Annotated in this window: 206 protein-coding genes and 2 riboswitches (2 of these 208 only partly in view); of the genes, 134 read left to right on the forward strand and 72 right to left on the reverse strand. The window is 41.0% G+C overall.

Features of this window, described 5'->3' with window-relative positions:
* The 5 genes from EXT43_RS12190 to EXT43_RS12210 form a co-directional block, all read left to right on the forward strand.
* A protein-coding gene (locus EXT43_RS12190) for a cystathionine beta-lyase (protein ID WP_054551570.1) crosses the window boundary here: on the forward strand, positions 1–325 show its end. Its footprint begins 854 nt before the window's first position; 325 of the gene's 1,179 nt are visible here — the last part of the coding sequence; its start codon lies beyond the left edge, outside the window; it ends in the stop codon at positions 323–325.
* A gap of 115 nt (positions 326–440) precedes the next feature.
* Positions 441–1,259 carry an ABC transporter permease subunit gene (locus tag EXT43_RS12195; protein ID WP_054551569.1) on the forward strand — a complete coding sequence of 273 codons (819 nt, stop codon included), beginning with the start codon at positions 441–443 and terminating at the stop codon, positions 1,257–1,259.
* Positions 1,256–2,164 (forward strand): ABC transporter ATP-binding protein, encoded by a 909-nt coding sequence (locus EXT43_RS12200; protein ID WP_062564211.1) that lies wholly within the window; start codon positions 1,256–1,258, stop codon positions 2,162–2,164. The genes EXT43_RS12195 and EXT43_RS12200 overlap by 4 nt, the downstream gene beginning before the upstream one ends.
* A 2-nt stretch (positions 2,165–2,166) precedes the next feature.
* Positions 2,167–2,541 carry a PH domain-containing protein gene (locus EXT43_RS12205; RefSeq protein ID WP_054561750.1) on the forward strand — a complete coding sequence of 125 codons (375 nt, stop codon included), beginning with the start codon at positions 2,167–2,169 and terminating at the stop codon, positions 2,539–2,541.
* Positions 2,542–2,761: 220 nt separating this feature from the next.
* The gene (locus EXT43_RS12210; RefSeq protein ID WP_062564210.1) at positions 2,762–3,550 is read left to right on the forward strand and encodes a putative porin; all 789 of its coding nucleotides are present in this window, start codon (positions 2,762–2,764) and stop codon (positions 3,548–3,550) included.
* Positions 3,551–3,607: 57 nt separating this feature from the next.
* On the opposite strand, the gene EXT43_RS12215 is transcribed toward EXT43_RS12210, so the two are convergent.
* On the reverse strand, positions 3,608–5,458 hold the full coding sequence (locus tag EXT43_RS12215; RefSeq protein WP_130167079.1) for a M2 family metallopeptidase: 1,851 nt from the start codon (positions 5,456–5,458) through the stop codon (positions 3,608–3,610).
* Between the two features lie 168 nt (positions 5,459–5,626).
* Between EXT43_RS12215 and EXT43_RS12220 the strand changes: the two genes are divergently transcribed.
* The gene (locus EXT43_RS12220; RefSeq protein ID WP_130167080.1) at positions 5,627–7,906 is read left to right on the forward strand and encodes an acyl-CoA dehydrogenase; all 2,280 of its coding nucleotides are present in this window, start codon (positions 5,627–5,629) and stop codon (positions 7,904–7,906) included.
* A gap of 59 nt (positions 7,907–7,965) precedes the next feature.
* Here the strand turns inward: EXT43_RS12220 and EXT43_RS12225 are convergent, their stop codons facing one another.
* Positions 7,966–10,335 carry an EAL domain-containing protein gene (locus EXT43_RS12225; protein ID WP_130167081.1) on the reverse strand — a complete coding sequence of 790 codons (2,370 nt, stop codon included), beginning with the start codon at positions 10,333–10,335 and terminating at the stop codon, positions 7,966–7,968.
* Positions 10,336–10,526: 191 nt separating this feature from the next.
* On the opposite strand from EXT43_RS12225, the gene pyrC reads away from it, so the two are divergent.
* The 10 genes from pyrC to EXT43_RS12275 all read left to right on the forward strand — a co-directional run bounded on the left by pyrC (position 10,527) and on the right by EXT43_RS12275 (position 19,681).
* Positions 10,527–11,573: a dihydroorotase gene (gene pyrC, locus EXT43_RS12230; RefSeq protein WP_055196831.1), complete on the forward strand. Its 1,047-nt coding sequence runs from the start codon at positions 10,527–10,529 to the stop codon at positions 11,571–11,573.
* Between the two features lie 340 nt (positions 11,574–11,913).
* On the forward strand, positions 11,914–12,123 hold the full coding sequence (locus tag EXT43_RS12235; RefSeq protein WP_036967526.1) for a cold-shock protein: 210 nt from the start codon (positions 11,914–11,916) through the stop codon (positions 12,121–12,123).
* Positions 12,124–12,558: 435 nt separating this feature from the next.
* Complete coding sequence (locus EXT43_RS12240; RefSeq protein WP_063705929.1) at positions 12,559–13,173, forward strand: response regulator transcription factor; 615 nt, start codon at positions 12,559–12,561, stop codon at positions 13,171–13,173.
* A 474-nt stretch (positions 13,174–13,647) separates the two neighbouring features.
* Positions 13,648–14,418, forward strand: a complete 771-nt coding sequence (locus EXT43_RS12245) for a DUF3450 domain-containing protein (RefSeq protein ID WP_062564205.1) — start codon at positions 13,648–13,650, stop codon at positions 14,416–14,418.
* Between the two features lie 6 nt (positions 14,419–14,424).
* Complete coding sequence (locus EXT43_RS12250) at positions 14,425–15,789, forward strand: MotA/TolQ/ExbB proton channel family protein (protein ID WP_054561743.1); 1,365 nt, start codon at positions 14,425–14,427, stop codon at positions 15,787–15,789.
* Positions 15,789–16,313 carry a MotA/TolQ/ExbB proton channel family protein gene (locus EXT43_RS12255; RefSeq protein ID WP_054551558.1) on the forward strand — a complete coding sequence of 175 codons (525 nt, stop codon included), beginning with the start codon at positions 15,789–15,791 and terminating at the stop codon, positions 16,311–16,313. The genes EXT43_RS12250 and EXT43_RS12255 overlap by 1 nt, the downstream gene beginning before the upstream one ends.
* A 14-nt stretch (positions 16,314–16,327) precedes the next feature.
* Entirely contained in the window at positions 16,328–16,732 is a 405-nt protein-coding gene (locus EXT43_RS12260; RefSeq protein ID WP_054551557.1) for a biopolymer transporter ExbD, read from the forward strand.
* Positions 16,732–17,349: an energy transducer TonB gene (locus EXT43_RS12265; RefSeq protein ID WP_054551556.1), complete on the forward strand. Its 618-nt coding sequence runs from the start codon at positions 16,732–16,734 to the stop codon at positions 17,347–17,349. Before EXT43_RS12260 ends, EXT43_RS12265 begins: the two co-directional genes overlap by 1 nt.
* Before the next feature lie 11 nt (positions 17,350–17,360).
* Complete coding sequence (locus tag EXT43_RS12270) at positions 17,361–18,620, forward strand: hypothetical protein (protein WP_054561741.1); 1,260 nt, start codon at positions 17,361–17,363, stop codon at positions 18,618–18,620.
* Between the two features lie 56 nt (positions 18,621–18,676).
* The gene (locus EXT43_RS12275) at positions 18,677–19,681 is read left to right on the forward strand and encodes a hypothetical protein (protein WP_130167082.1); all 1,005 of its coding nucleotides are present in this window, start codon (positions 18,677–18,679) and stop codon (positions 19,679–19,681) included.
* Positions 19,682–19,695: 14 nt separating this feature from the next.
* On the opposite strand, the gene EXT43_RS12280 is transcribed toward EXT43_RS12275, so the two are convergent.
* Both EXT43_RS12280 and EXT43_RS12285 read right to left on the reverse strand, forming a co-directional pair.
* Entirely contained in the window at positions 19,696–20,031 is a 336-nt protein-coding gene (locus EXT43_RS12280; protein WP_054561739.1) for a TraR/DksA C4-type zinc finger protein, read from the reverse strand.
* Between the two features lie 51 nt (positions 20,032–20,082).
* Positions 20,083–21,060, reverse strand: a complete 978-nt coding sequence (locus EXT43_RS12285) for a tRNA-dihydrouridine synthase (RefSeq protein WP_062564203.1) — start codon at positions 21,058–21,060, stop codon at positions 20,083–20,085.
* 173 nt (positions 21,061–21,233) lie between these two features.
* Here EXT43_RS12285 and EXT43_RS12290 point away from each other — a divergent pair, with 173 nt between their 5' ends.
* From EXT43_RS12290 to adk, 10 genes are all read left to right on the forward strand, one after another.
* A complete protein-coding gene (locus EXT43_RS12290; protein WP_130167083.1) occupies positions 21,234–21,773 on the forward strand; it encodes a hypothetical protein in 540 nt (179 codons plus the stop codon).
* A 54-nt stretch (positions 21,774–21,827) separates the two neighbouring features.
* Positions 21,828–22,691 carry a DUF692 domain-containing protein gene (locus tag EXT43_RS12295; protein ID WP_130167084.1) on the forward strand — a complete coding sequence of 288 codons (864 nt, stop codon included), beginning with the start codon at positions 21,828–21,830 and terminating at the stop codon, positions 22,689–22,691.
* Complete coding sequence (locus tag EXT43_RS12300; protein WP_276319707.1) at positions 22,684–23,442, forward strand: putative DNA-binding domain-containing protein; 759 nt, start codon at positions 22,684–22,686, stop codon at positions 23,440–23,442. The genes EXT43_RS12295 and EXT43_RS12300 overlap by 8 nt, the downstream gene beginning before the upstream one ends.
* A gap of 85 nt (positions 23,443–23,527) precedes the next feature.
* On the forward strand, positions 23,528–23,650 hold the full coding sequence (locus EXT43_RS20910) for a hypothetical protein (protein WP_254907726.1): 123 nt from the start codon (positions 23,528–23,530) through the stop codon (positions 23,648–23,650).
* Positions 23,651–23,811: 161 nt separating this feature from the next.
* Positions 23,812–24,357, forward strand: a complete 546-nt coding sequence (gene apt / locus EXT43_RS12305; protein WP_054551549.1) for an adenine phosphoribosyltransferase — start codon at positions 23,812–23,814, stop codon at positions 24,355–24,357.
* A gap of 3 nt (positions 24,358–24,360) precedes the next feature.
* The gene (dnaX, locus tag EXT43_RS12310; protein ID WP_130167085.1) at positions 24,361–26,814 is read left to right on the forward strand and encodes a DNA polymerase III subunit gamma/tau; all 2,454 of its coding nucleotides are present in this window, start codon (positions 24,361–24,363) and stop codon (positions 26,812–26,814) included.
* 59 nt (positions 26,815–26,873) lie between these two features.
* Entirely contained in the window at positions 26,874–27,200 is a 327-nt protein-coding gene (locus tag EXT43_RS12315; RefSeq protein ID WP_054551547.1) for a YbaB/EbfC family nucleoid-associated protein, read from the forward strand.
* Positions 27,201–27,210: 10 nt separating this feature from the next.
* On the forward strand, positions 27,211–27,819 hold the full coding sequence (recR, locus tag EXT43_RS12320; protein WP_054551546.1) for a recombination mediator RecR: 609 nt from the start codon (positions 27,211–27,213) through the stop codon (positions 27,817–27,819).
* A 161-nt stretch (positions 27,820–27,980) separates the two neighbouring features.
* Positions 27,981–29,894 (forward strand): molecular chaperone HtpG, encoded by a 1,914-nt coding sequence (gene htpG / locus EXT43_RS12325; protein WP_130167086.1) that lies wholly within the window; start codon positions 27,981–27,983, stop codon positions 29,892–29,894.
* Positions 29,895–30,075: 181 nt separating this feature from the next.
* The gene (gene adk, locus EXT43_RS12330; RefSeq protein ID WP_036967590.1) at positions 30,076–30,720 is read left to right on the forward strand and encodes an adenylate kinase; all 645 of its coding nucleotides are present in this window, start codon (positions 30,076–30,078) and stop codon (positions 30,718–30,720) included.
* Positions 30,721–30,798: 78 nt separating this feature from the next.
* Here adk and tpx read toward each other — a convergent pair whose 3' ends face one another.
* Entirely contained in the window at positions 30,799–31,380 is a 582-nt protein-coding gene (gene tpx, locus EXT43_RS12335; protein ID WP_062564138.1) for a thiol peroxidase, read from the reverse strand.
* A gap of 205 nt (positions 31,381–31,585) precedes the next feature.
* Here tpx and EXT43_RS12340 point away from each other — a divergent pair, with 205 nt between their 5' ends.
* Positions 31,586–32,590 (forward strand): response regulator, encoded by a 1,005-nt coding sequence (locus EXT43_RS12340; RefSeq protein WP_054561731.1) that lies wholly within the window; start codon positions 31,586–31,588, stop codon positions 32,588–32,590.
* A 3-nt stretch (positions 32,591–32,593) separates the two neighbouring features.
* Positions 32,594–33,556, forward strand: a complete 963-nt coding sequence (locus EXT43_RS12345; protein WP_054561730.1) for a diguanylate cyclase — start codon at positions 32,594–32,596, stop codon at positions 33,554–33,556.
* Between the two features lie 55 nt (positions 33,557–33,611).
* On the opposite strand, the gene EXT43_RS12350 is transcribed toward EXT43_RS12345, so the two are convergent.
* From EXT43_RS12350 to EXT43_RS12370, 5 genes are all read right to left on the reverse strand, one after another.
* The gene (locus EXT43_RS12350; protein WP_062564580.1) at positions 33,612–34,493 is read right to left on the reverse strand and encodes a universal stress protein; all 882 of its coding nucleotides are present in this window, start codon (positions 34,491–34,493) and stop codon (positions 33,612–33,614) included.
* A 6-nt stretch (positions 34,494–34,499) separates the two neighbouring features.
* The gene (locus EXT43_RS12355; protein WP_130167087.1) at positions 34,500–36,014 is read right to left on the reverse strand and encodes a SpoVR family protein; all 1,515 of its coding nucleotides are present in this window, start codon (positions 36,012–36,014) and stop codon (positions 34,500–34,502) included.
* 20 nt (positions 36,015–36,034) lie between these two features.
* Positions 36,035–37,321 carry a YeaH/YhbH family protein gene (locus EXT43_RS12360; RefSeq protein WP_130167088.1) on the reverse strand — a complete coding sequence of 429 codons (1,287 nt, stop codon included), beginning with the start codon at positions 37,319–37,321 and terminating at the stop codon, positions 36,035–36,037.
* Positions 37,322–37,346: 25 nt separating this feature from the next.
* A complete protein-coding gene (locus tag EXT43_RS12365; protein WP_054551538.1) occupies positions 37,347–39,269 on the reverse strand; it encodes a PrkA family serine protein kinase in 1,923 nt (640 codons plus the stop codon).
* A 239-nt stretch (positions 39,270–39,508) separates the two neighbouring features.
* Positions 39,509–40,090, reverse strand: coding sequence for a Fe-Mn family superoxide dismutase (locus EXT43_RS12370; RefSeq protein WP_054551537.1), 582 nt, complete (start codon positions 40,088–40,090; stop codon positions 39,509–39,511).
* Between the two features lie 264 nt (positions 40,091–40,354).
* Between EXT43_RS12370 and EXT43_RS12375 the strand changes: the two genes are divergently transcribed.
* Positions 40,355–40,693 (forward strand): Grx4 family monothiol glutaredoxin, encoded by a 339-nt coding sequence (locus EXT43_RS12375; protein ID WP_054551536.1) that lies wholly within the window; start codon positions 40,355–40,357, stop codon positions 40,691–40,693.
* Positions 40,694–40,748: 55 nt separating this feature from the next.
* Here the strand turns inward: EXT43_RS12375 and EXT43_RS12380 are convergent, their stop codons facing one another.
* From EXT43_RS12380 to EXT43_RS12405, 6 genes are all read right to left on the reverse strand, one after another.
* Entirely contained in the window at positions 40,749–42,041 is a 1,293-nt protein-coding gene (locus tag EXT43_RS12380) for an ATP-binding protein (protein ID WP_130167089.1), read from the reverse strand.
* The gene (locus EXT43_RS12385; RefSeq protein ID WP_130167090.1) at positions 42,041–43,369 is read right to left on the reverse strand and encodes a sigma-54 dependent transcriptional regulator; all 1,329 of its coding nucleotides are present in this window, start codon (positions 43,367–43,369) and stop codon (positions 42,041–42,043) included. The genes EXT43_RS12380 and EXT43_RS12385 overlap by 1 nt, the downstream gene beginning before the upstream one ends.
* 81 nt (positions 43,370–43,450) lie before the next feature.
* Positions 43,451–44,656: an FtsX-like permease family protein gene (locus tag EXT43_RS12390; RefSeq protein ID WP_130167091.1), complete on the reverse strand. Its 1,206-nt coding sequence runs from the start codon at positions 44,654–44,656 to the stop codon at positions 43,451–43,453.
* An 11-nt stretch (positions 44,657–44,667) separates the two neighbouring features.
* Complete coding sequence (locus tag EXT43_RS12395; RefSeq protein WP_130167092.1) at positions 44,668–45,981, reverse strand: ABC transporter permease; 1,314 nt, start codon at positions 45,979–45,981, stop codon at positions 44,668–44,670.
* Between the two features lie 2 nt (positions 45,982–45,983).
* Complete coding sequence (locus tag EXT43_RS12400; protein ID WP_054551528.1) at positions 45,984–46,691, reverse strand: ABC transporter ATP-binding protein; 708 nt, start codon at positions 46,689–46,691, stop codon at positions 45,984–45,986.
* A 21-nt stretch (positions 46,692–46,712) separates the two neighbouring features.
* Positions 46,713–47,966, reverse strand: a complete 1,254-nt coding sequence (locus EXT43_RS12405; RefSeq protein WP_130167093.1) for an efflux RND transporter periplasmic adaptor subunit — start codon at positions 47,964–47,966, stop codon at positions 46,713–46,715.
* A gap of 696 nt (positions 47,967–48,662) precedes the next feature.
* On the opposite strand from EXT43_RS12405, the gene gltB reads away from it, so the two are divergent.
* From gltB to EXT43_RS12425, 4 genes are all read left to right on the forward strand, one after another.
* Entirely contained in the window at positions 48,663–53,120 is a 4,458-nt protein-coding gene (gene gltB, locus EXT43_RS12410; protein ID WP_130167094.1) for a glutamate synthase large subunit, read from the forward strand.
* Positions 53,121–53,129: 9 nt separating this feature from the next.
* Entirely contained in the window at positions 53,130–54,545 is a 1,416-nt protein-coding gene (locus tag EXT43_RS12415) for an FAD-dependent oxidoreductase (protein ID WP_063529028.1), read from the forward strand.
* 261 nt (positions 54,546–54,806) lie between these two features.
* Complete coding sequence (locus EXT43_RS12420; protein ID WP_235575464.1) at positions 54,807–55,019, forward strand: hypothetical protein; 213 nt, start codon at positions 54,807–54,809, stop codon at positions 55,017–55,019.
* Between the two features lie 13 nt (positions 55,020–55,032).
* On the forward strand, positions 55,033–55,725 hold the full coding sequence (locus EXT43_RS12425; protein ID WP_130167095.1) for a response regulator: 693 nt from the start codon (positions 55,033–55,035) through the stop codon (positions 55,723–55,725).
* A gap of 22 nt (positions 55,726–55,747) precedes the next feature.
* Here EXT43_RS12425 and EXT43_RS12430 read toward each other — a convergent pair whose 3' ends face one another.
* The 6 genes from EXT43_RS12430 to nadK form a co-directional block, all read right to left on the reverse strand.
* Positions 55,748–56,209: a hypothetical protein gene (locus EXT43_RS12430; protein WP_130167096.1), complete on the reverse strand. Its 462-nt coding sequence runs from the start codon at positions 56,207–56,209 to the stop codon at positions 55,748–55,750.
* Between the two features lie 66 nt (positions 56,210–56,275).
* Positions 56,276–58,318, reverse strand: a complete 2,043-nt coding sequence (locus EXT43_RS12435; protein ID WP_130167097.1) for an ATP-binding protein — start codon at positions 58,316–58,318, stop codon at positions 56,276–56,278.
* Positions 58,319–58,384: 66 nt separating this feature from the next.
* Positions 58,385–58,783: a hypothetical protein gene (locus EXT43_RS12440; protein WP_130167098.1), complete on the reverse strand. Its 399-nt coding sequence runs from the start codon at positions 58,781–58,783 to the stop codon at positions 58,385–58,387.
* Positions 58,784–58,830: 47 nt separating this feature from the next.
* Positions 58,831–60,504: a DNA repair protein RecN gene (gene recN, locus EXT43_RS12445; RefSeq protein ID WP_130167099.1), complete on the reverse strand. Its 1,674-nt coding sequence runs from the start codon at positions 60,502–60,504 to the stop codon at positions 58,831–58,833.
* A gap of 68 nt (positions 60,505–60,572) precedes the next feature.
* Positions 60,573–61,136 (reverse strand): hypothetical protein, encoded by a 564-nt coding sequence (locus EXT43_RS12450; RefSeq protein ID WP_063527477.1) that lies wholly within the window; start codon positions 61,134–61,136, stop codon positions 60,573–60,575.
* Positions 61,137–61,230: 94 nt separating this feature from the next.
* Positions 61,231–62,115, reverse strand: coding sequence for an NAD(+) kinase (nadK, locus tag EXT43_RS12455; protein ID WP_054561709.1), 885 nt, complete (start codon positions 62,113–62,115; stop codon positions 61,231–61,233).
* Between the two features lie 120 nt (positions 62,116–62,235).
* Between nadK and EXT43_RS12460 the strand changes: the two genes are divergently transcribed.
* Both EXT43_RS12460 and grpE read left to right on the forward strand, forming a co-directional pair.
* Positions 62,236–63,180: an HrcA family transcriptional regulator gene (locus tag EXT43_RS12460; RefSeq protein WP_062564559.1), complete on the forward strand. Its 945-nt coding sequence runs from the start codon at positions 62,236–62,238 to the stop codon at positions 63,178–63,180.
* Between the two features lie 58 nt (positions 63,181–63,238).
* Positions 63,239–63,847, forward strand: a complete 609-nt coding sequence (gene grpE / locus EXT43_RS12465) for a nucleotide exchange factor GrpE (RefSeq protein ID WP_054551515.1) — start codon at positions 63,239–63,241, stop codon at positions 63,845–63,847.
* A 68-nt stretch (positions 63,848–63,915) separates the two neighbouring features.
* Here grpE and EXT43_RS12470 read toward each other — a convergent pair whose 3' ends face one another.
* Complete coding sequence (locus EXT43_RS12470; RefSeq protein WP_055022171.1) at positions 63,916–65,106, reverse strand: Bcr/CflA family efflux MFS transporter; 1,191 nt, start codon at positions 65,104–65,106, stop codon at positions 63,916–63,918.
* A 192-nt stretch (positions 65,107–65,298) separates the two neighbouring features.
* Here EXT43_RS12470 and EXT43_RS12475 point away from each other — a divergent pair, with 192 nt between their 5' ends.
* On the forward strand, positions 65,299–66,096 hold the full coding sequence (locus tag EXT43_RS12475) for a M48 family metallopeptidase (RefSeq protein WP_054561706.1): 798 nt from the start codon (positions 65,299–65,301) through the stop codon (positions 66,094–66,096).
* 102 nt (positions 66,097–66,198) lie between these two features.
* On the opposite strand, the gene EXT43_RS12480 is transcribed toward EXT43_RS12475, so the two are convergent.
* The gene (locus EXT43_RS12480; protein ID WP_058585218.1) at positions 66,199–66,981 is read right to left on the reverse strand and encodes a nucleoside-binding protein; all 783 of its coding nucleotides are present in this window, start codon (positions 66,979–66,981) and stop codon (positions 66,199–66,201) included.
* 355 nt (positions 66,982–67,336) lie between these two features.
* A complete protein-coding gene (locus EXT43_RS12485) occupies positions 67,337–68,650 on the reverse strand; it encodes a Na+/H+ antiporter NhaC family protein (protein WP_054561704.1) in 1,314 nt (437 codons plus the stop codon).
* 280 nt (positions 68,651–68,930) lie between these two features.
* On the opposite strand from EXT43_RS12485, the gene dapB reads away from it, so the two are divergent.
* The 5 genes from dapB (at position 68,931) to EXT43_RS12510 (ending at position 75,997) form a co-directional block, all read left to right on the forward strand.
* On the forward strand, positions 68,931–69,728 hold the full coding sequence (gene dapB, locus EXT43_RS12490) for a 4-hydroxy-tetrahydrodipicolinate reductase (RefSeq protein WP_130167100.1): 798 nt from the start codon (positions 68,931–68,933) through the stop codon (positions 69,726–69,728).
* A gap of 207 nt (positions 69,729–69,935) precedes the next feature.
* Positions 69,936–71,072, forward strand: a complete 1,137-nt coding sequence (carA, locus tag EXT43_RS12495) for a glutamine-hydrolyzing carbamoyl-phosphate synthase small subunit (RefSeq protein ID WP_055020805.1) — start codon at positions 69,936–69,938, stop codon at positions 71,070–71,072.
* A 16-nt stretch (positions 71,073–71,088) separates the two neighbouring features.
* The gene (gene carB, locus EXT43_RS12500; RefSeq protein ID WP_054561701.1) at positions 71,089–74,307 is read left to right on the forward strand and encodes a carbamoyl-phosphate synthase large subunit; all 3,219 of its coding nucleotides are present in this window, start codon (positions 71,089–71,091) and stop codon (positions 74,305–74,307) included.
* A 51-nt stretch (positions 74,308–74,358) separates the two neighbouring features.
* On the forward strand, positions 74,359–74,835 hold the full coding sequence (gene greA / locus EXT43_RS12505; RefSeq protein WP_054551507.1) for a transcription elongation factor GreA: 477 nt from the start codon (positions 74,359–74,361) through the stop codon (positions 74,833–74,835).
* A 118-nt stretch (positions 74,836–74,953) separates the two neighbouring features.
* On the forward strand, positions 74,954–75,997 hold the full coding sequence (locus EXT43_RS12510) for a S66 peptidase family protein (RefSeq protein WP_130167101.1): 1,044 nt from the start codon (positions 74,954–74,956) through the stop codon (positions 75,995–75,997).
* A 36-nt stretch (positions 75,998–76,033) separates the two neighbouring features.
* Here the strand turns inward: EXT43_RS12510 and EXT43_RS12515 are convergent, their stop codons facing one another.
* Entirely contained in the window at positions 76,034–76,690 is a 657-nt protein-coding gene (locus EXT43_RS12515) for a nitroreductase family protein (RefSeq protein ID WP_130167102.1), read from the reverse strand.
* Between the two features lie 102 nt (positions 76,691–76,792).
* On the opposite strand from EXT43_RS12515, the gene EXT43_RS12520 reads away from it, so the two are divergent.
* Both EXT43_RS12520 and ribB read left to right on the forward strand, forming a co-directional pair.
* Entirely contained in the window at positions 76,793–77,731 is a 939-nt protein-coding gene (locus tag EXT43_RS12520) for a LysR family transcriptional regulator (protein ID WP_130167103.1), read from the forward strand.
* Between the two features lie 47 nt (positions 77,732–77,778).
* A riboswitch (FMN riboswitch) is annotated at positions 77,779–77,926 on the forward strand.
* A gap of 106 nt (positions 77,927–78,032) precedes the next feature.
* Positions 78,033–78,686 carry a 3,4-dihydroxy-2-butanone-4-phosphate synthase gene (gene ribB, locus EXT43_RS12525; RefSeq protein WP_130167185.1) on the forward strand — a complete coding sequence of 218 codons (654 nt, stop codon included), beginning with the start codon at positions 78,033–78,035 and terminating at the stop codon, positions 78,684–78,686.
* Positions 78,687–78,798: 112 nt separating this feature from the next.
* On the opposite strand, the gene EXT43_RS12530 is transcribed toward ribB, so the two are convergent.
* From EXT43_RS12530 to EXT43_RS12545, 4 genes are all read right to left on the reverse strand, one after another.
* Positions 78,799–79,662 carry a D-Ala-D-Ala carboxypeptidase family metallohydrolase gene (locus EXT43_RS12530; protein WP_130167104.1) on the reverse strand — a complete coding sequence of 288 codons (864 nt, stop codon included), beginning with the start codon at positions 79,660–79,662 and terminating at the stop codon, positions 78,799–78,801.
* Positions 79,663–79,670: 8 nt separating this feature from the next.
* Positions 79,671–81,287: a L,D-transpeptidase family protein gene (locus tag EXT43_RS12535; protein ID WP_130167105.1), complete on the reverse strand. Its 1,617-nt coding sequence runs from the start codon at positions 81,285–81,287 to the stop codon at positions 79,671–79,673.
* Between the two features lie 157 nt (positions 81,288–81,444).
* Positions 81,445–84,597 (reverse strand): efflux RND transporter permease subunit, encoded by a 3,153-nt coding sequence (locus tag EXT43_RS12540; protein ID WP_130167106.1) that lies wholly within the window; start codon positions 84,595–84,597, stop codon positions 81,445–81,447.
* Between the two features lie 3 nt (positions 84,598–84,600).
* Entirely contained in the window at positions 84,601–85,773 is a 1,173-nt protein-coding gene (locus tag EXT43_RS12545; protein ID WP_055020814.1) for an efflux RND transporter periplasmic adaptor subunit, read from the reverse strand.
* A gap of 158 nt (positions 85,774–85,931) precedes the next feature.
* On the opposite strand from EXT43_RS12545, the gene EXT43_RS12550 reads away from it, so the two are divergent.
* Together EXT43_RS12550 and EXT43_RS12555 are read left to right on the forward strand one after the other, a co-directional pair.
* Complete coding sequence (locus EXT43_RS12550; protein ID WP_054562006.1) at positions 85,932–86,180, forward strand: YkgJ family cysteine cluster protein; 249 nt, start codon at positions 85,932–85,934, stop codon at positions 86,178–86,180.
* Positions 86,181–86,251: 71 nt separating this feature from the next.
* Positions 86,252–86,962, forward strand: a complete 711-nt coding sequence (locus tag EXT43_RS12555) for an ankyrin repeat domain-containing protein (protein ID WP_130167107.1) — start codon at positions 86,252–86,254, stop codon at positions 86,960–86,962.
* 19 nt (positions 86,963–86,981) lie between these two features.
* Here the strand turns inward: EXT43_RS12555 and EXT43_RS12560 are convergent, their stop codons facing one another.
* The 5 genes from EXT43_RS12560 to EXT43_RS12580 all read right to left on the reverse strand — a co-directional run bounded on the left by EXT43_RS12560 (position 86,982) and on the right by EXT43_RS12580 (position 94,268).
* Entirely contained in the window at positions 86,982–88,820 is a 1,839-nt protein-coding gene (locus EXT43_RS12560; RefSeq protein ID WP_063529071.1) for a TonB-dependent receptor, read from the reverse strand.
* 162 nt (positions 88,821–88,982) lie between these two features.
* Positions 88,983–89,537: a DUF4136 domain-containing protein gene (locus EXT43_RS12565; protein WP_058585205.1), complete on the reverse strand. Its 555-nt coding sequence runs from the start codon at positions 89,535–89,537 to the stop codon at positions 88,983–88,985.
* A 122-nt stretch (positions 89,538–89,659) separates the two neighbouring features.
* Positions 89,660–92,446 carry an ATPase gene (locus tag EXT43_RS12570; protein ID WP_130167108.1) on the reverse strand — a complete coding sequence of 929 codons (2,787 nt, stop codon included), beginning with the start codon at positions 92,444–92,446 and terminating at the stop codon, positions 89,660–89,662.
* Positions 92,446–92,991, reverse strand: a complete 546-nt coding sequence (locus tag EXT43_RS12575) for a hypothetical protein (protein ID WP_058585203.1) — start codon at positions 92,989–92,991, stop codon at positions 92,446–92,448. The genes EXT43_RS12570 and EXT43_RS12575 overlap by 1 nt, the downstream gene beginning before the upstream one ends.
* A gap of 2 nt (positions 92,992–92,993) precedes the next feature.
* A complete protein-coding gene (locus EXT43_RS12580; protein ID WP_130167109.1) occupies positions 92,994–94,268 on the reverse strand; it encodes a hypothetical protein in 1,275 nt (424 codons plus the stop codon).
* A gap of 148 nt (positions 94,269–94,416) precedes the next feature.
* Here EXT43_RS12580 and nhaD point away from each other — a divergent pair, with 148 nt between their 5' ends.
* Together nhaD and lysC are read left to right on the forward strand one after the other, a co-directional pair.
* The gene (nhaD, locus tag EXT43_RS12585) at positions 94,417–95,667 is read left to right on the forward strand and encodes a sodium:proton antiporter NhaD (RefSeq protein ID WP_054551492.1); all 1,251 of its coding nucleotides are present in this window, start codon (positions 94,417–94,419) and stop codon (positions 95,665–95,667) included.
* 88 nt (positions 95,668–95,755) lie between these two features.
* Positions 95,756–95,928, forward strand: a riboswitch (Lysine riboswitch).
* 81 nt (positions 95,929–96,009) lie between these two features.
* Positions 96,010–97,389 (forward strand): lysine-sensitive aspartokinase 3, encoded by a 1,380-nt coding sequence (gene lysC / locus EXT43_RS12590; RefSeq protein ID WP_055020817.1) that lies wholly within the window; start codon positions 96,010–96,012, stop codon positions 97,387–97,389.
* Here the strand turns inward: lysC and EXT43_RS12595 are convergent.
* Positions 97,366–98,103 (reverse strand): 4'-phosphopantetheinyl transferase superfamily protein, encoded by a 738-nt coding sequence (locus tag EXT43_RS12595; protein WP_130167110.1) that lies wholly within the window; start codon positions 98,101–98,103, stop codon positions 97,366–97,368. The two genes, lysC and EXT43_RS12595, sit on opposite strands and share 24 nt — an antisense overlap.
* Before the next feature lie 148 nt (positions 98,104–98,251).
* Between EXT43_RS12595 and EXT43_RS12600 the strand changes: the two genes are divergently transcribed.
* On the forward strand, positions 98,252–99,577 hold the full coding sequence (locus EXT43_RS12600; protein WP_062564543.1) for a sodium-dependent transporter: 1,326 nt from the start codon (positions 98,252–98,254) through the stop codon (positions 99,575–99,577).
* A 103-nt stretch (positions 99,578–99,680) separates the two neighbouring features.
* Here the strand turns inward: EXT43_RS12600 and EXT43_RS12605 are convergent, their stop codons facing one another.
* Together EXT43_RS12605 and EXT43_RS12610 are read right to left on the reverse strand one after the other, a co-directional pair.
* Positions 99,681–100,664: a 2-hydroxyacid dehydrogenase gene (locus EXT43_RS12605; protein ID WP_130167186.1), complete on the reverse strand. Its 984-nt coding sequence runs from the start codon at positions 100,662–100,664 to the stop codon at positions 99,681–99,683.
* Entirely contained in the window at positions 100,630–101,145 is a 516-nt protein-coding gene (locus EXT43_RS12610; protein ID WP_054551485.1) for a redoxin domain-containing protein, read from the reverse strand. The genes EXT43_RS12605 and EXT43_RS12610 overlap by 35 nt, the downstream gene beginning before the upstream one ends.
* 114 nt (positions 101,146–101,259) lie before the next feature.
* Between EXT43_RS12610 and EXT43_RS12615 the strand changes: the two genes are divergently transcribed.
* Entirely contained in the window at positions 101,260–102,141 is an 882-nt protein-coding gene (locus tag EXT43_RS12615; protein WP_130167111.1) for an NAD(P)-dependent oxidoreductase, read from the forward strand.
* A 53-nt stretch (positions 102,142–102,194) separates the two neighbouring features.
* On the opposite strand, the gene sbcB is transcribed toward EXT43_RS12615, so the two are convergent.
* Positions 102,195–103,646 carry an exodeoxyribonuclease I gene (gene sbcB, locus EXT43_RS12620; RefSeq protein WP_063528702.1) on the reverse strand — a complete coding sequence of 484 codons (1,452 nt, stop codon included), beginning with the start codon at positions 103,644–103,646 and terminating at the stop codon, positions 102,195–102,197.
* Between the two features lie 138 nt (positions 103,647–103,784).
* On the opposite strand from sbcB, the gene EXT43_RS12625 reads away from it, so the two are divergent.
* From EXT43_RS12625 to EXT43_RS12640, 5 genes are all read left to right on the forward strand, one after another.
* Positions 103,785–104,984, forward strand: coding sequence for a site-specific integrase (locus EXT43_RS12625; protein ID WP_130167112.1), 1,200 nt, complete (start codon positions 103,785–103,787; stop codon positions 104,982–104,984).
* Between the two features lie 157 nt (positions 104,985–105,141).
* The gene (locus tag EXT43_RS20695) at positions 105,142–105,318 is read left to right on the forward strand and encodes a hypothetical protein (RefSeq protein ID WP_165385103.1); all 177 of its coding nucleotides are present in this window, start codon (positions 105,142–105,144) and stop codon (positions 105,316–105,318) included.
* A gap of 236 nt (positions 105,319–105,554) precedes the next feature.
* The gene (locus tag EXT43_RS20765) at positions 105,555–105,848 is read left to right on the forward strand and encodes a hypothetical protein (protein WP_205990962.1); all 294 of its coding nucleotides are present in this window, start codon (positions 105,555–105,557) and stop codon (positions 105,846–105,848) included.
* A 5-nt stretch (positions 105,849–105,853) separates the two neighbouring features.
* A complete protein-coding gene (locus tag EXT43_RS12635) occupies positions 105,854–106,333 on the forward strand; it encodes a DUF4760 domain-containing protein (protein ID WP_130167114.1) in 480 nt (159 codons plus the stop codon).
* A 123-nt stretch (positions 106,334–106,456) separates the two neighbouring features.
* Positions 106,457–107,272, forward strand: a complete 816-nt coding sequence (locus tag EXT43_RS12640) for a hypothetical protein (protein WP_130167115.1) — start codon at positions 106,457–106,459, stop codon at positions 107,270–107,272.
* A 199-nt stretch (positions 107,273–107,471) separates the two neighbouring features.
* Here EXT43_RS12640 and EXT43_RS12645 read toward each other — a convergent pair whose 3' ends face one another.
* Positions 107,472–107,846, reverse strand: a complete 375-nt coding sequence (locus EXT43_RS12645; protein WP_130167116.1) for a S24 family peptidase — start codon at positions 107,844–107,846, stop codon at positions 107,472–107,474.
* A gap of 150 nt (positions 107,847–107,996) precedes the next feature.
* Between EXT43_RS12645 and EXT43_RS12650 the strand changes: the two genes are divergently transcribed.
* Positions 107,997–109,115 carry a hypothetical protein gene (locus tag EXT43_RS12650; protein WP_130167117.1) on the forward strand — a complete coding sequence of 373 codons (1,119 nt, stop codon included), beginning with the start codon at positions 107,997–107,999 and terminating at the stop codon, positions 109,113–109,115.
* A gap of 32 nt (positions 109,116–109,147) precedes the next feature.
* Here EXT43_RS12650 and EXT43_RS12655 read toward each other — a convergent pair whose 3' ends face one another.
* From EXT43_RS12655 to EXT43_RS12665, 3 genes are read right to left on the reverse strand one after another with little or no spacing between them, the layout of a single operon-like run.
* Complete coding sequence (locus EXT43_RS12655) at positions 109,148–110,188, reverse strand: putative phage abortive infection protein (RefSeq protein ID WP_130167118.1); 1,041 nt, start codon at positions 110,186–110,188, stop codon at positions 109,148–109,150.
* 3 nt (positions 110,189–110,191) lie between these two features.
* Positions 110,192–111,379 carry a hypothetical protein gene (locus EXT43_RS12660; protein ID WP_130167119.1) on the reverse strand — a complete coding sequence of 396 codons (1,188 nt, stop codon included), beginning with the start codon at positions 111,377–111,379 and terminating at the stop codon, positions 110,192–110,194.
* A 30-nt stretch (positions 111,380–111,409) separates the two neighbouring features.
* Positions 111,410–112,024, reverse strand: coding sequence for an XRE family transcriptional regulator (locus EXT43_RS12665; RefSeq protein WP_130167120.1), 615 nt, complete (start codon positions 112,022–112,024; stop codon positions 111,410–111,412).
* A 190-nt stretch (positions 112,025–112,214) separates the two neighbouring features.
* On the opposite strand from EXT43_RS12665, the gene EXT43_RS12670 reads away from it, so the two are divergent.
* From EXT43_RS12670 to EXT43_RS12700, 7 genes are all read left to right on the forward strand, one after another.
* On the forward strand, positions 112,215–112,433 hold the full coding sequence (locus EXT43_RS12670; RefSeq protein ID WP_130167121.1) for a YdaS family helix-turn-helix protein: 219 nt from the start codon (positions 112,215–112,217) through the stop codon (positions 112,431–112,433).
* On the forward strand, positions 112,430–112,723 hold the full coding sequence (locus tag EXT43_RS12675) for a hypothetical protein (RefSeq protein ID WP_130167122.1): 294 nt from the start codon (positions 112,430–112,432) through the stop codon (positions 112,721–112,723). Before EXT43_RS12670 ends, EXT43_RS12675 begins: the two co-directional genes overlap by 4 nt.
* Before the next feature lie 11 nt (positions 112,724–112,734).
* The gene (locus EXT43_RS12680) at positions 112,735–113,136 is read left to right on the forward strand and encodes a hypothetical protein (RefSeq protein ID WP_130167123.1); all 402 of its coding nucleotides are present in this window, start codon (positions 112,735–112,737) and stop codon (positions 113,134–113,136) included.
* 9 nt (positions 113,137–113,145) lie between these two features.
* Complete coding sequence (locus tag EXT43_RS12685) at positions 113,146–113,745, forward strand: DNA N-6-adenine-methyltransferase (protein ID WP_130167124.1); 600 nt, start codon at positions 113,146–113,148, stop codon at positions 113,743–113,745.
* Between the two features lie 31 nt (positions 113,746–113,776).
* Positions 113,777–114,058: a hypothetical protein gene (locus EXT43_RS12690; RefSeq protein ID WP_130167125.1), complete on the forward strand. Its 282-nt coding sequence runs from the start codon at positions 113,777–113,779 to the stop codon at positions 114,056–114,058.
* Positions 114,059–114,060: 2 nt separating this feature from the next.
* Positions 114,061–116,490, forward strand: coding sequence for a replication endonuclease (locus EXT43_RS12695; RefSeq protein ID WP_130167126.1), 2,430 nt, complete (start codon positions 114,061–114,063; stop codon positions 116,488–116,490).
* Between the two features lie 212 nt (positions 116,491–116,702).
* Entirely contained in the window at positions 116,703–117,746 is a 1,044-nt protein-coding gene (locus EXT43_RS12700; RefSeq protein ID WP_130167127.1) for a sensor domain-containing diguanylate cyclase, read from the forward strand.
* A gap of 438 nt (positions 117,747–118,184) precedes the next feature.
* On the opposite strand, the gene EXT43_RS12705 is transcribed toward EXT43_RS12700, so the two are convergent.
* Positions 118,185–118,427 carry an ogr/Delta-like zinc finger family protein gene (locus EXT43_RS12705; protein ID WP_240701499.1) on the reverse strand — a complete coding sequence of 81 codons (243 nt, stop codon included), beginning with the start codon at positions 118,425–118,427 and terminating at the stop codon, positions 118,185–118,187.
* Between the two features lie 124 nt (positions 118,428–118,551).
* On the opposite strand from EXT43_RS12705, the gene EXT43_RS12710 reads away from it, so the two are divergent.
* On the forward strand, positions 118,552–118,866 hold the full coding sequence (locus EXT43_RS12710) for a hypothetical protein (protein ID WP_130167128.1): 315 nt from the start codon (positions 118,552–118,554) through the stop codon (positions 118,864–118,866).
* Positions 118,867–118,898: 32 nt separating this feature from the next.
* On the opposite strand, the gene EXT43_RS12715 is transcribed toward EXT43_RS12710, so the two are convergent.
* Positions 118,899–119,921, reverse strand: coding sequence for a phage portal protein (locus EXT43_RS12715; protein WP_130167129.1), 1,023 nt, complete (start codon positions 119,919–119,921; stop codon positions 118,899–118,901).
* Complete coding sequence (locus EXT43_RS12720; RefSeq protein ID WP_130167130.1) at positions 119,900–121,675, reverse strand: terminase family protein; 1,776 nt, start codon at positions 121,673–121,675, stop codon at positions 119,900–119,902. Before EXT43_RS12720 ends, EXT43_RS12715 begins: the two co-directional genes overlap by 22 nt.
* A 131-nt stretch (positions 121,676–121,806) precedes the next feature.
* Between EXT43_RS12720 and EXT43_RS12725 the strand changes: the two genes are divergently transcribed.
* From EXT43_RS12725 to EXT43_RS12845, 26 genes are all read left to right on the forward strand, one after another.
* Positions 121,807–122,808 (forward strand): GPO family capsid scaffolding protein, encoded by a 1,002-nt coding sequence (locus tag EXT43_RS12725; RefSeq protein WP_240701500.1) that lies wholly within the window; start codon positions 121,807–121,809, stop codon positions 122,806–122,808.
* A gap of 44 nt (positions 122,809–122,852) precedes the next feature.
* Positions 122,853–123,881 carry a phage major capsid protein, P2 family gene (locus tag EXT43_RS12730; protein WP_130167131.1) on the forward strand — a complete coding sequence of 343 codons (1,029 nt, stop codon included), beginning with the start codon at positions 122,853–122,855 and terminating at the stop codon, positions 123,879–123,881.
* A 72-nt stretch (positions 123,882–123,953) separates the two neighbouring features.
* The gene (locus EXT43_RS12735; protein WP_130167132.1) at positions 123,954–124,541 is read left to right on the forward strand and encodes a hypothetical protein; all 588 of its coding nucleotides are present in this window, start codon (positions 123,954–123,956) and stop codon (positions 124,539–124,541) included.
* A gap of 2 nt (positions 124,542–124,543) precedes the next feature.
* Positions 124,544–125,200, forward strand: coding sequence for a phage terminase small subunit (gpM, locus tag EXT43_RS12740; protein WP_240701501.1), 657 nt, complete (start codon positions 124,544–124,546; stop codon positions 125,198–125,200).
* Between the two features lie 108 nt (positions 125,201–125,308).
* The gene (locus tag EXT43_RS12745) at positions 125,309–125,758 is read left to right on the forward strand and encodes a head completion/stabilization protein (RefSeq protein ID WP_130167133.1); all 450 of its coding nucleotides are present in this window, start codon (positions 125,309–125,311) and stop codon (positions 125,756–125,758) included.
* Positions 125,755–126,237, forward strand: coding sequence for a phage tail protein (locus EXT43_RS12750; protein ID WP_065978207.1), 483 nt, complete (start codon positions 125,755–125,757; stop codon positions 126,235–126,237). Before EXT43_RS12745 ends, EXT43_RS12750 begins: the two co-directional genes overlap by 4 nt.
* Positions 126,234–126,890, forward strand: coding sequence for a phage virion morphogenesis protein (locus EXT43_RS12755; RefSeq protein WP_130167134.1), 657 nt, complete (start codon positions 126,234–126,236; stop codon positions 126,888–126,890). Before EXT43_RS12750 ends, EXT43_RS12755 begins: the two co-directional genes overlap by 4 nt.
* 4 nt (positions 126,891–126,894) lie before the next feature.
* Positions 126,895–128,001: a DUF2586 domain-containing protein gene (locus tag EXT43_RS12760; protein ID WP_130167135.1), complete on the forward strand. Its 1,107-nt coding sequence runs from the start codon at positions 126,895–126,897 to the stop codon at positions 127,999–128,001.
* An 11-nt stretch (positions 128,002–128,012) separates the two neighbouring features.
* Positions 128,013–128,462: a phage protein gene (locus EXT43_RS12765; protein WP_130167136.1), complete on the forward strand. Its 450-nt coding sequence runs from the start codon at positions 128,013–128,015 to the stop codon at positions 128,460–128,462.
* 12 nt (positions 128,463–128,474) lie between these two features.
* A complete protein-coding gene (locus EXT43_RS12770) occupies positions 128,475–128,675 on the forward strand; it encodes a TraR/DksA C4-type zinc finger protein (protein ID WP_130167137.1) in 201 nt (66 codons plus the stop codon).
* A 4-nt stretch (positions 128,676–128,679) separates the two neighbouring features.
* Positions 128,680–129,240 carry a pesticin C-terminus-like muramidase gene (locus tag EXT43_RS12775; protein ID WP_130167138.1) on the forward strand — a complete coding sequence of 187 codons (561 nt, stop codon included), beginning with the start codon at positions 128,680–128,682 and terminating at the stop codon, positions 129,238–129,240.
* A 2-nt stretch (positions 129,241–129,242) separates the two neighbouring features.
* Complete coding sequence (locus tag EXT43_RS12780; protein WP_130167139.1) at positions 129,243–129,632, forward strand: 3TM-type holin; 390 nt, start codon at positions 129,243–129,245, stop codon at positions 129,630–129,632.
* Positions 129,632–129,874 (forward strand): hypothetical protein, encoded by a 243-nt coding sequence (locus EXT43_RS12785; RefSeq protein ID WP_130167140.1) that lies wholly within the window; start codon positions 129,632–129,634, stop codon positions 129,872–129,874. The genes EXT43_RS12780 and EXT43_RS12785 overlap by 1 nt, the downstream gene beginning before the upstream one ends.
* A 50-nt stretch (positions 129,875–129,924) precedes the next feature.
* Positions 129,925–130,188, forward strand: a complete 264-nt coding sequence (locus EXT43_RS12790; RefSeq protein ID WP_130167141.1) for a putative phage tail assembly chaperone — start codon at positions 129,925–129,927, stop codon at positions 130,186–130,188.
* A 41-nt stretch (positions 130,189–130,229) separates the two neighbouring features.
* A complete protein-coding gene (locus EXT43_RS20700; protein ID WP_165385104.1) occupies positions 130,230–130,373 on the forward strand; it encodes a hypothetical protein in 144 nt (47 codons plus the stop codon).
* A gap of 3 nt (positions 130,374–130,376) precedes the next feature.
* The gene (locus EXT43_RS12795) at positions 130,377–132,131 is read left to right on the forward strand and encodes a phage tail tape measure protein (protein WP_130167142.1); all 1,755 of its coding nucleotides are present in this window, start codon (positions 130,377–130,379) and stop codon (positions 132,129–132,131) included.
* A complete protein-coding gene (locus EXT43_RS12800) occupies positions 132,128–132,460 on the forward strand; it encodes a DUF2590 family protein (RefSeq protein WP_130167143.1) in 333 nt (110 codons plus the stop codon). Before EXT43_RS12795 ends, EXT43_RS12800 begins: the two co-directional genes overlap by 4 nt.
* Positions 132,461–132,462: 2 nt before the next feature.
* Positions 132,463–133,659 (forward strand): baseplate J/gp47 family protein, encoded by a 1,197-nt coding sequence (locus EXT43_RS12805; RefSeq protein ID WP_130167144.1) that lies wholly within the window; start codon positions 132,463–132,465, stop codon positions 133,657–133,659.
* On the forward strand, positions 133,656–134,288 hold the full coding sequence (locus tag EXT43_RS12810; RefSeq protein ID WP_130167145.1) for a phage tail protein: 633 nt from the start codon (positions 133,656–133,658) through the stop codon (positions 134,286–134,288). The genes EXT43_RS12805 and EXT43_RS12810 overlap by 4 nt, the downstream gene beginning before the upstream one ends.
* A gap of 13 nt (positions 134,289–134,301) precedes the next feature.
* Positions 134,302–136,629, forward strand: a complete 2,328-nt coding sequence (locus EXT43_RS12815; RefSeq protein WP_130167146.1) for a phage tail protein — start codon at positions 134,302–134,304, stop codon at positions 136,627–136,629.
* Between the two features lie 4 nt (positions 136,630–136,633).
* Complete coding sequence (locus EXT43_RS12820; RefSeq protein WP_130167147.1) at positions 136,634–137,125, forward strand: adenine glycosylase; 492 nt, start codon at positions 136,634–136,636, stop codon at positions 137,123–137,125.
* Complete coding sequence (locus tag EXT43_RS12825; protein WP_130167148.1) at positions 137,125–137,814, forward strand: hypothetical protein; 690 nt, start codon at positions 137,125–137,127, stop codon at positions 137,812–137,814. The genes EXT43_RS12820 and EXT43_RS12825 overlap by 1 nt, the downstream gene beginning before the upstream one ends.
* Positions 137,815–137,816: 2 nt before the next feature.
* Positions 137,817–138,578 (forward strand): hypothetical protein, encoded by a 762-nt coding sequence (locus EXT43_RS12830; RefSeq protein WP_130167149.1) that lies wholly within the window; start codon positions 137,817–137,819, stop codon positions 138,576–138,578.
* Between the two features lie 899 nt (positions 138,579–139,477).
* Entirely contained in the window at positions 139,478–139,660 is a 183-nt protein-coding gene (locus EXT43_RS12835; protein WP_062564539.1) for a hypothetical protein, read from the forward strand.
* Between the two features lie 83 nt (positions 139,661–139,743).
* The gene (locus EXT43_RS12840; RefSeq protein WP_062564538.1) at positions 139,744–140,328 is read left to right on the forward strand and encodes a hypothetical protein; all 585 of its coding nucleotides are present in this window, start codon (positions 139,744–139,746) and stop codon (positions 140,326–140,328) included.
* A 113-nt stretch (positions 140,329–140,441) separates the two neighbouring features.
* Positions 140,442–140,822, forward strand: coding sequence for a hypothetical protein (locus EXT43_RS12845; protein ID WP_063528781.1), 381 nt, complete (start codon positions 140,442–140,444; stop codon positions 140,820–140,822).
* A 12-nt stretch (positions 140,823–140,834) separates the two neighbouring features.
* Here the strand turns inward: EXT43_RS12845 and EXT43_RS12850 are convergent, their stop codons facing one another.
* Positions 140,835–141,254, reverse strand: coding sequence for a hypothetical protein (locus EXT43_RS12850; protein WP_130167150.1), 420 nt, complete (start codon positions 141,252–141,254; stop codon positions 140,835–140,837).
* Between the two features lie 82 nt (positions 141,255–141,336).
* Positions 141,337–142,278, reverse strand: a complete 942-nt coding sequence (locus EXT43_RS12855) for a sodium-dependent bicarbonate transport family permease (RefSeq protein WP_054561675.1) — start codon at positions 142,276–142,278, stop codon at positions 141,337–141,339.
* A gap of 109 nt (positions 142,279–142,387) precedes the next feature.
* On the opposite strand from EXT43_RS12855, the gene EXT43_RS12860 reads away from it, so the two are divergent.
* A complete protein-coding gene (locus EXT43_RS12860) occupies positions 142,388–143,338 on the forward strand; it encodes a LysR family transcriptional regulator (RefSeq protein ID WP_054561674.1) in 951 nt (316 codons plus the stop codon).
* Positions 143,339–143,355: 17 nt separating this feature from the next.
* Here EXT43_RS12860 and EXT43_RS12865 read toward each other — a convergent pair whose 3' ends face one another.
* From EXT43_RS12865 to EXT43_RS12875, 3 genes are all read right to left on the reverse strand, one after another.
* Positions 143,356–144,498 (reverse strand): GGDEF domain-containing protein, encoded by a 1,143-nt coding sequence (locus EXT43_RS12865; RefSeq protein ID WP_063528779.1) that lies wholly within the window; start codon positions 144,496–144,498, stop codon positions 143,356–143,358.
* A gap of 81 nt (positions 144,499–144,579) precedes the next feature.
* The gene (locus tag EXT43_RS12870; protein WP_062564533.1) at positions 144,580–145,473 is read right to left on the reverse strand and encodes a TIGR01777 family oxidoreductase; all 894 of its coding nucleotides are present in this window, start codon (positions 145,471–145,473) and stop codon (positions 144,580–144,582) included.
* Positions 145,474–145,562: 89 nt separating this feature from the next.
* Positions 145,563–146,861, reverse strand: coding sequence for a diguanylate cyclase (locus EXT43_RS12875; protein ID WP_130167151.1), 1,299 nt, complete (start codon positions 146,859–146,861; stop codon positions 145,563–145,565).
* A 216-nt stretch (positions 146,862–147,077) separates the two neighbouring features.
* Between EXT43_RS12875 and EXT43_RS12880 the strand changes: the two genes are divergently transcribed.
* The 3 genes from EXT43_RS12880 (at position 147,078) to EXT43_RS12890 (ending at position 152,770) form a co-directional block, all read left to right on the forward strand.
* The gene (locus EXT43_RS12880; protein WP_062564531.1) at positions 147,078–149,096 is read left to right on the forward strand and encodes an ATP-binding protein; all 2,019 of its coding nucleotides are present in this window, start codon (positions 147,078–147,080) and stop codon (positions 149,094–149,096) included.
* Positions 149,097–149,218: 122 nt separating this feature from the next.
* Complete coding sequence (locus EXT43_RS12885; protein ID WP_062564530.1) at positions 149,219–150,487, forward strand: substrate-binding domain-containing protein; 1,269 nt, start codon at positions 149,219–149,221, stop codon at positions 150,485–150,487.
* A gap of 9 nt (positions 150,488–150,496) precedes the next feature.
* Positions 150,497–152,770, forward strand: a complete 2,274-nt coding sequence (locus EXT43_RS12890) for an ATP-binding protein (protein ID WP_062564529.1) — start codon at positions 150,497–150,499, stop codon at positions 152,768–152,770.
* A 276-nt stretch (positions 152,771–153,046) separates the two neighbouring features.
* On the opposite strand, the gene EXT43_RS12895 is transcribed toward EXT43_RS12890, so the two are convergent.
* Both EXT43_RS12895 and cspD read right to left on the reverse strand, forming a co-directional pair.
* Entirely contained in the window at positions 153,047–155,269 is a 2,223-nt protein-coding gene (locus EXT43_RS12895) for an NADP-dependent isocitrate dehydrogenase (protein ID WP_062564528.1), read from the reverse strand.
* A 432-nt stretch (positions 155,270–155,701) separates the two neighbouring features.
* Positions 155,702–155,917 (reverse strand): cold shock domain-containing protein CspD, encoded by a 216-nt coding sequence (gene cspD, locus EXT43_RS12900; protein ID WP_036968098.1) that lies wholly within the window; start codon positions 155,915–155,917, stop codon positions 155,702–155,704.
* A gap of 209 nt (positions 155,918–156,126) precedes the next feature.
* On the opposite strand from cspD, the gene clpS reads away from it, so the two are divergent.
* Together clpS and clpA are read left to right on the forward strand one after the other, a co-directional pair.
* A complete protein-coding gene (clpS, locus tag EXT43_RS12905; RefSeq protein ID WP_161804337.1) occupies positions 156,127–156,435 on the forward strand; it encodes an ATP-dependent Clp protease adapter ClpS in 309 nt (102 codons plus the stop codon).
* 71 nt (positions 156,436–156,506) lie between these two features.
* Positions 156,507–158,771, forward strand: a complete 2,265-nt coding sequence (gene clpA, locus EXT43_RS12910; RefSeq protein ID WP_130167152.1) for an ATP-dependent Clp protease ATP-binding subunit ClpA — start codon at positions 156,507–156,509, stop codon at positions 158,769–158,771.
* A 174-nt stretch (positions 158,772–158,945) separates the two neighbouring features.
* On the opposite strand, the gene infA is transcribed toward clpA, so the two are convergent.
* From infA to trxB, 4 genes are all read right to left on the reverse strand, one after another.
* Positions 158,946–159,164, reverse strand: a complete 219-nt coding sequence (gene infA / locus EXT43_RS12915; RefSeq protein ID WP_002962494.1) for a translation initiation factor IF-1 — start codon at positions 159,162–159,164, stop codon at positions 158,946–158,948.
* A 90-nt stretch (positions 159,165–159,254) separates the two neighbouring features.
* The gene (locus EXT43_RS12920; RefSeq protein ID WP_130167153.1) at positions 159,255–159,959 is read right to left on the reverse strand and encodes an arginyltransferase; all 705 of its coding nucleotides are present in this window, start codon (positions 159,957–159,959) and stop codon (positions 159,255–159,257) included.
* A complete protein-coding gene (aat, locus tag EXT43_RS12925; RefSeq protein ID WP_130167154.1) occupies positions 159,952–160,668 on the reverse strand; it encodes a leucyl/phenylalanyl-tRNA--protein transferase in 717 nt (238 codons plus the stop codon). The genes EXT43_RS12920 and aat overlap by 8 nt, the downstream gene beginning before the upstream one ends.
* 105 nt (positions 160,669–160,773) lie before the next feature.
* Positions 160,774–161,724 carry a thioredoxin-disulfide reductase gene (trxB, locus tag EXT43_RS12930; protein WP_054551466.1) on the reverse strand — a complete coding sequence of 317 codons (951 nt, stop codon included), beginning with the start codon at positions 161,722–161,724 and terminating at the stop codon, positions 160,774–160,776.
* Between the two features lie 288 nt (positions 161,725–162,012).
* Between trxB and pssA the strand changes: the two genes are divergently transcribed.
* Entirely contained in the window at positions 162,013–163,338 is a 1,326-nt protein-coding gene (pssA, locus tag EXT43_RS12935) for a CDP-diacylglycerol--serine O-phosphatidyltransferase (protein ID WP_130167155.1), read from the forward strand.
* 59 nt (positions 163,339–163,397) lie between these two features.
* Here the strand turns inward: pssA and EXT43_RS12940 are convergent, their stop codons facing one another.
* Positions 163,398–164,141, reverse strand: a complete 744-nt coding sequence (locus EXT43_RS12940) for a YciK family oxidoreductase (RefSeq protein ID WP_062564591.1) — start codon at positions 164,139–164,141, stop codon at positions 163,398–163,400.
* A gap of 228 nt (positions 164,142–164,369) precedes the next feature.
* Between EXT43_RS12940 and EXT43_RS12945 the strand changes: the two genes are divergently transcribed.
* Positions 164,370–166,802, forward strand: a complete 2,433-nt coding sequence (locus EXT43_RS12945) for a VolA/Pla-1 family phospholipase (protein WP_062564526.1) — start codon at positions 164,370–164,372, stop codon at positions 166,800–166,802.
* 115 nt (positions 166,803–166,917) lie between these two features.
* Complete coding sequence (gene sohB / locus EXT43_RS12950) at positions 166,918–167,934, forward strand: protease SohB (RefSeq protein WP_062564525.1); 1,017 nt, start codon at positions 166,918–166,920, stop codon at positions 167,932–167,934.
* 63 nt (positions 167,935–167,997) lie between these two features.
* Here the strand turns inward: sohB and EXT43_RS12955 are convergent, their stop codons facing one another.
* Complete coding sequence (locus EXT43_RS12955) at positions 167,998–169,329, reverse strand: dicarboxylate/amino acid:cation symporter (protein ID WP_062564524.1); 1,332 nt, start codon at positions 169,327–169,329, stop codon at positions 167,998–168,000.
* A 192-nt stretch (positions 169,330–169,521) separates the two neighbouring features.
* Here EXT43_RS12955 and EXT43_RS12960 point away from each other — a divergent pair, with 192 nt between their 5' ends.
* From EXT43_RS12960 to EXT43_RS20915, 4 genes are all read left to right on the forward strand, one after another.
* On the forward strand, positions 169,522–172,947 hold the full coding sequence (locus EXT43_RS12960) for a hypothetical protein (protein ID WP_062564523.1): 3,426 nt from the start codon (positions 169,522–169,524) through the stop codon (positions 172,945–172,947).
* A 309-nt stretch (positions 172,948–173,256) separates the two neighbouring features.
* Positions 173,257–175,917: a type I DNA topoisomerase gene (gene topA / locus EXT43_RS12965; protein ID WP_062564522.1), complete on the forward strand. Its 2,661-nt coding sequence runs from the start codon at positions 173,257–173,259 to the stop codon at positions 175,915–175,917.
* 145 nt (positions 175,918–176,062) lie between these two features.
* A complete protein-coding gene (locus EXT43_RS12970; RefSeq protein ID WP_062564521.1) occupies positions 176,063–176,518 on the forward strand; it encodes a carboxymuconolactone decarboxylase family protein in 456 nt (151 codons plus the stop codon).
* A gap of 9 nt (positions 176,519–176,527) precedes the next feature.
* A complete protein-coding gene (locus EXT43_RS20915) occupies positions 176,528–176,662 on the forward strand; it encodes a hypothetical protein (RefSeq protein ID WP_276319708.1) in 135 nt (44 codons plus the stop codon).
* A 117-nt stretch (positions 176,663–176,779) separates the two neighbouring features.
* Here EXT43_RS20915 and EXT43_RS12980 read toward each other — a convergent pair whose 3' ends face one another.
* A complete protein-coding gene (locus EXT43_RS12980) occupies positions 176,780–177,022 on the reverse strand; it encodes a hypothetical protein (RefSeq protein ID WP_054561654.1) in 243 nt (80 codons plus the stop codon).
* A gap of 239 nt (positions 177,023–177,261) precedes the next feature.
* Here EXT43_RS12980 and EXT43_RS12985 point away from each other — a divergent pair, with 239 nt between their 5' ends.
* Entirely contained in the window at positions 177,262–177,810 is a 549-nt protein-coding gene (locus tag EXT43_RS12985) for a TIGR00645 family protein (RefSeq protein WP_062564520.1), read from the forward strand.
* Positions 177,811–177,872: 62 nt separating this feature from the next.
* On the opposite strand, the gene EXT43_RS12990 is transcribed toward EXT43_RS12985, so the two are convergent.
* Positions 177,873–179,498, reverse strand: coding sequence for an alpha-glucosidase family protein (locus EXT43_RS12990; RefSeq protein WP_062564519.1), 1,626 nt, complete (start codon positions 179,496–179,498; stop codon positions 177,873–177,875).
* Between the two features lie 683 nt (positions 179,499–180,181).
* On the opposite strand from EXT43_RS12990, the gene EXT43_RS12995 reads away from it, so the two are divergent.
* The 9 genes from EXT43_RS12995 (at position 180,182) to EXT43_RS13035 (ending at position 194,291) form a co-directional block, all read left to right on the forward strand.
* Positions 180,182–182,971, forward strand: a complete 2,790-nt coding sequence (locus EXT43_RS12995; protein WP_130167156.1) for a TonB-dependent receptor — start codon at positions 180,182–180,184, stop codon at positions 182,969–182,971.
* A gap of 105 nt (positions 182,972–183,076) precedes the next feature.
* Positions 183,077–184,573, forward strand: coding sequence for a tryptophan halogenase family protein (locus tag EXT43_RS13000; protein WP_130167157.1), 1,497 nt, complete (start codon positions 183,077–183,079; stop codon positions 184,571–184,573).
* A 2-nt stretch (positions 184,574–184,575) separates the two neighbouring features.
* The gene (locus EXT43_RS13005; protein ID WP_062564517.1) at positions 184,576–186,426 is read left to right on the forward strand and encodes a glycoside hydrolase family 13 protein; all 1,851 of its coding nucleotides are present in this window, start codon (positions 184,576–184,578) and stop codon (positions 186,424–186,426) included.
* Positions 186,427–186,517: 91 nt separating this feature from the next.
* The gene (locus tag EXT43_RS13010) at positions 186,518–188,395 is read left to right on the forward strand and encodes an alpha-amylase family glycosyl hydrolase (protein ID WP_062564516.1); all 1,878 of its coding nucleotides are present in this window, start codon (positions 186,518–186,520) and stop codon (positions 188,393–188,395) included.
* Positions 188,388–189,872 (forward strand): MFS transporter, encoded by a 1,485-nt coding sequence (locus tag EXT43_RS13015; RefSeq protein ID WP_055020845.1) that lies wholly within the window; start codon positions 188,388–188,390, stop codon positions 189,870–189,872. Before EXT43_RS13010 ends, EXT43_RS13015 begins: the two co-directional genes overlap by 8 nt.
* A gap of 12 nt (positions 189,873–189,884) precedes the next feature.
* On the forward strand, positions 189,885–192,284 hold the full coding sequence (locus tag EXT43_RS13020; RefSeq protein ID WP_062564515.1) for a glucan 1,4-alpha-glucosidase: 2,400 nt from the start codon (positions 189,885–189,887) through the stop codon (positions 192,282–192,284).
* A 125-nt stretch (positions 192,285–192,409) separates the two neighbouring features.
* Positions 192,410–193,237, forward strand: coding sequence for a sialate O-acetylesterase (locus EXT43_RS13025; protein ID WP_130167158.1), 828 nt, complete (start codon positions 192,410–192,412; stop codon positions 193,235–193,237).
* A gap of 198 nt (positions 193,238–193,435) precedes the next feature.
* Positions 193,436–193,840, forward strand: coding sequence for a hypothetical protein (locus EXT43_RS13030; RefSeq protein WP_062564513.1), 405 nt, complete (start codon positions 193,436–193,438; stop codon positions 193,838–193,840).
* Positions 193,841–193,862: 22 nt separating this feature from the next.
* Positions 193,863–194,291, forward strand: a complete 429-nt coding sequence (locus tag EXT43_RS13035; protein ID WP_331498172.1) for a hypothetical protein — start codon at positions 193,863–193,865, stop codon at positions 194,289–194,291.
* An 8-nt stretch (positions 194,292–194,299) separates the two neighbouring features.
* On the opposite strand, the gene EXT43_RS13040 is transcribed toward EXT43_RS13035, so the two are convergent.
* The 3 genes from EXT43_RS13040 to EXT43_RS13050 form a co-directional block, all read right to left on the reverse strand.
* Complete coding sequence (locus EXT43_RS13040) at positions 194,300–195,019, reverse strand: hypothetical protein (RefSeq protein ID WP_062564512.1); 720 nt, start codon at positions 195,017–195,019, stop codon at positions 194,300–194,302.
* 182 nt (positions 195,020–195,201) lie between these two features.
* A complete protein-coding gene (locus tag EXT43_RS13045) occupies positions 195,202–197,388 on the reverse strand; it encodes an OsmC domain/YcaO domain-containing protein (protein WP_062564511.1) in 2,187 nt (728 codons plus the stop codon).
* A 192-nt stretch (positions 197,389–197,580) separates the two neighbouring features.
* The gene (locus EXT43_RS13050) at positions 197,581–198,600 is read right to left on the reverse strand and encodes a LacI family DNA-binding transcriptional regulator (protein WP_055198756.1); all 1,020 of its coding nucleotides are present in this window, start codon (positions 198,598–198,600) and stop codon (positions 197,581–197,583) included.
* A gap of 415 nt (positions 198,601–199,015) precedes the next feature.
* Between EXT43_RS13050 and glk the strand changes: the two genes are divergently transcribed.
* The 7 genes from glk to EXT43_RS13085 all read left to right on the forward strand — a co-directional run bounded on the left by glk (position 199,016) and on the right by EXT43_RS13085 (position 206,884).
* A complete protein-coding gene (gene glk / locus EXT43_RS13055; RefSeq protein ID WP_062564510.1) occupies positions 199,016–200,014 on the forward strand; it encodes a glucokinase in 999 nt (332 codons plus the stop codon).
* A 22-nt stretch (positions 200,015–200,036) separates the two neighbouring features.
* Positions 200,037–201,050, forward strand: coding sequence for a LacI family DNA-binding transcriptional regulator (locus EXT43_RS13060; RefSeq protein ID WP_054561637.1), 1,014 nt, complete (start codon positions 200,037–200,039; stop codon positions 201,048–201,050).
* Positions 201,051–201,481: 431 nt separating this feature from the next.
* The gene (gene edd, locus EXT43_RS13065; RefSeq protein WP_062564509.1) at positions 201,482–203,332 is read left to right on the forward strand and encodes a phosphogluconate dehydratase; all 1,851 of its coding nucleotides are present in this window, start codon (positions 201,482–201,484) and stop codon (positions 203,330–203,332) included.
* 34 nt (positions 203,333–203,366) lie between these two features.
* Positions 203,367–203,987, forward strand: a complete 621-nt coding sequence (locus EXT43_RS13070) for a bifunctional 4-hydroxy-2-oxoglutarate aldolase/2-dehydro-3-deoxy-phosphogluconate aldolase (protein ID WP_054551439.1) — start codon at positions 203,367–203,369, stop codon at positions 203,985–203,987.
* Positions 203,988–204,005: 18 nt separating this feature from the next.
* On the forward strand, positions 204,006–205,010 hold the full coding sequence (gene gap, locus EXT43_RS13075; protein ID WP_054551438.1) for a type I glyceraldehyde-3-phosphate dehydrogenase: 1,005 nt from the start codon (positions 204,006–204,008) through the stop codon (positions 205,008–205,010).
* Positions 205,011–205,135: 125 nt separating this feature from the next.
* On the forward strand, positions 205,136–205,579 hold the full coding sequence (locus EXT43_RS13080; RefSeq protein WP_062564507.1) for a hypothetical protein: 444 nt from the start codon (positions 205,136–205,138) through the stop codon (positions 205,577–205,579).
* A gap of 183 nt (positions 205,580–205,762) precedes the next feature.
* Entirely contained in the window at positions 205,763–206,884 is a 1,122-nt protein-coding gene (locus tag EXT43_RS13085; RefSeq protein WP_130167159.1) for a sterol desaturase family protein, read from the forward strand.
* A gap of 35 nt (positions 206,885–206,919) precedes the next feature.
* Here the strand turns inward: EXT43_RS13085 and EXT43_RS13090 are convergent, their stop codons facing one another.
* From EXT43_RS13090 to EXT43_RS13100, 3 genes are all read right to left on the reverse strand, one after another.
* Positions 206,920–208,194 (reverse strand): protein kinase, encoded by a 1,275-nt coding sequence (locus EXT43_RS13090; RefSeq protein WP_130167160.1) that lies wholly within the window; start codon positions 208,192–208,194, stop codon positions 206,920–206,922.
* A 53-nt stretch (positions 208,195–208,247) separates the two neighbouring features.
* The gene (locus tag EXT43_RS13095; RefSeq protein ID WP_062564505.1) at positions 208,248–208,961 is read right to left on the reverse strand and encodes a YebC/PmpR family DNA-binding transcriptional regulator; all 714 of its coding nucleotides are present in this window, start codon (positions 208,959–208,961) and stop codon (positions 208,248–208,250) included.
* Positions 208,962–209,035: 74 nt separating this feature from the next.
* Complete coding sequence (locus EXT43_RS13100) at positions 209,036–210,817, reverse strand: ABC transporter ATP-binding protein/permease (RefSeq protein ID WP_240701503.1); 1,782 nt, start codon at positions 210,815–210,817, stop codon at positions 209,036–209,038.
* 171 nt (positions 210,818–210,988) lie between these two features.
* Between EXT43_RS13100 and EXT43_RS13105 the strand changes: the two genes are divergently transcribed.
* From EXT43_RS13105 to EXT43_RS13145, 9 genes are all read left to right on the forward strand, one after another.
* Positions 210,989–212,035, forward strand: coding sequence for an NAD(P)-dependent alcohol dehydrogenase (locus tag EXT43_RS13105; protein WP_130167161.1), 1,047 nt, complete (start codon positions 210,989–210,991; stop codon positions 212,033–212,035).
* Positions 212,036–212,232: 197 nt separating this feature from the next.
* On the forward strand, positions 212,233–212,604 hold the full coding sequence (locus EXT43_RS13110; RefSeq protein WP_130167162.1) for a hypothetical protein: 372 nt from the start codon (positions 212,233–212,235) through the stop codon (positions 212,602–212,604).
* Positions 212,605–212,678: 74 nt separating this feature from the next.
* Positions 212,679–214,490, forward strand: coding sequence for a protein translocase subunit SecD (gene secD / locus EXT43_RS13115; protein WP_130167163.1), 1,812 nt, complete (start codon positions 212,679–212,681; stop codon positions 214,488–214,490).
* On the forward strand, positions 214,487–215,407 hold the full coding sequence (gene secF, locus EXT43_RS13120) for a protein translocase subunit SecF (RefSeq protein WP_130167164.1): 921 nt from the start codon (positions 214,487–214,489) through the stop codon (positions 215,405–215,407). Before secD ends, secF begins: the two co-directional genes overlap by 4 nt.
* Positions 215,408–215,483: 76 nt before the next feature.
* On the forward strand, positions 215,484–215,960 hold the full coding sequence (locus tag EXT43_RS13125) for a transcription elongation factor GreAB (protein WP_062564500.1): 477 nt from the start codon (positions 215,484–215,486) through the stop codon (positions 215,958–215,960).
* A gap of 240 nt (positions 215,961–216,200) precedes the next feature.
* Positions 216,201–217,595 carry a RimK family protein gene (locus EXT43_RS13130; RefSeq protein WP_063529163.1) on the forward strand — a complete coding sequence of 465 codons (1,395 nt, stop codon included), beginning with the start codon at positions 216,201–216,203 and terminating at the stop codon, positions 217,593–217,595.
* Positions 217,595–218,698 (forward strand): GNAT family N-acetyltransferase/peptidase C39 family protein, encoded by a 1,104-nt coding sequence (locus EXT43_RS13135; RefSeq protein WP_130167165.1) that lies wholly within the window; start codon positions 217,595–217,597, stop codon positions 218,696–218,698. Before EXT43_RS13130 ends, EXT43_RS13135 begins: the two co-directional genes overlap by 1 nt.
* 30 nt (positions 218,699–218,728) lie before the next feature.
* A complete protein-coding gene (locus tag EXT43_RS13140; protein ID WP_054551426.1) occupies positions 218,729–219,223 on the forward strand; it encodes an MgtC/SapB family protein in 495 nt (164 codons plus the stop codon).
* A 26-nt stretch (positions 219,224–219,249) separates the two neighbouring features.
* Positions 219,250–219,690 carry a GNAT family N-acetyltransferase gene (locus EXT43_RS13145; protein WP_130167166.1) on the forward strand — a complete coding sequence of 147 codons (441 nt, stop codon included), beginning with the start codon at positions 219,250–219,252 and terminating at the stop codon, positions 219,688–219,690.
* Between the two features lie 10 nt (positions 219,691–219,700).
* Here EXT43_RS13145 and EXT43_RS13150 read toward each other — a convergent pair whose 3' ends face one another.
* Positions 219,701–220,912 carry an ATP-binding protein gene (locus tag EXT43_RS13150; RefSeq protein ID WP_130167167.1) on the reverse strand — a complete coding sequence of 404 codons (1,212 nt, stop codon included), beginning with the start codon at positions 220,910–220,912 and terminating at the stop codon, positions 219,701–219,703.
* Between the two features lie 105 nt (positions 220,913–221,017).
* On the reverse strand, positions 221,018–222,028 hold the full coding sequence (locus EXT43_RS13155; RefSeq protein ID WP_130167168.1) for a helix-turn-helix domain-containing protein: 1,011 nt from the start codon (positions 222,026–222,028) through the stop codon (positions 221,018–221,020).
* Positions 222,029–222,155: 127 nt separating this feature from the next.
* Between EXT43_RS13155 and EXT43_RS13160 the strand changes: the two genes are divergently transcribed.
* Both EXT43_RS13160 and EXT43_RS13165 read left to right on the forward strand, forming a co-directional pair.
* Positions 222,156–224,054 carry a beta-ketoacyl synthase gene (locus EXT43_RS13160; protein WP_130167169.1) on the forward strand — a complete coding sequence of 633 codons (1,899 nt, stop codon included), beginning with the start codon at positions 222,156–222,158 and terminating at the stop codon, positions 224,052–224,054.
* Positions 224,055–224,155: 101 nt separating this feature from the next.
* On the forward strand, positions 224,156–225,232 hold the full coding sequence (locus EXT43_RS13165; protein WP_165385105.1) for an energy transducer TonB: 1,077 nt from the start codon (positions 224,156–224,158) through the stop codon (positions 225,230–225,232).
* Here EXT43_RS13165 and EXT43_RS13170 read toward each other — a convergent pair whose 3' ends face one another.
* Entirely contained in the window at positions 225,233–225,652 is a 420-nt protein-coding gene (locus EXT43_RS13170) for an MgtC/SapB family protein (RefSeq protein ID WP_130167171.1), read from the reverse strand. It lies immediately after the preceding gene.
* 227 nt (positions 225,653–225,879) lie between these two features.
* Here EXT43_RS13170 and EXT43_RS13175 point away from each other — a divergent pair, with 227 nt between their 5' ends.
* The 3 genes from EXT43_RS13175 (at position 225,880) to EXT43_RS13185 (ending at position 228,091) form a co-directional block, all read left to right on the forward strand.
* Complete coding sequence (locus EXT43_RS13175; protein WP_240701502.1) at positions 225,880–227,373, forward strand: BCCT family transporter; 1,494 nt, start codon at positions 225,880–225,882, stop codon at positions 227,371–227,373.
* A 75-nt stretch (positions 227,374–227,448) separates the two neighbouring features.
* Positions 227,449–227,793, forward strand: coding sequence for a hypothetical protein (locus tag EXT43_RS13180; protein ID WP_063527461.1), 345 nt, complete (start codon positions 227,449–227,451; stop codon positions 227,791–227,793).
* The gene (locus tag EXT43_RS13185) at positions 227,783–228,091 is read left to right on the forward strand and encodes a hypothetical protein (RefSeq protein WP_055020863.1); all 309 of its coding nucleotides are present in this window, start codon (positions 227,783–227,785) and stop codon (positions 228,089–228,091) included. Before EXT43_RS13180 ends, EXT43_RS13185 begins: the two co-directional genes overlap by 11 nt.
* Positions 228,092–228,105: 14 nt before the next feature.
* Here the strand turns inward: EXT43_RS13185 and fghA are convergent, their stop codons facing one another.
* The gene (gene fghA / locus EXT43_RS13190; RefSeq protein ID WP_130167173.1) at positions 228,106–228,942 is read right to left on the reverse strand and encodes an S-formylglutathione hydrolase; all 837 of its coding nucleotides are present in this window, start codon (positions 228,940–228,942) and stop codon (positions 228,106–228,108) included.
* Positions 228,943–228,997: 55 nt separating this feature from the next.
* Positions 228,998–230,119 carry an S-(hydroxymethyl)glutathione dehydrogenase/class III alcohol dehydrogenase gene (locus EXT43_RS13195; protein WP_054561612.1) on the reverse strand — a complete coding sequence of 374 codons (1,122 nt, stop codon included), beginning with the start codon at positions 230,117–230,119 and terminating at the stop codon, positions 228,998–229,000.
* Positions 230,120–230,229: 110 nt separating this feature from the next.
* Between EXT43_RS13195 and EXT43_RS13200 the strand changes: the two genes are divergently transcribed.
* Positions 230,230–230,686, forward strand: the 5' portion of a protein-coding gene (locus EXT43_RS13200) for a LysR family transcriptional regulator (RefSeq protein ID WP_130167174.1). 425 nt of this gene lie beyond the right edge of the window; only the first 457 of its 882 coding nucleotides appear in the window; the start codon lies at positions 230,230–230,232; the stop codon falls past the right edge of the window.

The following is a 230,686-nucleotide window of genomic DNA, read 5'->3' on the forward strand; positions in this document are numbered from 1 at the left end:
CCATCCGGCTTTTGCAACGTGCCCGGGTCATGAGTTCTTTAAACGAGACTTTGATGGCAGTAACGGCTTATTTTCATTTGTAATGAAGCAGGGTAATCAACAAGCGATTGATGCGTTTTTAGACAGCCTACACCATTTTAAAATGGGCTTTTCTTGGGGTGGTTATGAGAGCTTAGTCACGGCAAACCTCAGCATGAAAGGGCTTCGCTCTGAAACAGGTTGGTCGCAAGGCCCGGTAATAAGGTTACACATTGGTCTTGAAGATGTGGCTGATTTACTAGCCGACCTTGACCAAGCGCTTGCAGTGTACGAAAGCCACCTCTAGGTTAAAAGTTTATACTTTGTTACATAAGACCCGCTTGTCGGGTCTTTTTTTTCTGGTAATTCAAGCTGTTTCAACTTAGTGTAATTCTAATAATAAAATTCATTAAGGATTATGAGTGACGCAGTTACATCCTAAACGTCTTGCACAAATTGCCCAATTTGAGCTGGTACGACTATTTCTGACCAAACGTGGTTTGTTGGCGGTTGCCGCTTTTGCCATTTGTTGGCTACTTATTTTACGCTATCCCATTGCCCAATCTGTGACCTTGATTAGCTCACCTGATTTTGCCGACTTTGCAAGGCAAGCATTTGGCGCCATTGGCATCAGTAAATTACTTGATTGGCCTGAATCTGAACTTGCCGTTTATTGGCTGATTGCTCTATTTAGTTTCCCAAGCTTTTGTTTGTTTCTATGTAGTGACCAAACAGTGGGCGACAGACAACGAGGTACGTTACGCTTTTTATCACTTAGAGCCACTCGTTCAGAAATTATCATTGGCCGCTTTTTAGGGCAGCTACTCATTTTAGCAGCATTGTTGTTTGTTACCTTGATGGCAACGGTTGCAATGCTTGGCTATCGTGAGCCAAGTTTGCTGCTTTCTGGCTTATCGCGAAGCTTTATGTTGTTATTTTATTTGCTTGTTGCGGTTATGCCATTTATTGCTTTGATGAGCTTTTTAAATACATTTGCCCGTTCATCGCGTCTTGCATTTGTATTGGCTATTTTGTTCTTTGCTGGCGGTAATATTGTGATTGGCTTACTAACATGGCAATGGCCTGCATTTGAGGTTTTAAATTACATATTTCCGGGCTATCAACTTGATTTAATGGCAGGTCAGCGTGCAGGTGTCACATTGGCTCTTGGTTTACCACTTTTACAAACGGCAGTGTTACTGGTTGCTGGTGAACGAATTTTTGCAAGGAGCTCATTATGACCGTTTTAATTCAAGCACAAGGCTTGTCAAAAAACTATGGGGCTAAACGAGCGCTCGATAACGTCAACTTTGAGATAAACAAAGGAGCGCCGGTAGCGCTAGTTGGTCCTAATGGTGCAGGTAAAACAACGTTATTCAGTTTGTTATGTGGCTATATTTTACCTAGCTCAGGAAAACTATCGGTAATGGGGTATACCCCAGGCAGTGCGGCGTTATTTGGTAAGCTAACCGCGTTACCACAAGATGCCCAGCTTGATCCTCGTTTTAGTATTGCGCATCAACTTAACTTTTATGGTCAATTACAAGGGCTCAGTGGTGCGGTTCGTAAAAAAGAAACGGCTCGTGTTTTAGAGCTGGTTGGTTTGTCAGAAGTGGCTAAGCAGCGACCGGATGACCTTTCTCATGGTATGCGTAAGCGAGTGACGATTGCACAGGCATTAATTGGTTCACCTGAAATAGTGATGCTTGATGAAGCAACTGCAGGCCTTGATCCAATTCATGCTCGTGAGGTAAGGGAGCTGGTAAGTTCTTTAAGTAACGAAGCAACATTTATTTTAAGCTCCCATGACTTAACTGAGCTTGAGCGATTATGCTCTCAGGTGTTACACCTTGATAAAGGGGTGTTAAGTGAGCATCAAGCCCGTTCTAGCACGCAGGATAATAAACACTTTATTACGCTGCAGTTAAATCAACAATATGATGATGTAGAAGCAAAGCTTGCTGGCCTTGCCCATGTACATCATGTTTATATGAGCCAAGCAAAAGAATATGTGATCGAGTTTGAAAAAACCGCTGAGCCTTTTGATATCAATCTTCTACACTTTTGTTATCAACAAGGTTGGCAGTATCGTCAACTGGTAAATGGTCACACACTCGAAAACCAAATTTTTCATAAGGAGAGCTAATTATGGGTCTATTAAGCGGATTAATGGGTAACGCAAGTGAAGTCGATAACGATGATTTAGAAGAGCTGCTTGCTAATACCTTGATTGATGGTGAAACAGTACAAAAAGCCTATAAAGTCATTCGTGATATGTTCATCTTTACCAATAAAAGATTAATTATTATTGATAAACAAGGTGTTACTGGTTCTAAAGTTGAAATGCTGAGTATTGCTTACTCAAAAATTACTAAGTTTAGTAAAGAGAGTGCTGGGCATTTTGACCTTGATGCTGAACTAAAAATTTGGGTTGGTTCAGATCCAACGCCAATCAGTAAAGACTTTAAAGCAGGAGATAACATTAATGAGGTTTATAGAATTATAAGCGAGTTTGCTTTATAAGGTACTGACAAGCTTTATTTTTTCACTAAAAGTTGGTTTAGAGGCGCAAGTTTCGGCCAACTTTTTCTTTACATTTACCGACACTTTATTACAATTAATCAAGTAAAAACAAATGCTTAGTTAAGTTTCCATTCAGTTTTCTCACGTTAGCATGTGCCCAACTTAGCCATCAGGCTAGTTTTCAACAGCAATGAAACAATGTTAATAGGGAAATCTGTTTATGAAAAAGTTAGCAGTTATTATTTCGAGTATGCTTCTGTCAACTGCCGCGACTGCTGCGGATAGTTACCAATCAATCAGCCATTTAGGATACATGGACACCGATGGCAACGACACAGTAAGTGTTGATTCAACGTATTACTTCGCGCCAAAGAAAACAATGGGTCCATACGACCAGTTTGAATACATCAACAGAACAACCAACGTATTTGGTTCGTACGCAGATGATGACTTTGGTGATGTAACTAACATCGGTGGTGAATACTTCGTACAAGATTTTGTATTTGGTGCGGGTTACAGCAACTACGATTACGGTTCAGATACTGATTTATTCAATGTGTCTGCAGGTTACTTCTTTAATCCTAACCTTCTTCTTAAAGCGACATTTATCGATGTAGAAGACGGCGATAACACTGTAATGTTTGACCTTAAGTACAATCACCAGCTTAACAGCACTGATTACTTAGGTTTCACATTCACAGCTGACGATGAGTTTGATTACCGTGCAGTAAATGCAAAATACTTCATGGATCTTCAACAAGGTAACTACCTAACAATTGAAGGTACAATCTCAGATACAGACGATAGCGGTAGCTCTTGGGAACTAGGTTCTAACTACTACTTCTCTAAAGCAACATCAGCATTTGTAACGTTTAATAAAGAAGATGACTACAGCTTTGGTGCACAGCACTTCTTTAACAAAAACGTTGGTTTAAAAGCAGGTTATGCAAACAACTGGGATGACTCAGACTACGATGCATACTTTGCAAACGTAAGCTTACAGTTTTAATCATTAATTTGATGATATAAAAAAGCCCGCATTATGCGGGCTTTTTCGTTTTTATCATTACCAACCGCACTGGCGGCCTTCATTTTGCTCATCAAGGTATTTTTGTAATGGTGCAAAGTAATCTAAGATTGCTGTTGCATCCATTTCTTCTTTACCAGTGATGGTCGCAAGAGCTTCTTGCCATGGGCGGCTTGAGCCCATTTCTAACATAGCATTTAGTTTTTCACCTGCCTCAGCAGAGTTGTATACAGAACAACGGTGAATCGCTTCTTCGTTACCGGCAATTTCACATAAACTTCTGTGGAAGTCGAATTGTAAAATGTGCGCTAAGAAATAACGTGTGTAAGGCGTGTTGCCTGGTACGTGATACTTAGCACCCGGATCGAAGTCTGCTTCGCTACGTGCGATAGGCGCTTGTACACCTTGGTATTTTTCACGTAATTCCCACCACGCTTTGTTGTAGTTCTCTGGCGTTACTTCACCTGAGAAAACTTTCCAGCGCCATTGGTCTACTAATAAACCAAATGGGATAAATGCTACTTTGTCTAATGCCATTTTCATTAACAGGCCGATATCTTTTGATTCATCAGGCACTTCATCTAATAAACCAATTTCTTTTAAATAACCTGGCGTTACAGAAAGAGCAATGGTGTCACCAATCGCTTCGTGGAAACCATCGTTCGCACTTTCTTGATAATAAATAGGCTGCGTGTTGTACGCGCGTTGATAGAAGTTATGGCCTAACTCATGGTGAATAACAGAGAATTCTTCACCTGTGCGTTGAATACACATCTTAATACGTAGGTCGTCTTTGCTATCAATATTCCAAGCTGACGCATGGCACTGTACGTCACGATCTTGTGGTTTAGTGAATAGTGAGCGCTCATAGAAGGTATCTGGCAATGGCGCAAAACCCATTGAGGTGAAGAACTTCTCAGCGCCACGTACCATTTTAAGTTCGTCGTAATCGTGCTCAGCTAATAGTTCTGTTACGTCATAACCAGGATCGGCATTTTCTGGTGCAACAACATCGTAAATGTTACCCCACGTTTGTGCCCACATATTACCTAGTAGGTGTGCAGGGATAGGTTGGTCTTGTGGTACTTTATCTTCGCCATATTTTTCACCCAGCTTGGCACGAACATGACAATGTAATGAATCATAAAGCGGTTTAACTTGGCCCCAAATACGGTCGAGTTCTTTTGCAAAATCATCGGCTGGCATGTCGTATTTACTACGCCACATAGCACCTGTATCTGCATAACCTAGCTCTTTTGCACCTTCATTGGTGAGTGCAACTTGTTGCTCATAAAGCGGGCGCATAGGTTTTGAAACTTGACGCCAACCTTGCCATAAATCAAGCAATTCATTGTAATCACGGCTCGTTGCCATTTTGGCAGTCATCTCGCCAAGGCTTAAACAGCTACCATCTTCTTTACAGTATTTACCTTTACCATAAATACCCCCTAGCTCAGCCACTAATTGTGAGAGCTTAGCTGTTTTTTCAGCATCTTGTGGTGCAGGTAAGGTGAGCGCTAGTTTAAGTTTATCGAGTTTACGACGCGCATCGTAATCTAGCTCTAAACTATCGAATTTTGCAGCTTCATTAGCAAGGCGAACAACGGCTTCGGTCATCTTGCGATTTACTTCAGCAGATAGTTCCGCAGTATCATGGGTAATGAAGTTGGCATAAATCCATTCAGCACGGCTTGCTTCTAAATAAAGCGCGCTTAATTCTTTTTCAGTAGCGGCGATAAATTTATCGGCATCTTGTGCGGTAACTTGGCTTGTTTTGACTTCAGCAGTCGTTGTTTTAGTGCTCGCAGTGTCATCATTACAGCCAGTAAGTGCTAGTGCACTTGCGACCATAAGCGCGCTGATGCTGAGCTTAAATGGAGTCTTTTTCATAACGTTCCCTAGAAGTTTATTGTTATTTATTGCCCATGCATAATAGCAGTGTCTTAGTAAACAACAAACTGCCTAGCCGAAAACAACCTAAGTAAGAGCTGCTTACGTTGTATTTATGGCACGATCAGTCATACTTGAACCAGTTAATTAAAATAAAAGGATTGCACAATGACGACCGTAATCATTCTGTTACTGGTTGCTGTGATTGTAATTTTTGCTGTGAAAGACATTCGCATCAATCTTGTCACACGACCTACGTTTAGTATGTTTAAAAAAGTTTTGCCGCCGTTATCGCAAACAGAACGTGAAGCCATGGAAGCAGGTGATGTTTGGTGGGATGGTGAACTATTCAGTGGTAACCCTGATTGGCAAAAACTGCATCGTTTTCCTAAACCTGAACTTAGCGAAAAAGAACGCGCATTTATGGGCGAGCAAGTCGAAACCTTGTTAGCCATGCTTGATGATTATCAAATTGTGCAAAAAGATAAAGACCTACCAAAAGAAGTGTGGGACTACCTAAAAAAAGAAGGTTTTTTTGCGTTAATCATTCCTGAAAAATTTGGTGGTCGCGAGTTTTCGGCGATTGCAAATTCAACCATCGTATCGAAAATTGCCACTAAGAGCTTAACCGCTGCGGTCACCGTAATGGTGCCCAATAGTTTAGGTCCAGGTGAATTACTCCTTCATTATGGTACTACCGAGCAACAAGAGCGTTGGTTGCCAAGCCTGGCTAAGGGTGATGATGTGCCTTGTTTTGCATTAACGGGTCCTGAGGCTGGGTCTGATGCAGGCAGTATTCCTGATACAGGGGTGGTTTGTAAGGGCATGCATAACGGTGAAGAAGTGATTGGTTTAAAACTTAACTGGTCAAAACGTTATATAACCCTTGCGCCAATTGCCACAGTGCTGGGTCTTGCATTTAAAATGTACGATCCTGAGGGCTTATTAGGTGATAAAAAAGAGCTTGGCATTACATGTGCGCTTATTCCAACTGATCATGAAGGTGTACAAACAGGTGAGCGTCATTACCCGTTAAACATGGCATTTATGAATGGCACAACATACGGTAAAGATGTGTTTATTCCACTTGATTGGATCATCGGTGGCGAAAAGGGCGCTGGTCGAGGCTGGCGCATGTTAGTTGAATGTTTAAGTGCCGGTCGAGGTATTTCGTTACCGGCACTTAGTACAGCAACTGGCCATTTGGCTTCAAGAATGACATCAGCCTATGCAACCGTACGCCAACAATTTGGTGTGTCGATTGGCCAATTTGAGGGTGTCCAAGAGGCATTGGCACGTATTGGTGGATTAACTTACACCTTAGAATCAGCAAGGCTAATGACCGCAGGGGCGATTGACTTAAAATTGAGTCCGTCTGTGGTTACCGCTATAGCTAAGTACCATATGACTGAAATGGGTCGTACAGTAATGAATGATGCTATGGACATTCATTCTGGTAAAGGTATTCAAGTCGGGCCAAATAACTATTTAGCCCATGGCTATATGGGGATCCCGGTATCGATTACCGTTGAAGGTGCAAATATTCTTACTCGTAATTTGATGATCTTTGGTCAAGGCGCTACTCGCTGTCATCCGTTTGTTTTAAAAGAAATGGAAGCAGCAGCAATGGAAGACCATGATGTTGCCTTAAAAGAATTTGACTCATTACTGCTGCAACATATTTTATTTGCAGGTAGTAATGCAGGTATGGCATTTGTGCACGGTTTAACGCGCAGTTACTTCGCTAAAGCCCCTGTATGTGGCGCAACCACTGTTTACTACAAACAGTTAAGCCGCATGAGTCGTGGTCTAGCGTTTTGTACTGATGTTGCGATGTTAGTATTAGGTGGTGAGTTAAAACGCAAAGAGATGATTTCGGCACGTTTAGGTGATGTGCTTAGCCACTTGTATCTTGCTTCATGTGTACTGAAACGCTACGAAGATGAAGGGCGTCAGCAAGCTGACCTACCATTTGTGCAATATGCTGTTGAGCATTCGTTATTCTGCATTGGTCAGGCATTCGACGGCTTCTTTAAAAATTTCTCTAATCCAGTAATTAATTTCTTACTAAAACGTATTGTGTTCCCACTAGGTAATCATTACCACCGTCCAAGTGATGAGTTAGCCCAAACAATGTGTGAGCACATGAGCAAACCAGGGGTCTTTAGGGACAGATTAACCCACCTTTGTTATGTCGATGAAAATGCAGGGACTGGTGTAATGGAAAATGCCTTTTTAGCCATGATTGATACTCATGAAGACTTTAAGCAGCTTCGTAAATGGCAAAAAGAAGGCACTATTGCTAAAAACCTTGAACTCGAGGGCGCAATTGCCGCAGCGGCAGAGAAAAACTTGATTAACGAAACCGTTGCAGAGCGCATGAACCAAGCCAATGAGCTACGTAAACAAGCGATAGCCGTTGATAACTTTGCACCTGGCGAGCTGTAACTTTTTGTAAAGTATAAACAAACTAAGCCTTGTATTTGCAAGGCTTTTTTATATTAGCATTATAGGCCGTGAGTGATGACTTTTTCTGCTTCACTGGCTGGCATGGGTTTCGCTTTTAAAAAGCCTTGACCAAACTTACATTGAGTTTGTTTTAGGATTGCCAATTGTTTTTCTGTTTCAATCCCTTCAGCAACGACATCGAGCTTTAACGATTGTGCTAATGATAAAATGGCATCAACCAAGGGGTTATGCGCTTTGTTTAAATGGTCAATGAAACTTTTATCAATTTTCATTATGTGAATCGGTAATTGATGTAAATAACCAAGCGCTGAGTAGCCTGTGCCAAAGTCATCTAAACACAGTTTTACTTCAAGAGGCTCAAGGCCTTTGATGATTTTTGTAGCCAGCTCTAAATTGCCAATAAGACCAGACTCTGTGATTTCTAAGCATAATGAGCCAAGTGGCAATTTATATTGTTTGTATAAGGAATGTATTTGCGCTACAAAATCTAGGCTCGCAAAATGACGCGATGATACATTCACGGTGATTCTGCCAAATGCTTTACCTTCACTTGTCCACTTTGCGATTTGCTTTGCAGCAAGCTCAAGCAAATGTAAATCTAGATTGATAATTTGCCCTGTGTCTTCTGCAACGGGAATAAAGTCATTTGGCGAGACAAAGCCTTTACTTGGGTGGTGCCAGCGTACAAGTGCTTCAAAACCTACAACTCTTGTGTCTTGAATTGTAAAAATTGGCTGGTAGTAAAGCTCAAAATCGTCATGCTCAATACCATGCTGTAAATCATTTTCTATATCAGCATGATTTTTAAGTTTTTTACGCATGGTATTGTTGAAAAACTTAACCTTACCACGACCAGATGACTTTGCCTCGTACATTGCTGCATCGGCATGTTGTAATAGCTTATAAGCTTGATCGCGACTGTTTTCACAAAACGCAACGCCTATACTGGTAGATGCTTGTAATAGGTGGCCGTCAATATTGAGAGGCTCTGATAATACCTGTTGAATGCGTTCTAGAGCATCATTAATTTGTTGTTTATCGGTGATGTTTTCCATAAAGATGGCAAACTCATCGCCCCCTAAACGAGCAAAAGTATCCGTATTGCGAATAGTACCTAAGATCAACTCACAGATTTTGACCAAAAAGTGGTCGCCAACCTCGTGACCTAATGAGTCATTGATACTCTTAAAGCGGTCAAAGTCTAGATAGAGCAGGGCATGCTGGTGACGCTTATCAGCTCTTGCTAGGCGAAGGATCGCATGTTTAATACGCTCTATTAATAACGAGCGATTGGCAAGGCCGGTTAATTCGTCGTGAAGAGCGCGGTGCTCAAGCTCTTGTCTTGATAATTGACGGTCTATCGCCATGCTAATTTGACGGCTCACATACGTAAGTAAGGCACGATCATGTTCGTCATAGTGATAGCTTTTACTGTAACTTTGTACGGCAATGACACCGCTTATACGCTCATTTACTTTAAATGGCACACCTAGCCAAGACTCGGCCTGGCGACCAACCATTTTAAAATGACCCGCATCAATGTGCTGTTGAAATTCTTCTTTCGTGAAAAGTAAAGATTGGTCGATGTTTAATAAATAATAAGATGCAGTATCTTTTAATTGTTCTTTTGATATTTTTTTATGGGCGTTAGAACGCACGCCTTCTTCGATAATGTAAACCAAATCAAGCACATCGAGCTGCTTATCATACAGGCCAATGAAGAAGTTATCTGCTCTAAGTAAAGAGGTAATAATACCATGTAAAGATTCGAAGAAACTATCTAGCTCGCTCGATTGATAAGTTAGATTGGCTATTTGCAGCATCGAGCGCTCTAGCTTTTGTGCATCGTTTAACTGCATAACGGTTTGCTGTAAATCTTCTACGGTGCGAACCTGATTTATCTTGGCACTTAATAGATGCGCCACTGTTGATAAAATCTCTAAATGGGCGTCGTTGTAGTAATCTTTTTGCGGGTGCTCACAGTCAATGACACCCAGTACTTTTTCTTTATAAACTAATGGTACGCAAAGCTCAGAAAGAGCAGGGCGAGAGTCAGCGATATAACGCGGGTCTTCACTGACATCGCCAATCATTAACGGTTTACCAGTGCTTGCGACATACCCCGTAATACCTTGATCAAAGCTAATTTCTGTACGGTCGATATGGTAAGTATCGTGGCTGCTTGCTGTGCCAATAGACGCCATTTCTTTGAGGGTGCGAGTTTTGTCATCGGCTAGATAAATAACACACTCTTTAAAACCTAGGCGGCTTACCACTTCTGATGTGACATACTCTAACAATTCTTCAACTGTGTCTAATTGCATCACAGATGATGAGAACTGATTAATAATATGTAGTTGGTCTGTTTTGACCTCAAGTGCAAAAGCAGCGTCTAAACTCTTAGGCATAGAATAAAAGGTAACCGGAATGTTGTATTAATTTATTACGTTAACCTACTATCAAACTATCCACAAAGTTATTTTCAAAAAAAACTGGAACTGGTGTAAACTAGGCACCTGAATATGAACTTGGGTAAATAAGCGAGGTTATTTGCTCAATGTTTACGCTATCCCCCTAACTTTAGCCGTGGAAACAAGCAATGTCAGATTTAAATTCGATGCAAACTCTAACAATTACACGCCCTGATGATTGGCACATTCATTTACGTGATGGCGAGCAACTCGTTGATACCGTTCGTGATGCTAGCCGTTACATGGGGCGCGCGATCATCATGCCGAACCTTGTTCCACCGGCAACCTGCACAGACACTGCTTTATCTTACTACGAGCGAATTAAAGCTGCGGGCCCACAAGGTAACTTTGAACCATTAATGGTGCTTTACCTAACAGATAAAACTACACCAGAAGAAATCAAAAAAGCTAAAGCTACAGGTAAAATTGTTGCTGCTAAGTTGTACCCAGCTGGTGCGACTACCAACTCAGATTCAGGGGTAACCTCAATCAAAAACATTTACCCGGTACTTGAGGCAATGCAAGAAGTAGGGATGTTACTGTTAGTACATGGTGAAGTAACCGATTCATCAATTGATATTTTTGACCGTGAGAAGGTATTCCTAGAAACAATTCTAGCGGACGTGGTAAATGACTTCCCGAGTCTTAAAATTGTGCTTGAGCACATCACCACGAAAGATGCAGTAGAGTTTGTTAATAATGCACCAGAAAATGTTGCTGCAACGATTACTGCTCATCACCTGCTTTATAACCGTAATCATATGCTAGCAGGTGGAATTCGCCCGCATTATTACTGCTTACCTATTCTAAAGCGTAACATTCACCAGCAAGCGTTAATTGGTGCTGCAACAAGTGGTAGCAAAAAGTTCTTCTTAGGTACTGATTCTGCACCACATTACAAAGACAAAAAAGAAGCGGCCTGTGGTTGTGCAGGGGCTTATACTGCTCACGCAGCTATTGAGCTTTATGCTGAAGCGTTTGAAGAAGCAGGTGCTTTAGACAAGCTAGAAGGTTTCGCGAGCCACTTTGGCCCAGACTTCTACGGTATGCCTCGAAACCAAGATACCATTACATTGGTAAAAGAGAGCTGGACAGTACCAGCAAGCTATAAACTAGGTGATTCAGAAGTAGTGCCAATCAAAGCAGAGGCGCAAATGGATTGGCAAGTTAAGTAAGTTTTAGCAAGCTATAAATTGAGATTTAAAAGCCCATCTATTTGATGGGCTTTTTTCATTGATAATTAATTGTTTATAAATAGTACTGTCATATATTTTTGTTTAGGCAGTTGACCTTAAAATTATTTTCGATTAATAGAGCTAAAAGCAATTTAATGTGTTAGTCTTAAATTGCTTTGAGTTTTTGCGTATTGAATTTACGGATAATGTGCGGCTGTACGGTTACCGGTTTGGTTATTGGTTCTTCCTGTACTTTACCCCAAGTTTTTTGGGCATTCACTCAGGGAGGATAGAGCCATTATGGCTGAATTTTAATAATTGACTTACAGGAAAATTTGGTATGTCAAACACGGTTACTGGTAAAGTTAAGTTCTTCAACGAAGCTAAAGGCTTCGGTTTTATTGAACAAGAAAATGGCCCTGATGTATTCGTACACTTCAGCGCTATCACAGGTACAGGCTTCCGCACTCTAAGCGAAGGTCAGCAAGTATCTTTCGGCATCAAACAAGGTCAAAAAGGCCCTGAAGCTGAGAACGTAGAAGTAGCATAATTAATTATGCGAACCTAAGCATTTTGGTGAAACAGTTTCTGTTTCACCAAAAATTCATTTTTATCTCCTGCTAAACCCCAAGTTTTAACTCTCTATAAATAGTCATAAACTGTACCGAATTTATATTCCTCCAAAGGCATTGTTTAAGACTAAATTAATCAGCCAATAAGCTAGAACTTCGCATTCTATGCCCTAAAAGCTACTCTCCATAACTAAAGTATTATATGCTGTACCGATAGGATTTATTTAACATGACATCACCCGTTATGTTTAGTTTGTAGTTTTGATCGAACTCGAAAGTGAGCAGCTAAAAAAGTTTATAGTTATTTTTCACCAATCTAGAAATAACCCGCTAAACTTAAATTATCCACATGTGGAATAAATGCTGAGTAACTTATACTTGTTTGATGAAATATAATGAAGGTTTGCTAATCGATGAGCATAGGAAACAATATACTTTTGGTAGACGACCACCCTATGGTGGCAACAGCAATTAAAATGGTACTCGCTAAGTCTACATTAGTTAACGAAGTACAAGCTGTTGGAAGTCAAAAGGAAGCATTGCAGTTTTTAAAAAGTAATAATGTAGCGCTGGCAATTTTAGACATTGAGTTAGAAGACTCAGATGGCTTTAGTTTATATAAGCGCGCAGTCAGTAGTGGGTTTACTGGCAAAGTATTGTTTTTATCTGCTAAGCAAGACAAACATATTATTCGCACTGCAGCAAAGCTAGGTGCTCAAGGATTTGTTAACAAGGCCGAAAGCCTTGAAGATATCTCCTCCGCAGTTGAAATGATTTTGCGTGGCTATACTTTCTTTCCACAAGAGCACCTAATAGCGTCTGAAAAAGACATAGACGAGTTACTCACTGAACGTGAACTCGCAGTGATGAATTATCTACTACAAGGCTTATCAAACAAAGATATTGGTGAAAAACTTTTCATCAGTAATAAAACGGTAAGTACATACAAAGCGAAAATATTTGAAAAACTTGAAGTTGATTCAATTATCTCACTCGCTAAGCTAGTTAAAGACCGCGCCGTATTTTAACTCTCTCACCCGTAGCGGTGAGAGATTTCAACTCTCTCATTCTTGTGTTTAGTGTCTGATTTGGCTGCTTATTGAGCGGTTAGATGTAGTGAGTGCATAAAAATTCTTCAAAACAGATTTTTTAGATGAACAAAGTGAATTTTTTTTTCATTTTTCTTCAGCACTTTCAGATTTCATAAAATGTTACATTTATGTTTAAGGTTGAACCTAATATGAATGCAATGTTCGCCAGTAAAGGGCTATAGAAGTACCACATGAACACCTCTGTTATATTTTTGTTAATTCATTGTTTTGGTTATTTTCATCTCAACGACGAGTCACCAAATTTTTCCGATGAAAGCCGAACATCAAGTTGACAGACTCTGAAGCATTTAGCATTATTGGAGAGTTGATATCTATTAAAAGATATCAGGGTTGTCCTCTTCGGAGGATAATTAAATTATAAAAGTAACATTACTTAATTGGTTGGGAACTATGTCTGTTAAAATCAGAAAGAGTCTTGTAGCATCAGCGTTGGTTGGCGCTTTTGCATTTGCAAGCAGCAATGTGATTGCAGATCCTTTGAAAGATGTGCAAGATGCAGGTCAACAAATTCAAAAGGCTGCTGTTAAGTCTCAAACTAAAATTGACAATGTATATGGTCAAACTCAAGAGCTAATCGCTGAGTACCGTAGCATTGTTGACGAAACTGAGCTAATGAAGGTTTATAACGATCACGTAGCACGTTTGGTCGCTGACCAAAACGCTTCAATCGAATCGTTTGACCGTCAAATCGCAACTATCGATAACACGAAACAAAACGTTGTGCCTTTGATGTATCGCATGATCGATACGCTTGAGCAATTCATCAAAGCGGACGTTCCGTTCAATCTTGAAAACCGTCTTGCACGTGTTGAAAGACTTCGTGACATCATGGCGTCAGCATCAGTTACTACATCTGAAAAATTCCGCCAAGTTCTTGAAGCTTACACTGTTGAAACTGCATACAGCTCAGCTGTAACTGCTTCTCAAGGTACTCTTGAGATCGATGGTAAGAGCATCAACGTTGACTTCGGTCGTTTAGGTCGTATCACTTACGTAGCTCAGTCTTTTGACCTTAAGCACGCGTGGGTGTGGGATAACAACACTAAACAGTGGAAAGAATTAGGTGAAGAATACCTAAAACCTGTTAAAGAAGTTATCCGTATGGCGCGTAAACAAGCGACATTAGAACTTGTTAAACTACCAATCTTTGGCGCGGAGTAATCAATAATGAAGAAACTATTTAAAGGTTTTGCTGTTGCAGCAGTACTATCTGTTTCTGCAGGTACCGCGCTTAATGCACACGCAAACACTGATGCTTTAGACAAAATTCTTGAGCAAGTTAAGCAAGAACGTATCTCTGAAGGCAAATTAAATAAGCAACGTGAACAAGAGTTCCTTTCAGCTCGTGCTGACAAGCAAGCGTTACTTAACAAAGCTAAAAGCGACCTAGCTGCTGAAAAAGCACGTGGTGACCGTTTAGCTAAAGAATATGCTCAAAACGAAAATACTTTAGCTGAAAAAGAGCAAGCTCTTTTAAACGCTCAAGGTACATTAGGTGAGATGTTCGGTGTTGTACGTCGTGCAGCTGCTGATGCAATCGGTTCAATCGAAGCATCACTTGTTTCTGCTGAAAAACCAGGACGTGCTGAAGTACTTCGCTCACTAGCTGCTGCGAAAGAACTTCCAACTGTTCGTGAACTAGAAGAGCTTTGGATTTCTCTTCAAACTGAAATGACTGAGTCAGCTAAAGTTTCAACTTTCGAAACTGAAGTTGCAGGTCTTGACGGTTCATCTTCTGTGAAGAAAGTAACTCGTATCGGTAACTTCAACTTAGTAACTGACGACGGTTATTTAATCTACTCTCCAGAAACTAAAGCGATTCAACCTCTAGGTAAGCAACCTGATAGCTACATCCTAGCTGGTATCAGCGATTTAGAAGGTACTTCTGCAGATAACTATGCTGGCGTATACATCGACCCTACTCGTGGCGCGATCTTACGTATCAACACGCAGAAGAAATCACTAATGGAATACTACGAGCAAGGTGCTGAAGTAGGTTACATCATCACATTACTATTAATTGTTGGTCTACTTATCTTCATCGTTCGTTTCATTGATCTTGCGCTTACTAGCACTAAGATTAAGAGCCAGCTTAAAAACCTTTCTACTCCGAATACAAACAACCCACTGGGTCGTATTCTTAAGGTTTACGCTGACAACAAGAATCAAGACGTTGAAAACCTTGAGCTTAAACTTGACGAAGCAATCCTACGTGAAACGCCTCGCATCGAAGCTGGTATCAACATCATCAAGATCTTGGCAGCAATCGCTCCATTACTAGGTCTACTAGGTACGGTAATCGGTATGATCCTTACGTTCCAAACAATCACATTGTTCGGTACAGGTGATCCGAAGATCATGGCTGGTAATATCTCTCTAGCACTTGTTACTACAGCGTTAGGTCTAATTGCAGCTCTACCACTTATCCTACTTCACTCAATTGTTGCGGGTCGTAGTAAGTCGGTTCTACATGTCCTTGATGAGCAAAGCGCTGGTATCATCGCTGCTCACGCGGAGAAGGAGAAAGCCTAATGCTAGTCCTGATGGAGATCTGGGAATCTATCAGGGATTTTGTTGGCACAGGCGGCCAGGTATTATACGTGGTCGCGATAGCACTCTTTCTTATGTGGGTTTTAATGATTGAGCGCTATTGGTTCCTACTAGCTGAGTTTCCTCGTATGACGAAGAACATTGTAGCTCAGTGGGATGCCCGCCAAGACACTACGTCTTGGTACGCACACAGAATCCGTGAAGCATGGATTTCTGAAGCGTCTGAAAAATTAGATCAGCGTATGTTGTTGATTAAGACATTAGTAGCTGTTTGTCCTTTAATCGGCTTATTAGGTACTGTAACGGGTATGATCGCGGTTTTCGAAACCATGGCTACTCAAGGTACTGGTAACGCACGTTTAATGGCATCAGGTATTTCAATGGCAACAATCCCAACAATGGCTGGAATGGTTGCGGCACTATCTGGAGTATTCTTTAGCTCACGTCTAGAAGCGAGAGCGAGAATGGCGAAAGCTAAACTTGTAGATAGCATGCCTCATCACTAGAGAGAGAATTAAATATGGCACGTAAACAACGTTTTCGTGAAGAAGAAGAAGCAGCGGTTGACATGACGCCAATGCTTGACATCGTATTTATCATGCTTATTTTCTTTATCGTAACTACATCGTTCGTTAAAGAGGCTGGTATCGAAGTCAATAAACCTAAAGCAGCTGCAGCTACGAAGCAAAAAAATGCAAACATTTTTGTTGCTATCCGCGCTGACGGTGCGATCTGGATTGATAAACAACAAGTAGACGTTGAGCGTGTATCAGCTAAACTTGAAAGTTTATTAGCAGAACAACCTACTGAAGTTGTAATTTTGCAAGCTGATAAAGAAGCAAAACACGGCGTAGTAGTTAAAGTTATGGACCAGATCAAAGCGACGGGTGATAACCTTAAAATTTCAATAGCTGGAGATCAGTAATGATTCGTTTTCTGTTTTCACTGATTGCAGGTGGGGCAGTTACTTTCGGCTTGTTCTACTTCATGGCGTACCTCATCTCCGGTGGAGCTGACCGTGCGACTGAACAAAAAGAACAGATCGTAGTCGAAATTATGACGAATCCGCCTGAATCTAAGGTGCAGGAGAGGAAGCGTGTTCCGCCTCCGCCTCCGCCACCGCCAAAGCAGCCGCCTAAGCCGCAGCCGCCTCAGCCGGAAAACAGCAACCCGAACACTGGTGGTTTGTCATTTAATATGCCAAGCATCGATGTGGGTAGCACAGCTGGTGGCCTAAGTGGTCCAGGTGCATTTGGACGTGATGGTGACGCGACACCTATCGTTCGTATTGAACCAAAATACCCTACGCAAGCAGCGCGTGATGGTAAAGAAGGTTGGGTACAACTTTCATTCACTATCAATGAAGTAGGTGGTGTAGAAGATGTTGAAGTGATCGACGCAGATCCTAAACGTATCTTCGACCGCGAAGCTAAACGTGCGCTACGTAAGTGGAAGTACCGTCCGAAAATCATCGATGGTAAACCACAGAAGCAATTTGGTCTTCAAGTACAATTAGACTTTAAACTTAACCAAGGCAACTAAGGAGGCGAGTAATGAGAAATTTATCTAAAGTAACTGCACTTGCGCTTCTTATGTCTCTATCAGGTGTAGCTTTCACTGCACCTGCTTTAGCGGCGCCAGATTACGCGAAGATTGAAGCGCGTAAAAAAGCAAAAACTAAAGTTATGGGCGAGCGCGTTGGTAAGAAAGTTATTAAAGCGTTTGACTTGTACAACGAAGATAAGCTTGATGAAGCGATTGCACTACTTAAAGAAATTGATCCTTCAGATGATTTCGATAAGGCAACAGTTGATCGTTACTTAGGTCAAATGTACGCTCAAAAAGAGCAGTACCAATTGGCTATTAAGCACATCTCAGCGGCAGTTAAGCCTGACGTTTTAAACTTTGCTGACCAAGAGCAAGGCCTAAAACTTCTAGGTGATATGTACGCGGGTACTGAGCAATATGCAAAAGCAAAAGAAGCTTATGCAGCTTGGATGGACTTCACAGGTGAGGAAGACGACAAAGTTTATACACGTATTGCGCAAGCAAACTACGAGTTAAAACTTTATAAAGACGTACTTCCTGCTGCAGACAAAGCAATCGAATTGGCAAAAGAACCTGCTAAAGCTTCTTACCAATTAAAGCTAGCTGCCTATTTTGAACTTAAACAGTACAAAAACATGGTAGAAGTAGCTGAAGAGATTGTTCGTGTTTGGCCTGAAGACAAAAAAGCCTGGGTTGGTTTAGGTAAATACTACCTACAAACCGAAGACTTCAAGAAAGGTCTAGCGACCATGGAAGTTGCCTACAAAAATGGCTATTTTGAAAACGAAGTTGAATACAAAGTACTTTCTAACTTCTATTCGTTAAATGATATTCCTTACAAAGCAGCAGTCGTGCTTGAAAAGGCAATCAACGAAGAAAAAGTTAAGCGTAACAAGCAAAATATCAGTGCAGTGGCATCTAACTACCACCGTTCTAAAGATATTGAAAAAGCAGCTAAATACTATGAAGAAGCGGCTAAATTTGATGACGATGCAGAGCTTTATCGCAAAGCGGGTTCATTACTTTTACAATCGCAAAACTATAGTGCAGCCGTTGTTCGTTTGAACAAGGCATTAGAGTTAGGTTCTGACAAAAAAGGAACTATCTACTCTGATTTAGCTGAAGCTTACTACTACCAAGAGAAGTACAAGCAAGCTTACAACGCTATCACTAAAGCAATGGATGATCCGCGCACGCGTCGTTTCGCGAAGAGCTGGTCAACCTTCATCAAAGATAAAGCCGCTCGTAACGGTGTAAAAATCTAATTGATGTTGTTTTAAATTAAAAAGCCCCTCTGGGGCTTTTTTTATGGAATTTTAAAATGCTAAGACAGATCGTATTATTAGTTGTCGCAAGTGTGATGCTGATAGCTTGCTCTGAGCAAACATCAGGTTTCAAAACATTTAGTGAGGGGCAGCAAGCGCTGCAAACTATTAATAATTTATTATCGACTCAAGAACAGCAAAGTGAAGCTGCTAGCTGGCCTTTCTCAGAAAGTTATTTGCAAGCGCGTCATCAAACTTATCAAGGACTAAAAGCGACTAAGTTAGATGTGTCACAACAGGCGCAATTAAATTATTTAATTATTGCTGAGCGTTATCCTGAGCGTTACTTTGTATGGCCTTTACAACGTGATGTTATTAGCCAAGCTCGTTCATTAGATGATTACTCAGTAAATGCATTAGCTGACTGGATAGAGTTAGTTGAAACGCAGTTAATTGCAGCTGAGCAAAGCAACCTGAAATTAAATAAAATCGAATTAACGCTTTTACATAATATGGTCAAATCGCACCTTGATAATAGCGATGACAGTGTACAAGCAGCACTAAACAAACTTAATCAATATTTAACTCAATATAAACCGCGTACAAAACTTGGTTTAGTCGGTTTGGCAAATGGTAAAGATTGGTATCAAAGTAAACTTAATTACTTTAGTGGTGAGACTAAGCCGCCTTTAAATTGGTTAAGTGAAATCCAGGCTTCGTTAAAGCAATCGCAGAGTGCTGATTTTGTATTACCTGTATCAGACTCTCACGCTAAACCATTAGTAATGAATTATTTTGTTGAGAATCATCAGCACACAGGCCTTGATTGGCAGCTTGATTATCTCGACCCGCTCAAAAGTAAGCGTAAACTCACACAAGGCGAGCAATACTTCTGGCAAGTTATGATGGAAACTGACTTAGGTGTTCATTATCACACGTGGAGTGAACAACAAGCACGTGTTAACTTGATGAAGCGTTTAGGTGTAGATCAGCAGCAAGCTGATTGGTTAATTGAGGATATCGTGCTTTATCCTGCGATGAGCTTTATTTTTATAAAATAGTACAGCGTTGCGCTCTATGGAGCGCAACGTCGACAGCGCTGACTTGCAGGATCTGCGAGTAAACGTTCGTCATCAATTTTTTCTTCACAATCACAGCAATAGCCATACTGCCCAATATCGATTTGGCATAGTGCTGCTTCTAACTTTTCTATTCGAGCAATCAATATTTGATACTCAGAACCGAGATTATTTGCTGTCAGCTCTAACCAGTCTGAAGGGGGATTATCCTTGAGTTGCGATAGCAGTTGCTGATGATAGGCTTGATCAGAATTAGCCAGCATATCGAGTAAACGTTGTCTAACCTGCGCAAGTTCCGCAGATAACTTTGTTTGAATTTCAGTATTGTTCATCGCTTTTCTTCCAAGTGGGCAATACTAGTATTATCAAACAAAATCGATTGGCTAATTATGATTTGTATCAATACTCGGCGCTTTCGCGTACTTTCTTAGTACATCTGCAACTTCATCTTTGGCTTTTAGGCGGCGGATCTCATCAAAAAGTGCGTTAGCTTGTGGGTATTGGCGTTTTAAATAGCCGAGCCATTGCTTAGTACGAGAAGCAAAATACTTTTCACATTTGCTCTCGTCTTGATGCATAGATGAATGAATAATGTGGTATATCACATGCTCCCATAACATCGGAGTGTAATGCTCGTTTTCTGCATGAGATTTTATTTGTTTTGCTAAATCAGGCATCGCTAATGCACCACGACCAAGCATTAGGTCTTGGCAATGACTGCGCTTTTGACAAAGCATGGCATCTTCAACTTGCCAAATTTCGCCGTTAGCAACGACAGAAATATTTTTATCTTTGATCAACGGAGGGATTTTTTCCCAGTATGCCGGTGGGTTATAACCATCTCTTTTAGTTCTGGCATGAATAGCAAGACTTGAAGCACCCGCGCTAACAACAGCATCAACAATTTCTTGGCTATTACTATCATCATCAAAACCAAGCCTAATTTTGGCACTAACTTCATGGCAAGGATCAACAGCATCACGTACGGCTTTAATAATTTCGTACATGTGCTCAGGGTCTTTTAACAGTACCGCACCACCTTTACTTTTGTTCACTGTTTTAGCAGGGCAACCAAAATTTAAGTCAATGCCATGCGAGCCTAGGCGTATTGCTTTAACAGCATTTGCTGCCAAAGCATCGGCAACTTGACCTAGCAACTGAATACGCACTGGCGTACCTGCACGAGTATAGCCACCTGTTTTTAGCTCAGGACAATAGCGATGAAATACGCGTTCGGGCAGTGTGTCTTCAACGACACGAACAAACTCTGTTACGCATAAATCAAATCCACCTAAATCAGTTAGGAGTTGTCGCATTTTAAAATCCACAACGCCTTCCATCGGTGCTAAAACTAGTCGCATGATACCTGTTAACTCATCAAAAATTAGGACGCGTATTCTAGCTGTTCTGGATTGTTTTATAAATCGTAATTTGCATTCTTGGCACTTTCAGAAAATAATTATAAAAATTATGAAAGTAATTTTTAGTTCTCGGGTCTTGTTTAATAACCCTTTATAAAAAAGAGAGTCATCGAATGAACACAGTTAAGAAAAATTCAATTGCATTAACACTAGGTGCGGTTGTAGTAGGTGCGTCAAGTTTTGCAGCCACTGATGCCAGTGCAAACCCATTTGAATTTCAGCAAATGCAAGCAGGTTATCAATTAGATGCCGCAGAAGGTAAATGTGGTGAAGGTAAATGTGGCGGCCATAAAAAAGCCGAAAAAGAAGGCAAATGTGGCGAAGGTAAATGCGGCGCAGACAAAAAAGCAGCTAAAGAAGGCAAGTGCGGCGAAGGCAAATGTGGCGCAGACAAAAAAGCAGCTAAAGAAGGCAAATGCGGCGAAGGTAAATGTGGCGCAGACAAAAAAGCAGCTAAAGAAGGTAAGTGCGGCGAAGGTAAATGTGGCGCAGACAAAAAAGCAGCTAAAGAAGGCAAGTGCGGCGAAGGTAAATGTGGCGCAGACAAAAAAGCGGCTAAAGAAGGTAAGTGCGGCGAAGGTAAATGCGGCGCAGACAAAAAGAAAGCTAAAGAAGGTAAGTGTGGCGAAGGTAAATGTGGTTCTAACCACTAAGCGCTCATTTAGCTTTTAAAAGGGCCGTAAAGGCCCTTTTTAGTAGGAGGTAGTATGTTAAAAGAATCAGTAGCTGATTTTGGGCAGGTTGGTTTAGGTTTGCGCCGAGAAATGCTTGATGAAATGCTCATTGATGTTCCAAAACCCATTGAGTTTTTAGAAGTTGCACCAGAAAATTGGCTCAAGCTAGGCGGGCGTTTTGGAAAACAATTTAAACAGCTTACCGAACAACATGCCTTTGTATGTCATGGTTTATCGTTATCGATTGGCTCACCAGCAGCGCTTGATGTTGACTTTGTGCAATCGCTAAAAGCTTTCTTTAAAGAGCATAATATTCGTTTATTCAGCGAACACTTAAGCTACTGCTCGGGCGAAGGGCATATGTACGATTTAATGCCTATTCCGTTTACTGAAGATGCAATTAAACATGTGGCCTCTCGTATTAGGCAAGTACAAGATATTCTAGAGCAGCCAATTGCCATCGAAAATGTCTCTTACTATGGCGCGCCCGGCCAGCAAATGACAGAACTTGAATTTACCAATGCTGTTTTAGAAGAAGCGGATTGTAAACTACTGCTCGACGTGAATAACATTTACGTTAATTCGATTAATCATGGTTACGACGCTGAGCAGTTCCTAGCGGCGTTACCAACAAAACGTATTGCCTATGGGCATGTTGCGGGCCACTACACTGAGGCAGAGGATTTACTGGTTGATACCCATGGTGCGCCAGTTATCGATCCTGTTTGGCAATTACTTGAAAAAGCTTATGAAGTTCATGGGGTATTTCCCACTTTGTTAGAACGAGATTTTAATATCCCTCCTATGAGTGAGTTATTAGCTGAACTGAAAACTATTGAAGCACTGCAGCAAACAGCCAGCAAACAAAACCAAGCAAGGGTTAAACACAGTGCCTAATCATTTTACCCAAGTGCAGCAAGCGTTTATGGCACATATCCGCGACCCTCAGCAACATGCTAAGCCTAGCGATGTTGAAGAGCGCCGGATGGCGATTTACCGAGACTTATTTTTTAACAATGTGGATGGCTTTGTTAGCTCTGCGTATCCAGTACTAAAAAGTTTATATTCAGAGCAAGCTTGGTACAGACTCGTTAGGCAGTTTTTTAGCCTGCATGATTGTAAATCACCTTATTTTTTAGATATTGCAGGGGAGTTTTTGACCTTCCTTGCTAATGACTATGAAGTGCAAAGTGATGATCCCGCGTTTATGTTAGAGCTAGCGCACTATGAATGGGTTGAGCTTGATGTATCGGTTGCTCAAGAGGTGGCAGAAGAGGTCAGTTTATCGGCTCATCAAGTGACAAGCTCTGCATTATTCTTAAGTTCACTTGCGCGTAACTTGAGTTACAGTTTTCCTGTTCATACCATCAGTGCAGATAATCAACCAAGTGAACCGGCAGCACAACCGAGTTACTTTGTGGTTTATCGTGATAGCGATGACGAAGTACAATTTTTATCGACAAATGCGATGACCGCATTACTTCTTAATATCATAGAATCTCAGCCGGGTGCAGATTTAAATGATGTATGCCAAGCAGTTGCAGAGCATGCGCCTCAATTTAGCCAAGAGCAGCTGTATCAGGGAGCGCTCAATACCTTAAGTGCCATGGCAGAGCGCGGCATTGTGGTGACTAATACATTGGTTTAAAAATCGGCTAAAGCTCTTTATTGATGAGGGCAGTTCGACTATTATGTGCGCCTTATTTTGTCGTGCTTAAATAAAGGTAGTAACTATGTCGAATGATAAAGACTTTAAAGATCCGTTCAATGCAACTTATTTCATTGCGTTTTTAGCTGTATTCGGTGGCATTGGCTGTCTAAACGCTATTCTTGGTTGGATCACTTCTTTATCTTAATCTGCGCAAGCAAATTTAAGACAATAGGCTGCATAATGCAGCCTTTTTTATAGTTGATATTTCTTGTTAAGTGATTAATTTCGAAACTTGCTACCGACTTTCCTCTAAGGTGATGTTATACTCTCGAGCTTTGTTAGATAAACTTTTTGAGCAGTATAATTATGACTCAAGCAACTTCAACGCTCATCAAACAGAGCATTGCAACGATCGCTGATTACCCAAAGCCGGGCATTATGTTCCGCGACGTAACTACTTTAATGGCTAATGCTGACGCATTTAAAGCAACTATCGACAGCTTTATCGCAGCATATAAAGACCAAGGTTTTACAAAAATCATCGGTACTGAATCTCGTGGTTTTATCTTCGGTGCACCTCTTTCTTATGCACTAGGTATTCCATTCATTCCAGTTCGTAAGCCAGGCAAACTTCCTCGCGAAGTGATTTCACAAAGTTACCAATTAGAGTATGGTGAAGATATTCTTGAGCTTCATACAGACGCAATTGTCCCTGGCGATAAAGTGTTACTGGTAGATGACTTACTGGCGACAGGTGGCACAATCGAAGCAACTGCAAAATTAGTTGCTAAACTAGGCGGTAACGCAACTGATGCAGCATTTGTTGTTTCTTTACCTGAGCTGGGTGGTGAACAACGAGTTGCTGATATGGGCATCAAAATCTTAAAGTTGGTTGAATTCGAAGGCGAATAATTAATGAGTTATCAGGTTCTGGCAAGGAAATGGCGACCACAAACCTTTCACGAGTTAGTGGGGCAGTCTCATGTTAAACAGGCATTAGTCAATGCATTAACACAAAATAGACTCCATCATGCTTATCTCTTTACTGGAACCCGTGGGGTGGGTAAAACAACCATTGCACGTATATTCGCTAAAAGCCTCAACTGCGATAAGGGTATCTCTGCTGAGCCATGCGGCCAATGTTCAAGTTGTACTGACATTGAAGCAGGACGTTATATCGATTTGTTAGAAATCGATGCGGCATCACGTACCAAAGTAGAAGATACCCGCGAAATCCTTGATAACGTTCAATACGCACCAACACGTGGTCGTTACAAGGTATACCTAATCGATGAAGTTCACATGCTATCTAAGCATAGTTTCAATGCATTACTTAAAACATTGGAAGAGCCGCCAGAGCATGTGAAGTTTTTATTAGCGACAACCGATCCACAAAAACTGCCAGTGACGATTTTATCGCGTTGCTTACAGTTTAATTTAAATGCTTTGTCGCAATCAGAAATTCATGATCAGCTTGCCCATGTTCTTAATCAAGAACAGCTAAGTTTTGATGATAAATCATTGTCTGTTTTAGCTAAGGCAGCCGATGGTAGTATGCGTGATGCATTGAGTCTTACAGACCAAGCAATTGCGCAAACCAATGGCAATATTAATCATCAGGCTGTGCAAACCATGCTTGGCTTGATGGATACTCAATATAGCCAAACCATGTTAGCAGCGTTATTGTGCCAAGATGGCGATGCGTTACTTCAAGAAGTAAAAGCGGTCGTTAGCCGAAACCCTAACTTTGTAGCTTTGCTCGACGATTTAATTGCCCTTACGCATCTTATTCAGCTTGTGCAACTTGTACCTAGTGCAGCTGCCCTTGATGATACTAACCGAGATTTTATTGAGCAGGTGGCACAAACCACTGATGCACAGCAAATGCAGGTTTACTACCAATTGCTACTCAATGGTAAAAAAGATTTGCAATGGGCACCCGATGCTAAGCTTGGTTTTGAAATGATCATGTTGCGACTGCTTGCATTCCAACCTACGCAATTTGCACAAAGCCAAACACCAACGAATACCCAGCAGCAGGTTAAGCCAAGTGGTGCCGGTGCACTGCGTGATATTTTGAAAAAATCAACGGCGCAACGTGAACAAGCCGCTTCAGAGCAAGCACCAGTTGCACATAGCTCTGCACAGACAACTGCTGTTTCTTCAGAGCCTCAGCCAACACGAGCTGAGCCTATTCAAGCAGAACCTATTCAAGCAGCCAAGGCAGAAACGGCGCATAGTCATCAGCCTGGCCAGCAAGTTGAAGCAACAGCAGTAGAGCAGCCTGATGCTGGTCAACAGCCTCAGCAATCTGTTGAAACTGCAATGGCCGCTGAAGTTCAACCAGCGCCACAACAGCAAGAGCCAAGCCACTCAGAGCAAGTGCCAGCTGCTGAATACTCATCACCAGAGTATTCTTCGCAAGATTATATGGACGATAATGATGCGCAAATGGACTCATCACTTGCTGCGCAATACGATGATGTGATGAATAGCGCCTATGATCAGGGCTTTACTGCCAATGAAGCATCTGCGCCTCAGCAACAGCAAACTGCACCTGCACAATTACAACAGCAGCAAAGTCAGGCGCAGTCGGCCATTGCTCGTATTTTACAAGACCGCAATATTTCAGGTGCCGGGCGTTTAAGTGGTGCAGCAACGCAAACTAATGCTAAAGCAGAACCACAGCCTGAAGCTAAGCCCAAAGCAGAGCCGCCAGCGCAACAAAGCACAGCCGCGTCCAATATTCAGCCTCAGCAGCAAGCAATGGCTGCTGAAGTAAAAAAGCCCATCCCCCAGCAAGCGGGGGAGAGCAGTAGTAAAGTAAAAAAAGTCGACTTTCGAGAAAAGCATCAAACAATCACCGAAAACTTAGCGCCAGAGTTACTTGAGCAGATCAATCCACAAAAAGCGCCAGAGCCAGTAGTTGAAGAAGCCAGTATTCCGATACCTGATGATTTTGAAAGCCCGATCAGCAGTATTAAATTTGCACACGAACAAGACGAATGGGCGTATTTAATTAAACGCATGGGACTGGGTGGTCGCATGCGCCAATTTGCGCTGCATTCAATCTTTACCAAGCAGAATAATCAGCTGCACATTGAAGTTGATTCATCACAGCGCCATTTAGACAGTGCAGTGCTTAGACAAAAGCTCAATGCTGCATTAAGTGAAATTTATGGTCATAATGTAGAGCTTAGTATCGAGTTTGCTGATGGCGTAATTGATTCACCGTATTTGATTCAACAAAAAATTGATGCGGGACGTCATCAACAAGCGATTGATGTAATAAATAGCGATGAAAATATAGTGCAATTTCAGCAGTTATTTAGCGCTATAATCGATGAAAACAGTATTCAGGCATTGTAATTAGTTACAATAGCCCTTATCTTCATGCCAATTAAAGTAGTTTAGAAAGAGAGACAGTTATGTTTAAAGGTGGAATGGGTAACATGATGAAGCAAGCGCAGCAAATGCAAGAGCGCATGCAAAAAGCCCAAGAAGAAATCGCAAACCTTGAAGTTGTAGGTGAAGCAGGTGCAGGCCTAGTTAAAGTAACTATGCTTGGTAACCACAATGTTCGTCGTGTTGAATTAGATGACAGCCTAATGGAAGACGACAAAGACATGATCGAAGATTTATTAGCGGCAGCGTGTAACGATGCTGTTCGTCGTGTTGCTGAAGAAACTCAAGAGCGCATGAGCAAAGTAACTGGCGGTATGCAATTACCACCAGGTATGAAAATGCCATTCTAAGTGATTTTGTATGCAACTATCTCCTAGTTTAACACAACTAATTGAAGCGCTACGATGCCAGCCGGGCATAGGTCCTAAGTCGGCACAGCGCATTGCTTTTCATTTGCTTGAGCGTGACCGTCAGGGTGGTAAACAGCTTGGTCATGCATTAACCAAGGCAATGGATGAAGTAGGGCACTGTCAATCTTGTCGTACTTTTACAGAGCAAGCTGTATGCGATATTTGTTCAAGTGTTAAACGCCAGGATAGTGGTTTATTGTGTGTCGTTGAATCACCAACCGATGTACTCGCTATTGAGCAAACTGGTCAATACCAAGGTCTTTACTTTGTTTTAATGGGTCACTTGTCGCCAATTGATGGCATAGGACCAAAAGAAATTGGCCTTGATATTCTTGAAAGCAAGTTGCAACAAGGCGGCATTAATGAGGTGATCCTCGCAACCAATCCAAGTGTTGAAGGTGAAACCACAGCCCACTACATTGCTGAGCTTTGTCATAAATATCAGGTAGGTGCATCTCGAATTGCTCACGGTGTCCCTGTTGGTGGTGAGCTCGACTTACTCGATGGTATGACATTGATGCACGCATTTAGCGGACGACGCGCCGTAAACCAAAATTAATACCTGATATGGTATCAAAAGCCTGCTTTAAGCAGGCTTTTTTGTGTATAGCCCCCCAATTTACCCGCTAATTTAATTTTTTGCCTTGAAGTTCAAAAAGCCTGCCCCATATAAAGAGTCATAGTGCAGATTAGACACTTTGTTAATTGGAGATTTACACAATGACTGCAGCACAAAAAGAAACATTAGGCTTTCAAACAGAAGTCAAACAACTATTAAACCTGATGATTCATTCTCTTTACTCTAATAAAGAGATTTTCCTACGTGAGCTTGTATCAAACGCGTCAGATGCGGCAGATAAATTACGTTTCCTTGCGCTTTCTAATGGCGATTTATACGAAAACGATGCGGAACTAAAAGTACGTATCAGTGCCGATAAAGAAGCAAACACAGTTACCATTACTGATAACGGTATTGGTATGAGCCGTGAAGATGTGATCAATTCACTAGGTACAATTGCAAAATCAGGCACCGCAGAATTTTTCCAAAACCTAACTGGTGACCAAAGCAAAGATTCACAATTGATTGGTCAATTTGGTGTTGGTTTTTATTCAGCATTTATTGTTGCTGACAAAGTAACAGTGCGTACGCGTAAAGCAGGCGAAAGCCAAGGTATTGAATGGCAATCTGCAGGTGAAGGTGAGTACACATTACAAGAGATTGATAAACCATCACGTGGTACTGAAATCATTCTTCACCTTCGTGAAGACGAAACAGAGTTTGTTGATGAGTTCCGTTTACGTAGCATCGTCACTAAATATTCAGACCATATTTCTATTCCAGTTGAGATGTATAAAGCAGAAGTACCTGAATCTGAAGGTCCTGACGGCGAGAAAATTCCAGCACAGCCAGGCGAGTGGGAAGGTATTAACCGCGCAACAGCACTATGGACTCGCGATAAGTCAGAAGTAACAGACGAAGAGTACAAAGAGTTTTATAAGCATATCGGTCATGATTGGGAAGAGCCACTAAGCTGGGCACATAACAAGGTTGAAGGTAAAACAGAATACACCAGCTTGTTATACATCCCGAAAAAAGCACCTTTCGATTTATGGAACCGCGAACGTCAATCTGGTTTGAAACTGTATGTGCAACGCGTTTTCATTATGGATGACGCCGAGCAGTTCATGCCAAGCTATTTACGTTTTGTGAAAGGTTTACTTGATTCAAACGATTTACCACTAAATGTGTCGCGTGAAATCTTACAAGACAACAAGGTAACGCAAGCAATCCGTAAAGGTTGTACATCGCGTGTACTGAAAATGCTTGAGCGCATGGCGAAAAACCGCGAAGAAGATTACCAAACGTTCTGGAATGAATTTGGTCAGGTGTTAAAAGAAGGCCCTGCTGAAGATATGGCAAACAAAGAAGCGATTGCTAAGCTACTGCGTTTTGCTTCTACACATACAGATGAAAGCACTCAAAATGTATCGCTTGAGCAATACATTGAGCGTATGAAGCCAGAGCAAGACAAGATCTACTATGTAGTTGCTGATTCATTCGCTGCAGCGAAGAACTCACCACACCTAGAGATCTTCCGTAAGAAGGGCATCGAAGTATTGCTTCTAAGCGACCGTGTTGATGAGTGGATGATGAGCTACTTAACAGAGTTCAGCGAAAAATCATTCCAGTCAATCACTCGTGGTGACTTAGATTTAGGCAACATGGATGATGAAGAAACGAAAAAAGCGCAAGAAGAGTCAGAAAAAGAAGTTGCAGGCCTAGTTGAGCGCATTAAAACTGCACTAGGTGATAACGTTAAAGACGTACGCTTTACGCACCGTCTAACTGATTCTCCAGCATGTGTTGTTGCCGATGAACACGATATGAGTTCACAAATGCAAAAGTTAATGGAATCTGTTGGTCAAACTGTGCCTGAGCAAAAGCCAATTTTTGAGCTTAACCCAGAGCACCAGCTTGTTAAACACTTAAACGTTGAGCAAGACGAAGACAAGTTTGCCCAGTGGTCACAAGTGCTTCTAGATCAAGCATTACTGGCTGAGCGCGGTACTTTAAAAGACCCTGCAGGCTTTGTAACTCGATTGAACAAACTCATGCTAGATTTAAGCAAATAAGCGTTTTAGCGCAATGAGTTGGAAAAGGGAGTAAGGCTCCCTTTTTTATTGCCGCTAATATAGGCAATTGGTATAAGTTACTTGAGGTATAGCCTTAGTTGTGGAAGAATTCAGGCTCTAAAAACAAAACTCCACTGATCGACCATTTTTTTAAGATTAGTATCACACAGAGGACAATGATATGCGCATTATTCTTTTGGGCGCGCCGGGTGCAGGTAAAGGTACTCAAGCTCAGTTTTTGATGGACAAATACGGTATTCCACAAATTTCTACGGGCGATATGCTGCGTGCAGCAATCAAAGAAGGTACACCACTTGGTCTTGAAGCTAAAAAAGTAATGGATGCAGGTCAATTAGTATCTGACGAAATTATTATCGGTCTAGTTAAAGAGCGCATTGCTAAGCCAGATTGCGAAAAAGGTTTCTTACTAGACGGTTTCCCTCGTACTATTCCTCAAGCAGATGCAATGAAAGAGAATGGCGTGGTAGTTGATCACGTTATCGAATTTGACGTTGCTGACGAAATCATCGTTGAGCGTATGGGCGGCCGTCGCGTACACCCAGGTTCTGGTCGTGTTTATCACGTTGTTTATAATCCACCTAAAGTTGATGGCAAAGATGACATCACAGGTGAAGACCTAATCATTCGTGATGACGACACTGAAGAGACAGTACGTAAGCGTTTAGGTATTTACCACGACCAAACTAAACCATTAGTTGATTACTACCAAGCTGAAGCAAAAGCAGGCAACACTCAGTACCACAAATTAGACGGTACTCAAGCTGTTGAAGCTGTTAGCCAACAACTTGGTGAGCTTTTAGGTTAATAGCCTAATTGTTGACATAAAAAAACCGCCGGTGGGCGGTTTTTTTATGTCTGTCTCACTGCAAGTAAAAATTGCGCTTTACAGTTTCTTTAATGCCGCAATAGCGCCATCGTAATCAGGCTCTTTTGAAAGGTTATCGACAAGCTGCTTGTAAACGATGTTATGTTCTTTATCGAGCACAAATACGGCGCGGGTTAACAAGCCCATATCTTTGATAATCAAACCATAGTTCTTACCAAAGTCACGCCATACTGAGTCAGATAAAGTCACTACTTTGTCTATATTCTCCGCTTTACAAAAACGCTTCTGTGCGAACGGTAAGTCTGCGCTTAAGGTTAGCATCGCCACACTTGGGTATTCTGAAGCTACTTTTTCATTAAAGTGTTTGGTTTGAATACTACATACACCGGTGTCTAAACTTGGCACAACGCTTAAAAGCACGGCTTGGCCTTGATAGTTGTCTAGTGTGACTGGCGTAAAGCTGCCATCTACTACTTTAAAATTAGGCGCTTTTTGACCAACTTCAACACCTTGTCCTAGTAAAGTGACTGGCTTAGACTGGGCAGAAACCTTACCAGCATCTAAACTATTTTCTGATAAATCACCTGCATAACTAAACGTGCACACTGCACTTAATGCAAATATAAGTGGACGTAACATAATAAGATTCCTTCAAATTAACGCATTTAACATCAGTGTATTATACTCATGAGGTGGCTCCAAGGATTAGTACAATTTAAAATTGTAAATAACCAGTAGTTTGATTAACATGTGTTCGTGACCCTATTTTTTATATATAAAAATAAGAATAAAGTTGCTAGGCTAATTCGCGTCTAGTTAAAAAGTACGGATTTAGAGAGAGAGTATGTCAACATCGGTATTAGTTTGTGATGATTCAAAGTTAGCTCGTCGACAATTAGCACGCTCTTTACCCGATGATTGGGATATTAAAGTTGAGTTTGCTGAAGACGGTGTTCATTGTATTGAGCAAATCAAAAAAATTCAGCCTGAAATACTGTTTCTCGATTTAAACATGCCTGAAATGGATGGCTACGAAGTACTTCAAGCTATTCAAGAACAAGACCTTCATGTTCTCACCGTGGTTGTGTCTGGTGATATTCAGCCTAACGCTCACCAACGTGTGCTTGAGTTAGGCGCTATCGACTTTATTCAAAAACCTTGCTCTGCAGAAAAGCTTGCTAATATCATCGAGCACCATGGCATTAAAGATAAAGCCATGCGTGAGCGCCTTGCTAATAAGCTAGGTGAGCAAGTTGACCCTGATGTACGTGACATCTATCAAGAGCTCACAAACGTGGCTATGGGGCAAGCAGGGGACTTATTAGCGCGTCTTCTTAATGTATTCGTAAAGCTTCCTATTCCTAATGTAAATGTATTAGAGGTAAATGAGCTCGATATGGCTTTACGCTCGATTGATGCGAATGCCACTACATCGGGTGTGTGCCAAGGTTTTATCGGTGGTGGTGTATCTGGTGAAGCCTTATTGCTATTAAATGATTCAAGTTTTAAAGAAATTGCGTCACTTATGAATTACGAAGGTGAGCTTAACGATAAAGTTGAGCTTGAGCTGCTGATGGATGTCAGCAATATTCTAATTGGCGCGATTTTATCAGGGCTTTCTAAACAGCTCGATATGCGTTTTAGCCAAGGTCACCCTGTGGTGCTAGGACAGCATTGTGATGTGACCGATTTAGTAAAAGCCAATAAATCTCGCTGGCAACGAACGCTGGCGATTGAGATCAGCTATGGCATCGAAAATCATAATATTAACTGTGATTTGATGTTGCTGTTCACCGAGGACTCATTAAAAACCCTTAAGTACAAAGTAGCTTATTTATTAGAAGACTAAACTATGCCTGCAGCCGATTTTAATATGAATGAACTCCATTGGTTAATGGATATGTTTAATACCGTTGATGTAGGCCTAGTGGTGCTCGATAGAGACTACAAAGTATGCATCTGGAATGGGTTTATGGAAAACCATTCCGGCTTATTGCCAAGCGCGGTGAAAGATAAAGACCTGTTTGACTTATTTCCATCAATCGATGAAAAGTGGTTTCGCAGCAAATCTGAGTCTGTATTCATTCTAAATAATCGCTCGTTTACTATTTGGGAGCAGCAGCCGTATATTTTCCGTTTCAAAAATTACCGCCCAATTACCGGTAAAGCGGATCATATGTATCAAAATGCCACTTTTATTCCGCTGACGACGACCACAGGTGAAGTATCGCATATCTGTATCATTATCTATGATGTAACCGATGAAGCGGTGAATAAAAAAGAGCTAGAAGAAGCCAACAGTAAGCTTGAACAAATGAGCCGTACCGATGCACTTACTAAGCTTACTAACCGTGGTTATTGGGAAGAAAAGCTACGCAAAGAATATATGCGAATTGTGCGCAGTGGCGGATGTAGCAGCTTATTAATGTTTGATATCGATCACTTTAAAAAGGTTAACGATGAGCATGGCCATCGCGGCGGTGATGAGGCGTTGCGTCATATTGCAGACTTACTGCGTAAGACTCTGCGTGAAACAGATTTAGCAGGTCGCTATGGCGGTGAAGAGTTTGCGGTAACCTTGCTTGATACTGATCATGAAGGTGCGCATATCTTTGCTGAGCGATTAAGAACACTGATTGAGAACTCATCAATTTACTTTGATGGCAAACAAATCCAACTGACGGTCAGTATTGGTTTTGCGTGCTTCGACGAGAAGTTTGATCGCTACGAAAAGTGGGTTGAAGCAGCCGATAAAGCTTTATATCACTCAAAAGAAAACGGCCGTAACAAGGTCACAGCTTATACAGATTTATAAATAAAGAAGGGGCAAATAAGCCCCTTTCTGATATCAACTTGGTTAAGTTTGCGGGTTAAACCCCGAGTGGCGGTAGAACAAGAATATCTGTTTTAAGTAGCTTCATGACTTTTTCGGCAGTATTACCAATTAAATGACCTTTAATACCTGTATTACCCACCGACCCCATAATCACTAAGTCTGCATTTAATTTAGCTGCAACACTTGGGATCACTTGCTCAACGACACCGGCTTTGATTTTAAGCTTGTCTTTTAAGTCGTGGGCTTCGATTAAGGTACGCTGTGCTACGGGTAGCTTTTCAAAGGCGTTAATCACTTGCTCATCTGAAAATACAATGCCTAAATCACGTAAAAACGGCGATACATGTACGGTATAACAAGCGTAAAACTCGCTGTCGTAGTCTTTAGCATAGGCTAAGCCTGCTTTGATAATTGCTTCGTTTAAACAGTATTTAGTCGCCTTCTCGCTGCCTAAATCAAGGGCTGCCAGTACATTGGTATTGTTACGCCACTTGTTATCGGCGGCCAAATAAAGCGGTAGTGGACTAAAGCGAATAAGCTGCCAGTCTAGCTCTGTAAATTGCGTTTCTTCGTCGATGTGGCGAGTTTTAATCACCATTTCATAGTCTGACGTATCAAGCTCATTGGCTAGCCACTGTACTGGGCTTTCATGCCACAGGGTTTGCAAAGTATAGCTACCATCATCTAAATGCTCACTGATAAGTGGAGCAAGTGCTGCACGGACTTTAGCGAGCTCTTTGTCTTGAATAGCGAGCGCTTCATCAGGTGGAATAGAGAATAAAATGTTATTGGTGTCTTCGTAGCTAAAAGCAACAATATCAATATGCTTCACGCCTTTGGCTTTTTGCTTTGCATGTAATATAGACGTTTTAGCATCGGCTGTAGAGTCGATGATCACCAGTATTTTTTTATTCATTTTTGGCTACTCTGTTGTGTGTCGGGTATCACTGCTTGGGCATTCACCCAATAATGAAACTTCACCTGTTGCGGTTTCTTGTTCCAGTTTTACCTTAAAGCCCCATAGCCTGTAAAGGTGTTTTAACACTTCATCTTTTGATTTAGCTAACGGAATATTGTTATGCGGTACATAACGCAGAGTAAGTGAACGATCTCCTCTAATATCAACATTATAGACTTGAATATTTGGTTCGTGATTACTTAGATTGTATTGTGCCGATAAGGTTTCACGAACCTGGTGATAGCCCATTTCATCATGGATGGCACCGACATTGAGGGTCGGCTCTTTTTCATGATCAATAATGGTAAACAACTTAAAATCACGAATAATTTTTGGTGATAAAAACTGGCTAATAAAGCTCTCATCTTTAAAGTTTTGCATTGCAAAGTGCAGGGTTTCTAACCAATCACTGCCGGCATACTCCGGAAACCATTTCTTGTCTTCTTCTGTTGGATTTTCACAAATACGGCGAATATCAACCATCATGTTAAAGCCAAGAGCATAGGGGTTGATCCCTGAATAATAATTGCTGTTATAGGGCGGTTGATACACCACATTGGTGTGACTTTGTAAAAACTCAAGCATAAAGGCATCGGTGAGCTTACCTTCGTCGTACAGGTGGTTCAAAATGGTGTAATGCCAAAACGTAGCCCAGCCCTCATTCATCACTTGAGTTTGTTTTTGTGGGTAAAAATATTGCGAAATTTTACGCACAATACGAATTATTTCTCGTTGCCATGACTCAAGTAGTGGGGCATTTTTTTCGATGAAGTACAAAATATTTTCTTGTGGCTCTTCTGGAAAACGACGCTCACGTTTTTTCGACTCTTGCTGCGAAGTAGGGATTGTGCGCCACAACTCGTTAACTTGTGATTGTAGGTAGTCCTCACGTTCTTGTTGGCGTTTTTGTTCTTCAAAAAGTGAAATACGTTGCGGGCGCTTGTAGCGGTCTACACCATAATTCATTAACGCATGGCATGAATCAATCAGGTTTTCGACCTCGGTAATACCGTATTTTTCTTCGCACTTGGCAATGTAATTTTTGGCAAATAATAAGTAATCGATAATAGAGCTGGCATCAGTCCAGGTTTTGAATAAGTAATTGCCTTTAAAAAATGAGTTGTGACCATAGCAGGCGTGAGCCATTACCAAGGCTTGCATTGGCAGGGTGTTTTCTTCCATTAAATAGGCAATGCAAGGATCTGAGTTAATAACTATTTCATAAGCGAGGCCCATTTGCCCACGCTTATAGTTTTGCTCTGTTTGAATGAATTTTTTACCATACGACCAGTGGCTGTAGCCAATTGGCATACCCACACTCGAATAGGCATCCATCATTTGTTCAGCAGTGATCACCTCAATTTGATTCGGGTAGGTATCGAGTTTATAAATTTTCGCTACCCGTTCAATTTCAGTTTGATACTCTGCTAATAGATCAAATGTCCAATCAGGACCGTCGCTAATACGTTTATCGGCCATACTTTACCTCACTGGCAAGGCTATGCGGCGCCTTGCTGCTGACGATTCTTTTTAAATAATTCACGGAAAATAGGGTAAATGTCCTCAACGCCACGAATGTGTTGCATGGCAAAATTGTCGTGGGTTTGCACTATTGATTGATACTCTCGCCATAAACTTTGATGAGCACGGGCAGTAATTTCGATATAGGCGTAATAGCGCACCGCCTTTAACAGTTTATTACGTAAAATTTCGCCACAGTTTGGCGAATCATCAGCCCAGTTATCGCCATCAGAGGCTTGCGCTGCGTAAATATTCCACTCTTCTGGGTTATAGCGCTCGGCGATGATTTCGTTCATCAGTTTTAATGCACTTGATACTATGGTGCCACCCGTTTCTTGAGAATAGAAAAACTCTTGCTCATCGACTTCTTTCGCTTGGGTATGATGGCGAATATAAACAACCTCTATATTTTTGTAGCTACGAGTTAAAAATTGATAAAGCAGAATATAAAAGCGTTTTGCCATGTCTTTCGTTGCTTGATCCATCGAGCCAGACACATCCATTAAACAAAACATCACAGCTTTGCTTGTTGGGTGTGGTTGCTTTTCATAATTACGAAAACGTAAGTCGTAATTATCAATAAATGGCACTGCTTTAATGCGGTTTTGCAGCTCCTCAATTTGTCGTTCAAGTAAAGCAATTGCCGCCTTGTCTGGCTGCTCTTCAGCTTGTAGCAGAGCGAGCTGACCCTCAAGCTCTGCAAGGTGACGTTTTTTGCCTGCAGTCATTGCCACTCTTCGAGCAAGCGAGCCTTGCAATGAGCGAACAATATCAATATTGCTTGGCATGCCGTCGTTACAAAAACCAGCGCGATGGGTTTTCATCTGCACCAGTTTATCGAGCTGGTTTTGTTGCAGGTTGGGCAGTTCAAGATCTTCGAACAGTAAATCTAAGTATTCATCTTTTGAAATAGAAAATACAAAGTCGTCTTGTCCTTCACCAGAGTCACTGGCTTCACCTTCGCCACTACCACCACCTTGACCGCCTCCTTGCGGGCGCTTGATTTTGTCGCCCGTCGAAAACTGATCATTGCCTGGGTGGATCTGTTCACGGTCGCCACCACGTCCTTGATGAAAAATTGGCTCACTGATATCACGTTGCGGAATAGAGATACTCTCGCCGCTGGTGGTATCGGTTACGCTGCGCTTATTAATGGCATCAGATACCGCTTCTTTAATCTGTTTTTTATAACGCCTGATGAACCGTTGACGATTCAAGGTACTTTTGTTTTTTCCATTCAGGCGTCGGTCAATAAAATGCGCCATAACAACCCCCTTAAAACAAACGTTTTTACTGCGATTTTCTAACGCGTAAATACCATTCAGAAAGTAAACGTACTTGTTTTTGGGTATAGCCTTTCTCAACCATACGATTGACAAAGTCTTCGTGTTTTTTCTGATCTTCAGCTGAGGTTTTCGCATTGAAGGAAATAACCGGCAGCAGATCTTCGGTATTTGAGAACATTTTCTTCTCAATAACTGTGCGAAGTTTTTCGTAGCTGGTCCAAAGCGGATTCTTGCCTTGGTTGTGGGCACGCGCCCGCAGTACGAAATTAACTATCTCATTACGGAAATCTTTAGGGTTTGAAATACCCGCAGGTTTTTCAATCTTCTCAAGTTCTGCGTTAAGAGCTGCACGGTCAAATAGCTGGCCTGTATCTGGGTCACGGTATTCTTGATCTTGGATCCAGAAATCTGCATAAGTGACGTAGCGGTCAAAGATGTTTTGCCCATATTCTGAGTACGATTCTAAATAGGCTGTTTGTAACTCTTTCCCTATAAACTCTACATACTGAGGAATGAGGTATCCTTTTAAGTGGCTTAAGTAACGCTCTTCAACATCGGCGGTAAATTGCTCTCGCTCAATTTGCTGTTCAAGAACATAGAATAAGTGCACTGGGTTGGCTGCCACTTCAGTGGTATCGAAGTTAAATACCCGCGATAGGATCTTGAACGCAAAGCGAGTAGAAAGCCCTGTCATGCCCTCATCAACACCCGCGTAATCGCGGTATTCTTGATACGACTTAGCTTTCGGATCGGTGTCTTTTAAGCTTTCGCCGTCATACACCCGCATTTTTGAATAGATACTTGAGTTTTCTGGCTCTTTAATTCGCGAAAGGGTGGTAAATTGTGCCAGTGTTTTTAATGTGCCCGGTGCACAAGGCGCATCATGTAATTCACTGTTTTCGAGTAGTTTGTTGTAAATTTTAACTTCTTCAGATACACGTAAACAATAAGGCACTTTGACGATGTAAACACGGTCTAAAAATGCTTCATTGTTTTTGTTGTTTTTAAATGTTTGCCACTCAGATTCATTTGAGTGAGCTAAAATCATACCATTAAACGGCAGTGCACTGATGCCTTCTGTACCGTTGTAATTGCCTTCTTGCGTAGCTGTAAGCAGTGGGTGTAGCACCTTGATTGGCGCTTTAAACATTTCCACAAATTCCATTAAGCCTTGGTTCGCTAAACAAAGTGCACCTGAGTAGGCATAGGCATCAGGGTCGTTCTGTGCAAAGTGCTCAAGCTGGCGAATATCGACTTTACCCACTAACGCTGAAATGTCTTGATTGTTTTCATCGCCAGGCTCTGTTTTCGCAATCGCGACTTGATTTAAAATAGATGGGAAGCGCTTAACCACTCTAAATTGGCTAATATCACCGTTAAATTCGCTTAAGCGTTTTGCAGCCCATGGTGACATCACGGTTTTTAAATAACGCGGTTTAATGCCGTATTCTTTTTCTAAAAGCTCTGCGTCTTCATTTGGGTCAAATAACGCTAAAGGGTGGTCGTTAACAGGCGAGCCTTTGATTGAGTAAATAGGTACCTGCTGCATTAAGTATTTTAGCTTTTCAGCAATTGATGATTTACCGCCACCTACCGGGCCAAGTAAATACAGTACTTGCTTACATTCTTCTAAGCCTTGCGCAGCATGTTTTAAATAAGAGACAATTTGTTCAATGGCATCTTCCATACCATAAAAATCGTGAAATGCAGGGTAGCGTGCGACTACGCGATTAGAAAAGAGCCTGCTTAAGCGCGCATCGGTTGATGTGTCGATAATCTCCGGCTCACCAATGGCCATCAGTAGCCGTTCAGGTGCGCTGGCATAAGCTGATTTATCCTTCTTACAGATCTCGAGAAATTCCTCAATACTGTATTCTTCTTCTTGCGCTGCTTCGTATCGTGATTGGTAATGCTCAAAAATACTCATAGAGACCTCCGAAAACCCGCTAAAATGACGTGTAATTAGATTAAGAGAAAAGCAAAGGCTAATTAAAGCTTAGTCACGATTTTGAATTTTTGCGCAAGAAAATTAAGAATTTAATTGAAAAAAGCTCATCTTGATTACGCTTTTTGGCTGAGGGCTCGGCTGCGACTTAGAAGGGGCGTGCACTGGCAATAAAAAAGACGCCGAAGCGTCTTTTTTTGATTACTGTGTGTAACAGAAGATTAAGCGAAGTTAGCGTTCGCGAAGTCCCAGTTAACTAAAGCCCAGAAACCTTTTAGGTAATCTGGACGAACGTTACGGTAATCGATGTAGTAAGCGTGTTCCCAAAGATCCACAGTTAGGATTGGAGTAACACCTTCATCAGTTAAAGGCGTTGCAGCATTTGATGTGTTAACGATATCAAGTGTGCCGTCAGCTAGTTTAACTAACCAAGTCCAGCTTGAACCGAAGTTGTTTACTGCTTTGTCGTTTAACGCTTCTTTGAATGCGTCGAAAGAACCCCATTTAGCGTTGATCGCGTCAGCGATTGCGCCTGTAGGCTCGCCACCGCCGTTTGGAGATAGGCTGTTCCAGTAGAACGTGTGGTTCCAGATTTGTGCAGCATTGTTAAATACGCCACCTTCTGAAGAACATACGATTTCTTCTAGAGATTTGTTTTCGAATTCTGTGCCTGGGATCAGACCGTTTAATTTCACAACGTAAGTGTTGTGGTGTTTACCGTGGTGAAACTCTAGAGTCTCTTTTGAAATATGTGGCTCTAATGCATCGATTGCGTATGGTAGTGACGGTAGTTCAAATGCCATTTTTTATCTCCATCTTCTTGGTTGATAGTCCACTCAGTTATAGGTAATAGCAAGGTAAACCGCGTACTTCCCTATACCAAGTGGTATTATAGTGTTACTATAATTGTTGAGTATTTTACTCAAGTTTTAGCAAACAGCAATGCTATTGCTAAAGACTATTTAAAATTGTGGCTACGAATGCCGATTTTAAGTTATATATCTGAGGCCACAGTGAAACTTTTTCAAGGCCAATGTAGTAAGCCAATGTCTTTTTTGAGGTTGTAAATGGAAACCATCGATAAAATTAAACAGCAAATTTCTGAAAATCCTATCCTTCTTTACATGAAAGGATCACCAAAGTTACCTAACTGTGGTTTTTCTTCACAAGCATCACAAGCACTTATGGCGTGTGGTGAGCAGTTTGCTTACGTTGACATTCTACTTAACCCAGATATCCGTGCAGAGTTACCTGCATACGCAAACTGGCCAACTTTCCCACAGTTATGGGTAGAAGGCGAGCTTATCGGTGGTTGTGACATTATCATCGAAATGTTTCAACGTGGTGAATTACAGCCACTAATCACTGAAACAGCTGCAAAGTACAAAGAAAAAGACGCTGAATAATTATATTTAGTGTAGAAAGAAGCCGCTGATTGCGGCTTTTTTTATATCAAATTTATCAAGCTGGCAGCAAAACATGGACGCTTAATCCACCTTGCTCGCGGTTATGCAAGCTAATTTGCCCGTGGTGTGCTTCAACTATTTCCCTGCAAAGTGCTAGCCCTAAGCCACTGCCTGTTGCTTTGGTTGAGTAAAAGGGAATAAGTGCGTTTGCCATTACAGCTTCACTCATGCCTTTGCCTTTATCACTCACCGTAATGTGTGTGCCACTTGCTTCTTGTTGCACAGTTAAGCTGACATCTTCGGGGTTTGAACCCGATTCATAGGCATTTTTTAATAAGTTTATAAGTAACTGTTCGAGCTGAGTGTGATCAGCATCAGTTGTCACTCGCTCATCAAGTGATACCTTGACCTGCCACTGACTTTTTAATTGCTCAATCAGTGTCGGCCAGTTAATCGTTGATAGTTGAGGGGTGGGTAACTTGGCAAATTTACCATAGCCTTGTACAAACTCATTAAGGTGTTTTATGCGCTCTTCAATGGTGGTAAATACCCGTTTTAAACGTGGTTCATCGACTTCTTTCGTTAATAGTTGCGCGCTATGAAGCATCGACGACATTGGCCCTAGGGAGTTGTTAAGCTCATGGCTAATGATACGAATAACTTTTTTCCATACCTCTACTTCTTGGCGGCTTAGCTCGCGAGTCAGCTGTTTAAAAACATACAGTTGATGAAACTGATTATTAAGTAATAATCGGCCTGTTGCCATATGCCAAGTTTGTGATTCTTGGTCTGCTTTGTCGAGGGTAAATAAACCATCAACGCCTTTGTGAATCGCACGCGTTAATTGCTCGCAGCTTGAATCTAGTAAGTTTTCAAGCTTGGCGCCTTCAAGGGCTGATTTAGCATCGAGTAAGCTGCGGGCACTGTGGTTGCTATAAACAATAAAGCCTTGGTCGTTGGTCAAAAGCACGGCTTGTGGCGAGCTTTGCAGTACTTTGTCGAGCATCAACTCACGCTGATAAATCCATTGTTTTTCTTGGCGAAGCTGTTTTGCGGTTTGGTTATAAAGCCGGCATAAATCACCAAGTTCATCGCTGCCATCATAAGCTAATAATGTAGCCAGCTCACCATCTTTAAAATTAAGCAGCCCGGTTTCGAGTGAGTTCATACCATCAATGAGCGGAGATGATAATTGCGCGGCAAAGAATCCGCTGATCAAGGTGCAAGCGAGTAGGGCTAATAGGCTGTAAAGCAAGCTTATGCCCGCAAAATAACAAACTAACACAAGCGGCAATGCAGATGCTGCAATACATAAGGTTATGATTTTATATCGAAACGAAAAACGCATTAGTATTCAATCTTAAATTTATCAAGCCTGCGATAGAGCGCTTGGCGACTTAAGCCAAAATGGCGAGCCACTTTAGCAATCACACCTTTGTACTCGCGCATGGCAAGTTCAATCTCTTGTTTGTTAGGCTCTGTTCTTGTTTGTGTTGGGCTGTTAGTTTCAACTTGTAAGCCAAAATCAGCAAGCTCAATCACCCCGGTGGGTTTTAAAACTGCAGCGCGTTTACAGGCATTTTCAAGCTCACGAACATTCCCCGGCCAACTATGGGCGAGCAGGGCTTTTTCTGTACTAAGCGACAGTGTGCGCTCAGGTAAAAAGTGTGCGACCAAAGCTAAAATATCATCTGGGCGATGGGCAAGGCTTGGCAAATTTAACTCAATTACATTTAAGCGGTAGTAAAGGTCTTCTCGAAATTGACCTGCTTTAATTGTATGGCTTAAATCTTCATTGGTTGCTGAAATCACACGCACATTCACTTTACGTGTTTGTGTTGAACCTAAACGTTCAAATTCACCGGTTTGTAAAATGCGTAATAATTTCATTTGCCCAGAAAGTGGTAAGTTACCAATTTCGTCTAAAAATAGGGTGCCACCATCGGCCGCTTCAAAACGACCAATACGCTGTTTAGTAATACCTGTATAGGCGCCCGCTTCTGCACCAAATAATTCAGCCTCAATAAGCTCGCTTGGTAAAGCACCCGCATTAACAGTGATAAAGGGTTTATCTGCTAATAATGAATTGGCCTGTATTATTTGCGCAATGCGCTCTTTACCACTGCCGTTAGGGCCTGTGATCAACACTGAAATATCTGATTTAGCAACTTGAATCGCAAGATTAACAATGTGCTCCATAGCGGTACTTTTATAAACCAAGCCTACTAAATTTGCTTGTTGTACAGATGCGTCACGTTCTTGCTGGTGGCGGGTAAAGGTTTCGTTTTGTTGTTTTGCTTTACCCAGCTCGATTAGGTTATTTACACAAGTAAGTAGCTTGGTGTCGTCCCATGGTTTTGGTAAATAATCAGCCGCCCCAGCTTTGACAAGTTCAACGGCAGTAGAAAGCTCTGTCCATGCGGTGATCAAAATAATCGGTAGGTGAGGATTAATGTCTCGTAAGGCATAAAAAAGTTCTTTGCCTTCTTCGCCGGAAGTGGTGTCGGCGGTGAAATTCATGTCTTGAATAACAAGCGCAATACGTTGGTATTGTACGGCCTGAATTGCCTCAAACGGGTTACTTGCTGTAACAACATCAAAACCGTGAATTTCGAGTAATAACGACAATGCATCCAAAATGGCTGGGTTATCGTCGACGATAAGTATTTTTTCCATATTTTTGTTTTAGTTATTTTCCTAATAAGGGTGCAAGATGAATGCTACACTGTTAATCCAGTGTAGCATAGGTTGGGAGAACTAAATTGTTCGAGTTGCAATGCTCGGTGAGATATTCGCAGCCCGTTTTGCAGGGGCAAGTACCGCTAATAAACTCATAGTGAACACTGCAAGCGCAGTTGCAAGCACGTAGCTAATATCAAGCTGAGCAATTGAAAAGTGCTGCATGAGTAACTGACCTAAATACACGGCAGCAATCACACCAATCACTAAACCAACTATACATATCATGGCGTTTTCAACTAAGAAGTAACTGATGATGGCAGATTTTCTGGCGCCTAAAGCGCGGCGAGTACCTATTTGTTTAGTACGCTTGCTAATATTGAACAGCGTTAGGCCGAAAATACCCAGAGCTGTCACCAACACTAAAATAGTAATAAGTACAATCAGCATGCGCATCATTAATGTGTCTTCAGCCATGTATGACTCTTTATCGTCATCTAAGCCACGAATGCGAGAAATAACACGTTTGTTGTAGTTTTTCAGCATGGCTTCTTCAACACGGTTCATGACCGATTGACGTTGACCTGGCTCTGTTCTAACAACAAAGCGTGCATTTGTACCAGGCTTAATAAAAGGCAGCAGTGCTACGTTATCTGGGCGGCTGTCTTTAAGCCATGGGCCCTTCATTAGATCAATAACACCAATTATTTTCATTGGAATATCACCAAAATAGACAGTTTGGCCTAAACCATTGCCGTCAGGGAACAGCTCATCAAGTAGAGTTTTAGTGACAACGGTTACTTTTGAAAGCTCATCATAGTTATCGGTGACAATCACTTCATCTTCGGTGTAGTTACGCCCAGCAATGAGTTTTACACCATAGGTATTAATACCATGTTCATCGATAAACATGTATGAAGTACGGGCTGATTTACTCTCTTCAGGTGCTGGCTTTAAACTAAAATCTGACGAAGAGCCACTGCCCGAAAGCGGTGTGTTACTCGAATAAGCTGCATCGACTACCCCAGGTATTTGACGAAGCATGGCTTCATCAAGCTCATATTGCTGAGACGGTGACACATCTTTGCCAAACATCATGACATTAAAAACGAAAATGTCTTGTTCAGGGTAGCCTGTTTCTTGGCTTAAATAGCTAACTCTGTCTTGGATAATAAACGCTGCATTACTAACAATTGCAGTGGTGATGGCAATTTGGATCAGTAATAAAATGGCGCCAACTTTTGAGCGGCATAAGGCGTGAAAGATAGGTTTAATTTCTAACATGGGTGTCTTCCTTATTGGCTCTTAAGATAAATAGCAGGGTTGGTTTTACATACCAGCCAAGCAGGGTATAGACCCGCTATCACACAGGTGCTAATTGCAATCACAGGTGCGCTAAGTAGCATGGTTAAGTCCATAGTGGCTAAGCTTTGGTAGTAGCTATAGCTTTGACGTACGCCTAACAAACCTACTTGCGCCAAAATAATACCCAAGATGCCACCTAAGAAACCTAACATGGCAACCTCAACAATATGTTGAAAGAATATTTGGCGTTTACTAGCACCTAATGCTCGGCGCACACCAACCTCAGGAGCGCGGCGTAAAAACTTCGCTAGTAACAAACCTAAAATGTTGGCAAGGCATACCGCTAAAAACATAAAGCTAAGGCCAACCAGAATTTCGTTGTCTTCGCTAACGACATTGTTGTACTGCATCCACTCATTTACATCGCGTAAGGTAGCTGTTAATTTTTCGCGGTTAAAACGACCTAGCTTTTGTTGCTCTTGCATATAGGCCATTAAAAAGTCTTGGTAAGCTTGCTTTTCTGCAGGTGTTTTTAGTTCAACCCAAAATTGTAACCAAACCATTTCAGAATTGAGCTTGTCGTTAAAGGTATTGGTTTTTTCGTGCTTCCAACCATTGGTATTACCCCAGTTTTCAAGCTCTCGGGCTTTCATTAGGCTAAATGGTAAAAATAGTTGCTCGGTCTTATTAAATGCACCGTTGTTCAGATCATAATATTTGGTAGTGATATTCCAATCATCAATCACGCCAATAACTTCGTAGCTGGCATCATCAAGGTACACCATTTTGCCTACCGGGTTTTCACCAGCAAAGAGCTTATCGTTTAATTCTTTATTGATCACTACAACAGGTGCTGCGTCGGCTTCTTGTTGCGCGCTCCAAACCCCACCATAAATAAACGATAGGTTAAACATATCGAAAAAATCAGGAGTAGTTAGGCGTGCTTGACCAATAAATGGTTTTACTTTGTCTGAGTCTAAATAAACCGAAAAACCCGTTCTAACCATAGTGACACGTTTACCACCTGCTTTGGCTTGATTAAGGTTAACGGCATCTTGATAGGTTAATTGCAGTGGCATGTTATCGATTGTCCACCACGTACGGCCTTCATCCATGGTTTGTAACTGCACAGAGTAAAGATCGCTACTTTTTTCAGGTATAGGGTCTGCTGACATCATGTGATACACAGATAAACTGGTCATGGTTACGCCAATACCAATGGCAATAGCCAGCACCATTAAAAAGCTTACTAGTGGCGTGCGCTTAAAGCTGCGCCAGCTTAAATCTAAATAATGAAGGAACATGGTTACACTCCAGCCGCTTTAAGGTTTTGAGTGCCTTGATACAAGGTGAAGTCAGCTAGTTGGCCATCAACAACTTGGATATTACGAGGTGCTCTGCGGGCAAGCTCTGGATCATGGGTTACCATGATGATGGTTGCGCCATCACGGTTGATTTGTTCAAGTAGCTCCATCACTTGACGCGCCATTAGGCTATCTAAATTACCAGTTGGCTCATCGGCGAGTAAAAAGCGTGGTTCACCTGCAAGGGCTCTGGCAATAGCCACACGTTGTTGTTGACCACCAGAAAGTTGTTGCGGTAAGTGTTTAGCGCGTGACGCTAAACCAACTTGCTCTAGGCATTGCTCAATTCGGCGCTTACGCTCAGCGGCCTTAATGCCACGATAACGCAGTGGTACTTCAATATTTTCATAGAGGTTCAAATCTGGGATCAGGTTAAAACCTTGGAAAATAAAACCAATTTTTTGATTACGTAAGTCAGCACGCTGGTTGTCGTTTAGCTTACCCACATCAATACCGTCTAACATGTATTGGCCTTCGCTAAAGGGTTCTAACATACCGGCGATGTTTAAAAAAGTGGTTTTACCTGAGCCACTTGGGCCCGTTACGGCAATAAATTCACCTTCTTCAACTTGTAGATTAAAGTCGCGAAGGGCGTGCGTTTGTACCATATCTGTTTGATACACTTTGCTGATGTTGTTCATTGTAAGCATGTTGATTATTCCTTTTATTTGTTAGCGTAAAACCAGTGTGGGTGCTTTTTTAAAGCGATCGTAATTCGAGATAATTAACTTATCGCCAGGCTCTACGCCTTCGATAATCTCGACAGCATTGATACTGCTTGCACCGGTTTTTATATCGATTAAATAAGCCATGTCACCGTCAACTTTATAAGCATGGGTGCCACCTTGTTGTAAGAATGCGCCGCGTTTTACCTGCAATACATTGTCGCGATTCTCTAATAAAATACGTGCGGTTAAGCGTTGGTTTTGGCGAATGCCAGAAATCTCATTGTCAAAGCGTACGCGGGTAGTGACCTCGCGATTATTCACTTCAGGCGAAATAGCCGATAGCGTGCCTGTTACATGACGTGCGCCTAAAGTAAGTTCTACTTGCATACCAAGACCTAGCTCGTTGGCGTAGCTTTCTGGTACTTGCAGTTCTGCTTCAAAGTTACTTAAATCGACCAATGTCATTAACGGTTGGCTTTGTGTTACCGCCTCTTTTTGTTGCACTAATAAGTTACCCACAATGCCGCTTACACTGGCGGTAATGGTGAGTTCATTTACTTGCCTTAGTAAGTCATCAACAATCAATTGCTGACGCGCCAGATCGCGCTCTGCTGCTTTTAGCTCAAATGCGAGGGTATCTTTAGCTAAGCTGACCTCTTGCTCAGCATGCTTATAAGAAAGCTTGGCACGAGCTAAATCATCAACGGCTTTTTCTAAATCTATTTGGCTAATTAAATGTTTTTCGATTGAGATTTTAGCTCGGCGGTTTTCTCTATCTGCGGCATTGAGTTCAACTTGCGCTAAATCGAGCGCTTTAGTCAGGCTCAACTTTTGTCTACGCGCTTCAAGTTGCTTGCGCTGTAATTCGCCTTCTAATCGCGCTAATACTGATTGTTGCTGTTTTAGCTCGTTGGTTAGCTCAGGGCTGGTTACGGTTGCGATCACTTCATTTACTTCAACGCTATCACCGGCTTTTACTTTTAAATCGACAAAGCCGCGTTCAGGGCTGTAAACCTTTGGCGCATTAGCTGCAACGATTTTACCGCTCGCTGCCACATCTCTGGTGAGTGTCTTTTGGCTTACTTCACTAATTTGTAGGCTTGCTGCATCAACCGAAATGCTGCCATCGTTACTGGCAAACAATGCTTGAAAGCCGAGCGCACCAACAAGTATTACACCTGCAGCTATTATAAGTGGCTTTTTAATGGTGCTTTTCTTAGCCACGGTAATATCTTGGGCACTGGTATCTTTAATCATCATAACTCCTTACGATTCTCAAAACACACAATCATGAAGCCAACGGCAAGCATGGTAAGTGGAGAAGCCATAAACAAACTGATAGTGAACATTTTGAAATCCTCAATTTCGCTGATGTCTTATCTATACCAGTAGCGTGCCAGTTTTTAATTTGTTGATTTTTAATGGTTTTATGTTTTATTGGTGAGTTGAAGCCTGTCCGCGGACAGAAAAAGTGTCCGCAGCGGACACTTTTAGATTGCTGATTGTTGACGCAAGGGTAAAGAAACTCAGTCATTGCGACTAAGGTAGTCTGCTCAGATACATAGTTTGTAACTATGCTAAAGCCAAGAGTAAATAATGATGCAGTTAGGCTAGCCGAGACCCCGTAAAATACTGCATTGATATTCATAAGGTGAATAATTATTCAAAATAGGGCGCAGTTTACGTTAACGTAAAGAAGCGGGTTTTTAGATTGTTTTTTTACAAGTTGTTAAATTTGACACCAGTGTCATAAAAAAATAACGGGTAAAATGCGACTAAATGTAAAAAAATAGCATAGAATTTAAAAAGTGCCTTAAGTGAGAAATATTCATGAATATGAATATGTATTCAAAACTCTATTGACTCATGAGGTATTTGGCGATAGTTTTGTTCGTCTGCTAGCACTGTCACAAAAGACTGAACCGCTAGTCGTTGTAGCAAGGGGAGGGGTCTATGTTATACGACTCAAAATTAGAAAAAGATAATTGTGGCTTTGGCTTAATAGCCCAGGTCAATGGTCAGGCGAGTCACCGCTTGATTCGAACAGCAATCACTGGCTTAGATCGCATGGAACACCGTGGGGGTATTTCTGCTGATGGTAAAACAGGTGATGGCTGTGGTTTATTAATGCAAAAACCTGATAGTTTCTTTCGCGCTATTGCCAGCGAACATGATTGGCATCTAGGAAAGAACTACGCCGTTGGCATGGTATTTCTAAATGCTGATCCTGTACTTGCGCAAACAGCTAAAGATGTGTTGAGTGAAGAACTCGAAAAAGAAACCTTGAGCATTCAAGGCTGGCGCGTAGTACCGACTGATGCGTCATGTTTAGGGCCAATTGCAAAAAAACAACTACCAGGCTTTGAACAAATTTTTGTAAGCGCACCAGAAGGCTGGCGTCCAAAAGATTTAGAACGTCGCTTATATGTAGCGCGTCGTCGTGCTGAAAAGCGCCTCGAAAACGATGAACATTTTTATATTGCCAGCTTATCTGGTTTAGTTACTGTCTATAAAGGCCTAATGATGCCTGTAGACTTACCTAACTTTTATTTAGACCTAGCTGACATTCGCATGACCAGCGCGATTTGTGTATTTCACCAACGTTTCTCTACTAATACACAACCTCGTTGGCCACTGGCGCAACCATTCCGCTATTTAGCGCATAATGGTGAAATTAATACGATTCAAGGTAACCGCCAATGGGCGCGTGCCCGTGCTTATAAGTTTGCCTCACCACTTATTCCTGATTTGCAATCAGCAGCACCATTCGTTAATGAAAGCGGCTCAGACTCTTCTAGCTTAGATAATATGCTTGAATTGTTCTTAGCCGGTGGCATGGATTTATTCCGTGCAATGCGTATGCTTGTGCCGCCAGCATGGCAAAAAAACCGTGCTATGGATGATGACCTACGTGCATTCTACGACTTTAACTCAATGCATATGGAACCATGGGATGGCCCAGCTGGTATTGTAATGTCTGACGGTCGTTTTGCTGCTTGTAACCTTGACCGTAACGGTTTACGCCCTGCACGCTATGTAATCACGCAAGATGGTTTTATTACCCTTGCTTCAGAAGTCGGTATTTGGGATTACGCGCCAGACGAAGTGGTTGAGAAAGGCCGTGTTGGCCCTGGTGAGTTATTAGTAATTGATACGCATCAAGGTAAAATTTGGCATTCAGATGAGATTGACCAAGATCTTAAGTCACGCCATCCATACAAAGCATGGCTTGAAGCAAACGTTAAGCGTTTAACGCCATTTGAACAGTTATCTGAAAAAGATGCGGGTAACCGTTCTTTTGATGACGAAACACTGCTTAAGTATCAAAAAATGTTTGGCTACACCAACGAAGAGCTTGATAGCGTGATTCGTGTTATGGGTGAAAATGGTCAAGAAGCAACAGGTTCAATGGGTGATGACACGCCATTTGCGGTACTGTCAGAAGGTCATCGTTCACTGTTCGATTACTTCCGACAGAAATTTGCGCAAGTAACGAACCCACCAATTGACCCGCTTCGTGAAAATCACGTTATGTCACTGGCAACCTGTATTGGTAGTGAGCAAAACGTATTTAACGAAACAACCGGCCATGCTAAGCGTTTACAGTTTGATACGCCGATTTTGATGTACGCTGATATGCAACAGCTGATCAATGCTGACGATGAGCATTACAGCTACTGTAAAATCGATATCACTTACACACTAGAAGAAGGCTTAGAAAACGCAATCACACGTATTTGTGATGAAGCACAAGAAAAAGCAGCGTCAGGCTGTGTCATGCTTATTTTAAGTGACCGTAACTTTAGCGAAACGCATTTACCAATCCCAGCTGCGATGGCGGTTGGCTCAATTCAAAAGCGTTTAGTCGATAATAACTTACGTTGTGAATCTAATATCATCATCGAGTCAGGCAGTGTCCGTGATGCGCATCAATTTGCGGTATTACTTGGTTTTGGTGCAACGGCAATTTATCCGTACCTTGCCTATGAATCATTAGTTGCAATGAGCGACAAAAAGACCCTGAACAAGAGCTATTGCGAAGTAACGCTTGCTTATCGTAATGCAATTAATAAGGGTCTGTATAAAATCATGTCGAAAATGGGTATCAGTACTGTCGCTTCGTACCGCTGCTCAATGTTATTTGAGGCAGTTGGTTTATCAGATGCGGTTGTAGAAACTTGTTTTAACGGTGTAGCTAGTCGTATTAAAGGGGCGTGTTTCACTGATTTTGATGATGACCAACGTAAACTTCATAAGCTGGCTTTTAGTAAACGTAAGTTATTAAGCCATGGTGGCTTACTAAAATATGTTCACGGTGGTGAGTACCATGCTTATAACCCTGATGTTATTCAAACACTGCAAAAGGCAGTGCGCTCTGGGGATTATAAAGACTACTTGGCATATGCTGATTTAGTAAATAACCGCCCGATCACCAATCTACGTGACATGCTGGCGGTGAAAATTCCTGATACAGGTGTGAGTGTTGATGACGTAGAGCCAGCAACTGAGCTGTACAAACGTTTTGACTCAGCAGCAATGAGTATTGGTGCATTATCGCCAGAAGCACATGAGGCACTCGCGATTGCAATGAACCGCTTAGGTGGTTGTTCAAACTCTGGTGAAGGTGGTGAAGACAAGCTTCGCTACGGTACAGAGAAAAACTCACGCATTAAGCAAGTTGCTTCGGGCCGTTTTGGTGTTACACCACATTACTTACGTAGCGCTGATGTTATTCAGATTAAAGTGGCGCAAGGTGCAAAACCAGGTGAGGGTGGTCAATTACCGGGTGAAAAAGTAACGCCGTATATTGCAAAATTACGTTACTCAGTGCCAGGTGTGACCTTGATTTCGCCTCCGCCGCATCACGATATTTACTCAATTGAAGATTTAGCCCAGCTTATTTTCGATTTAAAACAAGTAAACCCAGATGCACTAATTTCGGTGAAGTTAGTTTCTGAGCCGGGTGTAGGTACTATCGCAACTGGCGTAGCTAAAGCCTATGCAGATTTAATTACCATTGCTGGTTATGACGGTGGCACAGGTGCAAGCCCGCTTACTTCTGTTAAGTATGCAGGTAGCCCTTGGGAGCTTGGTCTTGCTGAAACCCAGCAAGCGCTGGTAGAAAATGGTTTACGTCACCGTATTCGCCTACAAACAGATGGTGGTCTGAAAACGGGTTTAGATATCATTAAGGCGGCTATTTTAGGTGCTGAAAGCTTTGGCTTTGGTACTGGCCCTATGGTGGCACTAGGTTGTAAATACTTGCGTATTTGTCACTTAAATAACTGTGCGACCGGTGTTGCAACGCAAGACGATACGCTGCGCCAAAAGCATTATCATGGCCTGCCAGAAATGGCGATGAACTACTTCAAGTTTATAGCCGAAGAAGCACGCCAAATTATGGCAAGCTTAGGTGTAACTCGTTTAACTGATTTAATTGGTCGTTTGGACTTACTTGAAGCAATTGAAGGCAACACAGAGAAACAAAAGAAAGTAGATCTGTCGTCTGTGATTGCTGTGCCTAACAACCCTACGGGTGAAACCTTGTATTGTAGTGCGCCAAATAGCTCACACTACTTAGGTCAGCTAAATGAAACCTTGCTTGAAAAAGCCCAGCAAGCAATCGATGAAAAATCGGGTATCTCGCTGGTTAACCGTATTTGCAATACAGACCGCTCAGTGGGCGCTATGTTGTCTGGCTATATTGCCTCTAAACATGGTAACCAAGGTATGGCTGCTGATCCTGTCTCTATTGAGCTTCATGGTACAGCGGGTCAATCATTCGGTGTGTGGAATGCTGGTGGCCTTGAAATGACACTCGTTGGTGATGCTAATGACTATGTTGGTAAAGGCATGGCTGGCGGTAAGCTAGTAATTCGCCCACCGCTGGGTTCATCATTCGAAAGCCACAAAGCAACCATTGCCGGTAATACCTGTTTATATGGTGCAACGGGCGGTAAATTATTTGCTGCAGGCTGCGCTGGTGAGCGTTTTGCAGTGCGTAACTCAGGCGTGCAAGCGGTTGTAGAAGGTGTTGGTGACAACGGCTGTGAATACATGACAGGTGGTGTGGTTTGCGTACTTGGCAAAGTGGGTATCAACTTTGGTGCAGGTATGACAGGGGGTTTTGCTTATATTCTTGATGAAGGCAATGACTTTGAAAAACGCATTAACCCTGAGCTTGTTGAAATTGTTACCCTTGAAGGGTTGGCGTCACATCAAGAACATTTACGTGGACTCATTGCTGAGCATTTAGAGCTTACAGGCTCAAACCGCGCTGAGCAGATTTTAGCTAACTTCGATTTATACATGCCAATGTTTAAATTAGTTAAGCCAAAATCTAGTGATGTAAAAAGTTTACTCGGACACCGAGCGCGCAGCAGCGCAGAGCTTCGTGTTCAGGCTCAGTAAGGGGGTAGTATGAGCGAAAATGTATACCAGTTTATCGATGTACAACGTGTTGATCCGCGTAAAAAGCCAATTTCAGCACGTAAACAATCTTTCGTAGAAATCTACGAGCCATTTTCTGAGACACAAGTTAACTCACAGGCGGATCGCTGTTTAGATTGTGGTAATCCGTACTGTGAATGGAAATGCCCAGTACATAACTATATTCCACAATGGTTAAAGCTCATTCGTACTGGCCGTATTTTAGAAGCGGCAGAGCTGTCTCACCGTACAAATAGCTTACCAGAGGTGTGTGGACGAGTTTGTCCACAAGATCGCTTATGTGAAGGCTCTTGCACACTTGAAGAAGAGTTTGGTGCTGTCACTATCGGTAATATCGAAAAGTACATCACTGATACGGCATTTAAAATGGGCTGGAAACCAGATATGTCGTATGTGGTTTGGTCTGACAAAAAAGTGGCTATCATTGGTGCAGGCCCAGCTGGCTTAGGTTGTGCAGATATTTTAGTACGTAACGGTGTTAAGCCTGTGGTGTTTGACCGTCACCCAGAAATCGGTGGTCTTCTTACGTTTGGTATTCCTTCATTCAAACTTGAAAAAGAAGTAATGCAAAAGCGTCGTGAAATTTTCACTGAAATGGGTGTCGAGTTTCAGCTAAACACTGAAGTTGGCGTTGATATTACTCTTGATGAAATACTCGCTGAATATGATGCCGTATTCTTAGGTGTTGGTACCTATCAAAGTATGCGTGCAGGCCTTGAAAACGAAGATGCTGAAGGTGTGTTTGATGCACTGCCGTTCTTAATTGGTAACACAAACCGTGTTATGGGTTATGCAGAAGATAAGCAAGCTTATATCGATATGGCGAACGAAAAAGTCGTCGTGTTAGGCGGTGGTGATACAGCAATGGACTGTGTGAGAACCTCTATTCGACAAGGTGCTGCAAAAGTAACCTGTGCGTATCGTCGTGACGAAGAAAACATGCCTGGCTCAAAGCGCGAAGTTAAAAATGCCCGTGAAGAGGGCGTTGAATTTACCTTTAACGTTCAACCTAAAGGCATTGTGGTTGACGAGCAAGGTAAAGTTGCTGGCGTTAAGATGGTGAAAACGCAACTTGGTGAGCCGGACGAAAATGGTCGTCGTCGTGCTGAAGAAGTCGCTGGTTCTGAGCATGTTATTGAAGCAACCAAGGTGCTCATGGCGTTTGGTTTTAAACCTCATAAAATGGATTGGTTAGAACCGTACGGTGTTGAAATCAATCATTGGGGTGGTATCAATGCACCAGAAAAAGGTGAATTTACTCACCAAACAACTAACCCAAAAATCTTTGCTGGTGGCGATATTGTCCGCGGCTCAGATTTAGTGGTAACGGCTATTTTCGAAGGCCGAAATGCCGCTGAAGGGATTATGGATTACTTAGACGTTTAATTCTAAAGCGCCATTCAACATTTTTAAAAGCAAGCTACCGAGCTTGCTTTTTTATTGCCTATTTTTAGCTGTTTTGAGAATCAAACCAAGATTCAGAAAAATAATGAAAAAATAACGCTTATTACCTACAATCTACGAATGAATTTTACAGTTGAACAGAAAAAATTCATTATTTCGTACTAACTCCATATTTGCTCCATATTGTTGCGTTTTAATGGTTATCAGAGGCAGAAGCCCATCTGAATATTTGATGCTAACAACATGGATAAAAAGAAAATGTTTTGCGAACACACAAATAACGAGCAGTTAAGCTTTTTTCAGCCAAGTTCAAAATCTGAAAATGATTTACTCAATGAGGTCATGAATAGTGAAGACTTGCACGATATTCTGACTATGGTTTTACTAGATGAGACCTTATCAGACGCCCTTAAAGCGATGGTGAAGCAACAACTAAAAACAATAAAAAAAATATAAAACGGAAATAAAAATGCCGCAGATATTAGTCGTTGAAGACGACTTAGATATTGCAGAACAAGTGCTGTTGTTCTTCAATGCATCTGGCTTTACCACTCACCACATCACTGATGGCAGTGCTGTGGTGTTGTGGGTTAAAGAAAATAATCCTGATGCAATAATTCTAGATGTAATGTTGCCCAATTTAGATGGCGTGGAATGTATGAAGCAGATCCGCGCTTTTTCTATGGTGCCTATTATTATGGTAACCGCTAAAGTCGAAGAGGCTGATAGGTTGAAAGGGCTAGAACATGGCGCTGATGACTATGTCTGTAAACCTTTTAGCGGTGCAGAGCTGGTGATGCGTGTTAAAGCTATTTTAAGGCGCTGCGCGCCAGTATCTAGTCGCAATGAAACTGTTGAAACGCCAGCTACTATTTGTTTAAACGAAGATGCGCTTGAAGTTGAGATTAAAGGCGTGTCTTTGGGTTTAACTAAAGTGGAATTTGACGTATTTAAGCTTTTGTATAAAGCCCCTAAGCGCGTTTTTTCAAGACAGCAGATACTTGATCATATCCAACCCAATAACTTTGATATTACCGACCGCGTAATCGACAGTCATATCAAAAATATTCGAAAAAAACTAAAGAATTTACAGTTCTCTCCTAAGATAGTCGCTTCCGTTTACGGTGCAGGCTATCGCTATGATGAACGTCAAATCAATTGATTTGGCGTTCATCGCTTTCATATCAGTTACACAAAGTACGTTCACCTTTTCGAATAGAATGGCTGAACACATACACTGATAATTCTCTTGCTTGAATATCTTGCCAAATGCGTTTGCTAGGACTAGGGCACAACGCATATTGTAAATATTGGCTTAACGCCTCACCTTCAAGGGCTATCGCGGTAGGTGTTTGTACATAGACCTGAATCGCATTAGTTGAGTACTTTATTTGATTTAAGCGCCACTGGCCCATTAAGAATTGCTTTGCAAAGAACTGGGAGATACGTTGTTTAGCAGCTTCAGATAGTGGAGGGTACTCTATTGGCTTTTCGTAGCTTGCATAATAGAGTCCTGCACTTAACAGTATGCTGGCAAGGGCCGCGTAAATTGGCAGTGGCGACTTTTTGGTTTTTTTAACTTTGCTTTGGCGGTGTTTACGCTCAACAGATTTTGCCCATTGAGCGTGCTTTAATGACTCTGACATGGTTCCATTCCACAGTAGTTTATAGTGCTATTTAAGCAATAAATTGTGGTGGAAAAATGGAGAGGCTTATTTATTGCCTAAAGGCAGTAATATTCTGATACATAAGCCACCTGACTTACCTGGTAACGCGTTAATATTACCTGACATCAACTCGACAAAACTCTGACAAATTGATAACCCTAAACCAGACCCCCCCGATGCGCGGCTACGAGACTCTTCAACACGATATAAACGGTCAAAAAGTTTGCCTATATGAGCTTTACCGACACCCGGAGAAGTATCATCGACTTGAATAAACAGCTCTTGCTTGTTGGCCCGAACTTTAAGTCGGACATGGCCTGGGGTGTCTGTGTATAGACACGCATTAGTAAAAATATTGTTGAGGATTTGGTCGAGCTTTTGTTTATCTACCGTGATTTCAACATCATCAGCAATAACAATGTCAGCAAAAAATGTGAGCTGATGACTGCAAACATAACGGCGCATGTCTTGCTCGTATTCAGCAAATATTTGCGCGGCATTATATTGATGAAGGTTCAATGTCAGGGTTTTGTTTTCAGCTTGAGATAACTGATATACATCTGAAATTAAGTTATTAAGTTGCGCTATCTTGCCATTAATTTTGCTGTAGGCGAGATCGCGGTTCTCTTGAATATCGAGCTCAAGCGCTTCTATATGCAGTTTCAATACACTCAGTGGGGTGCGTAATTCATGAGAGATATCAGCAAGCATTTTGTCTTTTTCAATTAAGTTATATTGATAAAGCTTGGCTTTAAATAACGCTTTTCGATGCTTGAAGTAATAGAGTACTAACGCAAGGGTACTAAACAACAAAACAATACCAGCAGATAACAACCAAATTTGTTTTTCTAGTCGCTGGTTATTCATTTGTGCAGTTGCGAGTTTGTTTTTTTGAATTTCATCATCAATACGTTGCTGTTGCTCGATTGCTGTTAATTGCTTTTTATTCTTTTCGACGGCTTTATTTAAATGCTCTTCAAATAAAGACTCGGCCAGTTTATTTTCAAGCTTTAGCTGCTCAGCAGCTAGCTTGTAATCACCGATAAGTTCAGCATAAATTGCGGTATAGCCGTGCTGTTTTTGATTCAATAAGCGGTTATCAATATCAGTTAACAACTCTTTTGTTCGACTTAAATAGAGACCAATTAGCTCAGAGTTTTTAAGTGCTAAATGTAATTCAACTAAGTTAAAGTAAGAGTAAATTTTACTTAAAGCTGAGCCAGATTTAAGCGCTGCGTTGAGCCCAGACTCTGCACTACTCAATGCCATATGCTGGTTGCCTATTTTCAAATACAATTGCATCAACGTATGCTTCGCCGTCGCCATATTCTCATAGGCATTGATATCGGCTAAACGGGTATAGGCGTTATTTAATAAGGGGAGAGCCTGCTCTAAATCACCTCGTTTATACATCAGCTTGGCCAGCTGTAAGCTGGTATCTGCAATATTCATTTGGTTTTTGGTTTTAATATCAAACTCGAGTGCTTTTTTATAGAAGTACTCAGATTGCGAGAGGTCATCAAGCCTGTGAGCAAGGTTTGCTAAGTTATAAAAATTAGTGGCAACTAGTTCATAATTATCGCTGTTTTCTAATAACGCTTGTGCTTTTACTTGATGATGCATTGATTGTTCAAGATCATTAAGCGTGTCGTATAGTGAACCTAAATTGCTATGGCTTTGTGCTTGTAGGTTTTTGTCTTCAAGCTCATTTGCAAGTGCTAAGGCTGCCATATAATGATTTTTTGCTTCTATTGTTTTTACTTGGCGACGGTAGTTGATCCCTAGCTCTTTTTGAATGTGGTATTGGTCTTTTTTACTCAAACTAGCAAGCTTTTGTAATGGCGATAGCAGTTCTATCGCCTCGTTATAATGACCTTGTTTACGTAAAAGAGGCGCTTGTGCCATAGCAATTTCGGGGGGCGATGTAGCGGTGTTATTATCTTTGTATTGCTCAAGAATAGTGAGTGCTTCACTGAGCTTGCCTTGGTTCTCAAGGTCAGTGACTTGATTTAATAGAGAGCTGGGCAGTGAGGTTGCTACACATGAAAAAGACAGTAAACACGTAGCGATAAGTAAAGAGTATTTCATTTGTGGTTAGAATAAGCTTAATGTGTTCTTATACTAACCAGCAAATGTGTGCAAATTATGGAGCGGCTACCAACAGCCTGTCAGAGAGCTTTTAACTCTATTAGTGTGTTGTTTAAGCAATAAATAACTTATACCAACAAGTAATGTATGGCCGATTGCTAATACAATTAACCATGACGAAAAGTCGCGTGTTAATTGATTAACAGCTAGCATGCTAAATAACATTAATACTAAAGATGAATTTAACACAGTTTGTAGTAACTGCTTAAAGCGTAAATGCTTCCAACGACTCCAAATAACCAACAAAAATGCGGTAGTCGGGAGGGCAATTAAAATACATTCAAATAAAATAACGATTAATTGCGCACCTTGATAAGCTGAATCAGCTGTTGAACCCTGTGAGTGGCTTGAACTCAGTGCAATCAAGCCAAGCACTAAAGCGGTACCCATATTTTTAATATTCATTTCTAAACTCTAACCAACTTAAACTCTCAACAGTATTAACTATTAACTTATGCATGTGCGCTAATAAGCTCTTTGGCATTCGCTCTTGCCATTTTACTGATGTTGTCGCCAGCGAGTAGTCGGGCAATTTCATCGATACGGCCATCTTTTGAAAGTTTATTCATTTGCGTAAAGGTTTCGCCGTTTGCAATTTCTTTGGCTACAAAAAATTGCTGATGCCCAGAACTTGCAACTTGTGGCAAGTGAGTTACACAAATAACTTGGGTCGATTTACCTAGCTGGCGTAATAGCTTACCGACTGCAGAGGCGGTAGGGCCTGAAATACCCACATCAACTTCATCGAAAATGAGGGTCGGCGTTGTAACACGCTGAGCAATAATGACCTGAATAGCTAAACTAATGCGAGATAATTCACCACCAGAGGCCACTTTAGACAGTGCTTGTAGCGGTTGACCCGGGTTGGTCGATACCAAGAACGACACAGTATCAAAACCCATTGCACTTGGTGCTTTATCGCTAGCTTGTTGAATATCAATAGCAAACTTGCCGTTTTCCATCGATAAATTCGCCATGCTATCACTAATTAACTGATTAAGCGTATCTGCATAACTATGGCGGCTTTCACTTAATAGTTGAGCTGCTTGTTTGTACTGCTCAAGGGCATCGCTGATTTCGCTTTCAAGTGCCACAAGGCGGTCACTGTTATAACTAATTGATGCTAATTCTTCAGAGATTGACTGGTGAAACTCAACAAGCTCTTCTGGCTTTATGTGATGTTTACGAGCAAGATCCATAGCACCTGTTAAACGAGTTTCAACTTCGTCTAAGCGTGCTGGGTCTAAGTCGGTAACATCAACATAGCTGCGTATCTCGCGGCTTGCTTCTTCAACTTGAACGGCAGCTTCACTCAGTAGTGATGCTATGCTAGATAAGCTCTCATCGTAGCTTGCTAGTTCTGCAAATTGTTGAGCACTATGTTGCAATAATGAACACGCACTTTGCTCATCACTTTCGTATAAGTGTTGTAGCTCACGTTGGCATGACTCTAAAATAGTCTGGCTATGGCTTAATTTATGATGCTCAGCTTCAATCTCTTCAAATTCACCCGGTTGCAGAGCAAATTCATCAAGTTCGGCTACTTGATACTCAAGTAATTGCTTTTGAGCTGCCTGTTGCTGCTGTTGTTGTTCAAGCTGGTTAAATTCTTTGAGTAAGGCTTGGTAGGCTTTAAAGCGTTCTTTAACATCAGCTAATAACTGATTGTGGCCGGCATAGGCATCAAGCAGATGTAGCTGGTGTTCAGCTTTTAATAAATGTTGATGGGCATGTTGCCCGTGAATAGAAATTAAGTACTGACCTAACTCTTTTAACTGTGCAGCGGTAACTGAGCTGCCATTAATATAGCTTTTGCTACGGCCATTTTTGCAAATAACACGGCGTAGTAAACATTCGCCTTCGTTGTTTGAGAGTAAATGTTGCTCTAAAAAGTGTTGGGCAAGACGGAGTTGGCTAATATCAAATTGTGCGCATATTTCTGCACGATCAGTACCAGGGCGAACGGCACCAGCATCAGCGCGTTCACCTAAACATAAAGAGAGGGCATCAATTGCAATTGATTTACCCGCACCTGTTTCACCTGTAATGGCTGTCATACCATTGTGCCACTCAGTACTTAAATTACTTACAATGGCAAAGTTTTTAATTTCTAACCCGATTAACATACTGTTTATCCATCCAGCTAATTAACTGTTAATTTATACAGTGTTTTCGGGTTTTGCAAATTAAATTTTTAAGCTTTGCTTAATTCTGACAATTGATTTTCTGGTGCGGAATCATCTGACGCTTGTGTGCTCTGGGCTGGCGGCTGATCGTCTTGTAAATCGGCTGGAGGCTGATATTTAATTACTTCAATGAGTGATGGAAGGGACTCTTGGTAAAACGCTTTGTTATATTCAATACCATTATAAGGTAATTCAGCCATGAAATACTGTAATCTGTCTGCAAGCTGATCAATCTGTTCTGGGCTTTGTGCTTTACTGGCTTCCATAATGATTGTGTTAAGCAGTAAATCACTAATGTATTCAAGATATGTGAGGTTTTCTTCGTTATGGGCTTGCACAACAAAGTAATTGCTAGTGATCATGCTCAAACGCGAGATGTTCTTCGGACGAATGATTTTACTCTCGCTGAAATCAATTAACTTATCTTTAAAATCATTATTGATTTCTTTTACTCGTTGATTAAAACGTTTTTTTTCAGCTTCAATAGCCTTGCGACGGTTGCTCTCAACCATCCAGTAACAACCTAGCAAGGTGATCAGTAATAACAGAGCAAGAAAAACGATATAGCTCATTTCGCCTTAGAATCCTTAAAATAATACAGCATTAAGTTTGATTATTTTGCGCTATTCAATGTGCCTTGGCAATCAATTGAGATAAAAAAGCCGCTTAAAATAAGCGGCTTCCCCAGTTTAATTTTTTTCTTAATACATTGTAGTAAGAGTATTCTTTAGGGTGGATCAAGCGCAGACGCTTATCTGCTTTTTTTATCACCACTTCATCGCCAGGTAATACAGCTAAAACCACATGGCTGTCACAACTGACTTGCAGGCTATCAGTATTTTCAAGACTGAGCTTTAAACGCACTTCGTTATCAGCATCAACCACAAGAGGGCGGCTTGATAATGTGTGCGGGAACATAGGCACAAGTGAAATCGCATTAAGCTCTGGTGTCAAAATCGGCCCGCCACCAGATAATGAATAAGCAGTTGAGCCTGTAGGTGTTGAAACAATTAAACCGTCCGAGCGTTGCGAGAATACAAAATCGTTGTTAATAAAGGCCTCAAACTCAATCATATGAGCAACTTTATCGGCATGAAGTACTGCTTCATTCACTGCCAAGTTTGCACTTTTGAGTTCGGCATGGCGATATACTTCAACTTCAAGCAAGAAGCGTTTTTCTTCGAGGAACTGGCCACTTAATACTTGTTCAAGGCTGGCTTCGAAACCTTCTGGGTTTAAATCAGTTAAAAAGCCTAAATTACCACGGTTTACACCAATTACGGCAACATCAAAACGCGCTAAAACTCGAGCTGCGCCAAGCATATTGCCATCACCGCCGACGACTATGGCTAAGTCTGCACGTTCACCTAAATCAACCAATTTAACAAGGTTCTCTCGGGGAAGATCTTCAAGTTGGCGGCCAGTGCGCTGCTCTACTAGCACTTCAAAACCCAAGGCTCGCAAAAATGTGTGCAGGCGAGCAAGTGTGGCAGCTGCCCCGCTGTGATTAGGTTTGCCAATTAAACCTATGGTTTTAAACGGTGAATCCATGTTATTTGCACTTAAACTTTCATATCGCTAGATTACATTAAAAACTAATGCTTTGAAAATAACTTGAAATAAACTTGCTGCGCCCAAATATCCACTGGCAAGTACCAAGATGTATAAATTATGAAATTAAATCCGCGTGACCAACAAATTTTTTCAGCTGTAATGAGCCTTTACTGTAACGGTGAAGGTCAGCCTGTTGCCTCTACCCGTATTGCCAAGCAAAAAGGTATGGCGGTATGTTCAGCTACTGTGCGCAATGCAATGGCACGGCTTGAAAAAGAAGGCTTACTCTATTCGCCACACACTTCTGCTGGCCGCGTACCTACCAATGCCGGGTTTGATTATTGGCTTACTGAGTTTTTTGCTCTGCCTGAAATTGCAACATATTGGCAGCCCGAGCAAGCACAATTAGTTGAGCTCGCCCATGGTTTGAGTCAGCGTTATAAGGTGTGTTGTTGTGTGGGCTTACCTCAAGTCAGTTCACAGCTGGTCTTTCGAGTAGAGGTGCTTGATTTTGATGGTAGCAATTGGCTTATTCTACTCATCGATAGAGCAGGGCAAAGCCATAACATTTGCATTACCAAACCTGAAGACTCATCTGATGCCGTTCGTTACCAGTTTGCGACTTGGCTTAATACCGTATTCAGCCAGCAAACCTTAATGGAGGGCTTATATCGAATGCAGGCAATGGCAGCCACTGCACCACATAATTGCCACGACTCTTTAACACAATGGACTCGTCAATTAAGTCAAAAACTCGGTTCAGACAACAGTATTGTGGTAGGTGAAAACTACCTTTACCGCCAAGTTGATTGCCAAACCAGTTTAAACATTGGTGTATCGTTTTTAAATTTTGTTGAAGATAAACTCGCATTTAAAAATGGGTTATCGGTGTTAAACACAGAACAATTGCCATTTACAGACTGTAATGAGTTGATGGTGATCAGCGTTCCTTATTTTAATAACCATGAATACCAGAGCCGATTTTGTGTAATTTGTCCAAAATCAGCGCAAATAGAAGCAATCATCCAAGAATTTAAGTTAATCGGCTCATCAGCCTCTTGAATCTTTTAATTCAATCCCCATAATTACCGCAGTTGTAAAGAATTGGAGCATGTAAGCTATGTCTGAGCAGACAAAATCACCAGAGCAAGAAGTTGAACTAAACGAAGAATTTGAACAAATGCAAGCTGAAGTAGAAGCTGCAGAAAAAGCGGCTGAACAAGTTGACGGCGAAGAAATGAGCCCTGAAGCTGAAATTGCACTACTACACAGCGAATTAGAAGCGGCTAAACAAACGATCAACGATCAAAAAGACAGTGTTGTTCGTGCTGCTGCAGATGTTGAGAACATGCGTCGTCGTGCCGCTCAAGATGTAGAAAAAGCACATAAATTTGCACTTGAGAAGTTTGCTAACGAATTACTACCTGTTATCGATAACCTAGAGCGTGCGATAGAGTTTTCTGATAAAGAAAATGAGCAGCTTAAGCCTGTGCTTGAAGGTATCGAAATGACTGTTAAAAGCTTTAATGATGCGGTATCAAAATTCGGTGTTGAAATTGTTAACCCACAGGGTGAACAATTTAACCCTGAATTCCATCAAGCAATGTCAATTCAGCCAAGCAATGATGTAGCGCCAAATACTGTTCTTGCAGTAATGCAAAAAGGTTATACATTAAATGGCCGTTTATTACGCCCTGCAATGGTTATGGTATCGAAAGAAGCTGAATAAGCTTTAAAGAGATATAAAAAATGCCTGTTAATTACAGGCATTTTTTTTATTACAATTGTGTTCAATATTTAAGTCGATTGGTATCGTTTTCGATGCCAAAGCTGTACAAGTAAGATCAGTATCAGTGCGCTGAACATCATCGCAGAAAATGGAATCGCACTTTGTGGGTGAACAAAAGCAAGGATAGGCCCAACTAAAGCGCCACTGCCGAATCTCAGGGTACCAATAACAGCTGTTGCAGTGCCTGACTTTTCCTCAAATTGCATCAGTATTAATGAGTCAGCATTACTCGCGACAATACCCAAGCTCATCATCAATGGTGCGATGGTGGCAACGATAAAATACAGCGATAAATGCATCACACTGAATAACAACAATGCCCCACCAGACACAAAGCCAATACCTAGCCCAATAAATAACAGTTTACGAGAACCTAAGCGCGGCACTAAACGTGTATTCATAAAGTTACCGAACATTAAAGCCAGCACGTTAAAGGCGAATAACACACCGAACAATTGCTCATCTACTTTGAAGAAATCGAGATATACATAAGGTACCGATGTTAAAAAGCAAAAGAATGCAAATGAGGCAAACATTGAGCTGGCAATATCGGCAAGGGCACTACGACGAGAAAATACCGTTTTATAACTATTAAAGAACAGTGCCAAACCACGTTGCTGACTCTTAAAGATTGGAATATCGATTAAATGAATTTGCACCAAAGCTAAAATGGCAAAGCTATAAGCAGCTAATGCAATGAAAATAACCTGCCATGTTGAAATTCCCATGATTAATGAGCCTAGAGTAGGGGCAATTAACGGGGCAACCATCATAATCATCGAGACATAAGACATGCCTTTGGCAGTGTTCTCTCGGTAAATGTGGCGAATAATACCTGGCACTACGACTGTCGCAGCGGCACCTGTGAATGCTTGCACGGCTCTTAAAGACCAAAATAATTCGATGTTGGTACAAAATGCCAGTGCTAATGAGCTGATGCCAAATAGCGCTAAACCCACCTTAGCGAGTAATCGCCTACCAAGTTCATCGGCTATCGGACCAAAAAACAACATACCCAAGGCATAACCCGCTAAATAAATACTGAGCGAGATTTGCACATTTGGCATGGTAGTTTGCAAGTCGTTGGCAATCACCAACATTGCCGGTAAATATAAATCAATTGCTAAAGGCGTAATCGCGACAATACTTGCCAGTAAAGGTAATAAAATGCGTTTATTTAAAGTCTCAGGGGAAGGCATTGTTTACTCATTCATCAAACATTAGGTCACTATTGTAGCAGTGTGAATCACTGTGGTGAACTTAGTTTGCCTGCTAAGTAAAAGAATTAACTAAATGATAACAACTGAGTGGGTGATTGTTCATTTTCATATAAAATTAAGCAATGCTTTGCTATATTAGCCACAATTACACTAAGTATTTGAAGGACTAGTATGAAAAAGTTAATCATGGCAGTGTTAGCCACCGCTGTTTTAGCTGGCTGTAAAACCTCTCCAACAGGGCGTACACAAATCGCGCTTTATTCAGACCAACAAATGAGCCAAATGGGTCAAGCAAGCTTTGCTGAAATGAAAAAAACACAGCCTGTTAATACCGATCCTGGCGTCAATGCTTATGTGAAGTGTATCGCTGATGATGTTATTGCCGTTTTACCTAACGAGTATGCAAAGCAATCGTGGGAAGTAGTAGTGTTTGAAGAAGATTCAGCAAACGCATTTGCATTACCGGGGGGTTATATTGGCGTTCATACAGGTTTATTAAAAGTTGCTGTAAATCAAGACCAACTGGCAACGGTACTAGGTCACGAGGTTGCACACGTTATTGCTGAGCATTCTAATGAACGTGTATCACAAAATGCATTGTTACAAACAGGTCTGCAAGTTGGTGGTGCAGCACTTGATATGGGGAATGTGCAATATCGCGGCGAAATAATGCAAGCCTTAGGCTTAGGCGCACAGTATGGTGTTGTTTTGCCATTTAGCCGCTCACATGAATCAGAAGCAGATATTGTTGGCTTAGATTTAATGGCAAAAGCAGGGTTTAACCCAGAGCAATCAGTGTCGCTTTGGCAAAATATGAGTGCAGCTGGTAGTAGCGGTACCCCAGAGTTCATGTCGACTCACCCTGCACCGGGTAACCGCATTAAAGAGCTACAAAAGCATATGTCGGATGCATTAAAAGCCCAACAAGCCGCGAAAGCAAAAGGCAAAACCCCACAGTGTAAACTGTAAAGAGTATCTATAGAAATTAAAAAAGCCTGTACTCAGTGATGACTACAGGCTTTAATTTTTCAGGTTTCAGCTTTCAGCTTTCAGCTTTCAGCTTTCAGCTTATTAGAACGTCCACTCAACGTGAAGTTGTGGTACTGACTCTGTTGTGTCTGTACCTAGCTTGTTGTGCCAGTATTGCCACTCAAGGCCTAGCAGCAAGGTGTTTTCTTTCATGCTCATTGCGTGACCTAAATCCCACGTAATGATTGGCTGCGCTAAAATCCACGCTTTAACATCTTCGCCAAATTCATTTTCACGCTCTGCAATGTATTCAACATGGCCTGTTACGTTGAACTTTTGTGAGCCAATAGTAAATGGGTAGCCCCAAGCAACATCAATCATCCAGCTGTTTGTTTCAGTTGGTGCACCACCGCGTGCTACGCCTTCACTGTCATCGATGTAAGCGGTAAATAAAGTAGATAAAAAGCTAAAGCCCGGTGCTTGCCAGCTAAGCTTTACACCAGGTAAATACTTAAGAACTTTCGAGTCACCTGCGGCATTAAAACCTGCCGTTAAACCCACATCAGCAATTGCGCCGTATGAGAAATCACTGCCAGAGATTTTTGATAAGCTAAATGTTGAATACCACTCACCGTAAAAGTCTTTGTCTTGATAGCCATCTTGACGGTCGTCGTCGCTGTAATCAATAAAAAAGAAGTTGTCGCCATAGTCATAACCAGATGCATGCTGTAGTGATACAACCGTGGTATTTGACTTAGTTAATGAAAACGGGTTTTTGTGTTCACCGTTATTAACGTGTAATTGCGTAGAGCTCCAATTAGCGGCATAGCTCGAAGTACTTACTGCACAAAGCGCAGCAACAGAAAGGATCTTTTTCAAGTTCATATCTCAATATTGATGGTGTAAAGGGTTATATACCCAAGCCACCTCAAGATGCAGAATTCAGCGTTTCACAGGTGCTTAATATCAAGGCGTTACTTTGCAAGAATGGCAGTCCCTTTTAAGAAGTAACAACAATGAGAGTAAGTGCCTGTGAAGCGCCCAAAGGGTTGGTTTAAAAGCGATTTATACTGTGTTATTGATTTTAACAATAGAACCACTATTACTTGTAATCAATGCCTTGCCTAAATCGCTTTTAATTCCAACTGAAACTCGCACTTTGAGGTGGTTTGAGTATATACAGGTTGGATTATAGCAGATACACCCATATTTGGGCGTATCTTGAGAAAAATTATTTAACTTATGCTTTATTTCGGCGTAAGCAAATTACTGCAACGGCAGTAAAGGCAAGAATAAAGCAGTAGTAAGAAGAGGTAGAGACTTCCCATGGGCTAATTTTGAATGTTGCGCCGAGTAGGAGTGCTTGTGCGCCATACGGCAATGAGCCTTGCGTAACACAAGCAAAAATATCAAGTAAGCTTGCTGAACGCTTGCCTGTAATTTCGCCATCATCTGCTAATTTTTTAGCAATTGGGCCTGCAACAATAATAGACACGGTATTATTGGCAATACATAAGTTACTAGTCATAACCAGTGCAGCAATACCTAATTGATCTGCTACTTTACGGTGCCATTTTGCAATGATTTTTGTAATTGCCTGAATTTTGTTAGCAATATAATCAAGACCACCATTAATACGGATAAACTCTGAAAGACCGCCAATAAACATCGATAGCAAGAAAATTTCCTGCATATCAGTAAAGCCTTTATAAACATCTTTTACAAAGCTTGCACCTTCATAGCTGCCAGTAAAGCCCATAAGTGCAGCGAAGATTATACCGCTAAACAGCACCACGAATACGTTAAAGCCCATTACCGCGAGCACTAAGATAAAGGCATAAGGTAATACTAGTAAGATATCGAAGTCTTGTGTTTCTACAGCTTCTGCTGCAGGCGTTAAGAAGAATAACAAGCCGATAGTTAATGCCGCAGCAGGTAAGGCGATTTTTAAGTTCTCACGAAATTTATCTTTCATTTCACAGCCTTGCGTGCGGGTTGCAGCAATAGTTGTGTCAGAGATGATTGATAAGTTATCACCAAACATGGCACCTGATACAATCGTGCCTGCCATCAGAGATGGATCAATGCCTGTTTTTTGGGCGACGGCATAAGCAATCGGGCCAATCGCACCGATAGTACCCATTGAAGTACCCATCGCAGTCGACACTACCGCAGCAATTAAAAATAATCCTGGTAGTAACAAAGCAGGTGGAATAAGTGATAAACCGGCATTAACTACGGCATCAACACCACCGGTCGCACCAGCAACCGCAGAAAACGCACCGGCCAGCAGATAAATCAAACACATAGTGATAATGTTGCTATGGCCAGCACCTTTAATAAAGGTTTCAACACTGTGGTTGATGGTATTTTTATTTAAGATAAACGCCAGCATGATGGCTGGCAAAATTGCCACAGGAGCAGGCAATTGATAGAAGGCGTAATCGACACCTTGAGACTGTAAGTATAAGCCAGCGCCTAAAAATAAGCCGACAAACACCAAAAGCGGCAGCAAAGAAAGTTTTGCTTTTGTTTTATTAAATGATGGCTGCATCATATTCCTCGTTAGATAACCAATAACACAGCCAAACACTTCTTTTAGCTGTATTTAGTTGTGTCTAAAAGACAACAACAGCGCCCGCAAGCCAAAGACCAAATCGGCGCAAAGGAAGAAGTTTAAATGTATAGATGGCTAAATGCAAAGACTATCTGTTATTATTGTTGTTCTATTAATAAATCTAAAATTAGCTCTGTATTTTTTATAAGCTAACCTGACTATTACATGAGTTTTCGATAAAATCCAGCCAGCTAAGAAGAATAGATAAGGTAACTATATGAACCGCATAGGTGTATTTGGCGCAAACGGCCGCATGGGACTTGCACTTTTAGAAGCTGTCTCAAAAAAAGATGACGCAACATTAACGGGCGCGTACGTGCGTGATAACTCGCCACTTTTAGATATTGCGGTTAATCAATTAAACAGCGCTGCATCAGCAAATGTATCATTTAGTAAAGAAACAGACGTAAAAGATGCAGATGTATTGATTGATTTCACTTTACCGGCAGGAATGCGCAACCATTTAAAAACAGCGGTCGAAAAAAATATCGCCATGGTAATTGGTACTACGGGCCTTAACCAAGATGATCTTGATGCGCTTAATGATGCCGCGAAACACATTCCGATTGTTTTTGCTCGCAACTATAGCGTAGGTGTGAATTTACTGCTTAACTTAGTGCAGACTGCGGCTGTGAAGTTTGGCGATGATATGGATATCGAAATATTTGAGGCCCACCATCGTCACAAAATCGATGCGCCATCAGGAACTGCATTGGCAATTGGTGAAGCTATTGCCGAGGCAAAAGGTTGGCAGCATGATGAAGTCGCGCGTTTTGATAGAAGCAATGACGAACACGCAAAATCGCAAAATGAAATCGGTTATTCAGTCATGAGAGGCGGAGATATAGTAGGTGAACACACCGCATATTTCGCAACTTCTGGCGAAAGGCTAGAATTAACTCATAAAGCAAGTTCAAGAATGACCTTCGCATTAGGTGCTGTAAGAGCTGCGGGCTGGTTGAAAAATAAACCAGCTGGACTTTATGACATGCAAGATGTGCTTGACTTGAAGTAGTTTAGTTTCTTTTTTGGCAGTTTCAGTGAGTTTTTAGTTAATAACGCTTATTTTTACTATTTTATTAATTAAGATTAGATCTGAATGCTAATTTACTGTAGAATAGCGCCAATTTGCCAAAAATTCATAAATGCGTGTTTCCAATCGCTATAAACGGGCAGTAGAGCAAATGACTTTACTCCCGTTTTTTACTGTTAGGAGGTTAACTTGACTAAATCCGCTCTGTTAGTCCTAGAAGACGGCACAGTGTTTCGCGGTACTGCAATCGGCGCTGACGGCATGTCAGTCGGTGAAGTAGTATTCAATACGTCTATGACTGGTTATCAAGAAATTTTGACTGACCCTTCATACGCGGAACAAATCGTAACTTTGACGTACCCACATATCGGTAATACGGGTACTAACAGCGAAGACGAAGAAGCGGGTCAAATCTGGGCTAAAGGCCTAGTGATCCGTGATTTGCCACTGCTAGCAAGTAATTTCCGTAACGAGCAATCGTTAAGTGATTACTTAAAAGAACGCAATATCTTAGGTATTGCTGACATCGACACTCGTAAATTAACACGTATCTTACGTGATAAAGGCGCTCAAAATGGTTGTATCATTGCAGGCGACGAGTTAGATGAGAATAAAGCGCTTGAAGCTGCGCAAGCCTTCCCAGGCTTAAAAGGCATGGATTTAGCAAAAGTTGTCTCAACCAAGGAAAATTTTGAGTGGCGCGAATCAAGCTGGACGTTAGGTTCAGGCTTTAAAACGCTAGAAGCAGCAGACGAGAAGTTCCACGTTGTTGCTTATGACTTCGGTGTTAAACGTAATATCTTACGTATGTTAGTTGACCGCGGTTGTAAATTAACTGTTGTTCCTGCACAAACATCTGCAGAAGACGTACTGGCATTAAACCCAGACGGTATCTTCTTATCAAATGGCCCAGGCGACCCTGAGCCGTGTACTTACGCGATTGAAGCAATTAAAACTTTCCTAGAAACAGACACGCCAATTTTTGGTATCTGTTTAGGTCACCAATTACTTGCACTTGCTTCAGGTGCACAAACGGTGAAAATGAAGTTTGGTCACCACGGTGGTAACCACCCAGTTAAAGACCTTGACCGCAATGTTGTAATGATCACAGCGCAAAACCACGGTTTCGCAGCTGACGAAGCAACATTACCAGCGAATTTACGTGCAACTCACGTTTCTTTATTCGATGGTACGCTACAAGGTATTCACCGCACAGACAAGCCTGCATTTAGCTTCCAAGGTCACCCTGAAGCAAGCCCAGGTCCACATGATGCGGCACCATTATTTGACCACTTCATCGACCTGATGCAAGCACGTTCTAACTAATTTAACCGGAGTAACAATGCCAAAACGTACCGACATAAAAAGCATTCTTATCTTAGGCGCAGGCCCGATCGTAATCGGTCAAGCTTGTGAATTTGACTACTCTGGTGCACAAGCGTGTAAAGCACTACGAGAAGAAGGCTTTCGAGTAATTCTTGTAAACTCGAACCCTGCAACTATCATGACTGACCCTGAAATGGCGGATGCGACGTACATCGAGCCAATTCACTGGGAAGTGGTAGAGAAAATCATTGAAAAAGAAAAGCCAGATGCAGTACTGCCTACTATGGGTGGTCAAACAGCATTAAACTGTGCGCTTGATTTAGATAAGCACGGTGTACTGGCAAAACATGGTGTTGAGCTAATCGGTGCAACTGCCGATGCAATCGATAAAGCTGAAAACCGTGAGCGTTTTGACGTAGCAATGAAGAACATTGGCCTTGAGTGTCCGCGTGCAGAAATCGCTCACTCAATGGAAGAAGCACACGATGTACTTAGCCGCATCGGTTTCCCATGTATCATTCGTCCATCATTCACTATGGGTGGTACCGGTGGTGGTGTTGCATACAACCAAGAAGAATTTGATGAAATTTGTGAGCGTGGTTTAGATTTATCACCAACAAATGAACTTTTAATCGATGAATCATTAATCGGTTGGAAAGAGTACGAAATGGAAGTTGTTCGTGACAAAAACGACAACTGTATCATCGTATGTTCTATCGAAAACTTTGACCCTATGGGTGTTCACACTGGTGACTCAATCACGGTTGCACCAGCGCAAACACTGACTGATAAAGAATACCAAATCATGCGTAATGCATCGATGGCGGTACTTCGTGAAATCGGTGTTGAAACAGGTGGTTCAAACGTACAGTTTGGTGTAAACCCAGTTGATGGCCGTATGGTTATCATCGAGATGAACCCACGTGTATCGCGTTCTTCTGCACTAGCATCAAAAGCAACCGGTTTCCCAATTGCGAAAATCGCTGCAAAACTAGCAGTAGGTTACACCCTTGATGAGCTACAAAACGACATCACTGGCGGTAAAACACCAGCGTCTTTCGAGCCTTCAATCGACTACGTTGTTACTAAGATCCCACGTTTTAACTTCGAAAAATTCGCAGGTTCAAACGACCGTCTTACAACACAGATGAAGTCTGTGGGTGAGGTTATGGCGATTGGCCGTAACCAACAAGAATCACTGCATAAAGCACTACGTGGTCTTGAAGTAGGCGCAACGGGCTTTAATCCAATTGTTGCCCTTGATGATCCGAAAGCAAAAGAAAAAATCATCCGTGAATTACGTGAACCAGGTGCTGAGCGTATTTGGTACGTTGCTGATGCAATGCGTCACGGTATGAGCGTAGAAGACGTATTCGAGCTAACTAAGATTGACCCTTGGTACTTAGTTCAAATCGAAGACATCTTAAAAGACGAAGCAACAATCAGCGAAGTAGGTATGGCTGGTTTAAATGCTGAGTTTTTACGCAAGCTTAAGCGTAAAGGTTTTGCTGATGCGCGTATCGCTGAAATTGCCGGTGTTTCTGAAGCAGAAATTCGTAAGAAGCGTCACCAGTTAGATATCGTGCCTGTATATAAGCGCGTTGATACCTGCGCTGCGGAGTTCAGCTCAGACACAGCTTACATGTACTCATCTTATGATGAAGAATGTGAAGCTAATCCATCTGACAAAGATAAAATCATGGTAATCGGTGGTGGTCCTAACCGTATCGGTCAAGGTATCGAATTCGATTACTGTTGTGTTCACGCAGCATTAGCTTTACGTGAAGACGGCTATGAAACAATCATGGTTAACTGTAACCCTGAAACTGTTTCAACTGACTACGACACATCTGATCGCTTATTCTTCGAGCCAATCACGCTAGAAGATGTATTAGAAATCGTACGCGTTGAAAAGCCAAAAGGTGTTATCGTTCAGTACGGTGGTCAAACACCACTGAAACTTGCTCGTGAACTTGAAGCGAATGGCGTGCCAGTTATTGGTACTTCACCAGATGCAATCGACCGTGCAGAAGACCGTGAGCGTTTCCAACAGCTTGTTGAGCGCCTAGATCTTCTTCAACCAGAGAATGCAACGGTTACGTCTTTAGAAGAAGCGATTGTTAAGTCTGCTGAAATCGGCTTCCCACTTGTTGTACGTCCTTCATACGTACTAGGTGGTCGCGCAATGGAAGTGGTTTATGATGAAGACGATTTACGTCGTTACATGACTGAAGCTGTATCAGCGTCAAATGAAGCGCCAGTACTACTTGACCACTTCTTAGATAACGCAATCGAAGTTGACGTTGATGCTATCTGTGACGGTGAGCAAGTAATCATCGGTGGTATCATGGAGCACATTGAGCAAGCAGGTGTTCACTCAGGTGACTCAGCGTGTTCATTACCAGCTCACTCACTAACTGCTGAAGTACAAGACGTAATGCGTAAGCAAGTGACTGATATGGCACTAGAGCTTGGCGTAGTAGGTCTGATGAATACTCAGTTTGCTGTGAAAGACGGCAAAGTTTACTTAATCGAAGTAAACCCTCGTGCTGCGCGTACAGTACCGTTTGTTTCTAAAGCGACAGGTATTGCACTTGCTAAAGTAGCGGCACGTTGTATGGCGGGTCAGTCGCTAGCAAGCCAAGGTATTACAAAAGAAGTAATCCCTCCTTACTACAGCGTAAAAGAAGTGGTACTGCCATTTGCTAAGTTCCAAGGTGTTGACCCAATCCGTGGCCCAGAAATGCGCTCAACGGGTGAGGTAATGGGTGTTGGTGAAACTTTCGCCGAAGCATTCGCAAAAGCACAATTAGGTGCAAGCAACACTTTACCACGCGGTGGTCGCGCGTTACTATCGGTACGCAACAGTGACAAACCACGTATCGTTGAACTAGCTAAAACCATGACTGATCTTGGTTTCGAGCTAGATGCGACAGGTGGCACTGCAAAAGCACTTGAAGAAGCAGGCATTGCAGTTCGTCGCGTGAATAAAGTATACGAAGGTCGTCCTCATATTCTTGATAGAATTAAAAATGGTGAATACAGCTACATTGTAAACACTACTGAAGGCCGCCAAGCGATTGAAGATTCGAAGGTGTTACGTCGTGGTGCGTTACAGCATAAGACTAACTACACAACGACTCTGAACGCGGCATTTGCTAACTGTACTGCAAACCAAGCAGATGACCGTAGCAAGGTGACGTCAGTTCAGGAACTACATCAGCGAATGAACTAAGGAAATGTGCCAAGGGCGAGGCAATCGCCCTTGGGATTAAGTGAGAAAAATATGCAATCAATTCCGATGACAGTTCGTGGTGCAGCATTACTGCGCGAAGAACTTAACGAATTAAAAACAGTTACCCGTCCAAAAATCGTTGCTGATATCGCTGAAGCACGTGAGCACGGTGATTTGAAAGAAAACGCTGAATACCATGCTGCTCGTGAGCAACAAGGTTTCTGCGAAGGCCGTATTCAAGAAATTGAAGCGAAGCTTTCAAATGTGCAAATCATTGATGTAACTAAAATGCCTAACACAGGTAAAGTTATTTTTGGCACAACGGTCACTATCGTTAATGTTGAAACCGATGCTGAAGTAAAATACCAAATCGTAGGCGATGACGAAGCAGATATCAAAAATAACCTGATTTCTGTTAACTCACCAATCGCGCGTGGTTTAATTGGTAAAGAGGTAGATGATGCCGTTATCATTAAAACACCAAACGGTGAAGTAGAGTACGAAATCATTGAAGTTGAGTATATTTAGTAGCTTAACCAAGCATTGAGAAAAACCGCAGTTCATACTGCGGTTTTTTTATGCCTGTTTACAGGCGTGGATTTATTCGGTACGTTGGCTATCATACAGTCGTAATGAAGGAGTAATAATGGCAAAAATTCAGTATCCTAAACCGCTTGAGCAAGGTGATAAAATAGCCATATGTGCTTTTTCATCAGGTGTTGATAAAGTCTTTCATGAACGCTTAGACATAGTACTTAATGGCTTAACCGCCAAAGGTTTTACTGTTATTGAAGGTGCCTGTTTACGTCAGTCACACAATAGTGCAAAGCAACGTGCTGATGAGCTAATGCAGTATTTAACTGATGATTCAATAGCAGCCATTATGCCGCCATGGGGCGGTGATCTCACCATGGAGATTTTACCTCTTCTGGATTTCAATGCCATAAGTAAAGCAAGACCTAAATGGTTGGTTGGCTTTTCAGATATCAGCACGTTTGCATGTGCATTAACAACTCGTTGTGGCTGGGCAACTTTGCACGCTGCAAATTTAATGCAAATTCATCCTGACGATCCCGATGTTTATTTAGCAAATATATTCAGTGCCATGTCACTTGAAGAAAAACAGCAACTGCATCAAGTCGCGTCGCCTTTTTATCAGCAAAAGCCTATTGATTATAAAGCTAAGCCTGAGGCTCAATTTGACTATACCGCTCCAAGCCAATGGCGATGTATTAACTATAAAGATAAACGCCAAATTGAAGTGTCTGGACGCTTAATTGGCGGCTGTTTAGATACGTTAGGTCTGTTGTTACCCTCAAATTACTATGCATTGCATGAATTTAAAAAGCAGTATGCGCCTGAGGGGTTAATTTTATACCTAGAAAATGCTGAGCTTAGTCCGATGGCCCTTGCACGTTGTTTGTTATCGTTAAAGTTGAATGATGTTTTTACTGATGTAAATGCGGTGGTATTTGGCCGCAGCCCTGCAATTAATAACGACTGCTACTTTGATGAATACCAAGCAATAGAGCTCGCATTTAAAGGTAATTTATTCCCAGTTATCGTTGATGCCGACATTGGCCACGTAGCCCCAAATTTAGCACTAATAAATGGAGCTGTTGCCACAATAACAGCAGATTTGTGTGAAGGTATGGCGAGCAATGTGGTTGTGAAGACTGACCTAAAATAACAATTATGCAGGCCAAGCCTGCATAATCTTTAGGCTTTAAACTACAGTAATCACCGCATCTTTATCTAAACGCGATTTTGGTAATGCAGCATTATAATCTTGCTCTGGCTCGTGATAACCAATAGCGAGTGCCACTTCACAAACATAACCATCTAACTCATCAGCAAAAAGCTCACCAAGTAAGTCTTTATCGACACCTTCCATCGGTGTTGAATCTAAACCTAAACGAGCCACTGTGTGCATGGTATTACCTAATGCAATGTAGGTTTGAGCTTTAGTCCAAGCGGCGTTATCACCTTGTTCATCTGTATTTAAATCAACAAAGGCGAAGGCACCAAAAGCCTGCTCTTTGTTTTCAGCTTTTGTACGGCCATTAGCAATATCGGCATCAACTACTTTTTCATAATCAGCACGTTTATAGCTTGGGTTATAAGCAAATAAAATGGTGTGTGATGCCGCTTTTGCATGAACTTGGTTAAACTGAAACTTATTTGCAAAACTATCATGCAGACGCTGTTTACCTTGCTCTGATTCAATTACCACAAATTTCCATGGTTGAGAATTAATAGACGATGGCGACAGGCGTAATGCTTCTAAAATTACAGCTAAGTCTGCTTGGCTAATTTGTTTTGAAGCGTCGTAACGTTTACTTGTATAACGGCGTTGTAAGTCAGAAATGATTGGGTGTGTCATGATTTGCTCCCGCATGTATAACAATTAGGTGCAGTTTACGCCTTGCATACTTTACGATAAAGCGCATAATCGAATAAACATTATCAAAAATTTTTAGTTAATATGTTGGTTGAAGATCTCAAATTAATCCTCAAAGTTGCTGAGTTTCGTAGTATTACAACCGCAGCAGCCAAATTAGACATGCGAGCCGCTACCGCCAGCGCTGCTATTAAGCGTGTTGAAGCAGCGCTGGGTGCGGAGTTATTTGTTCGAACAACTCGTCATTTGCGCTTATCTACGGCTGGGGAGCGCTTTTTACCTCAGTGTCAGCAAGCAGTGCTCATGCTTGAGCAAGCCACACTTGCGTTAAAAGGTGAGCATGATGAAATCGAAGGTGAGCTCAGGGTTGCACTATCTTCAGACTTAGGCCGCAACATCATTATCCCATGGTTAGATGAGTTACTTGATGAATATCCAAAACTGAGTATGCGCCCGCATATTAGCGATAGTAATGTCGACTTTTACCGAGACTCCGTTGATTTTGCGCTTAGGTATGGCTCGCCATCCGACTCAAATTTATATGGCTTTAAAATTTGTAATGTTCCGCGGCTGTTATGTGCAACCCCAGAGTACATTGCCGAACATGGCACGCCGACACATCCAGATGAATTAAATCAGCATCAGGGCCTATTTTATCAACTGCAAGATATCATCAATAATGTCTGGGAATTTACCGATGGAACCGAGCGTTTTAAGGTGAAAATGCAAGGCCGTCGAGCATCTAATGATGGTGATTTGGTAAGGCGTTGGTGTGTGGCTGGTAAAGGCCTAGCGGTTAAATCATGTATTGATATCAGTGATGATTTACTAAGTGGTCGAGTAGTGCCAGTAATGCAAAATTACCCTCACTTATGTGCAGAGCTTTGGCTAATATGCCCAAGTAGACAGTCCATTACACCCGCGGTTCGTCTAGTGCGTGATATATGCCGAGAAAAAACCAAGGCGATACTCAATCAACTGATTGAAAAAGGCATATTAGATAAGCGGGTACTCGATAACTAACTATTTTGGGTATAGAATAGCGAGGCTTATTCATCTTATTGATTAAGCAACATTCTCAGGGCGGGGTGAAATTCCCCACCGGCGGTATACTTTAAATTTAAGTGAGCCCGCGAGCGCTTTAACTTTGGTTGAAGGTCAGCAGATCTGGTGAGAGGCCAGAGCCGACGGTGATAGTCCGGATGAAAGAGAATATAGTTTATCTATAAAACAGTAATTGGCTGCCTGCGGGTGGTCTTTTTTGCTGTGCCTTTCAATGTCCTGAATCTTTTCATATTTAATTTAATAGGTATTAAAAATGATGATTCAGTCTTCTTTACTCAGCCAATTTGGCGAACCACTTGAACGCGTTGAACGTGCGATTGCTGCTTTGCAGCAAGGTGAAGGCGTACTTGTGGTAGATGACGAAAACCGTGAAAACGAAGGTGATTTTGTGTACTCAGCACAGCACCTGACCACAGAGCAAATGGCCATGATGATCCGTGAAGGCAGCGGTATTGTGTGTCTTTGCATGGGCGATGAGCGTGTTAAACAGCTTGATTTACCACAAATGGTTGAGCATAACACCAGCCAGAACAAAACAGCTTATACAGTGACTATTGAAGCTAAAACGGGCGTGACAACCGGCGTTTCAGCGGCTGATCGTGTAACCACCATTAAAGCGGCAACAGCAGACAATGCAAAGCCTGAAGATTTATCTCGCCCTGGGCATGTGTTTGGACTGCGAGCACAAACCGGTGGTGTATTAGTTCGTCGTGGTCATACTGAGGCATCGGTTGATTTAATGCAGTTAGCGGGTTTAACACCGTTTGGTGTTATTTGCGAATTAACGAATCCAGATGGTTCAATGGCTCGCTTGCCTGAAGTTAGCAAGTTTGCCAGTGAGCACCACATGCCCGTTGTATCGATTGAAGATTTAGTTGCTTATATCCAAGCAACGCAAAAACAAGCATGTTAAAAGCTTTAAGTTTTGAGCCATAAGCTATAAGTAAAAAGTGAGGCTACCTTGGTAGCTTCATTTTTATATTAACGGTACAAAATTTCATTACGCATGGCTTGATTGATAAGACTTACCACCTAGCGGTAAATCCACGGTTATCTATGTGAACAAAACCACCGTGGTGGGAGGCGGGTTTATAGCGGCCAATACCGCCATTATAGCGGCTCTGTTTTTGGAACTTTTCAAACACTTTATAAAGCACATCAACATCAGCAATCGTTAGTTTACCATCGCCATTTAAATCGTCCATTCGGCCATCACCATCTTCATCTATATAAAGGTCAAAGGCATCGCCATATTGGTGTCGGCTGTGTTTGCCATTACCAATTGAGCGATTGTAATGGGGGGTTCTATAGCCGCTGATAAAGGCAAATTTGCTTACTTTAATCCCTTCATTTTGTACAAACGTGAGCAGCTCTTCGAGCATCATCAAGCCATCGTTGTTGACATAAAGATACTTTGGAAAGCCACTCACTTGCTTACAAATTACATTTTTAACTTGCACATGAGGAGTCAGCTGGCGTGTTAGGTCTTTCTCAAAAATTTCTATAAACCCGTTTGGCGCACTGTATTGTGTATAGCCTTTATAAGGGGCAGGGTAGAGGCCTATTTGATAATTATTCAATTGCTTATTGCTAGCATTGAATGGTTTTTTCACTATAACGAGTAAGCGTTTGCTCGTTTTGTTGTTACTCAGGACTAGGCTATAAAACCCTGCATTTCCTGGGGCATAAACGGCAATGCTATTTGGCCCTAATCGCTCAGTCTCAACATCTGATACTGCAGTTGGAACAAAATCAGCCGTGTTATCAAGTGTTAGAACTTGTTTTGCATCAAGTACAAGGCTGTGCAGCGAATCAGTTAATTCAATGGCAGCAACAGAGCATGTAGTTAACGCTAAGCACACACTAAAAATAATACGGCTGAAATACATAGTGACCTCTAAATTGTATTGTTTGCTAATGGTGTGGTGAGTGCTTTTAATAATGCGCCATCGCGATTATAAACGTCGGTATAAAATTGTAGGCCCTCGTCGTTACCCGCAACGGTCCAATACATTAAAAGTACGTCTAGCGGTTTTGATAAGCTGACTTTTTTAGTTTCTTTTGCAGCAATAGCGTCATCAATTTCACTACGACTCCAATTATCCGAGGTTTCTAAGATTTTCTCAGCTAAGGTGAATGGATCATCAACTCTTACACAGCCGTGGCTAAATGCACGTTGGTCTTGCTGGAATAAACTTTTTGCAGGAGTATCGTGCAAATAGATTGAGTATTTATTAGGGAACATAAACTTGATTTGCCCTAATGAATTATTCTCTGAAGGCTGTTGTACAAACCAATACGGGAAGTTTTTGCGGCTAGCATTCGGCCAATCTATACTCTCGCTATCAACTGGGTTACGGCGACTATCAACCACAACAAAGTCTTTCTCGTTTAAGTAGTTTGGGTTTTCTTTCATTTTTTTGATGATGCCACCTGAAATACTCCTCGGTACTGTCCAGGTTGGGTTCATCACGATATAGCTCATTTGCCCTTTAAATATTGGCGTTTTGGTGTAGTTTCTGCCTACGACTACATTGGTTTGCCATTTTAATTTATTGTCTTCAAATAAATACAGCAAGTAGCCTGCGATATTTACCACTAAGAAGCGCTCTGTTAGGGTGTTATCAACCCAACGAATGCGCTCTAGGTTTACTAAAATATCATTAACGTACTCACTGTAATCTTTGTTGAGTAGTTTTAACGTCGCATTGCCAATCACACCGTCATCAGCAACTTGATGCGCATTCTGAAAGCGTTTAACTGCTGCGACTAGCTCATCGTTATAATCAGTGGCATCACTGTTACTGCCGTCAAAATACTTTAGTCGTTTTAACTTTTGTCTTAAAAGCGGCACTGCTGGGTCTGATTGCCCGGGTTTTAATACCTTGTTTTGTAGTGCGAAGTCAGGTAACTCGCCAGTGGCATCAAGCTCTCGATAAAACACAAGGGCGTCTTTTAAACGCTTATAATGAGGCAAAACAGGTTTTAGATTTTCAAGTCCCTTATCAAGGCTTTTGGATTTTACATGTTTAAGTAATGAGGCCGCTGCAGCATCTGGGCTGACATCAAACTGTTCATAGTTCCATGTGGCTGCTAGTTGTTTAGGGTTAACTTTTCCGCGAATTAAGTGTTTTGCATAGGTCATGACGGCATCTGTCATCAGAACATCAAACTGGGCTTCTACGGCATCCGCTCCGCGTTTATCTATTTCGCTGGCCAGCGCCATTAATGTATCAAAGTGATAGTCGTTAGGAGATAGCCCTTCAAGTTCTGCTTGCGCAATTAAGTTGAGCGCTTGCTTGGCATATTTTACGTTGTCCCATACTCGTTCAAAACTATTTGCTTTATAGGTGGCAACGGTCATTTCAGGGGAGTGGATTTGTTGTCCTTCTATACTGTGAGATTCACCAATCAGAATAGGCTCAAGCTGTTGTTGTAAGTATTGGTTTTCAGCCAGCACAGGCATACAAATGGATAAACAACTTACCAAAGCTGTGTAGCGTAGAATTTTCATAGCTATGTCCTTATAACGTATTTAGTAATTTCTTGAATTGTTTCTTTTTTGCTCATTTAAGCTTAGCAAAACAATACGATTTATAGGAACATATTTTTAAATAAAAAACGCTTGGCAAATTTATTGCCAAGCGTTCGGTTGGGATCTTGAGAGGGGCTTAATTACTGGTTGTTTGTAATTTTGCTTCTGGCTCTGCTTTTTTACCTCTTAGCTTGCCAATTAAGCGTTTAAAGTCTTCTAACGCGACGTACTGACAAGGGATTAAAATAAGCGTAATGACCGTTGCAAATAACACCCCGAATGCCAGTGATACAGCCATTGGGATAACGATTTTTGCTTGTAAGCTTGTTTCCATAATGATTGGTAATACACCAATAAAGGTCGTTATTGAGGTCAGTAATATTGCTCTAAAACGACGCGCACCGGCTTGCATTACAGCCTCTTTGATTGCTACACCTTCGGCGCGAGCTTTATTGACAAAGTCGACCATCACTAGCGAGTCGTTTACGACCACACCTGCAACCGCGATGATACCGAATACCGATAAGCTGCTCATTGTCATACCTAAAATCATATGACCGAACATCGCACCAATGACACCGAATGGAATAACCGACATGATAATAAATGGCTGTGAGTACGAACGTAGCGGAATAGCAAGTAACGCAAAGATAATCATCATTGATAAAGCAAAGTCACGTACTTGTTCTGCCACACTGTCCATTTCTTCTTGAATACGACCAGCTACATTACTTTCTACACCTGGGTAGCTTTTCAGTAGGCTAGGTAAGTATTCGTCACGAATTTCTTTTGCAATGGCAAATGGTTCAGCTTGATCAGTATTAACCGCAGCCCAAACGTTTACAGTACGTTTAGCATTTTCACGACGAATACGGTTTACACCATCTACAATGTTTACTTTAGCAACTTCAGCAAGCGGTACTTCAACACCCGTTGGTGTAATGATACGTGCATCTGTGATGTCACTTACTGCGTTGCGCGATTCACGAGGGTAGCGGATCATTACTTTGATCTCTTCGCCGTCACGTAAAATACGTTGCGCTTCTAAACCGTAGTAGCTAAAGCTAACTTGTGATGCTACATCCGATAGAGTTAAACCTAAGCTGTAAGCAAGCGGTTTAAGTTCAAGTTGAACCTCGTCAGTTGCAGATTGTAGCGAGTCATTTACATCACCTACGCCTTGCATGCTATTTAGCTTTTCTTTTAACTTTGCAGCAACTTCTTTGAGTTTATTGATATCTTTGCCTTCTAAGCGAAAGCTAACATCACCGTCATCACGGCCGCCATTCATGATACTGTCTTCAATATTCAGCGTTTTCACACCTGGCAGTGGTGGCATTTGTTCGCGCCACATTGCACTTAATTGGAAGGTATCAATAGGACGTAAGTCCGGTTCGACCAAAATCGCCATAATGCGTGCACTTGTACGACCGCGTAAACTAACCGATAAGTCGCGGATCATCGCTTGACCATATTGCTCTTCAAGTTGTTTATCGACATCTAAAATCAGCTTTTCAATTGTTTGCGCTGTCTCAAGGGTTGCTTGCTCAGACGAAGATAAGTTCATTTCAACTGAGATACGCGGGAAATCATGTGGAATTTTAGGATTCGCAACAAATTTCACTAAACCACCAGCGAACATACCGCCACTAACAATAAGCACACAGATAAAGCCAACAATCACGGTGTAACGGTAATGAATACAGCGGCCAATAAATGGTGTGTAGTAATTATCAACAAAGTTCTTGAGGCCTTTATCCATACCTAAACGTAAGCGATGTAATGGATTTTTAGGGTTCGCAGGTTTATTTTTCATGGCTGCTAAGTGAGCCGGTAAAATTAGTTTTGACTCAATTAGTGAGAAAATTAAACATAGGATAATTACACCACCAATGGCTTTAGAAAACGCAGAGCCAGGCCCTGTTGCCAGTGTTTGTGGTAAAAATGCGGCAATTGTGGTTAACACCCCAAAGGTTGCAGGAATAGCAACGCGTTTTACGCCGCGCACTACGTTATCTAGGCTGTGACCATGCTTTTCAATTTCAGCACTGGCAGACTCACCGACGACGATAGCATCATCAACGACTATCCCGAGCACCAGTATAAATGCGAATAAAGAAGCTAAGTTAACAGTGATGTCTATAAAGCCCAATGGCATCATTAAAAATGCACCTAGGAATGACACAGGTAAGCCCATCATTACCCAAAATGCTAAGCGTAGTGGTAAAAATAGCGCCAGTACTACCATCACTAAAATACCACCCCAAATCATGTTGTCGATCATCATGTTTAGACGACCTTCAAGGTAGTAAGTTAAATCAACAATCGGTGATAGTTTTACGCCTGCTGGTAACTGTGGTGCTTTATCTGCTAGATATTTTTTTAATACCGCAGCAACTTTAGTGATGTCTTGATCTTTCGACGCATTTACTTCAAAAGTTAGTGAGTTTTTACCGTTGTACTTAGAGTATTGTAAGCCTTCTTCAAAGCCGTCATTAATTGTTGCTACATCACCTAAGAAAACTTGTGCACCATCTGGTAAGTGTAATAAAGGCAGATTTTCGAACTCTTTACCACGATACGCTTGATTTTCAACACGCATCGAAATGTAGCCATTTTCAGAGCGAATTTGACCTGCAGACATATTGGCAGAAAAGCTGCGAACGGCTGTGGCAATATCACGGAAAGTTAAACCATACTCACGTAGTTTATCTGGGCTGATTTCAATGCCAATTTCATAGTTTAAGCCACTGTAAAAGTTGACCAAGTTAATTTGTGGTAAAGCTTGTAGCTCATCTTTTATGTCGTTACCAAGTTCTTTGAGCTGGTAGTTACTCATATCGCCATACAGCGCGAGAATCATAACTTCTTGCTCAAACTTTTCACGGCGAACAATTGGGCGTTCCATCTCCGCAGGGAAGGTATTGATTGAATCAACCTGCATCTTGATTTCATCGAGTACTTCTTGCGGGTCGTACTTTTCTTCGATTTCTATCCAAGCTTGTGAAAAACCACGGTTTGAATAAGTAATTAAACGCTTAATGCCTTCGAGACCCTCTAAAGACTCTTCGACCTTAATGGTGATGCCTTCTTCGACCTCTTGTGGCGCAGCCCCTGGGTAGACAGCTTGAATACTGATCCAGTTACTTTCAAATTGTGGGAACATTTGCTTACGCACCGACATTGCTGTCAATAAGCCTCCCACTAAAATGAAAATCATAAGTAAGTTTGCAGCAACTGGGTTGCGAGCAAACCAGGCAATAAGCCCTTTTTCTCTGTGCGTGGTCATGGCTTATTCCTCTTTTAACGCTAACTGTGTTGTTGGCACACTCAGTTTTGCGTCATCTAGCTTGACCGCCATGCCTTCAGTTGGGTATTCAAGTGCCGAGGTAATCAGTTGCTCACCATTAGCAAGGCCATTATCGGCGATCACCATGCCATTTTGTTCGCGAACGATGTTAAGTGTTTTAAAGGTAAGCGTTTCGCCATCTTGTAAAACAGCGACTTTTTTGTCTTTAACTAAATGGTGCGGAACAACAATCGCATTATCCAGCGCACGGCCTTCGATAGTGGCATTAATGTATGAGCCAAAACGTAATGGCTGCTTTTGCTCATAAGGCGTTGCTACTTGTGCTACTAAGTAATTCATGCGGCTACGTTGGTCTACAACTCCTTCGCTACGTACGATAGTTGCTTGCCACGTTGTTTGTTTACCTGCAAATTCAGCATTAATTGATACGCTTGCACCAATTCCTTGGTTATTTAGGTATTGCAGATCTTTATCTGCCACAGGTAAACGAATTTCAGCCAATGACGTTGAGCTCAGGCTACCAAAGCTGTTACCTGGGTTTACTACACTACCTAAACTAATTAGACGCTCGTCTATAATCGCATCGTATGGTGCTTTAATATATGTACGTTCAAGATTACGTTTAGCTCGTTTTACACTCGCTTGCGCTGCACGGTAACTTGCAAGTTTTTCAGCAAGTTGTGGTTTACGTAAATAAAGCTCAGATGGAATAACTTGGTTTGAGTCACCTTTGATGCGGTCCCACTCAGCTTGCGCAACTGACACCTGTGCACGTTCAATCTCGAGTGCAGAGCTTGCTTGTGCCAAACCAGCTTCAGCTTCAATGAGTGCCGCTTCGTAATCATTTGGGTCAATACGTGCTAGAATGTCGCCTTGCTTAACAAATCCACCTTGTACAAATTGATCTGATAACGACACAACCTGACCACTCACTTGCGCAACAAGTTCAGTTTGGTTTTTAGGTTTAACGATACCGTATGATTTTACATCAAGGGTAATAGCGTCAAAACTTAACGGTTTGATTGATACAAGCGGGCGCAGATCTTGTTCTGGTTTTTCGACTGGCGGTTGCTTCATAGAGGCAAATGCGAATGCCATTCCAAGTCCGCCGACTAATACGGCGATAGGGAGAATGATTTGTTTTTTACTAGCCACGGGATAGTCCCTCACGGTTGACGGTAATTAAAAATAAATTTGATAGGCTAAGCATACGCAATAAAGTGTTTACAAGGCGTTTGAAGATGTAACAAACCATTACACATATTACAAAGGCGCTACAAAGGTTCTATAAGAGGTACTCAATGACAGATAAAATGGCATGTAGATTAGGCTGTGGCGCCTGTTGTATTGCACCCAGTATTAGCTCACCGATCCCAGGAATGCCCAACGGCAAAGCAGCGGGGGAGCGCTGTATTCAACTTGATGATAATAACCTATGTAAATTATTTGGTGATGAATCAAGGCCTAAGGTGTGTAGCGACTTTTCTGCAACCATCGATGTATGTGGCACCACTAACGAACAAGCACTGTATTTAATTACCGAACTTGAGCAGATGACTTAAAAAAGATTAAACCTTTAACACTTTTTAACGGTTACTGGGATCAGTTGTGTTTTATAGCTTAAGTTTTCTTCATGGTATTTAAAAATAATAAAGAACGACTTGTCTGTTTTAGAATACAACCAACAATACTTGCGAAATTAACTATGAAAATATATGTAATCATCTATTTACTCTTAGCAAGCTCATTTACTTATGCAATACCACTGCAAGTCAAACTTGATCACAGCTCAGAAACGCAATTGCATACTAATCAACAACTCGTTGCTGCTTTGAAAGCAGGTAATAAAGACCAGTTTTTAAAAGCGCTAGCAGCTGGGGCTGATCCAAATTATCAAATTAATCAATCGAGTAGTGTTTTAAGCCTAGCCACGAGTAATCTCGACTCTGACTTTTTAAGTGAGCTACTTCAAATGGGCGGAAACCCAAACAGTTACAGAGTGTCTGCAAAACGACATTTAATTTTTGAAGTATTAGGGCCAGATAGAATAGAGCACCTAAGAACTTTACTTAGGTTTTCTCCAAAACTAGATGTTAAGGATGGTACAGGCTCAACACCAATAATATATGCTGCGATATTGAGTAACTACACTGCGATGAAATTACTAATTGAAAAAGGCGCTGACACGTCACTCAAAAATAATTTTGGCTATGATGTTTTAAAGGTTTTAGAAGATAGCGCGACACGAGAATGTCATCAATCTGAGTGCTCGCAACTAAATGAAGTGAAACAGATTATTATGAAAAAATTAATAGTCCTCAACGAAAAAATGCCAGTCAATTGACTGGCATTATTGTTTTTGCTTACCACGTATAGGTAGCGCTAAGAGTGTATTGTTCGCCGCGGCCTGGGGTACCCGGTACTTCTTCGAAAGATTCATCCCAAATGTTGTCAGCTGCAAAGGTAACAAACACATTATCAAGCTGAGCTGGGGTGAATTTTAGCGTTAACTGCGTGAAGAAGGCTTCATCATCAGAGTTACGTAAGCGGTTACTATGTTGCTTACGCCATTCGTTATCGATACGCAGCTCAAGTACATCCATTGGTTGCCATACTGCACCCAGTGTTACACGATGATCAGGGTAGTTAAGCGCATAAAAGCTCGCATCAATATCTGCCGTGCCATAGTCTTCTGACTTTTCTAAATAGGTGTAGCTGGCAATCAACTCAGTGCTTTCAAACGATTTATTCGCTAAAAACTCAACGCCTAAGGTGTCTATATCAACCGGGTTTGCAAAACGAGCTGAGGTTGCATCAAAGCGATATGTCCAATCCGTAAGGTTTTTATCTTTACGGTAGAAAATAGCTGAATCTAAACGCCATGAAGACTGTTCAATCAGTAAACCTAATTCAAGGTTATCGGTGGTTTCGCGCTCAAGGCTGTAGTTACTTCTGAATAATCCGCCCGTTTCACTGCCGCCGATGGCGGTATAACCGGGAACTTGTGTTGCCTCGGCGTATGACGCATACCAAGTATGTTCACTGCCATTTTGATTAGCTACTTTAAGGCTGGCATCGGCAATAAATGAGGTATCTGAGCTATCACGGTTCGTATCATCAAATGCAGCGCCAACACGTAAAGTAAGCTCTTTGTTTGCTGTAAGGGCTGATTTGTACTCAGGCAAGATACTTAGCTTAGTGTAATTACGTGATGTAAAATTGTTTTCAAGAGATGTTGATTCAATTTCATCAGCAATAAATTGCCCAGCATAATTAATTGCATAGCGGTCATTTAAACGGTGACGTCCAGATAATGCTAATGACTTAACCGTGGTTTCGTGAAACGCTTCAAAAATAGCTGGGTTTTCACGAGACAAAACGTAATGGTCGTTATGTTTACGATAATAACCAGTCACTTCAAGGCTATTGCTCTCACCATACATTTGCTTGTGATTGAGCATGAAAAGCTTGGTTTCAAGATCTTCTGTTTCGTTAAAGTTAAATGGCGTATAAAGGTTTGGCCAACCAAAAAACTTCTCTTGGCGTCCGAACATTAAATCAGTTTGTGAGCTAGAGCTTGCAAGTTGAATACGCGCTGAGGCACGTTCAAAGTCGTGGTCGCCATTATCAATTGAGCCATCACTTTTTGAGTGCGAGTATTCACCCTCAAAACCTAATCGCCAATCAGGTTTGCTATCCAGCTTTTGGCTATGAGCAGCATGAATACTTTGTAAATTAAAGCCATTCGTACCTGTGCCAAGTGAAACACTACCGGTACTCGTGATAGGGCGCCAGCCAAATGAAACCGTACCAACCGAGCTATTCATTCCATAAAGGGCATTATCAGCACCTGTAAGTACTGAAGGTCCTGTTAGCATTTGTGGTGCAATTGGAATTTCAGCAAAGTAGTGACCAGATTGAGGGTCAAATAATGTACTGCTGCCGACACGAAAGCCAGTATTTTCAAAGATACCACCGCGAATGGTGACATCAGCTTGTGCTTCAGCCATATTACGCGATTGCAAATCGACACGCGGGTCATATTCTAAATTTGATACCGGCGCATCAAAAGTACCTACAGGTTCTTTATTTGCGGTTGCTGAAACTTCAACGGTGATTTGTTCAATATTGTTGGTGTCTTCTGCTAGTACTGAGCAAGTGACGAATAATGCGGGAAGTGTAAGCTGTACTGCGCGTACCATCTAAAACTCTCTTGATTTTGTTTAATCTGGGGTAGTGGCTAGTTAGGCGCACTGAAAATTGTGGGTATTGTATCTGAATCACTGAGTTATACCACTCCAACCAGATTTCAGCAGGCAATAAAAAACCGCGCTAATTGCGCGGTCTTTTAACTAAAACAGTGTTTAGTTTTGATTAATTGATTGCGGTGGGAAGTTACTTAGAATGTTAGCAACAGTTTCTTTGATAACTTCAGTGCGCTTTTCAGGTGATTGGTTCTTTTGTAAACGACCTTCTTTCGCACCACGCCAAACTAATTGGTTAGAAGCACGGTCTACCACGTCTAGAATTAACGTACCCACTTCGTATTCGCGAGCAGTTGTTTGCGTGTTGTAACCCATACCCCAGTAATTCCAGCGTGCGCCGTAACCCACGTTAAAGGTATCTACATCAATTTTAGTATCAACAGAGGCGTGATAGTTAATTAGTACATCTGCTTGCGCTAAATCAACTAGCTTCATACCGCTTTTTTCAAGTTCAGCATTTACAGCGTCACGAACCCGTTTTTCCATTAAAGGGCTAATTTGGTAGTTCGCTACGTTTTTAGTCAAGCTGGCATTAGGTACCCAAGAGAAGGTTTTATAATTACTAAAATCTGCTGATTTGTCGTAATCCCAATCAGGCGTTTTAGCACAAGCCGCTAAAAATAATACAGCCGTCGCGATTAATAAGTTCTTCATATTGTTTGCTCCTTGGCAAAATTTCCACTACTTGATTGATAACATAACACAAATAATACTCAACTGAATGATTATTTAAAAACTATGGCACATTTACAAAAAAGTACTGTAATAGTTTGTAATTAAACGGTGTGTTCCACTTCTATCCAGTCTTTTTCATCCACCCAGTTTTGAGCACCATCTTTAACAGTACGAATAGGGACGATGTAATCACAGCTAACTTGTGGTTTAACTGAGGCAAAAATCGGCACAAAGCCAAAGCTAAGAGCAGTTTCGATAATTGCTTTTTGGTTTTGTGGGTCGATATCGGCTGCTTCATCGATATAAATCGGAATACGATACAAGTTTTGTTCTTGGTCGCTTAATAAGTAACGAATAAACAGCATGCCACAGAGTAGCTTAATAGTGATACGTGTACCGTTAGAGCCGGCTGAATCGATTTTTTCGAAGTGCTCAGTTTCACCTGCACGGTTCACGACTTCAAAACGAATATCGAATAAGTCGGTAAGTGTTAAACCGGCTTTTTCTGAGGCAAGCTTAATCAAATGATCTTTCGCTTCGTTTACCGCAGATTCGCTATAAGGCTCTTGGCTTAATAGGTCTAGGGTATCGCCTTGCTCAAACTGATTTGAGGTACTGATAATAGTATCAATGCTATCAACCAGCATCTTGCGCGGAATAACATTAATTTTGAATGCTTGAAGGTTAGAGATACGGTGCTGACTAATGCCTTTATTAAAGCTGTTCATTTCGCGGCGCAGGCGGTCTAAGTCTTCGCGCAAGCCCTTAATAGTGGCGGCTACTTCGGTTAATGCAACGCGGCCTTGACGTTCAACAGCATCGCGCTCGTTTTCTATGTTATGAAACGCGCTGATAAGCTTTTCGTATTTAGTAAACTCATCGTTTTCGTTATCAAATTTAGTAATACCCGCATTGTAAATATGCATGTAGGTGTTACGTACGTTGATATCAAAGTTACGTAGCTCTTGGCAGTCTTTGTTAAAGTGATGAATGAGGTCACTTAAGTTATCAAAATCAATACTGATTTCAATCATGTATGGAGTGACTTTACCTGTATAAAAATCAAGTGTGTGATCGATACGTTCAGATTTAACTTGGCGTAAACGGTCAGCTTGGCGCGCAAGCAAATCTTTTTTCGACTTGATAATTGAGCGACGGTCGCTGATTGAGCCACTATTTTTTTGAATGTCTTGCAGATAGTCGTCAACTTGTTCGCGTTCTGCATTTAACTGCTCTTTTAGCAGAGTTTGTGCATCGATAGATTGCTGCATCACTTCAAATTGTTCAAAGCGTTTTAATGCTTCTTCTGAGGCCATTAGCTCATCATATAAAGCATCTTTTTCTTTTTGCTTTTCGGCGACATTAGCAGCGACTTCGCGTTGTTGTTTAAACTCTTTTAGTGAGTTTTCTAGGGCAGCGAGTTGCGCGGTTAATTGCTCTTTATTTTCGCCCGTTTGCATTTGCACTGGGCTTAGCTTTTTAAGTTTAATCGTCGCGCCAGGAAGAGTAAGTACACCGCCTTTCACATTTGCCGATAACTGCTCTAAGAACTCACCAAAGGCATCTTCGTCTGTGATCTCAACATCACCATTGCTGGTGGTGGCAAACGATAAGATATCAGGGTTTAGAATACGCGAAATCTCTTCAACTTCTTTTAAAGATAAATCTTCACGCATACGGGTGAATAAATTGAACTCGAGGTTCTTTAACTGCAGTTTTAAGCTCTTAATTTGCTTTTGTGTTTCGCTGATACGGTAATCAAGCGTGTGCAAGCTTTGCCCTTGGGCACTGCTTAATGAATGCGATAGCGATTCATAATCTTGTTTAAGCTGTGTAAGGCTTACTTTTAAGGTGGCTTTATTAACTAATTCAAACTCAGATTTAAGTGCTCGATAGTCTAAAAACCATTGTTCAATTTGTGTTTGCTTACGTTCAATATCACGTGATTGCTGAATATACAGCTGCTGCTTTTGGTCGAACTCATGCTTTTCGTGTTCGATATCCTCAAGGGCAATATTTAGCTCAGAGAGTTGCTCTTGTTGATAGGTTTCAAAGTCAATCAGTGCTTGGTCAATTTTTGGCGCATAGGCTGCAAGTTTGCCTTTTAAAACCGTTTGGTTTTCAAGCATAGATTCAAGAGCTGCGATAGGCTCTTGCATTGACTCAAGGGCTTTTAATTCACGTTTAGCGCGATTCACTTTATCGAATGAACGTCGCCACACTTCATAAAAGTCGACCCGAGAGTTTGACATATGGCGCTCAAATACGCGTAACATAAAGCGCTTAACATCACTGGCACCTAACTTATGCAAGTTAAGGATACGGCGGAAAATTTCTTTGTAAATCGCGGAGTCTTGCACATTATTGAGGGGGATCATCTTTAAGTTGATATCGCCATCAAATGGGGTTGCGCCGCCAGTGAGTAGGGCGTTTAGCTCCTGCGCTTTTAATTCAATTGGATTAAAACCTTGCTCTTTTAAGTGATTAAAAAGCTTGGTGAATTTTACAATGGTTTTGCCTTGCGTGTAGTGATCAAGGTTCAACTTACCTTGGTAGCAAAAAAACTGATGCGCGTAACCAGCAATTTTACCAAGGCCGGCAACACCAATCACCACAGGGCCATTAGGTAGGTCAGCTTCGAGTAAAATATAGGATTGATCTGACGAAAAGTAGAATTTTCGGGTTTCATCTAAATCGTGGCCATCCCATTCTGTTAAACGTAAATCATTAATCAGTGGAAATTGTAGGGCATTAATTACCGAGCTTTTACCAGTATTATTCGGTGCACAGATTGAGCTACTTTTATCCAGTGGGATCACGCATTTTGCATAGCCAGCGGTATTTAAAAGCGCAAGTTTGCTGAGTCCATATAGGCTTTGGCTTTGCATTAGTCGTCATCTCCTAGGTAGGTTTCTTCGTTTACTTCCATTAATGCATCGATATAACGATAAATAGGTGCTTGCAGCATAAAGCCGTTTTCTACTTCGCGAGCAAGACCCAAACGTACCATACGTAGATAAACGTCTTTACGTAAATCTGAGCCTGAGAAGATTTCTAATTGATCAAACAGGTGCTTGTTGATCTGCACTAAGGTTTGCATCAGTTCAAGGTCGTTTACTTCGTCAAACAAGGCACGCATTGGATCTTTACCAGTATTGGCATAATGCTCAATCAAGATGTAGATAGTCAGTGCGATGGCACGCGAAATTTTACCCATATTTGGGGTGCTTTCGTCGCTGCCAAAATAGTAATAGCCACGGCTATCATGTTGTAGGTCATGGCCAAGGGCGTTAAATAATGCGCGATAAGCATCAATGTGTTGATCAAGCTCTTGCCACATCAGCGTGTCTTGTTCGCTAATGTGGTAGCCTGATGTGAGCTTTTTATTAATAGCTTGCAGATGCGTTAAATCATCTAAATTAATATCTGTCATGGTTATTGCTCTGTTGCTTTATTATCGTCAGCAATCGATGAGTTAAATGGGTAAAGAGAGAAGTGTTGCTGGGCAATTTTTATTTTTACTTTCTCTTGGCTTTGGCTAATCTCAAGGTCGCCATCGCTAATTAATTTTTGATACAAGAACAGCATTTCGTCAGCTTCTAAGTCTGGGTAGCTTTCATCTAAGAAACTAAGCAGCGGCTGAGCTTTTTTGCTGGCTTTTTTAAAGCGTTTTCTAAATTGTGTTTTAACGTCGTTGTAATCAGGAATATGTGGGCTTTGGTAGGCGGGCACATCATCATGTTCAGGAAGCTGATATTCATCGTGCTCAAAGTCAACTAAGCCTGCCATATAGGCCACGATATGACGTTGCTGACCAAGTGAAAAGCGTTGCGCGTCTGAGACAAAGTTAGGCTGTACTGCACTTAACATGTTATCGACGCCATTTTTACGCACTAAACCAAGCACTTTAGCCGCTTGACGCGTAATGAGGTTGTTGCGTCGTAATTCTTCACGCAGTGGCATCAACATATCGGCGCTTTTACGTAAACTTTCACGACCAACTAAATGCATTTCTAAAATACGGGTACGTAATTGCTCTAGCATGCGTTTGTCTTGATATGACTTACCGAGGCGGTCAATTTGCTCTATTTGCGCGCTAATTTGCGCTTCGATGGTATTAAAGCAAGCGTGGAAGTCACCACGAATATCCACCATTTCCAGCATAGGCTCGATGTATTCATCGAACGCTTCAATTACAGCCTGATAGCGTTTTTGCAGTGATTGCACCGCGTTGTCTGCTTTTGCTTGCTCAACAATATTTAAAATTGCGTTTTCATTGTGGGCAAACAATTTCATTATTTTGCGTACCCGATCATCCATAATACGGCTGAAGCGGCGAAGCTCGTCGTAATCTTCAATTTCACCGGCTTTAGCAAGGCGATTACCAAGGCGAGCTAAATCATCAACAAGCACACTAATTTCTTGGGCAAGACCTAAGTGTTCTTCTTGTAGCAAGAAAGTCGCAAAATCGGCGATCGCACGGTTGATTTCTAACTGCGATGATTTTGCCAGTGGAATGATAATATCTTGATTCAATAAACGATTTGTTTCTTTATAAATGCGTTCATTTGACCATGAAGGTTGTTTTTGTTTTATCGCATTTTGTACGTCTTTCAAGCTGAAATCAGCCATCTTAAAACGTTTAAATAGCAGTTCTAACACCCCCCAATGTTCAGTAAGGGTATTTAATAACTTTTTAGCTGGGATCATAAAGCTCCAGTAAATTCAGACTTTGGTGTTAGCGATTAGTATTAAATTATGTAATTGAGAATAGTTTTATGCTTTCTATGCTGCTAGAATCCGCGCCGAAACACTCGACTTACAATTTTTACATTATTATAAAGGTTGTTCAAACACCATGGTAACCCCACTTATCCTAACCCTGATAGCGGTGGCATTTTTGCTTATCGTTATAGAGGATATTATCCATGTAAACAAGGCCAAAACGACGCTTTTTTTTGGCACTTTATGCTGGATTATCTTATTTATCTCTCCAATTCATGGGCAAAGCCCAGAAACCATACAACATCAACTGGATCACAACATATTAGAAATCGCGACTTTGTGGCTGTTCTTAATGGCTGCGATGACCTTTGTAGCCTATTTAAACTCTAAAGGTTTTATCCAGAATATTGTTCATAAAATTATGCCAAATCAAATCAGTGAACGAAAGCTGATGTTTCTGATTGGTGGCTTTGCGTTTTTATTTTCATCTATTTCAGACAACATAACTGCAACTTTAATCTCGCTTGCGGTGGTGATGTCACTTAAGTTAGATCCTAAAAAATTAATAAAATATGCGACCTTAATTGTATTTAGTGTTAATTCGGGTGGGGTGTCGTTGATTACGGGTGATGTTACAACCCTGATGATTTTCTTAGACGAAAAAGTCACTATTGCTAATCTACTATTATTAATTGCCCCTGCACTGACAAGTGTTGCTCTGCTCGCGGCGATGTTGTCGGTGGGTATGTCGGGTAATGTTGTGTTTGAAAAACAAGCAGCCCGTCGTATCGAAAAGACAGATATTACCATTGCGGTTATCTTCTTCTCGACGATTATTGCTACGTTAACTTTGAGTGTGCTTTATAGTGTGCCGCCGTTATTAACCTTTTTATTTGGTTTATCTCTGATGTTTTTGGTTGCGCAATTCTTAATGCGCAAAAAAGACGTTAACAAAAAAATCATCGATTATATTCGTGAAATTGAATACGACACCTTATTGTTCTTCGTTGGTGTGCTATTGCTGGTTGGTGCATTAAAAGAAGTTGGCATGCTTGCTAAATTTACTCACTTATATGAGTTGATGGCACCGGAATATGCCAACTACTTGATGGGGCTATTATCAGCGGCGGTAGATAACGTACCTCTAACTGCAGCACTTTTAAAAGCTGATATTGTGATGAGCCCTCAGCAATGGCTGTCGTTTACTTACGCAACTGGGGTCGGTGGCTCAATGCTTATAATCGGCTCTGCGGCAGGTATTATTGCCATGAGTAAGGTTAAGGCACTGACCTTTATGAGCTATCTTAAAATGTCGGTTTATTTATTAATTGCTTATACCGTTGGTTATTACGGTTCGCACTTAGCGGGCAGTTTAATTTCATAAAACAACTTGACAGCTAGACGTCTAAACGTTAACTTTCGAAGCCTGCTTTTAACAGCAGGCTTTGTTATTTTAACCAGGTGTTAACTTAACATTCAGAAGAGGTGCGATACTTAGGTAATTAATGTGAGGTGACGAACGCCGATGACCATTAATGAGGGAAGTACTCGCCGAGAAAATTAACCGGACGTCACGGTTATTTTTCGGTTTATGGGGCTGAATCCTCAAAACTGTCACCAAACTAGGTGGAGAGCTTCTGGCATGGACTACTCTTTATTTTCAAAGCACCCCCTTGCCGAGTTCTTCTTGAATTACTGTGGATAGTTTTCCACAAAAGGAGACGACATGAATACCCAATTAGCCGCCAACACAAAATCAGATTACGTTGTTGCAAAATTTGGTGGCACCAGTGTAGCTAACTTTGATGCTATGAGCCGCTGCGCTGAAATCATTTGTGCTGATAATCAAGTACGTATTGTTGCTGTGAGTGCCAGTGCAGGCGTGACCAATCATTTAGTTGCATTGTGTAAAGCTGATTTGAGTGCGGCTGAACGTGATGAGCATATTACTGGCGTTGTCGCCATTCAAGAAGCAATCTTGGCAGAGCTGTCACTGGATGCTGATTTAGCACATGGCTTTAATGAAACGCTTAAGGCTTTTCAAAAGCTAGCATCAGACGGGGCTAAGTCAGTAGCAGATCAAGATGAACTACTGAGCTTTGGCGAGCGTTTATCATCGTATTTATTTACTCAAGTATTACGCGGGCAAGGTCTTGATGCGGTGCGTTTTGATGTACGTAAAGTGCTAAAAACAGATAGCCAATTTGCTAAAGCTACCCCAAATGTTGCAGCAACCGCTGCGGCTGCTAAAGAGCATTTAGTGCCATTACTTGATGACCATGTTGTGGTAACTCAAGGTTTTATTGGAAGCAATGAGCACAATCAAACGACCACTTTAGGGCGTGGTGGTTCAGATTACAGTGCTGCATTACTCGCTGAAGCAATTAACGCAAAAAGCGTGCATATTTGGACCGATGTTGTAGGTATTTTCAGTACTGATCCGCGTTTATGCGCTAAAGCAAGCCCAATTGCACGCTTAAGCTTTGATGAAGCGGCAGAAATGGCAACGTTTGGTGCAAAAGTACTGCATCCTGCAACCATTTTACCTGCAAGCCGTAGCCATATTAGTGTGTTTGTTGGTTCAAGCCGTGAACCACAGTTAGGTGGTACATGGATTGAAAAAGAAAAATCTCAGCAACCAGGTATTCGTGCCGTAACACAGCGTAAAAACCAAATTCTGTTAACGGTTAAAAGCCCAGAAATGCTCCTAGCGAGTGGTTTCTTAGCCCGTGTATTCACTATTTTAAGTGAGTTTAATATTTCGGTTGATTTGGTTACTACCTCAGAGATCAGTGTTGCAATCACTTTAGATAACGCACCAAATGCATCACGCCCTGAGCTTGATCAAGCTTGTTTAGATAAGCTTTCTGAGTTTTGTCATGTGTCGGTTGAGAATAACTTAACGCTGGTGGCTTTAATTGGTTCTGAGATTCAATTACGTCAGCAAGAAATGAACTTAATGCAGGTATTGAGTGATTTTAATATTCGTTTAATTTGCCACGGTGCAAGTAAACATAACCTGTGCTTCTTAGTTGAGCAAAGTGAGTCAGATGAAGTCGTGCAGGCTATTCACAGCCGACTATTAGAAAGCCAAGTCGCGGCGTAAGTCATTAAAGTTAATAAAAGAGCACTGCCAGTCAGTGCTTTTTTGTGCCACAACACTTATATCAAACCCTTCAATAGAATTACTACTCGCGCTGAAATTATGTTTGCTCAATTCTTCAAATACATTAGGAGAAAGTTGTTTCGCAATCGGCTGAGCACTTGCTTTGGCAAGCGCCTCTTTTAATGTCCAAATTCTAAAAAAGCACTGTGCCTGTTCATCGGGAGCATCAAAACGGCTAATTAAGTCAACTTCATCTTGATGATAAAAATGCTTTGCGAGTTTGAGAAAAGGGCGAGGTTTACTGCTTTGTTCAATATCAAAACCAAATAGCTGCTGTTCTGGGTTAAGAGCAGCGCCAATTAAACCATTTGAATGTGATAAACAGGCCCACACAGGTTCTCTAACCGGGGTATGTAATTTTAGCTTGCTGTCTTTATCATCAAACTGGCTCGATATTTCATTGAGAGCTAAATCATCATGAGGGTAAGCATGTTGATACAAATACTTTAACGTTAGGCGAGTCGCTAAATACTCTTGCTTGGCGCTAGGCACTTTTCGTTTTTCAAGCACACTTAATTCAAACTCACAGAGTAATTTATCAAGGGGTAAACTTGCAACATCAATACGTGCTGCATGCATCAGCATAATTTTTTTGGCCGTTGTTTGGCTTTGCTGCTCGATGATAAGAGTATTCGAAAAGTAGTGGCTGCTCATGGTTTAACGCTTACACGAAGGCTCGTATTTAGTTTTGTTTATTTTTACAGCAGATGCACATTTATAGGCACGAACAAACGCAAATAGTTTACGCAGTTGACTGTAATTATGGTTTAATGAGGAAAAATAATAACAGATTTGTAGATGTATGGCACAAGTTCGTGACGGCTTTCAAAGTCGATTAGGTTTCGTTTTAGCAGCTTCTGGTGCGGCGGTAGGTTTAGGTAATATTTGGGGCTTTCCAACACAAGCGGCAAACCATGGCGGCGGTGCATTTTTACTCGTTTACTTCATTGTTATCTTCTTATTAGCGCTTCCGGCTCTTTATACTGAGCTGTATTTAGGCCACCAAGCGCAAGCGAATCCAGTAAAAGCATTATCTAATGCATGGCAAGACACAGCGCCTAAAGTGGGCGCTGCAGCAGGCTATATTGGCCTCTTTGGCGCGGTTGTGATGCTGAGCTTTTATTCGATAGTTGCAGGGTGGATGCTCGCTTATGCGCTTGAGCCACTCGCAAGCTTCTTTGGTTTTACTGAGTTAAGTAACTTTTTACACAGTGACTCGATGGCACGTAATTTTGTGTTTACACCACTGATGCTTATTCTTACTGCGAGTATTATTTTAAAAGGCGTTAAATCAGGTATCGAGACTTGGTCACGTCGCTTAATGCCATTATTGCTAGTATTATTAGTGGCGTTAATTGCTTATATCGCGACCCTAGATGGTGCGATGGATGGTTTTGCAGCCTACTTAGTGCCAGATTTTAGTCAAATTCTTGATGCAAACTTAATTATTGCGGCAATGGGGCAAGCGTTCTTTTCATTGTCGTTAGGTGTTGGTTGTATGATGGTTTACGGCTCTTATTTAAAACCAGATGCCAACCTGCCTAAATTAACTGGAACCGTGGCACTGCTTGATACCGGTGTGGCCTTTTTAGCGGGTTTATTGATTATTCCGGCTATTTTTGTTGCTCAACATAACGGTGTAGAGGTATTTAGCGGCGGTAAATTGGTCGGTGAAGGGCAGTTAATTTTTGCAATTTTACCTGAACTGTTTAGCACAATGGGTCAAGTGGGTTTACTCGTTGGCTTATTATTCTTTGTATTAATGTCGATTGCCTCAGTAACATCAACCATCTCATCGACTGAAATTCCAGTGGCTTTTTTAGTTGAGAATCACAGTGTAGAGCGTAAAAAAGCAACCTTATTTGTAACGCTAATCGTGTTTATTGCCTCATCACTGATTATCTTAAACTTTGACTGGTTATTTGGTTTAGTCATTATGGTGCTTACACAGTACCAATTACCTTTAATGGGACTGTTCTATTTCATTACTGTTGGCTGGTTATGGCAGCGTGGTAATAAATTGCATCAGGTATCTAGCGGCCCTCATTATTGGTTTGCCCAGTACATTCGCTTTGTCTGTCCGTTATTAATGACGGCGGTTTTTGTGAACGTGGCGTTGTTGAAATAGAAACTTGAGTTGCTAGTTGCTAGTTGCTAGTTGCTAGGGAAAAGGAAAAAGTAAAAGGCGTGGGGTTTAAACCTCACGCCTTTTAATTTAAGGTGCGCTTGCTTTAAATAACTTCGTTAGTTAATGGTAAACCTTGGCTTATTTCATTGGCGCTTTGCAATGTAGTGCAGGCTATTTCGCTAAGTGCTTCTTGGGTGAAGAAGCCTTGGTGGCCTGTCACTAACACATTCGGGAAGCTAATAAGGCGTGAAAAAATATCGTCTTGCATGATTTCTTCACGGTGATCTTTAAAGAATAACTCTGACTCTTGCTCATACACATCAAGCCCTAAGTGTCCCAGCTTTTTAGACTTAAGCGCTTGAATACAGGCTTGAGTATCGAGAAGTGCACCACGAGAAGTGTTAATCAGCATGACACCGTCTTTCATTTTCTCAAATGCGCTAGCATCAATTAAATGATGGGTATGCTCGTTGAGCGGGCAGTGCAATGAGATGACATCACTTTGTGTGAGTAATGTGTCTAAATCGCATAGGGTGTAAGGGCCTTCACCAGCCATTGGGTCGCAAACGAGTACTTTCGCCCCAAAGCCATTTAATATATTTACCAGTGCTAAACCGATTTTGCCACAGCCGATAATCCCAATAGTTTTTTTAAACAGATTAAAACCAAGTAAACCGTTTAAATCAAAGTTGCCTTCACGTACTCGGTTAAAGGCTTTATGGGTTTTTCGGTTGAGCGTTAGCATGAGTGCAATACAATGCTCTGCTACTGCTTCTGGGCTATATGCAGGCACGCGGCAAACCTTGATGTTATGCTCTTTGGCAGCATCAAGGTCAACATTGTTAAAGCCTGCACAACGTAATAAGATTGCTTTAATGCCAACAGCCGCCATATCTGCAATGACGTGTTTGTCGACCGTATCGTTTACAAACACGCACACTGCATCAAAACCTTGGCAGAGGGGCGTGGTATTGCTGTTTAAGGATTGCTCAAAATAACTGAGCGAAACAGACTCAGCGTATTCAGTTAGATTCCTTTCAAAAAACGGTTGCTCATACTTTTGCGCACTGAATAAGGCCAGTTTCATCATTTAAATTACTCTCTATCACCATTTTGAGGGTTTCGGGTTTGGTGCGCGGGGCATATCGCGCAACGAGTTGACCCTCTGAGTTTATAAGAAATTTGGTGAAATTCCATTTAATTGCGCGGTTTTGCGCAATTCCTCGGGTATGGCACTTTAAATAATTAAATAAAGGATGGGCGTCTGGGCCGTTGACTAACACCTTGTTAAAAATAGGAAAGCTGACATCAAAGTGTTGCTGATAAAAGGCTTTAAGCTCATTGCCATCAAGTGGCTCATTGTGGCCAAATTGATTACAGGCAAAACCCAGTACGGTAAAACCTTGCTGTTTATATTCTTGATAGAGTTTTTCAAGGCTTGCCATTTGCACTGAAAAATTACATTTGCTGGCAATATTGACGATAAGCGCTGTTTTACCTTGTAACGATTCAAGGCTAAAGTTTTCACCAGATGCAAGCTGGGCATTGAAACGATATATACTATCCATGTTTTACCTGTGTGTTTTTAAACGGTTTAAATGAACTTTTTTTCATTCGCTTTTTAGTTATTCGGTTGAGATAATGAAATTGTTACTAATTTATCACTCAAATAGGTCAGTTTTATGTCAATGAAAGTCGCCTTCATCGGATTAGGTGTAATGGGTTACCCAATGGCGGGTCACCTTGCCAACGCAGGTCACAGTGTGACAGTTTACAACCGCACAACGGCTAAAGCGCAAAAGTGGGTATCAGAATATCAAGGTGAATACTCTGAAACGCCAAGTGAAGCCGCAAAAGGGGCTGATATCGTTTTCATGTGTGTAGGCAATGATGATGATTTACGTTCAGTTGTTTATGGTGAAAATGGTGTGCTAGCAAGCATGCATGAGGGCAGCTATTTAGTTGACCACACTACAACATCAGCTGAAGTGGCACGTGAAGTTGGCGCTCAAGCAAAATTACAAGGCATCGCATTTTTAGATGCGCCGGTTTCTGGCGGCCAAGCAGGTGCAGAAAATGGTGTATTAACTGTGATGGTTGGTGGCGACGAAGCTGATTTTAATGTTGTTCAACCTGTCATGGCTGCGTTTAGCCGTTTTAGCCAATTATTAGGTGAAGTAGGCTCTGGCCAACTTTGTAAAATGGTAAATCAAATTTGTATTGCTGGTGTGGTGCAGGGCTTGGCTGAGGGGTTACACTTTGCAAAACAAGCGGGCCTTGATGGTGAAAAAGTAATTGAAACCATCTCTAAAGGTGCAGCTGGCTCATGGCAGATGGAAAACCGCTACAAAACAATGTGGGCTGGTGAATACGAATTTGGTTTTGCTGTTGATTGGATGCGTAAAGATTTAGGCATCGCTTTGGATGAGGCAAAGGCAAACGGCGCAACTTTGCCGATGACGGCAACAGTTGATCAATATTACGCCGATGTGCAAGCTTTAGGCGGCGGCCGCTACGACACATCTAGTTTATTAGCGCGTATCGAAGCATTACATAAAAAGTAATATTCATAAAAAACGCGACAATGATTGTCGATTGTCGATTGTCGCGTTTTTTATTACATGCTTTGTGCGTAATTGTACAACGCTTTTAATATATGCAGATTTTTCTCGTTATCATCATTTTCATGCGCTAGATTTTCTAAGGTGATCATGAAATCTTGGCCACTGATCGACGGGCTATCTTCACCGTGCATTAGCTTATTTTGGCAATACTGGCGCCATTTTGCTAATTCATCTTGGCTTAGTGTGTGTGGCCAGTTTCGAGCGCGGTATCTAAATAACAAGGTAGCAAACTTTTTATCATCAAAATCAAGCTGCATTGAGGCTAATTGCTCAGGGCTTGCATCTCGAACAATAGCAAATTTTGCTTTATCTGCGTGGCTGGTAAAACCATCATAAAGTTGATAATCAGGGTTAGTGGTTTCGCCATAATCACGCTGCTCGTTAAACACTTCGGTCACTTTGTCGCGAAGTTCTGTGTTGGCTTTTAAAATAGCGAGATTTTGTAAGCATTTTTCGCGGTCAATACCTAATCGGGCTGCGTTCTCTGGCAACAAGGTTTTTGCTGGTGCAAGAATAGGGCACTTGTTTAAATGCACGAGTTTTAAGCCTACCGGTGCTTCGTCTTCACCAAGGTCGCTGTGTTTTGTGTAAAGACGGGTGCGTAGCTCTTCAATAGATAAATCTAATAGCACTTGCGGATCTTCAGTCAAATTAAAGCAAATAATGGCGTTTTTATTGACTGGGTGAAAGCTCATTGGTGCAATCCAGCTGGTGCAACCTTGGCTTGCTGGAATTCGTGATGAGGTGTGCACCAATGGTGTCATGTTAAATACATCAACTAAATCAGCCAATGCTTTTTTAGAACGTAAGCTAAAGAAAAACTGATACAACTTAGGTTGTTTTTCTTTTATTAATTTTGCCAACGCTATGGTTGCCGTTACATCACTTAATGCATCGTGAGCGGCAGCGTGCTCAATGCCATTGGCAACGGTTAAATGCTCGAGCTTAAAGCTCGGCGTACCGTCTTCTTTGAGCGGCCATTCAATGCCTTCTGGGCGTAATGCATAACAGGCACGCACTAAATCAATAATATCCCAGCGGCTATTATTGTTTTTGTATTCACGCTCGTATGGGTCATAAAAGTTACGGTATAAGCTGTAACGTGTGACTTCATCATCAAAACGGATGCTGTTATAGCCCGCAACACAGGTATTAGGTTGGCTAAATTCAGCATGGATCTTTGCCATAAACTCAGCTTCGACTAAGCCTTTTTGCATCGCAACTTGTGGGGTAATACCCGTTATTAAACACGCTTCAGGGTGGGGCAAGTAATCGGCAGCTGGCTTGCAATACTCAATTAACGGCTCACCAATAATATTCAAATCGAGATCGGTACGAATACCTGCAAATTGACTCGGGCGGTCTTTTTGCGGGCTTGCGCCAAATGTTTCGTAGTCGTGCCAGTATATCGTTGGGGGTGTGTCGTAGTATTCTCTGTTAGCCATGCAATATCCTAAGCCTTTAAATTCAATGCGTTTGGGCTTGTTTTTAGTTCTTCTAGTTACTTCGTGTTTCTTGCAATGATCTCAAGGTGTGTATAGTATCGTGTATAAATTTTTTTGTAAGTGTGTATAAAAAATTAAATGCCGTTAAGCGATACCAAACTCCGAAATTTGTTAGGCAAGAACCAAGAGCCCAGCACATTATCGCACAGAGATAGCCTTAGTGTAAGGATATCAGCAAAAGGAACGATTACTTGGCAATATCGTTGCCGAGTTGATGGCAAACAAGTGATCATTACACTTGGCCGTTATCCTGGCCTTTCTATTAAAGAAGCGCAATCGTACATACCACAGTTTCAAAACTGGCTTAGTCAAAAGAAAGACCCTCGCATTGAATTAAAGCTAATGCGTAACAATGCAAAGGGCTTACCCACAATGGCTGAAGTTGCTCATGAATGGGTATTAACTCGTGTGCCAGACCTCAAAGAAAAAACGCAAACACTCTACAAAAACCATGTAAAAAAATGGGTGGCTCCTTACTTAAACGATAGAGCCTTACCCGTCGACAATATGACTATTCATGACTGGGTAAAGTACTTTGATATGGTAAAGCGTGATGGTAGCGCTAAAACCGCCGGCACAATTTTAACCCGTATAAAATCAATTTTAGGTTGGGCTGAAAAACGTGGTTTAGTTAAACCTTTTAATCCGGTTTTAAACCTAAATGTAAGTGATGTAGGTGAGCAGGCGAGTGTAGGCCAACGAGTTTTACAGCTAGATGAAATAGCTAAACTTTGGTTGCAGATTGAATCTACAAGAGCAACATTAGCAACCAAGTCTTGTTTGCAGCTTATATTTATAACAGGCGCTCGCCAGTCTGAGGTTCGTTTAGCTAAGTGGGAGCATTTTGACTTTGAGAATGATATTTGGACTGTACCACCTGAAAACTCAAAAACAAATAAAGCGATAAGGCGCCCAATCTCAAGCTTGATGAAAGAAATCCTGAATAGGCTTGCAACTGTTTACGGGAACTTCGACTACATAATACCAGGTAGCAACCCACGAAAACCAATGACCACACATAGCATTAATCGCTATTGTTGTCGTGTTTGGGAGCAGCTATTTGAAAAATACAGCATGCCTAAATTCATACCACATGATGCGCGTAGATCACTATCTACATTATTAAGCGAACACGGTGTTGCGCCACACGTAACAGAAAAGATGCTCGGGCATACAATGCGTGGAGTTATGGCGGTTTACAACAAACATGACTGGATGAAAGAGCAAAGAGAAGGTTATGAGCTTTATTGTGAACTAATAGGTAAATTTTTAAAGTAAAGAGCTACAAGGTGGCGTTACATGGTGGGGATCTAAGGTAACAGATAGAAACAGAATTGTTGACATTTTCGTCAATATAGTTATCATTCAAATTAATGCATTCAAAGTTTTGCATGCATATTTTAAAAGTTATCAAAACGGCAATAAGGAGCTTGTTATGGCTACTACGTCATTTGAAAAAAACTTTGTAGTAACAGACCGAAACGCTATCGAAGCGTTCAAAGAAAACTGCAAAAAAGCCCATAAAGTTACCACTAACAATCGTAACCATGAGGCAGATAGAGTAAAAGGAATTGCGTTATTAAGACAACGGTTGTCCCACTCTCAGATCTAATAGAGGAGTTTGATGCAGAAGAATTATATCAGCTCCTTTCTACCTTTTGCAGTAATAAAAATTCGGATGTTCAGTCCTTTTTAACAGACCCCAACAAATCAATTCGCCTTGAAAATACCTCTAAGTCCCGAACTTATTTAATCCTTGATGAAGAAGGGCAAATACTAGCCTACTTTTCACTGTCACTAAAAGAAATTCAACTTAATCAAGACAATGAAAAGCCGATAAGTAAAAATTTGCGCAAAAAGCTTGATGGTATCTGCAAAAATAGTGATCGCGTAAATGCTTACCTAATAGGTCAACTAGGTAAGAACGACTCTATAAACGATAACCTAATAAACCTGGAACTGATTCTCGAAGAAGCCTATACGCTGATAGATAAAGCAAATCAACTTGTTGGTGGTAGGGTAATTATACTTGAGTGCGAAAAAGTAGCTAAATTAGTGTCATTATACCAAAGTGCTGGGTTTAACATCTTAATTGATAACCCTGCTGAGCGTTTAATCACTATGTACACATTTGTTAGGTAGTACCAATGTACGAATTTTTACTTAAAGTTGCGGCTATTGCACCAATTACAATCCCCTTAGCCGCACTAGTTGCTCTTTATGGTATTAAGGTTCAAAAAAAGGAAAAGAGGCTTGAAAAGTCTTTATCTTTCTCTCATGGACTAAGTGAAAATAAGCTATTTCAAGACTCATTTAAGACTTTGTCTGTGCTTTTAGATAATAGACTAGACAAACCACTTTCAGAATACGCAACAAAAGAAATGAGTACTGATGAAGCAAATGCTATCAGGTCAGTATTAAATGAGTTAGAAAGAATGGCTGCAGGGGTTAGGTATAATATTTATGATGAAGAGTTCTTGTTTTCCTCATTATCAACTCTAGTTCTTAATGTTCACCTTCACTTAAAGCCTTATATAAAAGAAGTGAAAAAGAGAAATCCATTCTTATATGAAAACTTAGACTATATTTGTTTAAGTTGGAAAATAAAGAGATTAAATAAAAAATAAGGAAGATCTTATCCTCCAGAAGAGTAATAGAATTATTACAAACCGATTATGCAAAGGGCTTAGGTTCAAGATAACATAGCCAAAGATAAAAATAATTTAAAGAGTTTAAGCGGGATTTCCTCAATGACAAAAGAACAAAAAAAACCATTTACTAAGAGAGAATGGATCACACTAATAGTATTATTAAGCATCGTTCAAGCCTTTTTTTGGTATGCGGTTTTTGAAAATTCGCAGAGTTCTTCTGCCCTTTCTTATGTATCTTTTGCGGGTACATTGGTCTCGATAATTTTGGCTGTTTTGGCTATTGGTTATACTTATGGAGAATCAATTTCACAAAAAGGTAAAAGTGATGAGTTAGCTGAGCAAATAAAAACACTTGGAGGATTGATTGAGAGTGTTGAGATTGAAGCAAAATCATTAGAAAAAATACAAGTCATATCTAAAGAACTAACTAGCTTTATCGGAACTTATAAGAGTGATAAGCAGGTTTCGGAGAAACATTTAGCGGATATTCAATCTTCAATGTTAGCTTTCTCCAAGGTTGAACATAAACCAATAATGAATTCTATTACTCCTTTGTCAGAGTTAGAGCAATTATTTAATGATAGAAGCCCACTAGATACATTGTGTTACTTGATGTTAGTTTACTTAGAGGAAAATCAATCCTCTCACAGCTATAGAAGTATGGAAGAAATAAATGAACTCTTACATGAGACACCTATGAACTTAGATATTGCTTTTTTTCGAGGAGCAATGTTCACTCAATCATCACTATTACAAAATTTGGGTTATATTGAAGTTGATAATGGAAATTATTTCAAGTTAAATAAAGAGTTCAAGGAATATATAAAAACGAGTTTAATAAATAAAGAAGAGTTAGAAGGAGACTCTTCTTATACTAAAATAATCAAGAATGTTTATAAAATAGTTTTAGGATAGGTTATTTATAATTTAAAATATATTTCATTAGATCTCAGGAGTGATTTTAACATTATTATGAAAATAATATTTATTTAAATGATTACTCCAAGGTGTATTGCCAATATAGTTAACAGGTCTATAAGATCTTGCTTAGAGTAAGCCCGCAATTAGCGGGCTTTTTTGTTAGTGTGGATTAACACTGAACTAAAATTAAATCTTAACACCCAAACTCTAAAACACTAGTAGTTCTGTGCATTCTGATTGATTGTGTAACTACACCTTCGACATTGTATTGGTCAAACCCAGTTAATTTGTATGGCTTATTAGCTGGGTTTGCAGATAGCAAAAGGTTATTAGTTAAGTCGGCTATCTTACAAACAAACTGACCATTCAAGCATGCAACGATTACATCGTTCTGCTGAACATCTTTGGACCTATCAATAATTAACAAATCACCATCAAAGATCCCCACACCTTCCATACTTCGGCCACTTGCACGGCCGATAAAAGTTGAGTCCTTCAAAAAGCTCATATCTAAGGTTTTAGGAAGTTCTTTAAATTTAGGTCCAACATTTACATTTTCGATAATCATAATAGGTACTCGTTACAATCTATTCTTGAGATTATAGTCGTTTACTGTGTTTTTATACAGTATTCTTATTTTCTTCGACTGTATAAATCCCCAGCTTGTTATAAAATGAACAGTACCTTAATCTAGGGTTTTCAATGGAAAGGGATGATCATGGAAGCGGAACGACTAATCTTAGATGCAATTGAAGCGAAACAAAAAATAAACGTCATTTATCATGGCGGTAGTATGAGCGGTCAGCCAAGACAGTTAGGTCCTATTAGCATTAAAGGCAATAAGCTAAGGGCTAAATGCTACAAAAGTGATGCCTTCAAAACGTTTGTTATTGATAAAATCCAAGTAATAACTAGTGATGGTGAGTTAACAGAAAAGAGATCACCAAACACACATTCAAAATTAGTGATTGAGCCAGAGCAAACTTTATTAGATGTATCAAACGCAATTCAACCCCACTTTGATGACAAGTTATGGCTTGTTGAATTAAACGAAGATAATAAATCACTATATATTTACCCTCGTTTTAAAAATGGTAAACCCAAGAAATCTGTAGATTTAGCTTTATTCTATGAAGAATATCGTACTGAACTTGTTTTAAATGAGACTACAGATGAATTTGAAGATATTGAAATAAAAAGAGTAAAACCTTGGCTGGTGTCGTGTAAAAACAAAACAACAACCTCCTTCGGTTCTTTAAACAAAGCAACTGCAAAGTTCTTTGAATGGGGTAAAGAGCTATTAGGCGATTCCAGTGTTCAATTTAAATTTACAGAATGCGCAACTTTAAAGTATCTAAAACTGATGTGGCCAACAGATAGTAAAAGTAAAATTAAACGAGAGTTAGCAGAGTATCCTAGTGTTTATTTTAATTCGGCCCTTAATGAGGGGTCATTCAATAATGATAGTTGGTTTTATCAAGTTCCTTACACATTCAGAGATGCACTTGATATAAAGTATGAACAAAGAGTGAAAGATAAAAAACCATACATGGTATGGACACAAGGGCCAATCCTGAAGTTTAAAATGGGTGATACGTTCCCTTCGAAAAATGGTATCAGCACAATCCAAGTTCAATATGGCGAACAGATGGGTTGGGATAGAGAAAAGGATGAAATGTTTCTCGGAAGTGTTGTTTTTGACCTGTTCGAACACGTTAACAATCAATACTTTTTCAAGCAGCGTTATCAATGTGATCAAATGATGTTCTTGCAGCTATTGATTACAGGTGAAGGTATAGATAGATTTACTAAATTAACAAGATCATTAAATTACTAGAAAAAAGCCCGCTAAACGCGGGCTTTTTAATGTTACTGATCAACCATGTTTCTAAACTTATTATATTTAAGTATCTGATAGTTTAGCCCAAAAGCAGAGCGTATGAGTCTGCCATTTGAATCGAGGGATAAGTACTGATCAATTTCACTGCTAGTTAGTAGTAATGTTGGGTTATTGATTGTGAAGGTAGTGATGTGATCTTTATCTTTTTTGTAAGTTATGTCTAGATGCTCTAGTAGCTCGAAATGAAGAACTAACTTTCTGAATTGACCATTGTCAATTTCAGAGCATAAACAGTTTAAAAGCAGAAGTGTGAGCTCTTGGTTTGATAGTTGAGCTCTCAAAATATTACTGTATTTTTTTTGTTCTTGATATGTCGTGATACTTGTTTTTATTAGTTTTAGTATTTGATAAAGGTTTCTAAAATAGCTGCCAAATACTCTGTTTTCGTATAGATAAAACGCGTTGAAAACATTTACGATCGATGACTTATCACCAACGCCTTGGTGAGCATCTTGTATCGCTGATATTAATCTATTTAAACTGTCTATGCCTGGAAGCTTACTAGTACTAAAAACTTCAAAGTAAGGGATATTTAGTTTCTGACTTATTTCATCGTGTGAATCAATATGGTTGTAATTAAACTTATCTAGAAGACGACCATGTAGCTCTAGCATATTGAAAAAAGTGGTTTCAAAGCTCTGCACAGCAAGTAATTTTGCTTGTTCTTCTAACGCGGTTGCTGAGTTGGCAAGTTCATTGCGAGTAAGAGCTAGTTCCTGATTGCTGACTTGTAAAGCCCTTTCATTTTGCTCTATAGCTTCTGTTCCTTGTTGTATTGCTTGTTCACTTTGTTCTAGAGCTTTCTTATTTTGCATCAACGTATGAGCAATTAAAATTAAACTAAGGAATGCAAATATAGGGTTTAGAACGCCCCCGAAAAAGTCGCCAACGGCACCCCAATCACCAATAGTTTGAGCAAAGCCAATGCCGAAGTTATCTATATAAAACAAAAAGGCAGATATTCCTGCTGCTACCGCTAAACAACAAATTAGTATTATCATCCATTTCATTTTTTATTTCCCTTTAAGTGAAGTAAGCAATTTAGTTATTTGGTCCATACCATCAAAAGTACTTGGTAGATTCTCAGAGTCGCTGATAATCCCACTAAAAATTAAGTTCTCGAATTTCTCTAATGGATTCGTTTCTTTATCCCCTTTAACATCATTCGAGTAATCTGTATAACTTTCAATAAATTGGCAAAGAGTGCGTCTTAACTCTATTTGTAAAACCTGAGCTTTAACAGATTTGTAATTTTGTAGAATTACTCTAAAAAAATAGATCAGTATTATTTCTAAAGAAATAAAGGGTACTATTTTAATCAAATAATTGAGTGAGGTATTTTCTTTCAGTATTGAATCTGGAAGCCAACCAAAAATAATACATATGAGTGGGATTACCATTATGATACCCATGGATACTAACCATCTATATAGAGATTCTGCTTCACTACTTTTTTGTATTAATAAGTGATGAAAACCTTCAGATAGGCCAGCAAAATTAAGCCGTGACTGTTGTTTTTTTAGAGTCTCCTCTAATTTATCAACCTTAGTTTGCCGAGCATCTAACTTTTTATCAAAGTCAGATATTTTTTCATCTACTTCTCTGTTGAAATCTATCGCACTATTTATACATCTTTCAACTTTTACAACTTTATCATCTATCGAAGAAAATAAAGAAATCTCTTCAGAGTTGTATAAGTGTTTCATAATTTCATATGATAAAAAGTAGGTTATTTGAGTTAGCTCAGAGTTAAATGATGAACTGAATGTCTGGCTTGCTAAATAATCGGAAGTTCTTTTTTTTAAGTTGGTTACTGCGTATTCATCATTTAGGAGATCACTTGAAGTTGTTTTTATACTATTACGAAAATCAAGCTCATAAAATAATTTAGCACACCCCAAATACAGTCTTTCAATTTCAGCCGCATGTATATCGTCATTAGGGATTGAAGCATAAAACTTACTTATTAAGGATAGTAATTCTGTTTTAAATTTTTCCCCATACAAAATGCTAAAATTATCCCAGATATCAGGGGTATCCCTAATATCTTTTATTATATCTACAGAATCTCTAAATAATTGAAAATAATAACCTTCTTTTCCATTGTTTAAACTGAACTTGTCATTAAAACTCTTTGGATCAATTGTCCAGTAGAAGTCTAGGAATTTAGAAAGAGTATTAACTTTACCTTTGAACAGCATGTATTAGTCCTTTAATTTTATATTTCGAAGTTACAGAGACTTACCTGTAAAAATCACTTTACCTACTAACGTACAATTACCATTGATCGGTATGAGTTGCTCAGGCCAGTTGGGGTTGGCGGCTTTTAGGAACTTTTGATTGCCTTCAATGATCAGCTGTTTGAAAGTAGCTTGGTTGTCGTCATCTAAACGAGCTACAACATACGAACCGTGGATGCATTCGGCTTCGGGGTCAACAAAGATTAGGTCGCCATCATTAAACTTAGGTTCCATGCTTATTCCTTGAACCTTTAGAACAAATGACTGTTCACTACAATTAACAGGGCAAAGGAATCTTTCAGCATCCACAGGGCTAACTTCAGAAATGTCTGACCAAGCACCAGCTTGAACCCAACTTATTAGCGGAAGTTGGTGTTTAGCAATAGGTGTTGATGTTGCATTATCTAGTTCACCTATTCCAAATTGAAGGTACTCAGGGGTACATTTTAGTGCTCTAGCAAGCGACTCTATATTTCTAGGGTTCTTGGTTTCACCCTTTTCTAGTTTTTGAATAGAATTTTGCGCTACACCAACGAGTTCGGCTAATTGATATTGAGTAAGATCTAAAGCTTTCCTTAGCTTTTTCACACGATTAGCAATATCCATATCATCTCCAAAAGTTGTTAAATATAAACACTTTAATTAGTTGTTCGGAAGATTATCACAACTTAAAGTGGTTCAGGTCAAATATCTATTATTGGTTATAAATTCTTAAATACAACAAATAGTGGTTTACAAACCACTAAAGGAGATCTTAATATATACCTAAAGTGGTTAGCCATTGAAGGAGATGAGAATGTCAGCAATTGAAAAAGCTATAAAGCTAATTGGTGGGCAGACAAAACTTGCAAAAATTTTAGGAACAAAGCAATCAGTTGTATTTCATTGGGTGCACCGTCATGGCCAAGCCCCAGCTAAATACATTCCACGTATTTCTGAATTAACAAACGGCGAAGTATCGGTAAACGATTTATTAGCCGATCACCAAAAATGCAACAAGGAGAGTGCCGCATGAATACTGAACAAGAAATAGTGAATTTAAACGTTCATCCAGATGCAAAGGCTATGTTGTTTGCTTTGCTTCAAGAGAACTTAGCATTGCGTGAACAAGTAAAAGAGCTAGATGAAAAGCTAGTCGACTCAAAAGAAGCTATGCAGTTGCTTGGTTGTGGCCGTAAAAAGTTTTGGGAATTATCAAAAGTTGAAGGGTTCCCGCTGCCAGTCCAGTTCGGAAAATCAAACTACTACCGTGTTCAAGATTTAGTGAAGTTTAGAAACCAGTACCAACAAAACGTAAACAGCTAGGAGCATTGATCATGGCAAATTCTTTAGCACAGAGTGATGAAAAAAATGCAGTTCAACTTGAAGTTGTTGAAGGGCGAAAATTACCAAAAGGCCTTACTGAAATTAAAGCATTGATGGGTGATACAAAGCGTACACCTGGTTACCTATTTGATGCAGTTTTGACAGAACAACAGCGAAAAATTATTTGTTTTGCTGCAGGGCTTAAACAACGTCACGTAAAAATGAGTTTTTACAAGTTCGATTTTCAAGAACGCAAAGCCGTACATAAAGCTATTTTGAATTTACAAAGTATTGTTGCCACGTTTGATGATGCAAATGTGTTGATGCCTGAAAAGTTTGAACGCACTCAGCCTAAGTTTGATGTAGTTCCGCACTTGGTTGCTGAGCAACAATCTAACACTCAAACACATTAAGGATTGATCATGACGCCAGATCAGCTAATCAACCAAGATAGCGGTAATGTTGAATATTACACACCGGATGAAGTGTTAGAACGTGTTCACTTGATGTTTCCAGTAATTGATTTAGACCCTGCGAGTAATGAAATTGCTAATCAATCAGTTAAGGCAAAGCGTTACTTTACCAAAGAGGATGATGCTTTAACTCTAGACTGGATTGCTGACACTGTTTGGCTTAACCACCCATTCAATAAAGGTGAGCTAGCTTGCAAGCCTAAGTGTGTTAAAAAAATATGCAATGACCCTACTTATCATAAATACCGAGGTCATTGTATTACCGAAGATATTGCAAGCAATGGTGATTGGGTTGATTACTACTTAAATCAGTTTGCTTTAGGCAACTTTAAAGAAGCGATGAATATCACCTTTGTTAATAGCTCAGAAGCATGGTGCCAAAAGTTATTAAATGCGGGTGTTAGCTGCTTTATTGATGGCCGAACTCACTTTAAAGACCCGCAAGGCAATGTAAAGAAAGGCGCAACAAAGGGCTGCTTCATAACCTACCTAGGCCACCGAGCCGAAGAATTTAAATCAATCTTTTCCACTCTTGGCGTTGTGAAATAACAACGATCAAAACCCCAAAGGACGACTAAAAATGACCACTATCAAAGACCGAGATCTATCTAAAAATCAGCGTTTAGTAGACAACATCGTATTACATGCCATTGACCAAGTTAATTTTACAGTTAGGAACTTAGGTAAGCGTCCAACGTTTGCTATGTTGATGGAATGCGAAAACTGCCTTACTGACTTTATGCCAGTGATTAAGTTGATTGTTGATGACTACCCTGAGTATGCACATGTTTACGACAAAATGGCGAGCGTACTAGAGGCGGTTCAAGTTCATGACGATCTAAGCTTGATTGAGTTTGCATAGCAATGCTAACAAACCACCCTCTTGATTTAGAAACCCTTAGACTATCGAGTATAGCTAAGGGTTTAATTTCCTCTATTAGCGATATCGACAACCACAACTATTTGGCTCGTGGCTTACAAAATGTGCCTGTGCCACTACAAAGCCGGATAGCCCGCAAGTACATGGACCGATACAACCAAAAAAAGGCGGGGAGTGAATACCGGGCTAATACATGGTTGCGCCGCACTATAAACCGTTTAAAACCACGCTTTGGCGTGTTGTTCAGTATTACTCAAAATATGCCATTGCCATGGCATATTTTAAGTAGTGTTGAGAAAACAAAAAAACATGCGGGTGATTTGGCAATTGAGTGTGTGCAAATAGCACTTGATGTAAGCGAAGAACATCAAGCAATGGATTATGAGCAAGTACTTAGATTTACCTATGAAGCCGTAGCAGATCATGCAAAAGCTATTGGCGTAAACGTGCCATTTTACGCGATGCGTGATGATGACTTACCGAGTGAATGCTTTGAAATTGCCTTACTTAAGATGCAGTGTGATAAATGGTGGACTCGCCAGTTAAAAACCCTACGTCGACAATTTATAGAGTTATTAGAAATAGCCACAGGGCAGGTGGGTAAAGACCTATACCACGACAAGAAAAACAACAAGTTTAAACGCCGTGGTATTAGCCCGTACTCATCTAAGCAAGCGCAACGTGAATTTAGCTTTGCGCAAGCAAGCGGGCGTCAGTTCCTTGAAATGATGGAGCTGCAAAGTAGCGACGGCGATGTCATTGACTTAATAGAAGCGGTTAAAAGTGGGATGGCAAATCCAGCGAACCGACGTAATGAGTTAATGTTGCGTATTCGTGAGACTGAAGAGCTTGCTGACGAAATGGGTTATGTAGGCGTATTTTATACAATTACGTGCCCTGCAAAGTACCATGCAAATTCAGCCCTGTGGCAGGGCACAACTCCCAAAGATGCACAAAGCTATTTAACTCGCACTTGGGCAAGAGCCCGTTCTAAATTAAACCGCCGTGACCTTAAATACTTTGGTGTACGTGTAGTTGAACCCCATGCAGATGGTTGCCCGCATTGGCACATGATGCTTTTCATGCCTAAAAACAAAGTTCAAGAAATCAATGCGATTTTACGTTGGTACTTTATTCAAGAGGATAAAACCGAGCTTTATGACCGTTACGGCCCTGAGTTAACCCGAGTTAAAGTATTTAATAAATGGGTGAATGTAGATAAAGAAGGCACTCACTTAAAACTTATTGAGGCTTGTGTTCCTTACCGTGCTAACACAGAGAAAGCCCGTTTATTTAAGATTTATAAGCAAAAGCGCCAAGAGTGGGGCTTTAAAAAAAGCCAAGGCAAAAAGGCCAAAGAGCCAAGCAAGTTTTATCGCACTTTTTCCCCGCGTTTTGATGCTGTGATCATGGATAAAAACAAGGGTAGTGCTGCAAGCTATATTGCTAAGTACATCAGTAAAAACATTGATGGTTATGGTGTCACTGATCATGAAGACGCTGAAACGGGTGAAAACTTAACAAGCCAGGTTAATCCTGTTTTAGCTTGGGCAAGTACGTGGAATATCCGACAGTTTCAGTTTCAAGGTTCACCTAGTGTTACGGTTTATCGTGAGCTACGCCGTATGCGTAAAGCACTTGATGATGACGAGTTTGAGCCAATACGCCAAGCAGCAGATGCAGCAAACTGGAAAGAATACGTAAAGCTGCAAGGTGGTATGTGTATTGGCCGCGATGCAAACTTTAAAACTCATTACGAAGAAACCCCACAAGGTAATGATTACGCTGAATTGGTGAAGCGTATCAAAGGGGTTTACCGCACTTTAAACAATAACCAGTTGATAACTAGGTTAGTCGAGTGGACCAGACAGCTCAAAGGTACAGCAGAGAAAACCGCAGCTAAGGACAACACCAACGTCGGCGCAGCCGACCTATCTTGGACTAGTGGTAATAACTGTACGCCCATAGCCACGGGCTCTAGGGACGAGTTGTTACTTGATATGGTGGGTTATGACAAAAAAGAGATCGAGCAGGTTAAAAAGGATCTAATTTCAGGTAAAAGGATCAGGCGAAACGAGCAAATTTACCAAATAAGGGATGGCCAGTTGCAGGTTCTGGACGAAACAGACCAACAAAAACATGAAAAACGACTCGCTATTGAATATCGAGCGAAAACTCTCGCCCAAAAATCGGGTAGCTGGTATGTAACCGATTTACATAGACAACAAGCAAAAGAGTTAATAGAGCTTGCATACACATACGCAGAGCATGATGGCCGAGATTCATTGATTGAAACAAGGAATGAGAATGGGCTTGTTGTAATAGGGGACTGGGATTTGGCGTTGTTAGTTAATGATGAGCAAGCTTCAGCAGTAAGTGAAAGTGATTGGTGGCGTTTACAGTTAATGGCTTAATGAAATTAGCCTTAACTTATTTGTCAGATTTTACTGCTAGCGTTTTATTAACCCTAATTGAAGATAGTTGTTCCCGCCACAAACGGACTTTTAGGATTGAATCGTGTAGTTCTATAATTGGAGCTTTCAGGGAATTATGTATATTATTGTAAACAACTTGTGCTAAATTTGGTTTATAGGAAGAGTACTATTGTCAGCTGTAAGGATTGCTCTTGGATAATAATGATGAAATTTTATTAAATTCCAATTTAATTAGAAGGCATTCATCAATGAAAGTTGATTTTAGTGCCCCGGTACAAGTGTTTATGTGGCAAGTTTTGCAGGATTCACTTGAAACTTTGGATGTAAGTCGTATTTCTGTTTGGCTATTAAACACTGATCCTATAAACAATATTTTAGAATGTGTTGCAAATACTGACTGGGGAGTTAATGGTACTCCTGATGAACTACCATATCTAACAAAAGGTGATTATCCACGCTATTTCGAGGCAATAGAGTTCGGAGCCCCCATTGTAGCCAATAATGCGCTCACTGATCATAGAACAATCGACTTCACCGATACATATTTAAAAACAGAAAATATCAAGTCTATGCTAGATACAATTATCTTTAGTGAAGGTAAACCTATTGGTGTTGTTTGTTTTGAACAAAAAGTCACTTTCAGAGAGTGGAATAGCTATGAAGTTTTTTTCGCTGAATTGATCGCAGATTGCTGCACATATCGATTTATGGCTCAAAAACAATCTAAGTTAGAAGAAAAGCTCCTTAACTTAGTATTTTACGATGAGTTAACAGGTGTTTATAACCGTCGGTATTTTTTTGACACTATTGATAAAACAATAAGTCTCCACGTACGCAAAAGCTTACCTTTAAGTATTGGTTTTATTGATTTCGATAACTTTAAATCAATAAATGATACATATGGACACCAAACGGGCGATAAAGTACTGAAAGAGTTTACTAAAATTGCACAGACAAGTCTCAGACGAGAAGATTTAATTTTTCGTTTTGGTGGTGAAGAGTTTATTGTTGTGTTTCAAGGCGTAGGCGTAATTGATGCTAAGAATGCTCTCATCAGGCTGCAGAGTTCAGTTAAGACTATATTGATTAATCATGACATTGAAGCATTGAATTTCACGTTTAGTGCAGGTGTAGTTGAATTAACTGAAAGATCATCTATTAAAAATGTGATAAAGCAGGCTGATAAACTACTTTATAAAGCTAAAAAAGAAGGTAAAAATCGCGTGGAGTGTTAGGCAATGCGCATCTTGTGTTTATGAGTCTTATGGCATAAGTTTCACTTACAGGGATTGTTTGATAATACAACTATAGGTTAAATGTACTTCTATGCTTAGTGAATGGATTTCGTTAGTTTTAGCCGGTTCTTTTTTGGGTTTATTTTGTGGAATCGCTACATTCCTTTTAATATACCTTTTCTCGATCATTTTCTTCCGCAAGGCAGATGGTGACTTTCTAGCCATACTTTCAATGGTAATTGTGATTATGATGCTATTAGGTTATTACGATTTTAGCTTTCAGACGTTTTTTGAGGCCTTAGAACCGAAAGATATTCTCATAGATGGGGTTGTGTTGAAATCAAATGCTCTTGTTGTTTCACATATATTTTTTGTGCTCTTGTCTTATATTGGTATCTACTTAAGCCGGTTCATTTTTTATAAAAAGTTATTTGGCTTTTAAAGTCCAATCAAACTTAGTTGCTCTTCTTTTGGTAGTTTACTTATCAATGATGCAGCAAGTTGTGCCGTAGTTTGGCGTGGTGGGTTTAAGTAATGTTTAAATGCCAATGTACTAACAAACGTTGCCCCACAGTTTTTAACGTCAGTGCATGAAACATAAAGATCAGCTACATGGGTCGATTGATTTTCTCTTGATGAAATAGTCGCGTTACTACCACAGTTCGGACACGTTACCCGCATAATCACACCAATATAAATTAACAAAACAATAACTGTAATTATATACAGTGTTGATCAGGTTTCCAAAAAGAGTTTAACTATTCAGTAGAATGATAAGTGTAATTTTACTTTAAATGGAGTTGCTATGAGTATTAGTTATGGTTGGGAAAAGCTGTATTTGGCAATTGATTGTCTTACTAGTGAAGGAGATCAAACTAGTAGACTGATAGATGCTGTCTCATTTAATTTAGCGCAAATCAGGTCAGAGAATGACTTACCAGAAAATCTAAAACAGCGATTTGATAATTTAATGGAATCATTTAGAGCAGTTCAGCCTACACAAAATGAAGGCCTGTACAGAGCAACAATAAATTCTTTCAATGCAATGGAAAGAAAAGCTGCTGTTGAAGAAATAATAAGTTTATACACAGAAATGTCTAAACATAGAGAATTGATATAATTTTAAGGCGCGAATTTAGGCGCCTTAATATATTAAGCTGCTGGCTCTAAATCAAACTTAAGTTTTAACTTGCTGCTTATTTCAGGATCTTGTTCAACCGCATCAACCATATTTTTGATTAACGGTTTAGTCTCGTTTTTAAAATACATGGCATCGTATTTAGTAGGGTCGCCAAGGCCAGCAGTGTTAGATGGAATAATGCCAGATAAGCCAGGTGGAAAACGGTGAGCGTTCAGCACATCTTGTGCTGACACGTTCTTAACGTTCATAAACTCATCTTTACTTTCAAAGTTACCGACAGGGATTATTTGTAAGCCTTTTTCTTTACCGTTAGGAATGTTCACGAACAACGAGCGGAAATTTCCCACGCCCTTACTATCCTGAATTTTCTCTTTGATATCGTCTTCAACTTCAGGGTCTAAGTTAGGATCAGTGGCATACATGATAAACCCCATGTGCGCGCCATTGATGTAGTATTTACGGCGAAATAGGGTCGCATCTTCATTTAAAAGCGTAGCTTGTAAACCGCCTAAGTAATCAGGGCAACCATATACTTGTTGAACAGGATCATACTGTTTAATCCAAATGATATCGCGGGCCTTATACTTTCTTACTTGATTGTTACGCTCAAGCACTACGGCGCCACCATCACCAGTCGCTCGAGTGCGATAACTTGGCAACGGAAATAATCGCACCGGTTGCTTAAAGCCGTTGCGAATTTTAAGTAAGGCCACATCACCAAATTGCACTAGATTTAAAAATGCAGCCTGTACTTGTTGGGCACTCATGCCACCCGATATAAAACGGCCAGCTGCCATATTGGCACGGCTTACTACAATGCCGCCGTGCTGCGCATTGCGGCGAGTAAGATTTGCTAATAAATGACGATCTACGGGCGGCTCCCAATAACCGTCCATATCGTTATAAAACAGCGAGTCATAATCGGTTAGCCACATATCTGGCATAACTTGTTCAGGTAAGCTAAACACAACGGGCGCATTTTGTTTACCTTGTTGATCGTTTGGCTGGTCAGTTAGTTGTTCTGCATGGTCCATCGTGATTTTCTCTTAAATGCGTGGTTAATCGGTTCGTTGATCACGGCATGACTTATTGCAAAAAATACGTCTGCATGACCTGTGGTGTTATCGCGGCTGGCTTTAAAGGTAATTGCGCCACCTGTCTCTGTGCTGGTTTTACGAATGGCTAGGCAGCTCATGGCAATGTCTTTGTGTGATGCATCCCATTCAATCCGGTTTGCTTCTACTAAGTCGATCATTTTAAGCACTAAACGAGTTTTGCTGGTTACGCTGTAATGAATAGCTTGGGCTTCGCGCGGGTAGAGGGTTTCTATTGAATCAAATACACCTGCACCAATGCCTGTGGTATCAACACCAATATAAGTGACGCGATACTTTGCGTATATTTTTTGAATCTCACTTACATGGTGAGCGAAGTTCATCCCGCGCCAGTAGTGTTTTTCGAGTACACGGAATTTTTCACCGTCTTTTTTAGGTGGCGCTACCACAACTAATGTGGCGTTATCGCGGGTGCGTGAAGGATCGTAACCTAGCCATACCTCGCGGTTACCAAATGGCTGTGCTGCACTTGGTTTGTGATCTTGCCAACGGGATGCATCGACCATGCATTTTTCAAGGTCGCTGAATTTAAATATACTGTCTGCATCATCAACAAAGATGCACATAAACAGGTTATTAAAGTCATCGGCGTTGTATTCATCGCGCAGTTCGTCAATGTCAAAGAGGTCACAACCCCCGTTTTGCGCATCAACAATAGTTACTACATAGCGCCATTGTTTGTCTGGGCAGAGCCTGCCGCCATCGCGTAAATCATCAAAACTAGGAAACTCGATTTCTTCACGTTCAGCACGGCCTTGTCGCCAGTGATCACCCGTCCAAAAGGTATAAGCAGGGTGTGCTTTTGTAGACGGCGTTGAAAAGTAAGTTTTACGCCACTTTTTATGGGTTGCCATGGCACTGGCAAGTTTATTGAGCTCGTTAAACTTACCTATCCAAAAATACTCATCTATATAAACATGGCCGTGGTAACTTTGCGCCGTTTTGCTATTAGTACTTAAGAACCGTAGCTCAGAATCACCGAGTTTTGTGTGTAATATAATTGGGTTACCGGTTAACTCAATTTCAAAGAATTCTTGAGCAATAGCCACAATGTAACTGCGGAAAACCTCAGCTTGCGCACGACTGGCCGATAAGAATATTTGCGGGTCGCCACTTAACACCGCATCTTTAAATGCTTCACCTGCAAAGTAATAGGTTGCGCCAATTTGACGGCTTTTAAGAATGTTTCGAATACGTTGATGCAAGTTTGCATGCATCGTTTTTTGGTATTCAAACAGTGAGTCGTACCAGGTGCCAAAATCTTCTTCGGTTAAATGGCTTACATCATTTTTACGTTTGCGGCCTTTTGGCTTTGAGTTGCTTTTACCGCTTGGTTGATTTGAGTTGGCCTGACTATTTTGAGGTTGCGGATTTTTTGCAGCTTCTTCTTGCGCACGTTGTTTTTTAAGCTTTACATGCTTTTCAATAAGCATGTCGAGTTCTTTTATTTGATTACCTGTCTTATCGCTAATATCAGTTAAACAAACAATGCGCCTTGCAATGGCTTCATCGACTTCTTCTTCACGCAGTAAGTCGCGCCAGCTATATTTATCAGCCCAGTAATAAACAACACGATCATTAGGCAAGTCTAATTCGCTACGAATTTCACTTGGTGTGTAGTGTCGTAAATAAAGCCGCTTTGCTGCTTCGCGTATTTCCGGTGAATAAGCCATTTAGGTGCTAATTACTCATGTAAAAATTGATAACTAGCGACAGTGTATTCATTTATAATAAGCTTATAACTGACTAAAAAACCTACCTTTTCCTAGAATCTCAATCTAGGAATTTCTAAAAATCAAACCGAATGAAACGCCCATTTTTTAGGGCTATGCTGCGCTTAAATATTGGTTTTAAGCAACACGGCAAACAAATGGCAAAGCAATCAGGTTGGGTAATTGCAGCAACAGAGGGTGCAACGGTAGACGGTCGCACCATTTCAAAAGAGTGGATTAATCAAATGGCCGAATCATATTCGGTTGATGAATATACCGCGCTTATTTGGCCTGAGCATTTTCGTTCAAGTTGGGGACCAACTGAGGGTAAAAACTGGGGCACTGTTGACGAAGTTAAAGCCGCTAAAAAAGGTGGTAAGTTACGACTGTTTGTGAAAATTACCGCTAACGACTATCTGCTTGCTGCAAACAAAGACGGCCAAAAGCTGTTTATGTCTATTGAGCCAAATCCCGACTACAAAAGCGAAGGACGCTGTTATTTACAAGGCCTTGCCGTTACCGATTCGCCAGCTAGCTCTGGTACCAGCCGTTTAAAATTCTCAATTGGTGACAATGAAGCTGAACATGAATATAGCCAGCTTGAAGCGCTTGAACATAGCGACTTTGTTTTCACCAGTACAGAACAAAAGGCAGATATTACAGCCGACAAGCAAGAAAAAGCGCTCGGCCTGTTTGCCCAAATAGTTAAGTTATTTTCTACGGATCAGCAATCAGTTGATCAACAAGATGAAATCACCGAGGAAGAACCCATGAAACAAGAACAGTTTGATGCCCTAATGGGTAAGTTTGAAGGATTAGAAACCAAGGTGACAGACCTTGAAACTAAATTCAGCAAACCGCCAAAAGGCGAAGAAAAGCCACCAAAGGCCGAAGAAACCCCGCCTGCTGCAGAGCCAGAAGCTGATAAAGGCGCAGCAGGTGTCACCTCTGAGCAATTCAGTCAGCTTTTAGAAAAGATGGATGGCGTTAGTCAAAAGGTATCGGGCCTAGAAACCAAATTTAACGCGCTTAGCCAAGAGCAAGAAGACCAAGAACCTAACCCATTAGGCGGCGAAACCGTAGACCTGGTTTAACCCAGTTCTTCTTTTTATTAATGCATAACAGAGCGAGATAAAGCATGCACTTAAATCAAACAGCCGCTGGGTTCTTACAAAAATACTCGGTGCAAGTAGCAAAATCATTTGGTGTAGAAGACGCATCACATAAGTTTGCTATTTCTGACCCAATGGAAACAAAGCTTCGTGCCGCGCTTTTAGAGTCGGTCGAGTTCTTACGCATGATCACCACCATGCAGGTGGACCAAATTAAAGGCCAAGTTGTAAAAGTAGGTAACTACGGTATTGCGACAGGTCGTAAAGCAGGTGGCCGCTTTACATCAGAGCAAGGCGTTGATGGTCATACCTATGAATTGGTTGAAACCGATTCATGTTCGGCAACAACATGGGCGCTGTTATCTACTTGGGCCAACGCCGGTAACTTAAATGAGTTTATGAAGCTCATTAACCAAAATGCCACGCTACGTTTTGCACTCGATATGCTGCGCGTTGGCTTTAATGGTGTGTCAGCAGAAGCGACAACAGACCCAGTTGCCAACCCGAATGGTGAAGACGTTAACAAAGGCTGGCATCAAATTGTTAAAGAAAAAGCGCCTGATCAAATCATGACAGACCCTATTTACTTTAATCCTGATGCAAGCGCTGAGCTAAAAGATGGCGAGTACAAAACGCTAGATGCCATTGTTACTGAGCTTAAAAATACGTTTATTCACCCATCATTACGCAATGACCCGCGTTTAGTCGTGCTAGTAGGTGCAGACCTAACAGCCACAGCACAAACAAAATTGATGAACCAGGCAGACAAGCCAAGCGAAAAAGTCGCTGCCCAGCAGATGGATAAAAACATTGGTGGTATGCGCGCTTATACGCCGCCGTTCTTCCCGGGTAAACGTATTGCCGTAACGATTTTAAGCAACTTGCATATCTATACGCAAAAAGGCACAGCACACCGCAAAGCCAAAGATGAAGAAGACCGCAAGCAGTTTGAAAACTCTTACTGGCGACAAGAAGGCTACGCAATTGAAGAGTTTGAAGTGTACGCCGCAGTTGACGAAGCAGCCATGAACATTGGTCCTGCACCAGCAGCTTAATCGTTAATTAAAACCTGTTGCTAGGCCATTAACCGCCTAGCAACGCATACCAATTAAAAGTAGGTAAATGCCATGAGTGCCATTGCTGATTTTAAAAAACGTCGCCTAGCTGCAAAAGCTGAAGGCGAAAACAAAGCTACAACGGGTAATTCGCAAATTACCATTGCTCAAGATAACACTGCACTTAAATTGCTAGCGAAGTTATTGGGTTGTGACGAGTCAAAAGCGATTGAAACCGCTCAAGAGTATGTTGATCAGAACATCACATTTTTTGAAAAGGGCTTTGATCCTGCCAACGGTGAAGAACAAACCGTGTTTGCAGAAGTAACGCTTGATGATGAAAACAATGTTGAAAGCGTTGAACTAAAGCACGTTGAAACTACAGCAGATGAGCTTAACACAAGCATAGCCAATGTTGACGATGCTGCAGAGTCATTTGCTGAAAGTGCTGAGCAAGCAAGTAGTGCGGCAAGCAACATTGAAAGTGCCGCCGATAAAGCCAGCGATGCAGCCAGCGACCTAGCTTACAGCGCCGATGATATTAACCAAGCAAACAGCGAGTTAAAGGAAACGGTTGACGAGCTAAAAAAGCCGTCGGAGGAGCCAAAATCCTCCAATTCAAAGAGCAAAACGCAGCAAAAAAACAGCTCGAAAAAGTAAGCGTGTCGGGCAGTGGTGAATATGCACCTAGCCTACACCTACAGCTAATTGAATTAGACGAAGACTTAAAACGACTAAAAGGCTTTGTGCGCCGAGCTGACAAAATAGCTCATAAACGCGATGTATTACTGCCTAAGTGGTTACCGATTGTTGAAGACTACTTAACGAAAGAAGGCAAACAAAATGAAGACAACCCGATTTTCTCGTATTGCACTGTATGGCTGTTTGATGTTGGCAACCTCAGTCGCGGCATCGAGCTTGGACAACGCGCCATTGAGCTTAACCAGCCCATGGTTAAAAGCATTCGCCGCCAGTGGCCTGGTTTTATTGCCGACACTGTTTTTGATTGGGCGCAAACGCAAGCAGATAAAGGCCACAGCATTGAGCCTTACTTTGGGCAAGTGTTCAAGCTTGTTGCGGATCATTGGAAATTACCTGAGCAAGTTACGTCTAAATATTACAAATTTGCGGGCCTTGCGTTATTGCGCACGAAAAATGGCGAAGTTACGCCGTCACATGTTGGCGACTTGCAGCGCTTACAGCAAGCCGATGGCTATTTAGCTAAAGCGCAGGAACTGCATAAGCACGCACAAGTTAAAACCGTAAGAAACAAAATAGCGATGAGAATTAGAGCACTTGCTGAGCTTAACGCACAGTAAGCAAACCGTCTCCAAACCCTCCAGTGCATTAGCTGAGTGTTTTAAAAGGCGACTTTTAAATAATCACTGTGACGCTAACTGCACTGACCCTATGCAAAGGTAAATGGCATGACATTCGGATTTGAACATACAGCAGATGACAGCATTGAAATTGATGCTGATAGCGGCTGGCCTGTGCTTAGCACAGAAGAGTTCCGTAATCATCGCCGCATACCTGAATATTATGAAGAAACGGTAATAGCTGATTCGCTCAACCGCAGTGTGTTAGAGATTCAACAGCAAATTAATAATTATATTGCGAAAGGTAACACGGATGTTTCTTTCACCCTGATTGATGGTGTGCCGCAGTTTAGCCAAAGCCAAGAAAGTGTTTACCGTGGCGCCGTTTATGCCCGCTCACATAGTGATCTTATGGGGTACTTTTCGGCAGTTGATCAAAAAGAGACGGGCAATAACAAAGCAGAAGACGTTGAACAGCAAAATCAAATTCTAGCGCAATCAAACCGCAGTATTCGATTATTGCTTGGTCTTGGCCGTGCGGGAGTGCATTCGCTATGAGCCAAACTATTAGTCAGTTACAGCAAGTATGCGAGTTTTTAGTTGCCAGCTTAAATGGTGCAATTCGTAAGAACAATATTGATGCTTGGCAAGAGCGCGGCAAGTTAATCATTTGCAATTCAGATCAAGGCCAAGACGGTTATTTAGTGGCGAGGTGGAAACACACAGCCATTATTGCAATTGAAAAATTCCCACATAAAAAGGTTAACCCTTACAACCTGTTTGCCATGGTATGTGCGTTTTTAATTGATAGCGAGTGGCAGCGCGACGAATTCGGTTTAGATGATCCCGAAATAGACATTGATTTAATTAGTGATGACAACGCCACGGTACTGATTGAATTAGAACTGATGGATGACATTGAGCTTATCCCTGATGACAACGGGCCAGTGCAGTTTAATGGTGGTCGTTACTATGTATCGCTTGCACCAATTAACGTGGCTGAAAATGTCGATGTTGATGTAGTGGGGCGCGCATGAGCATTGTGATCACCCCAAACAAACGCCAAGCACTTAGTGCTAAGCACCAACTACAGCTTTTAGCCTTACCAGCGGGTAAACGAGTGCGTGTATTAAAAACACTCGGTCGTCACGAACGAGCGCTTGCTCGTAAGCGTATTCGCACTCAAACCACGGTAGATGGTGAGAAGTTTACGCCGAGCAAAAGCGGCAAAAAAGGCAAGTTACTTAAACGCATGGGCCGAACACTTGAGCCGTATGTGAAAAGCAGCAACCGCTTAGAGCTAAAGCACAAAGCGGGTTTAACTGGGCGAATTGCTGCCATGCACCAAGAAGGTGGCACCGAGCGAATGACAGCTAGCCGAATGGCACGTATTCACGGTAAGCCGGATTACAAAGCGCCGTGTACTCGCGGCCAAGCCAAAGCGCTGTCAGCTGAAGGGTTCAAAGTACCAAAGAGCAAGGGCAAAGGTTACCGCCGCGCCAGTGTTAAAGAGATTCAAGCGAGTTTAAATCACGGTAAAGCAACCTTGATGCTAAGCATATTACGTGACGAAAAACAGCGTAAAAGCTGGGATATCCCTGTTGATGCTCGACCATTTTTAGGTGACACCACCATAAACGTTCAGCGCGAACTCGCGCAGATATTAAACCAACTCAATAAACGAGGATAAGCCAATGCCACTCGGTAAAGTGCAAGTTAACAATTTGAATTTAGGGCAAGGTGACATTGAAGGTGTCGAACGACACTTCTTGTTTGTTGGCCGTGCCGGTTCAGTAGATGAAGAGAGCCAGCTATTTAGTGTTGGTGCACAAACAGATTTAGGTGATGCGTTTGCTGATAGCCCATTGCGCGACATTCTTATTGCCGCTCAACTTAATGCAGGCCAGAACTGGACAGCGGCGGTTTACCCGCTTGCCGATGGCGAAGATCTACTTGAAGCGATTGACCGCGCAAATGAGGTGCAAAGCTTTGAAATTGTGGTGGTGTGTGACGAGCAGAACACTAGCGCAGGCCTTACCGATATCCATGACCACCTAACATCACTACAAGCCAAATTAGGTCGTTTTGTTTCTAGCTTAGTTGCGTTACCTGGCATTGATGTAGCAACACAAACATGGGCTGCGTATGAAGCCGCAACCATTGCTATTCAAGATGGTATTGCCGCGCATTTAGTGGTGCCAGTGCCACAGCTACACGGCAATAACGTGGGTGTATTAGCTGGCCGATTATGTGACCGCAGCGTAAGCATTGCAGATAGCCCAATGCGTGTGGCAACAGGCAGTGTGTTAGGGCTAGGCGATGCACCGGTTGATACAGACGGCGAGCCATTATCACTTGCCACATTAGAAACACTGGCCAATAACCGCATGAGTGTGCCGCAGTGGTATAGCGACTTTGAAGGTATGTATTGGAGTGATGCACAAACGCTTGATGCAACGGGTGGTGACTATCAATACCTTGAACACTTGCGCCCAGTACACAAAGCCAGCCGACAAGTGCGCGTATTAGCGATTCGTCGTGTTGCTAACCGTTCGCTTAACTCAACACCGAACAGCATTGAGTTAAACAAAGCGTATTTTATGAAGCCGCTACGCGAAATGAGTAAAAGCACGACTATCAATGGGACGGCGTTCCCGGGTGAAATCACACCGCCTATTGAAGGGGATATCACGATTGAATGGACCAGCAATAAAAGCGTGGTGATTTACCTTATTTTGCGCCCATACAACAGCCCGAAAGAAATTACCGTCAACATCATGCTTGATTTAAGCAGCAACTAGGAGCAGTCATCATGCGTTTATCTGGAATGAATTTTAACGTCAACTTAGGTGACATTATGGTGCATGTGGACACGGCCACGTTATCGATCACAGATAACAGCGCTGTATCACAAACGGGCGGTGTGCCCGATGGTGCGGTTGATGGTGATGTATCGGCAAATGGTGAGCTGTCAGTTAATGCAAGTAACTTTGCACTTATCTCAGATGCAGCTAAGAGCGCCGGTTCTTGGCGTGGTATGGAACCGTTCGACATCATGTTTTACGGCAAGACCTCAAAAGACGAAATGAAGGTTGAAGCATTTGGTTGCCGCATCAAGCTCAGTGACATTTTAGACATTGATAAAAAAGGCGGGCAAGCAAGCTTATTTAAAATCCCGTTTGATGTAACGAGCCCTGACTTTGTTCATATCAATGGTGTGCCGTACTTACGCCCAGACGAAATCGAAAACATAGTGCAGTAAAGGTGAGCGTGAATGGATTTTATTGATCACCTAGTTATTGCACAGGAACGCGCTGAACAACGCTTTGTTGATCAGCGATTAAAAGGACTTAACAACAGCCACAAACTCAGTGCAACGGAATGCATTGAGTGTGGTGACCCAATACCAAAAGCACGGCAAAAAGCAGTACCAGGTGTACAGCGCTGTGTTCCGTGCCAAGAGTTGAGCGAGTAGCAATATGAACAATATCAAAGTTAATTACAGCTTCATTTCAGAGCTAGAAGGTGGCGCACAACTAAAAGGCTATGTGCCTGATGCAGCTAATTCTAAGTCGGGTGTAACGATTGCAACGGGCTTTGATATTGGTCAGCGTTCGCGTGAAGACTTAGAGCGTATGTTTTTTATCGCACGGCCTTCATTGATAGATAAGTTATTACCGTATTGCGAGCAACATGGTGAACACGCTCAGATGATGCTGAACCTAATGCCGCTGAAAGTGAGTGAAGATGAAGCCACCCTGATAGATAAGTGCGCAAAGTTTGAGTCGATAACTCTATTAGCTGACAAATACAACAAGCATTCAGTCATCAAATTTGAGCAACTACCAGAGCCCATGCAGACCGTGATTGCATCGGTTGCGTTTCAATATGGTGATTTATCTAAACGCTGTCCTAAGTTTTGGCGCACGGCCATAACACAAAACACGCAAGCCATGATTGATGAACTTGTTGATTTTGGTGATAGATATTCTACACGCCGTTGGCGTGAAGCTAGGTATTTAGAGCAGGGAGTAAATTGATCATGGGTTGGTTTTCAAACTTAGTGGGCGGTAATCCGATTGAAGCGATTGGCAAAGCAGGTGATGCGTTATTTACATCTGATGAAGAGCGCCAACAGCTAAACAATGATTTAGCAGAAATTAAGCAAAAACCTCTGTTAATGCAAGCGCTAGCTAATACTCATGCAGCACAACACCGCTCAACGTTTGTGGCAGGGGCAAGACCTTTTTTACTGTGGGTGTGTGGCTTTGGCTTTTTATTTACTTTCTTAATTAATCCAATTTTGCAGTGGATTTGGCCAGACGCAGGAACGCCAGAGCTACCGACCGATGTAATGATGGAATTAACACTCGCTTTACTTGGCCTAGCAAGCTTAAGGACAATCGAAAAAGTAAAAGGAGTAGCTAAGTAATGGCAGAAATTAAAACCGAAGGTTGGCATGTAAAAAAAGAAGTGAACATTGCGCATGTATTAACGACCTTGATTGTGATTGTTAGTGGCTTCTGGTTTTTTGCTGATTTAGATAAGCGCATCGATACCAATGCACAAGAAATAAAGCATCAAAAAATGATGCGCGCAGAGTCACAAAAGATGTTTGAAAAGCGCCTAGATAGTATGGATGCCAAGCTAGACAAGTTGCTAGAAAAAATGTGAAGGCATAAACAGTTTAAAGACTATTAATTACCCAGTTTGAGGAATAAAGCATGAACCAGATCATTACCCTAACCATTGGCAGTAAAGAATTTAAATTCAATGTAAGCACCAATGATTACAACGGCTATATCAACGACATTATGCCGAATAACAAGGTCGCACCTGCGCACAATCTAGTGATGCGCACAGTCGATGAAAGTAATAAAAAAGAGTTGCGAGAGTTAATTGATAAATCACCAGGTGCAGCACTGCAAATTGCAGGTTTATTGCAACAGGAGTTCGCGCCAGCGCTTGAGATCAGCGTAAAAAAATAGACGCGCTGGTTGAAGCCATTAGCAATAACCCGCTTGAGCAAATGTTGACGTTTCGTCGTCATCTTTTACCGCATGAAGATGACAGCGAACATAACTTAGCAAGGGCAGCATGGCTGATAAAACGCCAGCGTGAAGATTTAGAAGCCATTGTGATTAATGCAGTTAGCAAAGCCTTTGGGGGGTAGTAAATGAGTTTACCGCAGCCACTTATGTTTACAGTGGGGTTGATTGACCAAATCACAAAGCCCATTGCAAAAATAAGCCATAGCTTAAATGGCCTATCAAGTGACTACCAAACGGGCACCATGAAAATGGCGTCAGGTGTGGCAGGCATTGCGGCCAGCGGTTACGCATTACAAAACGCACTTATGCCCGCCATTGAAATGGATCGGGTACTGGGTGAAGTTAAATCTCTCGGTGTGCGTGAGTCTGCATTAAAGCAATTAACGGATACCTCTTATCAATACGCCCTTAAATATGGCAAATCTGCCACTGAGTTCGTGAGCTCAAGCTATGACATTCAAAGTGCGATAGCAGGACTTAATGATGCTGATTTATCAGCGTTTACGATGTCGAGCAACGTACTTGCTGCGGCGACTAAATCAGATGCAGCCACCATCACTAATTACATGGGCACCATGTACGGTATTTTTAAAAACCAAGCCGAAAACATGGGTAAAAGTGCATGGGTTGAACAAATAACAGGAATGACGGCGCAATCAGTACAAGCGTTTAAAACGACAGGTAGTGAAATGTCGGCGGCGTTTACTTCTCTTGGCGCTGATGCAAATAGTGCAGGCATTGCTGTGAATGAACAAATGGCAATTCTTGGTACATTACAAGCGACGATGTCGGGAAGTGAAGCGGGGACTAAATATTCTGCGTTTTTAGCGGGGGTAGGTAAAGCACAATCTGCTTTAGGACTGACCTTTACTGACAGCCAAGGGCGCATGTTGCCTATGGTTGATATTTTAACAGAAATTCGTAGCAAATATGGTGATGTGATTGATGTTGCCGAAGGTGATCAACTTGCCAAAGCCTTTGGTTCAAAGAACGCTGTATCAACCATCAAGTTATTACTGACAGACATTAATGGCCTGAATGACTCGATTAATTCACTCGGCCAAGTAAACGGCATGCAAAAAGCCGAAGAAATGGCAATGGCTATGACTGACCAAAGCGAACGGTTAGCACAAAGCTGGTATGTGATTCGTGCGGCATGGGGCGCAGCCATCTTACCCGCCTTTAATGATTTTGTGGGGCTTATAGCGGATATGGGCACCAATGTTGTGTGGTTTACTGAGCAGTTCCCAACTCTAACGCGTTGGATTGGCTATGCAGCGGTTGCAGTATTGGGGCTTGTTGCGGCAGGCGGTTTGTTCACGGTGATCATGGGCGCGAGCAAAATGGCTATGGTCGCATGGGGTGTTGCGGCAATGACATGGACAGGGATCACCACAGCATTAAGCGCGGGCTTAAGCACCTTACGCAGTGTGATGTTTGCTTTAAATATTGTGATGTATGCAAACCCGATTGGCTTAATTGTAGCGGCTATCGCTGCGGCCGTTGTTGCAGTAGGGGCGTTGATTTATTACTGGGACGACTTAAAAGCTAGCTTTGCGGATATTAGCTGGATCAACGTTTTACTAACTGGTCTTGAATACGCATGGAAAGCGGTTGAAGTGCTATTTGCACCACTATTGTGGGCGCTTGAAGAGTTAGCCGACCTAGCAGGAATTGAACTTGATACCAGCTTTGAGGGTATGAAAAAAATGATAGGCGTTGAAGCCATAGCCCCCCTTGAAGGAAAAACCGTAAAAGGCGGAATAACCCAACAGATCAGTAACGCCAACCAACAAAAATCAACCTCTGTTGGCACTGTGAATGTGTACCCAGCAAAAGGTGATAGCAGTTACATGAACTTTGTGGAGATGCATTCATGAGCCTTTATCGTGATCTGCACATTGAAAGTGGTGAAGTGGTGTTAGATGCAGGCCACAACCCGCGTTATTTAGCTGACCGTGATGTGATAGCACAAGATATTGTGCATGCCATTTTAGATACAGGCCTTGCCAATTTACTGGTAAGTGACAGAGGAACGAGTGTGACGAACGACACTAAGACCCGTATCAAGTTATTGGTTGAAGATGATGAGCGGATCATGCCTGGCACGGTACAAGTGACCGAAAACGAAATTAAAAAAGGGCAATGGTGGGTGTATGCAAAAACCATTGAGTTTGGTGATATTTCATCGTTGATCATAGGGGCGTAGTGATGGCTGATGAAACAGCGAACATTGACTTTAAGCGCATTGTAGAAAATGCGGGTATTCCAACCACTGAAGAGGGCTGGAAAGCCTTATTCAAAGAAGACGTTGAAGCAGAGGGCAGCATTATTGCAAATGACTCGCCGTTCTCACCGTTCTGGCGTGTGATCACCGCAATTATTGCAAAGCCGGCTAACTGGATAGTTAACAAAGTACTGATTGAAAATATACTACCAAACCTATTTTTGAAAACTGCTACTGACAGCGCATTTATAGAAGCGAAGGCATGGGAACATGACCTAACACGCAAAAATGAAGAACGTGCACAAGGTAAAGTGCGTTTCTATCGTGCTGCTCAAGCTGGTCCAAGCTTACTTATAAGCGCTGGAACAGTGATACAGACAGATGCAATCAACGGCACGGTGTATCGCGTGCTAACAATTGACGATGTAATTCTGCCTGAAAACCAAGGCAGTATTTTAGTGCCGGTTATCGCTGAGTTCGCAGGTGCGGCGTATAACTTAGGTGCAGGCTATTACCACATATTACCCGAGTCGGTCACCGGAATTAGCAACGCACTTAATGATGATCAGTGGCTTGATATTTTGGGCGCTGACGCCGAAACAAACGAAGAATTAAAACTAAGAACCCGCAACGCATTTACAGCTGCGGCACCTTGGCATATTGATGCGGTATACCGCGCTATATTGACAGAACGAAGCGGTCTGGACACTGACAATATTTATTTTGAGCACGATGCGCCACGCGGCCCTGGTACTGCAAATGCGTTTATTTTGTTAGATACAGGTGAGCCAAGCCAAGTACTTATTGATGACTTAAACGACTATGTTATGGCAAAAGGTTACCACGGCCATGGTGATGACTTACTGGTGTTGCCGATGCCAGGTGTTGATGTGGCTGTTGCAGTCACGATTTATCCGCATACCTATTTACTTGATAGCGAAGTAACAACATTACTCAACGATGTTGAAAACTTTATCCGTAGTGCATTTAGAGAAAACACTGATTACTCAGTCACACGAACAAAACCACAAAGCAGATTTAGCTTTAGTCGTTTAGGCCAAGAACTGCATAGGGAGTTTGAGGGAATCGACTCATTGAGTTGGGGGCAAGGTGATATTACCAGTGAAAATGACGTTCCGCGCTTGGCATCATTAACAGTAACAGATGGTAATGCGTCATGAACATAGATTGGGAAGCCCTCACCAAAATGCCGTACTGGCTAGCGCGGCCAGCAAGTGAGCTCGATAAGTTACGCAAAGGCGCGGTGCGATTTTGGCAGCGTGTAAGTGAAATGCTTACATGGCCTGCAAAGCAGCTAGACCCAATGACCGCAGAACTAGCCCTTGTGCATTTACTTGCATGGGAGCGAGATATTACGCAAATCCCAAATGAAACAGAGCAAACCTACCGAATCCGCGTTAAGTACGCGCTGCAATTTGCTAAAGGGGCAGGAACGCAAAGCGGCTGGTATTTCATGTTTGAGAAATTAGGCACACCGTGGATCACCATCGATGAGCGTGTGAGTGAAGTCGATTGGGACGTAGTGAGCTTGCAATTGTTGGATTCAGATTTAGCAGAGCGAAACCACCTAATTGACAATATTTGCAGGCAATACGGTCGAACGACTCGCCGCTATGAATACAGCACTATTGCAAGCATGCCGCTTGTCGCACCCCCTAATGACTTTTCACATGAAAACTTAACGGGGTTTGCAAAGTTAAGTGACGACATGAGTCCTAAATTAGGGCTAGCGGTAATGGACAACGAATCACATTTTATTATTGCAACAAATAAGCAGCTTATTAGCTAAAAGAGGAATTAACATGGCTTCAATTATTACAATCGCAGGTGAAAAACTTTTTGCTGCTAAAGCACAAGCTAATGAGCAGTTAGATATAGATACGTTTATTTTTGCAAATGTACCCGGACAAGATGCAACAGCACCGATTAGCCGGGAAGAGGGTTTACCAAGCAACTATATAGTTCATCAACAAATCGTTCAGCAAGTTGGCCGGATTAATGACAACGTAGTGGTGTATTCGACGGTTCTTGATAGTGTGACAGGCCCGTTTGAATTTAACTGGGTAGGTTTGTATTCATCAGTGAACAACACTTTAGTTGCTATCAATCATATTCCGACTACACCAAAAACCGTGACGGCTGACGGTGTTGCGGGTAATACCTTAAACCGTAACTTTGGTATTGAGTACTCAGGTATTGCTGATCTTACAGGTATTGATGTTGCACCGGAAACTTGGCAGTTAGATTTTACTTCTAGGTTAAGCGGAGTAGATAAGCTAATTCAGAATTTAGCTTCAGATATTAATGGTAAGAATTGGTTCATTGGTGATGGTTTTAAAGTTGTGGAAAGATCAACTTTAAATTCATTCAAAGTACTTGCTGGCACAGGTTATGTGAACGGGCTAAGAGTAGAATTACTGGAAGATCATATTATTGCAGTCGAAGACTACCCTAAGGGAGTTTATCTAGAAGCGTGGTTTGATGGTGATGCAAGTAGTGTGTGGCAACCTAGATTTAATATAAATATTTCAAATAACCTTGATGAATTCACCGATGAGCACGATAAAAAACACTACATAACAAAAATTGCTGAAATTAATCAATATAACAATGTTCAAGATTTAAGAAAAAAACCTACAAGTACAGAAGCAATTAAAAACGAAATAGATAGCCATATTAATGATGGCAAACATAACGCAAATTCAATCGGCTATAGAATTGGTGATTCATTAGATGATCTACAACGCGCAGCAATGGTTTATGAAAAAACGATTAATATTAAGATACCAACAGATTTTAGCGACTTGAATGAAGCCCTCAATAGTTTGAGCGGTGTTTCAACATCAGGAAAAACTGAGATTGTTATCAAAATAGAAAGTGGTCATAGGCTGACTAAAGGGATCAGTCAACATGGCAGAGATTTTTCTGATGTCAGAATAGTATCTGATGATGAAATTGTGTATCTAGATAATGATTTTGTTGGTGCAGATACTAGTAATGTACCTTCAGGGATTCTTGGTGAGACGCCTAGGGCACCATTAATCTTTGGATATAGAACTAAATTACCAACATTAGACTGCATCATTGATATGGAAAATAATCACGGTACTGGTATTCAAATGGCTGAAGCCGAGTGTGTTGTTAGCCAAGGTAAAGGGATTATTAATGCGGGCTTTAGAGGAATTCAAGTTCATGGGCGAGCAAACATTTATGGCGCAAACTTTAGTGGTTCATCTGGTATAGGTTTAAGAATGCAACAAGCTTCTAGTTGTAACGCCAGAAGTGCAATATTTGATAATTGTTGTAAAACACTTGAGCAAACTAATTCATCAATTTATGCATCACGTGGGTGTATTCTAGAGTTTAGAGGTGGTTCAGCAAAAAACTCGGGTGGTTTTGGTTTAATAGCAAGAAGATCACTTGTTAATGCAGATGATGCTGATGTAAGTGGCGCTGCAAAAGGTGGCATATTTGCAGAATCACAGGGAGCAAATGTTTCATTCTCAAATGGGAACGCACTGAATTGCGGATCATCTTCAGCTATTTATGCAGCAGCAGGTGGAGTAATTTGCGCTTACGCGGCTAAATTGTCGAGGCCAAGCGCACCACAGGCAACAATAAACCTTAATGGTGGTCAAATTTGGGTGAATGCAGGAACAGCAATAGATGGTGTGACAGGTGAAGAGATAATAATTCAGTCCTCTAATGCTAAATACTTAAACGCATTTTTTGAACGAGGCTGCATCATTTTCAATGATGGAGTAGGAACATTTGAAATTGGTGAAAATGAACTTGGCAAATTTGAGAAAAAATCAAATGGACAATTAAAAATTTGGACAACAAATGTAATCAATTTAGATTTAGGGCCAGAGCAGTGGAGTGGGCAATTACAACTTCCTGATTTGCCACATCCATTTTTAAATATAAATAATGTTGAAATATCGGTTGTTGGTAGAACCCAAGTTGATGCTGGAGGTTATAGAGTTGCGGTTTCTAGCTGGCATCGCCTGGTACCCAATACAAATGAATTTAAGGTGAAAAATGAAGGTGTAGAATTAAGCGGTGACGGGCAAAATATGGCAATTAAGTGCATTGAAATGAGAATGTCTGTCGAAGGTACTTGGAGATAGATAAATGCTAACTCTTAACTCGCTATCAATCGATCTAAAATCACTTCGCATCACGGCAAGCCAAGAGCTTGCCAGCGAAGATGCAAGCGGGCAAACCTCAAACACGGACAGCGCTGAGACGGGCATGAAAGCGAAAATGCTGACAGTGTCAGGACTAATCCCTTTTAAAAACGCACAAACACTCACTGATTTATACAACATGGCAGAAGCGACAGAAGCTGGCGCCCGTGTAATTTACAGAATTAATAATATTACTGCTGAAGCAATTGGTATTAAGCAAGTACGCTTTAGTAGCAAGATTGAAGCAGTCGAGCAAGAAACAACACGCCAATGGATGGTCACCTTTACCCTTGCTGAGTATCGTTCTGTACCGCAAAAAGTAGAGGAACGAACCGCTGAACCTACCGCGTTAGAGCAGGGCGGTGCTAGCAATATTCGATACGCTAATTTACAACAGCACTTAAAAGAAAACTTAGCTACCTTGAGGACTGTATAATGGCGGGTCCAAATGCCAGGTTTATTTCACGCGCGTATGTAAACGATCAGAAGGTGGAATTAAAAGACCACTGGATAGTGCTAAATGACTCAGCACCTGGTACGTGCCAGATAAATGTAAGGCAACCAGCAACAAAGCTCGATACTGTAAAAGTCGATCTTGGTTGGGGTGACATGGTCGATCGTGTCTTTAATGGCTATGTTGAGCGTGTTTTACCCAGCGTAAATGGCTGGTTCACGCTATTTTGTCGCGAATGGTCATCAGCGCTCATGTTTAATTTAAGTGTGATGTTACGCCATGCCACAATGCGCCAAGTATTAAATGAAATAAGCAATCAAACGGGTATCGAGTTTGTGATACCCGATAAACCATATTCGGAGTCAGCCGCACCGTGCTTTTATAGCGATGGATCAGGGTTGTCTATGCTCGATAACATTGGCCGAATTTATAAAATTAGTGACTTTATTTGGTATCAGCAGGGTAATGGCAAAGTATTTGTTGGCAGTTATGCCGATTCGTTTTGGTCAGATAAGCCCGTCACAATTGCCACATCTTTAATGACAGAGCATCAAGCGGGTAAGTCGGCCATGATGCCAGCTGCACCCATGGTTCGCCCGCATGTAATGGCGAATAATGAGCGCCTGAGTAAAGTTGAATTCAAAGAAACAAACATGACGCTAAGTTGGTAACTATGGAAAAAGTAATTCATCGTATCGTGCGCCGGCTATTTCCAGAACTAACTAATCAGTTACATTTACCACGTTGGGGAAAGGTCGTTGCATTGCCGGAACTACCGACTGAAGAAGGGGAAAGAGGGAGTGACCCGTTTTACCCACGTTATGCGGTTGATGTTCAATTATTAGATGAGAACGGAACTGAAACCAAATCAAAAGTTTTACAGGCCGTGCCGCTACCTTTACCAGGCGCAGGAGATAAAGCAGGCCGATTAGAACCACCTGCACCAGATAGCATAGTCGAATTAGGCTTTGCTTATGGCCGTGCTGATAAACCATTTATTAGAACCGTTTTACCTTTTGGTTGGGACTTACCCGCAATCAAAGAAGGTGAAGTGAGAACACAGGTTCGTGAGGGTGTGTATCATCATATTGATGAGCAAGGAAACTTTGAGAATAAAACTGATAAGTCATTAAAAGACATTATTGGTGAACTAGCGAAGCTTGAGTGCAAGGCTCGGCAAGTAATTGCCACAGAAGAGCAAACACATAAAAGCCCCAAAACATGGATAGGCAGTGAAAGTGAGAATGTACTTAAATTATTGTCAGAATTAATGGCAACAGTTCGAGCATTGGCAAATACATGTGCAACACATACACATAAGGGGGTTGCCACTGGCACTGGCAAGACAGAAGCACCAGAACAGGCTGGTGAATTTAGTGGTCAAGCATCCGAAGCCGAAGAACAAAAGGGGAGGCTAGACCCAATAACCAAATAGCACCACAGCCCAATAACCAAGCCCAGTTACCCGCTGGGCTTTTTAGTGCCTGCAATACACTGCAGTAAAGTTATCATCATCTATGTTGGCCACAAGCATTCTGGTCACGTAATTCAGCACCACGCAAAAACTTTCTCACGAAATCCGGACTCTTCCTTACCCTCCTGCGAGCTTTTTGGTGCAGTTTTTTTTCAGTTTTTGAGTACTACAGTTCATACCGCCAGCCAGCGCAGTATATATAGTTCTTAGCGGATCAAAGATCTGAAAAGATCGAAATTAATTTCAGTGTTTTGCAGTTTTGAGTTGTTTAAAACGTCATTTATATGACGTTAAACGACTAAATAACAACAAGTTATCTGTTTTTCGTCAGGTTTGAAAATGGATCCTATAAAAGCATAAGAAATTAAAATCTATTAAAATCATATACTTAATAGATTTTAAAACTGAAATTTTCTAACAAAGAATTTGAGTGATTTTTTAGCTAAATACAAAGAGACAAAATAGAAGGTGTGTATGTATGTGTGTATAAAAAATATATTTTAAAAAATTAGATTGTTTATTTTCAAATGTTTATAAGGTTTTTTGTATAGTCGTGCCAATAAATTGTTGGTTGCTGTTGTTCTGGATATGCCATGCATTAAACCTTGCTAAGCGTTGGGCCGCTTTGACTTATTTTTTGAATTAACAGAATTATGGCATAGAGCCTAGCTAGTTTATAGAGCTAAACGGTTTGATGCTGTTCAGCGTACGTTTTGTATACACAGTTAGTATAAAAAATGGCCTAACGGTTTAGTTTTATGCTTATATAGGGTCTAGTCGTTAGTTTTTACCCAAATTTGTATTTTAGTGGCTCGGTATTTGCTAACGAAAACTATCTTTAACAATGAAGGAACAAAAAAATGACTTTATCAGCTTTATTACTATCTACTTTAGCATTCGACGCAGCACCAGCTCCTAGCTTTGATACTACAAAACTTCAAGGTACTGGTGGAATTATTATTCTAAACCCTAAAAAGAAAAATCAAGAATTACAGGGAACTGGTGGGATAATCATTCTTAACCCGAAGAAAAAAGAAAATTAATATAAAGTAAAGAAAACCAGCCAAGAGCTGGTTTTTTTTATACTATAAGATTATGATTATGAACATCTTTAGTAGGATGATTCATGCAATATTTAGTCGAATTATACAATGAGTTGCTTGTAGCAACAGCTGTTCATAAAGTGTTTTCAGTGCAAGTTATCATTGCAATAAGTTATGCAGTTGCTTTAGTCCTATCATTTTATAGAGCACTACGAAATAGAGAGCTCTTCAGTGATTTCTTATCAATAGCCGTGGTTGTTTTTAAATATCAACTTACATCTCTACTGATGGAAAAAGTACTGATCTACGTGCAAGAAACCGGTGAAAGTGGAATTGCTCAAAATGTTTATCTGAGTGTGGCTGGGATAAACCTCTTAAGTTTATATATCCTATACAAATTGCATCAGCGATTCAGCTATAAGTATGGAGAGCTGTTTTTAAGTGTATTTAAGCTTACGATCGTAGTGACAATCGCACATTTAATTGTGTGGGTTAAATTTGTTGTCTTAAACATTCAAGAAGAACACGCCTACATACACTACATGTATAGCTTTATAGTGCTCTACATTAGTATTGTACTTGCTGTTGTGATGTTGTTTCCGGGTCTTTTGAAAACCAAATTAAAACTATTACTTAGTCCAAGCTGGCCGTTTAGAACAAAAAATTAACATTAATTATTAGATGATTTTCAGTCTCATACTAGTATTTATAATGCTTTTTCCTGATATATTACGGACCAAGTTTGGGTGTATAGTAACATTTAGTTTACCGAGGGATCGTAATGCTTGAACTAATTTACATAGCCATTGCCGTTTTAGCCATCTTGCTGATTGCAAGTACATGGTTGATTGCGCGCAAAAATATCTTTGAAGATCAAATCAGGTCTAAGTCTGTTGAGGTGGTTTGGTGCACGTTACAAGCCGAGCATGAAACAGATATCAGCAAAGCAATTAAACTATTTAATAAAGCTGAACAACTAAAGAACGAAATTGCGACCTTAATGGGCAATTCACCGCACGCTGCACATTTTAAATTAGCAGAACCGACTGGGCTTGATAGCGATAAAATAAAGGAGTTATCGCTTGGGGAGCTGCAGCGATACTACGATAAGCAAAACAATATATCTGACATTTACGAAAAAATGTACAAAGGTAAGAATTAGTAAAAAGCCAGGTTATTTAACCTGGCTTTTTATTTTGAGCTCTTTTGCTATTTGTTTTAACTGAATATCTGCAAGTTGGCTAAGTGCTTCTTGCGTTTGGTTTTCACCCTTAATTAACCCCGCCATTGATAGCTTTTTTATACTCTTGATAATACCGTTACTCACTGCTTCTAATACCGGCCCATCGAGTGTAGCTGTGGTTTGGCTATTACCATTAAGTAGTGAATCAAAGCTAACCTCAGAAGCTTTAGCCACTTCATCAATTAACTCATAAGGAACAGTTGCAAGCTCAATACTTTGCTCACAAAAGCCACGTTGTAATGATAAATGTTGCTCTAATTCTAAATTATTTTGCACCTGGCAAAGTGTACATAAGCGCATAAAAATATCACTTACATGCTGTTGCTCAGTGCTAAGCGTTTGATTGAACATAGCATGTCCTTGCACTGCTTTTTTATTTATATTAAACGACTTTTTAAAAAATCTCATGCATAAAGTGATAGTTAGCAATCTTTTAATTCATATACAATGCTATTTGATGATACAAGCCAATTCCTAGTAATACATTGAAAGGAAAGGTAATACCTAAAGAACATAACATGGCTAAGCCTATATCAGCATCAGGAATCGCTGCTTTAATAGCCGCTGGAGCAGCAATATAAGAGGCACTAGCAACTAGGCTTGCTAATATTACTACCGAGCCCAGTTCGAGTTGCAGGGCAGTACCAACACAGACGCCGATAGCACCCAATAGGTTAGGTGTTATAAGTGCAAATAATGCTAAACGCCAATGATGCCATGGAATAGGGCGCAGTGTTTGTGCGGCCATTAAACCCATTTCGAGCAAGAATAACGCTAATACAACTTTAAAGCTGTTTGTTAACAGGCTAGTTACTTGGCTGCCTTGTTGTGTGCCGTACATCATGCCAATAATTACACCACCTACAAGCAGAATCACGCTTTTGTTAGTCAGTGTTTCATGCCATAGCGCTTTGAGTGATAGGTTTTGCCCAGACCCATTTCCAAGACGGCGGAATAGTAATAAACCAACGATGATTGCAGGTAACTCAAGCATTACTAAGTAAAGCGTGACTTCAGCGCCCACATTAAGTGAGTTCGATTCGGCATATGCTAAAGCAACGGCGAATGTACCTGCACTTACAGAACCATAGTGGGCGGCAATACTTGCGCTATTAGCAACGGAGAGGTTTAGCAGTTTGTTTAAAACTGGGTAAAGCATTAAAGGTATTAAGCCGCCAAGCAGTAACACAGCGCCCATTTCGGGTAAGAGTTGCCAATGTAAATTGCCATGTAGCACCATGCCGCCTTTTAAGCCAATGGTGAGCATCAACAATAGGCTAAGGGTTTCATAGGTTGCTTGCGGAATTTTTAGGTCAGAGCGAAGTAATCCGGCTGTGAGTCCTAAAACAAAAAACATTACAACAATATCAGGCACTTTGTTCTCCTCTTGGTTAAAAGCGCCGCTATTCTAGATAAAAATTCACATAGTAAATAATTAAATAAGTGATAGTATCTTATAGATAATCATCTATAGGTTGGGTTTTATGGACTTAAGACATATTTCTTTTCGCTTACTAGAAGTGTTTATGTGTGTGGTAAAAACGCGCTCTATCAGTGAAACAGCAAGGCAGTTACACTTAACGCAACCAACGGTTTCGCAACAAATTAAACGCTTACAAGAAACAGTTAATGAGCCATTAGTGATGGTTAATCAGCAGCGTATACATGTTACAGAAGCGGGTTTTGCATTGTTTCAAACATGTCAGCAGGTGTTTGGTCATTTTGATGATTATCAAGATTACTTAGCTGAGCTTAGAGGTGGTGAGCGCGGGCGCTGTAAAATAGCCATGGTTAACACCGCACAATATATTTTGCCTAAGTTACTCGGACCGTATAGTAATTTACATCCTCATGTTGAGCTGCCACTTGAAATAGGTAATCGTGCTGAAGTACTTGCTCGATTTGAACGAGGCGAAGATGATATTTATGTATTTAGTCACCCCCCTTCATTAGAGCACGCAAAAGCAGGGCGGTTTTTGCAAAATCCTCTTGTATTTATTGCGGCAAATAACCATAAGCTTGCGAGTAAAAGCCATGTAACTTTACATGACTTAGTGAGTGAACGTTTTTTACTTCGCGAGCCAGGTTCAGCTACGCGAATGCTATTTGAAAGCGAGCTACAAAGTAGAGGTTTTGTCCTAAGCAACACAGTACAAATGGCGAGTAACGAGGCTATTCGTGTTGCTGTTGGCTCAGGAATGGGGCTGGGGGTGGTTTCGCGCCATGTACTGCCACCTCACGATACGAGTTTTTGCATGCTAAATGTTGAAGATGTGAATTTGGCCAGCCATTGGTATTTTGTGGTGCGCACCGATCGCCATTTATCACATGCGGCGCGCAACTTTTTAAAATTTGCCCAACTGAACTTAGAGCAATGCTTAGATAAACAGTGGGTGACCAATGAGCTAAGCCAACTAAATGAGAGCTTAAATTAAACTAACAAGTAGTTGCGTTAAAATGCCATGGTCACAACCTGATTACGGCCATTTAATTTTGCTTTGTATAAGCCTTTGTCGGCCTCAGCCAGTAATTCGTTAACATTATTGGTGCCCGACTTATGGGTGATGATACCGATACTGATAGACAGGTTTATTTCATGGTCATTGTGCACAAAGCTATCATTATGAATGGCTAAACGAATTCGCTCTGATAAGATTTCTCCTTGAGCTTGGCTAGTATTGGGTAGTATCACTGCAAACTCTTCACCGCCAATCCTAGCCACTAAATCGTGCTCACGTAGCTGGCTTTTAATCTTTTTAGCAACCCACTTAATTGCTTCATCACCCGTTTCATGGCCATGCTGATCATTAACTCTCTTGAAGAAATCGATATCTATCATCAAAGCGCAAAGTTTTGTTAGGTTGTTGTTTGCTTGTTCTAAATAATTGTTACTAACGCTAATAAACGCTCGACGATTCAATAAACCGGTTAGCGAATCACGATTAGCAAGGTCACTCAGTACCTGCTCATGCTCTAAGAACATCATTAATGGCCAGATCATGGCGGTTAGTGTGGTAATAACAATATGGCTTATGAGAATAACTGCTAATATTTGTTTCAAGTCTGTTTGCAACAAACCTAGGTAATCACTAAGTAGTAGTGAAAACTGGGTTACCATAATCAAAGCGTGAATGACGAAACACAACTTGAGTAATACTAAATGCATGATGCGTTTAACATGCAACTTCCTTAGCGCGAAAGCTGCATAGCTAAAACATGCTGCAATTATGGCTGTTGTGATTAACTGGCTAAATGGTGAATCATAAGCAAGGAGTAATATTACTGCAGCTGCAACTAACACATATGCACATTTATTTTGACATTTTTTGTCTGATTGACTGTAAGCATGAATACCTAGTATGGCTGCTAAGGGAGCTGAAATTATCAGTAAATCAGCTAGATAATGTGTAATTAGAGGAAGGTCGATAAAAATACGCAGAGAAGCTGCTATTTGTGCGCCTACAAATATGAGACACGAGCTACCCCAATATAAATAACTTGATTGTTGCCTTAAAAAATACAAAGACAATAAGAACGACCCAATAATCACATTCAATAAAATTGAGATGCTGATTATGGTGGGTAAATGCATCATGACTTTCCCTGAAGAATCACTCGACTAAAATCTATTTAATTATTATGTATTAGTTGGGTATTAGCAACCCGTACATTGTAACTATAATTTCAGGCTTTCTAATGCCGGCTTCAATGTTGGATAGTGGAAGCGGTAATTGTGACTAAGTAGTTTATTCGGAAGCACAAATTGACCATGAAGCAGAAGATCAGACATTTCTCCCATCATCAATTTTAAAACCCAGCTAGGCATACGTAGCATGGCAGGTCGCGAAATCACACTCGCGAGTGTTTGACTAAATTCATTATTATCAACAGGGTTTGGCGCAGTGGCATTGACAGGCCCGTGTATCTCTTGATGTGAAAGCACAAAAAGGATGAGTTGGATCATGTCGTCAATATGGATCCACGACATTCCTTGTTGACCATGGCCTACTGGTCCACCCAAGCCAAATTTAAAAGCAGGCAGCATTTTACCTAAAGCACCACCTTGCTTAGCTAATACGATACCTGTACGAAGTAGGCATACTCGAGTTTGGTCAGATTGTGCTTTCGTCGCTGCATGCTCCCAATCACGGCAAAGAACATGGCTAAATTCAGGATAAATATCATTAAAGCTTTCATCAATTGGCTGGTTTTCTTGGCGGCCATAAAAGCCAATCGCACTGCCAGAAATAAAGGTATGAGGCGGCGATTCACAGCGGCTAATTGCTTTAGATATCTGTAAAGTAAGATTAATCCGGCTATTCAGTAAAGTTCTTTTTTGCGACTCGCTCCAGCGCTTGTTGACGATTGGCTCACCAGCCAGATTAATGACAGCGTCAACCTCTTCAAAGTTGACTTCATCGAGTGACTTAACAGTGTGTACTTGATGAGTCAGTATGACCGCGGCTTGAATAGGGTTGCGTGTTAGCACAGTAACCTTGTGGTGATTCAATAAAAAAGGGCACAAATGTCTACCAATGAGGCCTGTTCCACCTGTTAATAAAATATGCATAGTGCTGCCTTAATTAATATCTGTGTGTATTTTTTATACATAGTGATGGTGATTTTTGCAAATATATACGGATAAAGCAGTAATTTAGATTAGTCTTCTTGATTGTGGTTGTTGTAAATATGATAGCTATTTTTTAACTCATGTTTAGCGTGATACATTGCTTGGTCAGCTAACCTCAGCAATTCTTGGTGATCAAGGCTGTGATCTGGAGCAAGGGCTACCCCAATACTTAATGAAATATTTAATGTGAGCTGTTCAAATACAAATGGGTTATCAAAACGTGCCAATAGATGCGTGATCATGGCATTAATGTGTCTATATTTAGCGATATTATGTGTAATTATGACGAATTCATCTCCCCCATAACGATACACATCATCATCGGCTCTAACTGATGACGTAATCCGTTTTGCGGTTTCAATAAGAACTTGGTCACCAATTAAATGGTCGTATTCATCATTGAGTTGTTTAAATTTATTTATATCTATAAATATAACAGCCAGTTTATTGTCTTCAGAGCAAGTAGTAATGGCTTGCTTCAATGCTGGCTTTAACTCTGTGCGATTTAAAACGCCTGTTAGATGATCATGACTAGCTTGAAAATTTAACTTACTCGTTCGCTCATAAACGATGTCACTCATGCGTGCAAAGCGTTTTAACACATAGCCAATTTCATCATGGCTACTAATCGTCAACGTTTTTGGTTTTTCGCCTTTTTCTAGTTGATCAGTGTTTTGAATTAATAACTTAAGAGGTTTAAAAAGCTTTGCATTGATATAAAAAGCGCAAAAAACTAACAAGATTAGCATTAATGGTATTTGCAAAGTTACGAATCGAGTTATAAATAGTCTGTTTTTTTGGTAGTCAGCATTTTGCTGTTCTAACTTGGCAAGCTCAGTATTTTGAAACAGTAAAATATGCTCGCGGATCTGGTCCATATACTGTTTACCCTCATTCGTTAACACAATCGCTTTAGCTTCTTCGAGGGCATATGGTGTGCCTTGCATTACAAGTGTGACAGTTAACGCTAACTCTGCTAATTTTTTGTCGACCAGCTCATCAATTTCAGTAAGAGTGTCTTGTTGTTCGGGGTTATTTAGCGTTAGCTTATTGATAGTCAAAAAATGTTGTTTAACTTGTTCAAGTGCTGTGTAGTAGGGTTCTAAATAGTTGAGGTCTTGAGTTAATAAATAACCACGTTGTCCAGTTTCTGCGTTCGTTATTTGATTGTAGAGCTTTTCAGATTCATCGATAACATCATGAGTATGGATCACAGCCTCAAGCTTAGCCTGACCTTGCTTATCTAATACATAAATAATGAAGGTATTGGCTACCACCACTAAAAAAATAGAGGAAAGTAGAAGGATAAATTTAGCTCTCAGCGACATTAAAATAGTAGTAGCCTAAAATTATTAGCTCTTAGTTGAAAAGTATTGACCAATCATCGAACTTTGCCAATTTATCAACAAAAAACGGCTGTTTTAATGCTATTTCATGGTGTTTTTAATGAAATTTGGTTCTTTAGCCTGTTTTAAGTGTACGCTCAGTAATTTATTGATATGCTAACTTGAACTAGATGCAGTTTTAAGTGACAAGGAGTGACTGTGAACTTTCTGCGCCAATTCCACGATATAGTATCTAATCAAGAAATTGATTTTTCAGACAAAGTAATCAAGTTACTAGAATTTGGTTTAGAGGTATTTGATCTCGAATTTGCGATTGTGAGTCAAGTTGATGACAATCTCTATACGGTTATTCATGTGGTGGCGCCTGATAATGCAATCCCGGTTGGTACGCAATTCGATATGGAAGGTACCTATTGTGCTCACACCTTAGAAGCTAATAAAGCGCTTTCATTTCACCATGCCTCAAATAGTCGGATTGCACAGCACCCTTGTTATGTAAATTTTCAACTCGAATCTTACATTGGCGCGCCTATTTTTGTTGGCAAAAAGGTGTTCGGCACAGTTAACTTCTCAGCGCCGAATGTATCAAAACCTTTTAGTGAAGAGTCTCACGATTATGTAGAGTTATTTGCTCAGTGGTTAGGCAACGAAATAGCACGCAATGCTTCTTCAGAACGGTTAATAAAAAAGAACTATATGCTGGCGCAAGTTGAAGAAGTTGCTCGAATAGGTTCTTGGGAGTTCGACTTGCTAGAAAATAAGTTGTACTGGAGCAAGCAAACTAAAGCAATCCATGAAGTGCCCGTTGATTATTCTCCAAACCTTGAAACGGCTATTGAGTTTTATAAAGAAGGTGAAAGTCGTGATGCAATACAACAAGTAGTCCAAGAAGCAATCGAGCATGGTAAAGATTGGAATATTGAAATTCAGCTCATCACAGCGAAAGGTAATCCTGTATGGGTTTCAACGTATGGCGAAGCAGAATTTGAAAACGGGGAGTGCGTTCGTTTAATAGGTACTTTTCAAGATGTAACGAAAGAGGTGTTACTTCGTGAAGAGCTTAAAAAGCAAAAAGCGGATGCAGAGCGTACACTTGAAGACAGAAGTATCTTGCTGGCTAAGATTAGCCATGAACTACGCACGCCGCTAAATGGCATTACAGGCATGCTAACGACTTTACTTTATGAAAAGTCAGGGCAAAAGCGAGAAGAAAAACTCAAAGTTGCCCTTCGCAGCGCAGATATCTTATTAAATATAATCAATGAAGTGCTCGATTTTTCTAAAATAAATCATGGTGAACTGAAATTAGAGCCTAGTCACTTTTTATTAAAAACAATTTTTGTTGATTTAGCGTCTTTGTACTTACCTTTATACCAAGAAAAAAATCTTAATTTTGACGTCGATATTGATATAAGTGAAGAGTGTTGGACTTACTGTGATAACACCCGACTCACTCAAATTGCGTCTAACTTACTGAGTAATGCTTTAAAGTTTACCGAGCAAGGCACTATTAAGTTATACGTATCTGCTAGGGTTCAAAATGACGATGTCATTTTGAATTTAAAAGTTTCAGATACGGGCATAGGCATGACAGAAACCTTTATGAAGTCATTGTTTTCACCATTTACCCAAGAGCTAAATAAGGACCGAAAAAAGGGGGGCACGGGTCTTGGCCTTGCAATAGTGAAGGAGCTTATAGATTATATGGGTGGCACAATAAAGGTCAGTAGCGAATTCCAAAAAGGCAGTTGTTTTGATATTCAACTACCTCTAAAACTAGGACAGCCACAATCACATGATACGCTGCATGCCTCTGATATCGACTTTTCAGCCTTGCCTTTATCGATTCTGGTTGTTGATGACAACCAAATTAACCGATTTGTTTTGAAAGCGCATCTTGAGAAATTAGGCTTAACGGCCGATTATGCCTGCGATGGTATTGATGCGATAAATAAGTGCAAGCAAAACAAATACAATCTGATTTTTATGGATTGCGTAATGCCAGAAATGGATGGCATTGAAGCAACACGTATTTTAAGAGATAAGCAAATTTGCCCAACTGATACAACTTATATTATTGCTTTAACAGCAAATACTTCTGCAGATGATAAAGCAGCTTGCAAACAAGCTGGAATGGATTTATTTGTTTCAAAGCCTGTAAAAAATACGGCTATTGAGCAAGCAATTGTGTCAGCTAAAGAACATTTTTTAATGTAAGAAATAGTAGTTTGTGAATACTCGGCTTAGAAAAATCATTGCTGGCTAAATGAGTAGTTATTTTAGGCAATTTTCAAATTTAACCTATACTTTTAACGGGTTTAATATGTTGGAAATACTAAATGGGCTACTCAGATAACCGCCGAGACTTTTTAAAAACATTAGGTGTTGGTGCTGTGGCTTCAACACTTGCCTTTAAAGCTCCCTATGTATTCGCTAAGAATACTCCCACAATTAGGGTAATGGGCACACATGTTACTTTGCAAGAAGAGCTCAGACAAAAAGCCATGCTTGAGCTGGGTATTAATATTGAATTTACCCCAATGGGCAGTGCCGCAGTGCTGCAAAAAGCTGCGGCTGATCCAAGCAGCTTTGACTTGTACGAGCAATGGTCAGATTCAATTAATATTCTTTGGCAAGCAGGTGCTATTCAACCTATCGAAACAGAGCGGTTAACCTATTGGCATGAAATCAATCCACTTTCCAAAACAGGTAAAATCGTGCCAGATGCCAAGTTAGGTGCTGGCGATTCACCGAACAAACTTCTTTATGTGCAAGCAGATGGTTCGCTTGCAACTACACCAACTAATTCGATTAGTTTCTTGCCTTACGTGCATAATGTCGACTCGTTTGGTTATAACACTCAGTTCATAGAAAAGGGTATTCCTTACCAAACTGAGTCTTGGTCTTGGTTACTCGATGAAAAGAATAAAGGCAAAGTCGCCCTTGTTAATGCACCAACAATTGGTATTTTTGATGCAGCCTTAGCTGCCGAGGCGCAGGGGCTGATGACATTTAAAGATATGGGCAATATGAGCATTAGCGAAATTGACCAGCTATTTGCAATTTTACTGCAAAAGAAAAGGCAAGGTCATTTTGCCGGTTTTTGGACTTCGGTACCGCAGTCTGTCGATTTTATGAAAATGAAACGCGTTACGATTCAAAGTATGTTTTCGCCCGGTGTTAGTGCCTGCAAAGGGCAAGGTATCCCCGTTGTTTATGCTTCACCGAAAGAAGGTTATCGCGCTTGGCATGGAGTAATGTGCTTATCTGCTAATGCACAAGGTCATGTTAAAGATGCTGCTTATGAATACATGAATTGGTGGCTTTCAGGCTATCCAGGCGCGTTTATCGCTAGACAAGGGTATTACATTTCTAATCCTGAGCGGAGTCAGCCTCTCATGTCAAAAGCAGAATGGCAATATTGGTATGAAGGCCAAGAAGCATCCATGGATTTACGTGGAACAGACGGCAAAATATCTGTGCAAGCGGGTCAAGTACGTGATGGAGGTAGCTATATCAAGCGTTTTTCCAATATAGCGGTCTGGAATACGGTAATGCCGAATTATGATTACAGTTTAGATAAATGGTATGAGTTGTTGAACTCATAAGGAGCTACATTGCTAACCATTTTTTCTAGGTCTTTAGCAGCTAAGGTGTTATTGGCATTAACCCTCGTTTTACTTGTAATGGGGGCGAGTTACTTTGTCTTGAACAAGCGATTGCAAAGAATTGAAACATCTTTTAACGATATAAGCCGCATTAGTAATTATGCCGTGGGTATACTTCGTATAAATAAAGATATTGTTGAAATGCAGCGGGATATTTCAGTTTATGGATTCTCAGGTAGTAAAACCGTATTTAGTAAAATAATAGAGAACTTTGAAAGTATAAAAGCACGTTTAGAAAGTGTTGATCTGAAAAGTGATGAACTTGAAAGCCAAGTTTATTTAAATTCAATGTCTCAGCTGATTTCACGGTACGGCGAAAATCTAAACGTGCTTGCCAAGCGTTATGAAATCAAAACAGAGCTCACTGACGTTGAGCTACCGCAAATCTATTTAGCTGCCATTAATGAATTAAACAACCTCAAATTAACTGCGACTAGCAATGACGAGAAGCTGGCTATCACTGAACATCTCAATGTATGGCATGAATTACATCGTGATGCGTCTTTGTTTCTGGCCAAAAAGGATTATTCGAAAAGAGCATCGGTTAATAAGGCGCTGGCTATTTTATCAAATCAGACACAAACCAACACTGAGCTAAGTAATAACCGTGAACATGCTAAAACATATAAGCAGGCATTTTCGAAAGGTGTGCAGGCTAACCGAAATTATTTAAGCTTGGTTAATGTTGTTATGGCTGGCGATGCTATTGAGTTCAGTACCCTTGCAGATAAACTAAGAGAGAAATCTTTAGCAAAATTACAAAAGATTAAAAGTGAAGCGCAAGAAACAGTAATAAAATCAGATCAAACTCTGCGTTTTCTTGCTGTTGGCGTGGTTATCTACATTATAGCGCTTGCCATCTTTTTCCACCTGCATATATCGCGCGCAATCACACGTTTAACTACAAGTTTCCAATACTTCTTAGCGGGTGATTTATCAGCTCCTATTTATGACTTAAAGCGTAACGATGAAATTGGTGTGCTTGCGACTGCGGCAGATAGATTTCGGGTGCTCAGTCAAGATTTAACTCAGGCGAAGAAAACAGCCGAGCATACAACTAAAGTGAAATCAGAGTTCCTAGCAAATATGAGCCATGAAATTAGAACCCCTATGAATGGCATTTTAGGAATGGCGCGGCAGTTGAGCCGTACTAGTTTGTCGCATGAACAAATGAAGATGCTTAATATTATACAATCTTCAGGGGCAGGTTTATTGGTAATCATCAACGACATTTTAGATATAAGTAAGATTGAAGCCTCTAAAATTGAGTTAGAGTCTGTGCCTATACATCTAAATTCGCTACTAGATGAGCTTCAACATTTATTTAAAGAGCAAGCCCAAAGTAAGCATATCAAGTTGAATATTTCTGTTGCTGAAGAATATCAACATTGTGTTTTCTTTGCTGATGAAGCCCGCCTAAAACAAGTGTTGATAAATCTGTTAGGGAATGCAATTAAATTCACCGAGAAAGGCAGTGTGACGCTTAGCGTAAAAATTAATGAGCTAGGCGGCGATGATCTGAGCATCAAATTTGGCGTGATTGATACAGGAATAGGTATCGCAAAAGAAAATCTCGGTAAGCTATTTGAAGCGTTTTCTCAAGCTGATACCTCAATTACGCGGCGCTTCGGTGGTACAGGTCTCGGCCTTGCTATCTCAAGTAAGTTACTAAATTTGATGGATGCCCCTTTAAAAGTTGAGAGTGAAGTTAGGCAGGGGTCTCACTTTTATTTTGAGCTAAAAACAACACAGGTTATTGAGCAATCTGAGTTTGAAGTCGTAAATAGGCAAGAATCTGAAGAGGAACAAGCAGACTTTTCATCATTACATGTGCTTGTAGTAGAAGATAATGACATTAATCAGGTTGTTATCGAAGCGATGTTAAATGAGTTTGGTATAAGCTCAATAAAAATAGCAGGGGATGGCGAGCAAGCTATTGCGCTATGTAAGGAACATAGTGGGGAAAATAATCTGCAAAACAGCTTTGATATTATATTTATGGATATGCAGATGCCTGTACTTGATGGCCCGCAAGCAACAATACGTATAAGAGAAATGCCAGAGTATAGAGCTATCCCTATTATTGCCTTAACAGCCAATGTACTTGAAGCTGATAAGCAGCGATGTTTTGCCGCAGGAATGAATGATTTTGTTGCCAAGCCGATTGACTACCAATGTGTTAAAACGGCTTTACTAAAGTGGTCTAATACCAATCCGCAATAATACTTAGTCATTTTGAGGGATTAAACCTGTCGCTACCCGCGTTAAAAATTTCTGATTTAGAACAACTAAATAACGAAATTTTTGCCTTGTTATCAACGAGGTTTTCTTGCCTCAAAATAGACCACTTAATTAAGCGAATTGGTATAAAGTGAAGTGAGCGCTACAAGTGACTGCTAAAAATTGATTTTAAGTCGCTGAAATAAAAAAGAGTTACCTCTTCGGTGTTAAACACACTGAGGTAACTCTCTTATAGCTAATTGATTAGGTTTAAATGAATTAAACCAGTTTAGCTAGGATGTCATTAAATGTTGAGCTTGGACGCATTGCTTTGAATGCTAACTCATCATTTGGTTGGAAGTAACCGCCAACACTCATTGCTGGACCTTGTGCATCGTTTAATTCAGTAACGATTTGGTCTTTTTGAGACTCAAGATCAGCAGCGATTTGTGTGAACTGCGCTTTTAATTCCGCATCATCATTTTGTGCAGCAAGTTCTTGCGCCCAGAATAATGAAAGGAAGAAGTGCGAACCACGGTTATCAATCTCTTTCACTTTACGTGAAGGTGATTTGTTTTCAGCTAGGAAAGTACCTGTTGCTTTATCAAGTGTATCAGCAAGTACTTGTGCTTTCTTATTACCTGTATTAACCGCTAGGTGCTCTAAAGAAGCCGCTAGTGCTAAGAACTCACCTAATGAATCCCAACGTAAGTGGTTTTCTTTTTCGAACTGTTGAACGTGCTTAGGAGCTGAACCACCTGCACCTGTTTCGAATAAGCCACCACCATTCATAAGTGGTACGATTGAAAGCATTTTAGCACTTGTACCAAGCTCAAGAATTGGGAATAAGTCAGTTAAGTAGTCACGTAAAACGTTACCAGTTACTGAAATAGTGTCTTTACCTTCTTTGATGCGCTCTAATGAGAACTTAGTCGCTTCAATTGGTGCTAAGATGTGGATCTCAAGACCATCAGTATCATGTTGTGGTAAATACGCGTTTACTTTTTTGATTAGCTCAGCATCGTGTGCACGGTTTTCGTCTAACCAGAAAACTGCTGGCGTGTTAGTTGCGCGAGCGCGATTAACAGCAAGTTTAACCCAATCTTGGATTGGTGCGTCTTTCACCTGACACATACGCCAGATATCACCTTGCTCAACAGCATGCTCAAGTAAAGTCGTACCAGCTGTGTCAACTACACGGATTGTACCCGCAGCTGCTACTTCAAACGTTTTGTCGTGTGAACCGTACTCTTCAGCTTTTTGAGCCATAAGACCAACGTTAGGTACGCTACCCATAGTTGTTGGATCGAATGCACCATTTTCTTTACAGAAATCGATAGTTGCTTGGTAAACACCTGAGTAACAACGATCTGGAATTACAAAGCTAGTGTCTTGTAATTTACCTTCGCTATTCCACATTTGACCGCTAGAACGGATTGCAGCAGGCATTGATGCATCGATGATCACATCACTTGGTACGTGAAGATTAGTGATACCACGGTCAGAATCAACCATTGCAATAGCAGGGTTGTTGTCGTATACCGCTTGGATATCAGCTTCGATTTCAGCTTTTTTAGCTGCATCTAGGCTTTCGATTTTTGAGAATACATCACCAAAGCCGTTGTTTACGTCAACATCTAGTTCTTTAAAAAGATCAGCGTGTTTCGTGAATACGTCTTTGAAGAACACTTTTACAGCGTGACCGAAGATGATTGGGTCAGACACTTTCATCATAGTTGCTTTCATATGTAATGAGAACAACACGCCTTTGTCTTTTGCTGCTTGGATTTCTTTTGCAAGGAAAGCTTGAAGCTTAGCAGCACTCATGCGAGACGCGTCAATTACTTCACCCGCTAGTAATGGTGTGCTTGCTTTAAGTACTGTAATGTCACCATTTTCAGCAACATGCTCGATACGCACATCAGTTGCTTCTGCAACAGTGACTGATTGCTCAGAACCGAAGAAGTCGCCTTCTTCCATGCTAGCAACGTATGACTGAGAATCTTTGCTCCATGCACCCATTGAGTGTGGATTGTTACGTGCGTACTCTTTTACTGAACCAGGAGCACGGCGGTCTGAGTTACCTTCACGAAGTACCGGGTTTACAGCAGAACCTTTGATTTTGTCGTAAGTTGCTTTAACTTTCTTTTCTTCATCAGTTTTTGGCTCTGATGGGTAGTCAGGTAGTGCGTAACCTTTTTCTTGTAACTCTTTGATTACTGCACGTAGCTGAGGGATAGAAGCACTGATATTAGGTAACTTGATAATGTTAGCTTCAGGTGTTTTAGCCATTTCACCTAATTCTGCAAGTGCATCATCAATACGTTGATCTTCAGTTAAGTACTCAGGGAAGTTTGCAATTACACGGCCCGCTAAAGAAATATCGCGAGTTTCAACTTCAACACCCGCAGCGTTTGTATACGCTTGGATGATTGGTAACAATGAATACGTCGCAAGAGCTGGCGCTTCATCTGTTTTAGTATAGATAATTTTTGATGTCATCATCATTCCTAGATAGTTGGCGTAATGTTTGGTAATGACTGCTAGCAGTAACCCTTAATTAGCCATATTCAACAATGCAATAGATAGCCTTGAATTACCAAGCTTAAGTGCCTTGATAAAACAACAGCAAGCAGTCTGTTAGCTGTTGCAACTCAATACATAGTATTAAAATAACCACAGCTGACAGACTGTAAAATTCTTATAGCTCAAATAAGCAAATTATGAAATTAGCCAAAAGCCTTACGTCAAAATGACGAAAAAGCTAAATTTAAGCAACAAGAGTGTAACAAGCTTGGCTCTAAAGGGCTAATAACAATTAAACAATTGGGGTGAAGAAATGGAATTTCAAGGGAAGTGAGAGATATATTTAAATGAGAAGAGTAAGCGAGGATCTTAACAAGGTCGCTCGCTTGATACTCGAATAGGTTTTACCTAAGAGATTTCATCGTTAGGCGCAATATTCGTTGCGTGTAACCCTTTTGGACCTTGTTGCAATTCGAATGTTACATCTTGACCAGCTTTAAGTGTTTTATAACCGTCCATTACAATCGTTGAGTAATGAGCGAATATATCAGTCTCGCTGCCGTCTTCTACGATGAAGCCAAAACCTTTGGCATTGTTGAACCATTTGACTTTTCCACAAGCCATACTTCTACATCCTTCTATAAGTTGACTAATTTAGTTATTCTAAACCGTGTAATTTGCTAGACTGACTAATGATTAATCAATCTATATTTGACTGTAGTTTATTTAGCCAGTCAGTCAAGTGTTTTAGACTATTTTTTAACAATTTATTTATTTTTTTATTCAAGTTTGCTTGAGTTCTAAAGACAAGACTATATTTAATTATGAGTGGCATGAAAGATTCTGGTGTTATTGAAACAGTTCGCGACAGTGAAAAGCAAAAATTGCAACCACCGCGAAAATATAAAGTCATTTTAAATAATGATGATTACACGCCTATGGACTTTGTGATAGAAGTACTAATGACGTTTTTTAATATGGATAGCGATAGAGCAACAGATGTGATGCTTCAAGTTCATCATAACGGTAAAGCAATTTGCGGTGTTTACAGCGCCGATGTAGCTCATACCAAAGCTGAACAAGTTAATCGTTACGCACGAGACAACGAGCATCCACTGCTATGTAGTTGTGAGCAGGAATAAATACCAAGGTAGGGTGAACCAATTAGCCCGTCACAACGGTATATAAATATTATCTCAGTAAGGGGTTGCCAATGCTAAACAAAGACTTAGAACTAACCTTGAATGCGGCGTTTCGCGAAGCGAGAACACGCCGTCATGAATTTATGACTGTCGAGCATCTTTTACTTGCACTGCTCGATAACCCTTCTGCTGGAGAAGCGCTAAACGCCTGCGGCGTTGATATGGGCGCATTAAAAGTCGAATTATCAGATTTTATTGATGAAACAACGCCGGTTATTCCTGATCTTGAAGAAGACAGAGAAACGCAACCGACGTTAGGTTTTCAGCGTGTATTGCAGCGCGCTGTATTTCACGTGCAATCATCGGGCAAAAACGAAGTAACTGGCGTTAATGTGCTAGTGGCAATTTTTTCTGAGCAAGAAAGCCAAGCTGTTTATTTACTTAAAAAATCAGATGTTAATCGTTTAGATATTGTTAACTTTATTTCGCATGGCATTTCTAAAACAGATGATGATATCGGCGGTGAAGATCACGATGACATTCATGAAGAAGTGCAAGAAGTGCAAGGTGAAGAGCCGACTAAGCTTGAAAACTTTACGACTAACCTGAATCAGCAAGCGATTGATGGCAATATTGACCCATTAGTGGGTCGCGACAACGAAGTTGAACGCACTGTACAAGTGTTATGTCGTCGTAAGAAAAATAACCCGCTCTTGGTTGGTGAAGCAGGGGTGGGTAAAACAGCCATTGCTGAAGGCTTAGCTTATCGTATTGTAAATAAAGAAGTGCCTGAAGTGATTGCCGATGCTGTTGTTTACTCACTCGATATGGGCGCATTATTAGCGGGTACCAAATACCGTGGCGACTTCGAAAAACGTTTCAAATCGCTGCTTAAAGAGTTACAAGCTAAACCAGGTTCAATTTTATTTATTGATGAAATTCATACCATCATTGGTGCCGGTGCAGCATCGGGTGGCGTAATGGATGCATCGAACCTAATTAAACCGCTACTTTCGAGTGGTAAGCTGCGCTGCATGGGCTCAACGACTTATAACGAGTTCAAGAATATCTTTGAAAAAGACCGTGCGTTAGTACGTCGTTTCCAAAAAATTGATGTGCTTGAGCCAAGTGTGGCTGATACCACGAAAATTCTTAACGGTTTAAAAGAGCGTTACGAAGAGCATCATGGTATTCGTTATACACAAAAGGCATTGAAAGCGGCAGCAGAACTTAGTGCTAAATACATTAATGAACGTCATTTACCAGACAAGGCTATTGATGTTATTGATGAAGCAGGTGCTAATCAGCGTTTACAGCCTGTTTCTAAGCGTAAGAAAACAATTGGCGTGGCTGATATCGAGCTAATTATATCTAAGATGGCGCGTATTCCTCAGCAAAGCGTTTCATCTAGCGATAAAGAGACGCTTAAAAACCTTGACCGTAACCTGAAAATGCTAGTGTTTGGTCAAGACCAATCAATCGATGCGTTGACTTCAGCAATTCGTTTATCGCGCTCTGGTCTTGCTAACGAAGACAAACCAGTGGGTTCGTTCTTATTTGCAGGCCCAACAGGGGTTGGTAAAACAGAAGTCACTAAGCAGCTTGCTAAGTGTATGGGTGTTGAATTTATTCGCTTTGATATGTCTGAATACGTTGAACGTCATGCGGTCAGTCGTCTAATTGGTGCACCTCCTGGCTATGTTGGTTTTGAGCAAGGTGGTTTGTTAACTGAAGCGGTAATTAAAAACCCGCATGCAGTTGTACTACTGGACGAAATTGAAAAAGCACATTCAGATATTTACAACATTCTACTGCAAGTAATGGATCACGGTACACTTACTGATAACAACGGCCGTAAAGCCGATTTCAGAAATGTTGTATTGGTGATGACGACGAATGCGGGTGTTCAAGAGACTGTACGTAAGTCGATTGGTTTTACCGAACAAGACCATTCTCATGATGCGATGAGTGAAATCAACAAAGTGTTTTCACCTGAGTTTAGAAACCGCTTAGATAATATCATTTGGTTTAATCACCTTGAGAAAGAGATTATCTTGCAAGTGGTTGATAAGTTCATTGTTGAGTTACAAGCGCAACTTGATAAGAAGTCGGTTAACCTTGAACTTACATCCAAAGCAAGAGAGTGGTTGGCAGATAAAGGCTATGATAAAGCGATGGGTGCACGCCCAATGGCGCGTGTTATTCAAGATGAGCTTAAAAAGCCGCTGGCAAATGCAATCTTGTTTGGTGAGCTAGCCGATGGTGGTTCGGTTAAAGTATCTGTGAAAGATAAGAAAATCCACTTTGACTTTGAAACTAGCCTAGAAACAGCTTAAGTTGTTTTTAGCTAAAAACAAAAAGCCCAGCAATTGCTGGGCTTTTTGTTTATTAAATGGAATTAAAACTAAATTAGTTTTAACACCATTTAACAAACGCTTTTAGCTCTTTGTAATAAACACGCCTGCTCATTCAAAGCAGCAAAAAGCTAAATCTCTCGTTAACGCACTAACTTAGCGAGCACGGAATACGATGCGACCTTTCGATAAATCGTAAGGAGTCATTTCTACGGTTACTTTGTCGCCAGTTAAGATGCGGATGTAGTTTTTGCGCATTTTACCAGAGATATGAGCCACAACAACGTGACCATTTTCTAGCTCAACTCGGAACATTGTATTTGGTAAAGTATCAAGGACCGTACCTTGCATTTCGATTACGTCTTCTTTCGCCATGTTTAGCGTAACACCTCTTTAATAGTTAAACGCTGCAGATTTTGCCGAAAATACAGCAATAAGTAAAGCTACAGGGCTCAATTTTGTAAATTAAATCGCCAACCACTCGTCGCCAATGTGCTTTTGTGCAGGCAAAAATTGGGTTTTATATTTCATTTTAGTGCATTCGTCGATTTGGTAACCTAAATAGACAAATTGTTTTGCTTGTAGTTTTGCAAATTTAATTTGCTCCATGATCATGATGCTACCAATACTGTATTGCTCATAATCGGGATCAAAAAAGGTATAAATCGCTGATAGGGCATTGGTCATGCAATCGGTTACCGCAACAGCAACTAATTTATCGCCATCTCTTAACTCTATGAACGTAACGGGTAGCCACTGGCAAAACAAAAAGCTTTCGTACTGACTTTGTTCAGGCGGAAACATTGAACCATCTTGATGCCTTTGCGTGATGTATTTGCAATATAACGGGTAATATTCTGCGCGTTCGTATTCACTATAACTGACTGTGAAAACCTTATTTGCTTTATTTAATTTGCGCTTTTGTGATTTTGAAGGGGTAAATTGTTGGGCCAAAACGCGCACTGAATTACATGCATTACAAATAGGGCAATGTGGACGATAGATTTGGTCGCCACTGCGTCTAAAACCCAATGCTAATAACTGTTCAAATTTATCAGGGCAGTAACAACTTGGGTCAAGTATAACAAGTAGTTGCTCCTGACGGTCGGGTAAATAACTGCAATCAAATTGCTGGCTTAAACCAAGCCTAGCGGGTAAGTGCTCAGTCATAAATATTAATCAACTCTTGTGGATGCCACATATCTTTTTTAGGCACATAACTGTGCGCTAATTTAAGTCTAGTTAAAAATTCTCTACGTGGGATAACTTTTGCACCTAAAGTGATTAAATAAGGGTTTTCTAGTTGGCAATCAATAAAATGGGCTTGGTGCTTCTTAAGCCAATTAACTAATGCCCACATCGCCAGCTTTGAGCCATTACTGACTTGATGAAACATTGATTCCCCACAAAATATGCCATTTTGCATAATGCCATAGAGACCAGCTACGAGTTCATCTTGGTGCCATATTTCAAGGCTGTGTGCTAGACCCTGGTGGTGCGCTTCAATGTAGGCATGCATCATTTGCTCAGTGATCCAAGTACCTTCTGCATCGATACGTTGCTCACGACAGGCATTGATAACGTGGGAAAATGCATGATTTATGGTGACACGTACAGGAAAACGCTTTAAATGCTTTTTTAAGCTGCGACTAACATGAAATTCATTAAGCTCAATAACACCACGCATGCTAGGTGACCACCACATAATAGGCTCATAGTCACTAAACCAAGGGAAAATACCGGTGTTATAGGCATTTTTAATGCGCTCAACTGATAAATCCCCGCCAATTGCTAACAGGCCATCGGGCTCATCAAGGGAGAGTTCTGGGTCTGGAAAATCAACAGTCTCGGGCGAGAGTTGGTATAGTTGCTTGATCATATCAGCGTATCGTTGTTATTTGCTCTGATTTTAACAAAAATTTAGCTATAAAAAAGGGGCTGTTTTACAACAGCCCCTAGTATTTAGTGCTTTAGATCAACTATTTTATAGGTTATCTAAGAAGCGTTCTGCATCAAGTGCAGCCATACAACCCGTACCTGCTGATGTGATTGCTTGGCGATAAATGTGATCAGATACATCACCTGCAGCAAATACACCTGGTACGCTTGTTTGTGTTGCGTTACCGTTCAACCCAGACTGAACGACTAAATAGCCGTCTTTCATTTCTAGCTGACCTTCAAACATGTCAGTGTTTGGCTTATGGCCAATTGCAATGAATACACCGGCAAGATCTAAGTTTTCTGTTTCTTCAGAATCAGTTGCTTTGATACGGATGCCAGTAACGCCCATTTCATCACCAAGCACTTCATCTAATGTACGGTTGTAATGTAAAACAACGTTACCGTTTTCAGCTTTCTCTTTTAAACGATCAGCTAAGATTTTTTCACTACGGAAGCTGTCACGACGGTGGATAACGTGAACTTCATCAGCGATATTTGATAAGTAAAGTGCTTCTTCAACAGCAGTGTTACCACCGCCCACAACCGCTACTTTTTGACCACGGTAAAAGAAACCATCACAGGTTGCACAAGCAGAAACACCACGACCTTGGAAGTTAGTCTCTGATTCTAAACCTAAGTATTTAGCCGACGCGCCTGTTGCGATAATTAATGCATCACACGTATATGTGCCTGAGTCACCAGTTAAAGTGAAAGGGCGCTTTGAAACATCAACTTTATTAATGTGATCAAAAACAATTTCAGTTTCGAAACGTTCAGCATGCTCTTTCATACGGTCCATTAATGCAGGACCTGTTAAACCGTGTGCATCGCCAGGCCAGTTTTCAACTTCAGTGGTTGTCGTTAATTGACCACCTTGCTGAATACCAGTGATAAGAACAGGGTTAAGGTTGGCACGTGCTGCGTATACCGCTGCCGTGTAACCAGCTGGGCCAGAACCTAAGATTAATAGTTTACAGTGTTTTGCGTCACTCATGGTTTTTCCTAAAAACGTTTCAATACGATGTCTATGCGCCCGATTCTAAGAAAAACAAGGCGGATGTAAACAAAAGCCCTGATTATTTTTTTAGTCAAATCGCTAAGCTGTCAAATAATCCTTACTTATTATAATTTAAATAACTCTTTTTGCTCATAAAATAGGCTAATTACAAATTGTTCTGTGATCAAAGTACGGTAATTCATGACCAAGCAATATTTTTTTGGTATGTTTTAGCTAATTTTGATATTAGCTCTTGGTATGAGCTAACTAAACGAACAGGCAATTATGGTATTTTGGCAGGAAAAGCCCGCTTTTGGGCTGACTACAGAAGACGTACAAGTCTTAACCAATGCAAAAGAGTATCGCACTGAACTATTGCGCTTAATTGGTGCAGCGAAAAAAAGAATTTATATTACTGCTTTATATTTGCAAGACGATGAAGCTGGGCGAGAAATATTAACAGCGTTACATGAGGCATCACTTGCTAACCCCGAGTTAGAAGTAAAAGTGCTCGTTGATTTTCACCGTGCTCAACGTGGTTTAATTGGTGCGGCTAAGTCTGATGGCAATGCCAGCATGTATTGTGATTTTCAAGAGCAGTATCAATCAAATGTTAAAGTTCATGGTGTTCCAGTAAAAGCCAAAGAGCTTTTCGGGGTACTGCATTTAAAAGGCTTTGTGATTGACGACACATTATTATACAGCGGCGCAAGCTTAAATAATGTATATCTTCAGCAAGACGAACGTTACCGTTTAGACCGCTACTTTTTAGTTCGCCAAGCTGGTTTGTGTAATTCGGTCATCGAATTTATAGAAACACATCTTTTAAGCTCAGCAGCAGTGCCACGTATTGATATGCGTCCACTGGTAAAGTTTAATGATATTAAAGTTGCGCAAAAACAATTGATGCGTGAACTTAAATCGGCAAGTTACGAAAGTGCTGCAGAAGCTAGTGCCGGTGAGTTGGGTGTGCGTTTATTTTTAGGTTTAGGGCGTAGAAGTAATAAGCTGAATCGTTTAATTAAGTCGTTATTCGATACCACAGAGCAAGAACTCGTTCTTTATACCCCTTACTTTAACTTTCCTGCGCCATTAATGCGTTCATTACGCCGTTTATTGAAGCAAGGCAAGCAAGTAACTATTGTGGTAGGGGATAAAACCGCAAACGATTTTTATCTGCCGCCAACTGAGCCGTTCAGTAAAATTGGTGCATTACCTTATTTATATGAAACCATTTTATATAAGTTTTTAAAGTCACAAAAACGCCACATCAGTAATGGTAATTTGAATGTATACCTTTGGAAGCATGAAAGTAATTCTTTTCACTTAAAAGGGATTTGCTCTGATAAGCGCTTACATTTATTAAGTGGGCATAATTTGAATCCACGCGCATGGGGCTTAGATATCGAAAACGGTATTTTAATTGACGACCCTAAGCAGCATATTCTTGAGCAAATAGAAAATGAAAAACACGCTATTTTACAGCACTGTCGTCGTTTAACAGGTCCACAGGATTTAGAGACGATGGATGACTATCCTGCACCGGTTAAAAAGCTATTGGGGCAGGCTAAACGTGTAAAAGTTGATTTTATTATCAAACGTTTTATTTAATCGAAAATTAAAAAAGCAGCGAAAGCTGCTTTTTTGTATCTGGATATTAGCAATCTGCTTTATTTTTGCTGAGCATCTAAAGACTGGCCGTTCACCTCTTTAGAGTCGTCGCTCATCAAGTATAAATATGTTGGCATTAAATCTTCAGGTGTTGCTAACTTATCTCTATCTTCACCAGGGTATGCTGATGCACGCATCGATGTGCGGGTAGCACCTGGGTTAATACAGTTCACGCGAATATTGGTTTTACCCACTTCACAAGCCCAAGTTTGCATCATACCTTCAACAGCAAATTTTGAGATTGCATACGCACCCCAGTGTTCACGGCCTTGGCGACCAACACCTGACGAAGTAAAAATAACAGATGCGCTTTCAGATTTGCGAAGCAGAGGGAACATGAATTTAGTGATCATAGCTTGTGCAGTTACATTCACTTTCATGATGTTTTCAAAGGTAGAAACACAGAAATGTTCAAGTGGGCCCAATGAACCTAAAATACCAGCGTTATTGAGTAAACCATCTAACTTACCGAACTGCATTTCGATGGTTGCAGCTAAGTCACGGTAGTTTTGTTTTGTGGCACCTTTTAGATCCATTGGCACAATAGCCGGTTGTGGATAGCCTGCATTTACGATTTCATCATAAACACATTCAAGTTTATTGGTTGTTTTTCCAAGTAAAATAACAGTGGCACCATGCTTAGCATAAGTTAATGCGGCAACACGACCAATGCCGTCACCAGCACCTGTTATTAAAATTACTTTGTCTTTTAGCGCATTCTCTGCGGCTTTATAAGTATGCATAAACGTACCATCGATTAGATTTTTCATCATTTTACCATAGCAAAAAGCCAAGTTATCGAATTTATTGCAAATTAAGGTGGCGAAAATTGAAACTTTACGTTAACTTTAACTGGTCTAATGTCTCATTAATAACCTAATTACATTAAATTAACTTAGAATGAAGGTAGTAGAATAACTACTTTTAACCCTGAACACACAATAACAATAAGATTTGCGCGGAGCGAAATTATGAAAAAACTGCTACTCTCACTAGCCATTGCGTCAGCCATTACTGGCTGTGGTGGAGGAGAAACATTAGAAGATGTAAAAAATGATAATCCTCCTGTTCTCCCAACCGCGACAGTAAAATTTGACCCAGCGAATAGTGTAATCTCAGTACCGAATGATTTACTGATGAGTGGTACCCTTGATGGTACTTTAAACATGCCGGGTGAATTAGACGACAACAATGTCAGTGTTGAACGTGCAGCTTATGCTGATCCTCAGCTTGCACTTGGTGCCCTTGATGGCTGGTCAACACAAACTCCGTTTAAAATCGATTTAACTTTTCCTGCGGGTATTTCTCTTGATATGACTTCTGCTGCTTCACCAGGAGCTGTGCGTATTTTTGAAGTTGTAATGGGGGCAAGCCAAACAGATGAAACTTGCTCGCAAGTTCCAGCGGGTATTGCTTGTAAATTAGTGTCTGAATTAACCTTTGGCGTTGACTTCATTACCCAAGGCTCTGGTGATGCGGTTGCTGTTATCCCACTTAAGCCATTTAAAGCGGGCAGCACTTACATTAATGTTCTGACAACATCATTAATGGACTCAGAAGGGCGTTCAATTGAGCCATCTTCAACTTATGCACTAGTGAGCGAAGAGACAACACTTATCACTGATTCGCAAAAGTCACTTCAAGCGGTTATCAATAGCTACGAAGATGCAGTGACATCGGGTGGTGCCATCACAAAAGATGAAATTATCTATTCTGCTGCCATGACAATGCAATCAGCAGGTCAAGTACTTGGTACCGTAAAACAGCTTCTTGCTGCAAGTTTAACGCAAGATGCACTACCTACGCCGATGGTGCAAATTCCTGAGCAACCTGTTATTACGGTTGAGCAAGTATTCGCATCACAAGGTATTACTGGTTTATCACCTGTTTTTGGCGGTGTACAATATCAAAAAGGTAGCGTGATGTTACCTATGTATTTAGCCACGCCTACAGGCACAACGGTCGATGACTTATCAGCGACTTATTGGCAAGGTTTATGTGATAGTGGTGTTGCTGTGTTAGGTTATGCGGCAGCAGCCGGTGACTCATTCCCAACAGACCCAATTAGTGAAACTGATGGCCTTTGTATGGCGTTAAGTGATGGTAAGTTACGCGACTTAGGTTTAGACCAAACTAAACACTTAACTAAGTACAACACGATTCCAAAAACACAAAGCATTGCGAACGTGCCAGTACAAATTACTAAACCAATTTTACCTGTGATCAATGCAATACGTGGTCAGTTAGGTATGGATGAGTTAGCAATGCCTGAAGGTGGTTGGCCTGTCGTTATCCTTCAGCACGGTATTACTTCTAAAAAAGAAGATATGCTAGCTATTACCGCACAGCTAACAATGCAAGGCTTTGCAACAGCTGCAATCGATCACCCTATGCATGGTGAGCGTGGTGTAGATGTAGACGGCGACGGTACTGACGACTTTAATGCCTCTACAGGTTCTGTATTAAGCTATATGAACTTACAGTCATTATTAGTAGCGCGTGATAGCTTACGTCAATCAGTTGCTGATTTACTTGGCTTACGCTTAGGTCTTAACTTTACCGGTGCTGCTGATTTAAATGCCCAAGATGTATCATTCTTAGGTCATTCATTAGGCTCGGTAGTTGCTCCAGCATTTGTTGCTGTGACTAATGCTCCGCTAGCTGATCAAGTTGATCCAATGTTCAACGTTAAAAGCGTAGCACTTGCCAGTGGTGGCGGTGGTATCGCCAGCTTCTTAATTGAGTCAAATACATTTGGCCCATTTGTACAAGGCTCTGTATTACTTGCAGCTGGTACAGCTGAATCTGCGGAGTTTGGTGCTTATGCTCAAAATGAAGCGCTATCGAACTGTGGTTCACTTGCGTCTAACCAAACTGCTTTCGTTACATGTGCTTATAAAGAGTACGTAAGTTCGTTAACAATGGCGGGCGAAACAGCAAAATTAGCTAACATTCAAAGTGTGATTACTCAGTTTGCTTTTGCTGCGCAAACAGCACTTGATAGTGGTGACCCTTCTAACTACGCAGCATCTGTTGCAGCACTTGGCACGCCAGTATACATGAGCGTTGTAGTGGGTGATGGTGAAAATAACAATGCTGATATGGTTATTCCACCTATGGTAGCGAGTAACCCAATTGCTGGTAGTTTACCTCTTGCTAACCTAATGGGTTTATCAACGGTAGCTGAAACACAAGGTCCAACAGCTGATGCAATGAGTTATGTGGTTAAATTCACTAAAGGCCATCACAGCTCAGTGTTAACACCTGTTGCAACGGCAGATTCAGGTGCAACAGCTGAAGAAAGTGCTGCGGCAACTGCAGAAATGCAATTGCAAATCGCGACTTTCCTAGCAAGCCGTGGTCAGTATCTTCAGGTTACTAATACAGAAGTCGTTACTGAATAATCGAAACCTTACTAATTAAGTAATAACCAATTAAGCAAAAAGCCACATCATGTGGCTTTTTTTTGCTTTAAAGCGTGGTAAATTGTGCCGATGCATTAATAAATGGAGAGTTTGATTGGAATTTTTATATGAATACGGGTTATTTTTTGCAAAGACCCTGACATTTGTCATCGCAATTGCTGTGATTGTTGCCATTATCATGGGCGCTGCAGTGAAACCCAAAGCGAAGAAAGGGGAGATAACAATTGATGATTTGAGTGAGCAACTTGATGATCTAAAACAAAGCTTTATCGAAAATACCCTTTCAAAAAAAGAGCTAAAGGCTCACCAAAAACAGCAAAAAGCTGAGGCTAAAAAACAGCAAAACGACGAGCCTAAATCACGTTTATATGTAATTGACTTTAATGGCAGTGTTGATGCCCACGAAGTAGAAAGCCTACGAGAAGAAATTACCGCTATTTTAACCATTGCCGACAAAGAAAAAGATCGCGTGCTGGTACGCCTTGAAAGTGGTGGTGGTGTGGTGCACGGCTATGGCCTTGCTGCCTCTCAACTACAACGCTTACGTAATGCTGGCATTCATTTAACTGTTGCTATTGATAAAGTAGCAGCAAGTGGTGGCTATATGATGGCCTGTGTGGCCAATGAGATTGTTGCAGCACCTTTTGCAATTGTTGGCTCGATTGGTGTTATTGCGCAAATTCCTAACTTTAATAAAATCTTGAAAAAGAATGATGTTGATTTTGAGCAAATCACCGCAGGTGAATACAAGCGTACGCTAACTATCTTTGGTGAAAATACCGATAAAGGTCGTGAAAAATTCAAAGAAGAGATAGAACAAACCCATGGTTTATTCAAAACTTTTGTGAGTGAGCAGCGTCCATCTCTGGATATTGATACTGTTGCAACCGGTGAGCATTGGTTTGCTACCCAAGCATTCGATAAAGGCTTAGTTGATAAGATTGACACAAGTGATGATATCTTATTGAGCCAAGCGAAAGAACGTCAAATTTATAAAGTTAAATACCGTATTAAGAAGAATTTAAGCGATAAGCTTGCTGTTGGTTTAAGTTCAGGAGTAAGTAAAGCGGGTGTTAGTTTAATGTCACGTCTTAAAGGCTTAAATCCATAACCAAGCACTATCAATAAAAAACCCGCTAACTTAGCGGGTTTTTTATGGGCTGCAGATAAGTAATTACTTAATTGACTTATGATAGTCCTCTAAATCTTTAGCGGCATTTGGGTCGTTAAATACGTCCTCATCAAATTCACCTTCAGATTTTGCAACCACACAGGTAACCATACAGTCACCGGTTACGTTGACAGCGGTACGTGTCATATCGAGTAAACGGTCAACACCAATGATGATAGCAATACCTTCTACAGGTAAGCCTACTTGGTTTAACACCATGGCTAACATAATAAGACCAACACCGGGTACGCCCGCAGTACCCACAGAAGCAAGTGTTGCGGTTAAAATTACCATTAAGTAATCAGAAATTGTTAAATCAACTGAAAATACCTGTGCGATGAACACGGTAGCAACACCTTGCATAATTGCAGTGCCGTCCATGTTAATGGTTGCGCCTAAAGGCACAGTAAACGAAGCAACTGAGTTGTGTGCACCTAACTTCTTGCTCGCAGTTTCAAGGGTAATAGGCATAGTTGCACTTGAGCTAGATGTACTAAACGCAAATAGGCATGCGTTTTTCATCTTCTTTAAAAACGTCACTGGATTTAAACCAGTTAATACTTTTAATAAGATACTATAGTTTATAAAGCCATGAATTAAGAGCGCGAAGACCACCACGCCAAAGTATAAGGCAAGGCTTGTGATGAGTTTAAAGTCTATAGTTGTGAATAACTTAGCCATTAAAAAGAATACACCGTAAGGAGCGATATTCATCAGTAGGGTAACAAGTTTTAAAATAACGGTGTTTAAGTCTTCGAACACGGTTGCAACACGTTTACCTGCTTTACCGCTTAAAGCCATCGCCACACCAAATAACAAAGCAAATACAATAACTTGCAGCATATTGCCATTTGCCATTGCATCAATTGGGTTGGTAGGGAACATTCCAATAATGACTTGTGCAAGGGTAGGTGCTTCTTTAGCACTGTAGGTCGCATCTGATGGTAGGTTAATACCTTCACCAGGATTAACTAATAGCGCTAGTGTTATAGCAACGGTGATCGCTATTGCTGTTGTTACTAGATAGAGTAAGATTGATTTTCCACCTAATCGACCTAGTTTTTTAGGGTCGCTTAAGCTACAAGTACCACAGACTAATGATACAAAAACCAGTGGCACCACAAGCATCTTTAAGCTTGCAATGAAAATTTGACCACCAACATGGAAAATACCATCAACAAAAAATGCTTTAATTGGTAAAGAGAATAACCCTAGTGGAATAAGGAAATCGTCTTCACCCGCTAAAATGGCTTGAAAGATAAAACCAACGATTACACCCAGTACCATACCTACCATGATACGAGATGTAAGGCTTAAAGATCGTACTTTTGACATACACCCAGTCTATTTTTTTATAAATTTTGCCATAGACTACCAGCATGAAGATTTTTATACAGAAAAATTCGATAAATAGTTAAATAATTTCGTTGCCTTTAAAGGAAAAAAATTATGATCTTCGTTTAATTTTTAGGTTAATATTAGGTAAACAATCAAATAAGTAAAAAATAGCTAACTAGGGAGAGGTCGATGCCTTTATTGCGATGGCTAAGTGTTTTAGTTTTCATCTCATTGTTAGCCGCCTGTGGCGGTGGAGGATCATTAGATAGTGATTCATCCGATGGAGATGATGACACAACCGTAGAAACAAACTATGTTGTGTCTGTTCAAGGCTACAACCAATCTACTACAGATGAAGCGAGTGCAGTTACAGCTGACACACCGTTAACCATCTCGGCAACATTGACTAATAATGACGAAGCCGTTGTAGGTGCAGTTATTAATTTCAGTCTAGATGGTGACATAGGTCTATTAGACCCAGTTTCTGGAACAGATTTAACTGATTCTGATGGTGTTGCATCAATTACGTTAACTGCGGGTGATACTGCGGGGGCAGGTATTGTTACTGCTACATATGTAATTGATAGTGAGACATATACTGATACGTTTGGTTTTACATCAGATGGCTCTGAAACAGATGACTCGAGTGTTAGCGGTAGTGTTACGCTAAGCCTTAACATCGTAGATAGCTCAGGTCAGCCATTCTCTCTAGATAACCCAGTAAGTAAAGATAACAAAGGTACGGTTACTGCGACTTTACTTGATGAAGACACGCCACTCGATGGGCAACTTATTTCATTTACTACTAACTACACAGGTAAAATTACACCAGTACTAGGCACAGCCCTTACCGATGAAAATGGTGAGGCATTTGTAACGCTTAGCAGTGGTGACTCAAAAGGTGCAGGTCAAGTCGTTGCAACTTACACAGATGAAAGTGGTAACAGTATCACAAAAATCGCAGGCTTTATTTCAAATGGTGATGATGCCCCGGTTGAAAGTGCTGAAGCTGAGCTTGATATTAAACTACTTCAAGGCTGTGCGACTGATTGGGATGCCAATCGCAGTACAACATCTCTTGAAACTACTTACTTAACGTCAGGGTGTACGGTTGTAAATCAATTCTCATCTGATGAACTTATCGATGTAATGGTAAAAGTGACAGATACAAGCTCGGGCGACGGTATCGACGGTATTATCGCTGAGCTTTCAACAGATCTTGGTGGTTTATTACCAGAATCTGGAAAGGCGCTTACTGACAACTTTGGTTTTGCCATTTTAAAATTACAGCCTGGCGCAAACAGTGGTGCGGGCGAGGTTACTGTAACTGCTAAGTCTGTAACTTCTTCAAAAGCATTTGAAATTGCGACAGCTGAGTTGAGCGTTGAAATTTCAAATGGTCTATATAACAAGCTAGATGACTCAGGCAATGTTATTGATGATGAATTTGTGCCGCTTGCTGCAGGTGCGACAACTGTTATTACGGTAACAATTTACGATGCAGCTGGTGATTTATATGTTTCTCCTCTTGATGTTGAGTTCACTTCAGGGTGTGTTGAGTCAGATTTATCTGTAATGGATGAAACCGCGACGAGTATTAGCGGCATTGCTACAGCAACATACAGAAGCAACGGCTGTAACACTTCACAGGGCGATACAGTAACAGCGACTGTACTAACAGGTGGAACACCAAAAGTGGTATCAGTGAACGTGCCTGTATCAGCTGCTGAAGTAAGCTCAATCGAGTTTGTAGAAGCGACAGAAAATGTGCTTGCTCTAAAAGGGACGGGTGGTGTTTCACGTCAAGAAACAAGTCAACTTACTTTTAAACTTACCGATGCAATTGGTAATGTTGCAAAACAAAAACGTTTAGATTTCCGCTTAAGCTCTACCAATGGTGGAATTTCACTCTCTGAAGTGACAGATGCAAGTGGTTATTCTCATGCCAGCGTGTCAACCGACTCAGAAGGTTTAGCTCGAATTCAGATAAATTCTGGTTTTGTTCCACAAGCAGTGCGTGTACAAGCCTGTTATATTCCTGATGACCAAATCCCAGCAGATCAAAATGATAATGTTACTTGTTGGAAAGAGCTTTATGACGAATGTCTTCTAGATGAAGCAGACCGTGATAGCAGTGTCTCATGTCCTTCTGGTGAGCTTTCGTTGGTTTCATTAGATGAGCAAGTAACAAGCGTATCAGATCTTGTTTCAATCAGCTCAGGCTTACCTGATGGTAATAGCTTTACCGCAGGCCCGGAAATCATCAACATTGAAGCATTAAATTACATTGGTGATACCACAGATATTTCGGTTTATGTTGCAGATCACTTTAATAACCCAGTACCAGATGGGACTTCGGTTTATTTAACGACAGAAGGTGGCGCTGTAGGGACATTAGATGGTGAGGAGTTTAACCCTCAACTTGAATGTAACACGGTTGATGGTGCGTGCGTTGCACAGTGGCGCTCACAAAATCCGATTCCATTTAGCGAAGATAAATGGGGCAATAAAATCAATAGCACTAACCCAAAAACAAGTGCAATTAACTGCGACCTATATTTTGGTGTGGCAGCACCTTGTATGGCGGGTATTTTAAATGCTGCGTTTGATGATGATGGTGTACCTCTCGGTGGTCGCGCAACAGTACTTGTGACTGCAAAAGGTCAAGAGTCATTTATCGACATCAATGGTAATGGACTTTATGACAAAAATGAGTATTACAGTGGTTATGACTTACCTGAAGCGTTTGTCGATCATAATGAAAATGGCGTTTATGACGGTCTAGCTGCAATTTATGACCCAGTTACAGCAGCGGTCACTAAAGCTGCTGAAAACTGTCAAGAAGGTGATGCAAGCGACCCATGTAGTGCAACGAATACTAATGCAGGTCATACAGAAGAAAACTTCGATATTGACTTAAATGAGATGCATACACTTGCTGATGGTAAATACAATGGTCTTGAGTGTTCTGAAGATGCGACAACACCTGATGAAGACGCAACATTTGAGACTTTATGTACCAAAGAGCTTATTGATGTTCGTGACTCATTTGAGATTATTATGTCAGGAAGCTTTGCATACAGTCGTTTTGTAGTAACAAAAGATGAGCTACGTAATCGCTTTGCTGAAGCACTTGCTGAAACAACAGAAGACGATCCAACTGTATTTACAGATAATGCAATGCAACTTGCTGTTGATATTGAGAACTGTAGTACAATTTATCGACAAGCAGATACGCAGTCAGGTGCTATTATTGCTCGTTTAGAAGCCACAGCGAATACTGACTACTGTGATTTAGGCTCAATTAACATTACTACCGCTGATTCAGGTAACCAGTTGTCAGCGCTGAGTTTTGAGCTTTATTTCTCTGATATTTACAACAACCCAATGCCTTCAGGCACCGCGGTTGCAATTAGTGCAGATAATGGTGATTACAGTGGTACATCTGGTTTTGATATAGGTAATACAAGTCAAACAACAGCGACTGGGGTTGCCCTTACGATTAGCCGTGAAGCTGATCCAAATGATAAAACAGATGGTTTCTTAACTGTTGAATTCACAACAGGAAAAGACAATGTATCGACTGCTACAATAGCAATAAGTGACGATGGCTAATTAATTAGTTATTTGTTTAAATTTAAAAAAATGCCAACCAGAAGGTTGGCATTTTTGTTGCTGTTCTATATATTCCCCTTGAAATTACCGCAAAACACCACATTGACTAAATTAGCAACAAAAATTGTTTAATTATTCACTCAATGAAGAAAAGTTTCTATTAAAAGCTTGTAACAATTGGTGTTTGTAGATATACCTATAAATATTCGTGCTCCAATGTTAAAAAATCATACTTATTTGTTTAATGTGATGGATATACATTTATAAGGGCAAAAAACTTTTAAAATACTCGGTCAGAAATAGGCAGCTATGGGCAAATCACTTGTAATTGTAGAGTCTCCAGCAAAGGCAAAAACAATTAATAAATACTTAGGTAACGATTTCATCGTAAAGTCCAGCGTTGGACATGTGCGTGATCTACCAACTTCAGGTTCAGGCAAAACGAAGACTGCAGCGACGAAAACGCCTGCTGAAGTTCGAAAAATGTCACCAGAAGAAAAAGCTGCCTATAAAAAGCAACGCGATTATAAAAATCTTGTTGCTCGCATGGGTATTGATCCTGAAAAAGGCTGGGAACCACATTACGAAGTCTTACCGGGCAAAGAAAAAGTTGTTCAAGAATTAAAAAAACTTGCAGAAAACGCCGATAAAATCTATCTCGCAACCGATTTGGATAGAGAAGGGGAAGCGATTGCATGGCACCTCGAACAGATTATCGGTGGTGAACCTGAAAAATATAAGCGAGTTGTTTTTAACGAAATCACTAAAAATGCGATTCAGCAAGCATTCGAAACACCAGGTGAATTAAACACTGACATGGTTTACGCGCAACAAGCGCGTCGTTTCCTTGACCGTGTAGTGGGCTTTATGGTGTCTCCATTGCTATGGGCTAAAGTGGCCCGTGGTTTATCAGCTGGTCGTGTGCAATCTGTCGCAGTGCGTTTACTTGTTGAACGAGAACGCGAAATCAAAGCATTTATTCCTGAAGAGTTCTGGGATATCCACGCCGATGTTAAAAATACAGAAGCAGCTTTACGCCTAGAAGTGACCAAACACGCTGACAAGCCTTTTAAGCCAGTTAATGAAGAGCAGGCGATGTCTGCCGTTAGTCAACTTGAAAAAGCTGACTACAAGGTCATTAGCGTTGAAGAAAAGCCTAGTAAGAGTAAACCAAGCGCACCATTTATTACTTCAACCATGCAACAGGCAGCAAGTACACGCCTAGGTTATGGTGTTAAGAAGACCATGATGCTGGCTCAACGCTTATATGAAGCAGGTCACATTACTTATATGCGTACCGATTCAACTAACTTATCGAAAGATGCGGTTGAAATGTGTCGTGATTACGTGACAGAGCAGTTTGGTGAGAAGTATTTACCGAAAGCACCGATTAGTTATAGCTCAAAAGGTAATGCTCAAGAGGCGCACGAAGCGATTCGTCCTTCTAGTGTTACTGTGTTGTCTGGTCATTTAGACGGTGTTGAAGCGGACGCTAAAAAACTCTACGAATTAATTTGGCGTCAGTTTGTTGCCTGCCAAATGGTTCCAGCAGAATACGATTTAACAACTTTAACAGTTGGCGCTGGTGATTATCAGTTAAAAGCAAAAGGCCGCGTGCTTCGTTTTGATGGTTGGACTAAAGTTCAGCCAGCTGTTCGTAAAAAGAACGAAGAAGATCAATCACTGCCTGCGGTTAAAGAAGGTGATGTACTGACCCTTGTTGAGTTAGATCCTAAACAACATTTTACAAAGCCACCTGCACGTTTTAGTGAAGCAAGCTTAGTTAAAGAATTAGAAAAACGTGGTATTGGTCGTCCTTCTACGTATGCATCAATTATTTCAACGATTCAAGACCGTGGTTACGTACGTGTTGAAAACCGCCGTTTCTTCGCCGAAAAAATGGGTGAGATTGTTACAGACCGTTTAGTTGAAAACTTCGAAGATCTGATGAACTTTGATTTTACCGCTAAGATGGAAGGTCGTCTGGATGATATCGCAGAAGGTGAGCGTGTTTGGACACAAGTTCTCGATAAATTCTATGCGGACTTTTCAACTCAGCTTGAAATTGCCTCTGGCGACGAAGAGCACGGTGGTATGCGTCAAAACCAAATGGTCGAGACTGATATCGATTGTCCGACTTGTGGTCGTAAGATGGGTATTCGTACCGCATCAACCGGTGTGTTCTTAGGTTGTACAGGTTATAACCTGCCACCAAAAGAACGTTGTACTACAACAATGAATTTAGTGCCAGGCGATGAAGCCATTGCGGCAGATGTGGAAGACGTTGAAACAGAGTCACTAATGCAAATGAAGCGTTGCCCAATCTGTGAAACGGCAATGGATTCATACTTAATCGATGAAACGCGTAAATTGCATGTGTGTGGTAATAACCCAGCATGTAAGGGTTATATCGTTGAACAAGGTACCTTTAAAATTAAAGGTTACGACGGCCCAATTATCGAATGTGATAAATGTGGCTCTGATATGCAGTTAAAATCGGGTCGTTTTGGTAAGTACTTCGGTTGTAGTAATGAAGAGTGTAAAAATACACGTAAGTTACTTAAAAACGGTGAAGCCGCGCCACCAAAAGAAGATCCAGTTCATTTACCTGAACTTGAGTGCGAAAAATCAGAAGCTTACTTTGTACTGCGTGATGGTGCATCGGGTATTTTCTTAGCTGCAAATACCTTCCCTAAATCACGTGAAACACGTGCGCCAAAAGTGGAAGAATTAAAACGTTTTAGAGACCGTATTTCTGAAAAGTTTTATTACCTTGCTGACGCACCTGCAAAAGACCCTGATGGTAATCCTTCAGTCGTTCGATACAGCCGTAAAAATAAAGAGCAGTATGTAATGAGTGAAGTAGATGGTAAAGCCACAGGCTGGACTGCTCATTACCAAAATGGCAAGTGGGTAGAAGAGAGTAAAAAGAAAGCGCCAGCTAAGAAAAAAGCGGCGGCTAAAAAGTAAGTTTACATCTATGTAGATTATAAAAAGGGGTTGCAGTTGCAACCCCTTTTTTATGCTTGTATGGCATCGCTAATGTCGTTTTTTACCAATCTTTGCTTTTAGGCTGTTGTTATTCTGTCATCAACATCAAGACAGGAGATTCAAAATGCAAACACGTTTATCACAACAGCAGGTTTATTCACTCAACCCAGGACTTGTTAAACATTTAACTGGGCTCAGCGGACTGCCAGAAGATACAAACATAACCGCGAAGCTCGCTGATTTAGTAAGACTAAGAGTGTCGCAAATTAATGGCTGTGGGTTTTGTCAGCATATGCACTCAGCAGAGCTGAGAAGCCAAGGTGAGTGTCAACAGCGACTCGATGTACTAGCAGCGTGGCGTGAAGTCCCTGTGTTCTCAGAACAAGAAACTGCAGCACTCGCTTGGGCGGAAGCCTTAACAAATATCATTGATAAACATGTTGAAGACGATGTTTACAACCAAGTGTCTGCTATTTTTAACGAAAAAGACATCGTGGTATTAACGACGGTAGTACTTGAGATAAACAGCTGGAACCGCATAGTTAAAGCGTTTCACTTTATCCCTGATTTAACAGAATAAGGAATGGTTATGAAATTTACACTCGTATCTAAAGTTAATGCGTTGGTGAATATCTTATCAGCATGCGCCTTTTTCTTTGGTAGTGCCTTATTTTTACCAGCATTTATAAAGTACGCCACAGTGGGGTGGTGTTATTCATGGTAGGCTCGTTATTATTTTTATTAAGTGCATTAGCTGATTATTGCAGTCATTAAAAACAAAAAACCGGAGCGCACATCATTGTGTCATTCCGGTTTTTCTATATTCTAAGCAGGCGTAAAATTAGATTTGTACGTCTTTTACTTTTTTATAGCCTTCAGCTTCAAGCTCATCGTTTAAACATTTTAATACGTATGGCTTTAATTCTTCGTTGCTGATGTCATCATCTTTCGCCCAGTTTAAACACATTTCAGTGTATTCTTTGATCATTTCAGCTGATGCTTCAGGTGCTTCGTTAGCGATTGCATTCGTTGCTGACACGCTTAAAACAGGTGCCAAAATTAGTGCTAGCAATGCTTTTTTCATTTAATTATTCCTAATCAACAAAAGTACTTATTACCGGCTCAATTGCACAGTAATGGTGCGCAATGTGAATGTCACTTTGCTTGAGTGAATTTATAAACTAAATTTCAAAAAAAGATAACGAAATATTTTTATCGTAAAGATAAGCAAAAAATAACCACTCTTTTTGCCTCTAATACTGGTAATCGTAAGGTCAAAACACGTATTATCGCGCTAATTTTAAAAGAAAAGTGAACTAAGTTATGTCTGAACAAGGGACTCATTCAAAAATAAAGAAAGTACCAACTAAACTAGAACAAGTTGTAGAGAGTTTTATTTTTCGCTCGCGTTGGTTATTAGCGCCATTCTTTATTGGCTTATTAGTCGCTGTGGTATTACTGCTGCTAAAGTTCTTTAAATATTTATACAGCATGGCCTTAAATACGTTCACTGCGTCAAACCAAGAGCTTTTGGTAGGTATTTTGACTTTAGTTGACACTGCGCTACTAGCAGGGCTTTTGCTTATCATCATTTTCAGTGGCTACGAAAATTTTGTGTCAAAGTTAAATATAGACAACCATGAAGACAGACCTGTGTGGATGGGTAAAGTTGGTTTCTCGGGTCTGAAGATGAAACTGATAAGCGCTATTGTCGCTATATCGGCTGTGGAGCTTTTAAAAGTCTTTATTAGCTCGAACAACCATTCAACAGATGAGCTACTCTGGAAGGTGTTAATACATGTCACGTTTGTGGTGTCGGGGGTGTTGTTTGCGCTCACAGATTACATTAATAGTAAAACCATGAACCACTAACACCACGATTAGGAATAAAAAAGCCCTGCAATTGCAGGGCTTGGTTTTTTAACAACTGATTATTAATTCAGGGTTGCGTAAAAGCAACCGAACCCGGGCAGAGTGACTGTATTATTGTTTAATTCAGCTGTGTGATGAGATATCTCAGTATGCTGCGAAGACACAGTATCAGAGATTGTCAGTTCACTACTTTGTGCGCCTAAGTTGAATGCACAAAGCATTTTAGTGTCGTTAAGCGTTCTATAAAAAGCAAGCACTGGCTCTTGCGTTTCGATAAATTCAATATCGCCTTCTAACAATACGTTCTTATCTTTACGCCATGCCATAAATTCACGATAAGCATTCAAAATTGAATCTTTATCATGATCTTGCGTATTTACGGCGACTGATTTGTGCGCATCGCCCACAGGTAGCCAAGGTTTTACTGTTGAGAAACCTGCTTGCTCAGCATCTGCTGCATCCCATGGCATTGGTGTACGACAACCGTCACGGCCTTTAAAGTTTGGCCAGAATGTAATGCCATATGGGTCTTGTAAGTCTTCAAATGCGACTTCTGCCTCACCTAAACCAAGCTCTTCACCTTGGTACATACATACACTACCACGTAATGAAGCAAGTAGGGCTGTTAGCATCTTACATTGCTGAGGCTCAATTTTTTCACCTTGACTCCAGCGGCTAGCAACACGTTCTACGTCGTGGTTGCTAAATGCCCAACATGGCCAACCTTCAGTCATGCGCTGCTCTAAAGTGCTTACTGTGGTACGAATATATTCCGCGCTATAGTCGTTAGTCAGTAGCTCAAAGCTATAACCCATATGAAGTTTGTCACCACCTGATGTGTACTCTGCCATGGTTGCCAGTGAATCTTCAGATGAGATTTCGCCTAATGCAACTGTACCAGGATACTTGTTTAGTAGGGCACGAATGTCCTGCATAAAACTAAGGTTCTCAGGTTGCGTATTATTGTAGTAGTGATACTGGAACGCATAAGGGTTGTCTTCGCTAAAGCCACGGCCTTGACGTTTCTCTGGTGGCTTAGCTGGATTATCACGTAATTGAGCATCGTGATAGCAAAAGTTAATTGCATCTAAACGGAAACCATCAACGCCTTTCTTCAGCCAAAACTCAACATTATCTAATACTGCTTTGCGCACTTCAGGGTTATGGAAGTTTAAATCTGGCTGCTCAGCAAAGAAATTGTGTAAGTAATATTGACCACGGCGTGGTTCCCATTGCCACGCAGGGCCACCAAAAATTGATAACCAGTTATTTGGTTGTGTGCCGTCCGGTTTAGCATCTGCCCACACGTACCAATCTGATTTGTCGTTGGTTTTATCTTCACGGCTATCAAGGAACCATTGATGTTGATCTGAGGTATGGCTCAATACCTGATCAATAATGATCTTAATATCACGTTGATGAGCTTGTGCAATGAGTTCATCAAAATCGTCAAGGTTACCAAATAATGGGTCGATATCACGATAGTCACTGATGTCATAACCAAAGTCTTTCATTGGTGATTTAAAGAAAGGCGAAACCCAAATAGCATCAACACCTAGGCTTTTAATATAATCAATACGATCAATGATACCTTTGATATCACCAATGCCATCGCCATTGGTGTCTTGGAAACTGCGCGGGTAAACTTGATAAATAACCGCACCTTTATACCACTGCTTTTGAGCCATGTTTTTCTCCATCGTGACACTCAGTGTATGTAAACTGTTAGGCAACCGTTAATGCAATATGTTGCCGGAATGTCAAAAGCATACGTGAAGGGTGAGATACTGTAAAAACTCTGCATACGTATGCACGCCAAATTCATCTTTGTTCTCAGTAAAATTTATTAACTTGATTTAAAAGTAAACAACTCGAATTTCTATCAATAAAATTTACCAATTAGGTTTGTTGGGTTTTAATTATGATCGCGAACGCCAGCTTGGTGCATAATATAGCTGGCTTACACCATAATGGTGCGGGGGTTGTATTGGTAAGACCAATTATCATTGGTATAGACGAGTACCTTTAATAATTGCGTTAAGTCACCATCTAACCGAGATAAATGGCTTAGTACCTATTTTTGTAACCAAATTTGGGTCGAAAATATAGCGAAAATGTTTCAATACTATTAAATCACACAATAAAATTGATAAATCATTTATATTCAAATGGTTACAATTCTATTTTGTAAAAATGTTGTTAATGTTCGTGGTGGTGGACTACGCTGAATACGTATGCATAAATTTGTTAAGAAAATAATCAGAGCGTTAATATTCAATTCGACAACAAAATCAGTCAGCGAATTACAGCTATTATGTTAATGAATAACTGCAACACGTTGGCATTACAATTTGGGTAATGGGAAAACATCATGTCTATGTTCAAACCAAGTATATTAACTCTGGCTTTAACAGCCGCAGGTTTAAATAGCTTTGTAGCGTATGCTGCAGAAGAAGACCAAAAAGCAAAAAACGATAACGTTGAAGTTATCGAAGTAAAAGGTTTTCGTGGCAGTGTTGTAGAATCTATTAATACTAAACGCTTCACTCCTGAAGTTGTTGAGTCAATCTCAGCAGAAGATATCGGTAAATTACCTGATTCATCAATCGCAGAATCAATCGCACGCCTTCCTGGTTTAACAGCACAACGTCTAGACGGTCGAGCTAGCCGTGTAAGTGTTCGTGGTTTCAGTGAAAACGAAAGTGCAACAACATTCAACGGTCGTGAGCAAGTTTCAATCGGCGACAACCGTGGCGTTGAATTTGACCTTTACCCATCAGAAATTATGAGTGGCGTAACGGTATATAAAACTCCAAGCGCAGGCATTGATGCTGAAGGTATCGCTGGCGTTATCGACATGCAAACTGTTAAACCTTTAAGTAAAGGTGAGCAAGTTATCATGTTCAACGGCCAATACGAGCAAACGGGTTTTGACAAATTAAACCCAGACGGTGACGATAAAGGTTTCCGTGGTACGGTTTCTTACATTGACCAATTTGCAGATGACACAATCGGTGTTGCATTTGCTTACAACACGATGAGCTCTCCAAACCAAGAAAAACGTTGGAACTCTTGGGGTTACCCTGAATTTACAGGTGAAGATGGTAATACGTACTCAATTTTAGGTGGTGCTAAGCCATTCGTACGTTCATCGACTCTTGAACGTGATACAGCAATGCTTGTTATTGAAGCTGCGCCGACTGATCGCCTAAACATGACATTTGATGCTTTATATGTAGATTTCTCTGATGAGAAAATCTTACGTGGTATCGAAGTGCCATTTGCATGGGGCCAAGGTTCAATTGACCCAAGTTCAGCTGTTGTTGACGCAGATTCTGGTTTCATCACAAGCGCAGTAACAGAAGGCCAACGTGTTGTTGTTCGTAATGACTACGAAGAGCGTAACGCAGAACTAACTCAGTTTGGTTTTAATGCAAAATACGACATCAGCGATGATTGGTCAGTAGAATTTGACGTAAGCCGCTCTGAAGTTGAGCGTCAAATCTGGAGTATCGAAAGCTACTCAGGTACAGGTCGTGGTGATGCAAATGGTGTTGCTGATACGATTGGTTATGAGTTTGACGGTGGTAACACTGGCGCACAATTCAGCCATAACCTTGATTACAGCGATTATGACTTAATTCAACTTGGTGGCCCATTATCTTGGGGTGCAAGTGCTGCACTTAACGATAAGTACGGTCTAACTGATACTGCTTATCAAAATACTGCGCAAGATGGTTTCATCAATGCGCCAGAAATCAATGATGAACTAAGCACATTGAAACTTGCTGCAAGCAAAGTACTTGATAACGCTTACATCAGCCGTGTGTCATTCGGTATGTCATACCGTGACCGTGAAAAGAGCAAGTTGTCTGAAGGTTACTTCATGACACTAAAAGACTTCTCTTTATCAAACCCGGGTATGCTATCTATCCCAGAACAATACCGTTTAGGGTCAGCTAGCCTTGATTTCATTGGTATGGGCAACATGGTTGCTTATGATACCAACGGTCTGGTGAATGATGGTTACTATAGCCTTCTTCAAGAAAGCTTAACTGATTCAAAACACAAGACACAGTCTTGGACAGTTCAAGAGGAAGTAACAGCGTTCTTCGCACAAGCTGACATTAATGCAGAGCTGGGCTCTATCCCTGTAACAGGTAACGTTGGTGTGCGTTATGTGAAAACTGAACAGTCTTCACAAGGCTTTGCTGCTAATACTGTGGATGGTTTAGTTGTTGTATCACCAACAGATGTAAGCCATGACTACAGCCACTTCTTGCCAAGCATCAACTTATCATTTGCAATTGATGAAGAGCAAACTGTACGTTTTGGTGCGGCAAAAACGATTTCTCGTGCTCGCTTAGACGAAATGAACTCATCAGTTAACGCTTCTTACAATCAGCAACCAGATGAAAACGGTAACTACTGGAGCGTATCAGGTGGTAACCCAGAGCTTGAGCCAAAAGAAGCAACTGGTTTTGATTTAAGCTATGAAAACTACTTCCATGAAGAAGGTTACTTCGCTGCAGCTGTATTCTATAAAGATATCACTCAGTGGATTTTCGACGGTACTTATGAAATCGACATGAGCGGTGTAGCTGACCCGTCTACTGGTGAAATCCCTGAAACTTCAACAGGTACAGGCTCTGGTAAAGTAAACGGTGGTTCTGGTGACCTATGGGGTTACGAGCTTTCATTAACACTACCATTCACTATGTTCAGCGAATCACTTGATGGTTTTGGTTTAATCGCAAGCCATACAGGTGTTGAGCAAGACTTAACTGACCAACATGGCAACGATTATGAGCTACCTGGTCTATCTGACCAAATTGATAGCCTAACAGTTTACTTTGAGCGTAACGGTTTCCAAGCGCGTACTAGCATGCGTAAGCGTAGCGACTTTAAAGGTGACGTATACGGTTTAGGTTTTGCGACTACACAAGTTGACATTAAAGGCGAAACAATTTGGGATGCTCAAATTGGTTATGACTTTAGCGAAGGCGGTGTAGAGAGCCTTGACGGTTTATCTGTAACATTCCAAGTACAGAACATCACTGAAGAGCCGTTCACATCACTACAAGGTGATAACTCACTTCAAGTACGTGACTACCAAGACTACGGTCGTACATTCCTGTTAGGCTTCAGCTACAAGCTGTAATTAGCTAAAACAGCGATGGAAAATTGCCCTTGTGATTTGTTTTACAAGGGCTTTTTTATATCAGTGAGCTACACTCAATGAATTGAAATTGGCGTTAGGTGTACTATGGAAACAAAAAAAATAACCAAGGTCGTGATTGCCGGTGGTGGTACTGCTGGTTGGATAACCGCTGCATTACTTAATAAAGTGCTGGGCAAAGTAATTGATATCACGCTGATAGAGTCAGCAGAGATCGGCACTGTTGGTGTAGGCGAAGCAAGCATCCCACCTATTTTGCATCTAAATGGTGCGCTAGGCATTTCTGAAAAAGAATTTATTAAGGCTACTGGTGCCACGATTAAGCTCGGTATTGAGTTTGAAAATTGGCGCAGCAAAGGCCACAGCTACATGCATGCCTTTGGTGAGATAGGTAAAGATTTTCCGTTTTGTGAGTTTTATCATTTTTGGCTAAAAGCAAATCAAGCTAATAATGCGCCTGATTTTTGGGATTTTTCACTTAATTATCAAGCTGCAAAAGCTCATAAATTTGCTCACCTCAAGCACATTCCTAACACTCAGTTGGCGGGCTTACATTATGCCTACCATTTTGATGCCACTCGATATGGCGAATTCTTAAAGGAATTAGCGCAATCACGGGGCGTAAAACGCATTGAAGGCAAAATTGAATCGGTTAACCAATGCCATGAAAGCGGGTATATTCGCTCTTTGCTACTTAAAAGTGGCGAGCAAATAGACGGCGACTTATTTATTGATTGCACCGGTTTACGTGCTTTATTGATAGAACAAACTCTTAATACCGGCTTTGAAGATTGGTCACATTGGTTACCATGTGATAGTGCGATTGCGGTGCAAAGTGAATCAGCTTCTGATGCAATTCCTTATACACGTTCAATTGCAAGAGACTCGGGTTGGCAGTGGCAAATTCCTTTACAGCATCGTGTAGGCAACGGCCTTGTGTATTCTTCACGTTTCTTATCAGATGAAGCGGCAAAGCAACAGCTCTTAGAAAACCTACCTGCTAAACCACTGACAGAGCCCCGCGTTATTAAGTTTAAAACAGGTCGTCGCTTAAAACAGTGGCATAAAAATGTAGTATCAGTTGGCTTATCAAGCGGGTTTTTAGAGCCATTAGAATCGACCAGTATTCATTTAATTCAAAGTGCAGCCATTCGTTTAATTAAGTTTTTTCCTCATCAAGGTATTAAACAAGGCCTTGTGGATGAATTTAATCAACAAAGTAAAACAGAATTTGAGCGAATTCGTGACTTTATTATTCTTCATTACAAAATTACAGAGCGTGATGACAGTGCGTTTTGGCGTTTTTGTAAAGGCATGGATATTCCAAGCAGTCTTAAAAAGAAAATTGAGCTATTTAAAACCAGCGGAAAGCTCGTAAGAGAAGACGATGAGCTATTTGCCGAAGTTGCGTGGCAGCAAGTGATGATAGGCCAAGGGCTAATTGCAGAGGATCACCATCCATTAACTGATGCGTTATCAGATAAGCAATTAAATGAGTTATTTAGCAATTTAAAAACCTTGATTAACAGCACTGTCGAGCAGCTGCCGAGCCACAGTCAATTCTTAGAAAAAGTACAAAATTAATTATGAGAAAAACACAATCATTTTTAGCGCTAACGACTGCATTTACACTTTTTAACTCAACAGCAAGTTTTGCTATTACTGTGTCACCAGAAAACTGGTGGGTAGGGATGCAAAATGACTCATTACAAGTCATGCTTTACGATAACAATATTGCTAACAAAACGTGGCAAATGATGCCCTATAAAGGTGTTGAGTTTAAAGGGGTGACAACAACGAATAACCCTAATTACGCGTTTTTAGATTTAACCATTAGCGATAATGCAAAGGCGGGTACACTGACTTTTAAAGCTAAAGATGGCACAGAATTTACTTACCCATTAAATACCCGTGATAAGCAAAGTGCCAATCGTCATGGCTTTACAAATAAAGACACACTTTATTTAATCAATCCTGATCGCTTTGTAAATGGTGACCCAAACAATGACACCGTTGCTGGTATGAAGGAGGCTGTAAACCCAAGTTTTAAAGGAGGTCGACATGGTGGTGATATTCAAGGTGTTATTAATAGCCTAGATTATCTTGAGGACCTCGGTGTGACTCAACTTTGGTTAACACCAGTGCTTGAAAATGACATGCCAAGTTATTCTTATCATGGTTATGCTATTACTGACTTTTACAAAGTTGATCCGCGTATGGGCAGTAATTCGCTTTATAAAACCTTATCTGCAGAAGCGAAAGAGCATGGTATCGGCTTAGTGATGGACATGGTACTTAATCACTTTGGTTCATCACATCAGTGGATGGCTGATATGCCTACTGCTGATTGGGTTAACTTTGATGGGAAGTTTGAAAACGGTAAAAATGCAACCAGTCACGCCAGACAAACAATCCAAGACCCTCACGCAAGCCAATACGACAAACGTCAATTTAACGATGGTTGGTTTGTTGAGTCTATGCCTGATTTAAATCAGCGCCAGCCGTTACTATCAACGTATTTGATTCAAAATGCCATTTGGTGGATTGAATACGCCAACTTAAGCGGCATTCGTGTTGATACCTATTCATACTCAGATAAAGCATTTTTAGCCGATTGGACTAAAGCGATTATGACCGAGTATCCAAACTTTAATATTGTTGGTGAAGAGTGGACAACTAACCCTGCAATTGCATCTTATTGGCAGCGCGGCAAAGTCAATCAAGATGGTTATACCTCTGAGTTACCAAGTGTGATGGACTTTTCATTACAAGAGGCGTTGATCCAAGCACTTAACGAAGAGGAAAGCTGGAATACAGGTTGGGTAAAAGTATATCAATCGCTGGCGAATGACTTTTTGTATGCTGATACAGATAACATTTTGGTGTTTGCTGATAACCATGACATGAGCCGTGTTTACACTGAGCTGGGTCAAGACCTCGCAAAAACTAAATTAGCCATGACGCTGCTGTTAACAACTCGCGGTATTCCACAAATTTATTACGGCACTGAGCTGCTGCTCGATAACACGCCAAGCAATGACCACGGTGATATTCGCATTGACTTTCCAGGTGGGTTTAAAGGTCAAAAAGCGAATGCCTTCACAGGTAAGGGGCTTTCAGCTGATCAGCAAGAGATGTTAGCTAGCATGAAAAAACTGCTTAAGCTTCGTCAAGAAAAACCAGCGTTAAGCGAAGGTCGTTTAATGCATTTTTCACCCAAGCAAGGCGTTTACAGCTATGTGAGGGAGCACAATGGCCAAACTGTATTGGTTGTTCTTAACAAAAACCAACAAGCCATTGATTGGGATTTAAGCTACATGCAAGAAGTGCTGAAAGGCAAAAATAAAGGGCGTGATTTAATCAGCGAAAAACGCGTTGATCTTGCGGCGCCAATCCGCTTAAAAGCTATGCAAGCACGCTTAATCGAGCTTGAATAATTGCAACTAATAGGCTGAATACGTATGCATTTACTGTCCGTATGCAGCCCTTAACATTAGTATGAACTGATATTTACAGAAAAATGAAGTAATGATGACAACATACAAACTAACTGCGTTAGTAGTGGCTTCGGTTTTAGGTTTAACTGCCTGTGGTAACGATGCGCCAGTACAGCAGAACACGCAACAGCAGCAATCAGAATCTAGCCAAGCAGCTATCTCTAAGCCTGTGGTTTACCAAGTATTCACTCGATTATTTGGTAACACTAACACCACCAATAAACCGTGGGGCACATTAGAAGAAAATGGGGTAGGTAAATTCGCTGATTTTAATGATGCAGCATTACAAGGCATTAAAGAGCTAGGAACAACGCATGTTTGGTACACTGGTGTACCGCGTCATGCTTTAGTAACTGACTATACCGAATACGGTTTGTCACAAGATGACCCTGATGTTGTAAAAGGCCGTGCAGGCTCACCTTATGCGGTGAAAGATTACTACGATGTTAACCCTGATTTAGCAATTAACCCTGAGCGCCGCTTAGAAGAGTTTGTGGAGCTAATTAATCGTACTCATAAGCACGGTATGAAAGTTGTTATTGATATTGTGCCAAATCACGTAGCGCGTAATTACCAGTCAGTCGCCAAGCCTGAAGGCGTAAAGGATTTTGGTGCTGAAGATGACACGACGAAAACCTATGCTCGCGATAATAACTTTTACTATGTAACAGGGCAGTCATTTCAAGTTCCTACCAGCGATAGCTACCAAGTGTTAGGTGGTAACCCGCATCCTCTTGCTGATAATCAGTTTGCGGAAACCCCAGCAAAATGGACGGGTAATGGGGCCCGTGCCGCTAAACCTGACATTAATGATTGGTACGAAACAGTTAAAATCAATTACGGTGTGAAACCAGACGGCAGCTACGACTTCCCAACACTACCGGATGATTACGCTGATAAAGATTACCGTGCGCACTACGCATTTTGGCAGGATAAAGACTTACCAAATAGCTGGTATAAATTTCGCGATATTGCGCTTTATTGGTTAGATAAAGGTGTCGATGGCTTCCGTTATGATATGGCCGAGATGGTGCCTGTTGAGTTTTGGAGCTTTTTGAACTCATCAATCAAGATGCAAAAAAGCGATGCCTTTATTCTGGCTGAGGTATATAACCCAACACTTTATCGCCCTTATATCCAGCAAGGTAAGATGGATTACCTTTACGACAAAGTCGGTTTTTACGACACGGTTAAAGCTGTGATGCAAGGCAAGCAATCAGCGGATACTATTTTCGATATCCAAAGCCAAGTGGCGGATATTGAAGAGCATATGCTGCACTTTTTAGAAAACCATGATGAGCAACGTATTGCTAGCCCAGATTTCGCTGGTAGTAGTGAAAAAGGTAAGCCAGCGATGGTGGTATCTACATTGATGTCGCGCTCGCCAACCTTACTTTATTTTGGTCAAGCTGTCGGTGAAGATGGCTCTGAGGACGGTGGTTTTGGTGACCCAACGCGTACAAGTATCTTCGACTACATGGGTGTACCTGCACATCAAGCGTGGATGAACAATGGTAAATTCGATGGTGGTGCGCTTACAAAACAGCAAGCTGATCTTCGCGCTTACTACAGCAAGTTAATGTCATTAAACACACTTCCTGCAATTGTTGGCGGTGACATGCAAGCGGTTGAATTGACTGGCTCAGAGCAAGTAATTGCCTTTACGCGTAAGCTAGGTCAACAGCTGGTGCTTGTAATAAGTAACTTTTCAGAAAATCCACAGAATGTTGAGCTTACTCTTAACCAAGCGTTATTACCTAAACTTAACCACAGTGGTTTAACGTTAACTGATAACCTAGAAAATCATGCCGACATTGTGATTTCTGAGGCAGCATCGAAGGCGCCAATTCAATTACAACTGAACGGCTTAAGCAGTGCAGTATTTACCTTAAAGGCTGACTATGAATAATAACAAACCAACGCTAAGCTTTTGGCAAATATGGAATATGTGTTTTGGATTCCTTGGAATCCAATTTGGCTTTGCATTACAGAACGGTAATGTAAGCCGTATTTTTCAAACCTTAGGTGCCAATGTTGATGATATTCCAATTCTTTGGGTTGCAGCACCATTAACAGGCCTTATTGTTCAGCCGATCATCGGTTATTGGAGTGATAAAACATGGAATAAGTTAGGTCGTCGTCGTCCGTTCTTTTTCTATGGCGCTATTTTAACGACGTTATCGTTATTCATTATGCCTAACTCACCAAGCCTGTGGATTGCGGCGGGTATGTTATGGATCATGGATGCGTCAATTAACGTAACTATGGAGCCATTCCGTGCTCTTGTCAGTGATAACTTACCGAAAAAGCAACGTGCAACTGGTTATGCAATGCAAAGCTTCTTCATTGGTGTTGGTGCGGTTGTCGCGTCTGCATTACCTTGGATGATGACTAACTGGTTCGATATTGCTAATACTGCACCTGCAGGGCAAATTCCAGATTCTGTAAAATTTTCGTTTTACTTTGGCGCAGTAGTATTAATTATTGCTGTGTTTTGGACTGTCTTTACTACTAAAGAATATTCACCAGAAGAACTTGAAAGCTTTCATGAACAAGAGCAAAGCGATGACTCGGGCGATGTTCAAAGTGATGTAAACTTTAACAAAGGCGCTGCAATCTTTACGGTTCTTGGTCTAGTAGTACTTGGTATCGTTACCGGTCTTTCTCTTGAGAAAGAGCTTTATTTACTTGCTGGTGGTTTGATTAGCTTTGGTGTTATTCAATTTATTGCCGGGGCTTTAAAGGCTAAAAACGCAACCAGTGGTGGCTTTTATCAAGTTGTGAATGATGTATTCACTATGCCAGAAACGATGAAACAATTGGCTTGGGTACAATTTTTTAGCTGGTTCTCATTATTTGCAATGTGGATTTACACCACTTCGGCAGTAACTAGCTTTCACTACGGCAGCAGTGATACAAGCTCTCTTGCTTATAATAACGGTGCGGATTGGGTTGGTGTATTATTTGCCGCTTACAATGGTTTTGCTGCCATTGCAGCACTGTGTATTCCAGTTATCGTTAAAAAAGTAGGGCTAAAAATGGCTCACGCAATCAACCTAGTGCTCGGTGCATTGGGTCTGGTCAGCTTCATTATTATCAAAGATCCAAGTTTACTGATCTGGCCAATGATTGGAGTAGGTTTTGCTTGGGCGTCAATTCTATCTTTACCATACGCAATGTTAAGTACCTCAGTACCAAGTAAAAAAATGGGTGTGTACATGGGTATCTTTAACTTCTTTATTGTTATTCCGCAGCTTTTAGCGGCAAGCGTATTAGGCCTAATTTTACGTCACTTTTTTGATAATCAACCGATTTATGCGTTAGTGCTAGGTGCAGTGTCATTCGTACTAGCAGCGGTCGCTGTACTGCGCGTTAAGCAACAATAATAAGGACACACCATGAAAAAATTTAATCTCATTACAGCAAGCTTGTTAGCGTTAGGTTTAACAGCTTGTAGTTCAGAACAATCAGCTAATACAGCAGTTGAGCAGGTGTCTGCACCAGGAGCACCGGGTGTTGAGCCTTTTTGGGCATACTCAGGTAAAACAGGTATTGGTACCTCTTACGAGCAATACCAAGACGGCCACTATAGCGACGCAGCTGCTACCGGCAAAGTATCAAAAGTTTGGTTTTCAATCGCGAAAGGCATGATCACAGAAACCATGTTTGGTTTAATTCACCAAGCACAAATCAAAGATATGCAGTTTGTTGTAGTCGGTAAAGACTTTACCGTTACAGAGAACGATGATCTGGATGTTAGCATTGATTATTTATACAAAGACGACGCGGGTCGCCCATTATCGCTTGCTTACAAAGTCGTTAGTAAAGATAAACAAGGTCGTTTCACTTTAGAAAAGCATATTTTTACAGATCCAAACGGCCAAACATTGTTTGTTCGTAGCGTATTTAATACAGACCTTGAAGGTGTAAAAGCCTACGTTAATGTAAACCCTTACATTGATAACAACGGCTTAGATGATTTTGCAAAAGTGACTGATAAGGGTCTAGTTGCTTGGCAAGATGATAGCTTTTTATCTTTACAAGCCGCTAAACCATTTAAGCAAGCAAGCGTTGGCTTTACGGGTGTAAGTGATGGCTTAAAAGAGTTAAAAACATCGCAATCACTCTCAACGACTTACCAAAATACTGGTGATAAGTCGGGTAATGTAAGCTTACTTGCAGAGCTTGGCGAAGTATCTAAAAACACCACCTTTGATTTAGCTTTAAGCTTTGGTAACTCTGAAGCTGCAAGCTTAAAAGAAGGCCAAGCAAGTTTAAACCAAGGCTACCAAAAAGTACTTGCTGCATATAACGGTGAAGGTGCTGCAATTGGTTGGCAAGACTACTTAGCAAGCCTTGAACCTTTGAGCACATTAACTAACAGCACCGCAGATAATGGTAAGCTGCTTTATACCAGCGCCATGGTGTTGAAAGCGCAAGAAGATAAAACTCATGCCGGTGCTTTAATTGCGTCACTGTCTAACCCTTGGGGTGAAACAGTATCAGCTAAAACAGGGTCTACCGGTTATAAAGCGGTTTGGGTACGTGATTTCTATCAAGTAGCAATGGCATTTATGGCCATGGGTGATACACGTACTGCTAAAACGGCGTTTGAATATCTAGAAAAAGTACAAGTAACAGATAACACGCCAGGCAATGGTGGTGACACGGGTTGGTTCTTACAAAAGACGCATGTTGATGGTGAGCTTGAGTGGGTAGGTGTTCAGCTTGACCAAACAGCAATGCCAATTATGTTAGCGTGGAAACTACATCAAGCTGGCGTACTTAGCGATCAAGAGCTGACAGATTGGTATGGCAAAATGTTAAAACCAGCTGCTGATTTCTTAGTTGATGGTGGTCTTGCGAAAATTCTTTGGAATGACACACAAATTACACCGCCTGCTACGCAACAAGAGCGTTGGGAAGAACAAAATGGTTTTTCACCATCAACAACGGCTGCGGTTGTTGCAGGCCTTGTGACAGCTGCTGATATTGCTAAAAAAGCAGGTGACACTAAAAATGCAGAGCGTTACTTAGCAACGGCTAAAACCTACAATAGTGAAATTGAAAGCACCATGTTTACGACTCAAGGTAACCTTAAGTCTGAAAACAGCGATGGTGAATATTTCATTCGTATTGGTCAAGACAAAGATCCAAACTCATCAACCACACTTAACGCCAATAATGGCCGTGAAGGCTTTGATAAAAAGCAAATCCTTGATGGTGGTTTCTTAGAGCTTGTACGTTATGGTGTTCGTGATGCACTTGCGCCAAGCATTGTAAAAACATTACCAGAATACGATGACGAAACCTTAGTCGATAATCTGCAAGTGCGTTACACCTTTAATTTTGCTGATGGCTCAGGTTCATTCCCTGGTTACCGTCGCTATGGTAACGATGGTTACGGTGAAGATGAAGTGACAGGTAACAACTATGCCGAAGGTGGTAACAACACCCCTGGTCAACGTGGTCGTGTATGGCCGTTTTTCACAGGTGAACGTGGTCACTATGAAATCGCTGCTGCAAACGCAACTAATAGCCTTGATGCGATGAAGCAACAAGTGATTAAAGACACCTATGTAAAAGGTATGGAAGCATTTGCCAATGAAGGCATGATGTTACCTGAACAAGTTTGGGATGGCGTAGGCAACAATAAAGCAGGCTATCAGCTAGGTGAGGGTACAAACTCAGCCACACCACTGGCTTGGACTCACGCTGAATACATTAAGTTACTCCGTTCAGTGAGCGATAAACATGTATGGGACCATTACCCAGTTGTTGAAGACGCATTGAAGTAAAAACGTAATTAACATGCCCAATATTTATTGGGCATGTTGCTTTTGGCAAAAGGAAAAATAATGTTAAAAAACTAGCTTTATGTGCTCTATTAGCAGTAAGTACGCAAAGTAAAGCGGATGATTACTTGCTTTACTTTATGGGTGGCCAATCAAATATGGAAGGATTTGGCTTTAATAAAGATTTACCTGCGCAGTATAAAAAACCAGTTGAAAATACCTTACTCTTTTTTGGTAACCCTGTTGCTGATGATGCATTAAATGGTGGTAAAGGTGTTTGGACTAATTTAATGCCTGGTTTTGGAACAGGCGCAAGATCGACAGATCATTCAATTATTTTATCTGAAAGGTTTGGTCCTGAATTGAGTTTTGGTAAACGCTTATCTGAGCTCACAGATAAGAAAATAGCCATTATTAAATATGCGCGTGGTGGTTCATCTATTGCGCTTGGGGCATCTGGTTTTGGTACATGGGGGCAGAACTATGCTGACAACAGCAAGATCAACCAATGGGATAACTTTCAAACTACCGTAAGAGCTGTGTTAGCTAACAACGATATAGATGGTGATGGTGAAGCTGATACTTTAGTCCCAGCAGGGATCATTTGGATGCAGGGTGAGGCCGATGCCTATCATGAACAAGCATCTAAGGTTTATTTAGCTAATTTAACAAGCCTGATGAATGATATGAAGATGACTTTTGGCAATAAAGAGTTACCAATCATACTTGGCAGAATCGAAGACTCTGGTAAAACACCTCAAACACGCATGATGCCATATATAGAGAGTGTATGGGATGCTCAGAAAAAGTATGTTCAATCAAATGCCAATGCTCATTTAGTCGCCTTTGATGAGCCTGTCGAATTCATTGAAGATAAATGGCACTATAAAAGTAATTACTATATAAAACTAGGTAACCTTTTTGCAGAAAAAGCAGCCGAAACATTAGCTAAGTAAGCTTCTTTTAAATAACTACTTAAATAATTAAACCGCCGAATTAACCTCGGCGGTTTTTTGTTTTGCACTTTTTTACAATTTAATTGTGATTTCCTTATATGGGTACGATAAGATAGCTTATCTTTAGTTTAGTAAACAAAAGCCATTACTATTTGGTGTAATTTGTAGCTGAACAATTAATTCAGGGAAGGTGAAAATATGTTCAAGGCTTTATCTACTTTGTTGAGTGTTGGTTTATTGTGTTCTTGTGCAATAAATACAAACGTGGGTGAGTATGTGCTTGGTGATGTTGAAACTTCAGTCCGGGGTCACAATGTTGAAGTATTTACAGAACGCCAATTAGTGAGCCACAGAGCAACATTTCTTGGCCAGGTTTCGAGCTATTATTGCCAATTAGAAAGTGATATGCATTTACCACAAGCGGGTCCGTTTGATGATATTGATGGATCTAGAAGTCAACTCCAAGATACTCTTAAAAGTAAAGTACAGCAAAGGGGTGGCAATGCGATTGTATATGGACAGTGTTATATCAGTGCACATGCAGATACTGATTGCCAAAAAGCGCTGAGTTGTGAAGGGTTTGCGTACCAAGTTGAGTATTAAGTCGTTACTTAAGGTCTTGAGCGTGGCTAATTATCCTAACGTTATCCTAGGTTTGATGTTACTTTTTCATGTTTCTATTACCAGTAGTGCTGAACTTAAACCTTTCACTACAGATGGTTGCAGCTCTTTTCCTGATGGCACCTTAGAACATAAAAACTTATGGTTGGCTTGCTGTAAAGCTCATGACCTTGCATATTGGCAAGGCGGTACTTTCAAGCAACGTGAGCAAGCTGACGTTGATTTAAAAAAGTGTGTTGCAAAAGTAGGTGAGCAAGAAATTGCGCTATTGATGCTTGCTGGGGTCAGAGTGGGTGGCACACCTTTTTTACCTACCAGCTTTCGCTGGGGTTATGGCTGGCCATACCCCAAGCTTTATGGCGAACTAACAGAGCAAGAGCGTTTACAAGTCGAAAGCCGTTTAGCTGAGCTTAAGACTGAGCAAATTAAATAACCTATCGTTTATCTAACTTCTTTACAGTTTTTTGATGCATCGTTGATAGCAGTTGCTTCAGCGCTTTTGGCAAAACGCGATGACATATATAGCCCTAATTGGTGGTCTGGCATTTTAATGCGTGTAACGCCATCAAAGTGGTGAGGCTCGATATCTTTTGCAATCACACTAGGTAGGGCTGTGATACCAGCTCTGTTCTTAGCTACGAAATCAACGGCTTGTTGCCATGTACTAACTTGATGTTCATGGCTTATCGATTCATTTTTATCAATGCCTAAATATTTAAGCATTAAGGTACGTGCCCCAGTTCCGCGTTTATAGACGATACCATTCAAGTTAGCCTGCCTGCGTAAATTCTCGATACTCAAATCTGAGTCAGCACTTTGGCTTATCAGCTCATATCCAACTTGGTAAATTGTTGCTGAGCGAACCGCAAATAGATCTCTCTGTGGTAATAATAAAAGTGGCATGGCTATATCTACTTCATTGTTTTGCAGCATTTTAATAAGCCGTGCTTGCGGCACAGTGATAACATCATAATCGGTATCTAGGTGATTGATCACACAGCTATAAGCCGATTTTAATTCACCGTAAAAGTGTTTACGTGAGTACTTTAAAGATTCGCCATTTTCGCTCGATACACCAATTGTTATTTTTGCAAAACAAGGGTGAGAGCAAAACAGGACAAGCAGAATAAGAGGGGCAGTAATAAAGCCTTTTAAGTCCATTTAATAAATCGATAGGGTGAAACTTGAGCGAAATTTATCAGTTTAAACAGAACTGGACAAGGTAGGGGGCTTACAGTGCAAATACATAAAAATCTAAGTGTTTTATTGAGGTATTAATTAATTTACCTAATAAACAAAGGGATGGAGCTGTAAGTTGGTTGCTTACAGCTCGATTTACCTGATTATAATCCTGCTTTTTTAGCGCGAGCAGTGTGTAGCTTTTTGTAGCTTTCGATTAAACGAAGGTGCCTGTCTAAGCCCTCAAGTTTCATGCTGGTTTCTGTTAAACCATAGAACATTACATCGCCGTTGATTGAGCCAACGACTGCATCCATCGTTTCTTGACCAAACATACGGGTGAAGCTGTGAATGTAATCTTCAATCTCAAGGTCATCGCTGAGTGCAACTTCTAACGTTGCATGCATTGCTTGGTAGAATAGGCCGCGTTCAACAATGGTATTGTCGTTATACTGTAAGAATGCTTCAACAAGCTCCATTGCTGCTTCTAAATCACCAAGTGCTAAGTAAATAAGTAGCTTCAGCTCTAGAATCGTTAACTGACCCCATACTGTGTTTTCATCAAACTCAATACCGATTAATGTGATGATGTCAATGTAGTTATCTAGTTCACTTTCTTCTAGGCGCTCAACTAAATCAGCAAGTTGATCTTCTGATAAACGATGTAGGTTTAAGATATCTTCGCGGAAATTAAGTGCTTTATTGGTATTGTCCCAAATCAAGTCTTCCACAGGATACACTTCTGAGTAATCAGGCACTAAAATACGACATGCGGTACCAAGATCTGAGAACTCAGCAATGTAAGCTTCTTTACCTAAGCTTTCTAAAATACCGAATAAGCTCGCTGTCTCTTCCTCATTGCTACCAGAGAAATCCCACTCGACAAACTCATAATCGTGCTTAGCGCTGAAGAAGCGCCATGAGATCACGCCCGTTGAATCAATGAAGTGCTCTACAAAGTTTTCCGGTTCAGAAACTGCCATACTATTGAACGTTGGCTTAGGTACATCGTTTAAGCCTTCGAAGCTTCTGCCTTGTAATAACTCAGTTAAGCTGCGCTCTAAAGCAACTTCAAAGCTTGGGTGCGCACCAAAAGAAGCAAATACACCGCCTGTTTTAGGGTTCATGAGTGTTACGCACATCACTGGGAACTGACCACCTAGCGAGGCATCTTTTACTACGACAGGGAAACCTTGTTCTTCAAGACCATTAATACCCGCAACAATACCTGGGTATTTGTTTAAAACGTCCTCTGGTACGTCTGGTAAAACAATTTCTTGCTCAATGATTTGGCGCTTAACTGCACGCTCAAAAATTTCAGATAAACACTGTACTTTTGCTTCGGCAAAGTTGTTACCAGCACTCATACCATTACTTAAGAATAAGTTTTCAATTAGGTTTGACGGGAAGTAAACTGTTTCACCGTCAGACTGGCGAACATAAGGAATAGAGCAAATACCACGTTCTTTATTACCAGAGTTAGTATCGATTAAGTGTGAGCCACATAGCTCACCATCTGGATTATAAATTTCACGGGTATAGTCATCTAATATGCCCTCAGGTAGAGAGTCATCATCAGTCAGAGCAAACCACTTTTCATTTGGGTAATGAACAAACTCGCTATTGGCAATGTCTTCGCCTAAGAACTGATCGTTATAGAAGAAGTTACAGTTTAAGCGCTCAATAAACTCGCCCAAAGCTGAGCATAGCGCGCTTTCTTTGGTTGCACCTTTACCATTGGTAAAACACATAGGTGAGGCTGCATCACGAATATGAAGTGACCATACATTTGGCACAATATTACGCCAAGAAGATATTTCGATTTTCATCCCTAACTCTTCAAGGATGGCCGTCATATTTGCGATGGTTTCTTCAAGGGGTAAGTCTTTTCCTAAAATAAAGGTATTACTGTCATCACCTGGTTTTGCCATCAACATTGCTTGCGCGTCTGCTTCGATGCTTTCAACAGTATCGATTTTAAATTCTGGGCCAGTTTGAATAACACGTTTTACTGTACAACGCTCAACAGAACGTAAAATACCCGTGCGGTCTTTCTCAGAAAGGCTTTCTGGTAACTCAACCTGAATTTGAAAAATTTGGTTATAGCGGTCTTCTGGATCAACGATATTGTTTTGCGCAACACGGATACCATCTGTCGGGATATCGCGTGAATTACAATACACTTTAATAAAGTAAGCCGCACACAATGCAGAAGATGCTAAGAAGTAATCGAATGGACTTGGTGCAGTGCCATCACCCTTATAGCGAATAGGTTGGTCTGCAATGACAGAGAAATCATCAAACTTGGCTTCAAGTCTGAGGTTGTCGAGAAAATTAACTTTAATTTCCATTAAAAAATTCCACCTTTGTGCGCGTTGTTATCTAAGCTTTGTATGCCAGATAAGCGTTTTCAACATAATAGGCGTAATTATCTGCTTTTTCGAAGTAATAGTCTTGGGTAAATCGAAAAAAAACTAATTTTAATGCAATAAGTTTTTGATTGGGTCGGGAGTAGGCGATAACAAGGCTGTTATCGCTAAAAATTAAACACTCGAACCGCGAATAATTAAACGCGGTGGTAAAAGGGTATTCTCTACATCTTCACCACGAATGAGTTTGAGCAGGTTATCGACCAACATTTGCCCGGCGAGGGTGGTGTCTTGCTGAACAGTGGTAAGTGGAGGGTTTACAAAGCTAGCAACAGCAATGTTATCAAAGCCAACAACGTGTACATCATCAGGAACCTTGATTTTCGCTTCTTTCAAGGCACGAATAGCACCAATAGCAATAAGGTCACTGGCGGCAAACAATGAGTTAAAGCGAATGTTATTTGCTATGAGGGAACGAGTCGCGTGATAGCCTGACTCTTCAGTTGAAATCGCATTTGCCATTTTACGTTCGTTTAAAGCCACGCCTTTGGCTAAGAAAGCATCTTTAAAACCTTGGTAGCGAGCAAAAAATTCAGGGCTATGATCAGAAGCATCACCAATAAATGCACAATCGGTTCTACCGGTTGCAAGTAAATGCTCAGCTGCTAATTTACCACCGCCGTAGTTATCGCAGCTGACCGTTAAGTCTGGGCGGTTGTCTACGCTGGCACCCCAGCAGACAAACTTAGTATGTTGGTCTATTAAGGTTTTAAATTTAGGTTGATAATCGAGGTAATCACCATAACCAAGCAGTATTAAGCCATCTGCACGGTGGCTGTCTTCGTAATCGGCTTGCCAATCAGAGCTGCTCGACTGAAACGATACCAGTAAGTCGTAGCCTTCTTTTGCACAAGCTCTTGTAATACTGCCCAGCATCGCCAAAAAGAAAGGGTTTATTTGTGATTCATCCGAAGTGGGATCTTCAAATAATAACAGGGCGAGGGTACTACTTTGTTGAGTTCTTAAATTACTGGCATTTTTATCAACTTTATAGTTGAGCTGTTTTGCTACCTCATGAACACGTCGACGCGTTTCTTCGTTGACCAAAGGGCTATTTCGCAGCGCGCGAGACACGGTTGACTGCGACACACCCGCATAATGTGCAATGTCAAAAGATGTCGCCTTACCTTTCATATGGTTACCAAATAACAGAAGTAGTAATTGCCATTTTCGGCTATTTAATATTTTTTTCAAGCTATTTGTGACAAGTGGCGTGTGTGTGGCTGTTCTGTACACAGCTAGGCATTTTTTATGCGTATATAAATGCTTTTTCGATACTTAATACGCAGGTTTTATCAATAAATACGTATGCATGCACAAATAATGAAAATTTTTATTGATCCCAATCTGACACCGGTGTCATAATATCACTGTTTTATCATTTTGTTGTCAAAACGTATTTGGCTGCCCATTCATTTGGGCAGCATTTTTTTAATACAAAAGATAGCTTCTTTGAGGCAATGACCCAAAGTTTAGCAGACACAGTGGCTTTGCCATTGAAAACTAGAAAAATAAGCGGCAACTAGCTTAGACAAATAGAGAAAACATCATGAACACACAGACAACTACAGAATTCGCTCCTATTCTTGTTGCCGATATCGGCGGCACTAACGCTCGTTTCGCTTTAATCACTGACTTTAATGCACAAACTAACCAGTTTGTTATCGAGCACAATTTAACTTTTCCAAGTGCAGATTTTGGCTCTTTAGAAAGTGCGATTAACCAGTACTTCAGCCAGATTTCGTTTCCTAAGCCAAGCCGCGCATGTTTAGCAGTAGCTGGCCCGATTAAAGCAGGCCAAGTTCACTTAACAAACCTTGGCTGGCACTTTAACGTTGCAGATTTAAAAGCAGAGTTTTCATTTGAGCAACTTGAAGTAATCAACGACTTTGCAGCATTTGCTTATGCGGCGCCTTATTTAGATGATTCGCAAAATATGGCTGTTAAAGCAGGCCAGGCTGATGAAAATGCGAATATCGCAGTTATGGGGCCAGGTACAGGTTTCGGTGCTGCGTGTTTAGTTCGCACATCACAGGGTAGCGCTGTACTTAGCTGCGAAGCAGGGCACATTACCCTTGCGGCAGTGACAGAGTTAGACCGCCAGTTAATCACTGAGCTTAAAAAGCAGTTAAATCATGTATCTGTTGAAACAGTATTCTCGGGCCCAGGTATCGCGCATTTATACCGTGCTATGGCAGCGGTAAAAGGTGTTGAAGCAAAGAATCTAGATGCTGCACAAATTAGCGAGCTTGCAACCACTGGTCAGTGTGAAGTCTGTGATGCAACACTTAATCAATTTTGTGATTGGATTGGCAGCGTAGCAGGGGACTTAGCCCTGACATTTGGCGCATTAGGTGGCGTATTTATTGGTGGTGGTATTTTACCTCGCATGCAACAACGTCTATTATCTAGTCGATTTGTTGAGCGTTTTGCAGACAAAGGCATTATGTCGCAATATACTTCACAGATCCCCGTTACGCTTGTAACACAAGACAACATTCCATTCATTGGTGCTGCTGCGTGTATACATGTTAAAAGTAACGCGTAATTAGCAGTTGGATGTAGAGCGGATGAAGAAAGTAACCATCAACAGTGTCGCCAGCTATGCCGGTGTATCGAAAAAAACAGTGTCTCGCGTGCTCAACAATGAGCCTAACGTGAGTGATGCAACGCGCGAAAAAGTACTCAAAGTATTTAAAGAGCTTGATTACACACCAAACCCAATCGCTCGTGGTTTGGCACAAAACCGTAGTTTTATTATTGGTTGCTTGTACGACAATCCGAGTAAAAGCTATATTACCCGTGTGCAAACCGGTGCTTTAGCGGCGTGTCATGAGCTTAACTACAATTTATTGATCCACCCATGTGAATTACGCGGCGAAGAATTAATTAGTAATATTGAGCAATTAATTCAAACCTCTCGTTTAGACGGCATTGTACTTACCCCACCATTTTCAGATTTCCCTGAACTTGTAAGCTTTTTAAAGTCGAAAAAGATCCCGTATGCTCGCGTCGCATCTGCGGTACTTGAAGACGACTCTATTTCGGTAAGAAGTAACGACGAGCAGGGTGCTTTTGAAATAACAGAGCATCTTATTAAGCTGGGTCATAAAGAAATCGCCTTCATTAAAGGTCACCCTGATCACAGTGCGACAGAGCAGCGTTTTAAAGGTTATCGAAGAGCGCTTGCGTCAAATGGTATTGAGTTTGATGAACGCTTAGTTGAAGAAGGTAACTTCAGTTATCACTCTGGTGTTGATAGTGCCCGTACAATTTTAGATTTAAACCCTCGCCCAACAGCGGTATTTGCTTCAAATGACTACATGGCAGCAGCAGTATTAAAGCTTGCTACACAAATGCAGTTAAGAGTGCCAGATGATATTTCTATTGCTGGGTTTGATAACGCACCAATTGCACGTCATATCTGGCCAGGGTTAACGACCATTGCACAACCGGTTGAAGAAATGACGCAGCAAGCAGTTAAGCAATTGATCACTCATATTGGGGATCCACAAGAGTCGCCTTATCAAGTAACCCTTGAAGCAAAACTCATTACTCGAGAGTCGACAGCAGCAATTAAATAAATTTCATCTTGTTTTTTCACAGTAGCCCGAGAATGAGTGACGCGTTCTCGGGCTTTTTTATTTTCAATCTAAAAATTGCATTTTTATGATCTAAGTTGCTGTTTTTAAATAAAGCTCAGAACAAAACCTTTCTTATGCATACACCTTTGATAGTGGTGCTTTACATGAATTCTACTCATATTCTATTAAAATAAAATTGTTCATTATTTGGTCATTTAAAAAAATTAAACTAAATTTAACAGATAAGGTTGACACCGGTGTCACAGTCATGAGTTAATACAGTGACACCGGTGTCAGGTTGGTTGTGAGAGACAGCCTGTCAGCGTACCTTTGAACGGGTAAATCAAAGTTGCTCAGTACAATTATTTTCGTGGAGTCTGTAATTGTTACTGAGCCTTTATCCTCTAACTATAGAGATGAGTCGAATTTATATGTTGCATCCTCGTATCCAAGAAGTCACCGAACGCGTTATCGAACGCAGTAAAGAGACCCGCCAAGCTTATTTAGAGCGAATCGCGCACGCAAAAAAACAAACAAGAGTTCGTGCTGGTTTAGGCTGTGGTAATATTGCACACGTTATGGCTGCTTGTAGCAGCGATGACAAAGCTCGCTTAAAATCAGACGAGCAACCAAATCTAGCTATCATCAACGCTTATAACGACATGCTTTCTGCGCATGTTCCTTACAAAGACTATCCAGAAATCATCAAAAGCCTTGCCACTAAGTTTGATGCTACAGCACAGGTTGCTGGTGGTGTACCTGCTATGTGTGACGGTGTTACACAAGGCCGTGATGGCATGGAGCTTTCATTGTTCTCGCGTGACGTGATTGCAATGTCTACTGCGGTATCTTTATCGCATGACGTGTTCGACGGTGTTTTTTGTTTAGGTGTGTGTGACAAGATTGTCCCAGGACTTTTAATTGGTGCCTTATCATTTGGTCATTTACCAACGTATTTCTTACCAGCCGGTCCAATGCAATCGGGTATCCCGAATAAAGAAAAAGCCCGTGTTCGTCAAAAATTTGCACAAGGCTTAGTAAGCCGCGAAGAGCTTTTAGAAGCAGAAAGCGCATCGTATCACAGTGCCGGCACTTGTACTTTCTACGGTACGGCAAACTCGAATCAAATGTTAATGGAAATCATGGGCCTACATTTACCAGGTAGCTCTTTCATTAACCCTTACACAGAACTACGTGATGGTTTAACAGGTCACGCTGTAGAAACTATGTTAAAGCAGTTAATCGAAACAAAAGATGCTAACTGCCTTGCAGACGTAGTAAGTGAAAAAACAATTATTAATGGTTTAGTTGGCTTGTTATCAACAGGCGGCTCAACAAACCACGCAATCCACCTAGTAGCTATCGCGAAAGCAGCGGGTGTAATCCTTACTTGGAAAGACATGGCTGACTTATCAGAAGTTGTGCCACTTCTTACACGTATTTACCCGAACGGCTCAGCAGATGTGAACCACTTCCAAGCTGCCGGCGGTATGGGCTTCTTAATGAAGCAACTACTAAGCAAAGGTTACTTACATAACGACGTGAAAACGATTGTGGGTGATGGCTTAGAAGCATACACCACAGAGCCAATGCTTGATAAAGATTCATCAGTGATCATGACTAACAGCACTGGCCCAAGCAAAGTTAAATGGGTAGCGTGTCCAGAAAAATCACACGATGAAGAAGTGTTACGTCCGATTGATAACCCGTTTAGCAAGCAGGGTGGTTTACAGCTTCTTACAGGTAACCTTGGTAAAGCTGTTATTAAAGTATCTGCAGTGGCTGAGTCACATCAAGTTGTTTCTGCGCCAGCTAAAGTATTTAGCTCTCAAGGAGAGTTACAAGAAGCGTATAGCCGTGGTGAATTAAACACAGACTTTATTGCTGTAATTAAAGAGCAAGGTCCAAAAGCGAAAGGCATGCCTGAGCTTCACAAATTAACGCCAGTAATGGCAACACTACAAGACCAAGGCTACAAAGTGGCGATTGTGACTGACGGCCGTATGTCGGGTGCATCAGGTAAAGTTCCTGCTGCAATCCACTTAGCACCAGAAGCGGTTGAAGGTGGTGTAATCGCAAAAATTCACGAAGGTGATTTAGTGACGCTTGATGCACCAGCGGGTGTATTGAAAGTACACGTAAGCGATGAAGAATTAGCAAAACGTGAACTACAACTTAGCCAACCAAGCCAAACATATGGTACAGGCCGAGAGTTATTCGCAGGTTTCAGAAATATAGTAAGTAGTGCAGACCTAGGCGCAAGTGCCTTTGGTTTAGAATAATAATACGCCGTTACTGGGCTATGAGGAACAAACAATGAGCATTGAGAAAATTTTATCATCGGCACCTGTGGTACCGGTTGTTGTTATCGAAAAACTTGAAGATGCAGCACCCCTTGCACGTGCGCTTTATAACGGTGGCTTAAAAGCACTAGAAATTACTTTACGTACGCCGATTGCGGCAGAAGCTGTAAAGCTAATGAAAGAAGCCGTACCAGAAGCATACGTTGGCACAGGCACTGTGGTTGATAAAGCAACATTTAATGCATCTGTTGAAGCCGGTGCTGACTTCATGGTTAGCCCAGGTGTAAACGACGAATTATTAGCACTGGCTAAAGACACTGATATTCCATTTTTACCAGGTGCAGCAACACCAAGTGAAGTAATGAAATTAGCAAGCCATGGCTTTAAGTTCTTAAAGTTCTTTCCTGCAGAAGCAGCAGGAGGCACAGCAATGCTGAAATCAATTGGTGGCCCTTTACCACAAGTAACTTTTTGCCCTACAGGCGGCATTAGCCTTGAAACAGCACCTAACTACCTGGCACTTAAAAACGTAATCTGTGTAGGTGGTACTTGGATGTTAGATAAACAACTTATTGAAAACAAAGACTGGCAAGCCATTGAAGCGCTTGCTCGCCAAGCAAGTGAAGTAAAATAATTAACGGGAGATATTAGAATGATTAATGTTGCAATTAATGGCTATGGACGTATCGGTCGTAACGTATTACGTGCCCTTTATGAGTCAGCTCAAAACAACGAAATCAAAATCGTTGCAATCAACGATTTAGCACCAGCAAATGTTAACGCGCATTTAACTCAATTTGACTCAGTACACGGTCAATTTTCTCAAAAAGTAACACTTGCTGAAAACACCATGCTAATTGGTAATGATGAAATTACCCTTACACAAGAGCGTGATCCAGCAAACCTTCCTTGGAAAGCACTAAACGTAGATATCGTTTTAGAATGTACTGGTTTATTCACTTCACGTGACGCAGCGGCTAAACACATTGAAGCGGGTGCTAAAAAAGTAATCGTTTCTGCGCCTGGCACGGACATGGATGCAACAGTTGTTCATGGTGTTAACAGCGAAGTATTAAACGCTGACAGCAACATCATTTCAAACGCATCGTGTACAACAAACTGTCTAGCGCCAATTGCAAAAGCAATCAACGATACTGTAGGTATCGAGCAAGGTAGCATGACAACAATTCATGCTTACACAAACGATCAAAACTTATCTGACGTTTATCACCCAGACTTATACCGTGCACGTAGCGCAACTCAGTCAATGATCCCAACGAAAACAGGTGCAGCTAAAGCGGTTGGCCTAGTACTTCCTGAACTTGCGGGTAAACTTGACGGCATGGCAGTACGTGTACCAACAATCAACGTTTCTTTAGTAGACTTAACGTTTGTTGCTAAGCGTGAAACAACTGCAGCAGAAATCAACGAAGTCGTTAAAGCAGCATCAGAAGGTGCAATGCAAGGTATTCTTGAATACAACGAACTACCACTTGTTTCTATCGACTTTAACCACAACCCTGCGTCTTCAATCTTCGATTCTACCCAAACTAAAGTAGATGGTAAGCTTGTTAAAGTGATGGCTTGGTACGATAACGAGTGGGGTTTCTCAAACCGCATGTTAGACCAAGTTAAAGCGCTAGGTCAGTTCTTATAATAGAACAGTAAAAGTTTAAGCTTTATCCAACAAAGCCACGTTAATCGTGGCTTTTTTGGTTTTTGCTGGAAATTTATTTGGATTCACATTACTTTATTGTGCGTAATTGTTTTCAAGGAAAGATAATGAAAAAAATCTTATTAACTACTTCACTCTTTGTAATGTCGTTACTGCCTAGTTATGCTTCAGCATCAGAAGAAGCTCAGCAACTTGCAGTGTGTTTAACTGATTCACTAAATGGCAAAGAGCGGAAAAATCTCGCTAAGTGGATTTATCTGGGTATGTCGACGCATAGTATAATTAAGCCTTTCGCGAACGTTACAGAGCAAGATATGGATGACACTAATCGCTATGTTGGTGCGTTAGTTACGCGTTTATTAACTGAAGACTGTCCAAAGCAAGCTAAGGCGGCGATAGAAGTCGGCGGTCAGGGAGCAATGGAAAATGCATTCGGTATTGTCGGTGAAGTTGCAATGCAAGAGTTAATGGCTGAGCCAAGTGTGGGTAATGCTTTAGGTGCATTTGATAAATACCTTGATCAAGATAAGTTTGATAAAGCATTTCAGTAATAGTTAAAGGCTTATTCTTTTATAAGCCTATTTCGTTTCATAAGGATATGGATGTTCAATAATATTAGACAGTTCTTCGCTATTAATTTGTAATTTACACATTTTCGTGATGGCTCAGCGTACATTTGTTCCTAAATTCTTCTGTGTTATGCTGCAAAAAATTGATAAATGGATTTTTATATCATGGCTCGTCTTTATCATCGGCTATTTAGGGCTGAGCAGTTTCAAGTGGGTGAAGGCAATATTAGCGGTTATATTGCTTGCTTCTTAGCGGTTTTATCCTGTTTAGGGGTGTTAGCCTTTCATTTTCCAGAGTACTTAACGACCCCAGAGCTCAGGCAAAACTACAGTGTTGAGTTTTTACGTCAGCTAATGTTTGTGGCATTAATTATTTCAGGCAGTTTAGGGTTGTTGAACTTTGTTCGTAACACTAATAAACGGCTCGGTGCAACGGCTTGGGTATTTATAGTTGTGGCAATTGCATTTGGCGGTCCAAATGTTGAAGTGGGCGACTTTAAAGATAATACGCCTTACTTGGGGCTTGATTGGTTCATTCTTGACTTACTTGGCTCCACACTGATTTTTATTCTAATTGAGAAGCTACTGCCGCACCGTAAAGAGCAAAAAATTCTCCGATCTGAGTGGCAAGGTGATTTAAATCATTTCTTTGTTAATCACTTAATTATTGGTTTTGTGTTGCTGGCAACCAATCAGTTCGTACATCACGCATTTGGCTGGGCTGTGTCTGATACAGTGCAAGGCTTTATTATTCAACTGCCATTTTTACTGCAGCTATTTTTAATCATTTTAGTGGCTGATTTAATGCAATATTTTGTGCATAGGGCTTATCATGAAGTGCCACTACTTTGGCGTTTTCATGCCGTGCATCACAGTGCAAAAGAAATGGATTGGCTTGCAGGCTCTCGTCAGCATATTTTAGAAATACTCGTGACGCGCAGCTTAGTACTCACGCCTATTTTTGTGCTCGGCTTTCCATCGGATGTTATTAGCCTCTATGTCATTATTGTTGGCTTTCAGGCCGTGTTTAACCACGCAAATGTTCGGGTGAAATTTGGATGGTTAAAGTACGTACTGGTTACGCCTCAGTTTCATCATTGGCATCATTCATCTGATAAAGCGGCCATTGACCGTAACTATGCTGCGCATTTTTCTTTTTTAGATTATCTATTTGGTACTGCTGTAAAAGGTCAAGCAGAGTGGCCCGATAAATATGGTGTGGTTGGCGATTACATGCCCGAAGGGATGTTAAAGCAACAGGTGTTTCCGTTTAAAAAGCAAAAATAAAGCCTCACTGAGGCTTTATTTATAATTAACTACACTCATAATCGCGAAACTAGCTCAGAAAAGCGAGGGCGTTTGTCTGAGTTGAATGCTAAGCACTCTTGAGCTATGTCAGCAAGCATTTTGGTAATGTCGTTTTCTTCACTCACTATAGTCAGTAAATCATCGATAAAATAACCAAGGGCACGTACTTCAATGCCTTCTAATAGCTGCTGTTGATTAGGCGTCAGCATTGATAAGTCAGTTGCAGCACCAAAGTCACCAAACAATAAGTCGCCATGTGAATTGATCATGCTGTTATGGGCATAAATGTCACCATGGCTTACTTGTTTTTGATGCAAATGTGCGAGGGTACTTGCCATTTGCTTGACAATTTTTAGTACCATTTCTGGCGCGTACTGGCAGTTGTCTTCGAATGTGTCTCGTGTACAAGTTGCAAGGGAAGGTGGCAAACCAAGATTCGTAAACTCTTTACTGATAAGCTCCATCACTAAACCGAGTTGTGACTCTTCATCGACATAGCCCAATGCTTTTATGAGATTTGGATGCTCACTGGCTTTTAAACAGCAATTTAGCTCATCAAGTGGATAGCCATCACTGGTGATCTCGCCTTTAAATAACTTAAGGGCAACAGGCTGTTGATGCCAATTGGCCAAATGAATAACCCCAGATGCGCCTTGGCCAATCTGCTTTTTAATATCGATTTCATTCAGTGCGATTTTGCTAAACTGCTCACAGTGTAAGCTAGTTGAGCGATTTAACTCGTTACCAGAGAAGGCAAGCCAAGCAAGTTTCGGTAAAGATAAAAGCCAATCTTCAACTTTTGTAAGCTTATTGGCACTTAAACGTATTAGCTCAAGCTCTTTACAATCAGCCATTGAAACTGGCAAATGAGTTAACTGGTTACCTGCCAGTGCGAGCTTTTTAAGCTTGCTGTACTCACCAAATGTATCAGGTAAAGCAGGAATTTGATTATCAGTTAAGATCAGCCATTCAATCTTCGTTGGTAAACAGTGCGCTTTAAATTCAGTAATTTGATTACCTTTAAATGCCACCATGATTAAGTTTGGGCATTGTCTTAGCACGTCTGGAATATGTTTAAACTGATTAAATGATAAAAACAGCCGTTTGAGATTTTTTAATTTGTAAAAATCGTCAGGTAAATCACTTAGCTGATTATTAGATAAATCGAGGATTTCTAACGTATCGGCTAGGGTATAAATTTCTTTTGGCAATTCAGTTAGTTCTGCAACAAGCTGAAGCCGTGTACAACCTAGTAGAGAACCGGCTTTTAACTCTTCGAGGGTATTCAATGTTGATTCCTTTGGGCTAAAAGGTAAAAGGCCAACTTGGTTGGCCTTTTTAATTAAAACTGTGCGTTGTGGTAAACGTTTTGTACGTCGTCACAGTCTTCTAGCATGGCTAAAAAGCGCTCCATGACTTCAACGTCTTCACCTTCAATGGGTGCTTCTACTTGCGGCACAAAAGCAATTAGATCTTCGAGGAAATCAGTAATTCCCATTTCTTCAAGTGCTGTACGGGTATTGTTGTACTCAGTATGTGGAGCGAATACAGTCACTTTACCGTCTTCAACTTCTACATCTGTTACATCAACATCAGCCATCATTAGTGCTTCTAAAACTGCCTCGTCATCATCACCATCAAATACAAAAATAGCGAGGTGATCAAATAAGTGTGATACTGAGTTTTGCGCACCAATTTTTGCATTCGCTTTTGTAAAACAAACACGTACGTCAGCAAAGGTACGTTTGTTGTTGTCGGTTAAACAGTCAACAATGATCATACAGTTACCCGGGCCGTAACCTTCATAGCGAGTTGCTACGTAATCTTCGCCGCCACCGCCTTTGGCTTTATCGATTGCACGCTCAATTACATGCGTAGGTACTTGGTCTTTTTTAGCACGCTCAATTAAGCGACGAAGCGCTAAGTTGCCATCGGGATCAACACCACCATTCTTAGCGCAGATATAAATTTCTTTTCCGTACTTTGAATAAACTTTGGTTTTTGCACCCGCAGTTTTTGCCATTGAGTCTTTTTTGTTTTGATAAGCTCTGCCCATCTGCGTGTTGCCTTTTTGTTATAGATAAAAATAAAGCGGTTATTCTAATCATTTAACCTACTAGTTAACAGTGTTTATTCATCGCTTTGCTGTAACTGCCACATTCGTGCGTATTCACCATTTGCTGCAAGCAATTGTTGGTGTTGACCTTGTTCAACAACCTGTCCTTGTTTCATAACAATAATTTTGTCAGCGTCAGTAACTGTTGATAAACGATGCGCAATGACTAAGCTGGTATGTCTTTGTGCGACTTCACGCATCGCGCTGAGAATGGCTTGTTCTGAATGCGAATCTAGCGCCGATGTTGCCTCATCAAATAATAAAATGGGTGAACCTTTTAAAATGGCTCTGGCAATTGCAATGCGTTGTTTTTCACCGCCTGATACTTTTAAACCGCGCTCACCAACAAGGGTTTTATCGCCTTTATCTAGGCTGGCAATAAATCCATCTAAATGGGCAAGGCTTATGGCTTTATCAATTTCATCTTCGCTTGCTGTTGGATTTCCGTAGGCGATGTTTTCGCGAATGCTGGTATTAAATAGCACGGTATCCTGCGGTACGATGGCAATTGCTTGGCGCAAACTTTCAAGTGTCACTGTGTTGATTGCTTGCTCATCGATATAAATATTACCTGCATCAACATCATAAAAACGGTAGAGCAGGCGGCTTAGAGTGCTTTTACCTGCGCCACTGGCACCCACAATCGCCACTTTGCTGCCAGAAGTAACCTCAAAGCTTAAGTTATTTAAAATTGGCCGTTGTTTGTCGTAACTAAACGACACATTTTCAAATCGAATAGCTGCTTTGGTTGCTTTTAATGGTTTTGCATCTTTGTCATCGCTAATGGCGGCTTTTCGATTTAACAGCCCGAGCATGTTTTCAAGGTCAGTCAGCGCACGGCGTATCTCACGATAAACAAAGCCTAAAAAGTTAAGCGGTAAAAATAGCTGGATCATGTAAGCATTAATCATCACAAGCTCACCTATTGTCAGCTCTTTATTGATCACTGAGCTGGCACCTAGCCACATTAGCGCTGTAATAGCTGCGGCTATAATAAGTGCTTGCCCTGAATTAAGCGCCAGTAACGATAAACGATTTTTAAGCCTTGCTTGCTCCCATTTAGCTAAAAAGCCGTCGTAGGTGCTCGCTTCATAGTGTTCATTATTGAAGTACTTAACGGTTTCGTAATTTAGTAAGCTGTCGATTGCACGGGTGTTTGAGTTGTTATCGGCAGCATTTGCTTCACGAATAAATCGGTTACGCCACTGAGTTACAATCACAGTAAAAGCAATGTAACTAGCAACCGCAATTAATGTGACCAGTGCAAACCAAGGTGAAAACAAGGTTGCAAAAATAATGGCTACTGTGATTATTTCAAATAGGGTAGGTACGATGTTAAACATTAAAAAGCGCATTAAAAAGCTGAGGCCACTTGTGCCACGTTCTATATCGCGACTGATACCACCTGTTTGTCTATCAAGGTGAAAAGCAAGCTCTAAACTATGCAAGTGTTTAAATACTTTTAAGCCAATATGGCGCATTGCGTGCTCAGTAACACGGCCAAATAACGCATCGCGTACTTCACCAAAAAATACACTGGCAAAGCGCAGCAAACCATAAGCGATGAGCAAGGCAATAGGAACGCTTAATAGCGGGTTGATACTCGCATCAACCGCGTCAATTATTTCTTTTAGTGTCCAAGGCATCAGCAATGTGGCGCCTTTTGCAGCAATAAGCGCTAAGATGGCTAATATGACTCGGCCTTTAAAGCTCATTAAATAGGGCCAGAGTGTTTTGATGCTTTGTGATAGGTTCATTGCATCAGGCGATCTCGTCACCTGTTCTTTGCGGCTCATTCCACGCATGGGGGTCTCTTAAAATCAATTTGATAAAAATAGGCAAAAGCTTTCGTGTTTTAGGCAAGTGTAATTTGTAAGTTTACCTCTATACTAAATGCAGTATACACCAGTGCTTTAACAAATTAGTTAAATGCATGAGTTAAACACGAAGAAAATTAAGGAGTAAGCATGAAAACCGTCGGTTATGCAGCACATGATTCTGAAAAACCATTAGAGCCGTATCATTTTGAACGCCGTGCACTTCGTGATGAAGATGTATCAATTGAAATTCTATATTGTGGCGTGTGCCATTCAGACCTACACACCGCAGAAAACGACTGGGGCTGGACTCAGTACCCAGTGGTACCAGGCCATGAAATCGTTGGTCGCGTCCTTGAAGTAGGCAGCGGCGTTACTAAATATAAAGTGGGCGATAATGTTGCTGTGGGTTGTATGGTTGATAGCTGTTTAAGCTGTGACCAGTGTCATAACGGTGAAGAGCAGTTTTGTCGCGAAGGTATGGTAGGAACTTACTCAGGACAAGACCGCATTAGTGGTGAACTCACTCAAGGTGGTTATTCAAAACACATTGTGGTGCGTGAAGAGTTTGTACTAAGTGTGCCTGAAGGCTTAGACCTTGCTAAATGTGCACCAATTTTATGTGCGGGTATCACAACCTATTCGCCACTACGTACGTGGAATGTGGGTCCAGGCAGCCGTGTTGGTGTGATTGGTTTAGGTGGTTTAGGCCACATGGCAATTAAAATCGCAGCAGCAATGGGTGCACATGTTACGGCAATCAGCCGCAGTGATAAGAAAAAACAACAGGTTTTATCTTATGGCGCAAAAGATTTATTGGTATCGAGCGATGAAGATGCCATGCAAGCGCATGCAAATCAATTTGATGTGATCATTAATACCATTCCGGTAAAACACGACTTTACGCCGTATATTCCGCTTTTAGATATTGATGGTACGCAAGTATTGGTTGGTCAAGTAGGTGAACTTGAAGAGACTAACTCAGTGCCATTATTAATGGGGCGTCGCCGTGTTGCAGGCTCATTGATTGGCGGTATTACACAAACTCAAGAAATCCTCGATTTCTGTGCGTTACATAATATTTTACCTGAAGTTGAAATGATCAAAATGGATCAAATTAATGACGCTTTTGATAAATTAAAGCAAGGTGATATGGCCTCACGCTTTGTTATCGATATGTCATCATTAGAAGTTTAACAAAGTTAAATGACTAAGCGGGCCTAATTAGGCCCGCTTTATTTTAGGTACTTTTATTTAAGTAAAACCTTGTGTTTTATTTTTTTACCCTCATTATATCCACGGTATCTACTTAATTTATTGGTCAGTTCTTGTTACGGTTTTTCTCAGTCATTATCTTGCTATTTACTGTGTTCTTTAGTGCACAGAGCATGGCTATGCCTGACACTCACTCACACTTTGCTGCGACTAAATTGTTCCAAGTCGAGCTGACTAAAACCCCAGTTATTTCTCAAACTCATACAGTTGAACATCCTAAACCGGTAGAACCATCGGGGTTTGATACCCTTGTGCCGCGTTTAACTGTCAGTAATTCATCATTGTTTCTTTATCATAGTCAGGTTGATCCTGATTACGAGCTATTGATTGAATTCTTTGCTGAAGATTGGGGAAAAGAGCACTTTTTAGCGCCGCCAGGTGCTGTACGTGTGATCCCATGGTTTGCGTTAGCCACTCAACGTAAATCCCGCATTAGTGGCTGGAAAGACGCTAATCTCTTGTACAAAGCCAATACGACCTACCATAGCTAAACGACTTCCTTCGTTACTTTTTATTTTTTGGAATTAAATTTTTACCGGCTGACAATGCCGGAAGGAAGTCATGTATGTCACATAAATCTAAGCCGGCGCTATGGCGTCGTCTAAAAATGAGTTATGTCGCTATGATAGCGGCGTGTATTTTATTAGCGGTTAGCGCACTACCTAACCTTTACCCTAACAAATCTTGGTTGCACATTAGCTTGCCAGATCAAACTGTGACGCTGCAAAGTGTGACAACGTCACTAAACCAACATGGTTTTGAAGTGACTGAAGCCAATGATAGCCAAGCACAACTGGCTATTTTATTAGCTGAGCCGACTCAAAGTGCTAATGCGTTGAGTTTTATAAAAACGCAATACCCACAGCTAGAGGCTAAAATTGTTGAGCATGCGACAAGCCCACAATGGCTTCAGCAGCTGGGTCTTTCACCGATTAAATTGGGACTCGACTTAAATGGTGGGGTGTTATTTGTGCTTGATGTTGACCTAGATAAAGCAATGCAAGAGCACTTAAACAGTGTGTATCAACAAACTAAATTGACGCTTCGTAAAGACAAAATTCGTGGGATCCGGGCAAGTGAAGTAAAAGAAGGGGTTGAACTACAAATTTTACCAAGTGGCGAGGAGCAACTTGCAGGGCTCGTCTCAACGTTACAAGGTCAATTCAAAGGCCTGATGGAAACTAAATCAACAACCAATAACCTAACCACGGTATTACTGCATTTTAATGAGCAAAGCCAAAACGAATTCAATAAACAAGTTATGGCGCAAAGCCTAACAACCCTGCGTGGTCGCATTGAAGAGCTTGGTATCACTGAGGCGGTAACGCAACGACAAGGTAAGCAGCGCATTCGCATTGAGTTACCTGGTGTGCAGGACCCATCAGAAGCGAAACGTATTATTGGTGCAACTGCGACCCTCGATTTTTATCAGGTCGTCGAAGTCGGTGGTAAAGCGTTTAATGTACAAGGCGGTGGCGTTGTAAATTTAAATCCTGTTGCGATTTTTTCAGGTGATCACATTAATAATGCCAGTGTTGGCAAAGATGAATGGGGCAAGCCTTTAGTTCAGCTTAGTTTAGATTCGCAAGGTGGCGATGCGATGTCTGCTTTTTCGAAACACAACATAGGTAAACCAATGGCCACGGTTTATTCTGAATACTCGCGGGATGCGAATGGCGACGTTGTGAAAAAAAGCGAAGTGATCAATGTGGCAAACATTGCCCAGCTTTTAAGTTCCCGTTTTAGCATTACTAATATGAAAAGCCCGCAAGCAGCCTACGATTTAGCGCTTTTACTACGTGCAGGGTCGCTCACAGCACCAGTGACCATTGTTCAAGAGCAAACCTTAGGCCCAAGCTTAGGCAGTGAAAACATTGAGCATGGCTTAGCTGCGTTAATGCTGGGTATCGGTATTACCCTTGCATTTATGGCACTTTGGTATCGTCGCTTAGGGCTGATTGCCAATATTGCTTTGCTACTAAATTTAACTGCTTTAGTTGGTTTAATGTCGTTATTGCCGGGTGTTGTACTGACCTTACCGGGCATTGCAGGTCTTGTTCTGACGATAGGGATGGCTGTTGATACCAATGTGATTATCTTTGAGCGAATAAAAGAAGAGAAACGCAAAGGCAGGCCTACATATCAAGCGATTGAACAAGGCTATAACCAAGCATTTACGACCATTTTTGATGCCAATGTGACTACGATGATCACGGCAATTATTTTATACGCCATTGGTTATGGGCCGGTGAAAGGCTTTGCAATCACGTTAGCGCTTGGGCTATTAACCAGTGTCTTTACTGGCGTTTATATTTCAAAAGCGCTTAGCCAAACACTCTACATTAAACTAACTAATTTGACGGGGGCTAAAGCATGAGCTGGTCAACATTAACTACAGCGAGTAAAGCACGCGTTTTAGGGCTAGTGCTAAGCTGTGTTTTAGTCATCGCGAGCCTAGGTGTTTTATCTGTAAAAGGACTAAATTTTGGCCTTGATTTTACAGGTGGCTACATCAGTGAAATTAACACAACGTCAGTCACGACAATTGCTGATTTAAAGGCAAAGTTAAGCCCCGAGGTTGCAAGCAAATTAACCATCACTAAAGCGGGTGAGTATCACTTTGTTTTAAGAGAAGCGCCAGAGGCTAGCAAAGCCAGTACTTGGCAAGCAGAGCTGAATGAGCAAGGTGTAGACTATAGCGTATTATCTAGCTCATTTTTAGGCTCACAAGTGGGTGATGAGCTTTTTGAACAGGGCTGTTTAGCTTTATTTGCGGCGCTGATTGCCATTATGGTTTATCTTGCAGTGCGCTTTGAATGGCGACTCGCGGTAGGCTCAGTGGTTGCACTGTTACATGATTTAACTTTAGTGCTGGGCTTGTTTTCCTTACTTGGGCTTGAGTTTAATTTAACTGTGCTGGCGAGTTTACTGGCTATTATTGGCTATTCATTAAATGACTCAATTATTGTTGGCGATAGAGTCAGAGAGCTTTTACGTATTCAGCCAGACAATCAACGCATTAATACCCATGTTGTGATTAACGATGCAATTGGTTCTACCTTAACACGAACGTTGATCACCTCAGGCACAACACTTGCGACCATTGCCTGTATTTGGTTGCTTGCTGGTGCTGCATTAACGGGCTTTGCCATTGCGTTATTTGCAGGCATTGTGGTGGGAACCTTCTCATCGATTTGTATCGCCGCTACCTTGCCGCAGTTATTGGGGTTAAGTTCAGAAAATTACACCCAAACACTGGATGATAAAACCAAAGCCTATATGGATATGCCGTAAGTCAGTTTTATAACTTACTTTCATCAGCCGCTATTTTTCCATAGAATAGCGGCTTTTCTGTTTTAACTGCTTTGATATGAATAAAACACACGTAATTGAACATTTACGCTTTGCGCTAGAGGCACAACTGCAAAACGCCAAAGCAGCGGCAAAAGCGGCTCATGACGCTGCAACTCACGAAGAAAGTGTCGCTGAAACTCAATACGATACCTTGGGTTTAGAGGCTGCATACTTAGCGCAAGGGCAAGCTGAGCGAGTTAATGAGTGCTACCGTGACATACAAGCATTCAATACAGTGTTTAAAGAGAGCGAGTTTAATAAGGTTCGTGAAGGTGCATTAGTGTGTCTTATCGATGAGCAAGATAACGCAAAGTGGTTTTTTATGGGCCCTAGTGCTGGTGGCCTAATGGTCACCGTAAAAGAGCAACCGATTTATGTTGTAACCCGAGAAGCACCGTTAGGTAAGCAATTGATTGGAAAGAGCCTTGATGATGAAGTTGAACTCTCTATTGCTGGCAATAAACAGTTGTACAGCATAGATCAGTTAATTTAATTAATGGTATTTTTAATCAGTAAATTTAATCTTCAAGTAAAAAATATCTCGTTGGTCACAAAGCAAAAAAACCTCTATAAATCACATCAAGCTTAATGCTTATACCAATACGCTAAATTACACAATTATTGTGTATTGGTATTTCAAGCACCCATCTAGTTAAGTGAAGTTTAGCCTCATGCGTTCACTTAATTGGTTGGGTGTTTTTCATTTTATCTATGGCTTAATTTAGGAAAAGTCGTGTTTAAAACCTTGATTGTGGTTGATAACAATGAGCAACGTATTGCTCAAAATTTCGAAAATGTCATTACCTTTGACACCTACTTACGTGATTACCCAAAACATAATGAGCCAAAAACACGCATTTTAAACTTGTGTGATACAGGGCAGTATTTAAGTAAAGGTTATTATTGTTCTTTGCTTGCTGAAGCAAGAAAGCACCAGGTATTACCAAGTGTAAAAACAATTAATGCGCTACGTAGCGATGAGCACAGCACGCGTCATAAAGCGCTTGCTGGTGGCACTGTATTTTTTGGTCACACAGATAAAGAGCAGCAAAGTAAAGCAACCAAAGCGTTATTCTCGCAATATCCTGCGCCTATTTTGGTGTGTGATGAGCAAGGTGTTGTAAAACAAGGCACAATTGCATCATTAGATGACACTGGCTTTACAGAGTTTGTAAAACAACTCAGCAGCTTTACAGAGTCAGTGTGGCGTATTCACGATAAAAAACGTCGTTATCGTTGGGATATGGCTATATTGGTTGATCACCAAGAAAAAGTGCCGCCAAGTGATAAAGATGCCATTGCTAAATTTATAAAAGCAGCCGCTAAGCACGGTATTTATGCTCAAGCACTGACATTTGATGAAATTACCAATATTGCACAATTTGATGCGTTGTTTATTCGTCAAACCACAGCCATCGACCATCCAACATATCGTTTAGCGAGTAAAGCGCAAAGCTTAGGGTTAGTGGTCATAGATGATGCAGAGTCGATACTGCGCTGTTGTAATAAAGTGTATTTGCACGATGCCTTTAATTATCAAAAAGTTCCGAGTTTAAAAACTCACGTTGTGGCTGATACAAGTGAAGAGACAATTGAAAGTTTAGAAGCAAACTTCAGCTACCCACTGGTATTAAAAATGCCAGAAGGCTCTTTCTCAAAAGGCGTATTTAAAGTTACTAATCGTGATGAGTTAGTTGCTAAGTTAACAGAGCTGTTTGAGTTCAGTGCACTGGTGCTTGCACAAGAGTACATGTACACAGAATACGACTGGCGTGTCGGGGTGTTAAATGGCCGTGCAATTTATGCGTGTCGTTATTTAATGGCCCGTAATCACTGGCAAATTTACAACCATGATGCAAAACGTTTCTTCTCAGGTGGTTTTGAGACTTTGCCAACTTTTGAGCTACCTAAAGTGGTACTTGATGCAGCATTAAAAGCCTGTAAAACGGTGGGTAAAGGTTTGTATGGTGTTGATGTTAAAGAGCATCAAGGTAAAGCATACGTGTTAGAAGTGAATGACAACCCAAGTATCGACCATAAAGTCGAAGATGCCTATTTAGGTGATGAGCTTTATATGATCATTATGGATGAGTTTAAACAACGCCTAGAAGCACGAGGCCGCGGTTAATGAACGCATCTGTTTGTCAAATCCGCTTTGCACAGGCCACGGATTTGACGGCTCTTGTCACCCTTGAAGAGCAAAGCTTCACCCAAGATAGATTAAGTAGCCGTAGTTTAAAACGCTGGATCAGCGCAAGCCACGGCTTATTGATGGTGGCTGAGGTAGATAATAAATTGGTTGGTTATGGTTTAGTGTGGTGTCACAAAGGGACGCGGCTTGCTCGGTTATATTCACTGGCGGTTTTGCAATCTCAGCAAGGCAAAGGGATTGCTTCAAAGTTACTACTTGCGCTTGAAAATGAAACGGCTAAACGGGGCCGTTTATACATGCGTTTAGAAGTTGCGGTAAACAACCAATCAGCAATTCGTTTATATGAAAAACTGGGTTACCAGGTGTTTGGTCATTACAGTGATTATTATGATGACCATAGTGATGCCCATCGAATGCAAAAAAACATTCGTCGTAATATCGAATTTAATGCCGATAAACACACGCCTTGGTACCAGCAAACAACCGAATTTACCTGTGGTCCCGCGGCGTTATTAATGGCAATGTCATCATTGAATGATACCGCAATGAGCCAACTCAAAGAGCTGGATATATGGCGTGAAGCCACGACTATCTTCATGACTTCAGGGCATGGTGGTTGCCACCCTCTAGGGTTAGCACTTGCTGCAATGAAACGTGGTTTTAAAGCCGATGTAGTTTTAAATACCCGTGATACCTTGTTTATTGACGGGGTAAGAAGTGAAAAGAAAAAAGCCATTTTGCATACCGTACACAATCAGTTTGTAGCCGAAGCGATAGCTGCAAAATTGCCAGTACGCTATCAAGAATTAACCTTGGCTACCATTGAAGATTGGCTTGTTGAGGGTAAAGCGGTGGTGTTATTGATCAGCACTTATCGGTTTGATGGTAAAAAGTCACCGCACTGGGTGTGTGTAACGCATATTGATGAGCATTGCTTGTACGTGCATGACCCGTTTTGTGAAAACGAAAAGCAATTGGCGATTGATTGTCAGCATGTGCCAATAGCTAAAGCCGATTTTAACAAAATGGCGAGTTTTGGTTCATCAAGACTCAGCACTGCGATGGCCTTTTATTTATAATTTTGATTGTTAGTTTGATTTGGAAGTGCAGTGACACTGAGTAGTTTATTTGATATTGCCCCTTATTCTTGGTCAGCAATAGGTAGCGCCGCTTTTTGCGGCGCAATTATTGGTATGGAGCGTCAATTACGCGGTAAACCTGTGGGCATTCGTACGTCAGCGCTCATTGTGCTAGGGACTTATTTGTTTCTATCAACAGCGTTTATGTTGCATGGGGAAGATATTGATCATTCACGTGTAGTTGGCCAGATCATTACTGGTATCGGCTTTTTAGGTGCAGGGGTGATGCTTGCAAAAGATGGCGCGGTTGTTGGTGTAACATCCGCTGCGACAATTTGGGTGTTAGCATCAATTGGTGTTGTTATTGCTACTGATAATTTACTAGCTGCAATAAAACTATCGGTGCTGGTGGTGGGTATTTTATATGGCGTAGATGTTCTTGAAGCAAAATTTAAGAGTTTAGGGCGCGGTGTACATGCCCGTGTAAAACGCTATTCAAAGTTGTATTATCGAAAAGAAAAGTGAAATTAGATATCAGGTTAGAGTGAGTCATGGAGCCTTGTTACACGGTAAAGCCAGCTAGTTTAGACGATTTGTTACTTGTCGATAGTCAAATCCCTGAGTTTGATGGCCGAAATACCCTTAGTAAATTACAAGCAAAGTGTGCAGATATTGAGCACCTAGCTTTAGTGGCTTATATCGATAATGAGCCTGTGGCCTACAAACTGGGTTATGCGTTCGATTCAAACACCTTCTATAGTTGGCTTGGCGCGGTTGCGCCAGAATGTAGAGGGAAGGGCATTGCGCAGGCTTTATTAAACGCGCAAGAAGCATGGGTTAAAGCTAACAATTACCGAACCATTAAGGTTAAGTCGATGAACCGTTTTCCTGCAATGCTGAATATGCTTATCAAAAATGGCTATGTCATAACAGGCTATGAAGACAGAGGCAGCCCACAAACTAGTAAGATTTTATTTACGAAAGACATTTAAACTTATTAGCTTACTTAGGCAAGCTAATTAAAAAGTGGGCGCCTACATCACTTTCTTGTACGCAAATATCGCCTTGCAGTTGTTGGCTAACTATTTTCTTCGCTATGCTGAGGCCAAGCCCTATACCTGATTGGTTGTTTTTACCTTTATAAAATGGGGTGAAAATTGAGCTTAATTCAGTGCTACTGATACCGGTGCCGTTATCGGTGTAGTGAATTTTTAACACCTCATCAAAATCAAAAATATCAATCTCTATTAGAGGGTCTGCAATATTGTTGAATGCATGCTCAATTGAGTTTTGCAATAAAATGAACAGCACTTGCTTGAGTAAGTCTATATCAACTTCAAATTGGTTATGAGGGTTTTGATAATTAATATCTAATTTGATACCGCGATGTTTTATTTGCTCTTCTAAGTGCTTATACAATGACTCAGAGAGTTGCTCTAACGTCATGATTGTTTTGCTTGATTGCGACTTGGTATAAAGCAAATCTTGTAAAATACGTATCTTATAAGCACATGAAGTTAAGTTTCTGTCTAGTAGTTCATTGGTATTTATCAATGTCTCTAAAGTATTTTGCAGTGCTTGTTGGCTAAGTCGTTTTTTTATAAGTCTGGTTTGTGTTTCTTTGACAGCAAGTTGTGTAACATCTACTGCGGTAATACAGTTACCGAGTGGTGTGTTGAGCTCGTGGGCTATCCCTCTAATTAAAGTGGCTAGTTCAGCAAATTGTTGTTGTTCGAACGCTTGTTTTTGCTGATGCAATAATTTCAGTTGGGTTTCGAAGCTTTGCTTAATGGTTTCGAGTAGCTTTATCACGGGCTCGTTGTATTCATGGGGTTTGCTATCAAGGATACAGATTGTGCCAAATGGGGTGGTGTCTCCTGCACATATTGGTAAACCTAAATAAGAAATCATATTAAGCTTGATATCTGGGTTTTCTTTCCAGTCCTCATCAATAAGTGCGTTGGGAATATTCAGTAAGTTTTGTGTTTTTACGACATGCTCACAATAAAGGCCTGAATCTTCTAACTCTTCACTGTCACCAATTTCATAAGGATTATCTTGGTTATTGTTTTTTGAAAACACACTAATAATATTGTTTTCTACTTTCATTACTAAGGCGACGGGCACATCAGCAAAAAGGGCTAAAACTTCGAGGGTTTTATTCCAACTTTGCACTAATTCATCATAATCAAGCTGATACATTTTTAGACTCAAACAAATACCTATACAACTAACTAAAAGCTTAGTAATAATTTTTAATTCAGCAACTTAAATATGATTAATCTGACCTTTGCTTAGAACAATTCCGGCATTTTAGCTTTATCCAAATAGTTTTCGTCTAACGACTGTGCGATATTCACTAGGTGTTTGTGAAAGCACTTTCTTGAATACCCGTGTTAAGTGACCTTGGTCGTTATAACCAACTTCCAGTGCAACCTCTTGAATAGACAAATTTGAAGACGCTAATAACTCTTTTGCAGTTTGTACCCGCAACTGTTGCCAATACTCCACAGGAGTTTGGCTGGTGGCTTGGCGAAAACGGCGTGTAAAGGTGCGGTAGCTTAAACTAAATTGTGCTGCAATTTCTTGCAGAGTCAGTTCAGATGTTAAATTGTTTTTTAACCAAAATTGAATTTGTGCTATGAGTTCATCAGGGTGTTTATCGACGGCACCCTCAAGGTAGCGCTGATCTTCATAGGGCTTACGAATTTCATGGGAGAAATTACGCTCAACATGTTGCGCCGCTTCTCGTCCGTAATATTGACTAATAATATGCACAATAACATCGGCAAGGGCATTTAAACTCGCAACTGTATACATGCGCTCAGACTGTGTGATGAAAAAGTCAGGCTTAAGCTGCACTTTAGGGTAGTCACGTTTAAATTGCTCTGCGTAATGCCAGTGAGTGGTAGCAGGGTGGCCATCCAATAAGCCTGCTTCTGCAACTAAACAATTACCAGTGCCTACACCAATGATATGACTGCCTTGTTGCCAAGATTCACCAAGCCAGTTCACCAAACTTTGCTGTTTGCTCACCACAGGGCGTGGGTTTCGCCAAATCCCAGGCACAATAATCAAGTCACTAGCAGGCGCGGTGACGGTTTCGCAATCGGGCATAATTGAAAGCCCAGTACGATTAGGGATCGCTTTTAGACTACTTGCCACTAAATTGATGCTTAGAGGTTTAAATTCGTTCTGCTGACGATGGCTTTTTGCAAAAGCCTCACCAGCTCTGAGCATTTCGATAGGCAGGGTTAAACTGGTTATTAATAAATGAGGATAAACCAAAATACTAATTTCAATGGCTTTTACTTGTTGAAGTTTCGTCACTCAAATTGCTCCGACCAGTTGTTTTTGGCCTATTGTGCATGTTATTTGGCTATTTAAGCATAAAGCGTGTTAATTAATCCATTTAAACTTGGTTTAATTCTCATAACACGTTTTCTCAAGGTTTTTTATGACAGCATTACCCGTTATTGTTGGTATGGGTGGTATTAATGCCGCTGGCCGCACTTCTTTTCATCAAGGTTATCGTCGTATCGTGTTAGACAGCTTGGACGCTAAAGCCCGTCAGGAGACATTTTTAGGCTTAGCGACATTAATGAACTTAGTCACTCTTACTGAAGGTGTACTTAAAGATGCCCAAGGCAATACCATTGCCGAATCAGACATCGAAGCTAAGTTCGGTGATCAAATATTAGCTGGCACACTTATTCGTAAAATTGAAAAAAATCATTTCGATGTGGATGCGACTCCATGGCAGCAAAAAATGACGTTAACAGCGTCAGATGAACAGCAGATTGTTTTTGAAACGCGCCGCCGTGATTTACCAACTCCACTACCAAGTGCTTGGCAGGTTGAAGAATTAACTGATAAAAAAGTTAAAGTCACAATTAGTGCTGATCTTGCTATTAAACATGACAGTACCCGTGATAATCCAATTAAAGCGGCCGGTCAATTACCAACAGGTTTTGAACCTTCGGCTATGTATAACAGCCGTTATCAACCAAGAGGCCTGCAAGCGACTATCTTTGCCGCAACCGATGCGATTCGTTCGACAGGTCTGCCATGGCAGCAGGTAATGAATAGTGTTGAGCCTGATCAAATTGGCACTTACTCAGCTTCTGTGGCTGGTCAAGTTGATGATGAAGGATTTGGTGGACTTATTCGTGCGCGTCAGCAGGGCGACCGTGTGAGTACAAAACAGCTTGCACTTGGCTTAAACACTATGTCTACTGACTTTATCAATGCTTATGTAACAGGCAATGTGGGTACAACCTTTACTACATCAGGTGCATGTGCAACGTTTTTATATAACCTACGTGCTGCAGTAAACGATATTCAAGCGGGTCGTACGCGTGTAGCCATAGTGGCGTCTGTTGAGTGTGCAATTACTCCGGAAATCGTTGAAGGTTTTGGTAATATGAGCGCACTTGCTAATGAAGAGGGCCTAAAGCGCCTTGATAATACAGATGTGGTTGATCATCGCCGTACCAGCCGTCCATTTGGTGAAAACTGTGGCTTTACAATTGGTGAAGGCGCACAAGTTGCTATTTTAATGGATGATGCATTGGCATTAGAGTTAGGTGCTGATGTGTTAGGCAGCGTTGCAGATGTGTTCGTCAATGCCGATGGTATTAAAAAATCAATTACAGCCCCGGGCCCAGGTAACTACATCACGATGGCAAAATCTGTTGCACTAGCAAGCAGTATTGTTGGTCAAGAGGCGGTACAAAAACGTAGCTTTATTTTGGCTCATGGCTCAAGTACACCACAAAACCGCGTAACAGAATCACTGATCTATCATAAAGTGGCAGAAACATTTGCAATTGATAATTGGAAGGTTGCTGCGCCTAAAGCGTATGTTGGCCATACCATTGCTCCAGCTAGTGGTGACCAATTAGCTATGGCATTAGGTGTGTTTAGTCACAACATTATGCCGGGTATTACGACAATCGATAAAGTGGCAGATGATGTGTATAGCGAGCATTTAGACATTCGTACTGAACATTATCAATGTGATGCAATGGATATTGCCTTCATTAACTCAAAAGGCTTTGGTGGTAATAACGCAACGGCGACTGTGTTATCACCGGCAATTACATTAAAGATGCTTGCAAAGCGTCATGGTGATGAGGTTATGGCGCAATATCAAGACCGTCATACTCAGGTAGCCAAAGCGCAAGCTGACTATCAACAACACGCTGATTTAGGTCATTATGAGCTAATTTATCGTTTTGGTGATGGCTTAATTGATGAAAATGGTATTGAAATTAGTGAAGATTCAATGACAATCCCTGGTTTTGATAAAAAAGTTTTATTATCTAAACCAAACCCTTACCAGGATATGTTTTAAGATCAAGGCATGTTTAAGCACATTCTTGACAGCAAGGCGCTTTTAAAGCGCCTTTTTTAGTGCTATAAATGTTCCTATCTAAGGGATTTGGAGCCAATATCATGATTAAATTCACTAAACTCGCAGCACTTTGTTCACTTATCGCATTACCAACACACGCTTTAGCACGAGACGTCAATGACTTAGGTGTTGATGTTCAAGCTGCTACCTCTGCCTATATTGTTAAAAATTCAAACAAACGTTACCCAGGTAGTTATAACGGCTCTCGTCTAGAAGGCTGGGCATTAATGTCTTATGTGGTTGATACACAAGGTAAGGCAAAAGACATTGAAGTGATTATGGCATCTGATACTCGGGGTAGTGAAGAAAATGCAGAGAAATACTTAACCAACTTAGAGTTTGCACCTGCCACAAAAGAAGGCAAAACCGTAGAAGGGGGTTACCTGTTTTCATTTGAAGTAGGTAAGTATTTTAATGGTTACTCAAATGACAAAGCGAGCCGTGGTTTTATTAATGAATACGATGAAATCAATAAAATGCTGCAAGCAAAAGAATTTGATAAAGCTGACCAAGCATTGGCTGAGTTATACAAAGATCATACTAAAAACACCTCTGAACAGGCATTATTTGCATGGTTGAAAAGCCAATATTATTATCATCAACAGCAATGGTTTGGCTTTGATGAGCAGTTGTCTGTAGCCTATTTACTGCGAGCTAAGTTACCAACAGATATACAATATCTAGTCGCTAAAAGTACTTTACAATGGTACAGCTTCAAGGGCGATTTTAATCTTGCTTACAATGCTATTTATGCGTTAGATAATATCGAGGGTAAACAGTTTTCAGAAGAAAACAAACTTGCCACTATCAAGCAAATTGATGACCTATTGGCGCGAACACCGCAGATTAATTCACAAATCAATGTTTCAAAAGATAAGCTGTCATATTTATCTTTATCTCGCGGTTCAATCAAAATTGAAGGCGCGAGCGATGTTTCTAAATTACAGATCCGCTGTGCCGATCAAGTCATTGACCTTGAAGCAAGTGAATCGGTTAATTATGTCATTGATGAGCAGAGCAGACGTTGCGGTTTATTAGTTAAATCTGCAAGCCCTGCTGAGATTAAAGTTAAACAAACTGGCTATGCCATAGTTAACTCAAAATATGACGCGAGTTAATTATTTCTTTAAGCGCTTAACATATCTTAGTGTTACGAAATTAATCAACGCCATTAAAAAGGCGATTTCGTAACGACTAAATGCCACAGCAATGCCAATAAGTCCCATGTTCCAAATACTGGCTGCTGTGGCTGTTCCATAGGTAGAGTTTTTGTTCTTCAAAATAGCGCCACCGCCAATAAACCCAATACCCGTGATAATCCCTTCGAGTACTTTTGATTCTGCCTCTGAACTTGTTAAAACAGACATGCCCACCAATGCATAACCACATGATGCAACAGCGACTAATGGAAATGTTCGTAGACCTGCACCATTACTGGTTTTTTCTCGATCAAAAGCCATTGGAAGGGCAAGTAAATAGGCAATACCTAGATGAATTAAATTATCGAGAATTTCATACCAATCAATATTAAAGTCCATGCTTTGTTCCTTGCTATAAAGATTATGATAGCTTTGCAATTTCAATACCCGATCAACAAATTAAATAAAATGAGGAAACTAGGGACATGTAGCCGGGTTTTTAAAAGTAGGGCTTGCTATAATTTGCGATTTTTACGCAGTGCTATGTCATTTTTTCAGCCTTTTGGCTGTTTGAATTTCAGCCATGCTAACAGTATGCTAAACACGCTGACAAAATAGGCTTCACATTGAAACATTCCATCTCCTCCCTAGAAAAAACCGCGCTTGCACTGTGTATGTTTGGTGCACTGATTGCTGTGATTTTGCCTGATGTTATCACTGAGCAAGTTCAGCCGTTTGTACAAATGCTGTTAAAATGGACTGGTAGTAGCTTTTTCTTATTGGTGAATTTTTTATTGTTTGCCATCATTATTTTAGCCATTAGCCCACTCGGTAGCCGTAAAGTAGGTGGCGAACATGCTGCTGTTGAGTATTCAAACTTTGGCTGGTTTGCCATGTTGTTTGCAGCAGGAATGGGCTCTGGCTTGGTTTTTTGGGGCGTAGCAGAGCCTGCATTACATTCTCTCGACCCACCTCTTAAACAAAGCTTATACTCAGATAGACTAGCCAGTAGCCTCGCTTTAACCCTAGTGAATTGGGGCGCTCATGCTTGGGCACTTTATGCTGTATTTGCGCTAGTGCTTGGGGGATTAACGCAATACAGTGGGAAGTCAGGAGATATTTGTGCCCCTGTTTTAACGGCGCTTGGTAATCGCATTGATAAGTCTGCAAAATTTACTGTGTCGTTTATTGTAAAGTTAATTGCGGTAATCGCTATTTTTTTTGGTGTCGTCGGCACCATAGCTAATTCCACTTTACTGATCAGTAAAGGTGTTGAAATAAAGTTGGGGGTTACTTCAACATTACAGGTGGGTTCATTAATCGTTTGTTTGTTAGCAGTTATTTATTCGTTGTCGGTTAAATTTGGATTACGACGCGGGGTACAGTCTCTAAGTATATTTAACGTACTTCTAGCATTTAGTCTGCTTTTTTGGTTGCTACTAGTGGTGCCAATTGAGCCTATTATAAAGATTGCTTTAGATGGAACAGGCTACTATTTACAGTTGCTTGCAACTGGTACTTGGCAATTCGATAGCCAATTAAAAGCGCCGGACTGGGCGGCTCATTGGACATATAACTATTATTTTTGGTGGTTAGCGTGGGGGCCATTTGTTGGTGTGTTCCTAGCCAAAATTAGCCAGGGGCGTAAAGTTTGGCAATTTATTTTGGCGGTTGTGTGTATTCCAACTTTAGTGACTATTATTTGGTTTGCGGCCTTTTCGGGGGCAGCAATTGAATGGGATAGACTTAACCAAGCGGGCATTTTAGTCGCAATAAAACAGGATTATAGCCAAGGTTTATTTGTATTTTTTAATCAACTAGACTGGCAAGGAACCGTGTTTATTTGGGCAAGCTTATTACTACTATTGATATTTGTTGCCACTTCCGCAGACTCTGCGATTTTAGTCATAAGAGAGCTGGTTGACTCGGAGCAAAGTAACCGTGTGACACTCTACGCATGGTGTTTAGCATTATTCATATGTAGCTTTGCATTATTGCTGCTACAAGATGAACCATTAAATCGTAGCGTTGCAATTTTAGGCGCTTTACCTTTCTTGTTAATATTCCTATTGCAATTAGTTGGGTTTCTAAAAGAGTTTATTCGCGATATTTGTGATTAATCTACAGTTTTTTACAGTTAAATTACGCGTTTGTTATTATGCTTAGAAAATAAGCTTAAGTGTATTGGAGGACCGATGCTTAAATCTTTGTACGTAATACTATCAGTTAGTTTACTCAGTGGCTGTACTGCAGTTGGCTTAGTTGCAGATGGAATTGGCGGGCGCACGAGTCAAGCACAGCCGGCAAGTGCTTATGCAGATAAAAAAGATAATAACCGAGTTAACTATGGCATGACCATGACGATGCTAGGTTATGAAATCGACAAAGCAATTATTGAAGGCCTAGAGAGCGGTAGTAAAGACAAAGACGTTGAGCTTAAATGTCGTCAAATTAGTCGCGCAGTAAAAGAATGTGTTGAGGTTAAAGCTGAGCCAAAAAAAAGACCTACATTAATGGATAGTTTTAACAATGAAGATTAGCTTTTCAAAACTTGTTATTTGCTTAGTTAGCTACCAATTAGTGGGGTGTACAGTGGCGGGGTCAATAGTCGATGGCTATGCAAAAAACTCACAACCAACAAATCTTGCAACTACAAATGCAAATCAAACTAACAGTACTGTAACCGATGCTGAGGGCTTTTCATTCGCAAAGTTAGGCTTTGAAATTGATAGCGCTGTTATTGGTTTACTCAAACCAAAAGAACAACAACCGCAATTAGTTTGCAGGCAAATTACACGCAGTATTAAAGAGTGTGAGGAAGTTAAGCCCTCACACTAAAAATTAAGTATTAATCACAGATACTTTTGATGAAACATCAGGTGTTCATCAATAAAGCTGCTGATAAAGAAGTAACTATGATCATAACCCGCGTGCATGTTGATCTCAGCTGGGTAATCTTTTTCGTTTACGACAGCAAATAAGTTCTCAGTTTTGAGTTGCTCAGTTAAGAAGTTATCGGCCTCACCTTGATCAATACGCATCGGTAAATAATCATCAGCGACGGCATTTTTCATTAATTCACAGCTGTCGTATTCAAGCCAACTTGCTTTATCACTACCTAGGTAATTACTGAACGCTTTTTCACCCCAAGGGCAATTAATCGGGTTCACAATCGGGCTAAAAGCACTGGCGCTGACGTATTGTTTAGGGTTTTTAAGTGCAATCATCAATGCGCCGTGACCACCCATAGAATGACCAGCAATGGCTTTTTTGGTCGTCACAGGGAAGTGTGCTTCGATAAGTGCAGGTAACTCAGAAACCACATAGTCGTACATGTTGTAGTGCACATTGTAAGGCGCTTGAGTCGCATTGACATAAAAACCAGCACCTTGACCAAAATCGTAATTTTCATCGTCAGGCACATTTTCACCGCGCGGGCTAGTATCTGGAGCGACAATCGCAATACCTAGTTCAGCCGCTTTTTTAAATGCTCCGGCTTTTTGCATAAAGTTTTCATCTGTACAGGTTAAACCTGACAACCAATACATCACTGGCACTTTATTCGTTTCGCTGGCACCTGGCGGTAAAAAAATCGCAAAGCGCATAGCACAATGTGTGCTGCTAGCTTGGTGGGTATATTGTTTATGCCAGCCACCGCTGACTTTTGTTGAGCTTATGTTTTCTAGCATAACCAAATCCTTGAAACAAAGGCGCTAGGAGTCAACCTAGCGCCAAATTAAAAGATTAATAATGAATAACTGAGCGGATGCTCTTACCTTCGTGCATTAAGTCGAAAGCTTCATTGATATCTTCAAGTTTCATGGTGTGTGTGATGAAATCGTTTAAGGCAAACTCACCATTCATATAGCGCTCAACAATCTCTGGTAACTCAGAGCGACCTTTAACGCCACCAAATGCACTACCGCGCCATACACGACCTGTTACTAGTTGGAATGGACGAGTAGAGATCTCTTGGCCTGCACCTGCAACACCAATGATTACTGATTCACCCCAACCTTTGTGACAACACTCAAGAGCAGAGCGCATTACATTAACGTTACCGATACATTCAAATGAGAAATCAACACCGCCGTCAGTCATTTCAACGATTACTTCTTGGATTGGTTTGTCAAAGTCATTTGGATTGATTAAATCAGTTGCACCTAGTTTAGTAGCAAGATCAAACTTACTGGTGTTGATATCAACACCAATGATACGGCCAGCACCCGCCATTTTTGCACCGATAATCGCCGATAAACCGATACCACCTAAGCCAAAAATAGCCACTGTATCGCCTTTTTGAACTTTTGCTGTTTTAGTAACAGCACCCATGCCGGTTGTTACACCACAACCAAGTAAACAAATTTCTTCAAGAGGCGCTTCTTTGCTTACTTTAGCAAGTGAAATCTCTGGTAATACAGTGTACTCAGAGAAGGTAGAGCAACCCATGTAGTGATAAATTGGTTGACCATCTTTATAGAAACGCGTTGTGCCATCAGGCATTAAACCTTTACCTTGCGTTTCACGTACCGCAGAGCATAAATTTGTTTTGCCCGATTTACACATTTTACACTCGCCACATTCAGCAGTGTAAAGAGGAATAACATGATCGCCTACTTCAACATGTGTTACACCTTCACCTACGGCTTCAACAATACCGCCACCTTCATGGCCAAGGATTGCTGGGAAAATACCTTCAGGGTCTTCACCAGATAAAGTAAATGCATCGGTATGACAAACACCTGTAGCAACAATCTTTACAAGCACTTCGCCTTTTTTAGGCATCATTACATCCACTTCTTCAATTGATAGTGGTTGATTTGGACCCCAAGCAATAGCCGCTTTTGATTTGATAAAATCAGTCATAACGTTCCCTTATAGTTGTTGGAAGTAAGTATTAAACTTAGTCTATTTTATTTGTTTCTCAATGAATGATAATCTTCGTTTTATTAAAACACTTTTACAGTATGGTAATAATGAACCGTTGGCACGGAATTGATGAGTTTTTAGCGGTAGCAGAAACAGGCAGTTTTACAAAAGCAAGTAAACTACTGGGTATGTCAGTGGCCCATGTAAGCCGGTATGTGAGTCAATTAGAAGAGCGATTAAACACACAATTGTTAACCCGAACAACCCGTAAAGTGGTGCTAACGCAAGAAGGGCAGGTGTTTGCGCATCAAACTAAACAATTACAGCATGCCATGGATGATGCCACGGCACTGCTTGCAGAGCAGCAACTGACACCAAAAGGTAGTATAAAACTAACAGCTCCTGTGATGTATGGTGAAAGTTTCATCATGCCTGCGGTACATTCGTTTATGCAAAAGCACCCAGATATTGAAGTGATCAGCCATTTAAGCAATGAGCAAGTCAATCTTCTAGAAGATGGGTATGATCTCGCTATTCGCCTTGGTCATTTAAAAGATTCATCTT

Origin of the sequence: Pseudoalteromonas sp. CO109Y, from assembly GCF_004208935.1 — a bacterium.
Taxonomy (GTDB): Bacteria; Pseudomonadota; Gammaproteobacteria; order Enterobacterales; family Alteromonadaceae; genus Pseudoalteromonas; species Pseudoalteromonas shioyasakiensis.

What these genes read in the sequence shown, in the direction of transcription:
- EXT43_RS12825 (WP_130167148.1), top strand. Translation starts at nt 137,125, where the DNA reads ATGGCGGGTCCAAATGCCAGGTTTATTTCACGCGCGTATGTAAACGAT.
- EXT43_RS12385 (WP_130167090.1), bottom strand. Translation starts at nt 43,369, where the DNA reads ATGGAAAAAATACTTATCGTCGACGATAACCCAGCCATTTTGGATGCA.
- nhaD (WP_054551492.1), top strand. Translation starts at nt 94,417, where the DNA reads ATGGTAACCCCACTTATCCTAACCCTGATAGCGGTGGCATTTTTGCTT.
- EXT43_RS12265 (WP_054551556.1), top strand. Translation starts at nt 16,732, where the DNA reads ATGATTCGTTTTCTGTTTTCACTGATTGCAGGTGGGGCAGTTACTTTC.
- EXT43_RS12380 (WP_130167089.1), bottom strand. Translation starts at nt 42,041, where the DNA reads ATGCGTTTTTCGTTTCGATATAAAATCATAACCTTATGTATTGCAGCA.
- EXT43_RS12675 (WP_130167122.1), top strand. Translation starts at nt 112,430, where the DNA reads ATGAATACTGAACAAGAAATAGTGAATTTAAACGTTCATCCAGATGCA.
- EXT43_RS12605 (WP_130167186.1), bottom strand. Translation starts at nt 100,664, where the DNA reads ATGAAACTGGCCTTATTCAGTGCGCAAAAGTATGAGCAACCGTTTTTT.
- clpA (WP_130167152.1), top strand. Translation starts at nt 156,507, where the DNA reads ATGCTAAACAAAGACTTAGAACTAACCTTGAATGCGGCGTTTCGCGAA.
- EXT43_RS12775 (WP_130167138.1), top strand. Translation starts at nt 128,680, where the DNA reads ATGAACAATATCAAAGTTAATTACAGCTTCATTTCAGAGCTAGAAGGT.
- EXT43_RS12240 (WP_063705929.1), top strand. Translation starts at nt 12,559, where the DNA reads ATGAGCATAGGAAACAATATACTTTTGGTAGACGACCACCCTATGGTG.
- EXT43_RS12560 (WP_063529071.1), bottom strand. Translation starts at nt 88,820, where the DNA reads ATGGTACGCGCAGTACAGCTTACACTTCCCGCATTATTCGTCACTTGC.
- EXT43_RS12215 (WP_130167079.1), bottom strand. Translation starts at nt 5,458, where the DNA reads ATGAAAAAGACTCCATTTAAGCTCAGCATCAGCGCGCTTATGGTCGCA.
- EXT43_RS13050 (WP_055198756.1), bottom strand. Translation starts at nt 198,600, where the DNA reads ATGAAAGGTAAGGCGACATCTTTTGACATTGCACATTATGCGGGTGTG.
- EXT43_RS12730 (WP_130167131.1), top strand. Translation starts at nt 122,853, where the DNA reads ATGCACTTAAATCAAACAGCCGCTGGGTTCTTACAAAAATACTCGGTG.
- EXT43_RS12540 (WP_130167106.1), bottom strand. Translation starts at nt 84,597, where the DNA reads ATGACCACGCACAGAGAAAAAGGGCTTATTGCCTGGTTTGCTCGCAAC.
- EXT43_RS12425 (WP_130167095.1), top strand. Translation starts at nt 55,033, where the DNA reads ATGCCGCAGATATTAGTCGTTGAAGACGACTTAGATATTGCAGAACAA.
- EXT43_RS13195 (WP_054561612.1), bottom strand. Translation starts at nt 230,119, where the DNA reads ATGACTGATTTTATCAAATCAAAAGCGGCTATTGCTTGGGGTCCAAAT.
- EXT43_RS12315 (WP_054551547.1), top strand. Translation starts at nt 26,874, where the DNA reads ATGTTTAAAGGTGGAATGGGTAACATGATGAAGCAAGCGCAGCAAATG.
- EXT43_RS12285 (WP_062564203.1), bottom strand. Translation starts at nt 21,060, where the DNA reads ATGCGACTAGTTTTAGCACCGATGGAAGGCGTTGTGGATTTTAAAATG.
- EXT43_RS12735 (WP_130167132.1), top strand. Translation starts at nt 123,954, where the DNA reads ATGAGTGCCATTGCTGATTTTAAAAAACGTCGCCTAGCTGCAAAAGCT.
- EXT43_RS12985 (WP_062564520.1), top strand. Translation starts at nt 177,262, where the DNA reads ATGTCTGAACAAGGGACTCATTCAAAAATAAAGAAAGTACCAACTAAA.
- EXT43_RS12365 (WP_054551538.1), bottom strand. Translation starts at nt 39,269, where the DNA reads ATGAGTATTTTTGAGCATTACCAATCACGATACGAAGCAGCGCAAGAA.
- EXT43_RS20910 (WP_254907726.1), top strand. Translation starts at nt 23,528, where the DNA reads ATGTCGAATGATAAAGACTTTAAAGATCCGTTCAATGCAACTTATTTC.
- EXT43_RS13100 (WP_240701503.1), bottom strand. Translation starts at nt 210,817, where the DNA reads ATGAGCCGCAAAGAACAGGTGACGAGATCGCCTGATGCAATGAACCTA.
- EXT43_RS12340 (WP_054561731.1), top strand. Translation starts at nt 31,586, where the DNA reads ATGTCAACATCGGTATTAGTTTGTGATGATTCAAAGTTAGCTCGTCGA.
- secF (WP_130167164.1), top strand. Translation starts at nt 214,487, where the DNA reads ATGAGCTGGTCAACATTAACTACAGCGAGTAAAGCACGCGTTTTAGGG.
- EXT43_RS12515 (WP_130167102.1), bottom strand. Translation starts at nt 76,690, where the DNA reads ATGACACACCCAATCATTTCTGACTTACAACGCCGTTATACAAGTAAA.
- EXT43_RS12390 (WP_130167091.1), bottom strand. Translation starts at nt 44,656, where the DNA reads ATGTTAGAAATTAAACCTATCTTTCACGCCTTATGCCGCTCAAAAGTT.
- EXT43_RS13080 (WP_062564507.1), top strand. Translation starts at nt 205,136, where the DNA reads ATGAAAAAAATCTTATTAACTACTTCACTCTTTGTAATGTCGTTACTG.
- gltB (WP_130167094.1), top strand. Translation starts at nt 48,663, where the DNA reads ATGTTATACGACTCAAAATTAGAAAAAGATAATTGTGGCTTTGGCTTA.
- EXT43_RS13110 (WP_130167162.1), top strand. Translation starts at nt 212,233, where the DNA reads ATGCCTGACACTCACTCACACTTTGCTGCGACTAAATTGTTCCAAGTC.
- EXT43_RS12570 (WP_130167108.1), bottom strand. Translation starts at nt 92,446, where the DNA reads ATGCAAAGCCAAAGCCTATATGGACTCAGCAAACTTGCGCTTTTAAAT.
- tpx (WP_062564138.1), bottom strand. Translation starts at nt 31,380, where the DNA reads ATGTTACGTCCACTTATATTTGCATTAAGTGCAGTGTGCACGTTTAGT.
- EXT43_RS13005 (WP_062564517.1), top strand. Translation starts at nt 184,576, where the DNA reads ATGAGAAAAACACAATCATTTTTAGCGCTAACGACTGCATTTACACTT.
- EXT43_RS12765 (WP_130167136.1), top strand. Translation starts at nt 128,013, where the DNA reads ATGCGTTTATCTGGAATGAATTTTAACGTCAACTTAGGTGACATTATG.
- EXT43_RS13015 (WP_055020845.1), top strand. Translation starts at nt 188,388, where the DNA reads ATGAATAATAACAAACCAACGCTAAGCTTTTGGCAAATATGGAATATG.
- EXT43_RS12295 (WP_130167084.1), top strand. Translation starts at nt 21,828, where the DNA reads ATGTTAAAAGAATCAGTAGCTGATTTTGGGCAGGTTGGTTTAGGTTTG.
- EXT43_RS12245 (WP_062564205.1), top strand. Translation starts at nt 13,648, where the DNA reads ATGTCTGTTAAAATCAGAAAGAGTCTTGTAGCATCAGCGTTGGTTGGC.
- lysC (WP_055020817.1), top strand. Translation starts at nt 96,010, where the DNA reads ATGAATACCCAATTAGCCGCCAACACAAAATCAGATTACGTTGTTGCA.
- EXT43_RS12810 (WP_130167145.1), top strand. Translation starts at nt 133,656, where the DNA reads ATGAACATAGATTGGGAAGCCCTCACCAAAATGCCGTACTGGCTAGCG.
- EXT43_RS13170 (WP_130167171.1), bottom strand. Translation starts at nt 225,652, where the DNA reads ATGGACTTTAATATTGATTGGTATGAAATTCTCGATAATTTAATTCAT.
- EXT43_RS12955 (WP_062564524.1), bottom strand. Translation starts at nt 169,329, where the DNA reads ATGTCAAAAGTACGATCTTTAAGCCTTACATCTCGTATCATGGTAGGT.
- EXT43_RS12200 (WP_062564211.1), top strand. Translation starts at nt 1,256, where the DNA reads ATGACCGTTTTAATTCAAGCACAAGGCTTGTCAAAAAACTATGGGGCT.
- EXT43_RS13165 (WP_165385105.1), top strand. Translation starts at nt 224,156, where the DNA reads ATGATTAAATTCACTAAACTCGCAGCACTTTGTTCACTTATCGCATTA.
- fghA (WP_130167173.1), bottom strand. Translation starts at nt 228,942, where the DNA reads ATGCTAGAAAACATAAGCTCAACAAAAGTCAGCGGTGGCTGGCATAAA.
- EXT43_RS20695 (WP_165385103.1), top strand. Translation starts at nt 105,142, where the DNA reads ATGGCTACTACGTCATTTGAAAAAAACTTTGTAGTAACAGACCGAAAC.
- glk (WP_062564510.1), top strand. Translation starts at nt 199,016, where the DNA reads ATGAACACACAGACAACTACAGAATTCGCTCCTATTCTTGTTGCCGAT.
- EXT43_RS12430 (WP_130167096.1), bottom strand. Translation starts at nt 56,209, where the DNA reads ATGTCAGAGTCATTAAAGCACGCTCAATGGGCAAAATCTGTTGAGCGT.
- EXT43_RS12710 (WP_130167128.1), top strand. Translation starts at nt 118,552, where the DNA reads ATGAGTATTAGTTATGGTTGGGAAAAGCTGTATTTGGCAATTGATTGT.
- EXT43_RS12685 (WP_130167124.1), top strand. Translation starts at nt 113,146, where the DNA reads ATGACGCCAGATCAGCTAATCAACCAAGATAGCGGTAATGTTGAATAT.
- EXT43_RS12815 (WP_130167146.1), top strand. Translation starts at nt 134,302, where the DNA reads ATGGCTTCAATTATTACAATCGCAGGTGAAAAACTTTTTGCTGCTAAA.
- EXT43_RS12460 (WP_062564559.1), top strand. Translation starts at nt 62,236, where the DNA reads ATGAAATTAAATCCGCGTGACCAACAAATTTTTTCAGCTGTAATGAGC.
- EXT43_RS12600 (WP_062564543.1), top strand. Translation starts at nt 98,252, where the DNA reads ATGGCACAAGTTCGTGACGGCTTTCAAAGTCGATTAGGTTTCGTTTTA.
- EXT43_RS12580 (WP_130167109.1), bottom strand. Translation starts at nt 94,268, where the DNA reads ATGATCCCAGCTAAAAAGTTATTAAATACCCTTACTGAACATTGGGGG.
- EXT43_RS12280 (WP_054561739.1), bottom strand. Translation starts at nt 20,031, where the DNA reads ATGAACAATACTGAAATTCAAACAAAGTTATCTGCGGAACTTGCGCAG.
- EXT43_RS12990 (WP_062564519.1), bottom strand. Translation starts at nt 179,498, where the DNA reads ATGGCTCAAAAGCAGTGGTATAAAGGTGCGGTTATTTATCAAGTTTAC.
- EXT43_RS13070 (WP_054551439.1), top strand. Translation starts at nt 203,367, where the DNA reads ATGAGCATTGAGAAAATTTTATCATCGGCACCTGTGGTACCGGTTGTT.
- recR (WP_054551546.1), top strand. Translation starts at nt 27,211, where the DNA reads ATGCAACTATCTCCTAGTTTAACACAACTAATTGAAGCGCTACGATGC.
- EXT43_RS12755 (WP_130167134.1), top strand. Translation starts at nt 126,234, where the DNA reads ATGAGCATTGTGATCACCCCAAACAAACGCCAAGCACTTAGTGCTAAG.
- EXT43_RS12450 (WP_063527477.1), bottom strand. Translation starts at nt 61,136, where the DNA reads ATGAGCTATATCGTTTTTCTTGCTCTGTTATTACTGATCACCTTGCTA.
- EXT43_RS13045 (WP_062564511.1), bottom strand. Translation starts at nt 197,388, where the DNA reads ATGGAAATTAAAGTTAATTTTCTCGACAACCTCAGACTTGAAGCCAAG.
- EXT43_RS12715 (WP_130167129.1), bottom strand. Translation starts at nt 119,921, where the DNA reads ATGGACCATGCAGAACAACTAACTGACCAGCCAAACGATCAACAAGGT.
- EXT43_RS12780 (WP_130167139.1), top strand. Translation starts at nt 129,243, where the DNA reads ATGGGTTGGTTTTCAAACTTAGTGGGCGGTAATCCGATTGAAGCGATT.
- carB (WP_054561701.1), top strand. Translation starts at nt 71,089, where the DNA reads ATGCCAAAACGTACCGACATAAAAAGCATTCTTATCTTAGGCGCAGGC.
- EXT43_RS12375 (WP_054551536.1), top strand. Translation starts at nt 40,355, where the DNA reads ATGGAAACCATCGATAAAATTAAACAGCAAATTTCTGAAAATCCTATC.
- EXT43_RS12840 (WP_062564538.1), top strand. Translation starts at nt 139,744, where the DNA reads ATGCAATATTTAGTCGAATTATACAATGAGTTGCTTGTAGCAACAGCT.
- EXT43_RS12665 (WP_130167120.1), bottom strand. Translation starts at nt 112,024, where the DNA reads ATGGATATTGCTAATCGTGTGAAAAAGCTAAGGAAAGCTTTAGATCTT.
- htpG (WP_130167086.1), top strand. Translation starts at nt 27,981, where the DNA reads ATGACTGCAGCACAAAAAGAAACATTAGGCTTTCAAACAGAAGTCAAA.
- topA (WP_062564522.1), top strand. Translation starts at nt 173,257, where the DNA reads ATGGGCAAATCACTTGTAATTGTAGAGTCTCCAGCAAAGGCAAAAACA.
- EXT43_RS12640 (WP_130167115.1), top strand. Translation starts at nt 106,457, where the DNA reads ATGACAAAAGAACAAAAAAAACCATTTACTAAGAGAGAATGGATCACA.
- EXT43_RS12355 (WP_130167087.1), bottom strand. Translation starts at nt 36,014, where the DNA reads ATGGCCGATAAACGTATTAGCGACGGTCCTGATTGGACATTTGATCTA.
- EXT43_RS12470 (WP_055022171.1), bottom strand. Translation starts at nt 65,106, where the DNA reads ATGCCTTCCCCTGAGACTTTAAATAAACGCATTTTATTACCTTTACTG.
- EXT43_RS12680 (WP_130167123.1), top strand. Translation starts at nt 112,735, where the DNA reads ATGGCAAATTCTTTAGCACAGAGTGATGAAAAAAATGCAGTTCAACTT.
- EXT43_RS12835 (WP_062564539.1), top strand. Translation starts at nt 139,478, where the DNA reads ATGACTTTATCAGCTTTATTACTATCTACTTTAGCATTCGACGCAGCA.
- EXT43_RS12275 (WP_130167082.1), top strand. Translation starts at nt 18,677, where the DNA reads ATGCTAAGACAGATCGTATTATTAGTTGTCGCAAGTGTGATGCTGATA.
- EXT43_RS12940 (WP_062564591.1), bottom strand. Translation starts at nt 164,141, where the DNA reads ATGCATACTTATAAAGCCGCAGAGAATGCGCTAAAAGACAAAGTAATT.
- EXT43_RS13040 (WP_062564512.1), bottom strand. Translation starts at nt 195,019, where the DNA reads ATGGACTTAAAAGGCTTTATTACTGCCCCTCTTATTCTGCTTGTCCTG.
- infA (WP_002962494.1), bottom strand. Translation starts at nt 159,164, where the DNA reads ATGGCGAAAGAAGACGTAATCGAAATGCAAGGTACGGTCCTTGATACT.
- EXT43_RS12705 (WP_240701499.1), bottom strand. Translation starts at nt 118,427, where the DNA reads ATGCGGGTAACGTGTCCGAACTGTGGTAGTAACGCGACTATTTCATCA.
- EXT43_RS12575 (WP_058585203.1), bottom strand. Translation starts at nt 92,991, where the DNA reads ATGACAGATATTAATTTAGATGATTTAACGCATCTGCAAGCTATTAAT.
- EXT43_RS12655 (WP_130167118.1), bottom strand. Translation starts at nt 110,188, where the DNA reads ATGAAATGGATGATAATACTAATTTGTTGTTTAGCGGTAGCAGCAGGA.
- sbcB (WP_063528702.1), bottom strand. Translation starts at nt 103,646, where the DNA reads ATGGCTAACAGAGAATACTACGACACACCCCCAACGATATACTGGCAC.
- EXT43_RS12235 (WP_036967526.1), top strand. Translation starts at nt 11,914, where the DNA reads ATGTCAAACACGGTTACTGGTAAAGTTAAGTTCTTCAACGAAGCTAAA.
- dnaX (WP_130167085.1), top strand. Translation starts at nt 24,361, where the DNA reads ATGAGTTATCAGGTTCTGGCAAGGAAATGGCGACCACAAACCTTTCAC.
- EXT43_RS20700 (WP_165385104.1), top strand. Translation starts at nt 130,230, where the DNA reads ATGTTGACGTTTCGTCGTCATCTTTTACCGCATGAAGATGACAGCGAA.
- EXT43_RS12865 (WP_063528779.1), bottom strand. Translation starts at nt 144,498, where the DNA reads ATGATGCATTTACCCACCATAATCAGCATCTCAATTTTATTGAATGTG.
- cspD (WP_036968098.1), bottom strand. Translation starts at nt 155,917, where the DNA reads ATGGCTTGTGGAAAAGTCAAATGGTTCAACAATGCCAAAGGTTTTGGC.
- EXT43_RS12745 (WP_130167133.1), top strand. Translation starts at nt 125,309, where the DNA reads ATGACATTCGGATTTGAACATACAGCAGATGACAGCATTGAAATTGAT.
- EXT43_RS12420 (WP_235575464.1), top strand. Translation starts at nt 54,807, where the DNA reads ATGGATAAAAAGAAAATGTTTTGCGAACACACAAATAACGAGCAGTTA.
- greA (WP_054551507.1), top strand. Translation starts at nt 74,359, where the DNA reads ATGCAATCAATTCCGATGACAGTTCGTGGTGCAGCATTACTGCGCGAA.
- EXT43_RS12565 (WP_058585205.1), bottom strand. Translation starts at nt 89,537, where the DNA reads ATGAAGAACTTATTAATCGCGACGGCTGTATTATTTTTAGCGGCTTGT.
- EXT43_RS12205 (WP_054561750.1), top strand. Translation starts at nt 2,167, where the DNA reads ATGGGTCTATTAAGCGGATTAATGGGTAACGCAAGTGAAGTCGATAAC.
- EXT43_RS12970 (WP_062564521.1), top strand. Translation starts at nt 176,063, where the DNA reads ATGCAAACACGTTTATCACAACAGCAGGTTTATTCACTCAACCCAGGA.
- edd (WP_062564509.1), top strand. Translation starts at nt 201,482, where the DNA reads ATGTTGCATCCTCGTATCCAAGAAGTCACCGAACGCGTTATCGAACGC.
- EXT43_RS12260 (WP_054551557.1), top strand. Translation starts at nt 16,328, where the DNA reads ATGGCACGTAAACAACGTTTTCGTGAAGAAGAAGAAGCAGCGGTTGAC.
- apt (WP_054551549.1), top strand. Translation starts at nt 23,812, where the DNA reads ATGACTCAAGCAACTTCAACGCTCATCAAACAGAGCATTGCAACGATC.
- EXT43_RS12750 (WP_065978207.1), top strand. Translation starts at nt 125,755, where the DNA reads ATGAGCCAAACTATTAGTCAGTTACAGCAAGTATGCGAGTTTTTAGTT.
- EXT43_RS12720 (WP_130167130.1), bottom strand. Translation starts at nt 121,675, where the DNA reads ATGGCTTATTCACCGGAAATACGCGAAGCAGCAAAGCGGCTTTATTTA.
- trxB (WP_054551466.1), bottom strand. Translation starts at nt 161,724, where the DNA reads ATGAGTGACGCAAAACACTGTAAACTATTAATCTTAGGTTCTGGCCCA.
- EXT43_RS12370 (WP_054551537.1), bottom strand. Translation starts at nt 40,090, where the DNA reads ATGGCATTTGAACTACCGTCACTACCATACGCAATCGATGCATTAGAG.
- EXT43_RS12875 (WP_130167151.1), bottom strand. Translation starts at nt 146,861, where the DNA reads ATGTCGCTGAGAGCTAAATTTATCCTTCTACTTTCCTCTATTTTTTTA.
- EXT43_RS12400 (WP_054551528.1), bottom strand. Translation starts at nt 46,691, where the DNA reads ATGCTTACAATGAACAACATCAGCAAAGTGTATCAAACAGATATGGTA.
- EXT43_RS12885 (WP_062564530.1), top strand. Translation starts at nt 149,219, where the DNA reads ATGGGCTACTCAGATAACCGCCGAGACTTTTTAAAAACATTAGGTGTT.
- dapB (WP_130167100.1), top strand. Translation starts at nt 68,931, where the DNA reads ATGAACCGCATAGGTGTATTTGGCGCAAACGGCCGCATGGGACTTGCA.
- EXT43_RS12670 (WP_130167121.1), top strand. Translation starts at nt 112,215, where the DNA reads ATGTCAGCAATTGAAAAAGCTATAAAGCTAATTGGTGGGCAGACAAAA.
- aat (WP_130167154.1), bottom strand. Translation starts at nt 160,668, where the DNA reads ATGATCAAGCAACTATACCAACTCTCGCCCGAGACTGTTGATTTTCCA.
- EXT43_RS12920 (WP_130167153.1), bottom strand. Translation starts at nt 159,959, where the DNA reads ATGACTGAGCACTTACCCGCTAGGCTTGGTTTAAGCCAGCAATTTGAT.
- recN (WP_130167099.1), bottom strand. Translation starts at nt 60,504, where the DNA reads ATGTTAATCGGGTTAGAAATTAAAAACTTTGCCATTGTAAGTAATTTA.
- EXT43_RS12535 (WP_130167105.1), bottom strand. Translation starts at nt 81,287, where the DNA reads ATGAAAATTCTACGCTACACAGCTTTGGTAAGTTGTTTATCCATTTGT.
- EXT43_RS12350 (WP_062564580.1), bottom strand. Translation starts at nt 34,493, where the DNA reads ATGAATAAAAAAATACTGGTGATCATCGACTCTACAGCCGATGCTAAA.
- nadK (WP_054561709.1), bottom strand. Translation starts at nt 62,115, where the DNA reads ATGGATTCACCGTTTAAAACCATAGGTTTAATTGGCAAACCTAATCAC.
- EXT43_RS12220 (WP_130167080.1), top strand. Translation starts at nt 5,627, where the DNA reads ATGACGACCGTAATCATTCTGTTACTGGTTGCTGTGATTGTAATTTTT.
- clpS (WP_161804337.1), top strand. Translation starts at nt 156,127, where the DNA reads ATGAAAGATTCTGGTGTTATTGAAACAGTTCGCGACAGTGAAAAGCAA.
- EXT43_RS12250 (WP_054561743.1), top strand. Translation starts at nt 14,425, where the DNA reads ATGAAGAAACTATTTAAAGGTTTTGCTGTTGCAGCAGTACTATCTGTT.
- EXT43_RS12440 (WP_130167098.1), bottom strand. Translation starts at nt 58,783, where the DNA reads ATGAATATTAAAAATATGGGTACCGCTTTAGTGCTTGGCTTGATTGCA.
- EXT43_RS12550 (WP_054562006.1), top strand. Translation starts at nt 85,932, where the DNA reads ATGGCATGTAGATTAGGCTGTGGCGCCTGTTGTATTGCACCCAGTATT.
- EXT43_RS12820 (WP_130167147.1), top strand. Translation starts at nt 136,634, where the DNA reads ATGCTAACTCTTAACTCGCTATCAATCGATCTAAAATCACTTCGCATC.
- EXT43_RS12690 (WP_130167125.1), top strand. Translation starts at nt 113,777, where the DNA reads ATGACCACTATCAAAGACCGAGATCTATCTAAAAATCAGCGTTTAGTA.
- EXT43_RS12225 (WP_130167081.1), bottom strand. Translation starts at nt 10,335, where the DNA reads ATGCCTAAGAGTTTAGACGCTGCTTTTGCACTTGAGGTCAAAACAGAC.
- EXT43_RS12510 (WP_130167101.1), top strand. Translation starts at nt 74,954, where the DNA reads ATGGCAAAAATTCAGTATCCTAAACCGCTTGAGCAAGGTGATAAAATA.
- EXT43_RS13085 (WP_130167159.1), top strand. Translation starts at nt 205,763, where the DNA reads ATGGCTCGTCTTTATCATCGGCTATTTAGGGCTGAGCAGTTTCAAGTG.
- EXT43_RS13095 (WP_062564505.1), bottom strand. Translation starts at nt 208,961, where the DNA reads ATGGGCAGAGCTTATCAAAACAAAAAAGACTCAATGGCAAAAACTGCG.
- EXT43_RS12850 (WP_130167150.1), bottom strand. Translation starts at nt 141,254, where the DNA reads ATGTTCAATCAAACGCTTAGCACTGAGCAACAGCATGTAAGTGATATT.
- EXT43_RS12760 (WP_130167135.1), top strand. Translation starts at nt 126,895, where the DNA reads ATGCCACTCGGTAAAGTGCAAGTTAACAATTTGAATTTAGGGCAAGGT.
- gap (WP_054551438.1), top strand. Translation starts at nt 204,006, where the DNA reads ATGATTAATGTTGCAATTAATGGCTATGGACGTATCGGTCGTAACGTA.
- adk (WP_036967590.1), top strand. Translation starts at nt 30,076, where the DNA reads ATGCGCATTATTCTTTTGGGCGCGCCGGGTGCAGGTAAAGGTACTCAA.
- EXT43_RS13135 (WP_130167165.1), top strand. Translation starts at nt 217,595, where the DNA reads ATGAACGCATCTGTTTGTCAAATCCGCTTTGCACAGGCCACGGATTTG.
- EXT43_RS12785 (WP_130167140.1), top strand. Translation starts at nt 129,632, where the DNA reads ATGGCAGAAATTAAAACCGAAGGTTGGCATGTAAAAAAAGAAGTGAAC.
- pyrC (WP_055196831.1), top strand. Translation starts at nt 10,527, where the DNA reads ATGTCAGATTTAAATTCGATGCAAACTCTAACAATTACACGCCCTGAT.
- EXT43_RS13180 (WP_063527461.1), top strand. Translation starts at nt 227,449, where the DNA reads ATGCTTAAATCTTTGTACGTAATACTATCAGTTAGTTTACTCAGTGGC.
- EXT43_RS12485 (WP_054561704.1), bottom strand. Translation starts at nt 68,650, where the DNA reads ATGCAGCCATCATTTAATAAAACAAAAGCAAAACTTTCTTTGCTGCCG.
- pssA (WP_130167155.1), top strand. Translation starts at nt 162,013, where the DNA reads ATGGTATTTTGGCAGGAAAAGCCCGCTTTTGGGCTGACTACAGAAGAC.
- EXT43_RS12255 (WP_054551558.1), top strand. Translation starts at nt 15,789, where the DNA reads ATGCTAGTCCTGATGGAGATCTGGGAATCTATCAGGGATTTTGTTGGC.
- EXT43_RS12475 (WP_054561706.1), top strand. Translation starts at nt 65,299, where the DNA reads ATGAAAAAGTTAATCATGGCAGTGTTAGCCACCGCTGTTTTAGCTGGC.
- EXT43_RS12210 (WP_062564210.1), top strand. Translation starts at nt 2,762, where the DNA reads ATGAAAAAGTTAGCAGTTATTATTTCGAGTATGCTTCTGTCAACTGCC.
- EXT43_RS12405 (WP_130167093.1), bottom strand. Translation starts at nt 47,966, where the DNA reads ATGATTAAAGATACCAGTGCCCAAGATATTACCGTGGCTAAGAAAAGC.
- EXT43_RS13000 (WP_130167157.1), top strand. Translation starts at nt 183,077, where the DNA reads ATGGAAACAAAAAAAATAACCAAGGTCGTGATTGCCGGTGGTGGTACT.
- EXT43_RS12795 (WP_130167142.1), top strand. Translation starts at nt 130,377, where the DNA reads ATGAGTTTACCGCAGCCACTTATGTTTACAGTGGGGTTGATTGACCAA.
- EXT43_RS13160 (WP_130167169.1), top strand. Translation starts at nt 222,156, where the DNA reads ATGACAGCATTACCCGTTATTGTTGGTATGGGTGGTATTAATGCCGCT.
- EXT43_RS12870 (WP_062564533.1), bottom strand. Translation starts at nt 145,473, where the DNA reads ATGCATATTTTATTAACAGGTGGAACAGGCCTCATTGGTAGACATTTG.
- EXT43_RS13030 (WP_062564513.1), top strand. Translation starts at nt 193,436, where the DNA reads ATGTTCAAGGCTTTATCTACTTTGTTGAGTGTTGGTTTATTGTGTTCT.
- EXT43_RS12945 (WP_062564526.1), top strand. Translation starts at nt 164,370, where the DNA reads ATGAAAAAACTGCTACTCTCACTAGCCATTGCGTCAGCCATTACTGGC.
- EXT43_RS12645 (WP_130167116.1), bottom strand. Translation starts at nt 107,846, where the DNA reads ATGATTATCGAAAATGTAAATGTTGGACCTAAATTTAAAGAACTTCCT.
- EXT43_RS12435 (WP_130167097.1), bottom strand. Translation starts at nt 58,318, where the DNA reads ATGAAATACTCTTTACTTATCGCTACGTGTTTACTGTCTTTTTCATGT.
- EXT43_RS12860 (WP_054561674.1), top strand. Translation starts at nt 142,388, where the DNA reads ATGGACTTAAGACATATTTCTTTTCGCTTACTAGAAGTGTTTATGTGT.
- EXT43_RS12480 (WP_058585218.1), bottom strand. Translation starts at nt 66,981, where the DNA reads ATGAACTTGAAAAAGATCCTTTCTGTTGCTGCGCTTTGTGCAGTAAGT.
- EXT43_RS12995 (WP_130167156.1), top strand. Translation starts at nt 180,182, where the DNA reads ATGTCTATGTTCAAACCAAGTATATTAACTCTGGCTTTAACAGCCGCA.
- EXT43_RS12660 (WP_130167119.1), bottom strand. Translation starts at nt 111,379, where the DNA reads ATGCTGTTCAAAGGTAAAGTTAATACTCTTTCTAAATTCCTAGACTTC.
- EXT43_RS12980 (WP_054561654.1), bottom strand. Translation starts at nt 177,022, where the DNA reads ATGAAAAAAGCATTGCTAGCACTAATTTTGGCACCTGTTTTAAGCGTG.
- EXT43_RS12360 (WP_130167088.1), bottom strand. Translation starts at nt 37,321, where the DNA reads ATGGCGCATTTTATTGACCGACGCCTGAATGGAAAAAACAAAAGTACC.
- grpE (WP_054551515.1), top strand. Translation starts at nt 63,239, where the DNA reads ATGTCTGAGCAGACAAAATCACCAGAGCAAGAAGTTGAACTAAACGAA.
- EXT43_RS12635 (WP_130167114.1), top strand. Translation starts at nt 105,854, where the DNA reads ATGTACGAATTTTTACTTAAAGTTGCGGCTATTGCACCAATTACAATC.
- EXT43_RS12615 (WP_130167111.1), top strand. Translation starts at nt 101,260, where the DNA reads ATGTCAATGAAAGTCGCCTTCATCGGATTAGGTGTAATGGGTTACCCA.
- EXT43_RS12270 (WP_054561741.1), top strand. Translation starts at nt 17,361, where the DNA reads ATGAGAAATTTATCTAAAGTAACTGCACTTGCGCTTCTTATGTCTCTA.
- EXT43_RS12520 (WP_130167103.1), top strand. Translation starts at nt 76,793, where the DNA reads ATGTTGGTTGAAGATCTCAAATTAATCCTCAAAGTTGCTGAGTTTCGT.
- EXT43_RS13185 (WP_055020863.1), top strand. Translation starts at nt 227,783, where the DNA reads ATGAAGATTAGCTTTTCAAAACTTGTTATTTGCTTAGTTAGCTACCAA.
- EXT43_RS12830 (WP_130167149.1), top strand. Translation starts at nt 137,817, where the DNA reads ATGGAAAAAGTAATTCATCGTATCGTGCGCCGGCTATTTCCAGAACTA.
- EXT43_RS12595 (WP_130167110.1), bottom strand. Translation starts at nt 98,103, where the DNA reads ATGAGCAGCCACTACTTTTCGAATACTCTTATCATCGAGCAGCAAAGC.
- EXT43_RS13010 (WP_062564516.1), top strand. Translation starts at nt 186,518, where the DNA reads ATGATGACAACATACAAACTAACTGCGTTAGTAGTGGCTTCGGTTTTA.
- EXT43_RS12290 (WP_130167083.1), top strand. Translation starts at nt 21,234, where the DNA reads ATGAACACAGTTAAGAAAAATTCAATTGCATTAACACTAGGTGCGGTT.
- EXT43_RS12790 (WP_130167141.1), top strand. Translation starts at nt 129,925, where the DNA reads ATGAACCAGATCATTACCCTAACCATTGGCAGTAAAGAATTTAAATTC.
- EXT43_RS13105 (WP_130167161.1), top strand. Translation starts at nt 210,989, where the DNA reads ATGAAAACCGTCGGTTATGCAGCACATGATTCTGAAAAACCATTAGAG.
- EXT43_RS12695 (WP_130167126.1), top strand. Translation starts at nt 114,061, where the DNA reads ATGCTAACAAACCACCCTCTTGATTTAGAAACCCTTAGACTATCGAGT.
- EXT43_RS13125 (WP_062564500.1), top strand. Translation starts at nt 215,484, where the DNA reads ATGAATAAAACACACGTAATTGAACATTTACGCTTTGCGCTAGAGGCA.
- EXT43_RS12845 (WP_063528781.1), top strand. Translation starts at nt 140,442, where the DNA reads ATGCTTGAACTAATTTACATAGCCATTGCCGTTTTAGCCATCTTGCTG.
- EXT43_RS12895 (WP_062564528.1), bottom strand. Translation starts at nt 155,269, where the DNA reads ATGACATCAAAAATTATCTATACTAAAACAGATGAAGCGCCAGCTCTT.
- EXT43_RS12770 (WP_130167137.1), top strand. Translation starts at nt 128,475, where the DNA reads ATGGATTTTATTGATCACCTAGTTATTGCACAGGAACGCGCTGAACAA.
- EXT43_RS12805 (WP_130167144.1), top strand. Translation starts at nt 132,463, where the DNA reads ATGGCTGATGAAACAGCGAACATTGACTTTAAGCGCATTGTAGAAAAT.
- EXT43_RS12625 (WP_130167112.1), top strand. Translation starts at nt 103,785, where the DNA reads ATGCCGTTAAGCGATACCAAACTCCGAAATTTGTTAGGCAAGAACCAA.
- EXT43_RS12800 (WP_130167143.1), top strand. Translation starts at nt 132,128, where the DNA reads ATGAGCCTTTATCGTGATCTGCACATTGAAAGTGGTGAAGTGGTGTTA.
- EXT43_RS12555 (WP_130167107.1), top strand. Translation starts at nt 86,252, where the DNA reads ATGGTATTTAAAAATAATAAAGAACGACTTGTCTGTTTTAGAATACAA.
- EXT43_RS13145 (WP_130167166.1), top strand. Translation starts at nt 219,250, where the DNA reads ATGGAGCCTTGTTACACGGTAAAGCCAGCTAGTTTAGACGATTTGTTA.
- EXT43_RS20915 (WP_276319708.1), top strand. Translation starts at nt 176,528, where the DNA reads ATGAAATTTACACTCGTATCTAAAGTTAATGCGTTGGTGAATATCTTA.
- EXT43_RS12960 (WP_062564523.1), top strand. Translation starts at nt 169,522, where the DNA reads ATGCCTTTATTGCGATGGCTAAGTGTTTTAGTTTTCATCTCATTGTTA.
- EXT43_RS12650 (WP_130167117.1), top strand. Translation starts at nt 107,997, where the DNA reads ATGGAAGCGGAACGACTAATCTTAGATGCAATTGAAGCGAAACAAAAA.
- EXT43_RS13060 (WP_054561637.1), top strand. Translation starts at nt 200,037, where the DNA reads ATGAAGAAAGTAACCATCAACAGTGTCGCCAGCTATGCCGGTGTATCG.
- EXT43_RS12395 (WP_130167092.1), bottom strand. Translation starts at nt 45,981, where the DNA reads ATGTTCCTTCATTATTTAGATTTAAGCTGGCGCAGCTTTAAGCGCACG.
- secD (WP_130167163.1), top strand. Translation starts at nt 212,679, where the DNA reads ATGTCACATAAATCTAAGCCGGCGCTATGGCGTCGTCTAAAAATGAGT.
- EXT43_RS12415 (WP_063529028.1), top strand. Translation starts at nt 53,130, where the DNA reads ATGAGCGAAAATGTATACCAGTTTATCGATGTACAACGTGTTGATCCG.
- EXT43_RS12345 (WP_054561730.1), top strand. Translation starts at nt 32,594, where the DNA reads ATGCCTGCAGCCGATTTTAATATGAATGAACTCCATTGGTTAATGGAT.
- EXT43_RS13020 (WP_062564515.1), top strand. Translation starts at nt 189,885, where the DNA reads ATGAAAAAATTTAATCTCATTACAGCAAGCTTGTTAGCGTTAGGTTTA.
- EXT43_RS12530 (WP_130167104.1), bottom strand. Translation starts at nt 79,662, where the DNA reads ATGTATTTCAGCCGTATTATTTTTAGTGTGTGCTTAGCGTTAACTACA.
- EXT43_RS12610 (WP_054551485.1), bottom strand. Translation starts at nt 101,145, where the DNA reads ATGGATAGTATATATCGTTTCAATGCCCAGCTTGCATCTGGTGAAAAC.
- EXT43_RS12725 (WP_240701500.1), top strand. Translation starts at nt 121,807, where the DNA reads ATGAAACGCCCATTTTTTAGGGCTATGCTGCGCTTAAATATTGGTTTT.